The 230,686-nt window shown below is 40.6% G+C and carries 195 protein-coding genes, 3 tRNA genes and 1 pseudogene (2 of these 199 running past the window's edge); 93 read left to right on the plus strand and 106 right to left on the minus strand.

Translation table 11 applies throughout. The features are described from left to right. The 4 genes from H4075_RS16140 to argS all read left to right on the plus strand — a co-directional run. A protein-coding gene (locus tag H4075_RS16140) for a hypothetical protein (RefSeq protein WP_182801861.1) crosses the window boundary here: on the plus strand, window positions 1–397 show its 3' portion. Its footprint begins 125 nt before the window's first position; only the last 397 of its 522 coding nucleotides appear in the window; its start codon lies off the left edge, out of view; the stop codon is at window positions 395–397. Window positions 398–1,128: 731 nt separating this feature from the next. Next, entirely contained in the window at window positions 1,129–1,944 is an 816-nt protein-coding gene (locus H4075_RS16145) for a hypothetical protein (RefSeq protein ID WP_182801862.1), read from the plus strand. 144 nt (window positions 1,945–2,088) lie between these two features. Beyond that, window positions 2,089–2,901 carry a DUF4412 domain-containing protein gene (locus H4075_RS16150; protein ID WP_182801863.1) on the plus strand — a complete coding sequence of 271 codons (813 nt, stop codon included), beginning with the start codon at window positions 2,089–2,091 and terminating at the stop codon, window positions 2,899–2,901. 119 nt (window positions 2,902–3,020) lie between these two features. After that, the gene (gene argS / locus H4075_RS16155) at window positions 3,021–4,796 is read left to right on the plus strand and encodes an arginine--tRNA ligase (RefSeq protein ID WP_182801864.1); all 1,776 of its coding nucleotides are present in this window, start codon (window positions 3,021–3,023) and stop codon (window positions 4,794–4,796) included. Window positions 4,797–4,896: 100 nt separating this feature from the next. Here the strand turns inward: argS and H4075_RS16160 are convergent, their stop codons facing one another. The 9 genes from H4075_RS16160 to H4075_RS16200 all read right to left on the minus strand — a co-directional run bounded on the left by H4075_RS16160 (window position 4,897) and on the right by H4075_RS16200 (window position 14,654). Continuing rightward, window positions 4,897–7,140, minus strand: coding sequence for a TonB-dependent receptor (locus H4075_RS16160; RefSeq protein WP_182801865.1), 2,244 nt, complete (start codon window positions 7,138–7,140; stop codon window positions 4,897–4,899). Window positions 7,141–7,345: 205 nt separating this feature from the next. Beyond that, a complete protein-coding gene (locus H4075_RS16165; RefSeq protein WP_182801866.1) occupies window positions 7,346–8,164 on the minus strand; it encodes a hypothetical protein in 819 nt (272 codons plus the stop codon). A 40-nt stretch (window positions 8,165–8,204) separates the two neighbouring features. After that, on the minus strand, window positions 8,205–8,717 hold the full coding sequence (locus H4075_RS16170; protein ID WP_182801867.1) for a heavy-metal-associated domain-containing protein: 513 nt from the start codon (window positions 8,715–8,717) through the stop codon (window positions 8,205–8,207). Between the two features lie 68 nt (window positions 8,718–8,785). Continuing rightward, window positions 8,786–9,379, minus strand: a complete 594-nt coding sequence (locus H4075_RS16175; protein WP_182801868.1) for a heavy-metal-associated domain-containing protein — start codon at window positions 9,377–9,379, stop codon at window positions 8,786–8,788. A gap of 76 nt (window positions 9,380–9,455) precedes the next feature. Continuing rightward, entirely contained in the window at window positions 9,456–9,854 is a 399-nt protein-coding gene (locus tag H4075_RS16180; protein ID WP_182801869.1) for an HYC_CC_PP family protein, read from the minus strand. Between the two features lie 44 nt (window positions 9,855–9,898). Further along, entirely contained in the window at window positions 9,899–11,923 is a 2,025-nt protein-coding gene (locus tag H4075_RS16185) for a putative porin (protein ID WP_182801870.1), read from the minus strand. Between the two features lie 117 nt (window positions 11,924–12,040). Continuing rightward, a complete protein-coding gene (locus H4075_RS16190; protein ID WP_182801871.1) occupies window positions 12,041–12,949 on the minus strand; it encodes an FkbM family methyltransferase in 909 nt (302 codons plus the stop codon). Between the two features lie 37 nt (window positions 12,950–12,986). Continuing rightward, a complete protein-coding gene (locus H4075_RS16195) occupies window positions 12,987–13,808 on the minus strand; it encodes a purine-nucleoside phosphorylase (protein ID WP_182801872.1) in 822 nt (273 codons plus the stop codon). Between the two features lie 33 nt (window positions 13,809–13,841). Continuing rightward, complete coding sequence (locus H4075_RS16200; RefSeq protein ID WP_182801873.1) at window positions 13,842–14,654, minus strand: P1/P2 acidic ribosomal protein; 813 nt, start codon at window positions 14,652–14,654, stop codon at window positions 13,842–13,844. A 178-nt stretch (window positions 14,655–14,832) separates the two neighbouring features. On the opposite strand from H4075_RS16200, the gene sucC reads away from it, so the two are divergent. From sucC to H4075_RS16215, 3 genes are all read left to right on the plus strand, one after another. Next, window positions 14,833–16,044, plus strand: a complete 1,212-nt coding sequence (gene sucC, locus H4075_RS16205) for an ADP-forming succinate--CoA ligase subunit beta (RefSeq protein WP_182801874.1) — start codon at window positions 14,833–14,835, stop codon at window positions 16,042–16,044. A gap of 147 nt (window positions 16,045–16,191) precedes the next feature. Beyond that, window positions 16,192–16,806, plus strand: a complete 615-nt coding sequence (locus H4075_RS16210) for a porin family protein (protein WP_182801875.1) — start codon at window positions 16,192–16,194, stop codon at window positions 16,804–16,806. A 152-nt stretch (window positions 16,807–16,958) separates the two neighbouring features. Beyond that, window positions 16,959–17,447 carry a GNAT family N-acetyltransferase gene (locus H4075_RS16215; RefSeq protein WP_182801876.1) on the plus strand — a complete coding sequence of 163 codons (489 nt, stop codon included), beginning with the start codon at window positions 16,959–16,961 and terminating at the stop codon, window positions 17,445–17,447. Between the two features lie 80 nt (window positions 17,448–17,527). Here the strand turns inward: H4075_RS16215 and H4075_RS16220 are convergent, their stop codons facing one another. From H4075_RS16220 to H4075_RS16240, 5 genes are read right to left on the minus strand one after another with little or no spacing between them, the layout of a single operon-like run. Next, on the minus strand, window positions 17,528–18,154 hold the full coding sequence (locus H4075_RS16220) for a SprT-like domain-containing protein (protein WP_182801877.1): 627 nt from the start codon (window positions 18,152–18,154) through the stop codon (window positions 17,528–17,530). After that, the gene (locus H4075_RS16225) at window positions 18,147–18,551 is read right to left on the minus strand and encodes a hypothetical protein (RefSeq protein WP_182801878.1); all 405 of its coding nucleotides are present in this window, start codon (window positions 18,549–18,551) and stop codon (window positions 18,147–18,149) included. Before H4075_RS16225 ends, H4075_RS16220 begins: the two co-directional genes overlap by 8 nt. 6 nt (window positions 18,552–18,557) lie before the next feature. Next, window positions 18,558–18,797, minus strand: coding sequence for an AtpZ/AtpI family protein (locus H4075_RS16230; protein WP_182801879.1), 240 nt, complete (start codon window positions 18,795–18,797; stop codon window positions 18,558–18,560). After that, the gene (locus tag H4075_RS16235; RefSeq protein WP_182801880.1) at window positions 18,775–19,212 is read right to left on the minus strand and encodes a bactofilin family protein; all 438 of its coding nucleotides are present in this window, start codon (window positions 19,210–19,212) and stop codon (window positions 18,775–18,777) included. The genes H4075_RS16230 and H4075_RS16235 overlap by 23 nt, the downstream gene beginning before the upstream one ends. Window positions 19,213–19,224: 12 nt before the next feature. Further along, a complete protein-coding gene (locus H4075_RS16240; RefSeq protein ID WP_182801881.1) occupies window positions 19,225–19,626 on the minus strand; it encodes a hypothetical protein in 402 nt (133 codons plus the stop codon). A gap of 125 nt (window positions 19,627–19,751) precedes the next feature. On the opposite strand from H4075_RS16240, the gene porW reads away from it, so the two are divergent. Continuing rightward, complete coding sequence (porW, locus tag H4075_RS16245; RefSeq protein WP_182801882.1) at window positions 19,752–22,814, plus strand: type IX secretion system periplasmic lipoprotein PorW/SprE; 3,063 nt, start codon at window positions 19,752–19,754, stop codon at window positions 22,812–22,814. An 87-nt stretch (window positions 22,815–22,901) separates the two neighbouring features. Next, window positions 22,902–25,277, plus strand: a complete 2,376-nt coding sequence (locus H4075_RS16250) for a transglycosylase domain-containing protein (protein WP_182801883.1) — start codon at window positions 22,902–22,904, stop codon at window positions 25,275–25,277. Window positions 25,278–25,389: 112 nt separating this feature from the next. On the opposite strand, the gene H4075_RS16255 is transcribed toward H4075_RS16250, so the two are convergent. Beyond that, the gene (locus tag H4075_RS16255) at window positions 25,390–25,680 is read right to left on the minus strand and encodes a hypothetical protein (RefSeq protein WP_182801884.1); all 291 of its coding nucleotides are present in this window, start codon (window positions 25,678–25,680) and stop codon (window positions 25,390–25,392) included. Between the two features lie 209 nt (window positions 25,681–25,889). On the opposite strand from H4075_RS16255, the gene glmS reads away from it, so the two are divergent. The 3 genes from glmS to H4075_RS16270 all read left to right on the plus strand — a co-directional run bounded on the left by glmS (window position 25,890) and on the right by H4075_RS16270 (window position 30,482). Then, window positions 25,890–27,725: a glutamine--fructose-6-phosphate transaminase (isomerizing) gene (gene glmS, locus H4075_RS16260; protein ID WP_182801885.1), complete on the plus strand. Its 1,836-nt coding sequence runs from the start codon at window positions 25,890–25,892 to the stop codon at window positions 27,723–27,725. A 135-nt stretch (window positions 27,726–27,860) separates the two neighbouring features. Then, window positions 27,861–30,062, plus strand: coding sequence for a DUF4954 family protein (locus tag H4075_RS16265; RefSeq protein ID WP_182801886.1), 2,202 nt, complete (start codon window positions 27,861–27,863; stop codon window positions 30,060–30,062). A 15-nt stretch (window positions 30,063–30,077) separates the two neighbouring features. Continuing rightward, window positions 30,078–30,482, plus strand: a complete 405-nt coding sequence (locus H4075_RS16270) for a DUF1801 domain-containing protein (protein ID WP_182801887.1) — start codon at window positions 30,078–30,080, stop codon at window positions 30,480–30,482. A 155-nt stretch (window positions 30,483–30,637) separates the two neighbouring features. Here H4075_RS16270 and H4075_RS16275 read toward each other — a convergent pair whose 3' ends face one another. Continuing rightward, window positions 30,638–31,957: a citrate (Si)-synthase, eukaryotic gene (locus H4075_RS16275; protein WP_182801888.1), complete on the minus strand. Its 1,320-nt coding sequence runs from the start codon at window positions 31,955–31,957 to the stop codon at window positions 30,638–30,640. Window positions 31,958–32,084: 127 nt separating this feature from the next. Continuing rightward, window positions 32,085–33,176 carry an LptF/LptG family permease gene (locus tag H4075_RS16280; RefSeq protein ID WP_182801889.1) on the minus strand — a complete coding sequence of 364 codons (1,092 nt, stop codon included), beginning with the start codon at window positions 33,174–33,176 and terminating at the stop codon, window positions 32,085–32,087. 193 nt (window positions 33,177–33,369) lie between these two features. On the opposite strand from H4075_RS16280, the gene H4075_RS16285 reads away from it, so the two are divergent. Genes H4075_RS16285 through H4075_RS16300 form a run of 4 tightly spaced genes read left to right on the plus strand, consistent with a single transcriptional unit; the run spans window position 33,370 to window position 37,754 of the window. Further along, a complete protein-coding gene (locus tag H4075_RS16285) occupies window positions 33,370–34,257 on the plus strand; it encodes a diiron oxygenase (protein ID WP_182801890.1) in 888 nt (295 codons plus the stop codon). Beyond that, window positions 34,254–35,249: a 3-oxoacyl-ACP synthase III family protein gene (locus H4075_RS16290; protein ID WP_182801891.1), complete on the plus strand. Its 996-nt coding sequence runs from the start codon at window positions 34,254–34,256 to the stop codon at window positions 35,247–35,249. Before H4075_RS16285 ends, H4075_RS16290 begins: the two co-directional genes overlap by 4 nt. A gap of 1 nt (window position 35,250) precedes the next feature. After that, window positions 35,251–36,783 (plus strand): class I adenylate-forming enzyme family protein, encoded by a 1,533-nt coding sequence (locus tag H4075_RS16295; RefSeq protein ID WP_182801892.1) that lies wholly within the window; start codon window positions 35,251–35,253, stop codon window positions 36,781–36,783. A gap of 50 nt (window positions 36,784–36,833) precedes the next feature. Beyond that, window positions 36,834–37,754 (plus strand): NAD-dependent epimerase/dehydratase family protein, encoded by a 921-nt coding sequence (locus H4075_RS16300; protein ID WP_255460459.1) that lies wholly within the window; start codon window positions 36,834–36,836, stop codon window positions 37,752–37,754. Here H4075_RS16300 and tgt read toward each other — a convergent pair. Then, window positions 37,749–38,888, minus strand: coding sequence for a tRNA guanosine(34) transglycosylase Tgt (tgt, locus tag H4075_RS16305; protein WP_182801893.1), 1,140 nt, complete (start codon window positions 38,886–38,888; stop codon window positions 37,749–37,751). The genes H4075_RS16300 and tgt overlap by 6 nt on opposite strands. 161 nt (window positions 38,889–39,049) lie before the next feature. Between tgt and H4075_RS16310 the strand changes: the two genes are divergently transcribed. The 3 genes from H4075_RS16310 to H4075_RS16320 all read left to right on the plus strand — a co-directional run bounded on the left by H4075_RS16310 (window position 39,050) and on the right by H4075_RS16320 (window position 41,581). Further along, on the plus strand, window positions 39,050–40,168 hold the full coding sequence (locus H4075_RS16310; RefSeq protein WP_182801894.1) for a glycosyltransferase: 1,119 nt from the start codon (window positions 39,050–39,052) through the stop codon (window positions 40,166–40,168). After that, on the plus strand, window positions 40,159–40,806 hold the full coding sequence (gene rsmG / locus H4075_RS16315) for a 16S rRNA (guanine(527)-N(7))-methyltransferase RsmG (protein ID WP_182801895.1): 648 nt from the start codon (window positions 40,159–40,161) through the stop codon (window positions 40,804–40,806). The genes H4075_RS16310 and rsmG overlap by 10 nt, the downstream gene beginning before the upstream one ends. 121 nt (window positions 40,807–40,927) lie before the next feature. Continuing rightward, a complete protein-coding gene (locus H4075_RS16320) occupies window positions 40,928–41,581 on the plus strand; it encodes a response regulator (protein ID WP_182801896.1) in 654 nt (217 codons plus the stop codon). 120 nt (window positions 41,582–41,701) lie between these two features. On the opposite strand, the gene H4075_RS16325 is transcribed toward H4075_RS16320, so the two are convergent. The 6 genes from H4075_RS16325 to H4075_RS16350 form a co-directional block, all read right to left on the minus strand. Beyond that, entirely contained in the window at window positions 41,702–43,591 is a 1,890-nt protein-coding gene (locus H4075_RS16325; protein ID WP_182801897.1) for a M1 family metallopeptidase, read from the minus strand. A gap of 102 nt (window positions 43,592–43,693) precedes the next feature. Further along, window positions 43,694–44,143 (minus strand): PepSY-like domain-containing protein, encoded by a 450-nt coding sequence (locus H4075_RS16330; RefSeq protein WP_182801898.1) that lies wholly within the window; start codon window positions 44,141–44,143, stop codon window positions 43,694–43,696. Window positions 44,144–44,236: 93 nt separating this feature from the next. After that, window positions 44,237–44,902 (minus strand): 16S rRNA (cytidine(1402)-2'-O)-methyltransferase, encoded by a 666-nt coding sequence (rsmI, locus tag H4075_RS16335; RefSeq protein ID WP_182801899.1) that lies wholly within the window; start codon window positions 44,900–44,902, stop codon window positions 44,237–44,239. A gap of 78 nt (window positions 44,903–44,980) precedes the next feature. After that, window positions 44,981–45,226: a phosphoribosylformylglycinamidine synthase subunit PurS gene (gene purS, locus H4075_RS16340; RefSeq protein ID WP_182801900.1), complete on the minus strand. Its 246-nt coding sequence runs from the start codon at window positions 45,224–45,226 to the stop codon at window positions 44,981–44,983. Between the two features lie 15 nt (window positions 45,227–45,241). Beyond that, window positions 45,242–46,003, minus strand: coding sequence for a CDP-alcohol phosphatidyltransferase family protein (locus H4075_RS16345; RefSeq protein ID WP_182801901.1), 762 nt, complete (start codon window positions 46,001–46,003; stop codon window positions 45,242–45,244). Between the two features lie 76 nt (window positions 46,004–46,079). Next, window positions 46,080–47,369: an aminopeptidase P family protein gene (locus H4075_RS16350; RefSeq protein ID WP_182801902.1), complete on the minus strand. Its 1,290-nt coding sequence runs from the start codon at window positions 47,367–47,369 to the stop codon at window positions 46,080–46,082. Between the two features lie 289 nt (window positions 47,370–47,658). Here H4075_RS16350 and pckA point away from each other — a divergent pair, with 289 nt between their 5' ends. Beyond that, entirely contained in the window at window positions 47,659–49,263 is a 1,605-nt protein-coding gene (gene pckA / locus H4075_RS16355; protein ID WP_182801903.1) for a phosphoenolpyruvate carboxykinase (ATP), read from the plus strand. 83 nt (window positions 49,264–49,346) lie between these two features. Here the strand turns inward: pckA and H4075_RS16360 are convergent, their stop codons facing one another. The 5 genes from H4075_RS16360 to H4075_RS16380 form a co-directional block, all read right to left on the minus strand. Further along, window positions 49,347–49,982, minus strand: coding sequence for a deoxynucleoside kinase (locus H4075_RS16360; RefSeq protein ID WP_182801904.1), 636 nt, complete (start codon window positions 49,980–49,982; stop codon window positions 49,347–49,349). A 93-nt stretch (window positions 49,983–50,075) separates the two neighbouring features. After that, window positions 50,076–51,080 carry a tryptophan--tRNA ligase gene (gene trpS / locus H4075_RS16365; protein WP_182801905.1) on the minus strand — a complete coding sequence of 335 codons (1,005 nt, stop codon included), beginning with the start codon at window positions 51,078–51,080 and terminating at the stop codon, window positions 50,076–50,078. Window positions 51,081–51,197: 117 nt separating this feature from the next. Beyond that, the gene (locus tag H4075_RS16370) at window positions 51,198–52,532 is read right to left on the minus strand and encodes an OmpA family protein (protein ID WP_182801906.1); all 1,335 of its coding nucleotides are present in this window, start codon (window positions 52,530–52,532) and stop codon (window positions 51,198–51,200) included. Between the two features lie 91 nt (window positions 52,533–52,623). After that, a complete protein-coding gene (locus H4075_RS16375) occupies window positions 52,624–53,040 on the minus strand; it encodes a septal ring lytic transglycosylase RlpA family protein (protein WP_182801907.1) in 417 nt (138 codons plus the stop codon). Between the two features lie 6 nt (window positions 53,041–53,046). Further along, window positions 53,047–54,744 carry a L,D-transpeptidase family protein gene (locus tag H4075_RS16380; protein WP_182801908.1) on the minus strand — a complete coding sequence of 566 codons (1,698 nt, stop codon included), beginning with the start codon at window positions 54,742–54,744 and terminating at the stop codon, window positions 53,047–53,049. Window positions 54,745–54,747: 3 nt separating this feature from the next. Here H4075_RS16380 and H4075_RS16385 point away from each other — a divergent pair, with 3 nt between their 5' ends. Next, on the plus strand, window positions 54,748–55,533 hold the full coding sequence (locus H4075_RS16385) for a M15 family metallopeptidase (protein WP_255460210.1): 786 nt from the start codon (window positions 54,748–54,750) through the stop codon (window positions 55,531–55,533). Here the strand turns inward: H4075_RS16385 and H4075_RS16390 are convergent. From H4075_RS16390 to H4075_RS16440, 11 genes and pseudogenes are all read right to left on the minus strand, one after another. Beyond that, window positions 55,526–55,828 (minus strand): DUF952 domain-containing protein, encoded by a 303-nt coding sequence (locus tag H4075_RS16390; RefSeq protein WP_220494780.1) that lies wholly within the window; start codon window positions 55,826–55,828, stop codon window positions 55,526–55,528. The two genes, H4075_RS16385 and H4075_RS16390, sit on opposite strands and share 8 nt — an antisense overlap. 2 nt (window positions 55,829–55,830) lie before the next feature. Continuing rightward, window positions 55,831–56,274: a VOC family protein gene (locus H4075_RS16395; RefSeq protein WP_182801909.1), complete on the minus strand. Its 444-nt coding sequence runs from the start codon at window positions 56,272–56,274 to the stop codon at window positions 55,831–55,833. An 8-nt stretch (window positions 56,275–56,282) separates the two neighbouring features. Then, window positions 56,283–57,278 (minus strand): chorismate synthase, encoded by a 996-nt coding sequence (locus H4075_RS16400; RefSeq protein ID WP_182801910.1) that lies wholly within the window; start codon window positions 57,276–57,278, stop codon window positions 56,283–56,285. Between the two features lie 344 nt (window positions 57,279–57,622). Beyond that, window positions 57,623–58,894 (minus strand): 3-phosphoshikimate 1-carboxyvinyltransferase, encoded by a 1,272-nt coding sequence (gene aroA / locus H4075_RS16405; RefSeq protein ID WP_182801911.1) that lies wholly within the window; start codon window positions 58,892–58,894, stop codon window positions 57,623–57,625. 1 nt (window position 58,895) lies between these two features. After that, entirely contained in the window at window positions 58,896–59,915 is a 1,020-nt protein-coding gene (gene aroB, locus H4075_RS16410) for a 3-dehydroquinate synthase (RefSeq protein WP_182801912.1), read from the minus strand. A gap of 147 nt (window positions 59,916–60,062) precedes the next feature. Beyond that, entirely contained in the window at window positions 60,063–61,151 is a 1,089-nt protein-coding gene (locus H4075_RS16415) for a chorismate mutase (RefSeq protein WP_255460211.1), read from the minus strand. A 47-nt stretch (window positions 61,152–61,198) separates the two neighbouring features. Continuing rightward, window positions 61,199–61,666, minus strand: coding sequence for a GNAT family N-acetyltransferase (locus H4075_RS16420; protein WP_182801913.1), 468 nt, complete (start codon window positions 61,664–61,666; stop codon window positions 61,199–61,201). Further along, window positions 61,663–62,520, minus strand: a pseudogene (locus H4075_RS16425) (prephenate dehydrogenase); the annotation flags it as partial. The gene H4075_RS16420 and the pseudogene H4075_RS16425, both read right to left, overlap by 4 nt. Window positions 62,521–62,530: 10 nt before the next feature. Then, window positions 62,531–63,682, minus strand: a complete 1,152-nt coding sequence (locus H4075_RS16430) for a pyridoxal phosphate-dependent aminotransferase (RefSeq protein ID WP_182801915.1) — start codon at window positions 63,680–63,682, stop codon at window positions 62,531–62,533. Between the two features lie 99 nt (window positions 63,683–63,781). Beyond that, a complete protein-coding gene (locus tag H4075_RS16435; RefSeq protein ID WP_182801916.1) occupies window positions 63,782–64,603 on the minus strand; it encodes a prephenate dehydratase in 822 nt (273 codons plus the stop codon). Window positions 64,604–65,021: 418 nt separating this feature from the next. Further along, window positions 65,022–65,213: an entericidin gene (locus H4075_RS16440; RefSeq protein WP_182801917.1), complete on the minus strand. Its 192-nt coding sequence runs from the start codon at window positions 65,211–65,213 to the stop codon at window positions 65,022–65,024. A 142-nt stretch (window positions 65,214–65,355) separates the two neighbouring features. On the opposite strand from H4075_RS16440, the gene H4075_RS16445 reads away from it, so the two are divergent. Both H4075_RS16445 and H4075_RS16450 read left to right on the plus strand, forming a co-directional pair. Then, window positions 65,356–65,922 carry an RNA polymerase sigma factor gene (locus tag H4075_RS16445; protein ID WP_182801918.1) on the plus strand — a complete coding sequence of 189 codons (567 nt, stop codon included), beginning with the start codon at window positions 65,356–65,358 and terminating at the stop codon, window positions 65,920–65,922. Window position 65,923: 1 nt separating this feature from the next. Continuing rightward, complete coding sequence (locus H4075_RS16450) at window positions 65,924–67,027, plus strand: S1C family serine protease (RefSeq protein WP_182801919.1); 1,104 nt, start codon at window positions 65,924–65,926, stop codon at window positions 67,025–67,027. 77 nt (window positions 67,028–67,104) lie between these two features. Here the strand turns inward: H4075_RS16450 and H4075_RS16455 are convergent, their stop codons facing one another. From H4075_RS16455 to H4075_RS16475, 5 genes are all read right to left on the minus strand, one after another. Beyond that, window positions 67,105–67,590: a DUF3276 family protein gene (locus tag H4075_RS16455; RefSeq protein ID WP_255460212.1), complete on the minus strand. Its 486-nt coding sequence runs from the start codon at window positions 67,588–67,590 to the stop codon at window positions 67,105–67,107. A 112-nt stretch (window positions 67,591–67,702) separates the two neighbouring features. Continuing rightward, the gene (locus H4075_RS16460) at window positions 67,703–69,523 is read right to left on the minus strand and encodes an ABC transporter ATP-binding protein (protein WP_182801920.1); all 1,821 of its coding nucleotides are present in this window, start codon (window positions 69,521–69,523) and stop codon (window positions 67,703–67,705) included. Window positions 69,524–69,652: 129 nt separating this feature from the next. Next, window positions 69,653–70,081 (minus strand): CBS domain-containing protein, encoded by a 429-nt coding sequence (locus H4075_RS16465; protein ID WP_182801921.1) that lies wholly within the window; start codon window positions 70,079–70,081, stop codon window positions 69,653–69,655. A 97-nt stretch (window positions 70,082–70,178) separates the two neighbouring features. Then, window positions 70,179–70,673 (minus strand): cupin domain-containing protein, encoded by a 495-nt coding sequence (locus H4075_RS16470; protein WP_182801922.1) that lies wholly within the window; start codon window positions 70,671–70,673, stop codon window positions 70,179–70,181. A 94-nt stretch (window positions 70,674–70,767) separates the two neighbouring features. Further along, window positions 70,768–71,214 carry a hypothetical protein gene (locus H4075_RS16475; protein WP_182801923.1) on the minus strand — a complete coding sequence of 149 codons (447 nt, stop codon included), beginning with the start codon at window positions 71,212–71,214 and terminating at the stop codon, window positions 70,768–70,770. A gap of 197 nt (window positions 71,215–71,411) precedes the next feature. Here H4075_RS16475 and H4075_RS16480 point away from each other — a divergent pair, with 197 nt between their 5' ends. Next, a complete protein-coding gene (locus H4075_RS16480; protein ID WP_182801924.1) occupies window positions 71,412–71,567 on the plus strand; it encodes a hypothetical protein in 156 nt (51 codons plus the stop codon). 144 nt (window positions 71,568–71,711) lie between these two features. Here the strand turns inward: H4075_RS16480 and dnaK are convergent, their stop codons facing one another. Then, window positions 71,712–73,622, minus strand: coding sequence for a molecular chaperone DnaK (dnaK, locus tag H4075_RS16485; RefSeq protein WP_182801925.1), 1,911 nt, complete (start codon window positions 73,620–73,622; stop codon window positions 71,712–71,714). A 408-nt stretch (window positions 73,623–74,030) separates the two neighbouring features. Here dnaK and H4075_RS16490 point away from each other — a divergent pair, with 408 nt between their 5' ends. Next, on the plus strand, window positions 74,031–75,293 hold the full coding sequence (locus H4075_RS16490; RefSeq protein WP_182801926.1) for an aspartate kinase: 1,263 nt from the start codon (window positions 74,031–74,033) through the stop codon (window positions 75,291–75,293). Between the two features lie 2 nt (window positions 75,294–75,295). On the opposite strand, the gene H4075_RS16495 is transcribed toward H4075_RS16490, so the two are convergent. The 3 genes from H4075_RS16495 to hppD all read right to left on the minus strand — a co-directional run bounded on the left by H4075_RS16495 (window position 75,296) and on the right by hppD (window position 79,747). Beyond that, entirely contained in the window at window positions 75,296–77,272 is a 1,977-nt protein-coding gene (locus tag H4075_RS16495) for a T9SS type A sorting domain-containing protein (protein ID WP_182801927.1), read from the minus strand. Between the two features lie 80 nt (window positions 77,273–77,352). Beyond that, window positions 77,353–78,525 (minus strand): energy transducer TonB, encoded by a 1,173-nt coding sequence (locus H4075_RS16500; protein ID WP_182801928.1) that lies wholly within the window; start codon window positions 78,523–78,525, stop codon window positions 77,353–77,355. Between the two features lie 91 nt (window positions 78,526–78,616). After that, the gene (gene hppD, locus H4075_RS16505; protein ID WP_182801929.1) at window positions 78,617–79,747 is read right to left on the minus strand and encodes a 4-hydroxyphenylpyruvate dioxygenase; all 1,131 of its coding nucleotides are present in this window, start codon (window positions 79,745–79,747) and stop codon (window positions 78,617–78,619) included. A gap of 219 nt (window positions 79,748–79,966) precedes the next feature. On the opposite strand from hppD, the gene H4075_RS16510 reads away from it, so the two are divergent. The 5 genes from H4075_RS16510 (at window position 79,967) to purE (ending at window position 87,246) form a co-directional block, all read left to right on the plus strand. Next, window positions 79,967–81,091, plus strand: a complete 1,125-nt coding sequence (locus tag H4075_RS16510; RefSeq protein ID WP_182801930.1) for a 5-(carboxyamino)imidazole ribonucleotide synthase — start codon at window positions 79,967–79,969, stop codon at window positions 81,089–81,091. A gap of 130 nt (window positions 81,092–81,221) precedes the next feature. Then, a complete protein-coding gene (locus H4075_RS16515) occupies window positions 81,222–82,265 on the plus strand; it encodes an efflux RND transporter periplasmic adaptor subunit (protein ID WP_182801931.1) in 1,044 nt (347 codons plus the stop codon). 6 nt (window positions 82,266–82,271) lie between these two features. Continuing rightward, complete coding sequence (locus H4075_RS16520) at window positions 82,272–85,370, plus strand: efflux RND transporter permease subunit (protein ID WP_182801932.1); 3,099 nt, start codon at window positions 82,272–82,274, stop codon at window positions 85,368–85,370. Beyond that, window positions 85,327–86,640, plus strand: coding sequence for a TolC family protein (locus H4075_RS16525; RefSeq protein WP_182801933.1), 1,314 nt, complete (start codon window positions 85,327–85,329; stop codon window positions 86,638–86,640). Before H4075_RS16520 ends, H4075_RS16525 begins: the two co-directional genes overlap by 44 nt. A 90-nt stretch (window positions 86,641–86,730) precedes the next feature. Then, window positions 86,731–87,246, plus strand: a complete 516-nt coding sequence (gene purE / locus H4075_RS16530; protein ID WP_182801934.1) for a 5-(carboxyamino)imidazole ribonucleotide mutase — start codon at window positions 86,731–86,733, stop codon at window positions 87,244–87,246. 1 nt (window position 87,247) lies between these two features. Here the strand turns inward: purE and bshC are convergent, their stop codons facing one another. From bshC to H4075_RS16580, 10 genes are all read right to left on the minus strand, one after another. Next, on the minus strand, window positions 87,248–88,849 hold the full coding sequence (gene bshC / locus H4075_RS16535; protein WP_182801935.1) for a bacillithiol biosynthesis cysteine-adding enzyme BshC: 1,602 nt from the start codon (window positions 88,847–88,849) through the stop codon (window positions 87,248–87,250). 66 nt (window positions 88,850–88,915) lie between these two features. Next, window positions 88,916–89,746: an SMP-30/gluconolactonase/LRE family protein gene (locus H4075_RS16540; protein ID WP_182801936.1), complete on the minus strand. Its 831-nt coding sequence runs from the start codon at window positions 89,744–89,746 to the stop codon at window positions 88,916–88,918. Between the two features lie 41 nt (window positions 89,747–89,787). Continuing rightward, entirely contained in the window at window positions 89,788–91,032 is a 1,245-nt protein-coding gene (locus H4075_RS16545; protein WP_182801937.1) for an NAD(P)/FAD-dependent oxidoreductase, read from the minus strand. Window position 91,033: 1 nt separating this feature from the next. After that, on the minus strand, window positions 91,034–93,388 hold the full coding sequence (locus tag H4075_RS16550) for a glycoside hydrolase family 127 protein (RefSeq protein WP_182801938.1): 2,355 nt from the start codon (window positions 93,386–93,388) through the stop codon (window positions 91,034–91,036). An 8-nt stretch (window positions 93,389–93,396) separates the two neighbouring features. Further along, complete coding sequence (locus tag H4075_RS16555) at window positions 93,397–95,361, minus strand: glycoside hydrolase family 127 protein (protein ID WP_182801939.1); 1,965 nt, start codon at window positions 95,359–95,361, stop codon at window positions 93,397–93,399. A 75-nt stretch (window positions 95,362–95,436) separates the two neighbouring features. Continuing rightward, on the minus strand, window positions 95,437–95,727 hold the full coding sequence (locus H4075_RS16560) for a YciI family protein (RefSeq protein ID WP_182801940.1): 291 nt from the start codon (window positions 95,725–95,727) through the stop codon (window positions 95,437–95,439). 92 nt (window positions 95,728–95,819) lie between these two features. Further along, window positions 95,820–96,887 carry a 4-hydroxyproline epimerase gene (locus tag H4075_RS16565; protein ID WP_182801941.1) on the minus strand — a complete coding sequence of 356 codons (1,068 nt, stop codon included), beginning with the start codon at window positions 96,885–96,887 and terminating at the stop codon, window positions 95,820–95,822. After that, window positions 96,887–99,193, minus strand: coding sequence for a WD40/YVTN/BNR-like repeat-containing protein (locus H4075_RS16570; protein WP_182801942.1), 2,307 nt, complete (start codon window positions 99,191–99,193; stop codon window positions 96,887–96,889). The genes H4075_RS16565 and H4075_RS16570 overlap by 1 nt, the downstream gene beginning before the upstream one ends. A gap of 24 nt (window positions 99,194–99,217) precedes the next feature. Continuing rightward, window positions 99,218–100,702: an aldehyde dehydrogenase (NADP(+)) gene (locus H4075_RS16575; protein WP_182801943.1), complete on the minus strand. Its 1,485-nt coding sequence runs from the start codon at window positions 100,700–100,702 to the stop codon at window positions 99,218–99,220. A gap of 17 nt (window positions 100,703–100,719) precedes the next feature. Continuing rightward, window positions 100,720–101,616: a dihydrodipicolinate synthase family protein gene (locus tag H4075_RS16580; RefSeq protein WP_182801944.1), complete on the minus strand. Its 897-nt coding sequence runs from the start codon at window positions 101,614–101,616 to the stop codon at window positions 100,720–100,722. A gap of 125 nt (window positions 101,617–101,741) precedes the next feature. Between H4075_RS16580 and H4075_RS16585 the strand changes: the two genes are divergently transcribed. From H4075_RS16585 to H4075_RS16645, 13 genes are all read left to right on the plus strand, one after another. Further along, window positions 101,742–102,620 carry an AraC family transcriptional regulator gene (locus tag H4075_RS16585; protein ID WP_182801945.1) on the plus strand — a complete coding sequence of 293 codons (879 nt, stop codon included), beginning with the start codon at window positions 101,742–101,744 and terminating at the stop codon, window positions 102,618–102,620. Between the two features lie 37 nt (window positions 102,621–102,657). Next, entirely contained in the window at window positions 102,658–103,938 is a 1,281-nt protein-coding gene (locus H4075_RS16590; RefSeq protein WP_182801946.1) for a sterol desaturase family protein, read from the plus strand. A gap of 529 nt (window positions 103,939–104,467) precedes the next feature. Next, window positions 104,468–104,929: an IS200/IS605 family transposase gene (gene tnpA, locus H4075_RS16595; RefSeq protein WP_182801947.1), complete on the plus strand. Its 462-nt coding sequence runs from the start codon at window positions 104,468–104,470 to the stop codon at window positions 104,927–104,929. Between the two features lie 24 nt (window positions 104,930–104,953). Then, window positions 104,954–105,577, plus strand: a complete 624-nt coding sequence (locus H4075_RS16600) for a DUF4240 domain-containing protein (RefSeq protein WP_182801948.1) — start codon at window positions 104,954–104,956, stop codon at window positions 105,575–105,577. Window positions 105,578–105,685: 108 nt separating this feature from the next. Beyond that, on the plus strand, window positions 105,686–106,246 hold the full coding sequence (locus tag H4075_RS16605; protein ID WP_255460213.1) for an RNA polymerase sigma factor: 561 nt from the start codon (window positions 105,686–105,688) through the stop codon (window positions 106,244–106,246). Beyond that, window positions 106,236–106,817: a hypothetical protein gene (locus H4075_RS16610; protein ID WP_182801949.1), complete on the plus strand. Its 582-nt coding sequence runs from the start codon at window positions 106,236–106,238 to the stop codon at window positions 106,815–106,817. Before H4075_RS16605 ends, H4075_RS16610 begins: the two co-directional genes overlap by 11 nt. Window positions 106,818–106,861: 44 nt before the next feature. Next, window positions 106,862–107,866, plus strand: coding sequence for a DUF4097 family beta strand repeat-containing protein (locus H4075_RS16615; protein ID WP_182801950.1), 1,005 nt, complete (start codon window positions 106,862–106,864; stop codon window positions 107,864–107,866). A 228-nt stretch (window positions 107,867–108,094) separates the two neighbouring features. Continuing rightward, entirely contained in the window at window positions 108,095–109,219 is a 1,125-nt protein-coding gene (locus tag H4075_RS16620; protein ID WP_182801951.1) for a serine hydrolase domain-containing protein, read from the plus strand. Between the two features lie 142 nt (window positions 109,220–109,361). After that, window positions 109,362–112,949, plus strand: coding sequence for a two-component regulator propeller domain-containing protein (locus H4075_RS16625; RefSeq protein WP_182801952.1), 3,588 nt, complete (start codon window positions 109,362–109,364; stop codon window positions 112,947–112,949). Further along, window positions 112,946–113,692, plus strand: coding sequence for a LytR/AlgR family response regulator transcription factor (locus tag H4075_RS16630; RefSeq protein ID WP_182801953.1), 747 nt, complete (start codon window positions 112,946–112,948; stop codon window positions 113,690–113,692). The genes H4075_RS16625 and H4075_RS16630 overlap by 4 nt, the downstream gene beginning before the upstream one ends. A 76-nt stretch (window positions 113,693–113,768) precedes the next feature. Beyond that, window positions 113,769–114,323, plus strand: coding sequence for an RNA polymerase sigma factor (locus H4075_RS16635; protein WP_182801954.1), 555 nt, complete (start codon window positions 113,769–113,771; stop codon window positions 114,321–114,323). Between the two features lie 38 nt (window positions 114,324–114,361). Next, window positions 114,362–114,661: a hypothetical protein gene (locus H4075_RS16640; RefSeq protein ID WP_182801955.1), complete on the plus strand. Its 300-nt coding sequence runs from the start codon at window positions 114,362–114,364 to the stop codon at window positions 114,659–114,661. Window positions 114,662–114,670: 9 nt separating this feature from the next. Then, entirely contained in the window at window positions 114,671–115,171 is a 501-nt protein-coding gene (locus H4075_RS16645; RefSeq protein ID WP_182801956.1) for a Spy/CpxP family protein refolding chaperone, read from the plus strand. 121 nt (window positions 115,172–115,292) lie between these two features. On the opposite strand, the gene rimO is transcribed toward H4075_RS16645, so the two are convergent. After that, window positions 115,293–116,600, minus strand: coding sequence for a 30S ribosomal protein S12 methylthiotransferase RimO (gene rimO / locus H4075_RS16650; protein ID WP_182801957.1), 1,308 nt, complete (start codon window positions 116,598–116,600; stop codon window positions 115,293–115,295). 146 nt (window positions 116,601–116,746) lie between these two features. On the opposite strand from rimO, the gene H4075_RS16655 reads away from it, so the two are divergent. The 5 genes from H4075_RS16655 (at window position 116,747) to H4075_RS16675 (ending at window position 125,758) form a co-directional block, all read left to right on the plus strand. Next, window positions 116,747–117,235 (plus strand): hypothetical protein, encoded by a 489-nt coding sequence (locus H4075_RS16655; protein WP_182801958.1) that lies wholly within the window; start codon window positions 116,747–116,749, stop codon window positions 117,233–117,235. 422 nt (window positions 117,236–117,657) lie between these two features. Further along, a complete protein-coding gene (locus H4075_RS16660; protein ID WP_182801959.1) occupies window positions 117,658–119,304 on the plus strand; it encodes a DNA polymerase/3'-5' exonuclease PolX in 1,647 nt (548 codons plus the stop codon). A 269-nt stretch (window positions 119,305–119,573) separates the two neighbouring features. Beyond that, the gene (locus tag H4075_RS16665; RefSeq protein WP_182801960.1) at window positions 119,574–122,246 is read left to right on the plus strand and encodes an N-6 DNA methylase; all 2,673 of its coding nucleotides are present in this window, start codon (window positions 119,574–119,576) and stop codon (window positions 122,244–122,246) included. 312 nt (window positions 122,247–122,558) lie between these two features. Then, entirely contained in the window at window positions 122,559–123,929 is a 1,371-nt protein-coding gene (locus H4075_RS16670; protein ID WP_182801961.1) for a hypothetical protein, read from the plus strand. Between the two features lie 167 nt (window positions 123,930–124,096). After that, window positions 124,097–125,758 (plus strand): sulfatase-like hydrolase/transferase, encoded by a 1,662-nt coding sequence (locus tag H4075_RS16675; protein ID WP_182801962.1) that lies wholly within the window; start codon window positions 124,097–124,099, stop codon window positions 125,756–125,758. 86 nt (window positions 125,759–125,844) lie between these two features. Here the strand turns inward: H4075_RS16675 and H4075_RS16680 are convergent, their stop codons facing one another. The 9 genes from H4075_RS16680 to H4075_RS16720 form a co-directional block, all read right to left on the minus strand. After that, window positions 125,845–126,687 (minus strand): alpha/beta hydrolase, encoded by an 843-nt coding sequence (locus H4075_RS16680; RefSeq protein ID WP_182801963.1) that lies wholly within the window; start codon window positions 126,685–126,687, stop codon window positions 125,845–125,847. 138 nt (window positions 126,688–126,825) lie between these two features. Beyond that, complete coding sequence (locus H4075_RS16685; RefSeq protein WP_182801964.1) at window positions 126,826–128,031, minus strand: hypothetical protein; 1,206 nt, start codon at window positions 128,029–128,031, stop codon at window positions 126,826–126,828. A gap of 4 nt (window positions 128,032–128,035) precedes the next feature. Continuing rightward, window positions 128,036–130,900 (minus strand): glycoside hydrolase family 2 protein, encoded by a 2,865-nt coding sequence (locus tag H4075_RS16690; RefSeq protein WP_182801965.1) that lies wholly within the window; start codon window positions 130,898–130,900, stop codon window positions 128,036–128,038. Window positions 130,901–131,230: 330 nt separating this feature from the next. Further along, window positions 131,231–132,793, minus strand: coding sequence for a sulfatase family protein (locus tag H4075_RS16695; protein ID WP_182801966.1), 1,563 nt, complete (start codon window positions 132,791–132,793; stop codon window positions 131,231–131,233). A gap of 199 nt (window positions 132,794–132,992) precedes the next feature. Continuing rightward, window positions 132,993–134,774, minus strand: a complete 1,782-nt coding sequence (locus tag H4075_RS16700; protein ID WP_182801967.1) for a RagB/SusD family nutrient uptake outer membrane protein — start codon at window positions 134,772–134,774, stop codon at window positions 132,993–132,995. 10 nt (window positions 134,775–134,784) lie between these two features. Next, a complete protein-coding gene (locus H4075_RS16705) occupies window positions 134,785–138,144 on the minus strand; it encodes a TonB-dependent receptor (protein ID WP_182801968.1) in 3,360 nt (1,119 codons plus the stop codon). Between the two features lie 227 nt (window positions 138,145–138,371). Then, window positions 138,372–139,571, minus strand: coding sequence for a FecR family protein (locus H4075_RS16710; protein WP_182801969.1), 1,200 nt, complete (start codon window positions 139,569–139,571; stop codon window positions 138,372–138,374). 91 nt (window positions 139,572–139,662) lie between these two features. After that, complete coding sequence (locus H4075_RS16715; RefSeq protein WP_182801970.1) at window positions 139,663–140,895, minus strand: hypothetical protein; 1,233 nt, start codon at window positions 140,893–140,895, stop codon at window positions 139,663–139,665. A 61-nt stretch (window positions 140,896–140,956) separates the two neighbouring features. Further along, window positions 140,957–141,562, minus strand: a complete 606-nt coding sequence (locus H4075_RS16720) for an RNA polymerase sigma factor (protein WP_182801971.1) — start codon at window positions 141,560–141,562, stop codon at window positions 140,957–140,959. 591 nt (window positions 141,563–142,153) lie between these two features. On the opposite strand from H4075_RS16720, the gene H4075_RS16725 reads away from it, so the two are divergent. Further along, a complete protein-coding gene (locus H4075_RS16725) occupies window positions 142,154–142,597 on the plus strand; it encodes a DUF5990 family protein (RefSeq protein WP_182801972.1) in 444 nt (147 codons plus the stop codon). A gap of 72 nt (window positions 142,598–142,669) precedes the next feature. Here the strand turns inward: H4075_RS16725 and H4075_RS16730 are convergent, their stop codons facing one another. Beyond that, the gene (locus H4075_RS16730; RefSeq protein ID WP_182801973.1) at window positions 142,670–142,885 is read right to left on the minus strand and encodes a hypothetical protein; all 216 of its coding nucleotides are present in this window, start codon (window positions 142,883–142,885) and stop codon (window positions 142,670–142,672) included. A gap of 223 nt (window positions 142,886–143,108) precedes the next feature. Here H4075_RS16730 and H4075_RS16735 point away from each other — a divergent pair, with 223 nt between their 5' ends. The 4 genes from H4075_RS16735 to trxA all read left to right on the plus strand — a co-directional run bounded on the left by H4075_RS16735 (window position 143,109) and on the right by trxA (window position 145,597). Next, on the plus strand, window positions 143,109–143,672 hold the full coding sequence (locus H4075_RS16735) for a GNAT family N-acetyltransferase (RefSeq protein ID WP_182801974.1): 564 nt from the start codon (window positions 143,109–143,111) through the stop codon (window positions 143,670–143,672). A gap of 33 nt (window positions 143,673–143,705) precedes the next feature. Continuing rightward, a complete protein-coding gene (locus H4075_RS16740) occupies window positions 143,706–144,266 on the plus strand; it encodes a dihydrofolate reductase family protein (protein ID WP_182801975.1) in 561 nt (186 codons plus the stop codon). Window positions 144,267–144,376: 110 nt separating this feature from the next. Then, window positions 144,377–145,144 (plus strand): glucose 1-dehydrogenase, encoded by a 768-nt coding sequence (locus H4075_RS16745; protein WP_182801976.1) that lies wholly within the window; start codon window positions 144,377–144,379, stop codon window positions 145,142–145,144. A gap of 78 nt (window positions 145,145–145,222) precedes the next feature. Continuing rightward, on the plus strand, window positions 145,223–145,597 hold the full coding sequence (gene trxA / locus H4075_RS16750) for a thioredoxin (protein WP_182801977.1): 375 nt from the start codon (window positions 145,223–145,225) through the stop codon (window positions 145,595–145,597). 55 nt (window positions 145,598–145,652) lie between these two features. Here the strand turns inward: trxA and H4075_RS16755 are convergent, their stop codons facing one another. Genes H4075_RS16755 through H4075_RS16765 form a run of 3 tightly spaced genes read right to left on the minus strand, consistent with a single transcriptional unit; the run spans window position 145,653 to window position 151,323 of the window. After that, on the minus strand, window positions 145,653–149,408 hold the full coding sequence (locus H4075_RS16755; protein WP_182801978.1) for a sensor histidine kinase: 3,756 nt from the start codon (window positions 149,406–149,408) through the stop codon (window positions 145,653–145,655). Window positions 149,409–149,412: 4 nt separating this feature from the next. Then, window positions 149,413–150,195, minus strand: coding sequence for a nucleoside triphosphate pyrophosphohydrolase (gene mazG / locus H4075_RS16760; protein WP_182801979.1), 783 nt, complete (start codon window positions 150,193–150,195; stop codon window positions 149,413–149,415). Between the two features lie 3 nt (window positions 150,196–150,198). After that, window positions 150,199–151,323: a DUF3667 domain-containing protein gene (locus H4075_RS16765; RefSeq protein ID WP_182801980.1), complete on the minus strand. Its 1,125-nt coding sequence runs from the start codon at window positions 151,321–151,323 to the stop codon at window positions 150,199–150,201. A 70-nt stretch (window positions 151,324–151,393) separates the two neighbouring features. Here H4075_RS16765 and H4075_RS16770 point away from each other — a divergent pair, with 70 nt between their 5' ends. Further along, window positions 151,394–152,233, plus strand: a complete 840-nt coding sequence (locus H4075_RS16770) for an RHS repeat domain-containing protein (protein ID WP_182801981.1) — start codon at window positions 151,394–151,396, stop codon at window positions 152,231–152,233. Window positions 152,234–152,295: 62 nt separating this feature from the next. Here the strand turns inward: H4075_RS16770 and H4075_RS16775 are convergent. From H4075_RS16775 to H4075_RS16795, 5 genes are all read right to left on the minus strand, one after another. Continuing rightward, window positions 152,296–152,381, minus strand: a tRNA-Leu gene (locus tag H4075_RS16775). 43 nt (window positions 152,382–152,424) lie between these two features. Continuing rightward, a tRNA-Gly gene (locus tag H4075_RS16780) sits at window positions 152,425–152,497 on the minus strand. A gap of 144 nt (window positions 152,498–152,641) precedes the next feature. Then, window positions 152,642–154,168: a glucosyltransferase domain-containing protein gene (locus H4075_RS16785; protein WP_182801982.1), complete on the minus strand. Its 1,527-nt coding sequence runs from the start codon at window positions 154,166–154,168 to the stop codon at window positions 152,642–152,644. Window positions 154,169–154,255: 87 nt separating this feature from the next. After that, window positions 154,256–154,459 carry a hypothetical protein gene (locus H4075_RS16790; RefSeq protein ID WP_182801983.1) on the minus strand — a complete coding sequence of 68 codons (204 nt, stop codon included), beginning with the start codon at window positions 154,457–154,459 and terminating at the stop codon, window positions 154,256–154,258. 51 nt (window positions 154,460–154,510) lie between these two features. Continuing rightward, window positions 154,511–155,551 (minus strand): glycosyltransferase family 2 protein, encoded by a 1,041-nt coding sequence (locus H4075_RS16795; protein WP_255460214.1) that lies wholly within the window; start codon window positions 155,549–155,551, stop codon window positions 154,511–154,513. Between the two features lie 39 nt (window positions 155,552–155,590). Between H4075_RS16795 and H4075_RS16800 the strand changes: the two genes are divergently transcribed. Together H4075_RS16800 and H4075_RS16805 are read left to right on the plus strand one after the other, a co-directional pair. After that, the gene (locus H4075_RS16800; protein ID WP_182801984.1) at window positions 155,591–156,739 is read left to right on the plus strand and encodes a sensor histidine kinase; all 1,149 of its coding nucleotides are present in this window, start codon (window positions 155,591–155,593) and stop codon (window positions 156,737–156,739) included. A 109-nt stretch (window positions 156,740–156,848) separates the two neighbouring features. Next, a tRNA-Leu gene (locus H4075_RS16805) sits at window positions 156,849–156,932 on the plus strand. A gap of 63 nt (window positions 156,933–156,995) precedes the next feature. Here H4075_RS16805 and H4075_RS16810 read toward each other — a convergent pair. Both H4075_RS16810 and H4075_RS16815 read right to left on the minus strand, forming a co-directional pair. Next, window positions 156,996–157,844, minus strand: a complete 849-nt coding sequence (locus H4075_RS16810) for a hypothetical protein (protein WP_182801985.1) — start codon at window positions 157,842–157,844, stop codon at window positions 156,996–156,998. 86 nt (window positions 157,845–157,930) lie between these two features. Further along, a complete protein-coding gene (locus tag H4075_RS16815; RefSeq protein ID WP_182801986.1) occupies window positions 157,931–158,659 on the minus strand; it encodes a hypothetical protein in 729 nt (242 codons plus the stop codon). A gap of 573 nt (window positions 158,660–159,232) precedes the next feature. On the opposite strand from H4075_RS16815, the gene H4075_RS16820 reads away from it, so the two are divergent. Then, complete coding sequence (locus H4075_RS16820) at window positions 159,233–159,640, plus strand: hypothetical protein (RefSeq protein ID WP_182801987.1); 408 nt, start codon at window positions 159,233–159,235, stop codon at window positions 159,638–159,640. Between the two features lie 174 nt (window positions 159,641–159,814). Here H4075_RS16820 and ftsZ read toward each other — a convergent pair whose 3' ends face one another. The 13 genes from ftsZ to mraZ form a co-directional block, all read right to left on the minus strand. After that, window positions 159,815–161,683 carry a cell division protein FtsZ gene (gene ftsZ, locus H4075_RS16825; RefSeq protein WP_182801988.1) on the minus strand — a complete coding sequence of 623 codons (1,869 nt, stop codon included), beginning with the start codon at window positions 161,681–161,683 and terminating at the stop codon, window positions 159,815–159,817. A 91-nt stretch (window positions 161,684–161,774) separates the two neighbouring features. Then, window positions 161,775–163,175, minus strand: a complete 1,401-nt coding sequence (gene ftsA, locus H4075_RS16830; RefSeq protein ID WP_255460215.1) for a cell division protein FtsA — start codon at window positions 163,173–163,175, stop codon at window positions 161,775–161,777. 195 nt (window positions 163,176–163,370) lie between these two features. Then, the gene (locus H4075_RS16835) at window positions 163,371–164,585 is read right to left on the minus strand and encodes a cell division protein FtsQ/DivIB (protein WP_182801989.1); all 1,215 of its coding nucleotides are present in this window, start codon (window positions 164,583–164,585) and stop codon (window positions 163,371–163,373) included. A 5-nt stretch (window positions 164,586–164,590) separates the two neighbouring features. Next, on the minus strand, window positions 164,591–165,961 hold the full coding sequence (gene murC / locus H4075_RS16840; RefSeq protein ID WP_182801990.1) for a UDP-N-acetylmuramate--L-alanine ligase: 1,371 nt from the start codon (window positions 165,959–165,961) through the stop codon (window positions 164,591–164,593). Beyond that, window positions 165,958–167,052: an undecaprenyldiphospho-muramoylpentapeptide beta-N-acetylglucosaminyltransferase gene (gene murG, locus H4075_RS16845; RefSeq protein ID WP_182801991.1), complete on the minus strand. Its 1,095-nt coding sequence runs from the start codon at window positions 167,050–167,052 to the stop codon at window positions 165,958–165,960. Before murG ends, murC begins: the two co-directional genes overlap by 4 nt. After that, window positions 167,049–168,290: an FtsW/RodA/SpoVE family cell cycle protein gene (locus H4075_RS16850; RefSeq protein WP_182801992.1), complete on the minus strand. Its 1,242-nt coding sequence runs from the start codon at window positions 168,288–168,290 to the stop codon at window positions 167,049–167,051. The genes murG and H4075_RS16850 overlap by 4 nt, the downstream gene beginning before the upstream one ends. A gap of 53 nt (window positions 168,291–168,343) precedes the next feature. Beyond that, entirely contained in the window at window positions 168,344–169,684 is a 1,341-nt protein-coding gene (murD, locus tag H4075_RS16855; RefSeq protein WP_182801993.1) for a UDP-N-acetylmuramoyl-L-alanine--D-glutamate ligase, read from the minus strand. A 234-nt stretch (window positions 169,685–169,918) separates the two neighbouring features. Next, complete coding sequence (mraY, locus tag H4075_RS16860; protein WP_182801994.1) at window positions 169,919–171,196, minus strand: phospho-N-acetylmuramoyl-pentapeptide-transferase; 1,278 nt, start codon at window positions 171,194–171,196, stop codon at window positions 169,919–169,921. A gap of 69 nt (window positions 171,197–171,265) precedes the next feature. Further along, entirely contained in the window at window positions 171,266–172,732 is a 1,467-nt protein-coding gene (locus H4075_RS16865; protein WP_182801995.1) for a UDP-N-acetylmuramoyl-L-alanyl-D-glutamate--2,6-diaminopimelate ligase, read from the minus strand. Beyond that, window positions 172,732–174,837: a penicillin-binding protein gene (locus H4075_RS16870; RefSeq protein ID WP_182801996.1), complete on the minus strand. Its 2,106-nt coding sequence runs from the start codon at window positions 174,835–174,837 to the stop codon at window positions 172,732–172,734. Before H4075_RS16870 ends, H4075_RS16865 begins: the two co-directional genes overlap by 1 nt. After that, window positions 174,837–175,163, minus strand: a complete 327-nt coding sequence (locus tag H4075_RS16875) for an FtsL-like putative cell division protein (RefSeq protein ID WP_182801997.1) — start codon at window positions 175,161–175,163, stop codon at window positions 174,837–174,839. The genes H4075_RS16870 and H4075_RS16875 overlap by 1 nt, the downstream gene beginning before the upstream one ends. Before the next feature lie 57 nt (window positions 175,164–175,220). Beyond that, window positions 175,221–176,177 carry a 16S rRNA (cytosine(1402)-N(4))-methyltransferase RsmH gene (rsmH, locus tag H4075_RS16880; RefSeq protein WP_182801998.1) on the minus strand — a complete coding sequence of 319 codons (957 nt, stop codon included), beginning with the start codon at window positions 176,175–176,177 and terminating at the stop codon, window positions 175,221–175,223. A gap of 5 nt (window positions 176,178–176,182) precedes the next feature. Next, window positions 176,183–176,641: a division/cell wall cluster transcriptional repressor MraZ gene (mraZ, locus tag H4075_RS16885; RefSeq protein WP_182801999.1), complete on the minus strand. Its 459-nt coding sequence runs from the start codon at window positions 176,639–176,641 to the stop codon at window positions 176,183–176,185. Between the two features lie 220 nt (window positions 176,642–176,861). Here mraZ and H4075_RS16890 point away from each other — a divergent pair, with 220 nt between their 5' ends. Continuing rightward, on the plus strand, window positions 176,862–177,269 hold the full coding sequence (locus H4075_RS16890) for a DUF3052 domain-containing protein (RefSeq protein WP_182802000.1): 408 nt from the start codon (window positions 176,862–176,864) through the stop codon (window positions 177,267–177,269). A gap of 3 nt (window positions 177,270–177,272) precedes the next feature. Here the strand turns inward: H4075_RS16890 and H4075_RS16895 are convergent, their stop codons facing one another. Further along, the gene (locus H4075_RS16895) at window positions 177,273–178,601 is read right to left on the minus strand and encodes a sensor histidine kinase (protein WP_182802001.1); all 1,329 of its coding nucleotides are present in this window, start codon (window positions 178,599–178,601) and stop codon (window positions 177,273–177,275) included. A 167-nt stretch (window positions 178,602–178,768) separates the two neighbouring features. On the opposite strand from H4075_RS16895, the gene H4075_RS16900 reads away from it, so the two are divergent. Beyond that, on the plus strand, window positions 178,769–179,320 hold the full coding sequence (locus H4075_RS16900; RefSeq protein WP_182802002.1) for a YqgE/AlgH family protein: 552 nt from the start codon (window positions 178,769–178,771) through the stop codon (window positions 179,318–179,320). A 76-nt stretch (window positions 179,321–179,396) separates the two neighbouring features. Here H4075_RS16900 and H4075_RS16905 read toward each other — a convergent pair whose 3' ends face one another. The 4 genes from H4075_RS16905 to atpD all read right to left on the minus strand — a co-directional run bounded on the left by H4075_RS16905 (window position 179,397) and on the right by atpD (window position 184,171). Then, complete coding sequence (locus H4075_RS16905; RefSeq protein WP_182802003.1) at window positions 179,397–180,455, minus strand: VOC family protein; 1,059 nt, start codon at window positions 180,453–180,455, stop codon at window positions 179,397–179,399. Window positions 180,456–180,623: 168 nt separating this feature from the next. Beyond that, window positions 180,624–182,255 (minus strand): DUF4139 domain-containing protein, encoded by a 1,632-nt coding sequence (locus H4075_RS16910; protein ID WP_182802004.1) that lies wholly within the window; start codon window positions 182,253–182,255, stop codon window positions 180,624–180,626. Between the two features lie 99 nt (window positions 182,256–182,354). After that, entirely contained in the window at window positions 182,355–182,606 is a 252-nt protein-coding gene (atpC, locus tag H4075_RS16915) for an ATP synthase F1 subunit epsilon (RefSeq protein WP_182802005.1), read from the minus strand. Between the two features lie 65 nt (window positions 182,607–182,671). Next, window positions 182,672–184,171, minus strand: coding sequence for a F0F1 ATP synthase subunit beta (gene atpD / locus H4075_RS16920; protein ID WP_182802006.1), 1,500 nt, complete (start codon window positions 184,169–184,171; stop codon window positions 182,672–182,674). Between the two features lie 351 nt (window positions 184,172–184,522). On the opposite strand from atpD, the gene H4075_RS16925 reads away from it, so the two are divergent. From H4075_RS16925 to H4075_RS17005, 17 genes are all read left to right on the plus strand, one after another. Beyond that, entirely contained in the window at window positions 184,523–185,359 is an 837-nt protein-coding gene (locus H4075_RS16925; RefSeq protein WP_182802007.1) for a dienelactone hydrolase family protein, read from the plus strand. A gap of 188 nt (window positions 185,360–185,547) precedes the next feature. Then, window positions 185,548–185,964, plus strand: a complete 417-nt coding sequence (locus tag H4075_RS16930; RefSeq protein ID WP_182802008.1) for a lipocalin-like domain-containing protein — start codon at window positions 185,548–185,550, stop codon at window positions 185,962–185,964. 218 nt (window positions 185,965–186,182) lie between these two features. Further along, on the plus strand, window positions 186,183–186,902 hold the full coding sequence (locus H4075_RS16935) for a ferredoxin--NADP reductase (RefSeq protein ID WP_182802009.1): 720 nt from the start codon (window positions 186,183–186,185) through the stop codon (window positions 186,900–186,902). Window positions 186,903–187,114: 212 nt separating this feature from the next. Further along, the gene (locus tag H4075_RS16940) at window positions 187,115–187,465 is read left to right on the plus strand and encodes an NADH-quinone oxidoreductase subunit A (RefSeq protein WP_182802010.1); all 351 of its coding nucleotides are present in this window, start codon (window positions 187,115–187,117) and stop codon (window positions 187,463–187,465) included. Window positions 187,466–187,500: 35 nt separating this feature from the next. Then, the gene (locus H4075_RS16945) at window positions 187,501–188,043 is read left to right on the plus strand and encodes an NADH-quinone oxidoreductase subunit B (protein WP_182802011.1); all 543 of its coding nucleotides are present in this window, start codon (window positions 187,501–187,503) and stop codon (window positions 188,041–188,043) included. Next, a complete protein-coding gene (locus H4075_RS16950; RefSeq protein WP_182802012.1) occupies window positions 188,040–188,498 on the plus strand; it encodes an NADH-quinone oxidoreductase subunit C in 459 nt (152 codons plus the stop codon). The genes H4075_RS16945 and H4075_RS16950 overlap by 4 nt, the downstream gene beginning before the upstream one ends. Before the next feature lie 3 nt (window positions 188,499–188,501). Further along, entirely contained in the window at window positions 188,502–189,617 is a 1,116-nt protein-coding gene (locus H4075_RS16955; protein WP_182802013.1) for an NADH-quinone oxidoreductase subunit D, read from the plus strand. Between the two features lie 79 nt (window positions 189,618–189,696). After that, window positions 189,697–190,773, plus strand: coding sequence for an NADH-quinone oxidoreductase subunit NuoH (gene nuoH, locus H4075_RS16960; RefSeq protein WP_182802014.1), 1,077 nt, complete (start codon window positions 189,697–189,699; stop codon window positions 190,771–190,773). Between the two features lie 9 nt (window positions 190,774–190,782). After that, window positions 190,783–191,262, plus strand: coding sequence for a 4Fe-4S binding protein (locus tag H4075_RS16965; protein WP_182802015.1), 480 nt, complete (start codon window positions 190,783–190,785; stop codon window positions 191,260–191,262). A gap of 28 nt (window positions 191,263–191,290) precedes the next feature. After that, the gene (locus H4075_RS16970) at window positions 191,291–191,806 is read left to right on the plus strand and encodes an NADH-quinone oxidoreductase subunit J family protein (RefSeq protein WP_182802016.1); all 516 of its coding nucleotides are present in this window, start codon (window positions 191,291–191,293) and stop codon (window positions 191,804–191,806) included. Further along, a complete protein-coding gene (gene nuoK / locus H4075_RS16975) occupies window positions 191,803–192,117 on the plus strand; it encodes an NADH-quinone oxidoreductase subunit NuoK (protein WP_182802017.1) in 315 nt (104 codons plus the stop codon). The genes H4075_RS16970 and nuoK overlap by 4 nt, the downstream gene beginning before the upstream one ends. Before the next feature lie 3 nt (window positions 192,118–192,120). After that, complete coding sequence (nuoL, locus tag H4075_RS16980) at window positions 192,121–194,052, plus strand: NADH-quinone oxidoreductase subunit L (protein ID WP_182802018.1); 1,932 nt, start codon at window positions 192,121–192,123, stop codon at window positions 194,050–194,052. A 1-nt stretch (window position 194,053) separates the two neighbouring features. Then, window positions 194,054–195,544, plus strand: a complete 1,491-nt coding sequence (locus H4075_RS16985) for a complex I subunit 4 family protein (RefSeq protein WP_182802019.1) — start codon at window positions 194,054–194,056, stop codon at window positions 195,542–195,544. A 9-nt stretch (window positions 195,545–195,553) separates the two neighbouring features. Further along, window positions 195,554–196,957 carry an NADH-quinone oxidoreductase subunit N gene (locus tag H4075_RS16990; RefSeq protein WP_182802020.1) on the plus strand — a complete coding sequence of 468 codons (1,404 nt, stop codon included), beginning with the start codon at window positions 195,554–195,556 and terminating at the stop codon, window positions 196,955–196,957. 44 nt (window positions 196,958–197,001) lie between these two features. Continuing rightward, window positions 197,002–197,421 (plus strand): hypothetical protein, encoded by a 420-nt coding sequence (locus H4075_RS16995; protein ID WP_182802021.1) that lies wholly within the window; start codon window positions 197,002–197,004, stop codon window positions 197,419–197,421. Next, on the plus strand, window positions 197,412–197,864 hold the full coding sequence (locus H4075_RS17000) for a DUF1569 domain-containing protein (protein ID WP_182802022.1): 453 nt from the start codon (window positions 197,412–197,414) through the stop codon (window positions 197,862–197,864). The genes H4075_RS16995 and H4075_RS17000 overlap by 10 nt, the downstream gene beginning before the upstream one ends. Before the next feature lie 55 nt (window positions 197,865–197,919). Then, window positions 197,920–198,162: a redox-active disulfide protein 2 gene (locus H4075_RS17005; protein ID WP_182802023.1), complete on the plus strand. Its 243-nt coding sequence runs from the start codon at window positions 197,920–197,922 to the stop codon at window positions 198,160–198,162. Between the two features lie 81 nt (window positions 198,163–198,243). Here the strand turns inward: H4075_RS17005 and nifJ are convergent, their stop codons facing one another. Further along, window positions 198,244–201,801 (minus strand): pyruvate:ferredoxin (flavodoxin) oxidoreductase, encoded by a 3,558-nt coding sequence (nifJ, locus tag H4075_RS17010; protein ID WP_182802024.1) that lies wholly within the window; start codon window positions 201,799–201,801, stop codon window positions 198,244–198,246. A gap of 197 nt (window positions 201,802–201,998) precedes the next feature. Then, window positions 201,999–204,743 (minus strand): PAS domain S-box protein, encoded by a 2,745-nt coding sequence (locus H4075_RS17015; protein ID WP_182802025.1) that lies wholly within the window; start codon window positions 204,741–204,743, stop codon window positions 201,999–202,001. Between the two features lie 521 nt (window positions 204,744–205,264). On the opposite strand from H4075_RS17015, the gene H4075_RS17020 reads away from it, so the two are divergent. Next, entirely contained in the window at window positions 205,265–207,175 is a 1,911-nt protein-coding gene (locus tag H4075_RS17020) for an alpha-L-fucosidase (protein WP_182802026.1), read from the plus strand. A gap of 129 nt (window positions 207,176–207,304) precedes the next feature. Then, window positions 207,305–207,919 carry a low molecular weight phosphatase family protein gene (locus H4075_RS17025; RefSeq protein WP_182802027.1) on the plus strand — a complete coding sequence of 205 codons (615 nt, stop codon included), beginning with the start codon at window positions 207,305–207,307 and terminating at the stop codon, window positions 207,917–207,919. 78 nt (window positions 207,920–207,997) lie between these two features. Here the strand turns inward: H4075_RS17025 and H4075_RS17030 are convergent, their stop codons facing one another. The 4 genes from H4075_RS17030 to H4075_RS17045 form a co-directional block, all read right to left on the minus strand. Further along, window positions 207,998–208,708 carry an MIP/aquaporin family protein gene (locus H4075_RS17030; protein WP_182802028.1) on the minus strand — a complete coding sequence of 237 codons (711 nt, stop codon included), beginning with the start codon at window positions 208,706–208,708 and terminating at the stop codon, window positions 207,998–208,000. A gap of 122 nt (window positions 208,709–208,830) precedes the next feature. After that, entirely contained in the window at window positions 208,831–210,381 is a 1,551-nt protein-coding gene (locus H4075_RS17035) for a glycerol-3-phosphate dehydrogenase/oxidase (RefSeq protein WP_182802029.1), read from the minus strand. Between the two features lie 125 nt (window positions 210,382–210,506). Further along, window positions 210,507–211,991, minus strand: coding sequence for a glycerol kinase GlpK (glpK, locus tag H4075_RS17040; protein ID WP_182802030.1), 1,485 nt, complete (start codon window positions 211,989–211,991; stop codon window positions 210,507–210,509). A 36-nt stretch (window positions 211,992–212,027) separates the two neighbouring features. Next, entirely contained in the window at window positions 212,028–213,434 is a 1,407-nt protein-coding gene (locus H4075_RS17045; protein WP_182802031.1) for a hypothetical protein, read from the minus strand. Window positions 213,435–213,550: 116 nt separating this feature from the next. Between H4075_RS17045 and H4075_RS17050 the strand changes: the two genes are divergently transcribed. From H4075_RS17050 to H4075_RS17060, 3 genes are read left to right on the plus strand one after another with little or no spacing between them, the layout of a single operon-like run. After that, window positions 213,551–214,711, plus strand: coding sequence for a hypothetical protein (locus tag H4075_RS17050; protein WP_182802032.1), 1,161 nt, complete (start codon window positions 213,551–213,553; stop codon window positions 214,709–214,711). Window positions 214,712–214,732: 21 nt separating this feature from the next. Beyond that, window positions 214,733–215,713 (plus strand): DUF2157 domain-containing protein, encoded by a 981-nt coding sequence (locus H4075_RS17055; RefSeq protein WP_182802033.1) that lies wholly within the window; start codon window positions 214,733–214,735, stop codon window positions 215,711–215,713. Continuing rightward, the gene (locus tag H4075_RS17060; protein WP_182802034.1) at window positions 215,710–216,864 is read left to right on the plus strand and encodes a hypothetical protein; all 1,155 of its coding nucleotides are present in this window, start codon (window positions 215,710–215,712) and stop codon (window positions 216,862–216,864) included. The genes H4075_RS17055 and H4075_RS17060 overlap by 4 nt, the downstream gene beginning before the upstream one ends. 7 nt (window positions 216,865–216,871) lie before the next feature. Here the strand turns inward: H4075_RS17060 and H4075_RS17065 are convergent, their stop codons facing one another. Beyond that, window positions 216,872–217,609, minus strand: a complete 738-nt coding sequence (locus H4075_RS17065) for a hypothetical protein (protein ID WP_182802035.1) — start codon at window positions 217,607–217,609, stop codon at window positions 216,872–216,874. Window positions 217,610–217,617: 8 nt separating this feature from the next. Between H4075_RS17065 and H4075_RS17070 the strand changes: the two genes are divergently transcribed. Continuing rightward, entirely contained in the window at window positions 217,618–219,420 is a 1,803-nt protein-coding gene (locus tag H4075_RS17070; RefSeq protein ID WP_182802036.1) for a DNA polymerase III subunit gamma/tau, read from the plus strand. 3 nt (window positions 219,421–219,423) lie between these two features. Here H4075_RS17070 and H4075_RS17075 read toward each other — a convergent pair whose 3' ends face one another. Further along, entirely contained in the window at window positions 219,424–219,870 is a 447-nt protein-coding gene (locus H4075_RS17075; RefSeq protein ID WP_182802037.1) for a hypothetical protein, read from the minus strand. Window positions 219,871–220,077: 207 nt separating this feature from the next. Between H4075_RS17075 and H4075_RS17080 the strand changes: the two genes are divergently transcribed. From H4075_RS17080 to H4075_RS17130, 11 genes are all read left to right on the plus strand, one after another. Continuing rightward, window positions 220,078–221,724: a 2-oxo acid dehydrogenase subunit E2 gene (locus H4075_RS17080; RefSeq protein WP_182802038.1), complete on the plus strand. Its 1,647-nt coding sequence runs from the start codon at window positions 220,078–220,080 to the stop codon at window positions 221,722–221,724. 97 nt (window positions 221,725–221,821) lie between these two features. Then, on the plus strand, window positions 221,822–222,580 hold the full coding sequence (gene map / locus H4075_RS17085; protein WP_182802039.1) for a type I methionyl aminopeptidase: 759 nt from the start codon (window positions 221,822–221,824) through the stop codon (window positions 222,578–222,580). 57 nt (window positions 222,581–222,637) lie between these two features. Then, on the plus strand, window positions 222,638–224,464 hold the full coding sequence (locus tag H4075_RS17090) for a hypothetical protein (protein WP_182802040.1): 1,827 nt from the start codon (window positions 222,638–222,640) through the stop codon (window positions 224,462–224,464). Window positions 224,465–224,560: 96 nt separating this feature from the next. Continuing rightward, window positions 224,561–225,424 carry a UbiA family prenyltransferase gene (locus H4075_RS17095; protein ID WP_255460216.1) on the plus strand — a complete coding sequence of 288 codons (864 nt, stop codon included), beginning with the start codon at window positions 224,561–224,563 and terminating at the stop codon, window positions 225,422–225,424. Then, window positions 225,417–226,505 carry a type III polyketide synthase gene (locus tag H4075_RS17100; protein ID WP_182802041.1) on the plus strand — a complete coding sequence of 363 codons (1,089 nt, stop codon included), beginning with the start codon at window positions 225,417–225,419 and terminating at the stop codon, window positions 226,503–226,505. The genes H4075_RS17095 and H4075_RS17100 overlap by 8 nt, the downstream gene beginning before the upstream one ends. Continuing rightward, the gene (locus H4075_RS17105) at window positions 226,498–227,241 is read left to right on the plus strand and encodes a methyltransferase domain-containing protein (RefSeq protein ID WP_182802042.1); all 744 of its coding nucleotides are present in this window, start codon (window positions 226,498–226,500) and stop codon (window positions 227,239–227,241) included. The genes H4075_RS17100 and H4075_RS17105 overlap by 8 nt, the downstream gene beginning before the upstream one ends. Beyond that, window positions 227,234–228,370: an NAD(P)/FAD-dependent oxidoreductase gene (locus H4075_RS17110; protein ID WP_182802043.1), complete on the plus strand. Its 1,137-nt coding sequence runs from the start codon at window positions 227,234–227,236 to the stop codon at window positions 228,368–228,370. The genes H4075_RS17105 and H4075_RS17110 overlap by 8 nt, the downstream gene beginning before the upstream one ends. Before the next feature lie 55 nt (window positions 228,371–228,425). Then, complete coding sequence (locus H4075_RS17115) at window positions 228,426–228,932, plus strand: GbsR/MarR family transcriptional regulator (protein ID WP_182802044.1); 507 nt, start codon at window positions 228,426–228,428, stop codon at window positions 228,930–228,932. 88 nt (window positions 228,933–229,020) lie between these two features. Continuing rightward, complete coding sequence (locus tag H4075_RS17120) at window positions 229,021–229,374, plus strand: hypothetical protein (protein ID WP_182802045.1); 354 nt, start codon at window positions 229,021–229,023, stop codon at window positions 229,372–229,374. A gap of 21 nt (window positions 229,375–229,395) precedes the next feature. Next, on the plus strand, window positions 229,396–229,833 hold the full coding sequence (locus H4075_RS17125) for a hypothetical protein (protein ID WP_182802046.1): 438 nt from the start codon (window positions 229,396–229,398) through the stop codon (window positions 229,831–229,833). A gap of 7 nt (window positions 229,834–229,840) precedes the next feature. Beyond that, window positions 229,841–230,686: the 5' portion of a TIGR01777 family oxidoreductase gene (locus H4075_RS17130; RefSeq protein ID WP_182802047.1), read on the plus strand. 138 nt of this gene lie beyond the right edge of the window; only the first 846 of its 984 coding nucleotides appear in the window; the start codon lies at window positions 229,841–229,843; its stop codon lies beyond the right edge, outside the window.

The following is a 230,686-nucleotide window of genomic DNA, read 5'->3' on the forward strand; positions in this document are numbered from 1 at the left end:
CTTTGTTGAGAACTGGAAAAGCCACGGCACACCGGTAAAGGGTTTTGGCACCATGTTTTTCGGGCAGTTTATTATCCTGATGGCCGATGAACGTGCTACCGGCGTTAGCGGTTGCAGTACAGATAGCAGTGTACGTCTTATTAAAGAGATCGAACAATTATATAAGGTATCCATGTTCGACAGGCAGAACCTGGCCTTTGTACGTGAAGATAAAATTGAGCTGCTACCCCTTGGTCAGTTACAATACGCCGTTGACAACGGATTTCTACAGGCTGACTCTATATATATGAACAACCTCGTTCAAACAAAAGCAGAACTGGATCAAAACTGGCTTATTCCTGTTAAAGAAAGCTGGCTGGCAAAACGAATTAAGCTGGAAAACAGCCAAAAAGCCTGAGGGCAAAACCGTTCGTCCCACATCACATATTTGGGGTATAACGCTTTGATCAGTGTTTTGCACCTTTCGTCATCCAAATTCCGCAGTTCATAAGGAGGTGTTTTGCCTTAACATTTCCTTCATGCCATCCATCCTCAATTCACTCCTTTTCACCAAAAAAAGATTAGAATTTTGTGCTGTCGATGTAACAAAACAGAACGTTTACCGTCACATCTGTACAAGTTCTTTGAAGCAACATTACTAAATGTGTGTTTGCAAAATCTAAAGGCCCTATTGGGGAAATCTTGAAAAATTTGCAAAAAATACGCTTAAACCGAATGAAAAATACTAATAGAAAACACTAAACTGTCAGTAAGTATGTAATTTTCAAAATTTTTTGAAAATTTAGTTGGAAGATAGTTTAGCCTGTTGTAAATTTGCATCGTCAAACAAAAGGTACCCAAAGCTCCGGTTAATATAGAAACACCGCCTTTGACAGTTTACTTCGAAAAACATCCCTGTTAAACTGCACTATAAACAGGTACCAAACAAAAACGAAAGCGAACAAACCAGAACAAATTGCCTTGATGACCGGTCATCCAAAAAAATTGACCATTCATCAGCTTAACAAGCCAAACAAGGTATTATGTATTGCAAAGTACCAGTTTTAGATAGTATCTTTGTTATACAATCGAAAGAAAGAAACCCCGAAAGGGATAAAATAAAAAGAACCTTAAACATCAAAAAACGAGATGACAACAAAATTAACAGTGAACTCCGAAAATAACGGAACACTCAAACAGAACAACAACAGCTTAGGCAGAAGAATGATGCGCATTGTCGCTTCAGCACTCTTCGCAGTTATTGCCCTTGCTTCAATGTCTTTTACCCAAGACGACACTACAAAACGTGTAAATGAAAATGCGGCTGCTGTTGCTGATAGCTGCTGCACAGTAACTTTTGTAAGCGGCAACCAACAAATTGTGATCACTAATACAAACGCATTTACTGCTGAAGTAAGGATCAACAATATGGATATCAATACATGGGTAAACAGCCTGAAAGCATATACTTATAAGAGAATCAACTTCAATTCAATTGGATTGGCCGACAATAAAATGGATATATCCTTTACTGTTGCTGAACAAATGAACAGAAAGATGGCAGTTGCCTACAGCAAAAATCTGGAAACTGAAAACGCCGTTGCTGATAACCAGATAAACAACAAGTTTACAGAAGCTGTAGCTGCTCCCCTCTTTGGCAAAATGCTCCAGGTAGAGGCTGCTGATGCAGATGCCTCAGTTGACAATATGATTGCTGATGATGCTGAAAACAAAGCGAAAGCTTCAGCATTCAGAAAAGCAGTAACTGCCGGCAACATTGCAGCAGATGAGCAAGTTGACCTGATGGTTTATGCCTCAACAATTGAAAACAAACAGTTGAACACTACAGATGCAGACAGTAAAATGGATGCTCTTATGAATAAATCTTCTTTCAGCCCGGTTCGTCCATCAGTAGGTGGCGCAGCTGATCAGGCAATTGATGCCTTGCTGAAAAAGATGAACTAATTAAGATTTTCTACATGCAGTTGGTTTAGGTTTCGGGGTTGATTTCCATCAACCCTTCTTTTTTTGTTAACCTTTACGTAATTACATGGTCGGTTATCTAACTTTACGAATTGCCTCGTAAATTCACATCCTAAAATTCTGACGATGAAAGTGATTGTTTTTGCCATTGCCACACTCCTCATGTTTGGCACAAGTTCAGCTCAGCAGGTTGTTAACGAAGCGGTTATTCAAATGAAAACCGAAACAAGTAATCCAAATTCTGATGGTGGGCCTCCTGTTTCAAATGATGGCGAAGGCCGGGTTATGGTTCGTATTGGTGATGGTGAGATCAAGTCAAAAATGTTTTTCAAGAATGGCATGACTAAGATCGAAAGTGATATGGGCATGGGAACCAACCAGGTTATTATTGACAGTAAAGAAAAGAAAACCACTACTCTGTTTGAAGCAATGGGCCGTAAGATGGGTTTCTATACAACAGAGGCTGATATGCAGCGAATGATGGCAAGCGCTGATTCAGGTCGTCCACAACAACAAAGGGTTCAACAATTCAGTCCTGAAGTTTTTATTGAATACCTGAGTGAAACAAAGAAGATTGCCGGCATGGAATGCAAAAAGGCGCTTATTCGCTATAAAGATCGTCGTGGACAGGAAGTACAACAGGAAGTTTGGTACAGTCCTGAATTTGTTATGGGTGAAGGTTTCAAGATCCGAGATGTGATGCGTATGGCAAATGTTCCAGGTTTAGAAAAGCTGAAAGGCTTCCCCATGGAGTTTCAACTTACAAGACAAAACGGAGCAAAAGTTCATTACCAGGTAACCAAAGTTGATCTTACTGCTAAAGTGGATGATAAAACGTTCAATATTCCAAAAGACTATGACATTAAACCCATGAGTGAAATGAACCAAGGCGGTGGCCGAAATGGTTTTCAGTTCAGAATGAATGGTGGCGGACAATAAGCTTTTTCAAACTATACTTCAAAAAACCTCCTGTGTTCAGGAGGTTTTCTATTTTCCTTCCCGCTCACATTTCTTTCGCTTACAGCATTTCAGTTATTTTTGCGGCACAATTACAAAGAATGGCAATTCAGCAACAGATACAGCAGGCAGCGATTGAAAGTTTAGAAAAGCTTTACAGCAAAACATTTACTCCAAAGGATTTTCAGATCAATAAAACCAAACCTGAGTTTGAAGGTGATTATACTATTGTCTTGTTCTCATTACTGAAACCATTAGGTAAAAGCCCGGATGCAGTGGGAAATGAATTAGGCAAACATCTTACAGAAAATCATCCACAGCTCTTTACTTCGTACAATATCATTAAGGGATTTCTGAACCTCACTGTTGCTGATAATTACTGGAATTCTGTTTTACTTACAAATTATAACAATAGTTCTTTCGGTAAAGCAGAAACAAAGCATAAAAAAGTGATGATTGAATATTCATCACCCAACACCAACAAACCCCTACACCTTGGTCATTTAAGAAATAATTTCTTAGGCTGGAGTACTGCCGCCATCATCAATGCAAATGGTTACGATACTGTGAAGACATGTATTGTTAATGATCGTGGAATTCACATTTGTAAAAGTATGATTGCCTGGCAACTGTTTGCTAATGGAGCTACTCCGCAATCGACCAATACAAAAGGTGATCATTTTGTTGGTGATTACTATGTAAAGTTTAATGATGAATACAAAAAGCAGGTAGAAGAATTGATAGCCGGCGGGATGAAGAAAGATGATGCTGAAAAAGAAGCGCCCATCATGAAGGCAACACAACAAATGCTGTTGGATTGGGAAGCAGGTAAGCCGGAAGTGATGCAGTTATGGAAAGAAATGAACAGTTGGGTATATGCGGGTTTTGATGAAACATACAAACGCATCGGCAGTGATTTCGATAAGATCTATTACGAAAGCAATACATATCTCTTAGGAAAGAAAACTGTACAGGAGGGACTAGAAAAGAATGTGTTTATTCAAAAAGAAGATGGGAGTGTGTGGATCGATCTTACGGCTGATGGACTTGATGAAAAAATTGTGCAGCGGAAAGATGGCACATCCGTTTATATAACTCAGGATATTGGACTCGCACAACAGAAGTATGATGAGTACAAGATCGATCAGAGCATTTATGTAATTGGCGATGAGCAGAACTATCACATGAAAGTGCTGCAGCTCATTTGTAAAAAACTGGGACTTCCTTATGCTGACAGCATCTATCATTTAAGTTATGGAATGGTTGAATTACCAACAGGTAAAATGAAAAGCCGTGAAGGAACTGTGGTTGATGCTGATGATCTGTTGAATGAAATGGAAGATGTGGCAAGACAAAAAACAGAAGAGCTCGGCAAGGTAAAAGACTTTACTGCAGAAGAATTGCAGGAACTCTATAAGACAATCAGCATTGGTGCCTTGAAATTTTATCTGTTGCGTGTTGACCCCAAAAAGAAAATGATCTTCAATCCTGAAGAGTCAATCGATTTTCATGGATATACAGGGCCATTTATTCAATACACACATGCAAGGATCAAATCAATCCTGAGAAAAGAAAAAGCACAAAAGAGCAATGTACAAGCATCAAGCCTTCTGAAACTTGAAAAAGAATTATTGATCGATCTGGAAAATTATCCAACTGTGATTGAGCAGTCGGGTAACGAACATGATCCTTCACACCTTGCAAACTACATTTACAATATTGCGAAGACGTTTAATTCGTTTTACACAGAACACTCTGTTATGAATGCAGAAAGCGTAGAAAAGAAGCAATTACGTTTGCTCATTTGTGAATTAACAGCGAATGTTATAGCAAGCGGTATGCAATTGCTGGGTATTAAAGTACCTGAAAGAATGTAACATGGTCCATACGGCCTTTAGCCGTCAGACCACAAATAGAAAAGCGGCAAGAACGATCTTCCCGCTTTTCTGTTTTATGGTATTACTTCAACTCCTTTTATTATTCAATATTCACTCTTACACCCAGAAATGCTCTTCTTCCTGATAGAGGTGCATAATTATAAGAAGGATCAAATGTATATCCGTTCGGATTATTTACAACATCATTCACACGTTTATCAAATGGATCTTCGGGACGAAGAATTGGATCATTCGGCATAAAGTTCAGCAGATTTTTTACACCTCCGTAAAGTTCTACTTTTTTACCAATGCGTTGTGTCAACTGCAGATTTGCCAATGTAAACCATGGCGAATATTCAGGACGAAAATCATTTGGTACAACAGGTAAACGTTGCGGACCAAACACTTTACCGGTAAGATCAACTGCCAGTTTCCATTTGGGAAAAGTATAACTCACTGCATAATTACCTGAAAACTTCGGAGCAAATAGTTGCTGTTGTTTTTCTACAATACCATCCTGGTTTTCTTCTTTTGTAAATACATCCATCAAGGTTATACCTGCAATGATCTTGAGCCTGTTCTTAAAAGCAAAGTCAGTATTGAGTGTGAACCCTTTTGATACAGCGTAACCATCTATATTTTTATAGATGATCTTTTGCGGATCAGTATCATAATCAGGAATGATCTTGTTTGTAAAATATGTGTAGAATAAAGTTGCATCTAATGTAATAAAACCAAACGAAGGTGTAAACGTGCCAGTGTAATTAACGTTGCCATTCCAGCTGCGTTCAGGATTCAATGATTCAGCTATCACCACTTCTCTTGCACCACTTAATGCCGCATGATCTTCTGTAAACAGGTTTACAATTCGAAAACCATTTCCTGCACTGAAACGAAATACCTGGTGATTGTTATTATTCCACTTCACGGCTAATCTTGGCGAAACAATTCCTCCCTGTACATTCGTTAACTCATAACGCACACCTGCAAGCATTGTCCATCGATCATTGAATTTTAATTCATCCTGCACAAACAAGCCTTGCAGCTTTTGAACAGATGGTTGTGTGGTTACACCATCCGGCTTTGCAGTTGCGACTGTATTGTCATCATACCAAATAAACCGATAAGGTAAACCTGCAGAAATACTATGCTTCCCAATATCTTTATTCCAGCGAAGTTGAGCAAACGCACTGTGTTGCTTTGCCATGTACGGTATCTTTCCATAATAGGAATCCTGCTGATGAAAGTTATATGAATACTCCAGCAGTAATTGTTCTTTCCCTGCTTTAATACCATAATTGCCGATCAGCTCCATGCGCTTGGTATAAATACTTTCACCATAAACACTATCACTTCCTCTCCATGTTTTATTCCATTGCATTTCACCACCCCATCGATCTTCGGTTAATAAACGAACTGCAAACTGGAAGGGAAGTTTATTCTTACGATCAAAGCTCCACTTGTTAAACAGGGATATGCGTTTCTGTAATGTTACATCAGTGAAATTATCCTGGTTCACATCGTAACGTTTGCCAAAGTTGAACATGTTTACACCCAACAATGAATAAGCTTTCCCGAGTTTGAACTTTGCACTGACATCCGCATTTACTTCATCATAAGAAGTAGCATATACATCAGCATGAAACAAAGCAGCAGAGCCGGGATCTTTGGTGATGATATTGATCAAACCTGCAACTGCTTCGCTGCCATACAAAGTAGATGAAGGGCCTTTTACAATTTCAATACGCTTGATCAGATTAGCAGGTATACCGGAAAAGCCATACACCGTTGCAAGATTACTCACAACCGGCATCCCATCGATCAAGACCATTGTGTAAGGTCCTTCCATACCATTGATATGAATATCGCCTGTGTTACACACATTGCAATTCAACTGCGGCTGCACTCCATTTACAATAGATAATGCTTCAAACACTGTGGCACTTGCATTCTTCTTAAAGAATTTGGCGGAATAAGATTCAACTGCAATCGGACTGTTTGATTTCCTGATCTCTCTTAATGTACCGCTGATCACCACCTCCTCTAACGATTTCGTTGCCGGTTGCAATTGAACAGAGATCATTTTGGTTGATGGACTGACCGTAACCGTATCACTAAAATATCCTATGGCAGAAATAACGATCGTATCTCCATTTGATACTGTGACTGAAAACTCCCCCCGATGATCGCTCAGCACCGATTGACTGGTTTGCAGATTACGAACCGTTGCATGCTTTACCCGTTCTTCCGAACGCAGGTCGATCACCTCCCCCTTTACAGAAACGGTCTGACCATTCACCACGGCCGCCATCAACATCAACCCCACAAAAATTACACCCCTCATAATTATTTTTTAGACTTGTCTAAATTTATATTTAGACAAATTTAGAAATTCTTTTCATATAGTCAAATTAAATTAGCTGAAAAGCTACCGGGTGTGAGTGAAAACAAGAAAGCCTGCTCCAATGGAACAGGCTTTTAAAATTATTTGCAACAATCCTTTTTTCGGAATAAGGAAAGGAGAAACAGTAAGATGGGTTTGATCAGCTTCATTTCAGTGCATTTAAAAAATAATGTTCAAGACTGATGAATACCGAGCGTTTGGCCATACGGTGAGCATCCCCGGTCAACTGGTAACGGGCACCTACATTAAAACGGGTGCTGCTGTTAAAGATCAACTGAACAGCAGGGGCAATATCAATAAACCCGGCTTTTATATCTGTACTTTGTTGCGCCAGGAACTCACAGTATAAATTGAGATTTGTTTGCTTATAGTTTTCGTATTTGCGTGGAAACAACAAATAACCCATCGACAAATTGTATTGTAATGCCTGGTTTGAAAAAGGAATTCCCAAATCCAATTTATCTGCTTTTTCTAATTGCCGCACATAAGCAACACCTGCTGATGCTGCGAATTTGTTAACAAGTTGTGTTGCCACCATACCCAACTGCGCACCACTGTTATCGCCTTCTAAATTTAATTCCTGGTACACCAACGGATTGTTGCTCCATGCACCTGAAGCATAAACTGCAGCACGAAAATGTTTATGTACATCATCGTTACTGTAGAAGCGATACTTGGTATAAAGTCTTGCACTTTCAAATTGTTGTTTCGATTGAAAGAACATATTTGAAAAACTTACGCCACCGGTAAGCATCCAGTTTTTCGTTAATCCCAATTGAAGCTCAGGCATAAACCTGTACTCACGTTCATTGTTGTGGTAAGAACGCATGGTTTTCATACCAGCCTTTGCCACAATTGTTTTTGCAGGAATATTGGAAGCCGGGTTAGAAAAAATATATAATTCCTGTCCGTTTGCCATTGAAAAGATCAACAGCAAAGCGCTGACGATTAAAAAACGTAACATATTGTTTGAAAAAAGGGAAGCCATTGGCCTCCCGGATAATTTAAATTGTTACATGATAAACACGCACACCATTCGACTCGCCTGTTTTAAAACTTTCAGCTTTGGTTTGGCCAGCGTATTTTTTATACTCTTTTGCCGGTAAAAAATTCTTATCAACAATAGTGATGACTTTCTCGCCACTTAACTGTTGATTTTTTACTGACAGAAAATACAGCTGCTTCCCTGCAACGTTGACAGCCTGTTCGTTTTGAACAGCTACATTATTGAAATTTGTAAGCACCTGTAATTTGGCTACTGAAAATCCTGCATCTTCTACTTTCTTACGCAGCTGATCGAAATTAATATCAGCACCCTCTTTAAAATTGATAACGAAAGAAGATGTTTTAATATCAGATTCTACACTTGAAATAAACGAAAGTGTTTTCAATGATTTGTTGATGGCATTGCTGCACATGGCGCAGGTTAAACCACTGGCTTGTAGTGTAGCCGATTTAAATTGTGCTGATGCCGATAACCCAACCAGCAGGCATATAAAGAACATAAACTTTTTCATAGAAACTCATTTGGTGATTGAAAAAATAGCTGCTGAAAACGGTTAGCTTTCAGCAGCTCTATTATAGTTTAGTGATGTGTACACTTTCCACCTTTGCAGCAATCTGCCATGGCAACTGTACCTTCTTTCTTGCAGCAATCGCCGCCCTTTTCACATTTCATTCCTGTGCAGCAGCCACCTTCTTTTGCACAAGTACCATTTGCGCAACAATCAGATTTGCCTTCTACTTTTTTGCAACATGCTTTATCACCTGTGCATTTACCATCTTTCATGCAACAAGCACCTGCTTCAGTAGCTGTTGCTGATTTACGATCATACTTGCAGCACTCGTGTAAGTTATTGTACACATCATCCGGAGCGGTATACTTTTCATTATCATAACCTGCACCGGCAATAGCTTTCTGAATTTTTTCGTCAGATGATTTTGCAGCAGCATATTTTACCGTGAGCATTTTGCTGTCTTCATTCCACTCGGCAAATGTTGCACCGCTTGTTTTAGCAGCGCCTTCAATTGTCTTCTTACACATACCACAGTTACCCCATACTTTAAATACTGAAGTTTTTACTGCAGCCTGTTTGCCACTTGTCTTTGATTGTGCATTAAGCGTTGAACTTCCTGCAAACAGAAAAATGAATGCAGCGATTATTTGAATTGATTTCATGATTTATTAAGTTTTAGGTTGATTAAATAGATATACAGTTCTGTAAGTACAGAACGTTACAAAAGATCAATCTAAACTAAATCAGGAAAGTACTTACATCAAGATAAACCTTGTTAAAGGCCTTGGGAGGAGGAGAAACATATGCATCAACCGGAGGAGCAGTTACTCCCTGCTCGGGATCATTTAAAACAATCAGCTTAACAGGCTGAGTAGCACTAATGCTTGAAAGTTCAAAGTCAATGGATGAAGTTTGATGTGCATCATTCAACTTCACTTCTGCTACTTCATCTTTGCAACAATGATTTTCGGTTTTGAGCATACCGCATTTATCGCAAGTGCCATCGTTGTGATCTTTTTCATGACCAAAGCTGATGGAAGAAATCTTGCCCATACAATAATGCACATTCATCACCATTCCGCTGGTAGCAGCAAGGTAGAACAAGGCAATCATTGATATGAATAACTTCTTTAGCACGTTGACAAAGATAACTATTTGAGCCCAAAGGGATATGATGCTGATCAGTTAACAAAACCCCAATAAACACCAAAACGTACGAAAAAACCCGGGGTTGGGTTCAATGGGCCCGCTAAATTGTTGTTTAAGAACCCGTTACTGGCTCCTATCTGAAACGTATTGAGGTTTTCTGCTCTTAAAAACACGCTCAAACTTCTGATCCGGAATTGCAGGTAGGCAGCTATATCCGGGAGATTATTGATCGTGGTGTCGTTCTGCAAAAAGAACTGACCGAGTATGGGCGAAAAACCATCGGCTTTATAGGGTGTGTGATAACGTAACTCAACACCCGTGCTCAGGTTAAGCGTTTTAAAGAACTTACCTTCAAATGCAAACCGATTCCGGGTAAACAATAAAGGCAGATTAACTGGGGCACCCGCAGTTGACTGTTGCGCATATGCTTCAATATACCAGTTCCAGTGACGGCCGATACGAAATTGTTTTTCCAATTGCAATTGCAATACGTTAAACAAGGTGGCTTCCTGATCAGCCTGCGAGTAATTCTTAAAGTAGATATAATTTGCTGCCAGGAAATACTTTGCTCCCAACTTCAATTTCTGTTGCGGCAATTCATACATAGCAGATGCAACAGTTATGTTCTCATTTCCAAAACTTGTATTACCAAGATTCAGCTTTTTGAAATTGCTCAGGTCATCGTGAATAAACGATGGCTTACGGTTAACATTGTCAAAACCAAGTGTGAGGTAACCCAACTTCTGCCCGATCAAACGTTTTAATGAAGCATGCACATTGTAATCGCCTGCATTAAACCCACCGATGTACAATGTACCGGCAAGTTCCATATCCCACTTTTTATTCTTTGTTTTATTACGATACTCGCCATTCAAAAAAAGGTTGGAGAAAGAAGGCTCTGCTGTTCCGAAATCTGCGTCGAGTTGTTGATAGCCTGCCGCCGCTTTTATAAACTGTTGTTGATTTTTAATATCAGGAAAAGAATAGATCGCCGCTTCGTTTGTAAACGTTTGCCAGTAATCTTTTATACCGAATGTTGATGGCAGATTACTCAACCCATACAATAAATTATAACCGGCTGTATCAACTTTTGAATCGGCAAACTCAAACTTATAACGGTTGAGTTGCACCGTGTGTTGAAAACGGAAACGTGGATAATATAAATAGACAGTGGTTGTATCATTCACTACAAGTGAATCTTTTTTACCAATATCATAATGATGGCGGATCAGGAAATTTGTAACGGTGTAACGATTACCTGTTGTAATTGTATTACTTAACAGACTGTTCTGTATTGCCTCAGCACCACCTATATTCGTTGGTATACTGAAACGCTCTGCAAAGAAGGGTAAGCTGTCGAGAAACTTTGTGCTTTTTATACCACCATTCTCGGTTGCACCGATCTTATTATTGGCGGCAATGAAGTACACAGTATATCTTCTGTTGGGAGTTGTGTACCAAGTGTTGAAATTAAGGTTCGTGTGATTATTCTTCGTGTTCCTGAAAATACCCGGTGCATTAATAAGTTTAAAATTGAAAGCGAAGTTCCAATTATAGCGGATGTTTTGTGTATGCAGCACACCAATATTCTGTTCAACCTTTGCGCCTAGAATATAATCGAGCTGGGTGTAAGGTCTAGTTGTGTTATAAAACTTTGTCTCCTCAATTTTAGGGATATAAGCATCATAAGCATGAAACCCATGATCCCAACCCGGTTTCATGTTCGGGCTGAATAACAGACTGCGGGAAGCACTGCCGGTATTACCCAAAAAAATATGCGTCCACGGAAGATGCCATTTCTTGCTGAAATCATTTACTGTTGAATCAAGAAAATAAAAACGGGCTGTATCCAAATACCGGAATGCAACAGTGATCGAATCCTCTAAGCCGGTACGGTGCAACAGCGAATCTTTGAACGGACCACCGCCACCTCCTCCGCCACCACCAATTCTGTTGCCGCCCAACAAACCTGCACCCGGCAAACGTTGCAACGGGTTCTGTGCCTGCACAGCATAGGATGAAATGAACAAGAATAATAACAGCAGTAACCGGGTCATATAAGAAAAACGGGCTGTTACAGCCCGTGCAAAAATAAATGAATTGAAATTGGCAGATGACAATTGATTCTTAAAATCTAGCTCTATTCAGGTTTTATCTCTTTTTATCAACTCTCATCACTTTTTAAATACAATATTCTCTGATTGGGTTTGAAGAGAGGCGATATACGCTTCTACATTATCCAATTTTTTAACCGTTTCTTCGTCAGTAATTGCAAAGGCAGAAAATCCCATTTCCGTTAACAGAGCCACTGCTTTTTTATGTGCCTCATTTTTTCTTGCTTCGCTCAAATACTCCATGATCACCACACATTCGTTTGCGGTGAGATAATTCACCAGTCCTTTTATCACATTGTACTCCCCTCCTTCCACATCGATCTTGATCATGGAAGGCTTGTATCCCTTTTCTTCAACTAACTGATCCAAAACAATGGAAGATACTTTTTTAATCTCCGGCTGATACTTCGTTAACCATGCTGCTTCTTCAAATTGCTCAATACCGGCTGTATTGAACTCAGAATACAAAGCTGGAAATTCATAAAACAACAACTCATCAGTTGTATCAGAAACAGCAGCGTTGTAGAGATGAATATTTTTTTGATCAGCAGCATTTTGTTGCAACACATCAAAATTCTTGGTTGATGGTTCAAATGAACAAACAACACCAGACTCTCCCAGAAGTTTTGCTGCTAACAATGAATAATAGCCAAAGTGCGCACCCACATCAAAGAAACAGGTAGCTTCTTTTACATGTTGAATCATGAATTTCGCCAACCTTATTTCAGATGGATCTGATTTACCACCGGTTAAATAAATATCGGTAGCTGCCGGAAGTAATAGGTGCATTTTTGTTTCGAAAAAAGTAGTTGCTTTAACAGACATTCCTTTTTTCATCAATGGATATAAGATGGTGCGGTAACCAACAGCAAACACATATTTCACCGGATGATGCAGCAAGCGTCTGAGTTTACTTCGCTTTGCAAGCTTTTCAACTTTTACTAATTTATCGCCCAGACTTTGCATCATGTGTTATTGACATTGAAACTGTTTCCTGACCTCTTACTTAAAGTTCGAGAATAAACTGTTTCACGATCGCCGTCATCTTTGGCTCGGCTTCTTTTGCCGCCTGTAATACTTCTTCATGAGTGATGATATTTTCTTCTTCACGAATACCGATATCGGTGATCACGCTCATTGCAAAAACAGGGATACTCATGTGTATGGCTGCAATTACTTCGGCAACAGTACTCATACCCACTGCATCTCCACCAAGCATATGGATCATTTTATATTCACTGCGTGTTTCAAAAGTCGGACCGGTTACACCGCAGTAAACACCTTCTTTTACATCAATGTTCATGCTGGCCGCAATGGCTTTTGCTTTTTTGATGAAGTCTTTTTTGTAAGGTTCACTCATATCAGGAAAACGAGGGCCAAGCTCACTCATATTTTTACCAATAAGCGGATTGGGTGTAAGCTGACTGATATGATCTTTAATGATCATGAGATCACCTACTTTGAACGATGTATTAACGCCACCTGCTGCATTGCTGATCACAAGCGATTGAACACCCAAATATTTCATAACACGGATGGGATACACCACATCCTGAATCGAGTAACCTTCGTAGTAATGGAATCGACCGGCCATCACTACCACATTTTTATTCCCAAGTTTACCGAATACCAACTTGCCTTTGTGGCCTTCAACTGTTGATACAGGGAAATGCGGTATATCGTTATAGCTGATCTCTTTTTCAATCTGCAGTTCATCGGTGAAATGACCGAGGCCGCTGCCCAACACCACACCTACTGTTGATTCCTGTGCATACTGACTGCGGATATACGCCACCGTTTCGTTGATCTTATTCAATAATTCTCCCATTGCTTTAAAAATTAAGTCGGCAAAGATATTGCTTTAGAGCGGGTATCGTTGAAAGGAAAATGAAGGTTCATCAGTCAGCAGACGGGATAGAAGCGGATCGTTTGCCAATTCAGTGTAGTGCATCCATTTGCCATTTACTTTGATACGCTCATAAATTAACCGTATACCATGACTATAATCAACATACCAGTTAACATGACCGGTATAAACGGGTTGAATAGGTCTGCCCGTTAAGTAATGCCAGCCATAAATAGCTACTTTATTCTGTTTGCCCGCCTGCTTCAATTGTTCCGTTAAAACCACGTCTTTTTTAATGCCTCCAATCAATCCTTTCCGCAACTTTCGTTGTCCTTCGATGATAAGATGATGATGATACATAGTGGGTGTACTGTCACGAAAAGCAAACATGGGCACCGGTTCCAATTTCACATTTGCAGTTTTGTAAATGTCATCCACTAATTTTTTTGTTGGTAGAAAGCAATGAAGACTATCAGCTATCTGTTGAGCTGCCATGGGTGTTAACGGAACCCTTGCCCAATCATCGTTTGTTCCCACGCTTAAATAGTCGGGGGTAACATAGATAATGGCGGTAATTTTTTTATTATTTACTGAGTCTGTTATATCGATAAATACAGGAACAAACGTTCGCAAAAAATCGGGCATGTTACCGGCGAGCAGTTCAGCAGTTGCAAACGAATCACGTTGTTTCCAATCCATTTTTGCTGCCTGCTGATAAAATGCAGAACCCTTTACTGCATTGACTTTACGTTGTGTTGGTATTAGCAGTTGATTGCTTTTACATGCGCCGAAAAAGATGAATACAAAGAGAATACAATGCCGATTCATGTTCGAAAGATAAAGAATTGGAGGCGTTGAATAACATGCTGAATAGTATTCCCGAACCATGAACGGATTGCGACGCAACAGGCGATGCTCAAAGAGATGGAGCCGGTATCATAAAACGCTTTGTGTTGTACCTTATTTCCACCTGTTCTTTCCTTATCTTCGCCGAAATTTTTTGCATATGAACCTCCACGAATATCAAGCCAAGGAATTATTGAAAAAATACAATGTTCCGGTGCAGGAAGGATTTGCCTGCAGCACAGTACATGAAGCCGAAGAAGCGTATCGCCAGATCAAGAACCAAAGCGGCAGCAGCTTTGCAGTTGTAAAAGCACAAATTCATGCAGGTGGCCGTGGTAAGGGAACCGTGAAAGAAACCGGTATTAATGGGGTGAAGGTTGCAAAAAACATTGACCAGATTACTGAGTTCGCAAAAGGCATTTTGGGTGGTACATTGGTGACCATTCAAACAGGACCTGCAGGTAAAGTGGTGAACAAGATATTGGTTGCACAGGATATGTATTACGATGGACCAACAGAGCGTAAAGAATTTTATCTGTCTATTTTATTAGATCGTACAAAAAAACAAAACGTGATCATGTACAGTACCGAAGGTGGTATGAACATTGAAGATGTGGCACATGACACTCCTGAAAAAATATTTAAAGAGTGGGTAAACCCAGGTGGACCCCTACAAGCTTTCCAGGCAAGAAAGATTGCGTTTAATCTTGGCTTAAGTGGTGAAGCATTTAAGAACTGTGTGAAGTTTGTAACAAACTTGTATAACGCATACGTTGGATTGGATTGTGGTATGCTTGAAATTAATCCGTTGTTTAAAGCAGCCGATAACAAGATCATTGCAGTGGATTGCAAAATGAACATTGATGATAATGCGTTGATGCGTCATCCCGATGTTGCAAACATGCGTGATACAACAGAAGAAGATCCTACAGAAGTGGAAGCAGGAAATCATAACCTCAACTTTATTAAGCTTGATGGTAACGTAGGTTGTATGGTGAACGGTGCTGGCTTGGCGATGGCAACCATGGATATGATCCAGTTGAGTGGTGGACAACCGGCAAACTTCCTTGATGTAGGTGGTACTGCTAATGCACAAACAGTTGAAGCTGGTTTCAAGATTATCTTGAAAGATCCGAATGTAAAAGCAATTCTCATCAACATCTTTGGTGGTATTGTTCGTTGCGACCGTGTTGCTGCAGGTGTAATTGAAGCCTACAAAACAATTGGTAATATTCCGGTTCCCATCATCGTACGTTTACAAGGTACAAATGCTGAAGAAGCAAAGAAATTGATCGATGAAAGTGGATTGAAAGTACAAAGTGCTATTCAGTTAAGTGAAGCAGCTGCATTGGTAAAACAGGCAGTAGCGTAAACTGAACGAAAAATAAACAGACGGTGCCATACGATTTTCGTATGGCATTCGTTTTTATACCTTGTGAATAGTTTAACCATTCACTTTGCTTGGTCGGCTTGTTTTTTGAACACGATCATGCATTGCAAACCATCAACCAATTATCACATGAAAGGACTACTCCGTAACAGTTTTGTTTTACTCGTTAGTTTGTTTATCATTCAATCGGCCTCAGCACAACTCCGTTTCGAAACACAACATCATTTTAAACCATTTGAAGTATTACTTGATGCTGGTCTTGCCCGCCCGGCAGGTAAGGGTGCGAAAGCTGGTGTGTTGCTGGCCTTGGAACCACGCTTCAATGCATTGGATCGTTTAACTGTTGGTTTACGTATGGAAGCAACGGCGATGATACGTGGCTATGCAGGTCTTAATGGCATGGATCCTAATGCCAATGGTGAAGCCGGTTTGGGGATTTCATTTGTGCCTGCAGCCGAGTATTATTTTGCAAACCGTACTGTACGTCCTTTCATTGGCGGCGGAGCAGGTGTTTACAATTTCCTGAGTGTTGAAGCGAACAGTGAAGGTGGTGGAAGTGTGAAGATACCAGCATCTACTAAGTTTGGCGGCATGGCAAGAGTTGGTGTAGAAGTATGGCATATACGTGCAGCAGTTGAATACAATTTCGTTGCTAAAACAGGCGAGATCAATAACAATTATCTCGGTATAAAACTCGGTATCATCTTAGGTGGTGGACAATATTCGTTAGAAGATACTTATTAGAAAAGCTGCCAGCTATTCGCTGCCAGCCACTCGCAAATACAAAGGCACAAAGGAAGAAAAGAAGTTTACTTTTCTTCCTTTGTGCCTTTGTGACCTTGTGGTAAATATCTTTCCTGTTTTCAGGATAATAAATTTCCTTTTAGCTTTGAGGTATGTCTTCAGCTGTCCACATTCGTCCAATTCAACAACATGATAATGCTGCTTTAGCAGTGATCGTTCGTACTTCATTGGCTGAGTTTGGCGCCAACAAACCAGGTACTGTATTTTACGATCCAACTACTGATGCATTGTATGAACTGTTTCAAACCAAAGGCAGTTTTTATTTTGTTGCAGAAGAAGATGGAAAGCTGTTAGGCGGTGGTGGTATTTTCCCAACCGAAGGTTTACCAGCGAAAACTTGTGAATTAGTGAAGATGTACCTGCACAAAGATGCCCGTGGAAAAGGACTGGGAAAACAGATGATCGAACAATGTCTTACCTGGGCAAAAGAGAATAGTTATGAACAGGTGTATTTAGAAACGATGCCGGAATTAAAACAGGCATTGAAAGTATATGAACTCTTCGGCTTTGAATATCTGGATGGACCAATGGGTAACAGCGGGCATTTTGGATGTGACCGGTGGATGTTGAAGAAGCTTTGATGATGAATAATGAGTGATGTGTTGTCTTGATTGAACTATTTGTCAGACGTGAACGTTAGGCGAGCCCCACTCATCACTCATCATTGATTACTCATCAACTCTACCTCATAAACCCCGCTAAATAAATACACTGCCCCACTCTTCACATCAATGGCTTTGTGTCGCTTGCGTAACTTTTCTTTTTTCTGAAACACACGACCGTCTTTTGTTTTAAAGAGTTGATCATGTTGCAATTCTTCCACCAGCACTTCACCATTCCTTCGCACATCATAATTTTTCAACACACGCATCAAATGTTCTTCACCACAACTGGTAGCTGATGGATTCTGTAATGATTTCATCAACGCCTTTTCAATATCAGCGGGGAAAATTTTCTTCAATAAAAACTGGGCAAGTATTTTTCCATATTCATGCTTCCATTCTTTACCATGGGCTGCAATACGGAACCCATAATTTTCAAATGCAAGTAAATGCGCTATCTCGTGCAGCAGCGTTACAAGGAATGAATATTTGTTGAGATTACCGTTTACACTAATGCGGTGATTCTTTTGGTTGATGGCATGGCGGTAATCACCAAGTATACTGTTACGTTCCCTGGTAATGGTTAAATGAATCTTGTATTCGTGGAGATACTGCAAAACAGGTTCAACCGAACCTTCGGGCAAATAAGCAGCCAATGCATGTAATGGAACTTCCTTCTTACTCATTATTTTTCTTCTGCTTCAACAGGCGAAACACCATCCGCACTTCCATAAATGAATAAACAAAATACAATGCCATACAGATGTACAAGGCAGGTTTGTTGATGTTTGGTTTTGCTGCCATTGCATAAACGATCACTGCTGCCGCACAAACAAACATCTTGATCATGAGTGCACCATACACACTTCTGAAAAACACCTGGATGTTTTTATGCAAAAAACCTTTTACATGAAAATAAAGTGAAGCAATGGTTACGGCAAAAAGGATAAGGTTACCGATGATCAGTACATCCTTGCTCATGCCATATTTATTAAGCCAGCTTTTACCGGTAATAAACAACGCATTCAAAACTATAAACAGGATAACAATGGGAACAAAAAGCTGACGTGTTTCTTTCTTCATCTTTCTTTATGGTTTCTTAGATGTGTCTTTGAGTATGCGGTAAAACATGGCCATTAAAACAACCAATGGCAACAGCCATCCCAGTAAAGGAAAGTTGAGTTGTAACCAGCCATCCGTTTTCAGCCCCAAAAATACAGCTAAGCCCAATGCCACGAGCAGTTGCGTAGCCAGGCTGGCATACTGCATCAGGTATTGCTTATTTGTTTTTGTTTCCCTGTTTTGTTTATTGGTCGTTGGCTGCGGCATTTAAAGACTCTTTGCTGATCTCCAGCACACTGGCCAATGGTGCATTTGATACAGCAGCAGCGCCCATATGACATTCGCCATTGAACGAAGCAGTAGCATCAACCTGCAGCTGACCGGCATAAATATTACCGTTGATCTGGCAACTGCCTTTAAGGTAAAGCAATTCGGTTACTTTAATGGTGCCGTTGATCTGCCCCAGCACATCGGCCTGTTGGGCAACCACATCACCATAAATTTTACCCGATGGACCAACCAGCACTTTTGAGGAAGTGGTGAGGTTACCATGAAGCGTGCCATCCACCCGGATGTCGCCCTTGCTTTCAATATTTCCTTTGATTTCGGTACCTGAGGCAACGATGGTTGCCAAACCTGTTGAGGAATCTTTTTCCTGGGAACTGGATTTACTGTTGAACATATGCAGTGGTTTTTATTGTGTCGAACGTTCTACTTCAGGCATCTTCAGGGTATTTGTATCCAACACATTGGTTTTTACATCACCCGATAATACCTTTTTCAGATTATCAAGATACTGGTCTTTATATAACATCGATCTTTCCAGCGAATCGATCTTCGTTTTATAGAAGATCAGTTCTTTACGCTGACTTTGTGAACCATAGCCCGGTAAATAATATTTCAGGTTGGTAAATGTGATCAGCGCTACTGTGAGCCCCACCAATAATACAAAAATGGTGCTAAGAGTAACATAAACGCTCAATCTGGATAATTTAAATGTTACCACTTCTTCATAGGTATCATCGTTCATCACCACCAAACGGTAGCGGTTGCGCAAGCGCTTCAGTGTACTTTCTGCGTCAATTCGTTTTGCCATACTGTAAATGAGGACTAAATTTACTGTTTAACAGGTGGAAATAAAGAAATTCTTCCTGATTTTACCGTGAATTAAAATATTTTTGGTCGTATTGAGTTAATTAAGAAAAACGACCCAACGCCTGCATGCAGCCAATTATTGTACCTAAATTGAATCTCATCCTGATCGTTCTCCTGCTGGGCTGCTTTTCTGCATCGGCACAACCCGATTTTACCTTACCACTGGTAAAACCGAAAAAATACGAGAATAAAACACTGGGTTCGGAAAAAACAGACGATAAGAAATTTACCCTGCCCCGCCGTATTTACCAAAGCATGGTTACGCATTATAACTTTCATTACAATGCCACTACCAAGATCAACGCCATCGTTGAAAAAGCAAAACTGGGTCACCAGGATGATTACACGCAACTCCTTTCCTTTTATAATTATTCAACCGATCGTACCGCCGCTGATTCGCTTGAACTTGATTCGGTGATCTTTAAAGCTACTGCAGGTATTGTACTGCACGACTTGCGGAATAATTATATCGATAACATGTACCTGCTCATCGGGCAGAGTTATTTTTATTGGCAGAAATACGATTCGGCTTACCGCATTTTCCAGTTTATCAATTACAACTTCTTTCCAAAGGGAAAAGATGAATACATTATTGTTGTTGGATCGAACGACCGCTCCACAAAAGGTGATCTGAACATTGCAACCAAAGAAAAGACCGATCTGATGCACAAAGCATTTTCGCATCAGCCCAGTCGTAACGATGCACTCATCTGGCTCACTAGAACTTATGCAGAAGATAGCTTATATGCTGAAGCATATAGCCTCGTTAACTTATTACGCAAAGATCCAACGTTCCCTAAACGTCTGCATGGCAAATTAAATGAAGTGCAGGCTTACACTTTTTATAAACAGGAACAATGGGACAGTACTGCTTTCTATTTAAAAGACGCCTTAAGTGAAGCAGCTGATAAAACGGAGTTGGCTCGTTGGGAATATTTACTTGCCCAGCTATATGCAAAAACAAATCAAACTGAGCTAGCTTCCGCTTATTTCAACAAAGCCAAATCACATACTACCGATCCGGTGCTTTACATCCATGCACGTATTTATGAAGCACAGTTAGTGAAGAAAGAAGGTGGCGATGCAGTTACGGAAACACTGGCTGATCTGTTGAAGCTTTCAAAGAAAGAACGTTTTGATGGCTATGAAGATGTATTGTTCTATGCAGCTGCAGGTATGGCTTTGGAAAAAGGCGATACTACGCAGGCAATGACATTGCTGAAACGTAGTGTTTCTTATATGCCTGAAAATCCATCTACAAAAAATAAAGCATTTGTAAAACTTTCTGACCTGGCTTATGCCCGCAGAGATTATACACTTGCCTCCAACTCACTTGATAGTGTAAACATGCAGGACCCTGCTCTTGCAGATATTGCCGCACAGCTACAAATCAAACAGCAAATGCTGAAGCAGTTGGTGAATCTTATCAGCATTGTAAAACAACAAGACAGTTTGCAGGCTGTTGCCAAGATGCCTGAAAAAGAGATGGATGCTTACCTGAAATCACTTGCACGTAAGCTCCGCAGGCAACGTGGTTTAAAAGAAGAAGCAGCTTACACACCAACATTAGCGGTCAACAATGGCACACAGGATAACACTCCTCTTTTCACCAATGCAGGCAGTGGCAATAGTTGGTATTTTTATAATGCTGCACAAAAGTCGAGAGGCTTCAGCGAGTTCAAATCGAAATGGGGCACAAGACCTAACGTAGATAACTGGCGCAGGCAAGCTGCAGTTGATGCTGCTAAACCTGAACAACAGGCACCACAATACGATCATAGTGCAGGAGAAGAAGTAAGTATTGAAGCTGATAAAATTCCCGCAGAAGAGTTAACAGCAGAAGGTTTGAAAAGCCGCTTACCTCTTACAGAAGAAAAATTACTCGCATCAAACAAAAAAATTGCTGAATCATTATTTGAGCAGGGTCAGATCTACAAAAATCAACTCGAAGATTACGAACAGGCTGCACTTGTATTTGAAGAAATATGGAAACGCTTTGGTAATTATGAACGGGAGCAGGATGTGTTGTTTGAATTATATTACTGCTACACTAAAATTGGCGATAAAGAGAAGGCTGCGTTTTTTCAAAATGAGTTGAATAAAAAATATCCGAATGGTGATCTGGTGCAGAAAATAAATGCATCAAAGAACCCTGTTGTTGTTTCGAAAGATGCAAAAACGATCGCTTACGAAAATATTTATAACCTGTTTATCACCGGAAAATTTGACGAAGCACAACAGGAGAAAAAACTGGCTGATTCATTATACGGAAGTTCTTACTGGACGCCGCAGTTGTTATACATCGAATCGCTCTATCACATCAAACAAAAAAATGACAGTGTAGCCATTGTTACGTTAACCAATCTTGAACGCAATTTCCCCGGCACGCCAATGGCAGAGAAAGCAGCAGTGATGAAAGATGTCGTGAGCCGTCGTGCAGAAATTGAAGATTATCTCACCCGCACCAATATCGTTCGTCAAACAGAAGATAGTGTGGTGATACCTTTCGATGAAGGTTCAAAGGTGAACAAGGTGGTGCAGGAAATAAAGAAAGATTCAACCAATCAAATAAAACCGATCAATTTACCCGGTCAGAACAATACCAACATACAAAGACCTGTTGCACCAATTGAAAAAACGGATGTAAATAAAACCGATCGTAACAACGCAGGCAAACCGATCATTGGCAATAAACCGGGCATGGATACAACAACCATCAAGCCGTTGAAAGAAGGGAAGATTGAAATGGCTTATGTTTACAATGCCACCGATCCTTATACTGTGCTCATGTATTTTGATGAAGTAGATCCGGTTTATTTAACAGAAGCAAGAACCGCATATCAGCGATATAACTCGTCTTCCTTTGGTGGTCAGAATATTCCACTCAAGATTTATGAAGGCGACAAAGACAATACCTGGATGGAAATGGGGCTGTTTTCCGACGTAACTACCGCACTCGGGTACATGGAAGAATGGAAAAAGAATGCCCGCCAGATCGTTCCATGGTTACCTGAACTCAAATACAATTTTGTCATTATCTCCGATCGCAACCTGGAAATGTTAAAAACCAGGAAGAATCTGGAAGAATACAAGACCTTTTTACGTCAGTACATCAAGGATAAATTTTAGGAATTCTTCTTCCTGTTGCCTCCCTGAATTGTTTTAGATTTGTCTGGTATTGAATTTGCTTATAATCGCATCTCACATACTCATCTTATGCGTAAACCAATCAAGTATTTATGGCGTGCCTTTTTCATCGGTATGGGGTTGTTTATCCTGCTGGTGATCGGTGCTAATTTCGGTCTGCTCGGCAAAATGCCTTCCCTCGAAGAACTGGAAAATCCATCTGCCTCTCTTGCCAGTGAGGTCATTGCATCCGACGGTACAATGATGGGTAAATTTTACCTGGAAGACCGTACCAACGTTGAATACAAAGACATTTCAAAAAATATCGTGAATGCGTTAATCGCTGCAGAAGATGAGCGTTTTTATGAACACTCCGGTATTGATGGTCGTGCCCTTGCCCGTGCCATTGCAAAACTTGGCAGCGATGGTGGTGGCAGTACCATTACTCAGCAATTAGCATTGAATCTTTTCCGTGAGCGTGCAAAAAATAAGTTCCGCCGAGTATTTCAAAAAATACAGGAATGGATCATTGCTGTAAAACTGGAGCGCAACTTCACCAAAGACGAAATTGTTGCTTTGTATCTCAACACGGTTGAATACAGCGATAACGTGTTTGGCATCCGTAATGCTTCCAAAACATTTTTTCAGAAAGAACCTTCCTTGGTTACAGTTGATGAAGCTGCATTGTTGATCGGTATGGTAAATGCACCTTATGCATATAATCCACGTTTGTTTCCGCCACGGGCAATGCAAAAAAGAAATGCGGTGATCAATGATATGGTGCGTAACAACTTTGTGAGCGCTCCTGAAGGTGAAAAATTAAAAAGTAAACCCATCAACCTCAAGTATAAAAAATTGGATGAAAGTGCGGGTCTTGCGCCTTATTTCCGTGATGTGTTGCGTGATCAGATGAAGAAATGGGCAAAAGAAAATAAAAAACCAAATGGTGAGAGTTATAATATTTACAGAGATGGTTTGAAAATTTATACAACCATCAATCCCCGTATGCAGTTGTATGCTGAAGAAGCTGTATCGAAGCACATGAGTGCATTGCAAAAAAATTACTGGACCCTACCGTGGGTAAAAGATAACAGCATCTGGAAGGGTCATGAAAATATTCTTGAGCGTGGCATGAAAGACAGCGACCGCTGGAAAAAGATGGAAGCTGCAGGAATAGATGAAGCAGAAATTCGCAAAGTGTTCAAGACAAAAACAAAAATGAAAGTGTTTGCCTGGAATGCCAAGCGTGAAACAGACACCATTATGTCGCCATATGATTCTGTACGTTATCACAAGATGATCATTCAAACAGGTTTTATGGTAATGGATCCTTTTACCGGTGAAGTAAAGGCATGGGTTGGTGGTGTGAACTTTAAGAACTTCAAGTTCGACCACGTAAACATGAACACCAAACGACAGGTTGGTTCAACTTTTAAACCTATTCTTTATGCCTATGCAGTTGAGAATGGTTACACACCTGAAACTCCGTTGCCGAGTGGCCCCATCAATTTAGGTGGTAAAATGATCACAGGTGGCGGTGGCCCAATGGCTATTTGTCTTGCTTTTTCTAAAAACCCCGGTGCCGCTTATTTAATGAATCAGTTTGGTGTTAAGAGTGTCATCAATTTTGCACAGAGCACCGGTATAAAAAGTGAAATGCCTCCTTACCCATCAATCGCATTAGGTAGTGCAGATATCAGTGTATATGAAATGCTGCAGAGCTATACGATGTTTCCAACAAACGGCATGAGCACACAACCGATTTTTATTACACGCATTGAAGATCGTAATGGAAATATTCTTCAAACATATGCACCTGAACAAAAAGTGGTAATGAGTGAAGCTGCTGCTTACACGATGGTGAAGATGATGCAGGGTGTGGTAGATATTGGTACCGGAAGGCGTTTACGTGGTATGGGTTTAACAGGTGAGATTGCCGGTAAAACAGGAACTACTAACGGAAACACCGATACCTGGTTTATTGGTTTCAACCCACAGTTATTAGCAGGTGGATGGGTTGGTTGTGATGATCCTTTCCTGAAAATGGTGGGTGAAGGTAACCGCACTGCACTGCCAATATGGGGCTATTTCTTTGAAAAAGTATTTAACGATAAAACACTGGCGATTTCAAATCAAGCCAAGTTTGTGCAGCCTGAAAGTATGAAGATGGAAACCTTTATGGATTACGAAAACTTTGCAGACAGGTACAGTAATGAACCCGATGCAGAAAATCCGGATGCAGGTAACGGCACTTCTTCTGATTACAATGATCTGCAATTAACACCTGATCCAACGCTTGGTCCTGAATCGCAGATCAGCGAAGAGCAAAAAGTATTGCAGGAAGCAAAAAAACAAGCGGATAAAAATCCTGAGCAGAAAAAAGATCAAACAAAACCTACCGCAACCGATCCAAAGAAAGACAGCACCAAAAAGAAATGGTGGCCTTTCAGGAAAAAGAATAATTAAAAAAATCCCCGCAGCACCAGCTACGGGGATTTTTTTATACACGCTGTCCTTTAAAAAGGAAAAAATGAATTTCATAGACCTGCAATCAATAGTAGTATCACGTAAGTTCCCTTTATGATAATGAAGTGCTCCAGGTAAGTTTGTAAATACCATCGGCTCCTTTTACACAAGTGAACAGAAAGTTTGTAATAAACGGAATGTTCAATTGTTCAACGCCTTCTGTCAAGGCAACAGTTCCACTTAAGTAAATGGAAGATGATGATGTTTCTAACGCTTCGCTGTCAACAGGTACCTTCTGGTGGCCAAAACCGAGATCATAGCGACGGTAAGCCAACTGTTCAATCATGTTTTCCAGCAGATCGGGCTGGTCGAGCGTAGCGGCAATGTGAATTAAGTTATTCATGATCCTTTCTTTTGTGTAGATCAACCAATCGCCTCAATTGTTACCAAACTCTCATTCAATAGATGCTGTAACCGCTATTCTGATTAATAAAGAAATGTGAAAGCTTTAAAAAGCTGCACCTGTGTATAAACTCTTGGGCAGATAATATTTCCGCTGAACACTTAATCATATTTCTGCATCTTTGTAAGGTAAACAAACTACTGATTATCATGTGTGGAATCGTTGGCTATATAGGGTCAAGGGAGGCCTATCCCGTTGTTTTAAAAGGACTCAAACGACTTGAATACCGTGGATACGACAGTGCCGGTGTGGCGCTGCTCAACCACGGCATGAAAGTGTACAAGAAAAAAGGTAAAGTTGCCCAGCTCGAAGAAGAAGTAATTGGCAAAGACATTCAATCAAACATTGGTATTGGTCATACTCGTTGGGCCACGCATGGTGAGCCAAGCGACCGTAATGCACATCCGCATGTTTCCAATAACGGCAAGCTGGCGATGATCCATAACGGCATCATTGAAAACTATGTATCCATCAAAAATGAGTTGCTGAAAAAAGGCTACACGTTTAAGAGTGATACGGATACAGAAGTACTCCTCAACTTTATTGGAGATATTAAAACCAACAATGAATGCTCACTTGAGGAAGCAGTGCGCATTGCATTAAAGCGTGTGGTTGGTGCTTATGTTATTTTGTTGATCGATGAAGACACGCCTGATACAATTATTGCAGCACGCAAAGGAAGTCCGCTGGTAATTGGTATTGGTAAGAACGAACATTTTCTTGCCAGTGATGCATCGCCTATAATTGAATACACCAAAGAAGTGGTGTACGTAAATGATTACGAACTGGCGATTGTAAAAGCCGATGAGTTGATCTTAAAAAATCTCGGCAACGAAAAAATAACGCCTTATGTTCAGAAACTTGATCTTGAACTTGCCGCTATTGAAAAAGGCGGTTACGATCATTTCATGATCAAAGAGATCAATGAACAACCACATACCATTTATGATTGCTTACGTGGCCGCTTAGATCCTGTTGCAGGAACGATTACCATGGCAGGCGTACAGAACAATATAGAGCAACTGAAAAATGCACAACGTATTGTGATGATCGCCTGCGGCACCAGTTGGCATGCAGGTCTTGTTGCAGAATATGTTTTTGAAGAGCTCTGTCGTATTCCTGTTGAAGTTGAATATGCATCGGAGTTCCGTTACCGCAATCCTGTTATTAACAAAGGCGATGTGATCATTGCCATCTCACAAAGTGGTGAAACCGCCGATACCATTGTTGCCATTGATAAAGCAAAAGAACAAGGTGCATTTATTTTTGGTGTAGTGAATGTGGTGGGCAGTTCCATTGCACGTTTATCGCATGCAGGCGCTTACACACATGCCGGACCTGAAATTGGTGTAGCAAGTACAAAGGCATTCACAGCACAGTTAGCTGTGTTAACAATGGTGGCGTTGAAGATCGCATTGGAGAAAGGAACGATCACCCATGACCGTTATATGCATTTGCTCAATGAACTGCATGAAATTCCGGATAAAGTAAAGCTCTTGCTCGAAGATGCTGAGAATGTAAAAGCAATTGGATTGAAATACAAAGATGCCGGTGATTTTCTTTATCTGGGTCGTGGATATAATTTCCCTGTGGCATTGGAAGGCGCATTGAAGCTGAAAGAAATTTCATACATCCATGCCGAAGGTTATCCTGCCGCAGAAATGAAACATGGACCTATTGCATTGGTTGATGAAAAATTACCTGTTGTGTTTGTTGCAACAAAAGATGCTTACTACGATAAAATTGTGAGCAATATCCAGGAGATCAAAGCAAGAAAAGGACAAGTGATCGCTGTGATCACAGAGAATGATGAAACCATTCCCACCATGAGTAATGACATCATGTTTGTACCGGAAGCAGATGAAATTGTTGCGCCGATGTTGAGCGTTATTCCGTTGCAACTCCTGTCCTATTACATTGGCGTGGCAAAAGGTTTAGATGTAGATAAACCCAGAAACTTAGCAAAGAGTGTAACTGTAGAATAGTTTTAAGTTTGAAGTTTATGGTTTGTAGTTTTTAGTTGCCAGCTTGTTGACTACACTCTTGCTTCAAACTGCATTTATTCAGACGAACTGAAATTAAATAACCACAAACTAAAAACTACAAATCATAAACCCTGCATGAATCCTATCAGCAAACAACCGATCTCCGATATTGGTTACAACTTTATACCGGCTGCTTATCTTCCAAAAGGAAAAGATGAGTACTATCTCCGCAATAAACAGAACCGCAGCGGCATCAATTACCGGAAGTTGACTGCATTGGAAATTGAAGTGTTGGTCCGTAACAGAAATGCATCCGACAACTGGAATAATATTCTTGTGTCAGACGCTTTCAATCCCGAGCTGGTAAAGAATTGTAAGTTTTTCGGGTTAGTGCGTATAGGAAAACTGGAACCTTACTATTTAGAATTTCATTCAATTAAATTACAGGTTGGGTTATACAACAGTACCATCATCAGTTGCGACTTGGGTGATAATGTTGTGATCGATAGTGTTCATTATCTCTCCCACTACATAATCGGCAATGAAGTGGTCATCACCAATGTGCATGAAATGGGTACCACCAACTATGCAAAATTTGGCAATGGTATTTTAAAACAAGGTGAGGAAGAACGAATCCGCATCTGGATGGAAGTGTGTAATGAAAATGCAGGACGAAAAATTATTCCGTTCAATGGGATGTTACCCGGCGATGCATGGTTATGGAGTCGCAACAGAGACAATGATGCATTGCAACAAAAGTTCAAAGAATTTACTGAACTGAAGTTTGATAAACTGCGTGGTTATTATGGTAAGGTGGGTGACCGTACCGTTATTAAAAGCTGTTCGATCATTAAAGATGTATGGATCGGCAGCGATGCTTACCTAAAAGGAGCAAATAAATTAAAGAACCTCACCATTAACTCATCGGCAGAAGCAAGCTCACAGGTTGGTGAAGGTTGCGAACTGGTAAACGGTATTATGAGCGAGGGCTGCCGTGCTTTCTATGGAGTAAAAGCTGTGCGCTTTTACATGGCATCACATTCACAGTTGAAATATGGTGCACGGCTTATCAACTCTTATCTTGGCAATAATGCTACCATCTCCTGTTGTGAAGTATTGAACTCACTCATCTTTCCTGCGCATGAACAACATCATAACAATTCGTTCTTATGTGCAGCAACGGTGATGGGGCAAAGCAATATTGCAGCCGGTGCAACATTAGGAAGTAATCACAACAGCCGTAGTGCTGATGGTGAACTGATCGCCGGTCGTGGTTTTTGGCCTGGCTTATGTGTAAGTGTTAAACACAATACAAGATTTGCTTCTTATACATTACTGGCAAAAGGTGATTATCCTGCCGAACTGGATATCCCTCTTCCTTTTTCATTGGTAAGTACCGATACTGCACATGATCAGTTGCTGGTAATGCCGGGCTATTGGTTTATGTACAACATGTATGCGCTTGCCCGCAATGCCTGGAAATATATTGACCGTGATCAACGCATTGACAAAACTCAATACCTCGAGTATGATTTTCTTGCACCGGACAGTATCAACGAAGTCATTAATAGTTTAGAACTTCTCGAAAAATATACAGGTAAGGCATTACTGAAACTAAGCAAAGACAAAAAACTTATAGACGCCGACTATATTAAGGCTGGTAAAAAAGCATTGTTGAATAATGAAGTTCCTGATGATTTAGAAATAACAGCAGATGGCTTTGAAAACAGCAAACGTAAAGTGCTATTGCTGAAGGTGAAGAAAAGTTATATCCTGTTCAAAGAACTGGTTGATTATTATGCTGCCGAACAAGTGCTGCAATTTATTGCAACCAATAAATTAAAATCAACTGACGATCTGTTTGGGAAGCTTCCTAAAAAACAAAAACGAGCTGCATGGGTAAATGTAGGTGGTCAACTGATACCAGCTGCTGAATTAGATAAATTAAAGCAACGCATCAGCACAGGTAAAATTAAAAATTGGGATACCGTGCATGCGTTTTACAGAACACAGGCTCAACAATATCCACACCAAAAATTAACACATGCGCTTTCTGCTTTTTATGAAGTAACAGGTTTGTCGAAACTGGATAAAAGCAATTTGAAAGATCTCCTGCAAAATTATCTTTACACAAAAACATGGATGGTTGATGGCATTGCATCATCAAGAGCAAAAGATTATACCAATCCATTCCGTAAGATGGTTTATGAAACAGAAGCAGAGATGGAAGGAGTAACGGGAAAGCTGAAAGAAAATTCATTCATCTTACAACAGCAGGAAGAATTAAATACAACCAAAGCAACAGTGCAGAAAGTAATCAAACAGTTTAAACTCTGATCATACGATTAGCCAATGAACCGCCTCGTTGATGAATACATCGAAAGCCTGCCGGATGAAAAACGGGAAATTGCTGAGCAGGTACGTGAAATGATCTTATCACTCATACCAAATGTTCAGGAAAAACTCAGTTTTAAAATTCCTTTCTATCATTACCATGGCATGTTCTGTTATCTCAACGAAGTGAAAGATGGAATTGATCTGGGCTTGTGTCGTGGAAAAGATCTGGTTGATGTATTGCCCCAACTGGAACAGGGCAACCGTGTAATGGTGGCATCGGTTATCGTCCGCAGCAAAAAAGAAATTCTTACAAAAAAAATACAGGATGTGTTGCTTACTGCAGCTAACTGGCAGGAAGAAGCAAAGCGGTTGAAGATTTCAATGATCAATACAAAGAAGAAAGCTGCGAAGAAAAAATAAATCCCAACAGAATTGTCATCCCGAGGCACGAGGGATCTGCCAGGCAATAGTAATGGAGTTGAACAGATCCCTCCTTCGTCGGGATCACAACTTAACTTCAGCAACAATAAAGCCGCTTCAAACGAAGCGGCTTTATTTATTTATGCGGGAACAACTTAATCGCCCCAGATATTATCTTTTCCATCGAGCCAGAGTTTCACCAGATCAGTTGTAACTGATTTCGGACGCTCTAACGGGAAGCCCAATGCTCTGTCCCAGATCAAACTTGCCATTACACCCAATGCACGGCTTACAGCAAACAACACGGTGTAATATTCATACTCCACCATTCCGTAATGCACCAGCAAAGCACCACTGTGCGAATCAACATTCGGCCATGGATTTTTTACTTTACCTAATGATTGTAAAATTGGCGGCACCACTTCATAAATATTCCAGACAGTGTTCACCAGTTTATCATCGGGCATATGCTTTTTACCAAATTCCATTTGTGCAGTGAACCGGGGATCAGTTTTACGCAACACAGCATGTCCATAACCCGGTACAACCTTTCCTTCGCTCAACGTTTTCTTTACATAGTCAGCAATTTGTACTTTATCCGGTGCGTCGGTACCTAACGCTTCCTGCATTTCAAAGATCCACTTAATTACTTCCTGGTTAGCCAGGCCGTGCAAAGGACCGGCGAGGCCATTCATACCTGCAGCATAACTCAAGTAAGGATCACTTAACGCAGAACCAACAAGGTGCGTCGTGTGTGCAGATACGTTACCGCCTTCATGATCGGCATGAATGGTCATGTACAAACGCATCAGTTCCATAAAACCTTCATCATTGTAACCAAGCATGTGTGCAAGGTTACCCGACCAATCGAGCAAACCATTCGGATGAATATGATCGCTGTTTTTATATTTACGGCGGTAGATATAAGCTGCAATACGTGGTAAACGTGCAATGAGCGTCATTGCATCATCAAACACCGGTTCCCAATAATCTTTTTTATTAATGCCTTCGCCATATTGTTTGGCAAACGTACTTTCTGTTTGCAAGGCCATTACCCCCACAACAAACATCGTCATTGGATGAGTGTGCAGCGGTAATGCATCAATTGCGTCAAACACATGATTCGGTACGTGGCTGCGGCGTTGCCAGTTATCAGTTACTGAGTTTACCATGGCTTCATCAGGAAGATCGCCGGTAAGCATCAGGTAAAACAAACCTTCAGGCAGCGGTTGTTCACCACCGTTCGGAAACTTGGGTAATTTTTGCTGTAACTCAGGAATCGTAAACCCACGAAAGCGGATACCTTCCTGCGAATCGAGCAAAGAAGTTTCAGTTACCAAACCTGTAATACCACGCATACCCTGGTAGATCTGTGCAAGTGTAACTTCACCCGCCACTTTATGACCATGTTCCTTCAGTAAATTTTTAATTTCAGCACTGGCCGCATCAGCCTTCGACTTAAACCGTTCTTTCATGATGCCTGTTTTGTTTGTTTAGGTTGAAATGAATCGTTGTAACAGTATTTTTTTGCGAATCTGTCAAAGTTAACCAATCCAAGGTTTCACAACAATTTACTTGAACGAAAAGTTCGTAAAACGAACGCTATTTAGGCGCACGTTTATACAGGCGGTAAGCAACGATAGCGAAAATGACGTTCGGTATCCAGGCCGCTATAATTGGCGGAAGGTTACCCTTGGTAGAGAATACCATTGAGAATTTATCGATCACAATAAAGAAAACGCCTATGATAAATGCCAATGCCAGGTGAAAACCACTGCCACCCCTGATCTTTCTGCAGGCAAGAATAGCAGCGATCATCGTCATGATAATTACAGAAATAGCATACGCATCACGACGGTAGCGTTCGAATTCTATTGCATTTACTCCTTCAGAACCACGAATTTTTTCCTGCCTGATGAATCGATCCAATGCAGGTGTTTTCAACTTGTCTTTCTTAAAATCATCTTCCGAAATATCGGTGGGCAGATAACCCATCTTTAAATAATAATTGGTAAGAATTTTTACTTCTTCATTTAGTCCATTGATCTTTCGTTCAACTGCACTCTCTAATTTCCAATGCTTCTTTGCCGTATCCCAAATGATGGTTTCGGAACGAAGATTATAATACACCTGGTTATTTTTTACTTTCTCCAGGAAAAACCCATTGCCAATCTTGGCGGTGGTATCGTAGTTCCGCATACCGGCGTAGGTGTACGTATCAACACGGAAATGAATGTTATTGAGGTACTGGCGTTGCTGTTTTGCAATGTTGCCCATGTCCACATACTTATTCTCAAAATCAGTGCGTATAACATTGGCAACAGGAATCAAAAAGTGATTGGATAACCCGAGCAATAATGCAAGGAAAATACCACCCACCCAATAAGGGCGAAGAATTCTGTTTAAACTCATACCCACACTCAACATAGCCACTATTTCACTTCGGAGTGCCAGCTTTGAAGTAAAGAATACCACTGCAATCAAAACAAATACCGGGAACAGTAAACCAATGATATGCGGGAGGAAGCCATAATAATATTTGGTAACAATATCACTAAACCCTAATCCGCTGCGTACAAAATCTTCGCTCTTTTCACTGGCATCAATAGCCAAGGTGATCATTGAAAAGATGACCAGCAGAAAAAAGAAGGTTTTCAGGAACGACTTTAATATGTACCAATCGAGGGTTTTCATCAATGGCTGCAAAGTAAGGACAGAAATTGGAAAAGAAACTGTTAGAATTGCAAACATCAAGCTTTAAAGCCCGCTTAGAAGCGTAAACCGCAAATCAAAACAGCGGCATTGGCGAACTTTACAAATTGATGCTCCCCTTCTTTTGTTATTTTTATCTCTGACAATCTGCCGCAAAAACCCAAAGTTATCTACTATGATCTCTACAGCTGATATTGAAAAAGTGGAGCGCTTAATTCACCTGAGCGAAACCAACCCGGTTTTACCCGATGAATTTATTCCCTGGCATATGCAGGAAAAAGATGAGTTACTGCTTCCACGTGAACTTGTATCGTTGGAAGGACATCCTCTTTTCGATAGTTTAACTGAAACACAAAAACGGGAGCTTGGAAGGCATGAAGTGGTGCAGGTGATGTATTCCTATGCATGGGCCGAAGGGTTGGCATGTTTTATTTTCAATAAACGGTTATTAAAGATTCCACCCGATTCTGTTGAATACCGCTACCTCGTGAAAGAATTGATTGAAGAGTTTCGCCACCAGGATATGTTTGCAAGAGCCATTCGTTTGTTGAATGGAAGGAAAATAAAACTGTCGAAGTTTCACCAGTTTGTCGGCCGCTTTCACAGTCGATATATGCCGGCTTCGTATCAATTCATTTCGGTGCTGGCGGTTGAACTGGTTACAGATATTTATGGAAAGATGATCCGTAAATCACCGGCCGTTTTTGAACCGATCCGTAAAGTATCGGAACTGCATCATATTGAAGAAGGCCGTCATATTCATTACACAAAAATGTGGATGAAACATTACACTGACAATGCAGGCTTTTTCAAACGTACTGCTTTTAGTATTGTGGTGTTGCTGAATATCTGGTATATGCGATCGTTATATGTAACAAAAGTAAATTTTGAAGCTATTGGGGTTGATGATCCGGCTAAATATGCAAACGTTGCCCGCAAACATCTAAAACAAAAATTCGGAACATTTTATCTTGATGAGATCATTGAATTTGTCAATGAATTCAATGGCTTCAACTTTATCACCAAACCATTGTGGAGAAGCATTCTTGCTGCTAAACTATGAAGCGTGTATTTATTGAACATATTGAATCGTACCTCCCAGATGAACGTATCTGCAATGAACAGGTAGAGCAACGCATACGTGCCGGTGGTTTTGATATACAAGCCGGGTTGTTGGAAAAAATGATCGGCAGCGAGATCCGTTATTATGCAAGGAATGATGAACAGGTATCTGACATGGCTGTATCTGCTGCACAAAAATTATTGCATCATTATCCCGATCGCAAAATTGATCTGTTGATCTTTGCCGCCGCATCCGGTGATTTAATTGAGCCGGCCACCGTAAATATTGTACAACAGAAATTAGGATTAACCTGCCCGGGTTTTGATTTGAAAAATGCATGCAACAGCGTTACCAATGCCATTGAAATTGCAAGTGCACTGTTACTGAACAACAGTTATAAAAATATTCTTATTGTCAGCGGAGAAAAAACAAGCGACAGCATTAAGTATACGAACATTGAAAAAGAAACCATCAAAGATCACTTTGCGGCCTATTCATTTGGCGATGCCGGTGTTGCTTTATTATTAACTACCACTACAGAAGACAAAGGTCTCTTTTATCAACGCCATCAAACATTCGGTGAGCATTGGAACCTTTGCCGCATTGAAGGTGGTGGTTCTATGTTTCCAAATGATGCAAGTAAACTCGTTTTTAGTGGCGATACATTTGGATTGAAAAATGTGATCTATGAAATTGCTCCGCCTTTTGTAAAAGATTGTATTCAAGAAGCGGGGCTTACAGTAAATGATATTGATCTTATCTGTACACACCAAGTATCGAAAGACACTTACCGCATGGTGGCAGAAACACTTTCGTATGATGTCAATAAGATCATGCAAACATTTCATCTTTATGGCAATACAGCTGCAACGTCTGTTCCAATTGCCTATCAGCAGTCATTGCTCGATGGCAGATTGCAAAAAGGAAATATCGTCATGTTGTTAGGCATGGCGGCCGGTATTAATATTTCTGTACAGTTAATGAAAGTGTAGCATGTTGTACCAATCACCTTTTTTACAACTACTGCAACAATTGCCGCCAGCCTATGTGGTATGTATTCATAATAACAAAACACTTACTGTAGCAGAATTAATTGAACAAAGTAAAAACCTTGCAGCAAATCTCTCTGCAAAGGGAATAAAGAAAGGCGATCATGTATTGCTTGCATGTGATGTAGGCATTGAGTTCCTGATTTTATTTATGGCGCTGATTCACCTGCGAACAAAAACTGCATTGGTTGATCCGCATATGGGTAATCAGCGCTATGCTTCCAAACTTCAACAGTTTCAACCCAAGTGGGCTTTTATTGACAGCAGGTTGTTGTTGCTGCAGGAACATCCTGTGATCCGGTTTATCTATCGCAGAAAAAAACCTGGAGCATTTTATATTCCTTACTCAAACAGCTATACAATATTTGCAACAGGCATGTGGTTGCCTTTAATGCAAAAGCATCATCGTTTGAAGTTCACAGCAAATGCATCAGCTGATATCATTCCATCAAAGGAAGATGATGAACTGCTTGTTGTTTATACTTCCGGTACATTGGCAGAACCAAAAGCGGTGGTTCATACCATGAACAGTTTATATGAAAGTCTGAAAGCAGTGGCTGCTTTGTTTGATGAAAACAAACAGGCTTCAATGGTTACGCATTTACCACAGTTTGCATTGATTGGTATGATGACGGGTTACAAAACGTTTTTCTGGAAAGAAACCACCCCGCCTGATCAACGGATTGAGTTCATCAAACAACATCAGATCACTACCTTATTTGGCCCACCTGCTGAATACAGGGACCTGATGAGTTATTGCAAGAAAACGAATCAGCTATTTCCCGAAAGTCTTAGCCACCTAATTCTCGGTTCTGCACCGGTGCTGAAATCCCTATTGATTGAATTGCGGCAATTCAGCAAAGCAAAAATTACCTGCTTATATGGAATGACCGAGCACCTGGTTGTTTCGAGTATTGATGCAGATGAAAAAATAAAGTATGCAGGTAAAGGTGATATACTTGGATTGCCATTGAAGGGAATGCAATATAAAATAACTGATGATGGAGAGCTGCTTATTCAATCGCCATTATTATTTAAACGTTATTTTCATTTGCAGGAGGCAGATGAATTTCATGCAACAGGGGATTTGGTTGCAACTGATCCTATGGGACGATTGATCATGAAAGGAAGAAAAAAGAATATGATCATCAGGGCGAACAAAAATATCTATCCCGGTTTGTATGAAACAACCATTGCACAAATCAAAGGCGTAAAGGATGTTTGCATGATAGGATTGTATGATGAAGGCATTCATGATGAACATGTGATCCTTGTTGTGGATGCTGACAATACGTTAACTGAAAAAGCATTGTTGCAGGAATTGAAAAATGGGAAACATGCCATTGATTCAGATGCACTGCCCGACCATATTATTTTCCAGTCAATTCCAAAATCGGGGCGACAACAGAAAACAGATCAGCAAACATTACTTGAACAAATTAAACAACAACTACCATCACTTACGACATTATCATAACAGGAGCCACCGGCTTTATTGGCGCCGCATACACCCGTTACTTTTCAGCGCTGGGTTATTCTGTGTTGGCATTGGGCAGAAGTAAGGATGCGCCAGCAAACTTGTTGAAGTATGCCAACTATCAATCGGTGGATATTGCTGCAACTGTTCCAAATTTAGAAGCAACCATTTGCATTCATTGCGCAGGGCTTGCATCCGACAAAGAATCACTCGATAATTTACTTCAGGTAAATACAGACGGCACAAAAAACATATTCAACAATATTAAAGCCGGGCATTTTATTTATATCTCTTCTGCATCTGTTTACCCGCCCAATGGGTTACTTCATAAAGAAGATGAGCTGGTTGATGAAACCCAATTATCCGCTTATGGCTATTCAAAATTCAAAGGAGAACAATGGCTGCAACAACAGACTTCAGCTGCAACAAAGATCACCGTGATTCGTCCACGTGCCGTGTATGGTGCAGGCGACCGGATACTGATGCCACGCATCCTTCGGCTAAAAAAAGGACCCTTTCTTATAATGCCTGCCAAATTAGATTATGCCATTTCACTTACAAATATTGAAAATCTATTGCTTGCAACGAAGGCAATCATTCAATCAGAAAACGTATACCAATACGAAGTTTATAATGTTACAGATAACCCTGTTCATCAACTGGGAGAAGTGATCGAACAGATTTGGAAAATACTGGGAACAGAAAAGAATAGTTCAGTGAAAGTGCCGCAGCCGATCTTACAGGTTGCAGCAAAACTGCTGCCTCTTTCCGATCTCAATGCAAACACGTTGAAGTATTATCTCTGTCATCATCAATTGTTGAATGAAAAAGTAAAGACAACATTCGGCATTGAACTGCCGCACAACTTTCAGAATTATATGCATGTGCTGGAAAAATGGATCAAATCAATTCCATTAACTGATTTGCAAAAAGGTGCTGCTGACCTACCCTGGAGAAAAGAAACATTATAACCTCGTCTTCATCACTTCCACCATTTCTTTTTTCCAACTAACAAAATCACCGGCAATAATATGTTGCCTTGCCTGCTTCACCAGCCATAAATAAAATGCAAGATTGTGTACACTTGCCAATGTAAGACCGGTAATTTCTTTTGCTTTGATGAGATGTCGCAGATAAGCTTTGCTGTAGTAATTGCTGATATGACAATCGATACCATCATCCAATGGCGAAAAATCTTTCTCCCATCTCTTGTTATCGATATTGATCACGCCTTTGCTGGTAAAGAGCATGGCATTACGTCCGTTGCGTGTGGGCATTACACAATCAAACATATCAACACCTAAAGCAATACATTCTAAAATATTCCACGGCGTACCAACACCCATTAAGTAACGTGGTTTCTGCACGGGCAACTCATCGCAACACAATTCCGTGAATTCATACATCATCTCTTCAGGTTCACCCACACTTAAACCGCCGATGGCACATCCCGTAAGATTTGCATTGGCCATGAATTGAGATGAAGCTGTACGCAGATCTTTATACGTGCTGCCCTGTACAATCGGAAACAGGTTTTGTGTGTATCCGTATTTATCAGGGGTATTATTAAAATGCTTGATGCAACGATCTAACCAACGATGTGTTAATTCCATCGACTTTTTGGCATAGTTGTAATCACTTGGGTATGGCGGACATTCATCAAACGCCATCACAATATCGGCACCAATGTTCCGCTGGATATCCATCACGCTTTCCGGCGTAAACAAATGCTTACTGCCGTCAATATGACTTTGAAAAACCACGCCTTCTTCCTTGATCTTTCGATTACCAGCCAACGAAAAAACCTGGTAACCACCACTATCCGTCAAAATTGGTTTATCCCAACCATTGAACTTGTGCAACCCACCGGCGGCCTCCAATACTTCAGTTCCCGGGCGCAGGTACAAATGATAAGTGTTTCCCAGAATGATCTCAGCCTTCACCTCCGTTTTCAATTGCTCAACCGTAAGCGACTTTACGCTGCCCACTGTGCCTACCGGCATAAAAATGGGCGTTTGAATTTTGCCGTGATCGGTGGTAATCTCACCTACCCTTGCTTTCGATTGCGTATCGGTATGTTGTAATTGAAACTGTAAAGCCGCCATAAGGGCGCAAAGATAGCCGATAGGCAGTAGTCATTAGCCAAAAGTGGGCATTTCAAATACATTCGACCTACACAAAATCGGCCAATAGCTATCGGCTTCCACACATCTGAATAACATTACCGTAACTGTTTCCATTCAATGCAATATTTTCGCAGCTGTTTATGAGTGTGTATTGGCCCGAAATCTTATTTGCTGCTTTCTGTGCAATGGCAGCCATCCAGGTATTTTACTACCTGTACTTTTTTACCCGTTTGGCATTTTACAAAAAGCCGAAAGCGGAAAGCTCTATGCAGCATGCCGTTTCGGTGGTGGTTTGCGCAAGGGATGAAGCGCAAAATCTTGCTGATAATTTACCGGAAGTATTGCAACAGGAATACCGATCAACATTTGAGGTGATAGCGGTGAACGACAATTCATTTGACGACAGCAAGTATGTGCTGGAATATTTGTCAAAACCTTTCCGCAACCTCCGCCCCATTGAGTTGAAACAGGAAGCAAGATTGATCAATGGGAAAAAATTTCCCTTATCAATTGGTATTAAAGAAGCAAAGTATGAATTGTTATTGCTCACCGATGCTGATTGCAAACCTGCAAGTGGTAAATGGATCGAGTTAATGCAGGGAGCATTCAGCAATGGAAAAGAAATTGCATTGGGCTATGGTGCCTATTATAAAAAGCCAGGCTTTTTGAATAAGCTCATCCGTTTCGAAACATTTTTATCAGCACTGCAATATTTCTCCTATGCATTAGCTGGCATGCCTTATATGGGTGTGGGTCGTAACCTTGCTTATAAAAAAGAATTATTCTTCCGCAACAAAGGCTTCTCTTCGCACAATCAATTACCTGGCGGCGATGATGATCTCTTCATTAACCAGGTAGCAACAAAAAAGAATACAGCTGTTGTGTTAGATGAAGAAGCCTTCACTTTATCAGAACCAAAAACAAGATGGAGCACATGGCGGAGTCAGAAAGCAAGACATTACACTACCAGCAATCATTACAAAGGCATTCATAAGTTTTTGCTTGGCTTGTTTGCATTCTCACATTTTCTCTTCTATCCACTGCTGGCAGCTTCCATCATTTTCTTTAACTGGTGGATGGCATTGGCGGTATTTGGTTTCAGATTTTTGCTGCAGGGATTTATTTATTATAAGGCAATGAACAAGCTTAATGAAAAGGATCTTTTCTGGCTTTATCCGTTGCTAGATATCTGGCAATGGTTTTATTATCTTTTATTTGCAAATTCGTTATTCAAAAAACCGAAAGCCAATTGGAAGTAGTACTTAAATATTTTTCTGATTTCACACCCGCCCAGTTGCAACAGTTTCAACAACTCGAATCGGTGTATAAAGAGTGGAATGAAAAGATCAATGTGATCTCACGAAAAGACATTGACAGTTTATACGAAAAACATGTGTTGCATTCATTAGCTATTGCAGCCGTGTTCAATTTTCAACCCGGCACACAAATATGCGATCTTGGTACAGGTGGTGGATTCCCAGGAATTCCTCTGGCCATCTTTTTTCCTGAAGTACAATTTCATTTAACTGACAGCATCAATAAGAAATTAAAAGTGGTGAATGAAGTAGCATCAGCCATTGGTTTAAAAAATGTAACGACACAACATACACGCACGGAGCAGATCGTCAATCGAAAATTCGATTTTGTAGTAAGCCGTGCCGTTGCCCCGTTAAAAGATCTCTGGAAATGGAGCGTGCCTATCTTAAAAGCCAAAGGACAAGGCAAACCGGCCACAGCATTTGATGAGCCTTTTTACGGAGGGCTTATTTGCTTAAAAGGAGGCGATCTTGCCGAAGAAGTGAAGGAAAGCGGACTGTCTCCTGTTGTGTGGGAGATTGACCAGTTGTTTACCGAAGATTTTTATAAAGAGAAATTCGTGATGGCCGTAAAACGCTGATGATGTGAGAATAACGCTCTTTATTCCCGCTTAGCTTTTGTTTTTCCCTCTCATGTAATAAGGGGTCATATTACCACTTAGTGGTATTTCCTATGTTGCATTAAAAGGTCAACTTTGCAGTATGAAAAAAATTTCTGTTTGTATTGTTGAAGATGTAACTGACATCCGCCAGGCACTGGAGCAGATCATCGAATTAAGTGAGAATTGCAGTTTGGCCGGATCTTTTTCATCTGGTGAAGAAGCAGTGGTAAAAATTCCTTTGATAAAACCGGATGTTGTGTTAATGGATATTGGTTTAGGTTCAACCAATGGTATTGATCTCGTGAAAGAATTAAAACCCCAGCACCCCGAAGTATTGTACATGATGTGTACGGTGTATGAAGAAGACGAAAAGATCTTTGATGCTTTGCGTGCAGGTGCAAGTGGTTACATTCTCAAAAAATCATCTCCTGCGAAATTACTGGATGCAATTGGCGAATTGGTTGATGGTGGCGCACCTATGAGCAGCCAGATAGCGTTGAAAGTAGTGAATGCATTTAAAGATATGCCTGTGCAGGAGACAATTGCATTAAGTCCTGAGAACGCAGATACAACAGTATTGACCCGCCGTGAAAAAATGATCCTTGAAAAACTTGCGCAGGGAAAAATTTATAAAGAGATCGGAAAAGAATTAGACATCAGTCCTGAAACTGTACGTAAACATGTATATCATATTTACGAGAAGCTGCACGTGAATAATCGTGTTGAAGCAGTCAATAAATTTTACGGAAGATAATTTTTAATTTAGCATTGTATATAAGTAAACAGGTTGACAAGTAAGAAGGCAAACGCCAACGAACTCATCAACCTGTTTTATTTACTTAAGTACTTTTCTGCTTATTTTCTTCTTCGCACATTACCATTTCAATTCAAGCTTATTATTCCTCCTGTCAACATCAGCCATCCGTTGTGATGGATCAATTTCCACGATCGTTAGATCTCTGAGTGGTTTATCAAACTCAATTACATAAGTTGGATGTGTCCATTTCCATGCAGGATAAACTGTTCTCGTAATTGTATTCTCTGCAGGCTTTTCACCAAACATAAGATAAGCAGGAACATAGTGCATTTGCTGTGTGCCATCCTTAAATGTCAGTACAAGATCAATGGGCATCGGCATTTCATTCACACGCTTCAAACGTATTTTCGATTTGCCACCTTCTTCCCATAAACTATCAATACCATAATCGATCGTTTTTGTACTGTTCACCCAATATTCTTTGTACCAATCCAATTGCAGTCCACTTACCTTCTCAGCAATACGCATAAAATCATTTACGTTGGGATGTTTAAAACGCCATTGCTTATAATACTCCAGTAAAGTTTTATCTCTTACAGTATCACCTGCGATATACCCTAACTGAGAAAGAAACACGGCGCCTTTTGAATAAGAAGCAATTGAATAGGCAAAATTAGTATTGAAGTGATCTGCATGTGTTGTCATTGGTTCCTCTAACCGGCTTTTCACCAGGCTGAAATAACTGCTGTAATTATCTGCATGATACTTTGGCAATTTATCATCATCCTCACGTGTTGTGCCGCTGCGTTTTGCCATCTCTGTGAAATAATAGTTGGCAACAAGGTCAGTTGCATAATCAGTAAACCCTTCATCCATCCATGCATATAAACTTTCATTGGTGCCCATCAACATTTGGTACCAGGTGTGCATCCATTCATGAAAAACAGTACCAAGCCCGGGTCCGTTCAGCAATGTGGCCATGGGATATTCCATACCGCCATCGCCACCTTGAATAAATGAATATTGTTTGTAAGGATATGCACCGAAGCTTTTTGCAATGAACGGATAAACGATCTCAGCAGCATCAGCCACCTTCATCCATGCTTCATCATTCTTAGGATTGTTTGGTTGATAGTTATAGAACACATGAAGCGTTGGACCATTCTTCACCTGCCGAAGAATATGTTTGTATTCAGCATCTGCAGCCCAAACAAAATCGTGCACATTAGGGGCTGTAAACTTCCAGGTAAGTTTATCACCTGCAGGTCGAACCACTTTTACACCTGCAGCTTCATATCCATGACCTATTTGATTTGCATTGGTTAAATAACCCGTGCCGCCAATGACAAACTTTTTATCGATGGTAATGTTTACATCAAAATCGCCCCACACGCCATAAAACTCACGGGCAACATATGGGTTGGGATGCCAGCCATCTGCATCGTATTCACATAACTTGGGATACCATTGCGACATCGAAAATTTTACACCATTTGCTGCATCTCTTCCACTACGACGAACCTGTAAAGGAACCTGCGCATCCCATTCCATTTCAAGCATTACTTTTTGCTTTGGCAAAATAGATTTGCTGAGTTTTACTTCAAGAATGGTTTCATGTTCGGTTATTGTTTGTGCAACACCATTCAACTTCAGCGACTTTATTTTCTGGTAACCGATCTCATTTTCTTTCAGATTGAGTATACGATCCCTCACACGAGCATCCCAATCCTGTCCCCTGCCAATTTTAGTTTTACCTAACTCACGGCTGCGGGTATCCATCATACTGTTTGGCTGAAATGCATTCCAGTAAACATGATAAAACAGTTTATCTAATGTATCAGGAGAGTTGTTGGTGTATTCGAGTTTCTGTTTACCGCTGTAACGATTTGTGGTTACGTCCATATCAATATCCATCACATATTTTACCCGTTGCTGCCATCGATTAGGCTGGGCATACAGTTCAAATGAGGTACAGACAATAGCTACGATCAAAACAATATTCTTCATGCTCAATAATTTGAGCTGTAAATATCTTTAAAAATCCTGTTCAGAAAACCTTAAATGATGAGCGGAGTAATTCTGCAATCAGAAGCCTGAAATAAGCTGTACTTAAAGGCTCAGCAGCTCTTCATACAATCTTCCTTTTGCATCAAACACCAGTTTCTTTTTATTGAGCACAGATTTCTGCACAATGATATAGTACTCGTTTGCTTCGATCCTTGGCTTTGTAACAGTTAATACATCTTTCAAAGTCCAGTCTTTGTACTTGCTGTTTTTAAACCCTTGCTGCACAACTTCCGGCAACGTTTCCAGCTTCACTTGTTCCTCAGTGCTTACCCAATCACCTTTAGGCGTGTAATTTGCTTTCAACTTTCGCTCACCTAAAGTAAAACGTACAACATGATTATCTAATCCTCCACTCCATTTCAGATCTTTTGCTTCAGGATATTGTTTATCAAAACTCTGTTTCACGATATCAGGGACAGAAAATATCTGTTGAGCATTGGTGTTCGTATGCGAAAAAATCAAGAAGATCAAAAAGGAAAAAACAATTTTCATTTGTATTCATTTGTATACTGCAAAACTAGGCAGCTTTCGTGCCTTAAAATGTTAACGGCAAGTTGAATATAACCTGAATGAGATCGGGGAGAATTATTCTTTACCAGCCACCACAATTACAATTTCACCTTTGATGGCTTTGGCTGCAAAATGATCATGTACTTCTTTTAATGTACCACGCTTGTTTTCTTCAAACTTTTTGGTGAGCTCACGGCTTACACAACACAAACGATCTTCACCAAAATACTGCATGAAATCATTGAGTGTTTTCAACAACCGAAAAGGCGATTCATAAAAGATCATTGTTCGTTCTTCTTCTGCCAATTGCTTGAGTGCAGTCATTCTTCCTTTTTTCTGCGGAAGAAATCCTTCGAATGTAAAACGTGTGGTTGGTAATCCGCTATTCACAAGCGCAGGCACAAATGCAGTAGCACCCGGCAATGTTTCAACCACGATATCATTCTTAACACATTCACGAACGAGGAGAAACGCAGGATCGCTGATACCGGGAGTACCGGCATCAGTCAGCAAAGCCATTTTCTTTCCTTCTTTTAGCTGATCAACCAGGTGTTGCACGATTTTATGCTCGTTGTGCTGGTGATAAGGCGAGATGGGTTTTTGAATGTTGTAATGATTCAGCAGAACGCCACTCGTACGTGTATCTTCTGCAAGTATCAGATCAGCATCCTGCAGCACTTCCAATGCACGGAGTGTAATATCTTTCAGATTACCGATTGGAGTGGGAACAAGAATCAACATGAAACAAGTATGAAGTAAGAAGTACGAGATACGAATGTACAGGCTCTTACTTCCTGCTTCCTACCTCCTACATCGTGTTTAGTTCACTGAAATTTCGTACTGCTCCATCACCGGGTTGGCGAGGAGTTTTTTTGCAGCTTCTTCAGCAATTGCTTTTGCGTCGTCGGCAGTAGCCGCATCGATCTGCATGCTGATATTTTTTCCAATACGCACATCAGCCACGCCTTGTAAACCTAAATTACTTAAACCACCCATTACGGCTTTACCTTGTGGATCTAATAAATCTTTCAGCGGCATTACTTTCACCTGAACTGTGTACGTCATTGTCGTATAATTAAATTATGAGATTTGTTTACGAAGCAGCAAAGATAAAGCAACGTAGGTTAAATAAATAAGCGGAATAGCCGCCCATTGAAAAACAACTGCCAAACTAATCGAGATAACCGCCAGTATGATCTTGGGTTGATTTCCCTTAAAGCTGTAATCTTTAAACTTGAGACTCATGATGGGCAGATCGCTAACCATGAGATAGCTGATAAGAACAGTGATGCCGTACAATACCCAGCGGTTCAATACAAGCGGCGCCAGATCCCAGTTATTGTACCAAACTACCAATGGTAAGGCTGCTACCATAAACCCGGTGATGGGTGTAGGAACACCACGGAAAGAAATGCTTTGGCGTTTATCAATGTTGAATTTGGCCAATCGCCATGCTGCACCACAGGCAATGAGTATGGCTGGTAACAAAAACCAAATGGACGTATCAAAAGCTGTTTCTTCTTTGAGGTAACTCATGCGCAGCAGTTGATACATGATCATTGTTGGCGCTACACCAAACGTCACACAATCGCTTAATGAATCGAGTTGTTTTCCCATTTCGGAAGATGCCTTCATTAAACGTGCAAGAAAGCCGTCGAGAAAATCAACGATACCTGCTGCAAAAATGAAGAAAGAAGCATACGCCATTTTCTCCGGGAGATTAATAACAAGATTTTCTCCATTAACTGTTGTAATTGATTCTCCAGGTTGCAGAATAAGAATGATCGCAATGCAGCCGAATACCAGATTCAGCAGTGTAAAAAGATTTGGGATTTGTTTCATGTTACTGGTTCATGGATAATAGTTCATGGTTCATGGCACTCATCAATGAGCTATGAGCCATGAACCATAAACGAATTTATTTCTTCATCAATGCTTCGATCTCTTCAACCGTGATGGGAATATTCTTCATGAGATCTTTATTTCCACTGCGGGTGATCCAGAAATTATTTTCAATGCGTACACCCATTTGTTCTTCTTCAATATAAATACCGGGCTCAATGGTAAACACCATGCCTGCTTTTACAGGTTCTGTTTTTGTACCAAGATCATGCACATCAATCCCAAGATGATGGGAGATACCATGATAGAGATATTTGCGGTAAGCTCTGTTCTCTGCATCTTCATTCTTCACATCAGTCTTTTTCAATAAACCAATTTTTAAAAACTGTTGTGTTGCTTCCTCTCCTACTTTATTGGTATAATCAACAATGGTGATGCCCGGCTTCAGAATGCTCTTGCAATAGTTGTGAATATTCAGGCAAGCATTGTAAACTGTTTTTTGCCTGCGTGTAAACTTACCATTCACCGGAACAGTGCGTGTAAGATCGGCACAATAGCCACCATACTCTGCACCAAAATCCATCAAGATCAATTCGCCATCTTTACATTCCCCGTTATTGCTAACGTAATGCAATGTTCTTGCATTATCGCCACTGGCAATAATACTTCCGTATGCGGGACCTGTTGAGCCCTGCGATAAAAATGAATGATAGATCTCTGCTTCAATTTCATTTTCCCTTACACCAGGTTTAATAAAACCAAGTAAGCGACGGAAGGTTACATCGGTAATATCCATTGCCTTCTGCATCAGTTCCACTTCCTCTGCTGTTTTAATGGCACGCAGATCTCTCATAATTTTTGCAGCACGTAGAAAATTATGCAACGGATATTTTGCTTTCATCTCATCAATAAAGCGGTAGTCACGACTACGGATAGGCGAAGCTTTGCGATCGTTCTCGTTACTGCTTAAATAAATATGATCAGCAAGGTGTACCCATGCCTGCAGCAATCCTTCAATACTATCTAACCAAACAATTGTTTGAATACCGGAAATTCCTCTTGCTTCATTTGCACGCAAGCGTTTACCATCCCACTTCTCTTTTAATTCATTTGGACGAACAAGCACCAACACTTCCCTGAACTTCGGATCAGGATTATCAGGAAACAAGATTACCATACTGTCTTCCTGCATTACGCCGGTAAGCCAAAAGAGATCGCTGTTTTGTTTATACGAATGTAGTGCGTCACCATTCATGGGCCACTCATCGTTGCTTACAAAAACAGCAATTGAGTTGGGTTGCATGGCTTTGATAAAACGTTCACGGTTTTTTGTAAACAGTTCGGGTTTAATGGGCTGAAATTTCATACGACAATTATTAGGTGCGCAAAATAAGCTATCGTGGGTGGCTACCCAATTCTGTCAGCAATTAATCCACAGAAAGTGAAAAACTAACGACCGTTTGATTAATATTTATAAATCGTTCACCCCCTGTTGGATATTGTTCAATAATATCCATAATAGCTGCACTATTTTAAAAATCATCAACCAAATATCTCATTTCATTTGATTTCATATAGTCGGGAACGATTGCGGAATTTTTCTGGCATCGGCCAACCCTGTATTTTTGACGGGCCATATAAACGAACTATTGATTATGTCTATACCAAGTGTATTCTTTCCCGAGCAGAAACTATTGAAGCTCGGTTTAAAGCTATCGAGTAATATCCATTATCAACTCAGTCCCGAAGAGTTAGCCGAACAATCGATTAACCGTGGGCAAGGTCAGTATAACGACACCGGCGCCCTTTGCATCAATACCGGCAAATTCACCGGTCGCTCTCCAAAAGACAAGTTCATAGTACTTGACGATATCACGAAAGACACGGTGCATTGGAACGATTTCAACCAAGCCATTGATGAAAAGTATTTCCATATTCTTTATAAGAAGATGATGGATTACCTGGGCAAAAAAGATGAATTATGGGTGAGAGACTCGTATGCCTGTGCCGACAGCAATTACCGTCTCAACATTCGTGTAGTAAACGAAAATCCATGGAGTAATTTGTTTGCGTATAATCTTTTTCTTCGCCCCAACGAAGAAGAGCTTGACAGCTTTGAACCTGACTGGCATATTATACAAGCGCCTAATTTCTCAGCCAACCCCGAAACCGATGGCGTACGCAACTGCAACTTTTCGATCGTAAGCTTTACACACAAAATGATCCTGATTGGTGGCAGCGGCTACACAGGTGAAATGAAGAAAGGAATTTTCACTGTGCTTAATTATCTGTTGCCACAACAAAAGAATGTATTGAGTATGCACTGCAGTGCCAACGTGGGAAAGGATGCTGATGTGGCTGTGTTCTTTGGATTAAGTGGCACCGGTAAAACAACATTGAGTGCAGATCCTGCACGTAAATTAATTGGTGATGATGAGCATGGATGGAACCATGGTTCTGTTTTTAATTTTGAAGGTGGTTGTTATGCCAAGTGTATTGATCTGACGGCTGAAAAAGAACCGGAGATCTTCAATGCTATTCGCCCGGGTGCATTAGTTGAGAATGTTCAGTTCTTTAACGGAACAAACAAAATTGATTTCAGCAGTAAAGCCATTACTGAAAATACACGAGTAAGTTATCCGCTGCATTTTATCAGTAATGCATTGGAGCCCGCTGTTGGTGGCTTACCTAAAAATATTTTCTTTCTTACCTGCGATGCAACCGGTGTACTACCTCCAATTGCCAAGCTTACGCAAGGCCAGGCGATGTACCAGTTCATTAGCGGCTATACTGCAAAAGTTGCAGGTACAGAAGCTGGTGTTACAGAACCTAAATCAACGTTCAGTGCATGTTTCGGTGCACCTTTCCTTCCGTTGCATCCTGCAAAATATGCTGAGATGTTAGGTAAAAAGATGAATGAAAACAAAGTGAATGTCTGGCTGGTGAATACAGGCTGGACAGGTGGCAGTTATGGAGTTGGTAACCGTATTAAACTTTCATATACAAGAGCATTGATCAGTGCAGCCTTGAATGGCGAGTTGAATGATGTTGAATACGAAAACATGCCTGTGTTCAATCTTGCTATTCCAACTGCATGTACTGCAGTTCCGTCAGAGATTCTAAATCCCCGAAATACCTGGACAGATAAAGCAGCTTATGATGTAAAAGCGAAGTCTTTAGCTGAACAGTTTATAACTAATTTCAAAAAATATGCTTCCGGCAGTGGCGAAGAAATTCTAGCCGCAGCGCCGCAAGTGTAAGTGGTCGTAATCGATTGTTTGCTAAGAACAGAAAACCCCGCTATTCATGGCGGGGTTTATTATTTTATATGTGGTTACTGCTATTAAAACAATCCATATAACTGAGAGTCGATCTTATTAATGATCTCACCGAAATGCTCTTCGTTTTCGGCAAACTTATTTGCATCAACATCAATCACCAATAAACTTCCTTCTTTGTATTGATCGATCCACTTGTTATAATACTCGTTGAGTTTTTTGAGATAATCAAGACGGATATTTTCTTCATATTCCCTGCCTCGCTTTTGAATCTGTGCTACCAATGTTGGCACAGATGCTTTTAAATAGATCAACAGATCGGGAGGAGAAACCATTGTCTTTAATGTAGAGAAGAAGGAAAAGTAATTCTCAAAATCACGCTTACCCATCAAACCCATATCATGAAGATTGGGTGCAAAGATGTGTGCATCTTCAAAAATAGTACGGTCTTGAATAACCGTTTCTGTACCACGTTGAATTTCCAATACCTGATTCAGGCGATTGTTTAAAAAGTAGATCTGAAGATTAAAACTCCAGCGTGGCATGTCTTCGTAAAAATCGTTGAGGTAGGGATTATGATCCACATCTTCAAACTGGGGAATCCATTTATAATGCTTTGCCAGCATTTCAGTAAGGGTCGTTTTTCCAGCGCCGATATTACCGGCAATAGCCACATGTTTTGGTTTTTTACTTTTCGCCATAAATCAGATAAATTCCAATGTACACCATCCAAAATAGAAGGACGTTCAAAGTAAAACTTCTTTTTGGATTTTGGGTTTTGGACCTTGTATTTTTTAAAAATAATTAAGCCCCATTGCTTCCCTGGTTAACTCAATGGTTTTGCGGGCACTGATCCTTGCTTTTTCCGCTCCTTTCAACATCACTTCTTTCAGGTATGCATCATCGTTTTCAATAGCTTTTGCTTTTTCACGAATGGGTGTAACAAATTTTACCATGTCTTCACCCAGTTGCTTTTTCATATCACCATACCGGATCACACAATTATTGAAATCGTCTTCAAACTTCTGAATAGTATCAGGCGTACTTACCAAACGCATCAACTGGAATATATTTTCAATGTAATCGGGCTTTGTTGAATTGGGTTCAGTTGGACCAGAATCTGTTTTTGCCTTCATTACTTTTTTTCGGATCACATCATCCTCATCTGCCAGATAAATCGTTGCGTTCTGGTTTTCACTCTTACTCATCTTTCCTGTTCCGTCGAGGCTGGGTACTTTTATCAACTCCCCACCAAAATTAAAAGCCGATGGTTCAGGGAACACGTCACCATAACGGTGGTTGAACCGGTTGGCAAAGTTGCGGGCCATTTCAAGATGCTGCTCCTGGTCCTTACCAACGGGAACATAACTGGCACGAAACAGTAAAATATCTGCTGCCATTAACACAGGGTAAGTAAGTAACCCGGCATTCACATTATCAGGATGTGCTCTTACCTTGTCTTTAAACGTAGTCGTTTTTTCCAGCTCACCTTTATAAGCCATCATGTTGAGATAGAGATAAAGCTCTGCTGTTTCATAGATATGACTCTGGCAATAGAACGCCACTTTTTCAGGGTCTAATCCGCAGGCGATATTCTCTGCAAACACACGTCTTACATTTGCTTTCAACTCTTTGGTATCGGGATGTGTGGTGAGAGAATGCCAATCGGCCACCATAAAAAAACATTCATACTCATCCTGCATTTTCACATAATTCTTCATGGCACCGAAATAATTCCCCAGGTGCAGGTAACCTGTAGGGCGAAGGCCGCTCATGACTATTTCTTTCTGTTTGCTCATATCATTTGATCTTTCTTACACTTCGAATAAGTGGGCGAAGATAAAACTTGTTTCCTCTGCTTTGCACAAAAAAATCCCTCCGTTTACGGAGGGATTGCGAGAGAAAATATGTTTACATTAATAACTTCTCAGCTTCAATTCAACCCTGCGGTTTTTAGATTTCCCGGCGGCTGTTTTATTATCAGCAATTGGTTTATCAATTCCGTAACCGGCAGAAGTTAAACGGCCTTTATCAACACCTTGAGCAACCAAATAAGCCTTTACAGCAGCTGCACGGTTTTCAGACAATACTTGATTTTTTGCTGCATCTCCAGTGTTATCGGTGTGACCTTCAACATCCAACTGAAGAGTTGGATTGTCTTTTAAAATCTGCGCAACTTCATTTAATGGAGCATATGATTTCTTTTGCAACTGGTAACTACCTGTATTAAAGAAAATATTACGTGCTGCAAATTCAACCTTGGTTTTAATTTCTTCTTTTACTTCAGGACAACCTGCATTTGCAGCAATACCTGCCACTGCAGGACATTTATCTTCTTCATCATTCACGCCATCTTTATCAGTGTCAGGAATAGGGCAACCATTGTAACGTGCCACACCTGCCTGTTGAGGGCATTTATCTTCTTCGTCATTAATACCATCTTTATCGGTATCAGGGATCGGACAACCGCTGTAACGGGCCAAACCTGCAACATCAGCACATTTATCATCCTTATCAGCAACACCATCCTTATCCTTATCAGGACAACCACGTAATGCAGCCACACCTGCTTCATCAGGGCAAACATCATCAACGTCCAAAACACCATCACCATCTTTATCTTTTGGAGGCTCCGGAGCCGGAGGAGGTGGCGGTGGCGGAGCAACTCTTTCTTTAAGCGGCACGCTTACACCAAACGAATGAACCAATCCATAATTAGCTCTTGAAGTAACCGGTACACGATATCCGGTATTAATATGAACAAATACCTGATCGAATAAATTCACCTGTAACCCTGCACCAACAGGTATTTGTGCCATCCAGTTTCCTCTCTCAACTGAGGCGCCAATACCAGCCTGTAAATAAGGGACTACCCAATAATTATCAGGAAGCAGTTTTATATTCAGATTTGCATCTAGTTCACCATAAAACTTATCACTGGTTCCAACATCCAGAGTGTTACGGGAAGGGTAGGTTAAGAATGTGCCGCCAAGCCTTGCCATAACATCTACATTATTAGTAATTCCCTGCATGTAGTGAACAGTGAGTCCTGGATTCAAGCGATCTCCTTTCCCTAAACTTTTTTCTCTGAGAACAGTTGAAAGACCCTTGTTTTTTATATCAACACCCGACTGAAAATCAAACATAGAAAACTGAAAACCAATTGAAGGCAGTTTTTTAAGATCCTTGTTCTGAGCGCCTGCGGTTAAAAAACCACAAAAAACGATCAGTAAAGCGAGCACTTGTTTCATAATATGAATTGTTTTGGAATGAGCAAAAATAACGGTAGGTAGCATAACCTTAAAATTAATTACCCACATTCTTAAGGATTTAATACGGAATTTATTTTGAAGGAGGCTTTTTACCCAGCACCTCAACCTTTACCCGGGTTAACCCACTTTTGATAAAGCCAAGCTTTGTGGCTGCTGCTCTCGACAGATCGATGATGCGCTTATTCTTATGATGCAGCCTGTCGTTTATTTTAACCACCACCGAGCGTTTATTGCGAAGATTGGTTACCCGCACATAAGTGCCTAGTGGAAGCGTGTTATGAGCAGCGGTAAGTTTCTGATTACTGAAAATTTCACCGTTAGCCGTTTTACGGCCATTAAACTTATTGGAGTAAAAACTGGCCAGGCCATATTGGATCTTTGACTTACTGCTTGATTTTTTTTCCGGCTTTGTACTGTCTTGCTGCGCTGTAACATCGAGTACCGATACAGAAAAAAACAACACAAAAAGAAGGCAGAATTTCTTCATCAATCGTTATTTGGTTGAGAAATATGCTTCACGTGCCACTTTATCTTCGTTGTAAATATCTTCAAAGAAAATAAGTTTCCCCTCTTTTCCGGCTGCGGTAAAGTAACGGAAATAAACGGGAAGTTTGGTTTTTACCTTCACCACATGTTTCTCTTTTCGTTCAAGCCAAACTTTGATAGAATCGCTTTCTACACGAGTTGGATCAAATTCATAGTTAACACTATCGAGCGCTGAAATATAGTAGGTAAGTTTCTCCCATTCCTGCACACGCACACAACCATGACTTAATGCACGCTTTGCATTTTTAAACAGGTAACGTTGATTTGTATCGTGCAGATAAACAGAATATTTATTGGGGAAGTTGAATTTTAAAATACCTAATGCATTATCATCACCACTACCCTGTACAACTTTATACGGAATTCCTTTTTTATATTTTGTCCAGTCAACAGAATATGGATCAACTACTTCACCTTCCCATGTAAGAAGAGAATATCCTTTCTTAGCAAGATAACCCGGATCACGCCTCATTGCAGGAACAATTTCCTTCATGATAATACTGTTAGGAATTGTCCATTGCGGATAAGTAACCATATCACTGATGCGACTCGTTAACAAGGGTGTTCTGGTATTTGGTTTACCCACCACCACTTTACTTTCAATACGGAGTGTATCATTATCCCACAGCTCCAGTTTATAAGCAGGAAGATTTACCCATATATAACGCTCGGGCATTTTTGGCGGAAGTACTTTATACCTGTCAAGATTAATAGCGATGCGTTTGAATTTCTCCTCATCAGTATTGTTGAGAAGACGAACTACCTGCACACCAAATTTACCATCAACAGTCAGCTCTTTTTTCTTTTGAAGTTTGATAAGCGCTTCTTTTAATTGCGACGAATCTACCTGTTCCAATTGCCAGCTAAGCATTCCTTCTTCCTGTAAACGTTTCATCAACGATTTTACAAACGCCAATGAATCTTTATAAGGATAAGAAACATATGTGTACTTTTTATCAAAGTCGGCACTGTCAATAAATTGTTTTGCTGCCACTTTTAATTCTACATAACCTTCATGTGTTGGTTCTAATGCATGAAACACCTCCGTTATAGATTTACCATTTACTACTGCATTAAGATTTGACTGATAAAACTTATCGGTCAACACTGAATCCGGATTCATAAATGTGCTATCAACCTTTAAACGACCTACATGTAAATGAGCAGCGATATTAAAAAACGCATCGGTCAGTAATACATCAGCCTTCGACCAAAGAGCAGCGTCCCTCCTGTCGCCAACAGCAGCAGTATCTGCAGCAAAACGTGCAGCAATGTTTTTTAATACAGGATAGTGATAATCGTTGGGAAATAATCCATACAACTTTGCCTGTTGAATAAACAGCAACATCGAATCAGCTAAAGAAAGAAATTGTTCATCGCTGCTCCAAACAGCTTTATAACCTGATTGTTTATAATAAGCATCAACAACACTAAAACGGGAAATTTTGGTACTGTCATCAGCTTTTCCATCATTTTCAATACGGGAAAGTAATTCATTGATATTTGTCTTTACCCGTTCATTCATTTGTTCGGGTTCAACAACAATATCTTTTACCTCTTTCGTTTCTCCATCGCCACAGGCGTTCATGGCCAACATAAGAACAAAGAACAGGAACAAAGAAGAGGCGGTAAACTGTTTTCTCATGTAATGATTACATTTATCCTTCCATCACCAAAAAATTCAGCAATGGATGTTTTTCAGATAGTCAAAATAGCGAAACGGTTGCACATAGCAATAACCGCTGTCTTGTTTTTTTCCCTGTTTGTTTTACCTGCCTGTGCCCAACAACTGAAAACCAGCAGTTATGGCGTTCGATACATTACTTCTGAAAAAAATTACCGGCAAACATTAACATTGGACAGCAATAAAAAAATGGTTGAGCTGAAGCAATTGCTACCCGGGCTTATTTATGAACTACACTATGCAACCAATGGAAACTTTGTAAAACAACCGCTTTATCCAACAAATACAAACCATACATTTTTACGATTACCTGCCGCAAAAGCTTTACAAAAAGTACAAACTGAGTTGAAACAAAAAGGATTGGGCTTAAAAATTTTTGATGCCTATCGCCCCTACTCTGTTACCATAAAATTCTGGGAACTGATCAAGGATGAACGTTATGTTGCCAATCCTGCAAAAGGTAGTGGGCATAACCGTGGTTTAGCTGTTGACTTAACGATTGTTGATTTGAAAACAGGTGTTGAGTTAGATATGGGAACCGGCTTTGATAATTTTACTGATACGGCACATCATTCATTTACACAATTATCAACAACCGTTTTGCAAAACAGAAAACTATTGAAAGAAGTGATGCTCAAACATGGCTTTAACTTATTGGAAACAGAATGGTGGCATTACTATTGGCCAAATGACAGGAACTATGAAGTGCTGAATCTTGATTTTAAAAAACTGAAGAAGTTTTCTAATTAATTGCTACCACATCCACCACCGCATCCACATTAATTGTTCCATACACATGCGGAAATGTATCTTCTGTTGATGGACTCCATTCAAACACAAAGCGACTTGTGAGTTTGTCTGTATCAATTACAAGCTTTACCAAATCTGTTTTGCCGGCAAAATAACGTTCAAGCACACCTGCCACCTGGTTTTCCTGTGAGCAATGAATAAACCCTTCGTCTTTGAGAGAAGGCGTTTCATAGTAGCCGTTGGCTTTTGCTGCATTCCATTCGGCAGCGGTAGTAACATGATAAATAATGGGCATCGTTAACGTTTTACTTCGTTCAGTTCAATTAAATAACCATCTGGATCGGCAACATAAATCTGTACAGCACCATCAAAGCGAACCTGCTTGTGGAAACTCATCTTATGTTGCGTTAAATATTTTTCAGCAGCAGTAATGGATATAACAAACAATGCAAAGTGACTGCCGTTGCGATCGTTCTTCACGTCGAAATCTCTTCCTGCCAATAAATGGATCTGTTGATCAGTTCCCAACTTAAACCAGGAACGGATTGCTTTGAGTGAATCAGGAACAGCAACGGGTTCAAGCCCCATTACTTCTTTATAAAATTTGGTGCTTGCAGCAATGTCTTTTACGTGTAAAGCAACATGATTGTGTTTTACCACTTCAATCCTTGCATCAGTTTGTGCATAAGAAATCGTTGTGATGAATAAGGCAAAAAAGGCAATCGTTATTCGTTGAAACATATGTAAAGTTAAGAGACGATACGTTTGATCCGTTGTTCCTGCAACATTAAATCAGCCAGTACAATTGCTGTTGCAGCTTCAACAATCACAGGAGCACGCAATGCCACACAAAGATCATGACGTCCTTTGATCGAAAATTTTTCCATCTGTTCTGTGTCCCAGTTTAAGCTGGTTTGTTCTTTTGGAGTTGAAGATGTTGGTTTGATAGCAATACGGAACACCAGTTCATTTCCATTGGTAATGCCTCCTACCACACCGCCTGCATGATTGGTAACAGTTTTACCAACCATATTTTCAATGGCATCGTTATGCTCACTGCCAAACATTTTTGCTGCAGCGAAACCGGTTCCAAACTCCACTCCACGAACGGCAGGAATGGTAAACATCATTTGTGCAAGTAATGATTCAACAGAATCAAAATACGGTTCACCTAAACCAACAGGCAAACCTGTTACTCTGCATTCAACCAAACCACCTACTGAATCTTTTGCATCAATGGCATTTTGCAATCCTTTTTCTAAATCTTTTTCACCACCTATTTCTATAACCTCGGCATGAATGGAAACGTCCGTCATCAGTTTTTTTGCTATTGCACCTGCAGCCACCAATCCGGTTGTGAGTCGAGCACTGAAGTGTCCGCCACCACGGTAATCTTCATGGCCACCAAATTTTTGATGCGCCACCCAATCGGCATGACCGGGACGTGGAATGCTGCGCTGCTTATTATAATCTTCGCTGCGTGTATTATTGTTTTCGAAGAAGATCGCAATCGGGAAACCGGTTGTCTTATCATTGAACAAACCACTTTTGAAAAACGGGTAGTCCGCTTCCTGTCTTGGTGTTGTTCCTTTTTGTTTCCCACCTTTTCTGCGTTCAAGATCGGGCAAAAGATCATCAACTGTCAAAGCAAGACCTGCCGGACAACCATCTACCACAATACCTACGCTTTCGCCATGCGATTCGCCAAAGATGGATACACGAAATAATTTACCGAATGAGTTCATATAACTAAAAATTAGTCTTCTTCTTTTTTAACAACATTACCAAAAAAACAATCCTTTCTACTATCAATGAATAAACAACTGAACAAAATAATATTGGCATCAAAAGATTCCATATCTCAAACTTTCTTAAAAGCTTGCTTATAGGCCAAACAACTAAATTATATAACCCTTTAAAAAAATATTGATAGGCATTTAAATCTTCGCTATAGTTTTTTGATGCCAAGGCAATCAGTAATGACCAACAAAACAAGAAGAAGAAGAAAAAAAACAGTCCCCAAAAAAGAGGTGGCCTGAATCCCTTGAAAAGTAGTTTAAATAACTTCAACTTCCTTTTATTTGTTGAATCAGTAAGATACGGAAGCTTTTAATAATTTAAGGTGCTCATAAAAATCAGGGTACGATTTATTAATCGCTTCTGCTTCTTCAATCGTTACATCAGCATCTGCTTTCAAGGCAGCTACAGCACAAGCCATGGCAATACGATGATCGTGACGTGAATGAACCGTAGCTCCTTTTAAACCGTCACCACCATGAACAATCATGAGATCGTCCTGCAACTCTATTGTTACACCCAGTTTCGCAAATTCTTCCTGCAAGGTGATTGCACGGTTACTTTCCTTATGCGTTAAACGTGTTGTTCCTTCAATAACTGATTTGCCATTGCAATAAGATGCCAATGCAACCAACGGCGGAAACAGATCGGGACATTCAGTTGCATTAAAATGAAATGGCTTTAACGGAGCCGGACCGATTTCAATTTGTTCGGGTTGAATAGAAATGATACAACCACAATCCATCAATGCCTGCAACACGGCTTTATCTGCCTGTGTAGAAAATACATCCAATCCTTTTACTACGATGTTTCCTGCAACCGCACCTGCAACGAGTAAGAATGCAGCACCACTCCAATCACCTTCCACAGTGTAATGGTGAGTAGTGAGTGGTGAATGGTGAGTGGTGGGAGCAAAATAAAACGATTCGTAATTTTTATTCTCCGGTACTTTCAACCCAAACTGTTTCATCACATCGAGTGTAAGATCGATGTAGGGTTTGCTTTTAAGATTAGTAACTGTGATCGATACATCACTTGCATCGCTTGCAGCATACGCCAGCAACAATCCGGTCAGGAACTGTGAGCTGAGTGATCCGTCAATCGTAATATTTTTTGGAACGATCGGTCCTTGAATATTCAAGGGCAATTTCCCCTGGTTGCTTTTTACATGTACATCAAGCTGCGGCAAGATCTCATCAAAGAAATCCATTGGCCTTGTCGTTAAACTGCCGGTACCGTTTACAGTAAGTGCATGATTGCTTAACGCAACCAACGGTGTAAACATGCGGATGCTTAAACCACTCTCGCCACAATTGATCTCGCTGCTTACCGGTTGCACGCCATTACTTTCAATAATGAGTTCGTTGTCATTGCTGCTGACGATTCCACCTAAGCGTTGGGTAATATCCATCGCCGCTTTATCATCATTACTATGCCCGGGATTTTTAATAACACTTTTTCCTTTCGCCACCAAAGCAGCAGCACATGCACGCTGCATCGAACTTTTTGATGCGTTCGATTGAATAGTTCCTGTAAGTGTAGATGGTTGTATTGTTACCTTCACGTTATAAACTTTCAATAATGTTTTTCAATTGTGTTAACGGAATATTCTTCACCACTCCTTGGCCGATCTTATTCAGCAATACATAACTCATCTCCGTCTTCACTTTCTTTTTATCTTTTTGCAGAATGTCAAATGCCTTCTTCTTATCAAACTCAGCATAGGTTGGCAAGCCATACTTGCTTAATAAATTCACAACTTTCTCTGTTTGTTTAAAGCCGGTGAGTTGTTCAGAAATATGACAGGCGTAAGTCATCCCAATAGAAATGGCTTGACCATGTGACAGTTCGTACATATTCTCAATAGCATGACCCAACGTATGCCCATAGTTCAACAACTTACGATCACCACTTTCAAACTCATCGGCCTGCACCACTTTTGTTTTAATGAGTGCGTTGCGTTTGATGAGTGCTGTCATCAGGCTTTTCTTCTTTTGATAGTCAGCCAATGTATGTGCTTCCAGTTCCTTGAACATTACTGCATCTTTTATACAGGCATGCTTAATGATCTCAGCAAACCCATTCTCCCATTCGCTTTGCGGAAGTGAAGAAAGCAGCGACAGATCATGTAATAAAAAAGAAGGCTGCCGGATAATGCCCACCATATTTTTATAAACACCTACGTCAATTCCGTTTTTACCACCAATGCTTGCATCAACCAATGCCAACACAGTTGTAGGTACAAACCCGAACTTAATACCACGCATATACACCGATGCGACATAGCCTGTAAGATCAGTGATGACACCACCGCCAATACCAACTAAAGTTGATTTACGATCTGCACCTAATTCGATCAACTGTTCAACAATGGTATCAACAGTTGGCTGAATTTTAAATTCTTCGCCTGCTTTTAATACAATCGTATTCCAGTTCTTCAATTTGTTGCCATGCGCTTTGAAGATATTTTCATCCGTAATAATGACCGTATGTGTTTTGTCAACGATCTTTCCTAACTGTGAAAGCTGTCCTTCAAAATAGTAATCAACAGAAGCAGTAGAGAATTTGTATGTTTTTTTTATCATGCCCCCATCCCCTAAAGGGGAGTAATTAAGTGTACGATGAAAAGTTGTTTTAACACAGATGACCAGCGATATCGAACGTACAAGTGTGCGACGCAACGAAAGCAATATTATTGCAACACAGCCGACTCACCATTCACGACTCACCACTCACGAATCAAGCACCTTCTTCTGATGATTAATGCTTTCCATATGCACTGCATCAAAATACTTGGTGATGAAATCTTTACTCAACCCTTTACGCTCACCTTCTTTAAATGCACGCTCCAGAATTTCGTTCCAACGGTTTGTTTGTAAGATGGTGATGTTGTTATCTTTTTTATACTGACCAATGTTCTCCGCAATTTTCATACGCTGACCAAGGATCTGCATCAACTCATCATCAAGCTGGTTAATTTGCTGACGCAATTTTTCCAACGCCTGGTGAAACTCTGCTGATGCAACATCTTCTTTACGCCAGATAATGCTGCTGAGCATTTCTGCCAAACGCTCAGGTGTAACCTGTTGTTTCGCATCGCTCCATGCATTGTCCGGATCAATATGACTTTCAATCATCAAACCATCAAAGTCGAGATCAATTGCTTTTTGTGCTGTCTCTTGCAAAATATCTCTGCGACCGCAAATATGTGAAGGATCATTGATAATGATCTGATCAGGATTACGACGCTTCATTTCAATTGCCAAATGCCACATCGGCGCATTGCGATATTCTGTATTGCCGTAAGAAGAAAATCCACGGTGAATTAAACCAATTTGTTTGATGCCTGCACGAGCCACACGTTCAACAGCACCACTCCACAATTCAAGATCAGGATTGATTGGGTTCTTGATCAACACCGGAATATCAACACCACGTAATGCATCAGCTACTTCCTGCACGCTAAATGGGTTTACGGTTGTACGTGCACCGATCCACAATACATCCACTTCAAAGTTCAATGCATCTTCCACTTGTTTACCGGTTGCAACTTCAACAGTAGTTGGTAAGCCTGTTAATGCTTTTGCTTTTTGCAGCCATGGTAAACCCTTTGCGCCAATCCCTTCAAACATGCCCGGTTTGGTTCGAGGTTTCCAGATACCTGCACGCAACATATTTATTTTTCCTGTTGCTGCCAGGCGCTGTGCGGTTGATACTAATTGATCTTCTGTTTCGGCACTGCATGGTCCGCCAATGATGAGCGGCTTTTTGCTCCATGCTTCCTGCACTTTTTCTTTCATGTTTGCTTCGATTGTTTGCATTGTTATTGGTTGTAAAGTTAAGTTTTATGTTGCGAACACTTGTTCTGCTATTTGGCTGCTGTTGTGTCACTCACTTCAGCGTTCATTTTCCAATCTTCTTTTTTCATTTCAAATTTGATCTCCCCTTTTCCATACACTCCTGTTTCGATCCATCCCTGCCTGCGATAAAATGTTTCGGCTCTTGTACCGGGACTTGTACTCAACCAAACCGTTTCATTTGTTTGACTGAAATACCAGCTCATCATCAGATCATGTAATTGCTTTCCAATTCCTTTTGCTTCACAGTTGGGGTCAACAAACAACGCCCATATATTATGATCAATTAAGTCAGCAATCGAAAAACCAACCACCACATCATCTATTACACAAACCCAACCCTTGCCTCTTCTTGTAATATAATCTTCCACATCACTATCGGGCACCAATGCAGGATTGCTCAGCCTGTTTTCTTTTACAGCGTTGCGTACAACCTGTATCTGTTTTATATCCTGTATCGTTGCTTCACGAAACATCATTTGATAATGCGTCTGATTTTATTAGCGTGCTCAATCAGGTTTTGCAAATCCGTTCCTTTATCATCTCTGATGCTGTCTCTGAATTTTGTTAACTGTTGAATATGTTCATTCAACACATCCAGCACATTTACTTTATTCTGCAGAAAGATAGGCACCCACATAGCAGGATTACTTTTTGCCAAACGCACCGTGCTTTCAAAACCCGCACTCGCCATTTCGAAAATGGCATTGTCTTCTTTCTCTTTTTCCAATACTGTATTGGCTAATGCAAAAGAGGTGATGTGTGAAATATGACTGACATACGCTGCATGCAGATCATGCGCTTTTGCTTCCATGCTCAACAGGTGCATACCTATTTTTTTGTACATGTATTTTGTCCACTCCAGTGCATCGAGATCGCTATCGCCTTCGTTGCAAATGATCACCGCTTTATTTTCATAGGCACCACGTACCGCTGCAGCCGGACCGCTGTATTCGGTACCCCACATCGGATGTGTTGCCACATAACGTCCACGTTTGGGATGATTCGCTACAGCTTCTGTTAATTGCGATTTGGTAGAACCCAAATCAACAACGATCTGTTGATCCACTTTATCAAGAATAGAAGGTAACAATCCTACCATGAGATCAACAGGGAATGCAAGGATCACTACATCGCTCTGCGCAATGGCTTCATCCAATGGTAAAATTTCATCTACCAGTTCAAGTTCCAAAGCTTTTGCTTCGTGTTCTTTCGTGGCATCCACTCCAATCAATCTTGATGAGATTTTTTTCTCATGCAGTTGAATGGCGAGTGAACCACCAATTAAGCCAACCCCGATGATCGCAATACGTTTACGTTCCATACTTTTTGCTTTTAACCTTTTACTTTTGACTTATACGTGCAATTGCTTCTTCAAATCTTGTAACAGGTGCACACAAACTCACCCGTATATAACCATCACCTGCATTACCAAAAATGCCACCCGGTGTAATAAATACATTACTGTTATACAATACTTCATCACTTAACTCGTAACCTGTTTTATACTTCGCCGGGATCTTTGCCCACACAAACATTCCTGCCTGGTCTTTTGAATATTCACAGTTCAACAGATCGAGTAATTCAAATACTTTTTCTCTGCGTTCACGGTAAATCTTATTGACGCCATCGTACCAATCTTTACCAAGATTCAAGGCTGTTGCTGCAGCTAATTGCAAAGGCAGAAACATACCACTGTCCATATTGCTTTTGAAACGAAGTACTTCATCAATACGTTCTTTGGCTCCACTCAACATACCAACTCTCCAGCCTGCCATATTCTGACTTTTGCTGAGTGAGTTTAATTCCAGCACACAATCTTTTGCGCCATCAATACTTAACAAACTCAACGGGTGCTCATTCAAAATAAAACTGTACGGATTATCATGAATGATGAGGATGCCTGTTTTCTTTCCGAATGCAACAAGTTGTTCAAATAATTTTTTATCGGGCAGTTGTCCGGTTGGCATCTGCGGATAATTCACAAACATCAACTTCACTTTTGAAAGATCGCCTGCTTGCAATGCTGCAAAATCAGGGGCGTAGTTGTTGTCTTCTTTCAGATCATAGTTCACTGATACGCCACCTGCCAATTTCACCGCACTTCTGTATGTTGGATAGCCCGGGTTTGGCACCAATACTTCGTCGCCTTCATTTAAATAAGTCATACAGATATGCATGATGCCTTCTTTACTACCGATCAAAGGAAGAATTTCTGTATCAGCATTCAACTCAACATTGTACCATTTCTTATACCAATCGCTCATTGCCTTGCGTAACACAATTGAACCTTTGTACGATTGATAGGCATGTACATTCGGCTTTGCACTTTCTTCCTGTAATGTTTTGATCACATCAGGATGCGGTGGAAGATCAGGACTGCCAATACCAAGGTTGATGATCTGCTTACCTTGTTTATTCAGTTCATCGATCTCTCTAAGTTTTTGAGAGAAATAATATTCACCAATACCATCCAATCGTTTTGCTGTTTGCATATTCTATTCAACTTTCGTTATCTGTTTATTTAATCACCCTGTTTCACATCTGGGCTGTGCCGTAGCCAAGTCTCCCTTTTAGGGGAGATTTAGAGGGGCTTATAGTTTTCCGTTTTTATAAACACCATAGATTTTCAACTCAACTGTTGAAGGCTTGATTGTTTCAATCACCTTATGAAATTGATCGATCGTGTCAAATTCCATATCTGCATGAAAGCTGTATTTAAAATCTGTTCCGGGAATAGGGAAGCTTTGCAGCTTACTTAAATTAATACCGCCATCCGCAATTTGTCCAAGCACTCTTGCCAAACTTCCTTTCGAATGATCGGTTACAAAATTTACCGATGCTTTATTCGCATGTTCAATCGAACCATTTTGTTCCCGCTGTAGAATAAGAAACCTTGTATAGTTCTTCTTCATGGTTTGAATACCGGGAGCAATTACGTTCAATCCGTATAATTCAGCAGCCAGCTTACTGGCAATGGCTGCAATATGTTTGCTCTTGTGCTGGTGAATATGTTTTGCACTCAAGGCTGTGTCTTCTGTTTCAACCAACTTCCATTTATACTTATCTAAAAAATCGTAGCACTGCTGCAAGGCCATGGTATGTGAATGCACTTCCTTAATGTCTTCAAGCTTTACTCCCTGGTTAACGATGAGGTTTTGTTTGATGTGCAGGTACACTTCGCCAACAATAGTGAGATTACTTTTCTGCAATAAATTATAGTTGGGCAAAATGCTGCCGGCAATAGAATTCTCAATCGCCATCACTGCGCCATCACTTTCTTTTTTGTTGGCACCGATCTTTACCACTTCCCTGAATGTTGCGCAAGGGATCACTTCCACGTCCTTTCCAAAGAATTGTCTTGCCGCCTCCTGGTGAAAACTGCCTTCGTAACCTTGTATTGTAACTTTTGCCATAGTGCGTAAAATGAAGAATCCCGACCTTTTGGCCGGGATTCTTTATGTTGATTCGTTTTGTTCGTTTAGTTCACTTTCAACAACAGGAGTCCCGGCTTCATTCTAAAATAAAAGAAGCTAAAATAAAAGAAACGGTATCCTTTGTTGATTGTCATCAGGTCAAAAATAAACCAGTACAATCATAAAACAAGTGTTAGTCGTAAAAAAATCTGTACAACTGTTTGGAGCAGATGACGGGGTTGTTCGTCTTTGATCGACTTTTAGTTAAAAAATGGCTGAGTCAGGGCACGAAAAAGCCATTCCAGGAATGGAACGGCCGTTAACGATTGCTTGCCATATGAAAATCTTTGACCTCGGGCTTAATCACTACCCGGCAAGCTGGGATCATCCTTCTTCACGAGAGCCCGTGTAGCTGAAATTACTTTTTAGTTGTGTCAGCAGCAGGAGCAGCTGTAGTATCAGCAGGAGCAGCAGCTGTAGTATCAGCAGCAGCAGGAGCTGTTGTGTCAGCAGGAGCTACAGTTGTAGTATCTGTTGCTTCTGTTTTTTCACCTTCATTGTTACAAGCTACAAAACCGAGGATAGCGAACGCTAATAAAACCTTTTTCATTCTTTCTAAATTTTAAAGTTTAAGATAATTATCAGGGATTAATACAGGAAGCGGGAAAAGGTAACCCGGTTTTTTTAAAAAATATTTTTAGCCGTTCTTTGGGTTACAATTTGCCCTTTTGGGTATTAAAATAACACAGATAGTGAAACCTGAGATAAACGAATCGGAATTACTGGAAGGATTGGCCCGGAACGACAGAAAGGCGGTTGAAACCTTATATAAACAGAACTATAGTATGGTTCAGGCGTTTATATTGAATAATAATGGTACGACAGACGATGCAAGGGATGTTTTTCAGGAAGCTATGATTGTTCTTTACGAAAAAGCAAAAGATGGGCAACTGGAGCTGAATTGCCAGATTAAAACCTATGTTTATTCGGTTTGCAGGCGGCTTTGGCTGAAAAGATTACAGCAGTTGCAACGTTTTGGTGCCCCTGTTGAAAGTCTTGAAGACGTGGTTCCGGTGGAAGAAGAGCTGGAAGAGCATGATCGTAAAAACGAGGCGTTTGGAGTGATGGAAAAGGCGATGACCCACTTAGGGGAACCTTGCAAAAGCTTACTCGAAGCATACTATATCCAGAAAAAGCAAATGCTGGACATTGCTGCTGAGTTTGGCTACACCAACGCAGACAACGCCAAGAACCAAAAGTATAAGTGCCTTATGAGATTAAAGAAGTTATTCTTTGCTCAATATAAAAAAGTGGACTGAGATGGATGAAATTTTATTGTTAGATGCAACTGAGCGTTACCTCAACGGCGAAATGAATGCTGAGGAAAAAGCTATGTTTGAGCAACTCCGGGAAACAAGCCAGGAAGTTGATCAAATGGTAGTGGAGCATTCGTTTTTCCTGCAGCAGATCAATCGTTATGGCGGCATCCGTGAAATGAAACATTCGCTGCATGAGGTGCACAACCAATTGCTGCAGGATGGTGAAATAAAAGAAGAGGTATTGTCAACCAGCGCCAAAGTTGTGAATATGTGGAAGCGCTATAAACGTACCATGACCATTGCTGCGTCTATTGCCGGTATTACCGCCATTTCTATCAGCAGCATGACCTTGCTGTTTACTCCAAAGAGCAACGATAAACAGGTGCAGGAGTTGGTAAACTCTGTGAAAGACATCAAGGGCCAATTGATACAACAAGGCAACAGGATCAATCATATTGCAAATGCAACAAAGATCCCTACCGGAACTTCTGTTACAGGATTTGGTTCTGCTTTCTTAGTTGATGGCAAAGGTTATCTGGTAACCAATGCACACGTATTGAGAAATGCAAAAGGCATTATCGTATTAAACAGTAAGGGTGATGAATTTAAAGCCATCATTGTAAAGGTTGATGACACAAAAGATATTGCCATTCTCAAGATCGTAGACAAAGACTACAAATCACTTGGCACACTCCCTTACGGTATCCGCAAATCGTCAACCGATATTGCAGAACCTATTTTCACACTTGGTTATCCACGTAATGAAATTGTTTATGGCGAAGGTTATCTGAGTGCGAAGACTGGTTTCAACGGAGATACACTCAGTTGCCAGATAGCTGTTGCAGCTAACCCCGGCAACAGTGGTGGACCGGTATTTAACAAGAATGGTGAAGTGATCGGTATCCTGAGTACAAAAGAAACAAAAGCTGATGGTGTTGTATTTGCCATCCAGTCGAAATATATAATTGAAACCGTGAATCAGTTGAAGAAAGATGATTCAACCATTGAACTGAAGTTACCTTCTAAATCTTCTGTAAGAGGAATGGGCGCAAGCGAACAGGTGAAGAAGATCCAGGATTATGTTTACATGGTGAAAGTTTATTAATTCGTTTTTCTGTCCGGTTATGAAACTAAAAACCCCCAACTAGTTGGGGGTTTACTTTTATCAGTCGGTTTCGGTTTTTACCATTTATCAACCTCTTCGTTTGCCAGGTTGTCGCCACTTGTTGCAGGCACTTCCACAACAACTACAGGAGCAGCAGGTGCAGGTGCAGGAGTCGCTACTTCTTCAACCGGAGCCGCAACTGCAGATCCATTTGATGATTCAATTACTTCGTGATTGTTATTGCTGTATTCACCATCGCCACTTGATGGAGCATCTTCGTGGTTGAATGCATCAAAATCGAAATCAGGCATCAATTCTGTTTTTACATAATCAACCGCCTCATTCAATCCTTTAATAAACTTGTTGAAGTCTTCTTTGTACAGAAAAATCTTATGACGGTCATACCCTTCACCCGTAAAACGTTTACGGCTCTCCGTAATGGTGAGATAATAATCGTTACCACGTGTAGATCTTACATCAAAGAAATACGTTCTTCTCTTACCGGCACGGATGCGCTTGCTGTAAATACTTTCCATCCGTTTGTCGTTGTTTTCGTACGCCACAGTTTTTAGGTTTTAGTTTGCAATGCTTTTTTTCAAACAGCGACAAAGATATATTTCTTTTCGATTTGGCAAAATTTTCCAAAAAGCTTCAAATGGCGTTGATTTTCACCTCTCAGGAAGGGGTTTCCTCAAGTTGCTGGCGACTATATAGATCGGCGTATAAGCCTTGCTGTTGCAGCAGTTGTTCATGCGTACCCTGCTCGGCAATACGGCCATTATCCATCACAATAATGCGGTCGAATTGAAGAAGCGAAAAAATGCGATGGGTAATAACGATGGCCGTTTTATGTTGCAGGTAAGTTGCCAGATGTGTAAGTATTTCCTTTTCAGTTCGGGCATCAACCGCATTCAAACAATCGTCCATAATAATAAGACCTGGATCCTTCACCAATGCACGGGCAATGGAGATACGTTGCTTTTGGCCGCCGCTTAGTGTTACACCTCTCTCGCCCACCATCGTTTGGTAACCCTGTGGAAACGATTGGATATCCCGGTGCACCGAAGCGGACATGGCTGCCGTTTTAATTTCTTCTTCGGTATTGTTGCCTGTCCCAAATGCAATGTTGTTGGCAATGGTATCACTAAAAAGAAATACTTCCTGCGGTATATAACTCACCTGACTGCGGTAATGCTGTAATTCAAGATGCCTTAGTTCTTTCCCATCAATACGCACCGTTCCTTTTGACGGATCATAAAAACGTAGTAACAGTTGTGCAATGGTTGATTTACCTGAACCCGTGCGACCAATAATGGCTACTTTCTCTCCTTTCTTTATGTGAAGGTTGAAATCTTTCAACGCTACAATACCGGTGTGCGGATAGACGAAACTTACGTTCTCAAATTCAACATCACCTTCTAACTTATTCTTCACGCCATCAACGGGTGAAGGAATATTTGTTTTGGTCAGCAGAAATTCGTTTAACCGTTGCTGTGAGGCAGCCGCCCGTTGAATGGTACTGGCCACCCAACCAATGGCACTCACCGGGAATGCCAACATCGTGAGATACATGATAAAGGCTGCCATATCACCAAAGTTGATCTGACCTTCCATATATTTCAAGCCACCTACCAATATAACCAGCAAGGTGCTGATACCAATAATGAGACCCATGATGGGAAAATAAATAGCTTCCACTTTATACAATGCGGTTGCACTGGTACGGTATTGCTCACTGTTTGTTTGAAAGAAACGCAGCATTGCTTTTTCCTGCACAAAAGATTTGATCACACGAATGCCTGAATAAGATTGCTGTGCATTGGTGGTGAGATCAGAAAGTTTCGCCTGTACTTCTTCACTCTTTTTATGAATGATATTGTTCACAAAATAAATAGTGATGGCAAGGATAGGCATTGGCGCCAATACATACAACGATAGTTCGGCATTCTTCTTCACCATATAAAATACACTCAATGAAATAAGTGCAATGAGGTTGATGAGATACATAATGGCCGGACCTGTGTACATGCGCACCCTGCTCACATCTTCAGACATGCGGTTCATGAGATCACCCGTTTCATGTGTCTTGTAAAAGTTGGCATCGAGTTGCAGGTAATGTTGAAACACTTCGTTCTTCTGATCAAATTCAATGTGCCTGCTCATAACAATGATCGTTTGTCGCATCAGGAACATAAAGAAACCACGCAACACGGCAAACAGTAACAACATACCCGCCAGCATTGCTACAATACCTGTGGGCGACATTGACATTTTTTCGATCCAGTTAACGGTGGCAACTACCAACCAATCATCTTGCCGGAGTAAACCTTTGGGAGTACTGCTTGTTAAGAACGCCTGTACCTTATCAATAATATAACCGGTTACCTGCGGTGCCAGTACAGCAAAATAGTTGGAGATGAAAATGAAAATAATACCCAGCAACAACCGCCACCTGTACTTCCAGAAATATTTATTGAGATACGAGAGATGTTTCATGCAGCGGCAAAGTTACAAACCGAAAGTCCACGGCAAGGCCGTTCATCAAATGATGGAATAGTTTAACGGAACATTTTCTTTGGCCACGGTTGCCTGCTCTGGCCATTGTTGGTCATTGACCAGCAAACATTATGACTGGATGTAATTCTGCAGCTGTTCAATGGTTTCCTTCTGCGAAAGGATGGTTTCTGTTACCACATCATTAATTGATATAATACCGGTAACCTGGTCGTTCACAAATACCGGCAGATAACGGATATTGCTTTCGCTCATGATATGCATGCAGGTTTCAATAGAATTTTCGGGAGTAATGCGGGGTAATCCCGTTGTCATAATATCTTTTACAAATGTTTCGGTTGATGATTTTCCTTTCAGGATCACCTTACGGGCATAGTCCCGTTCAGTCATCACGCCAAGATATTCATCTCCCTCCATTACCATGACAGAACCAATATTTTTTTCAGCCATTAACTGCAATGCATTGATCACAGGCAAACCTGGTTCAACTGAAATAACATTCTTGCCTTTGCGCTGGAGGATATGCGAAACTTTTCTCATTCTATATGGGTTTAATTCAGGTTTAAGTTAATGAAAATCCATAAAAAAAGATGTACCGATTTACAGCACATCTTTTTTTATAGATCAGAATGAGTTCTTATCTGCCAAAATCATCCTGCAAGCGAACAATATCATCTTCATCAGATGGGTTTGCCGGATCAGTATGTTGCCAGATCTCAGCGATTACACCCCAATCTTTCAAACCAACCAAACGATGGCGTTGACCTGTTGACAATACAATGATATCACCTGCTTCAAAAACATTCACTTCGGTTTCTTCATCGGTATCGCTCATCACAACACCCACTTCACCCTCAACCACACGCCATATCTCAGCACGACGGTGATGGTATTGCCATGATAAGCGTTTACCGGGTTCTACTACCAGAATTTTAGGGCTGAGTTTGTTACCCAGCATCAGATCTTCTTTCTTATAGGTAGGAAAATATGTTTCAATAAAAAGATCGGCCTGGCTTTCATCCAATACAAAAAATCCACCCCATGGACGGTCGAAATCAAATGTATGAATGCGAAATCCGTCCTGCTCAATATACTGCTTCTGTTCTTTTAAAAATTGCTGTTTGTCGCTCATATGTAAGTTTGTTTCGAAGTAAAAATAATCTAAGGACGATTCAGGGCAAAAAAAAACCCTCAAACTGAGGGTCTTTTTATAAAATGCGATTGAATTAAGCCGCTATTGCTATCAACCAAAGGATAAAGAAGATCACTGCTGCAAGCCATGCAAGACCTGACAGGAACCACATAACTGGAATAAATATCCCGAGGATACTTAAAACAATAGCAACCAGTGCAAAAATGATCCACAAACGAAGCATTTGGCTTTCATCGTGTATATCGATTGATTTTCCTTTCTTGAGTTGTTTGTTCAATTTCTTTTGCGCCATCTTCAGGGCGATCTTTTGACCGAAGGTCATTTTCTTGCCAGTCATTTCCTGCACCTTGGCGGGAGTAAGTGCAAGGAATGCATCCATGTTTGTTGCTTTTACTTTTTCGATGGTGGTTTCAACACCAGCTTTTGCATTGTCTGATGCATTTGCAGGGACATAGATGATACCTGCATAAGATGAAATACTGAAAACAACTGCCAATAAAACGATGATAATCTTTCTCATAGTAGAGCTTGATTTTTGATGATTGATTTGGTTAATAATGGCAGCAAAATACTGAAAATGAATTAAGAAAACCTATAACATCTACATGTGATGTTATAAATGGCAAACAGACGGTAGGTTTGGGTAGATAAATTGAGATTTCCAACAGCACTTTTCTGTTCACTTCTCTTCCCTTATCTTCGCAAAAATTTTAACGCATGGAAAAGAAATCATCTGCATTAAACTGGATCTTGTTTTTTGTTTCTGTAGCTGCCTGTGTAATATTTTATTTTACCCCGGCTTTTGCTAACTATATTACCGCCACTTTTCCGTTTATCTGTTATTACTTCGTAAAAGCGTTAGACCTCATATAATTATTATCTGAACTTTATTATAGGATGGCCCGTTGCTGAAAAGTGACGGGCTTTTTTTGTGTTCTTCATTATCTTAAATAATAAAGCCCCGACAAATCTGTCGGGGCTTTTCATTATCATCAAAGCTTTAATTCGAATCAGCGATTACTTCACCTCTTCAAACTGTGCATCTTCTACATTATCACTTTTCGGACCTGCTGAAGCATCCGGACCAGCACCTGCATCAGCACCTGGTTGTGCACCTTGTGCATCCTGTGTTGCTTTGTACATTTCTTCGCTTGCTGCTGTCCAGGCAGTGTTCATTTCTGTCATTGCTGCATCAATAGCAACCAGATCCTGTGCCTTGTGTGCATCTTTCAGTTTGGTGAGAGCAACTTCAATAGGAGCTTTTTTATCGGCACCAATCTTATCGCCATACTCTTTCAACTGTTTCTCCGTTTGGAAGATCAAGCTATCGGCCTGGTTGATCTTTTCTACTTTTTCCTTTTCTGCTTTATCTGCTGCTTCGTTGGCTTTCGCTTCATTCTTCATCTTTTCAATTTCTTCCTTGCTCAAACCACTACCAGCTTCAATACGGATCTTTTGTTCCTTACCGGTGCCTTTGTCTTTTGCACTTACATGCAACAAACCGTTGGCATCAATATCGAAAGTTACTTCAATTTGCGGAACACCACGTGGAGCCGGCGGAATACCATCGAGGTTAAACATACCCAAGCTCTTATTATCCTTACTCATCGGACGCTCACCCTGCAATACATGAATTTGTACACCCGGCTGATTATCGGCCGCCGTAGAGAATGTTTCACTTTTCTTTGAAGGAATAGTTGTGTTGCTGGCGATCAATGTTGTCATTACACCACCGAGTGTTTCAATACCAAGGCTCAGCGGAGTAACGTCGAGTAACAATACATCTTTTACTTCACCGGTTAATACCGCACCTTGAATAGCCGCACCAACTGCAACCACTTCGTCAGGGTTTACACCACGGTTTGGTTTTTTACCGAAGAATTTCTCAACGATCTCCTGCACCTTAGGGATACGTGTACTACCACCCACTAAGATCACTTCATCAATATCGCTTGTAGAAAGACCGGCATCTTTCAATGCAGCTTCGCAAGGCTTCAAACAACGGGCAAATAGATTATCAGCTAAAGCTTCAAATTTTGCACGGGTTAATTTTAATACTAAATGTTTGGGAACACCATCAACTGCTGTTACGTAAGGCAGGTTGATCTCTGTTTCGCTTGAAGAAGACAATTCCACTTTTGCTTTTTCAGCAGCTTCTTTCAAACGTTGCAACGCCATCGGATCTTTACGCAGATCAATTGCTTCCTGGTTTTTAAATTCATCAGCCAACCAATCGATGATCACTTTATCAAAGTCGTCACCACCAAGGTGTGTATCACCGTTAGTTGATTTTACTTCAAACACACCATCGCCTAATTCAAGTACTGAAATATCGAATGTACCACCACCAAGATCGAATACGGCGATCTTCTGGTCTTTGTGCTTTTTATCAAGACCGTAAGCCAGAGCTGCTGCTGTAGGTTCGTTCACAATTCTGCGAACATTTAAACCTGCAATTTCACCGGCTTCTTTTGTAGCCTGACGTTGTGCATCATTAAAGTAAGCAGGTACGGTAATCACCGCTTCTGTTACTTCCTGTCCCAGGTAATCTTCAGCTGTTTTCTTCATTTTCTGAAGCACCATTGCTGAAATTTCCTGCGGCGTATAGAGTCTGCCATCTATGTCAATACGAACGGTATTATTGTCACCTTGCGATACTTTATAGCTCCAATGTTTGATCTCTTCGCCTACTTCATCAAAGCGACGACCCATAAAACGCTTCACGGAGCTAATGGTATTAATCGGGTTTGTGATGGCCTGGCGCTTTGCCGGGTCACCCACTTTACGCTCACCGTTTTTCAAAAAAGCCACTACCGATGGGGTTGTACGGCGCCCTTCATCGTTTGCAATTACAACAGGCTCGTTCCCTTCCATTACGGATACGCAGCTATTTGTTGTACCTAAGTCGATTCCTATAATCTTTCCCATGATCTGGATTGTTTTTAAGTTCACTTACCCTACTCAATGATAATGCCATGGCGGGTGGGGGTGAAAAATTGGCAGAAAATGCATAGTTCTGAGTTTTAAGTTCTTAGTTATGGTGTTGGGCTGTCAGTTGCTGTTTCTCACTCCTGCCAACAGTCCGTGCTGCTGAGGGGTTGCGTGCTTCACTCCGTTTCGCACCAGGCCCTGCCATATACCGTTGAAGCCCCCGATTCTTTTCGGGACGTCTTTTGACAGCTGAATTTTACTTCAGCAAACTTTTGATCTGATTCTTTAATCATATTGTTCAGGGTACTTTCGGTTGAGCTTACAACCGCCCCCTATCTTTGCCTCGCATTTGAAGTTGATCCTTCAATTTTCAAATTTTCAAATCAACAAATTTTCAAATTCCCCATGCGTGTTTTCAAATTCGGCGGTGCAAGTGTAAGTAACTATGAAAAAGTGCAGAACCTAGGCAACATCATCAAACAATTTCCAGATGAGCAATTGTTGATCGTGATTTCAGCCATGGGTAAAACAACGAATGCACTGGAGAAAGTGGCCGAAGCTTTTTTTGCAGGTAAGAAAGAAGAAGCATTGCAACTCTTTCGTGCAGTGAAACTGCAACACCTTGATGAAGCAAAGTATTTACTGGTCACACATTTCAATCCGTTGATGGAACAGTTCAATAATTTCTTTACTGAAGTTGAATGGTTGCTGCACGACCAACCGGTTCGTGATTATGATTATTACTACGACCAGATCGTTTGCCTGGGTGAATTATTGAGCACCTCCATTGTAAGTGCTTATCTCAATGAAATTGGTATCAGCAATCAATGGATCGATGTAAGAGATGTTTTTCGTACAGATGATAATTTCCGTGACGCCGCCATTGATTTCAATTTCACACAACAACAGGTGAATGCAATTATCAAACCTTTATTTACAAATAGCAATATTGTAGTTACGCAGGGCTTTATTGGTTGTACCGATGAGAACGAAAGCACCACACTTGGCCGAGAAGGAAGTGATTACACGGCTGCTGTATTTGCTTATATGCTTGATGCAGAAAGTGTGGCTATTTGGAAAGATGTGAAAGGCGTGATGAATGCTGATCCAAAGTTATTTGCTGATGCACAATTCATCAGCGAACTGAATTATGATGAAGTAATTGAAATGGCTTATTACGGTGCACAGGTGATACATCCAAAAACTATCAAGCCCTTACAGAATAAAAATATTCCGCTTTATGTAAAATGCTTTGCAGATGCAAGTTTACCCGGCACTGTTATTCATAACAACCCGGTAAAAAATCTGCCGCCCATTATTGTTATCAAACAAAATCAGGTGTTGCTGCAATTGCACACAAAAGATTTTTCATTCATTGGCGAACAGCCTATGAGTGATTTGTATGAAATGATGGCGAAACTGCATATCAAACCCAATCTTATTCAAACCCATGCAGTGAATTTGCAATTGTGTATTGATGATCGTCCTGATAAAGTGGAAAAGCTTGCATTAGCTGCCTCAAATGAATTTGATGTGCAGGTGGAGAAAGGATTAACACTGCTCAGCATTCGTCATTACAACAACGAAACCATTGAGCGGTTAACAGCAGGAAAAAAAATTGAGTTAAAACAGCAAAGCCCTGAAACAGTGCAGATGCTGATGATCTGAGTTTATTGCTTTATTAGTTTTGCAGAATAAACTTCACCATTAATTTCCATGCGAAGCTGATAGATTCCCGCCGGTAAATTCTTCAAAGCAAGGGTTGTATTAGATCGAGATGTTGGTATGATCATTTGCTGCAATAGCACTCGCCTGCCATTTACATCTGTCACAACAATTCCAGCTCTTCCATTGATATTTCCCGGAAGTTGTATTGTTACTTCATTGGTTGCAGGATTCGGATATAAATTGAACGTTCTCACTACACCCGCTTCAAAAAATACATGATTCGAGTATTGGCGTTCACCGTTCAACGCATAAACTATAAGACGATAAGTAACATTTGAGTTAATTTCTTCATCGGTATAAAAAACATTTGCGATTGATGGATTGAATTGCTCAGTTATCTTTCTAAACTGTTCATTACCTGCTTTTCTTTCCAACACAACTTTCTGAACATTGTCAATATTCGTTAATGTCCAGTTGAGTTGAATCGAACCGTTGTTCCGTCTCCCACTAAATTGTTTCAAAAGATCAAGTGGTAAAATTGAACAGTCGATGGCATTATTTCCCTGTGGCGCAACATAACCTGATTGTACGAGGCCCATACTACCTGCAACGGCACCATTCGGCTGTCCTTCACATGGAGGATTATGTGAAGGTGCATTTTTAATAATACCACTAGTACCGCCACTTACATTTGTTGTAACTGTTCCCGGTAAAGTTCCACTGTACCAAATAACACCACCACCACCACCACCACCCGGACCAGGACATTGATCCTGAAAACCAGCATTACTTCCGTTAGCCCCTCTCGCCTGAACTGTAAGATTTCCCGAAAAGCTATTGATGTTTAGTATTACAACTCCGCCTGCACCGCCACCGCCACCGCCATCGCCTGCCGCTTCCGTTTTAACTGGCAAAACGGGATTAACACCTTGAGCTCCATTGGCAGAGATCGTATAACCGTTTCCTGCTAAAATTGAAGCTTTAATAAAAACTATTCCCCCACCATCACCACCAGGCGTTCCGGCACCATTTGAGCCACTATAAATATTATTCATCTCACCACAACCTCCGCCTCCGCCAAGAAAGATTTTATTATTGGTGCTTGTTGCAGTAACCGACGCTGGATAGCCATATGAACTTAGTGCAATGCCACCCACACCAACAGTGTTAGCGCTACAGAAAAATGAATTACTTTTTTCTCCACCATTTCCACCTGTTCCATAGTTACTACCCCCACCTCCACCTGTATTATCAACATTTGCACCCCCACCTCCGTTTGACTGTCTGCCCCTGCCATATTCTCTACTTGCGACATAATAGGCAATTCCTTCACCTTTTGGGGAGCCGCCAAGATTGGAACCGGATGATTGAGCCTGCGAATAATAGTACGCAGTTTCTTCACCACATCTGTCAGTTGTATTAACAAAAAGTCCGCCTCCTTTAAATCCGGCACTATCTGCACTTATTGATGCATTGAGTGTAAGTGTACCTGATACTTCTAAAGCAATAACACCTCCGGTTTCAGAAACGGGATCCCATTCTCCTGCTCTTAATGTACCGTTCACTGTAACATCAGTAAATACAGGTACCCTCACAACCTGTACGCTTGAAACGTCATAGGTATGCAGCAGATGGTTACTTAATACAACGGTGTTATTCAAAAATCCACAGATTGATGAGAATTCATACTTACCTGCGTTCCCGATTGAACTGATATTTCCAAAACTTGAATTATCGGTTGAGGTAATCGTTGCCCCTTTCATTTGTATGATCAACACACGATCTCCCGTAGAAAGACCAGCTATACTTTGCAAAGTGATTCCTGAATAAGAATAAGAGTTGTAGGTTCCGTTGTTAATTATGGCTGTTGCGTTATAATAACTATTTATAACCCCGGATATAGTTTGCCCTTTGCTTTTTTGTGGAGATAAAAAAGCAATGAGAGATAAGCAGGTGGTTATAAACTGTCCAAGTTTCATGTGGTGGGTTTTTCCACGGCGTACAGATCGCTTTACATGAATGCTGGATGTTGGGTTTTGTGGTTCGAACTTGAAAGATACTATAAATCTTCCGGCGCTGCAATATTGAGGTTCTGAATCAGTTTAGTATTAACAGGCTGACCGTCTTTTAATGCCGGCTGCCATTTTAATTCTTTTTCAAAACGCTCTTTCACTTTTCTGTTCAATTCAGCATGACCACCACGAATAACGGTCGCCAATGCAGTGTTGCCATTTTTATCGACAATGAATTCAACCTGCAACGACATTGAAGCGTTTCCATCTAAGAGTGGAACTAAAGATTGACTTAAATTAAACAACCACTTCTGCAAGGCGGCATTACCATCTATATGAAAAGGAACACGATCCACTTTTTCTTCTAATGCCCAGGCAGCATATGGATTTGCTTTGTTATTGGTTTCAATTACTTTAATACGCTTTACTTTCGGCGTTTCAGGGTTTGTGGCCACTACATACGTTCCGTTCCTGGCAATTAAAACAGTAGGCAACTGATGTGTATCTTCAAAAAACTCATACGCATCCTTGATCTGCTTTGCAAACTCCTGCACATCCTGTTTGTGTTTCGTTTTCGTTACGAGTTGCTCCATTCCTTTTTGATTATCATACCGAACTGGATAAATATGCACAGGAATAAAATCCTGCCCCTGGTCTTTTACAACCGATGCTAAATAATACACTTGCTCGATCAATGAATCGGTCAACGGTAAACAACCAATGGTAACGCAGTTACCATGAATGTAAATATCACCACCTGGTTTTGTATGGTCACTTAAAATCGCATCGGATGCGTTGGGATAGTTCAAGCCCAATGCCAGATGATAATTACTGTTGGGCTTAAATTCATTGATATAATAGAAACCTTCAGGTATCTGCTTATCGCCTTCTTTACGTTTGGGTCCGTAAGTGCCGGATGTTGCACATACTTTATACACTTTGAAGAGTTCAAACTTTTCCTCCCAGTCATTCTTCAGCCAAACCTCCAATTGCTTCTCGTGTTTAAAGGCACGCACATACATGTACTTTAAAGGCCATTGAAATCCTTTTTCCTTTAATTCTTTACGCAATGAATCTTCTACTTTGGAAAATATACCGGCTCCTTTAAAACTTCGGGCGGCTGAAACGGTAGCACTGCTCCCCTCATATGGCGATTGTGCAAAAACACCTGTTACAAACAGGCTCAAACTAAAAATGAATAAAAGGCTTTTGTTGAGCATACTGGATTTATTATGAACGGGACGCTGTCAAAAATATTTCAAATTGTGGATAAAATCAAATGAAAAGGGGCAGTAAAACTGCCCCGTAAAATTACAGATTTCCCCTGGCTTCCTGCTCCCTTTCAATTGCTTCAAACAAAGCTTTAAAGTTTCCTTTACCAAAACTCTGGGCACCTTTACGCTGAATGATCTCAAAAAACAGCGTAGGACGGTCCTCAACCGGTTTGGTAAAAATCTGAAGTAAATACCCTTCATCGTCTCTATCCACCAGAATTCCTAATTCTTTCAATGGCGCAAGATCTTCGTCAATATGACCCACTCGATCGAGCAGATCATCATAATAAGTAGTAGGTACTTGCAGAAATTCTATCCCTCTGCTTCTCAAATCCATTACTGTTTCTACAATATTATTTGTCGCAAGCGCCACATGTTGCACACCTTCTCCATTATAATAATCTAAATACTCTTCAACCTGTGATTTCTTTTTTCCTTCCGCAGGTTCATTGATGGGGAACTTTACATAGCCGTTTCCATTGCTCATCACTTTACTCATCAATGCAGAGTATTCCGTTGAAATATCGTTATCATCAAACGTGAGGATGTTGCGGAAGCCCATCACGTTTTCATAAAAACTTACCCATGGATTCATTTGATTCCAGCCAACATTACCCACACAATGATCAACATATTGCAGTCCTGTGTCTGGTACTTTAAAATGAGGATTGTTCCATGCACGAAAGCCCGGCATGAATACGCCGTGGTAATCTTTTCGTTCAATAAATAAATGAACGGTATCGCCATAGGTATGTATACCACTGATGACCACCTTCCCCTGCTCATCAGAAAGTGTTGTGGTTTCCTGGTAGAGTTTTGCACCACGGCTGGTTGTTTCATGCAAAGCCGAAGCGGCATCATCAACTTTTAATGCCAATGCTTTTACGCCATCACCATGCTTATAAACATGGTCAGCTATTGCATTATCAGAACGAAGTGCAGTAGTAAGCATAAATGTGAGTTTGTTCTGACGCACCACATAACTTACTCTGTCTTTGCTTCCGGTTTCCGGTCCGGCATATGCCAGTGGCTGAAAACCAAAAGCGGTGATATAAAAATGAGCTGCCTGTTTGGCATTACCCACGTAAAATTCTACATAATCAGTTCCGTGTAATGGAAGAAAATCCTGTTGTGCAGCTTGTTTCTTGTTAACAGCAATTGTTGACATGATTGTTGATTTTAAATTCAATAAAAGGGAGACCAATCAGGTTCAAAGAGCAGAACCTTTCTCAAACAATCAGTTGGAGTCAATCGCCAATACTTCCATCAGCAAACAGTAGTTGCTGCGTTTATCGTGAAAGCGTTTATTGGCATAATCGGGGTGCATGGGGCAAAATTAAACTATTAAGCTTCAAACAGAAACCTCTCAAGCAATTATCTTTGCCACATGCAAAAAATTGGTATCCTCGGCGGCGGACAATTAGGCCGTATGTTATTACAGGCAGCTGCCAACTACCCCGTTGAAACGTTTGTACTGGAAAACGATGAACAGTGCCCCTCAGCCCATCTCTGTCATCATTTCACAAAAGGTGATATTAAAGATTTTGAAACCGTTTACAATTTTGGGAAGGGATTAGATGCCATTACCATTGAAATTGAAAGTGTAAATGTGGAAGCACTGGAGAAGCTGGAAGCGGAAGGCGTAAATGTTTTTCCAAAACCATCCGCTTTGCGCATCATCAAAAATAAAATCGAACAGAAGAAATTCTATCAACATCACCAGATACCAACATCTGAGTTTGTGATCACCGAAAACAAAGAAGAACTGAACGCATTGGTTTCTTTTTTACCGGCAGCGCATAAAGTAGGCATGGGTGGTTATGATGGTCGTGGTGTTGAACTTTTAAAAACTGCTGCTGATCTTGAACGCGGTTTTGATGCACCTGCTGTTTTAGAAAAACTGGTGCCTATTCAAAAAGAAATTGCCATGATCGTAGCAGTGGGGCAAGATGGTGAAACAACCATGTACCCGCCTGCTGAAATGGTTTTTGACCCATTGTTGAATTTACTTGACTATCAGGTTTCACCTTCAGAACTTCCTGAAAAAACATTCTGGAAATTGGAAGCCATTGCCATGGCAGTTGTACGCAATCTTGAATCGCCGGGTTTATTTGCTGTGGAATTATTTGTTGACAAGAACGGTGATGTATTGGTGAATGAAACAGCTCCACGTGTACACAACAGTGGGCATCACAGCATTGAAGGAAATTATTCATCGCAGTTTGATATGTTGTGGCGCATTATGCTTGGTTACCCACTTGGTTGCACTGATGCAATTATGCCATCCGTTATTTTAAATATCGTAGGAGAAGAAGGTTACAGCGGTCCTGCTTACTATGAAGGTCTTGAAGATGTACTGAAAATGGAAAACGCATTCGTGCATATTTATGGTAAGTCACATACCAAACCCGGTCGTAAAATGGGCCACGTTACCGTTATTGGCAAAGACCGAAGCGAACTAACGTATAAAGCCAACCGCATCAAACATTTACTGAAAGTAAAAACAAAATAAAAGCCATTTCATTCGCAGGAATTCGGATACAAGCACTTATACCCTATCCCTAACCATTGTTTTTACCACTCATCCAACTGTGGGGGCATAAAATTGTTCTATGCTTACCTTTAGCCATTCTATAAAACACATGAGAATAATTACATTGGTTGCAGCTGCCATTTTTGTTTTGGCAATAAGCTGTAAAGACGAAAAAAAACAATCCGCAGCAGCACAGGGAGGCCGTCAACAAGGACCCATGACGGTTGTTGGCTACATCGTTAAAACAGGATCTGTTAGTGAGCCCGTGCAACTTCCCGGCACTCTTTTACCCATGGAGGAAACACAGATACAGGCTGAAGTAAGTGGTCGTGTAGTTTCACATTCTATTAACGAGGGAGCTTTTGTGAACAAAGGTGCATTACTCGTAAAACTGTTTGATGGTGATCTGCAGGCTCAATTGAAAAAGCTGCAGGTGCAGTTGCAGATCGCTGAAAAAACAGAAGAGCGTAACAAAGAGTTGTTGAAAATAAGTGGCATCAGTCAGCAGGATTACGATCTTAGTTTTTTACAGGTGAGTAATATCAATGCAGATATTGAACTGCTGCGTACAAATATTGTAAAAACAGAGATCCGTGCTCCCTTTAACGGACGCATCGGTTTTAGAAATATTTCGAATGGCGCTTACATCACTCCTGCAACTATCATCACAAGTCTTCGCCAGGTAAGCCAGATGAAATTACAGTTCAGCGTTCCGGAAAAATATACTTCCAAAATTCGCATTGGTCAAAGCATCAGCTTTTCAACTGAAGGAAGCAACCGCAAGTTCATTGCAAAAGTGTATGCTACTGAATCAACCGTAAGTGAAACGACACGTGGTTTGAATGTGCGTTGCATGGTTCAGCAAAATGATGCTTCATTGGTACCCGGCTCGTTTGCAAAAGTTGATATGGACTTTGCAAGAAATGATAATGCTATCCTTGTTCCGGCGCAAGCCATATTGCCACAGGCAAGAGGTAAAAAATTAATTGTTTACAGAGATGGCATTGCCAAATTTGTAGATGTGCAAACAGGTATCCGTGATTCTGCTAATGTAGAAATTACAGGTGGTGTTGTTCCTGGTGATACCATTATTACAACCGGACTACTCGGTTTAAAACCAGAGGCAAAAGTGAAACTCTCTAAAGTTCAATAATAACGTATGACTATTTCCGAACTGAGTTTGAAGCGACCCGTGCTGGCCATTGTGATGAACATCATGATCGTATTGTTTGGCGTCATCGGGTTTCGTTTCTTAGGTATTCGTGATTACCCGGCAATTGATCCTCCCAATATCAGTGTACGTACTTCATACCCCGGTGCAAATGCCGATGTAATTGAATCGCAGATCACAGAACCGTTGGAGAAATCGATCAACGGTATTGCAGGCGTAAAAAATATTACGAGCAGCAGCAGCCAGGGTAACAGCAATATCAATGTTGAGTTCGAATTAGGTTTTAATCTTGAAGAAGCAGCAAATGATGTGCGTGATAAAGTATCACAAACAGTTCGTTCACTCCCTGCCGATCTTGATGCCCCACCTGTTGTTACAAAAGCAGATGCCAGCAGTGATCCGATTCTTTCCATGACTATTCAAAGTGAGAGCAGGAATCCTTTACAGGTAACAGAATATGCAACAAACAATTTACTCGAACGCATACAAACCATTCCCGGTGTTAGTACTGTGAATATCTGGGGTGAAAAAAGGTATGCTATGCGTATCTGGTTTGAACCCGAAAAACTATTATCATACAAGCTAACTGCAAAAGATGTGCAGACGGCACTGCAACGTGAAAACCTGGAATTGCCCTCCGGTAAAATTTCAGGTAACTCCATGGAGTTAACCGTTCGCACGTTCGGTCGATTAACAACAGAAGAAGATTTCAATAATCTCATTGTTGCAAATATAGAAGGGCGTGATATTAAATTAAAAGACGTAGGACAGGTTGTACTTGGCCCGGAGAATGAAGAAAGTGGTTTGAAAGAAAGTGGAACGCCAATGATCGCCCTGGCAATTGTTCCGCAACCGGGCAGTAACTATGTTGCTATTGCCGATGAATTTTATAAACGTTACGAACAGATCAAAAAAGAAGTACCTGCAGATATTACACTTGATGTGGGTATGGATCAAACAAAATTTGTACGTAAATCCATTGCGGAAGTAGAGGAAACACTTGTACTTTCTTTTGCATTGGTGGTGCTTATTATCTTCCTCTTTTTCCGTGACTGGATCGTTGCGATCCGTCCGTTGATCGATATTCCTGTTTCATTGATCGGTGCATTCTTTATTATGTACCTGAGCGGCTTTACCATTAATGTACTTACGCTTCTTGCTATTGTATTGGCAACAGGTTTGGTGGTGGATGATGGTATTGTGGTAACAGAAAATATCTTTAAGAAAATGGAACAGGGCATGGATAAATACAAGGCTGCCCGTGAAGGTTCCAAAGAAATTTATTTCGCCGTTATTGCAACCTCCATCACATTAGCAGTAGTATTTCTTCCAATCATTTTCTTAGAAGGATTTGTGGGTCGTTTGTTCCGTGAGTTTGGTATTGTGGTAGCAGGTGCGGTATTAATTTCTGCATTTGTATCACTTACCTTAACACCTGTACTCAACGTTTATTTAACCCGCAAAGGCGGTACAAGGCATGGCTGGTTCTATCGTGTAACAGAACCATTCTTTACCGGTATGGAGCGTGGATACCATAAACTGCTTATTGGTTTTATGCGTGTAAGATGGGTGGCACTGATTTTAATCATCGCTTGTTTTGGTATCATCTGGATGATTGGTAATTCACTGCAAAGCGAGCTTGCACCAATGGAAGACCGAAGCCAGTTCCGCTTACAGGTAAGTGCTCCCGAGGGAACCAGTTTTGAAGCAATGGATGCTTATATCGATAAACTTAACCAGCTTGTATTGGATAGTGTGCCCGAAAATAAGGTACTCATCTCCGTTACTGCACCGGGCTTTACCGGAGCAGGATCGGTAAACAGTGGTTTTGTTCGTTCATTGCTTGTTGATCCTGATGAACGTGATCGTTCACAACAGGAGATCGTTGATGTTATCAATCGAAATTTGCCAAAGTATAATGAAGGAAGAGCTTTTGCCATCCAGGAACAAACTATTTCAGTAAACCGCCGTGGTGGTTTACCGGTTGCGTTTGTTGTACAGAATAACAATTTTGATAAATTGAAAGAAGTATTGCCGAAGTTCCTGGAAGAAGCCCAGCGGAATCCTGTGTTTTCCAGTGTTGATGTTGACCTTAAATTCAATAAACCTGAACTGCGTTTAAATATTGATCGTTTACGTGCAAGTGAGTTAGGTGTAAGTGTCACCGATATTTCAGAATTGATGCAGTTATCGTTGAGTAACAGAAGACTTGGTTACTTTATTAAAGATGGTAAACAGTACCAGGTAATTGGCCAGGTATTAAGAGATGATCGTGATGATCCAACCGATCTGAAAAATCTTTTCGTTCGCAATGCTTCAGGACAAATGATCTCTGTTGATCAATTCGTAAGTTTTGAAGAAGAAACAACACCACCAACGCTTTACCATTTCAACCGTTATAAATCAGCAACGATCAGTGCAGGTTTAGCACCGGGTAAAACGATTGGTGATGGGATTAAGGAAATGGAAGCCATTGCTGATAAGTTGCTCGATGAATCGTTCAACACAGCACTGTCTGGCAACTCAAGAGATTTTGCTGAGAGCAGTGGTAATACATTTTTCGCATTGGGTCTTGCATTGATATTGATCTTCCTTGTATTGGCTGCACAGTTTGAAAGTTTTATTGATCCGTTGGTGATCATGTTTACGGTACCATTGGCTATTGCCGGTGCATTATTCTCATTGTGGTTGTTCGATCAAACCATCAATATCTTTTCACAAATTGGTATGATCATGTTGATCGGGCTTGTAACCAAGAACGGTATCCTGATCGTTGAATTTGCCAATCAGAAAAAACATGCCGGCATGTTGAAGAAGCCTGCGGTTATTGAAGCAGCCACCATGCGTTTGCGTCCCATCTTAATGACGAGCCTGGCTATGGCACTCGGTGCATTACCATTGGCCTTGTCGTTAGGTGCAGCATCAACAAGCCGTATTCCGTTGGGTATAGTAATCGTTGGTGGAATTATGTTTTCGTTGGTATTGACACTGTTTGTCATTCCTGCAATGTATTCGTACCTGTCATCCAAAAAAATTAAAGTGCATGAAGAAGAAACTGAAGCTGCTATTAGCAAGTTGTCTGATTAATATACTTGCCTTTGCGCAGGAACCATCAAAGCTCAGTGTTGATGATGCTATACGCATGGCCGTTGAAAAAAACTTTGATGTAGAGATCGTAAAGAATGAACAACAGATCGGCGCTATCAATAATAATTGGGGCACAGCCGGTTTATGGCCTAACATAAATCTCAACAGTACTCTCGGCATTGCGTCTAATAATCTTGAACAGCGGTTAACAAACGGCACAACCATTAAACGTAATGGTGCCATTTTGCGGAACCTCAACGCAGGTTTTGCTGTAAGCTGGCGCATTTTTGATGGCATGCGGATGTTTGCCAGTAAACGTCGGTTAGAAGAATTAGAAAAGATCGGTGAATTGAGTTTCCGCAGCCAGGTAAACACAACTGTATTTAATGTGATTGCTGCTTACTATGAAATTGTACAGCTCAATCAACAACGAAAAGCATTACAGGCAACCATCAAATTTTTTGAAGAACGTAAGCTGATAGCTGAAAGCAGGTTTACCATTGGAACTGCACCTAAAACAGATTTCCTGCAGGCAGAAGTAGATCTCAATCAACAAAAAGGAAGTTTGCTGGCCATTGAAAATAATATTCGTGTAGCCAAAGCTAACTTCAATAATTTACTGGCACGTAAACCCGAAACGATTTTTGAAGTAATGGAAGTGATAGAGCCCGATGCAACCGTTAGCTATGCTGCATTGCAACAAAAAGCTACAACAGATAACTATGATCTGTTACTGGCTCAAAGCAGCTTATCTGTGTTGGTACAACAAAAACGTGAGATCATTTCTCAGCGTTTGCCTTCGGTTACACTCAATGGCAACTTCAACTTATCACAAAGTAAGAACGATGCCGGTTTCACCTTGTTTAACCGTAACCTCGGACCAAACGGAAATATTGGTATTGCTATTCCAATATTTCAAGGCGGAAATATCAAACGCCAGGAACAGGTGGCAGATATTGGTATCAAGAACCAACAGATCGTTATTGACCGTTTAAAGAACCAGGTGAATACAAGTTTGCTGAATGCTTTTTATAATTTTCAGAATGCACTCAATTTGGTAAAGCTTGAAAAAAACACATTGGCATTAATTGAAGAAAACAATGTGATCGCTACCGAGCGTTTCCGTAAGCTGGCCATTACATCACTTGAATTGCGTCAGGTGCAGATCGATTATATCAATGGGCAAACACGCTACATCAATTCTCTTTACATGGCAAAGCTGGCTGAAGCTGAGATGAAGTTGCTGGCGGGGGATCTCAATAAACTATAATTCAACTCAACTTATTTAAAGGTTCGGCCAGTCAGCCGGACCTTTCTTTTTTTACTGCCTTTAGTTTTGTTTCTTTGCATAAATCAATTTATGGCAACTCCGATCATTGGTATTATTATGGGCAGCGACAGCGATCTTCCTGTTATGCAACCTGCAGCCGATATTCTGAAAGAATTTGGTATCGATTATGAATTAACGGTTGTATCAGCTCATCGCACACCTCTTCGCATGGTGGAGTATGCAAAAACTGCAAGAGAAAGAGGATTGAAAGTAATTATTGCCGGTGCCGGTGGTGCAGCCCATTTACCGGGCATGGTTGCGAGTATTACAATCTTACCTGTAATTGGTGTACCTGTAAAATCATCGAACTCAATTGATGGTTGGGACTCTGTTCTTTCTATTCTGCAAATGCCGAATGGTGTGCCTGTTGCTACCGTTGCTTTGAATGCTGCAAAGAATGCAGGCATACTCGCTGCAGAGATCATTGGTACATTTGATGAGAATGTTGCTGCAAAGATTTCTGCTTACAAATCAAGTATGAATGATGAAGTGCTCACCAAGGTTACTAAGTTGAAACAGCAGGGATGGGATAATAAGTTTGATTGATTTACTTTTTCGTTGTTAATACCACAAAGTCCTGCTCCAAAGAAAGTGAATGTTGATACAATGCATCAATAAAACCACTTCCCTCTTTTGCATAAAAACTTAGAAAACTTTCTTTACGCTCCTGCAATCCATTACCGGGAAAAAGTTGTTGTTTGATTGTTTGTATCTGACGTTGCTCATCGGCATACTTTCTTTTTTCTGCACGAATGATTTTCTTTTCCAGTTCCTGCAAACGATAAACAGCTTTTACTTTTAATGCTTCAACATGTTGAAGCAAGGTGAGATCAACGGTTGCCGCTTGTTCTTTCAATAATTCATACAACTCCTCAGCCTTGGTTAACGTGCCGTTGAGTTGAATTTTATTTACTGTTGTTCGATGTACATATTGATTAAGTAAAGCTTCGCTGCTTTTGAAAAAATCCTCAACAGTAAAACCAAGCTTCTCAATCTTACTGATCCATTGCTTTTGTGTTACAAGAAATGAATTTCGTAAGACCAACACAGGATATGGAACGTGATGATGTGCAAACACATTCTTCAACTCTAACCAATAAGCCAACTCTCCACCACCGCCAATGAATGCAATATTTGGAAGAATCGTATCCTGGTACAATCCACGAAGAATCACATTCGGGCTGAAACGCTCAGGATGTTCTTTTAACTCTTTCAGCACTTCTTCTTTCGTAAACTTGATGGTTGTATTTGCAACAGCAAATCCATCGCCATCTGCTTCTATCCGTTCACGCAGGTCTTCATCAAAATAAAATAAGTTGATCTCTCTGCCGCCTGCCTGTACTTTGTAATGTGCATCGAGTTTATGAATTGTATCTGCCACCTGTTTTGCTGATGAACGATTGAGCAGCTCATCTTCAAACACAGGAATCATCTGTTGCTTCAACTCTTTCGCATCAGCATTGATCACAATCAAACCAAAACGTTCGAACAGGAAATGTACAAAGGCAAAAGTTGCATCCTGTATGGTTGTTTTCTCTTTGTACGATGCAAGCAAGGCGTCTATAATTTCTTTACCATGTGGCTCTACCAGTAATTGTCCGCTGATGGCATGAATGAGTTGAGTAATGTGTTTATCAACAATCATCCTGCCAAAGGCTCCGTTCTGTTTAGTGGCCCATTGATACTTCACGCCATTCACAGTAGCATAACTCAGTTCTTCAAAGTCAGCATCTTCGCTGCCCATGTAATACACGGGTATAAAATTGTATTGGGTTAACTCCTGCTTTAAAGTATCGGCCAGTTTAATGGCATGCAGAATTTTATAAATGAAGTAGAGCGGCCCCGTAAATAAGTTGGGCTGATGGGCTGTTGTAATCGTAAACGTATTTTCCTTTAATAGTAACTCAATATTGCGGTTTACCGCTGTCGATTCATTTACTGCCGCATATTGCTTTCTCAAATGATCAACCAATACCCGACGGTTGGTCTTGAACGCCGAACGTTGTGCAATAGCATGCTTGATTCCTTCGATATTGGGGCGATGCACATAGAAGGGCTTTAATGCCACAGCATCATCCAGGTAATCCAAAACAATTGTTGAAAAAGCAGCCGTGTTACGGTAAGTGATCCGTTGCGATGTACAGTCCATACGTTTTGTAAAATTAGGAACATCCTGACGGTTACAAACAACCGTCCGACAAGTTTTCACATTCCTTTATTTGAGTTCGTAGGCCACTACCGAATTTCGCCAGAAAGTAGGGACGTATACGATGCGTTTCGCAGCATCATAGCCAATATCGGCAGAGTTGATCTTTTGTTCCCTTCCATCAAGCAACACTTGCTTGGTGCCATCTGCATTTACATAGTACACCACTCCGATCCATGTTGAAACAATATAATCGCCGCCGGTAACATGTTCAACACCATCTGTGCTGGCTTCCATTCCGTCGGCAAGTTTGGTGAGCGATCCGTTTTTCTCCATACGGTACATACTGCCTGCATCCAGTATGTACAAACTTCCTTTGTGCTTTAATACACCATTCGGTCCTTTCAATTGCATTGTATCGAGCAGTACGGTAGCTTTTTTATTTTCAATGCTGTAAACTTTTCTTCCTCGTGAATCCGACACATACACTGTTCCGTTTTCTTCTACACTGATATCGTTTAACGTAACAGCTCCATCAACAACGATGCGATCAACAATTGCTCCTTTGGTAATATCGATCACCACTACTTCATTAAGATCGGCCACATACAAATGATTTTTGTGCATGCCCATTCCTTTGGGCGCCTGCAAACCGGTTATCCATTCAGCTGTAATAACTTTTCCGTCCATACCCACTTTACCGATAGAACCTTTTCCATCCTTTGCCCACGGCTGCCCATCGATATTGGATACATACAACACACTGTTTTTATGATCGATAAAAACCGATTCAGGAACTTTCAACGTGGTATCTGTTTCCCACAGTTTTACAAGTTGATGTTGTGCAGTTGCTGTGAACAGAATGGAAGTAAACAGAAGAATGGATACAAGCTGTTTCATATTACTCAGTGTGCAGATTGTTTTGCAAAATGCACAGCAAATTAGGAAAACCTTTTGGGATTATATGGGTTGATATCCACGCTGGGTGTTTCGCCATTCGCAATCTCCGCAACAAGCTTACCAGTGCCTGCACCCACACTCAACCCGATCATTGCATGACCGGTTGCAATAATGGCATTCGATTTTATTTTACCGATATAAGGCAATCCATCGGCTGAACAGGGACGATAGCCATACCAGATATTTTCCTGCGATGGCATCGGAATTTTAAACTGCGGGACAAACCGTTCTACTGCATTTAAAATACCTTCTACCCGCTTATATCGTGGAGGCGTTTTGATTGAGGTGATTTCCATCGTACCACCAAAACGGATCTTATTTCTGTCCATGGGTGTGATGGCTACACGACCTTCCTGCAACACCGCAGGATGATTAAATGTAAACGGAGAATCTTCCAATGTAACTGAATAACCACGGCCAGGCATGAGTGGTAAATTCAGACCGAGCTTTGCAGCCATTTCTCTCGACCATGATCCTGTTGCTATAACTACCATGTCTGCATCGTAACGTTGCTTGTTACTGATAACAGATTTGATCTGATCATTACTCATTTCGAAACCCGTTACTTCCTGCTGCGGAATTAACTGCACACTTTTTTGCTGAAGTATGTTCAGCAAGCCCTTCATTAATTTCTGCGGATACAAATGTGCATCGCATTTAAAATACAGCGCACCACGTATATTCAATTCAACCTGTGGCTCCATGGCCTGTACTTCTTCTTTCGATAACATCACTGCTTCCAAACCAAGTTTTTTTGCTTCCTCAGCTACATGATGTGAGTGTTCTTCGTTCGCCTCTGTTTGAAACATTTCCAGGAGCCCCTTCTTTTCATACGCAAAATCGAAACCGGGAATGGTTGTCCATTCTTCGTACAACTGTTGACTAAGCAACGCAATATCACGGAGAGGAATAGCCGATTCTGCAACATGTTTTGCAGTAGCGCTCTTCATGAATTTTAACCCCCACGAAATAAGTGCCGCATTTAATCTTGGCTCCACATAAAAAGGGCTTCTTGAATTCCACATCCATTTCAAACCCTGTGTTACAATACCCGGTGTTGCCAATGGAATAAAATGGCTCGGACAAACATAGCCTGCGTTGCCATACGAACAGTTATCAGAAAAATCATCTTTGTCCAATAGAGTTACACCCCACCCGCTTTGCTGCAGATAGTAAGCCGAACTTAAACCAATAATACCACCGCCAATTACAATTGCTTTGCCCATTTTATTGCTGATCTTTTATTGTACGTACACCAAATACACGTCCTGCTGTTTTTCCATGGTTCGCCTCAACCTTCACGGTGATCTTTGTTTTACCGCTGATCATTGCTGCAGGTAGTTTGTATTCGATATCATAAAACTTACCTGTCTTACCTCCCTTCCAATCTACCGTTACAAGCTTTACACCGTCCACTAAGATATCAAATACACGATCCTTATCATCGCCGATATAGGTGAACAGTAAAGAATTTGTTACCGAATCATCCACTTTCATTTCAAACTCGAAGTTGTTATTGCTTCTTGCTTCACGACCCATCCTGTCCATAGCATCGCTTACATAAGAACGTTCTGTTGCTTTGAGGTTATGATCACGTTCGGGTTGCATTTCACCCACACGAAAGTTATCAATAGTTCTGTTTTCAATTTCCTGCACACGCTTTTTCTCCGCTTCATAATCGGCCTGCAGCTTTGCAAATTCAGTTGGTGTAAAATAATCCCAATACACACTGTAATACTGATCGTAGGTTTGATAGAACGGGATCAACTTCACATCAAACGGCTTACCTACGTTCTTCATTTGAAATTGTAAAGAAGAAGATGGTTGAATCCAATCGTTTACATTACGGTTTGAAGTCAACAACACCGGCACTCCAATAACAGGATCGGGTTTTTCTTTTCCTAACAAACCTGCCAATACCAACGGGCCGTATTTGAATGCAATACGATTGGGATTGTCCGGCATTGCTTCGGTATACAAATTCATGTCGAGATCAACTGTTACAACATCACCGTTTTTCCAAATACGGGTGGCTGTTAAATAACCAGCTGCATCGGTTTCGGTTTTTACCGCAGCATTGTTTACTTTAATTACTGCAGTTGTATTGCTCCACGAGGGTTTACGGATCTTTAATGTAAACGAAGAGGGTTTTGCTGCAGTAACAACAAGCCTCACCTGTTTACTTTCAGGAATATAATTGGTTTGTGTAATGCGGATGTTCTTTTCTTTCCAGTTCAACACAGAAGGAATAAAAAGATTGACGTAGAGATTATTCTTGCCATCATAACTGTATATCTGTTCTGCATACTTCGCATGATTTTCAATACCACTTCCCACGCAGCAGGTGAATGTATTGAACTGATCGCTGAACTGTTTTTTTGTACCCATGCGCAATGGAACAAAATAAGTCATCATGCCATTCTCCGGATTTTGTGACGCAAGAATATGATTGTATAATGCACGTTCGTAATAATCCATCAACTGTGCAGATGGCTGCCATGCAAACAAATGCCTTGTCAGCTTAAGCATATTGTAGGTGTTGCAGGTTTCGCAGGTATTATCGCTTAACCGATCGTTGAGTTTCCCTGCTTCGCCGCAATACTCGTAGTTGCTGTTGCCACCAATTACATAACTATGGTTGTGCACCATCGTTTCCCAAAAGAACGAGGCAATAGTAGCATCACTTTTGTTTCCGGTTAATTCATATTGCCGTGCGCTGCCGATTGCTTTCGGCACATTCGTATTGCTGTGTTTGCCGGGCAAAGGATCGATGCGTTGCGCCAGTTTGCCCATTACAAACTCATCGTAAAATTTATACGAGAGATCAAGATATTTTTTGTTGCCGGTGAAAGAATAAATATTCGCCAGCACATCATTCATCCCACCGTATTCACAGTTCAACATTTTCAATCGTGTTGAATCGGGCAAATGATTCACGGTGTTGTATGTCCAGTCGGCCATGCCTGTTACCAGCTTCAATGCTTTGTTGCTGTTGCAATACAAATACGCATCGCATAAACCTGCCATTACTTTATGCACCGTATACCAGGGGCTCCATCCTCCGTTCAGATCAAAACCCGATGATTTAATTTCTCCCTTTGCTACTTTTCCAAAAATGGAATCTTCTTTTGGTATGGCACCAATATAACCGGTCTTGCGTGCAAGCTGGCAACGTTCCAATTCGTTAACGATATAATCAATGCGTTTTTTAAATTCTGCATTGCCTGTCGACACATACATCATTGAAGCTGCAGATAAATAATGCCCTAATGTATGTCCCGATAATCCATCACTCTCCCATCCGCCATAGATCGAATCTTTCACCGGCAGTCCTGCATTTTTATAAAAGCGGTACAGCAACCTATCTGCACTTAACGATAACAGGTAAGCACTATCCAGCTGCATGGCTTTTGTAAACGGGCTTGCCAACAGTTTTACATCACTCAACGGAAATGCAAAGGCTTTCACCTGCACAACAGGCTGCACTTTTACTTTTGCATTTTTCTTTTCGGGTATGTACGATTGTGCAGCACACAACAGCAGCGAAGACAACAACGTAATTGTGCAGACGAATTTCTTCATGTTACTACTCAGTAATTAATTTTTACATCTTTAATCGTTGTTGGCAACCACACCTGCATTTCATTTTTACCACGGTTGGCCCATGTGTAATAAGGAATGGCAATGATCTTCCGCTTTTCAGTACGGATCGATAAACCATCTTCCCCAACAAGTACAACCGGCACTTCTGCTGTTAATGCTTTCACCGGCTCATCCATTATTTTGTAATCGATGGTTTCAAACTTTGTATTGGGAGGCAACACAATATTCCATGCTTTGTTATTATTATCTGCACCTTCTACACAATACACAATTGGTCCACGTTGGATGGCGATTCGATTGTTGTTTTGCTTTAATGAATCTTTTGCAGTAACAGTATAGGTGTTCATGGCAAATTCAAATTCAACAATATCGCCTTGCTTCCATTCACGATATACCGAAAGGTATCCATCATTATCTGTCACTACCACCGGCTTACCATTTATTGCAATACCTGGTGTTGCCGAAAAAGCATCACCTCCATGCACATACAGATCTCCCGGTACTGAACCATTCTTATACCAACCGGGGATACGGATACTCAATCTAAACTTTCCCTTTTTTTCCGGACTGACAACAACTTTCACTTTCCCATCCCATGGATAATTTGTTTCCATCTTCAAATCCACTTTTGTTTTTGGCAACTGAATACTTGTATTACTGCCTACAAACAAATTCATATAAATACCATCATCGCTTTTTGCATAAATATAATCGCCGAGTGATGCCACCATGCGTGCAATATTTGCAGGACAGCAAGCGGTACCAAACCATTCTCTTCGTTGATGCTGTCCACGTGATGCCAAAGGATTACCATAAAAGAAACGATCGCCGGTTAAACTCAAACCGTCCAACGCACCATTATATAAACTGCGTTCCAACACATCCATATACATCGCATCACCTGTTAATGCATTCATGCGCTGGTTCCAGAACACCATGCCCACACTTGCACAGGTTTCACAATAGGCCTGTTCATTCGGCAGATCATAATCATTACTGAAACCTTCATTACTTCCTGCCGAACCGATACCACCGGTGATATACATATTACGATACACCACATCTTCCCATACTTTTTTCATGGCTCGCATATAATCCACATCACCTGTTTGTGCTGCCACATCAGCTGCGCCCGTGTACATATACATCGCACGTACTGCATGACCGGTGATTTGTGTTTGTTCTTTCACAGGCAAAATATCCTGCGCATAAGCCGTGTCTTTCCAATCGGTCCATGTATAACCTTTTGCCAAACGTTTGCCACGTTCGCTCAATAACCAATCAGCAAGTTTTAAATATTTTTCATTCTTGGTTGTCTTATACAATTTCACCAATGCTAATTCCAGTTCCTGGTGACCGGTTACCCAATGACGTTTACCGGGACCAAACAATGCATCAAAATGATCGGCCCACTTAATGCACACATCTAAAAATTTACGTTTGCCTGTTGCATTGTAATACGCAACTGCCGCTTCGATCATGTGGCCTGCATTGTAATCTTCATGCATGCTCATATCGGTGTAACGATCCTGCAAACCCTTCAATGTGTACCAGGTGTTGAGGTAACCATCCGGTTGTTGTGCAGCTGCTATCTTATCGATCCACTCATCGCATTTCTTTTCCATCTCTGCATTCGGATGCGTCTTTAACGAATACGCCATTGCTTCCAATGCTTTGAACACATCGCTGTCATCATAAAAAATACCTTCGTGCTGTTCACCCTTGTTTCTTGCAACACGTTCAAAATTTTTTAAACGTGGCGTAGCAACTTCTGTTTGATAAATACAGGCCGCTAATGTTTTCGTTGCCACTTTATCGATCTTTGGTTTCCAGAATGCATCAGTCACATTCACCTGCGAAAAATTGATGAACTCAATTTTCTGTAAGTTGGTTTGGGCAAACAGGTTTAACTGAAACAGGCAAACAAGTAAGAGGAAAGTATTTTTTTTCATGTTCTGAGCTGTTGAATTACTATTAGTCATACGTTGCGTCGCACACTTGTGCTATCTTATTTCTATGCAGCTTTTTTAAACGTCTGCTACTCTGAATGATTTTACTTCAATCGTTTTCCAAACCCCGTCTTTAATGTATGGTTCGTTTGTATACCAATGATCAAAATCTTCTTTTGTTTCAAACTGAACAATCATGATCGAACCACGCATCTTTCCTTCTTCATCAAGCGTGGCACCACCAACAACAAAGTTGTTTTGCTCTTTTAATTTCTTTGCACCAGCCAAATGAAACGGACGAGCCAGCATTCTTCTTTCCAATGCATCTTCATCTGTTCCGTCCTGCGCAATGATGACATATTGTTGCATACTACTTTCGTTTAAACTTCATTAAAAAGAAGATGTTCAAATAAGTTAGCTTGTGCGTTTGATGGCCTCCTTTCAGGGAGGTCGGGAGGGTTTTAAATCACCTGGAACCCATACGCATACGGATCATCCTCCCTATCAATGCTAATTGTATTATAACCATAGATCTTCGCCCAACCTTCAATACCCGGCCGGATGGCTTTGATGCCATTCACTTCAAGCTCTTCTTCAATGGTACCAATGAACTTACTGCCGATGATGCTTTCGTGAATGAACTGATCACCTTTCTTCAACTTACCTTTTGCATACCATTGCGCCATGCGTGCAGAAGTACCCGTACCACATGGACTACGATCAATGGCTTTATCGCCATAGAACACGGCATTGCGTGCAGTTGATGTGGGATCGATCACAGCACCCGTCCATAAAATATGACTACAACCATTGATCGTTGCATCCTGCGGATGAACAAATGTATATTTCGCATTGATGTTCTTGCGTAACTCTCTTGCCCATGCAATGAGTTTATCAGCTGCATAATGTTCAAGACCCTTGAAATTTTTCTGTACATCAACAATGGCATAAAAATTTCCACCGTATGAAACATCAATTACTAATTCACCCAACTCAGGACAATCAACTGTTAACTCCGTTGAATGCAAATATGCTGGCACGTTGGTAAGCTTTACACTTTTTACCTTGGCCTGAAGGCCAAGGCCAGTCATAGTGTATTCAATCATTACTAAACCGGCCGGTGCTTCCATACGAATGATGCCCTGTGTTTTTGGAATGATCAATCTCTCTTCTACTGCAATTGTGATCGTACCAATTGTTCCATGTCCGCACATTGGTAAGCAACCACTTGTTTCAATAAACAAAACAGCTACATCATTCTGCGGATCATGCGGCGGATACAAAATACTTCCACTCATCATATCATGTCCACGTGGTTCAAACATCAATCCTTTTCTTATCCAGTCATACTCTTTTAAAAAGTGTTGCCGTTTTTCACTCATGTTATTTCCTTCCAATGCAGGACCACCTTCCGCAACCAACCGAACAGGATTGCCGCAGGTATGTGCATCCACACAATGAAACGCCCAGCCACTAAAACGATTGAGCGAACTGTTGGGATATTTTTTTATGATAGGGCTTGTTGCCATTATTGTAAACTGTTTAAATCGTCGAGTACATAAACACCACGGCCGTACGTGCCGATCACTAATTTTTTATCTCTCGGATGAATGAACAGATCATTCACAGAAACAGATTCAGGAATAGTTCCGTTGATAGCGATCCATTTTTTGCCGCCATCTTTACTCATGTACACACCAAAGTCTGTTCCACAGAATAAAACGTTTGCATTATCCGGATGTTCTGCAATGACGTTTGCTGGAGATGCAGGAAGATTAGAAGCAATGGATTTCCAGGTTGCACCGTAATCATCACTTACATAAACATAAGGCGTATTGTTATCTGCACGACGATCATTCAACACTACATACACTCTTGAAGGATTGAATGCAGATGCAACAATCTTCGCCACATGTTTATTGTAAGGAAGTCCTTTGGTAATTTCTTTCCAACTAGTGCCATCGTTTGTTGTTAACCAAACACGACCATCATCAGTACCGGCATATACTACACCTGCTTTGTTCCCTTCTGCAACAGCAGTGATCGCCTGGTGATAAATGAGGTAAGGATAATTTCCATTGCGCTCTTTCCTGTTATACGAAAGATCGCTGCTGATCATTTTCCATGTTTCACCGCCGTCTTCTGTTTTGTACAGATGCTGCAAACCATGATAAAGCACTTTGTTATTGAACTTACTCATGATGGTTGCGGCGAGCCACTCGCCACGCAACGAATCAATACGACCCACATCAAATTGTTTGAATTGCTTCATGCCTTCTCTTCTTCCTTTGCTTATATCGGTACGCATCAAACGTCCGTAGTAAGAAGAGGCGTACACAATATTTGCATCCATAGGATCAACAGCAATTTGTGTTCCTTCACCACCCGGTGCCATACGCCATGGGCGAAGTGTGGTATCGGCTGCTTGACCAAATGTGTTGCTTACATTACCGCTCATTGTGCCTTCATCCTGCACTGCACCAAAAATGTTGAAAGGTGTTTGCATATCGTATGCAACCGTATAGAATTGTGTAGTAGGAATTTCATCAAAGAAATTTTTCCATTTCTCTCCTCCGTTATAAGTAATAGAAACACCACCATCATCACCCATGATCATGCGATCAGGATTTTCTTCATCGATCCATAATGCATGATGATCACCATGTGTCCACTCGCTTTGTTTATCGGTTGCTTCCCAAACCTTCCATGTTTTACCTCCATCTTCACTGATCGCCTTCTCGACACCAAATGCATAAACCCGGTTTTCATTTTTCGGATGTACTCTAATTTGACTGAACACCCAACCATAGGTTCCGGAGAATGGTTTTAAGAAATCGTGCACCTCTCCCATCTTCTCCCAACTCTCACCTTTGTTACTGCTGCGATAGATCGCTGCACCGATCACAACCTTCTGCACTTTACGTTCGTAGCTATCTGTTTCACCGGGATTCGGATCACGCTTTTTATTATGATCATCCACAAACGCATACAATACATTCGGGTTCGAATGACTAGCGGCAAGGCCTATGCGGCCTGTGAGTTTTGTATCAGGCAAACCTTTGGTGATCTTCTTCCATGTTTTGCCGGCATCAGTTGTTTTGTACAAATTATCGCCATCTTCAGGTACCGGATCGCTCCAGCGTTTACGGATGCGATTCCACATGCTTGCATATAATGTATTGGGATCAGATGGATCCATCACAAGATCAATACATCCACTCTTTTCACTTTCAAACAAAATATTCTTCCATGTTTTGCCGCCATCGGTTGTAAGATAAACACCACGGTCTTTGTTGTATGTCCATTCGTTACCACTTGCAGCCACATAAACAACATTTGCATTTTTTGGATGAACGATGACACGTGCAATCGTTCCAGTATTTTCCAAACCAATATGCTGAAATGTTTTTCCTGCATTGGTTGTTTTATACATGCCGATGCCAGGCAACGATGCACGGAAAATATTTGCTTCACCTGTACCAACATATAATGTGTTGGGATCAGATTTAGCCAATGCAATATTGCCGATGGATTGTGTTGCTTCTTGATCAAAGATTGGCTTCCAGGTTGTACCTGCATCTTCTGTTTTCCATAAACCACCTGTTGCAAATGCTGCGTAAAACACATTGGGATTACCGGTGATTCCCACCACATCGGTACTGCGACCACTTCGGTTATCGGGCCCCGTTAAGCGCCACTGCAGGTCTTTATACGGCGATTGCTGCAATAACAATTGCTGTTGTTTAAATGCAGCGATCTTTTGTGCGCCTGTTGTACTCTTGTTTTGCGCCACAGCACAAAAAGGCAAGAGCAGAAAAAGAAAAAACTTTCGCATGGATGGTTATGTGATTAAAATGATTCAGACAGGTTTCTTCGTCAACTCACTGTTCACTCTGCGCCAGATGCCTAATGGATTTTCATTCTTCAATTCATCGGGCAACAATTCGTTGTCCCAGTTTTGTAATGAGATCGGTCGTGCAAAACGTTTGATTCCATCTGCACCAACACTTGTATAACGACTATCGGTTGTCGAAGGAAACGGACCACCATGATGCATACTTAAACAAACTTCTACACCTGTTGGTACTCCATTCAAAATAAAACGACCGCAGATATTTTTAACGGCTTCGATCAATTCTTCATTCTTCTTCAACTCACTTGTCGTTGCCATGAGTGTTGCGGTCAACTGTCCTTCCAGATGTTGTGCAACCTCCAGCATCTCTGCTTCATTCTTACAACGGATGATGAGTGAGTAAGGACCAAATACTTCCTGGTGTAATAACGGATTGTTTAAAAATGTTTCTGCACTTGCAGTAGCAACAGTTGGCAAACCTTCATCTTCTTTCACTGCTGTTTCACTTTCTGCAACAAGGTGTACCTCGTCCTGCAGCAATGCATTTCCTTTTTTCTCTTTGTATGCTTTCACAATACCTGCATGCAACATAGCAGCAGGTTGTGTTTTTTGGATTGCTTTACCAAGATCATGCGTAAATGTTTTCAATGCATCACTTTCAATGGCAACGATCAAACCTGGGTTGGTACAAAACTGTCCTACCCCTAATGTAATGGAACCTGCATAAGCTGTTGCGATACCTGCTGGATCACTTGCTAATTTCTCCGGTAATAAAAACACCGGATTCACACTGCCCATTTCTGCAAATACAGGAATCGGCTCTTTACGTTGGTTGGCCCAATCGAATAGTTGTTTACCACCGCCATACGAACCGGTGAACCCAACGGCTTTTGTAAGCGGATGTGTCACCAATGCTTTGCCTGTTTCAAAACTTGCGCCATACACATGAGTAAACACACCCAATGGTAAATTATTAAATGCTGCTGCTTTAAAGATCGCATCGGCAACGATGTGCGATGTTTCCGGATGCGCAGGATGTGCTTTTACAATCACCGGACAACCGGCTGCCAATGCACACGCTGTATCACCACCAGCTGTTGAATACGCAAAAGGAAAGTTGCTTGAACCAAATACGACAACAGGTCCCATTGGTATCAGCATTTTTCTGATATCGGGTTTTGCTGGCACTTTGTCGGGTATTGCTGTATCAATACTTGCTTCGAGCCATTCGCCACGTTCGCATGCATCGGCATAACTGTTCAATTGAAAAATAGTACGTCCACGTTCACCTCTTAATCTTGCTTCGGGCAAATGCGTTTCACGCATGGCTGTTTGAATCAATGTATCGCCGCAGTTTTCTAATTCAATAGCAATAGAACGTATAAAGGCTGCTCGTTCTTTCAAACTTTTTTTGCGATAGATATGAAAAGCTTTCCATGCTTCCTGCATGTAAGCATCAATTTCATGTAACGGCGTATCTGCTAAATTCATGTTTGTTGTTTGATGGATTATAAAACCGGTCGTGCAGCAAGTCCATCGTTAATGATTTTTAAAATACGAGTTCGTTCGCTGCCCTGTAAAGTTAATCGAGGAGCACGAACATATTCACTCCCAATTCCGGCTTGTGTAGCCGCCAGTTTAATATATTGTACTAGCTTAGGATGAATATCCAGTTCCAGCAACGGCATGAACCAGCGATAGATGGCTGCAGCCTCTGCAATCTTACCTGCTTTTACCAGGTTATAAATCGTTACTGTTTCTTTGGGGAATCCACAAACCAAACCTGCAACCCATCCATCAGCACCCAAACACAATTCTTCCATTGCCAATGTATCTACACCGCAAAGAATTTTCAATCTTGTTCCAAAACGATTGATCAAACGAGTTACGTTGGTTACATCTCTTGTACTTTCTTTCACCGCAGTGATGTTGCTGCATTCGATCAGTTCTTCAAACATATCGAGTGTAACATCAATTTTATAATCAACCGGGTTGTTATAGATCATGATCGGCAGATCGGTTGACTTGGCAATGGTTTTAAAATATTCCACTGTTTCCCTGTCATCACTTTTGTAACGCATCGGTGGTAACAGCATTAATCCTGCTGCCCCCCATGCTTTGGCATTAGCTGCCTGTTGCACGGCATCTTTGGTTGTGCTCTCTGCAATATTCATGATCACCGGAATTCTTCCGTTGAGAAATTTGATCGCATGTTTGATCAGTAATTCTTTTTCTTCAGCAGTAATGGTGCTGGCTTCGCCGAGTGAACCACCAATGATCACACCATGCACACCTGCATCAAGTTGCGCCTGCAGGTTTGTTTCAAACATTGCGAGATCAACTTCATCGTTAGCGGTAAACGGTGTAAGCAAAGCGGGGAATACTCCTTTCCATTCGAATGACATAGTATAAAATTTTAAACGAAAGTAACCCATACGTGAAAGAAAAGAGAGGCGGTTCTTAACGGATTCTTTACCGATATTAACCCGATATACCTGTATTTTTACAAAACAGGCTAATATTTGCTAAAATGAAGATTGTACAGTTTACCATACCGGTGGCGGGTGACAGTTCCATTGTGGTGCAGCACGAAGTGTTACCACATTTTTATGTACACCTTCACAGGCACCAGGAAATTCAGATTACTTATATAAAAGAAGGAACAGGTACGCTCATTGCTGGCAATTACATGCAGCCGTTCATGCCGGGTGATATTTATATCCTCGGCGCCAATCAACCACACCTCTTTAAAAGTGATCCCATATACTTTGATAAACGCAAGAAGAAAAAGGTGGAAGCACTATCACTTTTCTTTAAGCCTGCACAACTCTATGAAACTGTACTCGCATTGCCCGAAACAAAACCGACCCGCCGTTTCATCGAACAAACCAACTCCGGGTTAAAAATTGCTTCAGCATCAACAAAAAAGATTTTTGATGAGATGCAGCAGGTGCAACAGGCCAAACAAGCTTATCGTCTTTCATCTTTTATTCAATTGTTGCAAACGCTCAGTAACAGCAAAGGCAATCGTGTTCTTTCATCGGCATCAACTATTTACAGTATTTCCGATACAGAAGGTTTACGGATGAATGATGTGTACCGTTACACGATGGAACATTACACCGAACACATCAGCCTTGAACAGATCGCTGCAGTTGCACATTTAACGGTACAGGCTTTTTGTCGCTACTTTAAAAAACATACCCGCAAAACATATATCAGTTTTCTCAACGAAATACGCATCAACGAAGCCTGCAAAAAAATGACCGGAAATGCTGCTGTTGCTATTTCAGCAGTGGCGTATGAATGTGGTTTCAGCAGTGCCGTGAGTTTTAACCGGGTGTTTAAGCAGGTAACCGGCGTCTCTCCCTCCCGTTATTTGGCCGATTACCGTCAGCAGGTAAACTGACGGCCTTTCCGTATTTTCGCAGTAAGATTGTTTGCACATGGAAACCTACGGTAAAATTTTACTCATTGCCATGCCGGCTTTTTTATTGCTGGTACTTGCTGAAGCATATTATGGAGTTTGGAAAGGAAAACAAACTGTCCGCAACCTGGATATGATCTCCAGTCTCAGCAGCGGTATTACCAACGTTACAAAAGATGTGTTGGGATTAAGCATTGCCATCATCGGTTATGGCTGGCTGGTTGATAAATTAGCGATCGTACATATTGAAAACAATATCCTTACTTACATCATCGCTTTTGTCGCACTTGATTTTGCCGGTTACTGGGTACATCGCTTAGACCATGAATATAATTTTTTCTGGAACGCCCACATCATTCATCACAGCAGTGAAGATTTTAATTTAGCCTGTGCACTGCGACAAAGCATTTCTGTTGTGTTCCGTCTCTTCACCATCTTTTTATTACCGGCTGCGTTGCTGGGTGTGCCAACCATGGTTATTGCGGTTGTTGCACCGCTGCATTTGTTTGCACAGTTCTGGTATCATACACAGCACATCAATAAGATGGGATTTCTGGAGAAGATCATTGTTACTCCTTCGCATCATCGGGTACATCATGCCATCAATCCCGAATATTTGGATAAGAACTACGGACAGATCTTTATCATTTGGGATAAACTGTTTGGAACCTACCAGGAAGAGTTAGCGGATAAACCACCCGTGTATGGTATTACACGTCCGGTACAAACATGGAATCCTATCAAAATAAATTTCATGCATTTAGGTTTACTCATCAAAGATGCATGGTTGACAAAAAGCTGGAACGATAAATTCCGCATCTGGATGATGCCTACGGGTTGGCGACCTGCGGATGTGGCGGAAAAATATCCCGTGCACAAGATCAATGATGTGTACAACATGCAGAAGTTTGATACGAAAGCTTCACCTTCATTGCATATGTGGAGTTGGGTACAGATCACGATGACATTATTATTTATCAGTTATCTCTTTGGAAATATTGCTTCCATCAACGCATTGAACGCATACTATATTTATGTCTATGGTGTGTTCATCTTCCTGAGTGTGTATGCTTACACCGATCTGATGGATCGTAATAAGTATGCTATTGTGTGGGAAGTAATCAAGAACAGCTTAGGCATCGCTATCATTTTACAAACCGGCGATTGGTTTGGTGCAGCTGCACTTAGTCCCGTTCTTAAATATATCATTGGCGCATATTTCATCCTCTCTACAATGTTTACGCTTTGGTTTGTGATGAAGCATGCGAAGGAAGATGAGCGAGTTGCAATACTTGCGTAGTTATTGTTGATACCGGCAGTTGTTTTTTATGGCATCGCCTGTTGCGTCGCAATCCTTTTATCGTTCGGTAATTCTATTAATCTTACCATGCGTTCCTACGGAACGCAAATACCAATTTAAATCTCTCTACTACCCACCAAATGTTCCTACGGAACATAAAACCTGAAATAACAACCAGCGTCTTCTTGTCCCGTAGGGACATCTCATGGGTAGCTAAAATATTTGGAGTGCTATCCGTTCCGTAGGAACGGTTGGTGCCTCAATATAATTTTTTAAATCCGTTGCAATCCTACCAAGCGTTCCAACGGAACGCAAATCCAAATTCATATCTCTCTACCCGGCAAATGTTCCTACGGAACATAAACTTTGGAATTACAATCATCTTCCTCTTGTCCCGTAGGGACATCTCATGGGTAGAAAACATGTGCGGAAAGGGTTTCCGTTCCGTTGGAACGGTTGGTGCTCCAATCGTACCATACCAGCTATTGCAATTTCAACAAGCAATATCTAAATTCACAAAAACACGAACATGGCAAACACCTACACCCAAATCCATTTGCAATTTGTATTTGCTGTAAAATACCGCAAAGCACTCATTCTCCCCGATTGGGAAGAACGACTTTACCAATACATGACAGGCATCATTCAACACAACGAACACAAGATGTTACAGATAAATGGCATGCCTGATCATATTCATCTGTTTATCGGTATGCGACCAACTCAATCTATTTCATCACTTATTCAAAATGTAAAAACTGAAAGCAGCAAATGGATCAATGATAATAAATTTACCACTTCACACTTCTCATGGCAGGAAGGTTACGGTGCTTTCTCGTATTCCAAAAGCCATGTGCCCGATGTGATCCGCTATATTCAAAACCAAGAGATACATCACCAAAAAGAAAGCTTCCTGGATGAATATTTAAAATTGCTGAAAGCATTTGAAATTGAATACGACGAAAAGTATATATTTAAAGAACTAGAATAACATGTAGTTATTTATTTTATTTCTATGAACCTAACATTGACGGTAGTTACTGTATTTCTTTTTATCATCATAGTTCGTTTACTATTTAGAAAAATCTGGGATTTACCGAAATACAAGGGTCGATTGATAACCGATGGCTCAGGGATCTCTGATTTTATGACAGAGGAAGAGTTTTGGAAAATCATTCCCAGAACAAGAGATCAATCGAATAGACATTATCCTTCACATTGTGCACTGTTGACTGAGACGCTTTCTAAATTAACAAGCGACGAAATCATCCGTTTCAATAGAACTTTTTTATTGATTATGGCCCAATCCTATGACTACAGATTATGGGAAGCAGCCTACTCATTAAACGGAGGTTGCTCAGATGATGCTTTTGAATATTTCCGTTCATGGCTGATCAGTCAAGGAAAAAATAAATTTTATTGGACATTAAAGTTCCCGAGGCTACTATTCCTGATTGGGGTAAAAGAAATAGTTGAACACTATGAAGGTATAGCCTACTGTGCCTATGAAGCATATCAGCGAAAAAACAATACTGATATTCCCGAAGTTACCGATATAGCATACAAAGACGGCGGTGTCATGTTTAAGGAAAGTGAATCCTTTTTTAAATACCCCGAGCTTGCATTACTGGCTTGGTAATTCTATCCACTCATCCTCTTTTTCCTCCTTTCATCGCTTATCACAAAAATTCTTCTCCGGCTCATGCAACAAAATCGATGAACTTTATACTTTCTAATATAAAAACCATTGAACCTGTCAACGATCATCCCATCAGCAGACGTATTGGTGCAGCAATGCCTCAACGGAGAAGCTTCGGCATACAGGGCCCTGTATGACCGTTATTCAAAAGCGATGTACAATACAGCGCTGCGGATATTGAACCGGACCGATGATGCGGAAGATATTCTGCAGGAAGCATTCACCGATGCATTTCAGCAACTGAAGTCGTTTGAAGGCAGATCAACATTTGGTGCATGGTTACGGCAGATCGTGGTGTACAAAAGCATTGCACATCTCAAAAAACAAAAGCTGCATTTTAATGGGTTGGAAACTGATGCAGAAAACATTGCCGATGAAACAGTACTTGAAGAAGATGAAGTGTGGTACACAGTCGACAGCATTAAACAAGCCATGCAAAAATTGCCGGATGGCTACCGAACTGTATTAACACTTCACCTCATTGAAGGATTTGAACAGGAAGAAGTAGCAGAGATGATGAAGGTGGCACATTCAACGGTTCGCACACAATACATGCGGGCAAAACAAAAATTATTACAGGTCTTAAAACAAGAAGTATATGAGCAGTAACCTGGAAAAATTCGTGAACAGAAACCGAAGTGAGTTTGATACAGAGCATCCGAATGCTGATGTATGGAGTAAAATTGAAAAAACACTCCCGATCAAAAAAGAAGCAAAGGTTTTTTCACTGAAAGACATCTATAAATTCTCAGCCGCAGCCGCTGTGGTTTGTATTGTGTTGACGTCGGTGTACTTCCTGTATGTCCGTCAGCAGAAAAATGAACTGGCAGCAGTAACTGAAACAAAAACCAATGCTTCTGAATTGAATGGGATTGCTCCGGAATATGCAGCAGAAGCTAAACAGGTATTCAACGCCATTGAAACACGGCAGGAAGAATTAAAAGAAGCTACTGCTGATAACCCTGAATTGTACAACCAGTTCTTAGATGATCTGAAATTACTCGACAGTACGTATAACATGCTGCAAAAACAGGCAGCTCACACGCCCAATAAAGATGTGATCATGAAAGCCATGCTTCAGAATCTGCAACTGCAGGCAGAACTGTTGTATCGCCAGTTGATGATCACCAACGACATCAAGAAACAAACAAAACAAAACAATGGATTGCCGAATGGTTAATGCCATTCAACTGATTCACTTTACATCATTAAAAAAGTATGAACATGAACCTATCATTCAAAACCATTCTTGGTATGGCCCTGCTGTTTATTACAGTACAGGCAACAGCTCAGCAGAAAGAAGAAAAAACAGAGAAAAAACGTTACGAGCATTTCAAGGAACGTACGATTTCAAAAACCTATTCTGCCTCCGGCAACACGTTGAATATTGATAACAGCTTCGGAAACGTAACTGTTACTACCTGGGACCGTAACGAAATTAAAGTAGACATTCATATCGAAGCAAGTTCAACCGAAAAGGAATTAGCTGACAAAATGTTTGAGAACATCGATGTTACTGAAAGCAAAGATGGCAATGAAATAAAATTCAAAACCACCACCAACAAAAACAAGAATAGTAATTACAATTGTAAGAATTGTAAAAGCAGTATGAGTATCAACTATACTGTCCAGATACCTTCAAACAACACATTGAAAATTGAAAATTCATTTGGCGCTATCAAATTACCCGACTACAACGGCAGTGTTTCACTCAGCAGTAAGTTTGGCTCATTAACAGCAGGTAACCTGCCTAAAACAGAAAAGTTGGTTGTTGAGTTTGGGAAAGCAACTTTGAAAAATGTAAACAACGCAACTTCCACGTTTAAATTTTCAACCGTAACTATTGAAAATCTCACCGGCAGCAACAAGATCAATATGGAATTTTGCAACAGCAGCCGCATCAATATTGACAATGATCTTACGTCACTTACCTTGAATGAATCATACAGCACAGTCAACCTACGTCCTGCTGCAAACTTTTCTGCTACTTATACCATCAAAACAAGTTTTGGTTCGGTAGTGGACCGCACCAATGCCAATATCAAACGTACTGATACACCTGATAAATATGGTCCTGATTCAAACCGCAGCTACGAAGGGAAATCAGGTTCCGGTTCTTCAAAAATAGAAGTAAAATCAAGCTTTGGCCGCATCATCATTGGTGAAGCAACAGAAGCAGAAATGAAGGAGAAAGAAAAAAATAAAACAAAAAATAAGCAAGTGATCTAAAACCTTTTTCTCATGTTGATTATTACTCCCTTTTGATTCTTCAAAGGGGACAAGTTTGGAAAAAAGCTAACCTTATCATCGCTCCCCTTTTGCTTGCGCAAAAGGGGATTTTTAGTTGCATTAACCGCAAACTCAAATACAACTGCCGCAAACTAACCGGTATACCGGTAATTGATTTTTGGCCATCTACTTTAGCAGTACCAAAAAAATAAACCAAAAATCAAAGACATGAAACAAACACTTATTCTAACCAGTTTTATTCTGCTGGTGGTTGCTTGCCAAAAGAAAGAACAAGGCATTAACAGTAATCAGCCAAAATTCGATCTCGACAAATTTGAACAGAATATTAAAACCACTTATGGTCCGCAGGCTGTGGGTTATTCTTATACGATTGCAATTGGTGATAAGATCATGCGGTTTGGTGCAGCTGGTAAAGCCACGAGATCGGATGGCGATGTGCCGTATACCATTGAAACAAGACAGGAAATTTTCAGCGTTACTAAATTCATGACAGCAATTGCTGTATTTAAAATGCTGCAGATGAAAGGGATTTCGCCAGATGCATATATCCATAATTATCTGCCCAACTCGTGGACCATTCATCCATCGTTGATGCAGATCAGCTTCCGCAGGTTATTATCACACAACAGTGGTTTTGCAAAAAACGATCGTGACTACGCTTCGTTAAAACAGATGATGAATATGGCGCAAGGCGATACAACACGCACTTACAACAATGCCAACTTTGCATTGTGTCGCATACTGCTGCCCTATATGAAATACGGAAAGGGTTATTTTGCAGCAGCTGAAATGAATAATACACTTGAATCTGCAACAGCTTTGGAGTTCAGAGAAATTATACGTGATCTTGTATTGCAACCTTCGAACATTGCACATTGGGAAAAGATTGATTTCAGAAACTGGAACCACCAGGGATTAAATAATTATGCTTACACATTGTTCTACCGTTGGAACAGCAATATGTCGCCTGTACCAAACAGCGACGATGTATTGATCGCCGGTTCAAGAGGTTTGGTGATGAGCACCTATGAAATAGCACAGGTAATGATCGCCTTTGAAAACAATCAACTGGTGCCTGAACAAACAAAACAATTAATGAAAATAGCCGGCTGTGGTTTTGACGGAGTGAATGGTTTTGGTGGCGCAAAAGGAAGATACTTCTGGAAAAACGGCGGTGGGCCTGGTGGACCTGGTCCAGGTGGCGAATGTATCATCATGAGTTTCCCTAACAGTGTATATGTAAGCATTAACTCAAACAGTAATGTGGATGATAATGCACAACATGTTGCCAGCCCCACGAAACTGGCACAGGCGTATGATAATGCATGGTAATAAGAAGTTAAGTTGCTGACCTTGTTTACACCTTGTTGTTTTTTGTTGTTGATCAGGCTCCGCTGCAAATGCGGAGTTTGGTTACAACGCTTTGAAAGAAAAAGAGTAATTTTTGACCCATGAAACAAATCGTTGTATTGGTTTGATCAGATTCATTCATATTGTTCTTCTCCTCTTGATTGCATGTACTGCGCAAAAAGTAACGGCACAGGGCCCGGCATTTTATCACCTGAGCACAGCGGAGGGATTAAGTGATAACGGCGTAAATGATGTGAAGCGTGACAGGAATGGCATTCTATGGATCGCTACATCTGAAGGGCTTAACAGTTTTGATGGTAACAGCATCAACACCTATTATAAGTATGAACATCCGAAACTGGCGGCCAACGATATTCAGCAGGTAATCTGTGATAATGAAAACCGCATCTGGTTGCGAACAGCAACAAATTTTGTAACAATGCTCGATGCCAAGCGGAATTTTCATTCGTTTCCAATTGGAGATTCTACAGACAATAATTTTCCGGTTAATTTCTTACTCACGAAAACTAAAGGGCTTATTGTTCGCAATGCAAACACGCACTATGTGTTCAATTCATTAACTAATCGTTTTGAGAAATGGAACAATGCTATTGATTCACTATTGCCTTCAACCATTCGCTTTGTAGATCCTTTTGATGAAAATAGTTTTTTGTACTATGGAAACAACCGTTTAATGCTGATCGATTATGCCACACAGAAAAAACTAATGGAGATTGAACTGCCCGGTTTAATGGGGGCAGCACGTATCAATAATAACGAGATCATTACTTATACCATTAGTGGAAGTGCTGTCTACCGCATCAACAATAAAACCCAAACCATAATACATACATATACAAACCTTAAAGATCAAAACGGAAACACATTGGCAAAAGACCTTAGAGATATCACCCGCATCAATGAATATCTGTTTGCCGTTGGCACACGTTTCTCCGGTATGTATTTGATTGATCTTGAAAAAGGAAGTCTTCAATTGCTGAATCACGATCCCTTGGATGAGCGAAGCATCGGCAGCAATAATACCAATGTGATGCATTACGACAGCAGTGGTTATCTTTTTGTAACAACCCGCACTTCCGGTTTGCACTATCTGCATTTGAAGCAACCTCAAATTGCTTATCGTCCTTATTTTAAAGATGAACAGGGAAATTTGTTTGATGGATTTATTCAAACCATTGCTGCAAAAGATAATTTGGTATGGCTGGGTACGCAGGATCGATTGATCCGTTTAAACAGAACAACCAATCAAACAAGTTTCATAAACTATTATTTGCCCGATGGTACGAATCTCAACAAAGAGGAAACCGTAAGAGCTTTGCATATCGATGAGCAGGATCGTTTATGGGTTGGCACTACACGTTATGGCATACTATTACTAAACAAAGATCTAAAAACGATTGCTCATTTTGGAAGTGAGAACGGCACAACTGATTCACTGCCTTCCCTATGGACGAATGGATTTTGCCGTGATGCAGCAGGTAATCTTTGGGTGGCAACCTTTCGTGGCATTTGCTACATCAACACACAACGTTTACAGGTAACTGATTTTACAACACATCCTTTATTGAAAGCATTAAATAGCGTTTATACAAACACTGTATGGATGGACAGTAAACAACAACTGTGGATAGGCACCAATCGTGGTGCCTGGTGCTATAATGAAAAAAAACAGACACTAACACATTACACTGATAAAAACGGATTATCGCATAACCGTGTATTTTCCTTTAATGAAGATGACAAAGGCAATATCTATATTGGTACTATCGCAGGCTTAACGGTACTTACTCCAAACGGAACAACAACTATTTACAACCGCAGCAAAGGTTTACGCAATGATAAATGCGAAGGCATTTTAAGAGATGAAAATGGTTTTCTGTGGATCGGTAATCTGAATTGTTTGATCCGGTTTGATCCCGCAACCAATAATTATTCGGTGTATGAAGAAGGATTAGGTTTCAGTCATGCAGGTTTTCGTATGCGTAGTTGCTTTAAAGCAGCTGATGGTGAAATGTTCTGGGGAAGTGATAAAGGTCTCAACTCTTTTTATCCGCAACAATTGAATACCATTTCAGTTGAACTGCAGCCATCGATCAATACATTATACACAACTGACAGCAATTATCGTTTTACAACAACAGATACACTTCGCTTTCCGTATAACACCTCCTCTTTTCATTTCTATTTTTCATCAGGGGAATTAACCGGCGCTAAAAAAATACAGTTCCTGTATAAGCTTGATGGTCATGATAATGATTGGAAAAAACCGATTGCTTACGGGCAGGCAGTGTACAGCAAATTACCTCCCGGCAACTATCTCTTTCATGTAAAAGCTTCAAGAGATGGTATCAATTGGTACGAAGCCGCTCATCCTATTCAACTCAACATCAGTAAACCATGGTGGCAGCAAACATGGTTCAGGCTTACATACATCACTGCATTCTTTGCATTGATCTATGGCATTTTCAACTTCCTGCAACGGCGTAAAAAAGAAAAAGAAGTAAAACAAATGATCGATTACTTCGCTCATTCAGGTTTTGAACATTCATCGGTGGATGATATTTTGTGGGATATAGCCCGCAACTGTATTTCCCGTTTAGGCTTTGAAGACTGTGTGATCTACACCGTTAATGAAGATGAAAAAGTGTTGGAACAAAAAGCAGCGTATGGACCAAAAAGTCCGAAAGCATACGAGATCAAAAATCCGATCACCATTCCACTGGGTAAAGGAATTGTAGGCGATGTGGCAGCAACAGGCAGGGCTAACATCATTAACGACACATCAAAAGATAAACGATATATTGTTGATGATGAACAGCGCTTCTCTGAAATAACAGTTCCCATCATCCACGAAGGAAAAGTAATTGCAGTGATCGATTCAGAACACCAACGCAAAAACTTTTTTACCAAACAGCATCTTGAAGCATTGCAAACCATTGCTTCGCTCAGCTCCGCAAAAATTTCACGGGCAATGGCACTGGACGCCATGAAGAAAACAAAACTGGAAGTGATGGAGCTGAATGTAAAAATGGCTGAATCAAAATTTATGAATCTGCGGTTACAGATGAATCCGCATTTTATGTTCAATGCATTAAGCTCCATTCAGCATTTAATTGTATCGCAGCAAACAACAAAAGCATATAAATATCTCACCATCTTCTCCAACTTCCTTCGTTCGCTACTCAACTATGCAGAAAAGAATTTTATTCCGCTGGACGAAGAGTTGAAAGTATTGCAGATGTATGTAGAGTTAGAGTCATTGCGTTTTGATCAATCGTTCAGTTATGAGATCAATGTGGATGAGAATTTGAGCAATGATGAAGTGCTGGTACCTTCGTTAATGGTACAGCCATTTGTAGAAAATGCTATCTGGCACGGCTTATTGCACAAAGAAGGAGAAAAGAAACTGAAGATCGAATTTGTGAACCACAGCGATGATCATTTAACCTGCACCATTGAAGATAATGGTGTTGGTCGCAGCAATGCAGCAGAAATTCAGCAACAAAAGATCAGCAGTAAAATACATGAAAGCAAAGGCATTGGCATTATTGAAGAACGGTTAAACCTGTTACAACAAAAAACAGGCAAGCCGGCCCATGTGGAAATAAAAGACATGTTTGATGCACAACAACATGCTGTGGGCACCAAAGTAATTATTACGATTCCTTATTATAACCCGGAAGAATTATGATAAAAGCATTGATCGTTGATGATGAACAATCGAGTATAGATCTGCTGCAATGGCTTATTGGACAATATTGCCCGGATATTTCTGTAGTGCAGTCGGCACGTAGTGTAAAAGATGCATTGCCCCTCATTCATAATTTTCAGCCCGATATTGTTTTCCTGGATATACAAATGCCGCATCAAAGTGGTTTTGACTTACTCACCACCATTGATCAATGGAACTTTGAAGTGATCTTCACCACTGCCTTCAACGAATTTGCCATTCAGGCCATCCGTTTCAGTGCATTGGATTATTTATTAAAACCGATTGATGAAACAGAATTAAAAAAAGCAGTGGAACGTTTTAAAGCCAAACGTATTTATGCACCGGCGGGTCAGCAATTGTTCCGCAACTTCATTCAGAATATTTCGCAAGGCAAAAAAGAAAAATTCAAACTCGCATTAGCCGATGCATCAGAAGTAAAATATGTTACACTCGATGAGATTATACGATTACAAGCCGACAGCAACTACACCAAAGTTCATCTCACACAAAACCGTGTATTTGTTTCAGCCAAAACATTAAAAGAGTATGATGAAATTTTGAAAGAACAACATTTTCTCCGCATTCATAAATCACATCTCATTAATCCCACTCATATTGAAAGCTACGATAAGCAAGGCTGGTTAAAAATGAGCGATGGGTCGGAAGTGGAAGTAGCCCGTCGAAAAAAAGAATACGTACAGGAAGCATTGAAAAATATCTAAGCATATCAACCCGCAGGTCATATTTATTTAATCATTCACACATTCCTTCTTATCTTGACCGCCACATTAAACCTGCATGCTCAGCTTTTCAGAAAACGAACAGGCGTTCAAAGACTTTATCACACAACACCAACCCCGGGTGTACAATACTGCATTGAACCTGTTGCAAAATGCTGAGGATGCTGAAGAAATTACACAGGACGTTTTTATTGAAGCCTGGAACAAGGCCCACACATTTAAAGGCGAAGCGCAGGTGAGCACCTGGCTATACCGCATCACCGTTAATAAAAGCATTGACCACATCAGGAGCAAAAAGCGAAAAAAGCGGTTTGCCTTCATCACCAGCCTGTTTCATGACAGCGGCGAACCCATCAGCGATGCCGGTGATTTTGTGCACCCCGGCGTGGTAACCGAAAACCGGGAAAAGGCAGCGATGCTTTACAAGGCCATCGACCAGCTACCTGAAACCCAGCGAATTGCCTTTTTGTTGAGCGAAACCGGGGGATTGAGCTATGCCGAAATAAGCGAAATTACCGGCAGTTCCGTATCTTCCATTGAATCATTACTGTTCCGGGCACGCAAAAACCTGAGAGGATTGCTGGCCGGTTACTATAAAAATTTACCTGAATAGCAAGTTTTTTACATCATGAACGTCAAAATAGTACAGCAATGAAGAAAAATCAGGAACAATGGATCGATGAAGTAATGGGCAGCCTCCAGGGTATTCAACCTGCGGAAGGCAATCCTTACTTACATACCCGTATACTGGCCCGTTTACAACAAAACCCTGCCCGTCAATCAGTGCAGGTGAAATGGGTGTACACTGTAGCTATTGCTTTTACTGTTATGCTTCTGTTGAATGTAATGGGTTGGAATATGTCGTTTAGCAATGATGAACAGGATTCTGTGGATATTGAAACCGTGATCAACGAATATGAATTGGAAAATAATTATACTTCTTTACCCTGATGTTAAGATATGAGTAAGACAAAATTTCTCACAATCCTCGTTGTGTTATTATTAGTGCTGAATGCAATTACCCTTTATTTTTTCCTGGGTAACAAACCGGCTCCAAGGAAAAAACCCGGTGGTAACAGGCCCTACTCTGAATACATCACCAAAAAATTAAATCTTGATACAGTTCAGCAACAGAAGCTGAAAGAACTGCGGGATAAGCACAAACAGGAACTCGATTCATTACGCAAAGAAGACAGGCAGATACAGGAAGCAAAAACACAATTACTCAAAGATGGAGTAACGGACAGTTTAAAACTTGATTCCATCTTTACAGTTTCCGCTGCCAATAAAAAGAAATTTGAAATGGCGTTTCATAATCACTTTATGCAGATAAGAGCTTTGTGCCGTCCTGATCAGCTTGAGCTGTTCAACCAAACATTAGATGAAATGAATAAACGCAGAATGCAGGGATGGGGTGATAAAAAAGGTCCGCAGCAATCAAACGAGAAAGAAAAGAAATAAAAAAGCTCTTAGGTCTTTATATAAATAATCCCGATCGAATGATCGGGATTATTTTTTTATTAGCATCACCTTTTTGTCTTTCCACTGCCAACTATCCACTCACCTCTACCGGCTTTCTTCCTCACACAACTTCTCCTTCCAGATCATAATCAAATGCCTTGGTGATTTTTACATTTACAAACTCACCGATCTTTAATCGCTTGTCTGTTTGAATGATCACTTCATTATCTACTTCCACTGAATCGAATTCTGTACGGCCGAGATAACGACCTGCTTCTTTTTTATCAACAATCGTCTTGAATGTTTTTCCGATTTTCTCCTGGTTCAGTTCATAAGAAATTTCCTGTTGTACGCCCATGATCTCCTGTGCACGGCGTTCTTTTTCTTCTGCAGGCACATCATCAACTAAATCAAAACCACTGGTGCCTTCTTCATGACTGTAAGTGAAAATGCCCACACGGTCGAAACGTTGTTTTTGCAGGAAGAGTTTTGTTTCTTCAATATCATCGAGTGTTTCACCGGGGAAACCAGCGATCAATGTAGTGCGCAAACAAAGTCCGGGAACTTTTTCACGAACAGCTGCAATCAATTCTTCTGTCTCGGTTCTGGTGATTTGCCTGCGCATTGCTTTCAGCATATTATCACTTGCATGTTGCAACGGCATGTCGAGATAGTTGCAGATGTTTGGTCGCTCACGCATCACATCCAATACATCCAATGGAAATTTATGCGGATAGGCGTAATGCAAACGGATCCACTCTAATCCTTTCACATCTGCCAAACGATGCATTAAATCGCCCAACATGCGTTTTTTGTAGAGGTCTAACCCGTAATATGTCAGTTCCTGTGCAATGAGCATAATTTCTTTTACACCTTTCTTTACCAGGCCTTCTGCTTCTTTCACCAGGTCGTCCATGCTCTTGCTCACGTGTTGGCCACGCATTAACGGAATAGCACAAAAGGCACAGGTGCGGTTACAACCCTCGCTGATCTTTAAATAAGCGTAGTGCGATGGCGTGCTCAATAAACGCTCACCCACCAGCTCCGTTTTATAATCAGCTTCAAATTGTTTTAAGATCATAGGGAGTTCCATGGTTCCGTAAAACGCATCCACTTCCGGTATCTCTGCTTCCAGGTTATTTTTGTAACGTTCGCTCAGGCAGCCGGTTACAATCACTTTATCCAGTTTACCACGACGTTTCAGTTCCACCTGGTCTAAAATGGTATTGATGCTTTCTTCCTTTGCCTTATCAATAAAGCCACAGGTATTTATAACAACAATGTTATGATCTTTCTTACTGCTCTCGTGCACCACATCAATGTCATTGGCCATTAACTGACCGCTCAGCACTTCACTATCCACCATATTCTTGCTGCAGCCGAGTGTAATGATGTTGATCTTGTCTTTTTTTAATGTCTTACTTTTCATGTAACGTGTTACTGATCAAAATTCTGTTTGTATTTCTCAGCGTGCAAAGGTAACAGATTCAGGCAGAAAGGCGGCCATTCAACACGGTCTGTTAAAGTTTGGCATCATTTTTTCAATGGGGGTAATACATCTAAAAATCACATTTTATGAAGAGATTTATTCTGGCACTCATTGTGTTAGCAGCATTTGCACAAGGCGCCTCAGCACAGGCAAAAGGAAGCAGTTACAAGACAGCATTAGGTGTAAAATTTTACCCCGGTGCAGGTATTACGATCAAACATTTTGTAAAGAGTAATGCCGCTCTTGAGGGTATTGCCTCTTTCTGGAGAGATGGCATGCGTATAACAGGTTTATACGAGTTCCATGGTAATATTAACGGAGCCCCGGGCTTAAAATGGTATGTTGGCCCTGGTGCACACGTTGGTTTCTGGAACGACCGTTACTGGCGCAACAGCAGATATCCTGATTACAATGGTGGCGCATTGATTGGTATTGATGGTGTATTAGGTTTGGATTACAAATTCAACGGAGCACCTATCAACATGTCGCTCGATTGGCAACCTTCGTACGAATTTGGTACTTATGGCGGTTTTTACGGAAACTGGGGTGGTTTAGCCATCCGCTATACCTTCTAAAACAGGAAATCCTGTGAGGGGAATAAAAGGATACTCTTAAACTTAAAAACTAAGTTTGAGTGTATCCTTTTTTGTTTTGCCCCCTTCCTATTTTTATATTGTCAGCCACAGCTGACTACCCTATAAGAGAACCATTTTTAATCCAATCCTGAACGAAAACTAATTGATCCCGTATCGTATGAAAAACAACGGATGAGAACATCCACCAATGTCCCTTGAGAAACTTCCACACGGAAGTTTTTCTTTTTTACAGCCGCTTCGTTTTTTATCCAATTCAACAACGCTTTCTGCAAAGTATTTTCTTTGTATAAAGAACTTCCTTTTCATGTGTTCATTTTTATTTTTTTGGCCACATAGGATAAACGATAAAAATTATCATCGCTATTGATATAAATTAGCTCAATAATTTTTATGTTTATTGCATGCCTGATAATTACCAGATCGCCGAAATGTTTTCACTCCTGAGTAAACTCATGGATATACATGGCGAAGACAGTTTTAAAGCAAAGACCTATGCCGCTGCCGCTTTTAATATTGAAAAGCTGCCGGTGCAGTTAGCTGAAGTGGAACCTGCAAAAATTTCTACCTACAAAGGCATTGGTGCCAGCACATCGAAAAAAATACTGGAGATCTTACAAACAGGCGAACTGAAAGCACTAACCGATATTATTGCCAAAACTCCTCCCGGTGTTATTGAAATGCTTTCGATCAAAGGTATCGGACCAAAGAAAATTTCCACCATCTGGAAAGAAATGGAAATTGAAAGTATTGGTGAGTTATTGTATGCCTGCGAAGAAAACCGTTTGTTGCTCTTTAAAGGCTTTGGCGAAAAAACACAGGCCAATGTAAAAGAGTCGATCGAGTTTTTCCTGAAACATAAAGACATTCATTTGTATGCCGATGTGGAAGCATACGCCATGGCAGTTGATAAAAATCTGCGTGAGCATTGTAAACAATATCGTTTTGAACTAACGGGTGAGTTCAGACGACAGATGGAAATCATTCATCAGCTTGAATGGGTAACCACTACTCCTTTTGCGACGTTGCTGCCCATCTTCACCAACAATAATTTCGAAGTAAAGGAACAGAACGATTCATTTGTTTCAGTAAAAGGGCCGGAGAATATTGTGTTGCAATTTCATTTTGCAACTGCTGAAAATTTCGGGACAGTCTTGTTTCAAACATCGGCGGCTGAAAACTTTTTACAGGCCTGGGGCCCTGTAACAACAGTTGCCGAAGAAAAAATCTTGTTTGAAGAAAAAGGCGTTGCATTTATTCCATCGTGCCTCCGTGAAGAATTGGTGACAGGTGCAGTTCCTGATTTGATTCAAGCTTCATCGATCAAAGGAATCATTCACAGTCATAGTAACTGGAGCGATGGTGGCGAAACCATTGAAACCATGGCCCGTCATGCACAGCAAATGGGGTTTGAATATTTAGTGATCAGCGATCACAGCAAAAGCGCCGGTTATGCTAATGGTTTAAGCGTGGAGCGGATTGAAGCGCAGCACCAATACATTGATGAACTGAACAGCAAACTCAACGGCTTCCGTATTTTTAAAAGTATTGAAGCTGATATTTTGGGTGATGGTTCGCTGGATTATGATGATGAAACACTGGCGAGTTTTGATTTAGTGATTGCATCGGTACACAGCAATTTAAAGATGAACGAAGAGAAGGCGATGATGCGTGTGCTGAATGCAATTGAAAATCCATACACCACCATCCTCGGCCACATGACGGGACGCCTGTTGCTAAGCCGTGCCGGTTATCCACTCGATCATAAAAAAATCATTGATGCCTGTGTGGCCAACAGTGTGGTAATAGAGCTGAATGCACACCCACGTCGATTAGATATTGACTGGCGCTGGATACCGTATGCATTAGACAAAGGTGCTTTGATTTCCATTGACCCTGATGCACACGAACTGAGTGGTTACAACGATATTAAGTACGGTGTACTGGCTGCACAAAAAGGCCGCTTAACCAACAGCCGTAACCTCAGCAGTTTTTCGTTACGGCAGTTTGAAGAATATATTATGGATGTGAGGATGGAGAAAGGGATATAGTTGCGGCAATTGAGCAACACAAAAAGCCCTAGTAATACAAGTGTTCATCATGAATGGCTCACTTGATGCTGATTGATTCTGCTCCCATTATATAGGGGAGTTAGAAAAATAAATGCAGAGCAATTGCAAAAAGCAAAATAAGAAAATCTAACAGCTACAAGTGTACATTTGAGGTTTCCGATTGTATCGGAACAGCTATATTTGGCAATAAGTGACTCAGCGAAGCACCTACAGAAATAAACAAAGCCTAAATCAAAAAAGTTAATTAGATGGCAAAAGCTAAAGTTAAAAACAAGTATTGCAGCCAAAATGATTTTCACAATGAAGCTGACATTGAGCAAGTATTTGTTAGAAGGCTGCTAGAAGATTTTGGATTTTCAGATTCGGATATTAGACCAAAAAATGCATTGTCACAATTAACTGTTGGAGGAATGCGTGGAAGTGGTTATGAAAGATATAGGCCAGATTTTGCAATTAAGCTTGGTACAAAAATAGTAACAATCATTGAAGTCAAAGCCCCAACAGAAAACCTAAAAAATCACTTTTGGCAACCAGCTGCATATACTCGCTTGATAAATGGAGAATATAGAGGTAGCAATCCTGTTAAGTTTTTTATTCTAACAAATGGCCTTGAGTTTTGGGTATATAATTGGGATGAGAATAATCCATTCTTAAAACTTGATTTCAGTGATTTCGAAGATTCGAACACAAATTTTAAAAAGTTATCTAAATTACTCGCTAAATCTAATTTAGGAAAGAATACGGAAGGCTATTCGGGTGACATCATAAAATTTACGAAGAATAATCTTTCCGAAGTTAATCAAGCCTTTAGTTGGTGTCATCAGCATATTTATCGAAAAGATAACATAAGTCAATCTGAGGCCTTTTCAGAATTTGTTAAGCTAATTTCTTTAAAACTCCTTTCTGATAGAAAAATAAAAGAAGAGTTTCCCGGTGTTTTAGCTGAGGATTACTTCGAAATTCCCGCCAAAAAAGTAAAATTTTCTACCCATTGGATACAATCTCAAAAAGGCAACACTGTAAATCCTATTGACAACATCCAATTTCAACAATTTATAAATGAAATGGAACGAGAAATTGCCAAAGGAGAACGTAAAAGGATATTTGAAAAGGAAGACCATATAAGGTTGAAGGAAGAAACAATTTTAGGCGTTGTTAAGAAACTAGAATCGATTTACCTCTTCGGCATTGATGCTGACTTGAATGGAAGACTCTTTGAAACTTTCCTAAATGCAACAATGCGAGGGAAAGACCTAGGTCAATACTTTACACCACGAAGTGTAGTTAAACTTGGAGTTAAATTGTGCCAAATAAAAGTTCTTTCCAATAAACATGGGATAGCACATACTGACACAATAATGGACGCTTGTTGTGGAACAGGGGGCTTTTTAATTGATGTCTTAGCTGACATGTGGAAGAAGGTTGACGAAAAAACTAATCTTTCAAATTCCGATAAAGATTTAGTTAAGAAATCTATTGCTAATAATAATCTAATTGGAATAGATATTAGCAGTGGACCTAATCTATCAAGAGTTGCGAGACTAAATATGTACTTACATGGAGATGGTGGAACCAGAATCTTCCATACTGATGCACTCGATAAAGAATTACTTGAATTTGATACTGACAGTAATGAATTGGTGATGGAGAAAAGGCAATTAAGATCGATACTTCAAGACCAAAACCTTGTTGATATTGTATTAACAAATCCGCCTTTTGCAAAAGTTTATGAACGAGAAACCGAAAATGAAAAACGAATACTTGGCTCCTATGAGATTGGCAAAGGAGAAGGAGGCGTTTTAAGAAATTCAATAAAATCAAGTCTACTCTTCATTGAGCGCTACTATGACATTCTAAAACCCGGAGGAAAATTAGTGACTATCATTGATGACGGGATTCTAAGTGGTAAAGACTACGGATGGTTTCGAAATTATATCAGGTCAAGATTTTTAATTAAGGCAGTTATATCAATGCCCGGAGATGCATTTCAGCGTTCAAAAGCAAGAGTTAAAACCTCATATTTAATCGCAGAGAAGAGGACAACAGAGCAACAAGAACAACCTCCTGTATTCATGTATCCATGCAAGTTTGTTGGTGTAGATGATTCTGCGAGACAAAGAACTCTACCTATTGATGCTATGAACCGAGAAAAAGCACGAGAAGAGATTCAGGTACTCGTGGATGAGTACGAGAAGTTTCAAAATGGTAACGGTAACTCTAAATATATTGTTGACGCTTCGAGAATTGAAGACAGAATGGATGTCAAAAACTGCCTCATGAAAATAGGACGAAGCGTTAGTTTATGGAAACGAAAAGGCTATAATATTTTTCCTATACAAGAGGTGCTTGAAGAAAAGAAGTTTTCCGATGATGATATAATTTTCACAAAGGATTGCGATGATTTTGTCACACTGCTTTTGGTTCGTTATTCAGGTTTAGCAGAGGCTGGAGAAGAAATCGTTGCATCTGATACAACATATTCGAAATTATACCGTGTTCGTAGCGGAGATTTAGTGATTTCTAACATTGCTGCTAGTTATGGAAGTATGGCTGTTGTTCCATTGGAATTAGATGGCTGTGTTGTTTCAAATGAGTACACAATACTTAGAACAAAAAAGGGATTTCATCCAAACATTGTACAAATTATTCTAAGGTCCCCCGAAATACGTTCAGACATTTTATTAGGCTCTACTGGAGCTAATAGGACAAGAATGAAGTGGGACTTAATAAAAAACATATCAATTCCATATCCTGACGGACAACTAGAAAAGAAAATACTAGGACTTATTGACAAAGCAGAAGAAGCAAAAAAACTTGCTCAGAGGACGGCAGAAGAAAGCGTATTCACCCTGGAGAATTCATTTAATCTGAATAACACGCAAGCACTTGACGTCATTGCTGCATTTAAGCCTCCAAAATAATGCAAACTGATTTTAAATCGACCTCACCAGCGCAAGTGTTCCGCCTCAGCCGATCACTTGATTCTTATTGATTCTGCCCAGATTGTATCGGGGAGTTTGAAAAACAAATTGAACACTTGCAATAAGACAAACAACTAGAGATGCCGTCGTTCTTCGTATCTCCACGAATCACTCATCACTATAAAATTCACCTTCCATTTATTATCTTGTTCATTCATTGCATGGCTGATGAACAACAGCCCGTATAACGAAAGTCATAGATGGAAGTGCGACACCGGGTAGGCAAAAAATGAATCACCAAAAACAATTGCTATGGGAAATTTATCTGCTGAACCTTTACCGTGGAATAGTTACAGAAAGACAGGCTTTCGTTTTGCCTTTATTTTTTTCATTCTGTTTATTGTTTTACTCGACTGGTCTGTAAATCCTGTTTTCTCCTATGTTTACTACGAGGCAGGTCTCGCTGAATTTTTAGACGCCATCATTAACCAAACAGGAAAGAATCTGTTCCATATTTCCTACACGATCATTTCTCCGTACGACGGACAACATAACGACAGAACCTATGCCTATCTGCTTTATTTCATCATGTTAATGGCAGCACTTTTTGGAACCATCATCTGGACGGCATTGGACCGGAAACGTACCAACTATGATACGCTTTATTATTGGCTCACCACCATCATACGTTATTACCTGGCATTCACGTTATTTCTTTTTGCATTGGAGAAATTTTTTAAACTGCAATTTCCAGACCTCGGTCTTTATCTGTTGTCAGAGCCTGTTGGAAATCTGTCGCCCATGAATTTGGCCTGGGCATTTTTCGGGTATTCGTATGGCTACAATATTTTTATGGGTATTGCCGAAAGTGCTGCCTTGCTCCTGTTGTTCCGCCGAACAATGACCTTCGGATCCATCCTCACCCTATTTACGCTTGCCAATGTAATGGCGGTCAATTACAATTATAATGTGCATGCAAAGATGTATCCAACAGCTTTGTTTGTAATGACCTTGTTTCTTTTGATTCCTCAGCTAAACAGTTTGTTCCGGTTTTTCTTTACGGGTGAAGCAACAGCTCTTGCTGTTATTAAAGCACCGGTGTTTAAAAAACGATGGATGACTATTTCAAAAGCAGCACTCAAACTGCTGTTGATCGGTTACTTTCTGCTTTTTTCGGTTAAGGATTACATCGGCTATCAACAAAGAAAAGTTGCCAGAGAAATAAACAAAAGCCAATCTGGTTTATCCGGTGTGTATGCCGTTGAAACATTTGTGATGAATAAGGACAGCTTATCAACTGAGAACCCATTACGGTGGAACCAGTTTATACTGGGAGGTGCACGGGAGCGCATTCGTCTGAAAGCTGACAGTATCGCTTACATCGATGTGTCTGTTGATAAAAAAGAAATGTTCGTGTATGGAGACAGAAACGAGTTAGCGAAAAAAGATCAGGAAATTTGCAATGAGCTGGGTTTCCGGGAAACGATGAATGTGGATATGGATTCCATTTTCGTAGCACGACAAATAAAAAGTCGTTTTCAATTCGGTTTTATTGATTCGACTACACTTTGGTTAAAAGGGAAAATTAAAAACGATTCTGTTTTCATGACCGCCAAAAAACAAACAATTAAACCGGAAGATTTCAGATTAATGAAGAACGGTTTTCAATGGATAACAGAATGACGATAGCAGCACTGCCCCAACAAGTATTTGGCGGTTTTCCGTTGGCCCGGCGTTTGGTGTAACCTACCGCCGCAGTTAAAACGTATAAAAATATATAAATCCCGGTGGCCACTTTGTGAGACCCCGGGCTTACAAAAAGGATCAAGCATTTACTAAACTAATTGCAAATGAAAATAAAAGTTACACTCCTACTTTTTTTTATCCTTCTAATTGATCATTCAGTTCTTTTTGCACAAAAAATTGAAAGACCAAATATCCTTTGGATATCGGTTGAAGATATTAGTCCATTGCTTGAAGCATACGGGGACAAAACAGTCAAAACCCCAACGATTGATTGGTTGGCCAAAGAGGGTATCACTTTTACAAATGCGTTTGCCACGGCAGGTGTGTGTGCACCAAGCAGGAGCTCTATTATAACAGGTATGTATCCCGTTAGTATTGGCACACATAATATGCGTACAGGTCCGCATTATGCATACAGAGAACCTGAAGAAGAGACATACAAGACTTATAGATCTTTAAAAGACATTCGTGGAAGAAATGTACCTGAGTATGCAGCAGTACCCCCGCCCCACGTGAAAGTATTTACAGAATATTTGCGGCTTGCGGGTTATTTCACCAGCAATGCTATTAAAACTGATTATCAATTCAACCCACCATTTACTGCCTGGGATGAAATTGGGAAAAATGCTCACTATAAGAACAGGGACAAGGGACAACCTTTTTTTGCAGTTTTCAACTTTGAAATCACCCACGAATCAAAGGTATTCATGAAGAAAAAAGATCCCATGCTGGCCGATCTTCAAAACCTAAAAATTCCGTCTTACTTTCCTGATATACCGGAAGTGCGACAGGACGTAGGTCGTGTATATTCAAATATTATAGAACTGGATCAGCAGATTGGGAAACTCCTGGATGAATTAAGAAATGAAAAACTGTTGGATAAAACAATCATTTTTTTCTGGTCTGATCATGGAGGCCCGTTGTTACGGCAAAAACGGGCGGTAGGAAATTCAGGACTCAGAGTGCCATTAATTGTTCGGCTACCGAATGGAACCATGGCTGGTACTAAAGTCAGCGAAATTGTTTCTCTTATGGATTTGGGTCCAACAACTTTATCCCTGGCAGGAATTACTCCTCCCACATATATGCACGGGAAAGCTTTTTTGGGTCCGTTCAAAAATAAAGATCCCCATCGGTATACCTTTGGCTCAGCAGATCGATTTGATGAAGCAGCAGATATGAGTCGCTCTGTAATCGATGGCAGATTTGTCTACATCAGAAATTTCCGCCCAGAGCTCCCATTGATCTATCGCAACACATACCGTGAACAGATCGACATGACTCGAAAATTAATAGAAATGAATCAACAGGGGCAATTAACAGGAGGCGCTTTGTATATTTTTATGCCAACAAAACCGGAAGAAGAACTGTACGATTTAGCAAGTGATCCTTATGAGATTCATAATCTTGCATACCTGCCCAATCATCAATCAAAATTAAGTGAGATGCGTAGCGCTTTAAGTGCATGGCAAGGTGAGATTGGAGATCTTGGTTTTATACCAGAATACGACCTGGTAAATATGATGTGGCCTGGTATGATACAACCTGAAACAAAAAAAGTAGATTTTGAAAAAACAGGAAATAAATTATTGCTTACCTGTATTACCCAAGGCGCAACGATTGGATATCAGATAGACGATGAAATAGGTAGCAAACGATGGAGAATATACAATGGCCCATTACCAATTACATCGTATAGAAAGATTGCTGCAAGAGCTGTCAGAATAGGCTACAAAACATCTGCTATTTCTTCCTTTGAGGGATAGACTGATGCAATCAACAAGCCGCAAGATTAAAAATATAAAAGAACATACCGGAATTCTGTAAAACCACAGCGTACAAAAAAATACATCTATTCAATTTTTAATTGTTCCTTTTGTTCTATAAATCCAAGTGATTGCAAAAATTCATCAAACTTCGAAACTGTTTTCTTGTAGTATTCAAAATTTTTATAATTGAAGAATCCATGCGGCTGTCCCTCGTATAAATGAAGCTCACAACGACTGTTTACCTTTTCCATTGCTCCCTGATAATTCTTTGCTGTTTGCACGGGTATTAAATTATCGTTTGTGCCTAAAAATAAAATCGTTGGGGGTGCACCCTTTTTTATGTTGTGCATTGGTGAAAAGGCTTGGTAAGCTTTGCCTATTCGTTCATAACCATAACCTCCAGGTCCATTATCGATCACAGGATTAAAAAGCGCTAAAGCATTTGGAACACAGCTTATGGATAAATTGTCGGTGCTTTCATTGTAATCAACTATCAGTGCTGTTGCCGCTGCTAAATGGCCTCCTGCCGAACCTCCCGATGCAACAATTTTTGATGTATCAATATGAAACCTGTTTGCATACTCCCTGATAAATCTGATTGCTGACTTTGCATCTTTTAACGACTCGAAAGGTGAAGTTTGATGTTTATTTCTAATCCTGTAATCAACCAAAAAACAGATCATTCCCCGTTGTGAAAAATATTTAGCCTGCGGCTCAAACTGTTTCATTGAACCCTCAACCCATCCTCCCCCAAAAAAGAAAACAATGGCCGGATATTTTTTTGCCGGATCGATATTACCCGGCTGATATACTTCCATAAATAATTTAGTGGTATCAACTTCTTTGTACAATATTCTATCCTGAGAATTGCCGTTTGTATAAGCAGCAATTGAAATCAACAGGAGTAAAATCAGATTTCGATACATGATGTACTTAGTTATTAATTGGTAACATTTCTACTTTGTAATACTTAGCCAACATTAATTCGTTTGCAGCAATTTACCGGCAGATGAACCATCCTATCAGCACGCTGATGCAAAGAGAGATAAACATAGGCTGCTGCTTTACAGCCCATCCAACACTTCCAATGCTTTTTTGCGGAATACATCTGCAGAAAGTGCAGCGTTGTTGCTTGCTTTATAGTTGAGCAAAAAGCGATTCATCTGCCGGTAATATTTTTGATGCAGATGATACAACGGCATCCGTTCGCCCTGCTCGTTAATAAGCGACATTTGTTTTGATTCGCCGTTAGTTTCATACTCATTGTTATACATCTGCCAATGCAATGCAAACGGCAAATTCAACTCAAGTGAAATCTTCATGATCTCCTTTGTTTCATTGTACTGCTTCGTGAATGATTCCGGATTCTTACTATTCGCATGGTAGCCGTATTCACCAATATACACCCTGCGTGAAAACGGCAGTCCTTCTTTCGGCTGCAGTTGTTTTTCCAGGTAGTTGAAGATGCTGTTCAACTGTTCTTTCTTTTCACTGTACGTTCTGTTCTTGATTGCTTCATAACTGCTGTACGAAACCAAATCCACATTCACATGCGGCAAAATGCTGCTGGCAATACAAGGCTCACCCTTCATGCCTTTCAATACGAGATTTACTTCGATGTAATGATAGAGCTGTACATTTTTTGATGCAGTTGCTTTCTTTGCATCATCAATTGCTTTTTGTCTTATCTGAAACCACTTCGTCATGTTCTGAATATGTTCCGCAGGCGGAGCAGCTGTTCTGTTGTAATCAGGCAATAAGAGCCAATCGCCTTCCCAGTTGCCAATTAAAAATGTTTTACCGGAGTTGTTGTAAGTCTTCAACAGGTAAGTAACAAAATCAAACATCTCATCGTACAAACGTTTCTCCTGTTCGGGGTTAATGCCTTTCTTCCAATTGATACCGGTGATGGTGTGCACCCAGATAAAAACGTATTTGAAATCCATGTCAACTACTTTCTTGTATTCGGGTGAAGCGTTGAATAACTCCAAGGTAGTTGATGGTTTTTGATGGATGGTTAATGCATAACTTTTCGGTGAATTGGCACCCAACGAAATTTTCAAAATGTTCGATCCCATACCCCGTACATGCTTTGCCTGTTCCAGCAATCTTGATTCGTTTGTAAACTGGTACTGTCCGCCAATCGTGTTGGTGCCCAAGATAAAATTGTAAGGCTCCATTGGTAGGATGCTATCATAGGGAACAAGCTTTTGCCCATGTACAACAGTGAACAGTAACACGCAAACAAATAGTATAACAGACTTCTTCATGTAATTACTTTTTAATGGATACAACGCCCGTTACATTATAACCGGCGATCTTCATTTTTTCGATTGATTTATCAGCTGCCATTTCAAGCAGGATTATTTTTTTTTCACCCGGGAGCAATGTAAAATATCCGTCGCTGAAATAAGCCGGCAGTATTATCTGCTCTGCTTTATCCAGTGCATCTAGTTTGATACCAACAGCAGGATGTTTGCTTTTATTTTCCAGTTCAATTTTGATCTGTCCGTTTGCAAGACGCACTGCTTTACCTGAAATCGTTACAACAGGCAACTCATTGAACGCTTTAAAATGACCGGTAGTTGTATTGGCTTTCCAATATTCATTTGCAGCCAACACATTTCCTTTTTTATCTTTTATTGCCAGACGTACCAAATAATTAACAGGCAGGTTTACTTCATCCAATGTTGCAGTAAACAGATCAGCTTTTGCATTTGCTGCAACATCAACAGGAGCATTTTTGCTTTGTACTAATTTTCCATCAATCGTGTATACCTGCATCACTGCAATCGCATCCTGTACATTTTGCAAAGAAGTATTCACTGCAATCACCTGACTGTTGTGCAGATTCATTTGAATATGCAAGGGCTCGCATCCTTTTTTAGAACCGTAAAATGAACCATGCGTTTGGAAATCCCATGAATAGGTTTGCCAGATCATGCTGGGCCATGCAGGATGACTCATCCACAGCAACACACCACTGCTGTTGTTCCAGAGTTTATTGTTCCATGCTTCAAAGATGGCTCGGTGACTATCGTAGTTGATGAGTTGAATCTTACGGTTAAAATCATCCAGACTGGTCGAAGCTCCGTACAAACTATCTGCGGTACGCAGGTAACCTTCGAGGTTTTGATTATTGGTATGCAGATCGTGGTAATGCCATACATCATTGATCGGCCATTGATCTTCCGGTGCAATAAACTTGCGGATAGAGCTTGCTTCAGGAACAGAGAAAGTACCGATCTCTGTAGTGAAACCATCGCCTTGTTTCGTGAAGTAATCTTTATTGTTCACAAAGAAATGCCATGGACCACTGGGCCGCAGATTTATTTCTCTTGAATTGCCAATGTAATGACGAGTACCATCTTCTTTTGCTACTTGTGTTGCCAGATCGTTTTCAATACCCACCGGTGCATAGCCTTCATTTCTCGGGCACCAGATAGCAATTGATGCATGATTGCGGTAACGCCTGATCATGTCTAAACTGTTTTCCAAAAACAATTGATCATCGCTTGGGTTAAGATTAAAGCCTTCGGTGCTGAGCCAGAAATCATTCCACACCAGCATGCCGTATTCATCTGCCAATTCAAAGAACACAGGCTCTGTACTCTCACCTGTCCAGTTACGGATCATATTGAAATGCGCTTCACGATGCAAACGAAATGCAGGCTCCAGGCTTTCTCTACTCACTTTCTTCATCGCATCATCAATACCCCAGTTACCACCTTTGCAATACACTGCAACAGCATTTACTTTGATCACCAAAAACGGATTATCGCTGTTCGGTATTACGTCCATCTTTTCCAATGGAAATTCTTTCCGTAGTGTAGGTATAAAAATTTTGTCTTTAAATGCACGGCGATTTACATAATCAATAATGGGCTTATCAGCTTTGACATCTGTTGGACTGTATGTAAAGCGGATCGCTTTTTTCTCTTCTGTATCGGCCATCATTTCATAGGAATATTCTCTGATACCAAAACGAAATTGTTTGATCTCTTCCACCCCTTTTGCATCTGTTACTTTAATGGTAGCATTGTATAAATTGGGTAAGCCATAACCATTGGGCCACCACAGGCGTGGATTTTTCACATTGAGTGATGCATCATCTGCAGGCGTAAACGTAACAGGCAATGTTTGTCCAGGTGCCAGTTTTACTTTCTTCTGCACCGCTACTCCTTCAAATGAAAAATGAATCGTTGCTTCCTGTGCCTGTGCACTGTGATTGGTGAGTGTTGTACGCAATGTAACATTAGCACTTGTTGTATCAGGCAACGGCAGATCAGTAATTACCTGTGGATCGGATGAAGTAACACTACCGGTGAAAGAAAGTTGTACATCCTGCCAGATGCCCATGTTACGGTCTCTGATGCCCGGTATCCAATCCCATCCTTCTGTTGAAAAGAATGTGGGGCCATCCAATGTATGTACACCACCATTCTTTCCCATACCGGATAATGCTGATTGCTCATCAGGAATTCCAGGATTCGGTGGAGGTATCATTTGCACAAGTAGCACATTGCGTCCGCTTGTTTTTAAATGATCTGTTACATTAAACTTACCACGTACGAATGCGCCTTTGATATCACCAAGATATTTACCATTCAACCAAACACGTGCTTTGTAGTTGATGCCGTTGAACCAAAGCCATGCTATTTTTCCATTTTCATTTTTTGGTGTTTCAAATGTTGTACGGTACCACCAGTCTTTGCGGCACAAAGAATCGGTGATGGCCATATTATTCAAACCAAAATAAGGATCGGGAAATTTTCCTGCTGCTACTAACGATGTTAATACTGTGCCCGGCACTACTGCATCATACCAGCCTTTGCTGTTAATAGCATCAGTAAACACAGACGCATTGCCCAACAGATTTGTTAGTTCATCTGTGAGTTCCCATCCGCTGGCAATACGATAGTTTGCATTACCTATCGCTGTTGCCTCTCCTGCTTTTCCCGATCTTGGTTTTTCAATTGCAGTTTGAAAAGGTGCTTTACCTTTTGGTAATGTTTCTACCGGCTGTTTTTTTGTTAATCCAAAATTGGGTTGCTTTTGAGCAAACAAATCGCTCTGGCAAAACATCAATAAAACAACAAAGACAGCAGCTCTACTATTTTTATGTGCAGAATGTTTCATGAAAAAATGGATGGTTCGATTTGTTACAGAATAATCAACTGATGGCAATGCTGATACCTACGGTACATCTAAAGGATGAATAAATCTTTTGCATCATCTAATTGCAAAAAAGTGTACTTCTGATAAACAGCGAATGCGATTGACAAAGCATCAACGATTGTGTGTTTAATAACAAAGGATGTGAGAGCCCATTTAAAATACTGTTCTTAATTTCTTTCTTGGCGGTCTGTGGCCGGTGTCTCCACCGACCACTGCGGACCGTCGCCGTTGCTATCAAACGCTACCTACTGCTTGCCAAAAGAATCGATGTTTTATTTTTTAAACAGGCTTTTAATACAATCCCTTCGTGCCATAATCTCCTCTCTTTTCAGTGATGGGCTTTAACGGAATTTGTAATCCACCGGTTTCCTGTAGCCACTTCCATAGTTCGTTGCGCATGCGTGCAATTTCAGGTTGCCATGCCGGATGACGATACAGATTTTTCTTTTCTTCGGGATCGGTACTCAAATCATAAAACTCGGATACATCCCAAAGACCGGGATAGAATATAAATTTATGTGCACCTTCTCTTACACCTAACGTTGTTGGAGTTTGCGGATACGAGAACTCCCAGTAGTATTCATAAAATGCTTTGTTGCGCCAGTTTACTTGTTTATCCTGCAGCAATGGCAAGAACGATTGTCCCTGAATATTTGCAGGTTTGGTAATGCCTGCCACTTCAAGTACAGTTGGTGCAATATCAATTCCCTGGATGATCTGTTCAAGTGGCTTACCATTGTGCGACATGCCGGGTGCATACACCAGCAACGGAACTTTCTGGCTTTCTTCGTACATATTGCGTTTGTCGATGAGGCCATGTTCACCCATTAAGAAACCATTGTCGCCCATGTAAATGATCATCGTATTCTCAGCAATACCTAACTCTTCCACTGATTTTCTAATGCTGGCAATACTTTCATCAATCGCCAATAATGTTTCGCAATAGCGGTAATAAAAATCATCGAACTGCACACGGCCATCGTACATAAAATCTACACCATGCCAGCTGTTACGCTGTGCCCACACCCATTGCGGAATATCTTTTACGTTGTAATTCGTATCGTTTTTTACCATCGCAGCAATCGGACTTTTGCAAACATCACCATGCAGCTTACTCTTTTCTGTTGCTGTTAAGTTGATGGTAGAAGGATAATTGATGGGCTTCCCATGGTACTTATTACGATGACGTGGTGCAGGCATAAATTCATCATGCACTCCTTTATGCGATACATACATGAAGAATGGTTTATTCTTCGGTTGCTGACTCATCCATGTAGTTGCATGTTCGGTTAACAGATCAGTAATGTATGTACTGTCTTTGTATTGTACCCGCTGACCATTGATGTTGAGCAACGGATTGTAATACACACCCTGCCCTCTGAAACTTTCCCAATGATTGAATCCTTTTTGCGGATCATCACCAGCATGCCCCATATGCCATTTGCCGAAGAATGCAGTGCGGTATCCTGCCTTCTGTAAATACTCCGGAAAGAAATTTAAATTATCAGGCAGTGGCGAAAAATTATCAACCACTTTATGCGTGTGTGCATACTGCCCTGTAAGAATGGATGCACGTGATGGAGAACAAAGTGCAGTAGTTACTGTTGCGTTACGTACCCACACGCCCTGCTTTGCTAACTGATCCATCGCCGGTGTTTCGAGCCAGGGAACTTTTCCGGTGAAACCCATAAAATCGAACCGATGATCATCGGTTAAAATGAAAATAACATTCATGGGCTTTGGCGGCTTCGTGTCCTGCTCACGATCAAACCCGAACGCAAGTGTAACTGCAATGGAAAACACAGCAATTAATATTGCTTTGCGGCTACTGTTTTTCTTCTTCTGATTTTGCATACAATAATTTTTTCAAGGCCTTTATACCTGAATGATTTTTTCAGATTAAAAGCTGTAAACTATTTTCAAGTAGTAATAAAGGTGCTTAAATAAACATTTAAGCACCTTTATATAAATCATCAGCTACAATATTTCCAACCATTAATTCTTACTGCGAGGACGAACCTGTTAATCGATGATTCAACTTTAGGAATAAGCATTAATTGTATAACGGATTTTCAACCAAACTTGGATTGTCGGCAATTCTGTCGATACCCAATGGTAAGTAGTAATGACGTGGTTGAAATACCCTTGCAGTACCTTCTGCATTTTTTAACGTGATGATATATTTTTTTGCATCAAAATCATACACATAGTTCAAGCCTTGTAAACGCTTTCCGTTCAACTCCTGTTCTGCAATGCGCCATCTGCGTAAATCCCAATATCTATGCTCTTCAAAAGCCAGTTCCACTTGTCTTTCCTGACGGATGTTGGCTTCGGTTAAGGCTGTGCGAAGTGGCATGGCAGCTCTTGTTCTGATCCGGTTTATAGCAGTAAGCGCTTCGGTATTTTTATTCAGATAAAAAGCTGCTTCTGCATAGTTGAGCAAAATTTCACCCAATCTGAATACAATAAAATCGGTGCTTGATTGTCCGCTTGCTGCAGGCGTAAGTGCTTCATCGCAACGCTTACGTACATGCACACCTGTTTTTTGCGTATTGCGGTTGGGTGCTTTCGCATAAAAACCATCGGGGAATTGTGCTGATACAGAATTCGGAATAAGGAATGTTTCACTGGTATTTGTAACCACCTGGCCACTTGCATTTCTGTATCGGGTAGCAGAATGGAAAAACACTTTCTTGCCTTGCCAGATACATTCAGGATAAAAAGTTGATGCCCTGAAACGGGGATCACGCTTTCCAAACAATGAATCGATATCATGCAACCTTGTATTTGTAAGCAATGTGCGGTTCATCACGCCAGATCTTCCGTCCTGGTAATCGAACAGATCCATAAATTCAAGGAACACATTAAAGTTCGAGTTCCAACCCGATGTAAAACCAGCGGGTGTACACAATGCATCCCAGGAATGTCCTTTGTTGAGTGTTGCATCCCATTTAACGCCAAAGATCACTTCCGGATTATTGTTTTCATCTGTAAACAACTGCGTGAAATTTTTAACCGGATCAGTAGACACCTTGTTATACAAACTAAATGCAGGATTATCCATAATTGCTTTTGACGCATCCATCGCAGCAGTAAAATATTTATCTGCTTCGCTGGCGGGAATACCTACTACTCCATCCAGTGCTACTGTACCAAATCTTGCAATACTGCCTGCATAAAGCATCGCCCTGCTCTTTAATGCAAGTGCAGCAAATTTTGTGGGTCTGCCATAATCGTTACCCGGATACGAAGCCGGTAACAATGCCGCTATCTCGTCCATTTCTTTACCAATGAAATCATACACCTCTGCTTCTTTGTTTCGAACGGGATATAATTCTGATTGGGGGTCAGATAAACTTTGAACTTTTGTAATAATGGGCACACCACCAAAACGTTTCACCATTTGATGATAGATAAACCCACGCAGAAAGCGGGCTTCACTTATTTTCTGATCTTTATACGATTGCTCAAATGATGAGCCATTCACACCGTTGATAAATTCATTGATTTGCCTGATGGCGGTGTAAGCCCAGTAATCGAGTAAACCTGAACCTGTGTTATCGTAAATTTTAATCGAAGCAATGTAAGGATCCTGCCAATCGCCGAAAGCCCTGCATTCGCCACCCGGTCCTGCTAATAAACCCATTCTGAAATTTTCCTGGTTACCCAGTTCCTGGAATTTAGTACGGTCGTATAAACTAAGCAGGTTTGCTTCTATCAGATTTTTATCTTTAAAAACCGCTGTTTCAGCAATCATGTCGAGCGGTTGTATATCTAATACTTTGGTACAACCTACCAGTCCTGTTATAATGAAAGCAATGATTATATTTCTCATAAACTTTTATTTAAAATGTTAATCGCAATCCTCCTGCAATATTTTTATGAATCGGATAGTTACGTCCTTCACCACTTAAGTTCGCATCAGGATCAAATGTGTTCTTGTAAAATCCAAGCTTGCTGAACGTAAGGAGGTTTGTAGCAGATGTAAATACCTGCAGATTTTTTATCCCTACCTTTTTTACCCAATTTCCACTGAAGCTGTACGATAAATTGACATTCCGCAAACGAATGAATGTTGCATCTTTCATCCAGAAATCCGAACGCTTAATGTTATTGGGGTTTAAGCCCAATGAAGCTGCAGGCAATTGTGCCTTTGGATTGATGTTCTGCGTTGGATTTGCAGGATCGGGCTGCCAACGATATGTATAATGATAATCGTAAGGAATTGATTCGTTTGAAAACATGGATGCCGATGCACCGGTTACATAAAAATTAAAACCTGTTGACCCTTGCCATAACATTTCCAGCGACAGGCCTTTGTAAGTAGCGCCCACCACTAAACTGTATACTACTTCCGGAAAGGTTCCTTTACCAATCACATCCTGATCACGCCAATCGAGAATACCATCACTATTCAAATCAACATAACGGATATCGCCGGGACGCAATGTTGTATTACCTACTCCATCCTGGTTAAATGCAAGTTTATCAATTTCTCCTTGCGACATAAAAATACCATCCGACTTATAGCCCCATGAAAGGTTAGCTGATTTACCTGTCAGTTGATAAATTCTGATTTGATCAGGGTCGGTATAAGCTGTTTCATCTCTGTACTCCCACTTGTTTTGTGTGAGTGTAAACGTAGGCATGATTGAAAGTTGTACACCGCTGATCTTTGGGCGGTAATCAATCATCAGTTCAAAGCCTCTGTTACTTTGTTTGTTCAGATTTACCGGAGGTAAGGTTGCGCCAAATGTTGAAGGCACTGCCCTTTGTTGCGAAGCAAGGATTCCATCTCTTAATCTGTAAAACACGTTTCCTTCAAATACCAACTTGCCTTTCCACAGTGTTAAATCAATACCGGCGTTATAGTTAGTTATACTTTCCCATGTAATATCGGGATTTGGAAGACCTGTGGTACTGATGGTTTTGTAAAACGTATTTCCCATGATGTAACCACCTGCATCAATATCATACCCGGTAAGATAACTGAACTGGCTTGTACCATCGTTACCCGACTGTCCATAGGAAAGTCTGAGTTTACCATTCGAAAGCCATGATGATGCATTATCCATGAAATTTTCCTTCGAGAATACCCAGCCAACTGATACGCCCGGGAAATAACCCCATCTTGAGTTCTTAGGAAAATTTGCACTGGCATCAGCTCTTAAAATAAATTCTGCCAGGTACTTGCCTTCGTAATCGTAATTTAATTTACCGATGTATGCTACTCTTGACATTTGACTTTGTGTTCCGGTATTATCCTGGAAGTCCTGGCCACCGGAAAACAGTTGCTGTATGGATGGTGACAGCAAATCACGACGAAAAGCCATTAATGAATTACCTCCGTTTTTAAGTTGTTCGGCAATACCCATTGCGCTGATGCGATGGTTACCAAATTCACGATCGTAATTCACTTTCAGCATTGGATAAATCTGGAAATAACGGGCATTGGTTTCTCTGAGTGAAATGAAATTGCCCATGTTGGCCATGTAGGTATACACCTGTGTTTCATAATCATAATCGTATACTTCTGCAGGTACGTTAAATACTTTGGTATAATCTGCAGATTGACTTACCAATAAATCGGCACCAACACTTAAGCCGGGTACAAAAGGTAATTTATAATTAAGCCCTACCTGGCCATTAAAGAAATTAGAACTGGTTCGGTTGTATCCTCTACGTTCTGCATCTATACGCAGTAACGGGTTGCGGCCTTGAAAACCTGTATATGCATTTCTGGTCAGGTCAGGCAGGTAGGGATTGTAACGTGGTTGTGCTGTGCTAAAATCTACCATTACATCTTCAATTGAACCTACCTGCTGATCCTGACCAAAACGATATTGCATATCAAAACGCAAACTCAAATTCTTTGCAATCGTTGCATCTACGTTTAATCTTGTATTGTAGCGTTTATAAAAATAATCTCCTGAGGTGAAAACACTTTGCTGATCGGTCATACCCAGCGAACCAAAGTATTTTAAAGCAGGAGTTCCACCGCTTACAGTAATACTCTGTTGCAACATGGGTGCACCGGTACGAAATATTGCATCACGCCAGTTATATGATTTGAAGTTTGCTTCAGTACCTGCTTTGTACTTCTGTACAACTTCCTCGGTAAATTCGCCGGGACTCAAACCATAGTTGAGTGCAGCTTCTCTGCGTAACTCAGCCCAGTCGCCTGCGTTTACTGTATTCTGAAAAGCAGAGGGCATTTGATACGTGTAAGTACCCGTGTACGTAATTTGTGGAGCACCTGTTTTACCACGTTTGGTTGTAACAAGTATTACACCGTTACCTGCTCTTGCACCATAAATGGCGGCAGATGCATCTTTCAATATTGAAACAGATTCAATATCATTCGGATCGATACGGTTAAAAGGAGTTGGCAAACCATCCACAATTACCAGTGCATTTCCATAACCTCTGATCTGCAGACTGGCATTATCTTCACCAGGTAAACCACTTGCTGTTTTGGAAAGAAGCCCCGGCATTCTGCCTACGAGTAACTGAGAAGTATTAGGAACAGGTGCCGACTGTAATACTTTTGCACCTACCTGTGCAATGGCTCCGGTAACAGTTGCTTTCTTTTGCGTACCGTAACCTACAACTACAATTTCCTGCTGCTGAATTTCCTGTTTGCTTAAGGTAACCTGCACGCTTGTCATTCCTTTTACACTAACTTCTTTTGCTTCCATGCCCACAAAAGAAATGACCAGTATCATTGATGAGTTATCCGGTACACTGATTGTAAACTCTCCGTTGGCATCGGTATTAACTCCTTTGCCGGTTCCTTTGATATTTACAGATGCACCCGGCAGTGGTGTTCCGCTTTCATCTGTTACTTTTCCTTTTACAGTAATGTCAGCTGGTGGCGATTCCTTTGTAACATTTGCAGTTGGTGCTGCTGTCACCTTACGTTTGATTACTATTGTATTTTCTACAATGGTATACGTAAGCGGCGATTTCTGCAAGCATTCGTCAATGGCTTCCTGCAGCGGAACATTTTTAGCTTCAACGCTTACATTGCCCACCAACTTCATCATTTCAACAGTGCATATGTAATTATAGCCTGTTTGCTTTCTGATTTCTTTCAATACTTTCTGGAAGGGCGCATTCTTTACTGAAAGCGTTACAGTTTGTGAGTGGGCTTCTGCAAACACCTGCATACTGGCCACGAAGAGAAAAACAGCAATAAGTTTCATAATCAATAGTGCCTTCCTGACAGGAGGGCATGTTTTGGATAGTTTTCGGCTTTGCCGAAAACTAAAAGCAGTAAATGGCATAACTTCGTTTTTGGGTTTAACGATAAACAGTCTCATTGGTTTGATTGCTTGTTGAAGAGCCCGAATCTTTCGCCGGGAGTGTTGCAACCACTTCCGGTTTTTTTTATGGCTCTTGCTACGATATTCGTTTTACATTGTTCTGTTTTTTATGGCATAACAATTATTTTTTTGCCTTCAATGATAAATCGCACTTCGCCTGTTTGCTGCAGCATTGAAAGCACCTGCGACAGCTTTACATTACGGGAAATGCCACCAATAAAATGCGTGCTGATGTTGCCTTGGTAACTTATCTCCACATCGTACCAACGGGACAGTTGTCTCATCACCGATTTAATATCACTGTTCTCAAACTGAAAATTTCCATCCTTCCAAGCTACCGTTTCTTCCAGATTTGCATCATTAACGATCTTCATGTTACCCGATGGTTTCAGTTGTGCCTGTTGGCCGGGTTGTAAAAATTTGCTTTCACTTGCTGCAGTTACTTTTACTCTTCCTTCCAGCAAGGTGGTGCGTACAGTTTCTTCATCGGTATAACTGTTGATGTTGAAATGTGTACCGAGCACTTCTACTTCCATTTGATTCAATTGTACTTTGAATGGCCGTAATGCGTCTTTGGCAATTTCAAAATAAGCTTCACCGGTTATTTCCACACGGCGTTCTTTACCGCTGAACACAACAGGATACTTTAAGGATGAAGCTGCATTGAGCCATACTTTGCTTCCATCGGGTAAAGTAATTTTATACTGTCCTCCACGGGGTGTTTGTAATAAATTATATGCAATTTCTTCGGTTGCATTATCCTGGCTGTTGTACAACAGTTGTCCATCTTCTTTCTTGATGATCTCTGTTGTTCCCTGCTGTGCAAGCATACCATTGCCGGCACTATCGAGAACAATAGAACTTCCATCGGCCAGGGTTAATACAGCCCTGTCGCCACCGGGTAAATGATCTTGATGAAGTTGTGGTTGTGTATTTTTTGCAACGGTTGTATTCTTCTCTTTTTGATTCGTTAAAAGAAACACAGAAGAAAGAATCAGTAAAAGAATTGCTGCGGCAGCTACCCAACGGAAACGTGCAAAACGACCGATGACAGGTTGTTCGTCTGTTTCAAAAGTTGCTGAAAGTTTTTGTTTCGCTTCCTGTATTTTCTGATCCCAGTCGGCAGCAGCAATCAATGGTGCATCTGTTTTTACAGACAGCCAAAGCTGCTTCAGTTCTTCATTCAATTGTGTTTCATCAGGTTGTTCGTTCAATAACCGCCACAGCTCTGCATACTCAGCAGAGGTTAACCGGTTATCCAGGTATTTATGTATAAGATCGGAGAGATTCTCCTTGTTATCAGTCATATTGTAAAATAAAATGTGCTAAATAAATGACGACCGGAAAGATGACATGTACCAATGCGCTCTCAATTTTTTTGAAAATAAACAACAGTTACTAAAGCGATGACAACACCTGCAGTGCTTTTGTTCTGTATTCATCTGTTGTTGGATACCTGTTATTTTTCTGCTTTTCGTCTTTCAGGTAAGTATTCATGGCCTTATAAAAGTTGTTGTGCAGCACATACTGGCGTGTTTTGGCACCGGATTCGTTAATCAACGACATTTGTTTCGATACCCCATTCTCGTATTCATTGTTATACATCTGCCAGTGTAAGGCAAACGGAAGATTCAGTTCAAATGCAATCTTCATAATTTCCTTTGTTTCATCGTACTGCTTTTGAAACGTTTCGGGCTTTGAAGCATTGGCCTGATAGCCGTATTCGCCAATAAATACTCTTCTGCTGAAAGGCAATCCGCTTTTTGGTTTCAGTTTCGATTCGAGGTAGGTGAAAATCGCTTGCAAATCTGTTTTTTTCTGTACAGCAGTTTTATCCTTGATCGCTTCATAACTGGAGTAAGAAATAAGATCGATATCAACATTCGGTATCACACTTTCAGCCACACAAGGTTCACCATTCATTCCTTTCAACACCAGGTTTGCTTCGATGTAATGATACAGCGACACATTTTTTGCTGTTGACGCCAGCTTTGCATCATCAATTGCTTTTTGTCTTATCTGAAACCACTTGCTCATGTTTGCAAGCAATTCCGGCGCAGGGGTAACGGTTCTGTCGTAACTGGGAATTAACAGCCAATCGCCTTCCCAGTTGCCAATTAAAAATGTTTTACCTGAGTTATCGTATGTTGTAAGCAAATGAGAAACGAAATTGTACATTTCATCATACAATACTTTTTCTTCGGCAGCGGTGAGGGCCTTCTTCCAATCCACATTGGTTAAGGTATGCACCCATAAAAAGATGTATTTAAAATCCATATTGCACACCGTTTTATAGGGCAGGTTATTTGTAAACAGTGCTAACGTGGTGGTACTCTTTGTAACCTCATTGATCCCATAAATATCCGGGGAATTTTTACCCAAGGTAATTTTCAGGATATTCGACCCCATCTCCCGCACTTTCTTTGCCTGCTCCACCAGTTTGTTTTCTGAAGTAAACTGGTAACTGCCCGATATGGCGTGTGTACCCAGCACAAAATTGTACGGCTCCAGTTGCTGAAGCGTATTGGTTGGTACTTCGGTGGGGGTATCGTTCACAACGCCTTTTTTGCCACAGGAAAATAAAAAGACGATCAGAACCGATAACAGCAGGAGTGGTATTCTTTTCTTCATGTTAATTTGGTATGTGCCAGATAACTGACGAAGGAAAAGAAAGCATGTACCAATGCTGCCCCTACTTTTTTTCAAAATAAATGGCAAGCAGCAGAACCAGTGCGTTGTTTTTTTCCAGGTATTCCCGGATAAACTGCAGGGATGCAGCCAAGTGATTGCGCACCGTATTGGACGATAAATTGAGAGTTGCGGCTATTTCAGCATAGCTCAGATCTTCGTAATGTCGGAGCTCAAACACTTTTTTCCGTTGGGGAGATAATTGATTGATTGCTTCCTTTATTAAGGCATCTGTGTTTTTCAACAGTAACCGGCTATCGGCATTATCGTCGGCGGGAGCTTCAGCCATTGCTTCCCATAAGGCCTGCTGCAGGGCCAGGCTGCGTTTGGCCGCCCGGAAAAAATCAATGGCTTTATTATGAGCTACCTTGTATAAAAAAGCTTCGAAGTTTTGTATTCCGGTGATCGCTTCCCTTCCATGCCAGAGTTTTAAAAAAACATCGAGTACTATTTCCTCTGCTACTTCTTTTGATTTGGTTACTCTGTATAAATATGCAAATAACTGATTCCGGTACTTCCCGAAAAGCAGGTTAAAAAAATGCTCATCACCCTCCCTGATTTTTAAAAGGCAGTATTCGTCTTCATATAATGGCTTGGCTTTATCGTTCATGAGCAATCATCGGAGTTCCCTTAAAATCAAAAATAAAAGGAAAATAGTGAAATAAACTAAAGACTATAATGACATAAATTTCTACCCGAATTAATTTTCATTATGTAACAACGATAACACAGTTCTAGTTCAAAATTTGTTCAAAAGATGGGCGCTGGTATTCGTCAGGTTCTATGCGGATAAAAAATTTTGAAAAGTTGCCTTTTTTGTTCAGGAATAATTTATCAATTCATATGAAATAAGAAACTACTATTAATAAGTTTTCCGAACGGTTACTTAGAATATCCTGTTTTGTCCGTAATCAGTACTAATTCATTTATTATAGCTGTATTTTCATTACCCAATCTGCATATCAGGCTATATTAATTTTAAGCATTATGTAAGTTTGTTTTTACAAGAGAGTTCCAACTTTGTAAACCATGTACACTCAACTTGCCCTGGGTATTGCCTGCTTAAATTTTCTAACAGTTCGTCAACTCACTTTTTATCAAAGTGTTTCAGCAAATTTCCTGCATGATGCCCAATGGCATAAACAGGCGAAAAATTGTAATTTTCTTATTTATAACCAAGACCATTTATATTGTTGAATATATGGAAACAGAAATCAATCTTCAAATCGTTCTTACACAACCGCCACCGAATGTATTGTTTGGATTGCAGAAAGGATCGGGTAATATTTATGAAACGGTGCAAAAGCAGAAGTCAGCTTCGCAAGACCTGTTATTTACATTTTCTATAAAGATCAAAGGCGATAAAGGAGAAGATGTGTCTCCAAAATTTTCCGGTCCGTTTGTGCAGGGCCCTGCAGGTGGAAAATTCGTTTATATTGATATTGGAACCTACGCAGGGCAAACGGATACGCATTGGTCAAGAAGGCTAAAAGTTCCATTAACAGGCATTACGTGGGAACTGATCGACCAATTAATTGCCGACCCAGCACTGATGCTACAAGCAAAGGTTCCCGGAACGGGCAAAGATGGCGGGCCTAATTGTGCAACCGTAAAACCATTTGAAGGCTGGCAGATCAAAAGGTGAATGGTCAATGGTGAATAGTGAATGGCCCTCTGAATCAGCAACGCCCTACTTCTTCATACAATTGCGCAGGTTTCAACTCGCTTTTTTCTTATCCAAAGCCACTAAGGCAACCCCGGCAACAAGTGCAATAATGCCTGCATAGGTTGGCCAGGCAATTGTTTTCTTTTCTTTTGCATTGATTTCGATTGGGCCGATGTCGACTACCTTTTTCTCCTGCGTAAAACTGAACCCTTTCAGTACCAGCATTAAAATGCCGGCTGCGATCAGAATAATTCCAAAAATTTTCATGTGTTCTTTTTTATTTGATTTTGGCCACATAGTATACTCACTAAAAATTATCATCCCGGTCGGTTTAAAATTGGGACGCTAATTTTTAATGACTATTTCATTACAGCTATTTTACTTATTAAGCCAATTATGATGCCACAAAGAGAAATTCAAGTTGCCGGCATAGATAAATGCCAAAGAAATTGTTGATACCATTAGTTTTGTTTTAGCTAAACTAAAACGCATGATCAGTTATTCCACTTCAACTACAAAACAAGAACTTGAAGGAATATTAAAACTTCAGCAATTAAACTTAGCACAAGGATTAATGCCAGATGAAATACAAAGCCAGGGTTTTGTAACGGTGAAACATACGTATGATGTGCTGAAGAAAATGAATGACCTGGAGAAACATGTCATTGCAAAAGATGATGAAAAGGTTATTGGCTATGTATTGGCTATGACCAAAGAATCAAGATTTGATATTTCTGTTTTGATCCCGATGTTTGATGTGTTTGATCAGATCATTTACAAAGAGAAGATCATTTCTGATCTTAAGTATATTATTGTTGGCCAGGTTTGCGTTGATAAAGCCTATCGTGGGCAAGGAATTTTCGATAACTGCTATGCTGCTTACAAAGAATTTTACAGCAGCAAGTATGATCTTGTGCTCACTGAAATCGCAAGCAGTAATACACGTTCGCTACAAGCACATAAGAGAATCGGTTTCCGGGAAATACATTCATACATAGATCCTGCTCACACCGAATGGATCGTTGTAGTTTGGGACTGGAGAAATGATCAATAACAATAGCACCTATACGTTTAAAAAGAAATAATCATGCGGAAAATAATTGTAAACGTTGCTGTAACACTTGATGGTTTTATTGAAGGACCAAACGGAGAAATTGACTGGATCAACAATGATGCCGCTGCTGAAATGGGAGAAGGCACTCCTTTCGATCAATTTCTTGCGGGTGTTGATGCTGTTTTTTATGGCAGGATAAGTTATGATCTGTGGGGACAGTTTCAACCGGGCAATAATGCATCTGCAGCAGAAAAAAGTCTTTGGCAAAGTGTACACAGCAAAACGAAATATGTTTTTTCAAACAACAAGAAAGAAGATGGAAAAGCAATATTCATCAACTCACCAATAACTGAGCGTGTAAAAGAAATTAAACAGGAGCCGGGGAAGAATATCTGGCTGTATGGCGGCGGCAGTCTGATTACCAGTTTTATGAATGAAGATCTTGTTGATGCTTACCAGCTTGCAGTTTATCCTGTTATTTTAGGTGAAGGAAAGCCTCTTTTTTCGAATATCAACAAGCACAGCAACCTTATCCTAAAAGAAATCAACAGTTCAAAATCGGGCGTGGTTTTTATGAACTATGAACGGGTTTAATTTTCCCTAACCACAATCATCTGCTCCGTCATTGTTTTTAAGTTGAACAGGAGTTAGCTTGCTGACTCTCATCAGTAAAATCAGTTGCTGTCTGTTGTAAAATAGGAACAATGAAAAAGTTAACAGGCAAAACAGCACTGATCACCGGGGCAGGTTCAGGAATGGGCAAAGCCATTGCCCTTTTATTTGCATTTGAAGATTGCAAAGTAGTAGCGACAGACATTAACTCCGAACGTTTACAATTACTTCACCAGGAAATTACCGGCCAAGGTGGCGATGTTACAACGCTGCTATGCAATATGGCGTTGGAAGAAGATATCGAACGCATGGTCAATACTGCTGTTACAACTTATGGAACGTTAGACATCTTAGTGAATAATGCCGGCATCATGGATCATTTTGCACCTGTTGCTGAACTTGAAAACAGCATGTGGGAGAAAGTGATGAACATCAATGTTACCGGCCCAATGAAAGCCATGCGTAGTGCAGTAAAAATTTTTCTTGCAAAAGGCAGTGGCTGTATCATCAATATTGCATCTATTGGCGGGTTACAAGGTGCAAGAGCGGGAGCTGCTTACACAGCCAGCAAACATGCATTGATCGGCCTTACAAAAAACACAGGTTACCTGTATGCAAAAGCAGGGATTCGATGCAATGCCATTGCTCCGGGCGCCATCAATACAAATATTGGCGATACAATTGACATGCGTAAGATCACGCCCCTGATCAATGACCGTATCATGAGTGGCATGGTCCTGAATGCCAAAACCGGCGAACCAATTGATATTGCAAACGCCGCCTTATTCCTGGCAACTGACGATGCCGGTTTTATTAACGGTGCTGTGATTACCGTTGATGGCGGATGGACCGCTTATTAGACTATGACGTCGTTTAAAGCGTAACTTTTGTCACGCATGAAGCAGTTATGATCAATAACTTTGTATTCAAATTATACTATGGCAACGATCAAACTCACCGCACAGGATTTTAAAGAAAAGGTCTTTAACTACGAAACTGAAAAAGAATGGAAATACAGCGGTACTGTTCCTGCCATCATTGATTTTTATGCCGATTGGTGTGGTCCTTGTAAAATGGTGGCACCTGTGTTGGAAGAATTAGCTATGGAATACGAAGGAAAGATCGTCATCTATAAAGTTGATACAGAAGCAGAGATGGAACTTGCAGCAGTATTCGGTATACAGAGTATCCCAACATTTTTATTTATTCCTGTTGATGCAGATCCCATGATGCAACCGGGTGCATTTCCAAAGAAAGTATTCAAAGAAATTATTGAAGATCATTTGTTGAAACAGAAAGAGCCTGAGGCTTAACAGCGAATGGGCAACAGGCAATCAGCAATTGACAAATTCAATTTTTAAATTGTGCTTATTGAATAAGTGGCAGCTCTACAAAAAAAGTGCTGCCTTTTTGTTGCTCAGTAACAAACCATATTTCACCTTTCATCTGTTCTACAATACTCTTACACATCGCAAGTCCTAATCCTGTGCCGGATGTTTTGGTGGTGAAGTTGGGATAGAATATTTTATCCTGTAAGTCAGGTCGTATACCTTGGCCATTATCAGTAACAGCAACCAATACTTTTTCTTCTTTCACTTCTACCTGCAACTTTACAAGTGCCGTTTCATCGGCAGGTGCGGCTTCAATTGCATTACGTGTGAGATTGGTGAATAAACGGTTGAGCTGTGTTTTATCGGCCATTACAAAAGCTGCTTCAGCCGTTGTGCTGAAAGCAATGTGTGCATCTTCGTGCATGTTGAACAGATCAACCACCGACTGTACCGATTCAACAAGATTTACTTTTTCCAAACGTGGATTGCCAATGTTTGCAAAGTTTGAAAAGTCGGATGCGATGTTTGATAAATAATCGATCTGCTCCACCAAAGTTTTTGCAACACTTTGCGAAATATTTTTTGCATCAGCGGAGTTTGAATCAACTGCTTTCTGCAAATACTGGATACTTAATTTCATTGGCGTAAGCGGATTCTTGATCTCATGCGCCACCTGTCTAGCCATTTCACGCCACGCACCTTCACGTTCGCTACGTGCAAGTAAGTTGGCACTCTCTTCCAACTGTTTCACCATCCCGTTATACTCCTGCACGAGTTCACCAATTTCATCATTACGATTCCACACAATGGCTTCGTTTGTTTTACCAAGTTTTATCTCCTTCATCTTTTCACTGATAATGGCGAACGAATTAGTGATACGGCTTGTTACAAAAAATGCAACCAACCCTGCAATAAGGAAAATAAATGCATTAAGGTTGATGAGTGTTACGAGGAAGTTTGATATCTCCTGCTTCAATTCATTCTGTGATGTGAAGTATGGAATGTTGAGATAAGCATAGGTTTGTCCATCTGAATCACGAACAGGCACATAAATACTCATGTATGAACGGCTGCCTACTTTTTCGTCTTCAATTGTTTGCACAAGATATTCCTGCGATAATTTGTAATAAGCCAACGGATCTGTTTTACGGCTTAACAATCCTTTATTGTAATAATAAGGTTGTGATGATAAACGCAGGTTGCCTGCAGGATCATAAATATTTACATCCACCCCATGTATCTCTGAAATGCGGTTGATTTTTCCCTGCAGCTCAGCCGAGGCAGCATCGTCATAAGCTTTCAACACATCATCAAATACAGCATGATTGTTCAAGGCAACTTCCACTTCGGTGCGCATGATCCCGATCGTTCTCGACAATCGTTCTTTATTTATCCGGCTATGCCTGTTAATAAAGAAGAAGATGGTTGATGCACCAATAACGAGGAATGAAAAAATACTGATACCAATGATGGTTGTGTGAACCTGTGTGCGGAACGTAAGCTGCAGATGTTCTTTCCACTTTTCAGGTTTAATACCCAACTGCAATATATATTGCACAAGCCTGAAGATCGCAAGCATGATCAGGAACACACAGAACAGGTAAGCAAACAAGGTAATTCCTTCGAGCAATCTGTTTTGTGGTCTCACCACAATTACTGTCAGGTCTTTTGAAATAGTGTACCACAATTCCGAATAACCATTTCTTTTTTTCTGTTCAATCAATAAACGGGCCTTCTTTGTGTCGTTCAGATGTATAGGAAAAGGATAATCATTTACACTGCTGATGAGTTCCTTATTCTTGTAGATCGCATACGCATGGGATGGCATGTCATCCGGAAGAAGATTGAATGTTCTTGAAAAAAGTTCAGGATAAAATTTTTCATCAGCATAACGCTTCGGACGTGAAATAATGAATACATAACCGATCACCTGGTTCGTTTCCCTGTCAGTTACTTCCCTTCGGGCGATATAATAGAACTTATCAAACGACTCCTCGTAATACTGCCAGTCACGCACACTCGTTGGTTTACTTTGAAGTTTATAAACAGTGTTGAGTGTATTGAATGAAATTGAATCGATATTAAATAATGGTTGGGGTTCTTCTGCTCCTGTAAACGTATAGATCTCGGTTTCAAATTTATTAAGATAACCGCTGAAATTTTCGCTGATAAGACTGTCTTTTAAAAACTGGTTGCCGCTTGAAGTTGTAAAACGATGAAATTCATTGTCAAGAAATTCAGGTCTGAAATTACGCAGTGCAATGTTTAACAGGTTTTCTGCAGAAGGATCAGTTTGAAGGCTTAGTTTCTCAGCCATACTTGTAGCTTTCTGCAATTCTTTACGATCGTTTTCTGCAATGAGTAATGTTGTTAATGATACAGAAAAGAAAAACAGCCAGAAGATCACCCGGCCATTTGAAGGCAGGAATCTCAATTGCAAACCCTCCCTGTTCAGCAGGGTCATTAACAACAACAACCATCCAAGCAAAATAAGATGATAGACAACTGCAGCAGAACTTACAGTAAGTGTCAGATAAACAAGACCTGTAATGGTTAAGGCCAGCATCTGGATCTGGAGCCTGCCTTCGCTGTAACGTTTGAGAAATCCAAACAACCAATCGGCTAATAAAAAATAGTTCAATGCAAGCGAGCCAAGTAAGATAAACCCGGCGAAACTGAAAACTGTAAGTTCAAAGAAATTAGTAACGTCGAACGATATCTGTGAATCAGCAACCATACTCCGGATAATATTTCCAAACAGAATGGTTAATGCGAAGAGCAATACCGCTGTAACAGCCAGTCCTGCTTTGTTATTGATCTTTAACGGCAGCAACATTGCTGATCGTCCATACCTACGTATGAACAACAGTACCCACAACAATAAAAATGAATTGATAAAGAGATCACCTAATGACCGGAGAATATTATTGGAGCCATACACTGCAGGATCGAACAGACTGAACTGCCGCAGATTCAACGGCACCGGAAAATAATAACTCAACGTTCGAATGATGATAATTGCGCCAATAAGAAAAGATAATCCAACAAGAAATGAATATTTATTTGCAAGAGCCGCAGCAGTTTTGTGCAGAAACATTAAGAAACAAAAAACAGAAAGCAATCTTAAAATAACTGTTGTTTTGTTTAGCGGTTGCGGAAAGTTAGTCTGCTCTTTTAACCAGAACAAACCTGTGCCATCGGTACTTTTTACCTGCAATTCTGTTTGCTGCACATCACTGAGCGAATAGTATTTTTCAATCCCTTCGAGATAAGTAAAACTGTTGCTGAGATAGCTGGCAGGAACAAAATAATTCCACTTTACGGGAATGAGTGCCATGGCATAACAAAGCGAACCATCACTGAGTTTCACCGTTTCTTTATAAACAGTATAATAGCCATTGATCAGTTGCTCAAACCAGATACCGTTTGCACGTTGCCACAACTCAATGTTTGGCAAAATAGTTTGCGTATTCCAGAAACGTGTTTGAAATCCATCAGCACCATCAGAAGCAATAAAGATGAAGTAATCCTTAGCAATCAAGTTCGTTACTTCTTTCTTTTCAGCACGACCTTTTTTCAGATCAAGTAATAAAGCTGTATCGGCAAGAATTTTTGTAAAATCGTCTTCCCTTTTATTAATAGCTTTCTGTAATGTTTTTTTCACCTGCACAGGTGCAGAGGTGTAAGACCAGTAATATTGAAAAAGATAAGAGAACGTAAGTAACCAACCGCCTAAAATAAGCAGGTAGCCATTTTTGAAAACGAAGTTGCGGATGGTTGAAATGTGGCTCAAGATATTATTGTTCTTCCCTGTTTTTCTGTTTGATGCGGTTCCAGATGCCGTCCATCTCTTCCAAACTCAAATGTGTCAACTGTTTTCCTTCACTGATCGCTTCCTGCTCCATCTGGGTAAACCGCTGTATGAACTTCTGATTTGTACGTTCCAGCGCATGGTCAGCATCAATCTGCAAAAACCGTGCATAATTCACCAATGAAAAAAATACATCGCCCAGCTCCTCTTCAATTTTATCCTGCTCGGCTGTTTGCACCACTTCTTTTAATTCATTGATCTCCTCTTCAATTTTTTCAAACACCTGTTCTTTGTTTTCCCATTCAAAGCCAACCTGCTTAGCTTTTTCCTGAATACGGATAGCTTTTACCATCGAAGGCAATCCTTTGGGCACGCCACTCAACACAGACGTTTTTCCTTCTTTCATCTTCAGTTTTTCCCAGTTGCGTTTCACATCTTTTTCATCATCCACTTTTACATCGCCGTAAATATGCGGATGCCGTGCAATCAGTTTTTCACAAACTCCATTGATCATGTCCGGTATGGTGAATTGATTTTGCTCAGCTCCAATTTTAGAGTAAAAGACAATGTGCAACATCAGATCGCCTAACTCCTCTTTGATATCTTTCCAGTTCTCTTCTGAAATTGCATCGGTGAGTTCATAGGTCTCTTCAATAGTAAGTTGCCGAAGCGTATGTATGGTTTGCTTCCTGTCCCACGGGCATTGTTCCCGCAATTCATCCATGATCTTTACCAAACGCAGGAAACTATCGGCTGTTGCTGTTTGCATAGTTTAAATATTAAACGCTGAGAAAATTAAAAATCCAACAAAAAGAAAAGTAACAACAATGAAAAAGATGAAGTTAAGCAGAAAGTATTTGATGATAGTTTTAGCCCTGCGTTGCAGGTAGTAATTACGCATGGCTTTATACAGGTAAATAAACAAATAAAAAGCCAATGCTATCTGTATCCAAATGAAAATACTCCAGCCAGACATGTCACCCAATTTGTTTGCAGCAAAATAGATCAGCATCAACAGGAAACAGAAGATGTAATAATAAATACTGAAGATGGCATGGTTCACAAAATTAAATTGTTTGCGTTGCCGGATATATAACAACGAAAGAATGAGTGCAAACAGGGGAAGTGATACAAAGAAGATGGTGGGCAACTTATGCAGAAATACATCAGTAAGCCGTGCAAAAGCGAGCCCGGGAGTTTTGCCATATTTCTCATTAATGTGTGCTACTTTCCTGCTGACTAATGATGAAAACCAACCATCCCGTTCATTTTCCGGTAAACTTTTCTGAATGGAGTCATATGTTTCAACCGACTTAAACTTGTCGCCAAAATCAAACAAGGATAATGGCTTTTTCTTTTTCACCGAATCACCCACATTTAATGAATCTTTCTTTTGTGCTGATGCTCTGATGAGTGAATCGATCAGCTTGTCGTTGAGCTTATCCATCCTGTTGATGTTACCAACTTCATTTTTCCCCACGCTTATTTTACCTGAAACAAAGTTCACATCAAAGTCTACATCACTATCTCTGAAACGATCTTCCAGTTTGGCATAACTGAGAGCAACTGCACTATCATCGATCTTAAACAAGGAAAAGAAAATGATAAAAAAGAAAGCCGATGTAAACACATACATCCTCACCGGGTTCATGTAACTCATACGGCGGCCACGTGCATACTCGGCCGGTAAAAAACCCGGTCTGAATAAAAGATAGCGGATTGCTTTGTTGAATTTTCCTTCAAAATGGGTGATATCGTTAAAAAAATGAACAACCAGGTGCCAGGCTGTTTCCCTTGGCTCAACATTCTCCTGTCCGCACACATGGCAATACCGGCCAAAGACCCTTGCATTACAGTTTAAGCAGTTTTTTTCCTTCCGTTCATCGCTGTGCGACATAGCCTTAGTTTTGGCTAAAATAAAAAGATTCACCCATACGTTTCTTATTTCAGGAATATCTTTGCCACACATGATGCACAAACTAATATCCGCCTTCGTTTTACTTGCCCTGTTACCTTTTGCCGGCCAAAGCCAGTACTACCAGAAAGACATCCTCAGTACACGCCAAACCATGGAGCAGATCAAACAATACAAAGCCAACAAAGTGCGTAAAGTGGTGTTGCAGTCGTTTGAAGGAACCGGCGAACCTGTTGAACAGTTTATCTGCTTTCAGGAAATAAGTCCATCGTTCAATATCATGAAGACATTCAGTCAAACGATGGCGACCATGCAATCGGTATTGGTAACACAGTTTAATGCAAAGGGACAATTGATTCGCAGTGCCGATAGTTCCAATACAACATTGAATGTATCAAGTTATACTTATGATGCGGAAGGACGATTAGCAGTTGTTGAAAATTTATCGCAGGCATACGCCTACAAAACAAAAGAAATAGTTCGTCATCAATACACATACGATTCAACAGGATTACCTGTTTCGATGTTGCGCATTAAAAACGGAACAGATACTGCGTTTATTCAATTTAAAGCTGATGAAAAAGGTAATGTGGGTGAAGAGATCATCACAGCAAAAGGAAAACCAACGCAAACCTGGTATTACTATTATGATGTGCAAAACCGCTTAACAGATATTGTACGCTTTAATGATCGTGCACGCCGTTTGTTACCTGACTATGTGTATGAATACAATGAACAGTCTTTGCTTTCGCAAATGATCTCCGTACAAAGTGGAGGCAGCGATTATGTTACCTGGCGCTACCAATATAATCCCCAAGGATTAAAGACAAAAGAAAGTTGTTTCAGTAAGCAGAAGCAGTTGATGGGATATGTGACGTATAGGTATGAGTGATGAATAAACAGTGATGAGTATAATACAAATAAAAAAAGCGACGAAGAACGTCGCTTTTTTTGTGCCCCGGAACGGAGTTGAACCGTTACGACCGTTGCGGGTCACAGGATTTTAAGTCCTGCGTGTCTACCAATTCCACCACCGGGGCTCCAATAGGGTGAAAAAAAATCCCGCATGAGAGCGGGACTGTGAGCGGAAGACCGGGCTCGAACCGGCCACCCCGACCTTGGCAAGGTCGTGCTCTACCAAATGAGCTACTTCCGCTTGTAAAAGAACGATTGGGTGCAAATGTAAGGGACGTTCAATTAATTGACAAAAAACTCAGCAAAAATTTTCAGCTTTCGCCTGAAGAAAAACGATCTCACGACCCGGATATGAACTGAAATCCAATGTAAAGAGCAATCTTTATCAATTTTCACTCTTACCGGCGGGTTTCACCGCTGCATTAAAAATTGTCTGCATATCTATAATGAGAACTTTTGCAGTAGTATCAGTTGATGAAAATACAGGTGATTCAGTTGATGAAGAAACGTCAAACAGCACTTGCTTGGCCTTCTCCCTGCTTTTTGTTTTTTCAAGCACAAGTTGTTTCAGCAATGGTTTGGGAGTCCAGTCTTTTTCGGTTGAAGGGTATCCAAATTCATCGGTATAATAATTTACGCCGAATGCCGGCTTAAATAAATTCACCGGTGGTCGCACAAAAAATATCGCCTCTGTTCCTTCCTCATAATTATTCATGAAATAAGAACGCAAAGCGGCATATTCTTTTTCCAATGGTTTCGAAAAATTGATGTGGTAATTATAGACTGCAACAGCACAAAAAACAAGACCAGCTAGTCCTGCTACAGCATTTCTCATCCTGCTGGATGTCAAAAACATAAGTACAAAATCACAAACCATTACGAATACCAGGAAATTGAGTGCAAACATTGTTCTGTACGAAGCAAAGCTTTCAACTGATATCATCAACGGCAGGTAAGCAAGGATAAGCAATGCAAAACAAATAAGTATATGACCGGTGATCTTCCCCACATTTTTTTTCCCGATCTGCACAAACAAACTGATCACCCAAAAAAGTATAACCAATGGATAAAATATCTGCGACAAAACACTTCTTGCATTGTACAGAAAATTAAAACTAAATGCCTGCGCCAACGGATAGGAGAAAAAGAAACTCAGTTTCCCTAAAGGATCAATATTAATTGTTGCCCTTGTACTTGGCGGAACATTGTACACTTTAAGTGAATACTTGAACAGGAAATAATACACAACATAACATGTAAGATAGAAGCCCACACCGATGACGATCGTTCTGTCAATTTTAGCAGTTTTGTTTTTTATAAAATACAGGAAGAAGGGCAAAAGGAAAAAACCAAAGGCTGTTTGGTAAGTAAACAACGAACACATGGCGAAGAACAGGCTTACAACCAGTGTAAGTGTAGAAACTTTTAAATAAGTCTCGTTGCTGTGTACTTTTTTAAACAGGAAATAGCCCGATAAAAAAGCAGCCAGTGTGGCCAAAAATATTTCGGCACAGGATGCCCATCCAACATAAATGGCAGCAGATAAACTGCAAGGAATAAACACGACGGACAGTGCCCATACTTTGCCATCGATTTTAAGATCATCAAACAGCTTTCTGGATAACACTCCATACAACAGGATAAACATGATCATGGTAGCAAATGAAAATATCCGCAACCATTTTATATCGCCAATCGAATCCATATTGCCAAAGGCACCATCAATTAACCAACCGGTAATGAGTCGGCCCTGGTTCAGAAACATGATAAAATTCGAACCGTCATTATTGTACCAAAGCTGATGTGCTTCATCAGTAAATGCGTACTCAGCAAAAAATACCGGGTAATAGATCAGGAAGCTGGCGAGGATGGCGATACCAATTATTGTAGACAGGTGTTTTGAAGTCTGCATGCAATTAAATCAGGGTTTCAGGTTAATTTCTCGGAACAAAAAAGCCCTCCTTTCTGCAAAGAGGGCCGAGTATTATTATAAAAACACTTATTTATACTTAGGATTGTAAAGCGTGCTTTCTGGCATTTGCACTTCCGGCTTTCCTTTATAACGGTAGCTGTACAATTTGTAACATCCACCCAGCAAAAATGCTGCAATACAAAACACCTGTACATAAAACAGGAAGCGGGATGAAGTTACCCAGTTACTCGTGATATCTTTTTGCTTTTCGTCGATGATCTCTTGAGCCATATTAGTCGGTTTTTACAGTTGCAAATGTAAGGGATGATGTGTTACAACCCTTCAGACAGCCTTTACAATTTCAGAAAAAATCTTCTTTTTTTGGATGAAATACTGCCATACAACTGATCCTTTGTATACGGTTTTTAAGCGGGGGTATGTGCCCGTAGCAGTCTGTTTTGGGCCAAATACCCAACCTGTAAAGGCAAAATGGGCTTTAATCACAGCGAAAAAATAAATTGATTTTCCACTGAGTAATTCTTTCCAGGCCGATACTGCATCTAACCCAACCCGCAGCGGAAGCTTCCACCACAGTTGAGACCAAGGCAGGTTTTTGCAGATCATCACCAGGTTATTACGGAAGTTGAGAAATACTTTTTGGCTGCTGCCGGTTGGCAAGGTGCCGCCACCAACATGATGCACGACCGATTGCGGGCAAACAAATACTTTGTATCCGCTCCGCTGCAAACGCCAGCACAGATCGATCTCTTCCTGGTGCGCAAAAAAGAATTCATCGAAACCTTTCATTGCATGAAATTGCTCAGCCCTGATGAACAGTGCTGCGCCACTTGCCCAGAATATTTCTACAGCATCGTTGTACTGTCCGGTATCTTTTTCCAACACATCAAACACACGGCCACGTGAAAACGGATAACCCAATGCATCAATCCATCCTCCACTTGCACCTGCATATTCAAATGTATCTTTCTGATGAAAAGAAAGAATTTTTGGCTGACAGGCAGCAATGCTTTTATCTGCTTCCATCAACTCAATAATTGGTTCGATCCATTTAGTAGTTACTTCCACATCACTGTTCAGCAACACATAATAATCGGCCTTTACCTGTTGCAGAAAAAAATTATAGCCTTTTGCAAATCCATAATTCTCGTTGCTTGTCAATATTTCAACCGAAGGAAATGTTTGTTGTACAAACTGTACCGAATCATCTGTTGATGCATTATCAGCAACAATCACCCGCAGATTTGTGTACGTTGATGCTAATACAGAAGGCAGAAACTGTTGCAGGAAATTTCTTCCATTCCAGTTAAGAATAACAACAGCAACAGACGGGAGGGTTTGCAAGTGTGGTAAATATTTTTTCAAAAATAGCGGTTGAGAGTGAAACCTTGTCTAAATTAGGGCATGCTTGGTCAATATTTTAACTGGCGAACATTACTGGCAATTATTGCCATTGGCATTGTAACCGGTACTATTTTTTATTCGAACTATCTGGCCGATAAAATTGCAGTTGATGAACGACTGAAAGTGGAGCAATGGGTGGAAGCCGGTAGGTTCCTGATCATGGCACCCATTGATGCTGATACAAAACTTCCTTCACTCATTCGTAACGAACAGAAATCGATCCCCATTATTGAAACAGATGAGAAGGACAGTATTGTGAGTTATATCAATATCGACAGTTCAAAAATTGCAAACGATCCCGGTTATCTCGCTTCAAAACTAAAAGAATTCAAAGGTCAGAATCAACCAATCATTCTTGAAATAAGTAAAGATCCGTTGCTCATCAATAAATATTATTTCGGTCATTCTGCATTGCTGCAACAGGTGCGTTACTATCCCATGGTGCAGTTGTTTATTGTAGCACTGTTCATCATCATTACTATTTTCTCTTTACAGATCAGAAACAAATCAACCCAAAACCAGGTGTGGGCAGGTATGGCCAAAGAAACGGCGCATCAACTTGGTACGCCTGTTTCATCGTTACAGGGTTGGGTGGAAATGTTGAAAGAAGAAAATGCACAATCGCAAATTGCAACTGAGATCGAAAAGGATGTACAGCGGTTACGACTCGTGAGTGATCGTTTTGGAAAGATCGGCAGTACGCCTCAATTAGAACCGAATAATGTGGTGCGGCAGGTAGAAGAAATGGTAGAATATATCCGCAAACGAGCAACGGGTAAAGTGCATCTTGAAGTGAAGAAGAATAAAGCGGATATGATTGCAGCTGTTTCTCCCCCACTCTTCGATTGGGTGATTGAAAACCTGTTGAAGAATGCATTGGATGCGATGGATGGCAAAGGAAATATTACGGTTGATATGCACGAAGAAGAGCGAACCATCATCATTGATGTAACAGATACGGGCAAAGGCATTGTATCGCAAAACATCAACCGTGTGTTTAAACCTGGCTTTACTACGAAGAAACGTGGCTGGGGTTTAGGTTTATCGCTCAGCAAACGTATTATTGAACAATACCACAAAGGACAACTGTACGTAAAACACTCAGAGCCGGGAAAAGGCACTACGTTCAGGATTGTGTTGAAGAAGTAAAAGAAAGCCGGTAGCCTGAACTCTGTACTCAATATTCACTCTTTACAACAAGCAGCCCTGCAAATAAATTTGATTGAATGGGAGCAGCATTTTACATTTGCACCCCCGAGCCCGGGTGTTGAAATTGGTAGACAAGCCACTTTGAGGTGGTGGTGTTCGAAAGGACGTGCTGGTTCGAATCCAGTCCCGGGCACAGGCAAAGCCCCGATCAAATGATCGGGGCTTTTGTATATGTAGAGTTTTATTTGTCAGTTGATCATAACCGAATACCCACGCTTGCTGTTACATAAAAACGATTGCGTCCATATTCACCGTTTGATGTAATGAGGTTTTGCGGCATTACATAAGATGGACTTAATACTGCATTGAACTTACCCCACACCAACACAAGCGGCATCGTGTATTCATAAGCAAGAATAGAAAACGTATTTACATTCCTTGTTTCTGTTACAGTTTGTGGCGGACCAACCGGCAAACCTCCCACCGTACTGTTTTGTTTTTTCTGATAGGTTTCGCTAAAACGTTGCGTACCACCATAAGCTGTTACGGTTGGGTTAATGGCAAAGGCTTTTGGCTCACCCTCCTTAAGTGGAATGATGAATAAATGATCAAGCCCTGCTGTTGCACCGATATCAGTGTTGTTACTGAATTTCAAATCGGCACCAAGATTTATATTGACAATTTTATTTTGAAGGGACGTATTAATTCCTGTCTGGTATTTTAATGCTGATTGCACAAGTACTGATTCTTCCTTATAAAGAAAACGTGACACAAACACATTACCTGAAAATTTTTCACTCTCCGGAAAACGATAACCAAGTTCTACACTGCCACCGGTATACTGAAATGGCAAAGCACTGTTTGCAATAAAAATAGCGGCGCCCTGTGCATACAACCCATTTTTCAATTGATAACTGATTATGGGTAACGTAGCACTGCTGCTCAAACTATCAGTACGTCCAAGAAAATGCACAAGCGATTGATGAGCGATGTTGGCTGTAAAAACAGGCTTTCTTGTATCAGCTTTTGTACTATCGCTCTGTGCAGAAAGAATCAACGGACTACACAGCACAAAAAACAAAAACAGTTGTTTATACTTTTTCATGGTTTTACGGTTTGATAAAGGTTTGAAGAAGAAAGTCCCGCCGTGGCGGGACTTTCTTTCCCAATCGTCAATACAAAATATTCACCTTACTGACGACCTGTTGAAACTGCTGAGTTACTGTTTACAGATACTTCAGCATTAGCATTTACTTTTGTTTTCTTTGCTTTCTTAACTGTTGCTTTTGCATTCGTCTTTGCATCGGCTGCTTTTGCTTCTGCTTTTTCTTTCATAGCATCAGCTTTTGCTTTAGCATCAGTTTTAACTTCTGCATTACCGTTGATCTCGCCATTGGCAGATGCGTTGTTTGAATTTACTTCACCGTTTGCGTTCGCATTTGTACTGCTGCTGATGTTTAAGCCGGGCTTCACATCATTCCGTAATTCTTTTTCTGTTGTACGGATACCTTGTGCTTCAGTAACTACCATTTCTTTTACTTCAGCAGAAATACCTTTGCCTTGCTCCGGCACATTTGTTTCTGATTTCAAACGTGCATCAACAGCTGTTTCATTTGTTACTTTGGCATTGCTGCTTTTTAATGTTGCATTTGCAGCAGCATTTGTTTTTGCTGATACATTTGCTGTTGTACGTGTAGCAACATTTGCTGTTGTTTGCACCACTTTACCTGTAGCATTTACCACTCTTGTTGTAGCCTGTGTTGTTTTACCAACTACATCTGCTACTTTACTTGTGCTTACGGTTGCTTTTGTAACTGCGCTTGTTGTGCTGTTTAAATTAAGGTTTACCTGTGCAAGGGCAGCATTTGCGAAAAGCATTACAACTGCTGCGGCTGATAACTGTTTCATCTTGTTCTTCATACTGTTTTGTTTTGATGATTGAATAAGTATAAAAGCTTTTTGAGCTTTTCAACGGATATACAGACAGAGGATATTTTCAGAGGTTTAAAACTGTTGATAAAGTTTTTTTCACATCAACACACACCTAAAATCATAAACTGTGCCAAGAGAAATTTTCTTTTACTTATCACAAACAATAACATGTAATTCGTATTCAAAATCAATACTTAAGGAATATCTGAAGAGGTTTAAAAAAGATAGATGCCGATACAAACTATCCGCTTACAAAAATATTTTCAGCGAAATAAAATCCATTAAAAAATCAATTGCGTACATAAAAGGTTTTTTTCGTTTATACACGCTTGCGAAGCTTTTATTATGCACATCAAAATGCATCACTTTTTTGTTGATCAACAAATGCAGAGGGAGTTTTTTTGTATTGAGGTTAACCTGTGCTCCTGCTTATGATCCCTGATTGCAGGTAAGGCCAACAATTTAAACTGATCAGACTATGATCAGGATCATCTTTTTCACCTATCCCTGTCAGTTACCCGAAAGCTCCGCCCGTTTATTTTCGTATATAAATAATTTCAAATGAAAAAAATCATCAGTTCCGGTTTTATTGCAAGCATTGTTTTGCTGGTGTTTGCCTACCTGTGTTTATTGGTGATGCCGATCCTTTTACCAAAGGTGGCAGAAGAATATTATAACCCCGCTTTTGTAAATGATGAATCACGCAACTTGCTTTATTATGTTCATCCCGTTGTGCTGGCCTTTGGGCTTGCCTGGTTCTGGAACAGGTTTAAATCATTATTAAAAGGTAATGCACTGATGCAGGGTATTGAAATGGCATTGATCTATGTTGTAATTGCTACCATTCCTTCATTATTGATCACATATAGTGCCATTAATGTTTCGTTACTCACTACGGGCACATGGCTATTGTATGGTTTTTTCCAAGCCTTGATCGCAGGAATTATTTTTTCAAGAATGCATGTTTAGATCGTTTAAGTATAGTTATTGACTTTCGTTTTCTCATGTTTAAGGTTTGACAAAAAAAGAAACCCCTCTGCAAGCAGAGGGGTTTTACACAACTAATAAAAATCAACGATTCTAAAAATTCACCTTACAACTATAAAACAAAGATGTCTCCATGCTAAAGCATAGAGCAAGTTATTAGTCTGGTTTTTTACCATCCAGAAATGTATTGATGGTATTGATCTGCGCCTGGTTATTTTCATCACTCTGTACTGTGTAATTGCTGTAGAAATTTTCTGCAGGCGAAATTGTATTGTACAGTTCTAAATTACGGCGGAGATATGCCGGCACAGTGTCAAACTCATTATTCGGATCGCTGCCATGGATGTTAAACGAGAGGTTTCTCAACTTCTGTAAACGATCGGCTGCTTTTTTCCGTTGCTCTTCTGCCTCATCCGTTACCGGAGGCTCTTCCGAAGAAGCAAGATGAACATTTTGATCGGCCCTAGACTCTTTCTCCGCCGTTGGTTGTTCTTTTTTCTCCACCAACTGCATGTCGAACGATTCTTCTTCGTCTTTGACAATGTGCAATTGTTGAACTGGAGCTTCAACCGGTTTTTCTTCGGCTTTTATTTCCGGAATGGATTCTTCTTCGTCTGTCTCTACATAAATCATCGTTGGCTTCTTCAGGAAAGCACTTGTAGGTTTTACTTCCTGAACTGGCTGTTTCATTACCACTTCTTCTTTCACTTCTGCAAGCGGAGCTGTTATTTCAGGTTGCATAGTTTGCACAGGAGCAATTGGCTCTAATACAAATTCGATCTTTTCTGTTTCAACAACAGGCGCAGCTGCTACTTCCACTTTTGCAACAGGCACTTCAGTTGATAAAACAGGTTGCAGGTTTACCTCATTCGTAACGGCAGGGGCAACATTTTCAACAGGAGCCGGAGCCGGAGCAGGTGCCGGAGTTGGCTTCGGCTCCTCCGCAAAAAGAGCGGGCTGACTGTATGCTTTTTTCTCTGGCTCGGCCAAAGTCATAACGATCTTTTCTGTTTTCGGTTTTACTTCTTCCACAACAGCAGGCTTTTTATCGAACGGATCTTTTGCTTCAAAACCTGTTGCAATTAATGTAATACCGATCTTATCGCCTAATGTACTATCATAACCCAAACCGAGGATCACATCGGTGTTTTCACCAGCCTGTGATAATAAATGGTTCTGGATAATTTCAACTTCATCCATGGTGAACTCGTGATCACCTTCGGCACTGTTGATATTAATCAATATCCATTTTGCACCTTTAATATCATTATCATTCAACAATGGCGAATTCAATGCTTCTTCAATAGCACGCTGCGCACGGTTATCACCATTTGCACTTGCATTACCAAGAATTGCTACACCACCATTTTTCATAACGGTACATACATCGGCAAAATCGACGTTGATCTGACCGGTACTGTTAATGACATCTGTGATACATTTTGCAGCAGTGGCCAATACATTATCTGCTTTTGAAAATGCTTCTTTCATTTTTAAATTACCAAACTGGTGACGCAACTTATCATTGCTGATCACAAGTAAGGTGTCAACATATTCTTTCAAACGGCCGATACCATCTTCCGCCTGTTGAATACGTTTCTTTCCCTCGTAACCAAATGGTGTAGTAACAATACCAACAGTAAGTATGCCGAGATCCTTACAAATTTTTGCAATGATGGGTGCACCACCTGTACCTGTTCCACCACCCATACCTGCAGTAATAAAAGCCATCTTGGTGTTTACTTCCAACATGGTTTTTAATTCTTCTAAACTTTCTTCAGTTGCCTGGCGTCCAATTTCAGGATTAGCACCGGCACCAAGGCCCTGCGTTAAATGCGGACCTAACTGCACTTTGTTCGGCACCATGCTTTGTGCAATAGCCTGTGCATCTGTATTACAAATAATAAAATTTACTCCTTCAATAACTTGAGCATGCATGTGATTTACTGCATTGCTACCACCGCCACCAACACCAATTACTTTGATGATGGATGACTTTTCCTTTGGCAGATCAAAATGTATCATAACTTTCCGGGTTTGCTGGGTTAGTAAGTTTTTTGTTGTGAATGGTGAATGGTCAATAGTGAATGAATACTCATTACTATTCACTCATCACTCATAGCTTCCTGTCTTCTTCTTCGTTAAACAAATCAATCAATCCATCTTTAATGCTGTCCATAAATCCTTTCAGGCTCTTGCGTTTTTTTACACGCACTACATGTGTTTCAGATTGTTCATCGTACACATTCACCACTTCTGCTACAGGTTCTTCTTTTACTTCTATTCCTTTCAGCTTGTTCTGTGTGTTCTCGAATACGTTGTAACCTTTCATGATCAAACCAATACAGGTTGAATACATTGGCTTGGCTAATTCATCAATATGACCGGGAGCTAAATGTTCGTTGGGGAAACCAATACGTGCATTCAATCCTGTTACATATTCTGTTAACTGAATGAGATGTTTCAATTGTGAACCACCACCAGTTAATACAATACCACCATTGAGCATGCGGTTATCTAAACCAACCTGCTTTAAATGATAGGTTACAAAATCCATGATCTCACTCATACGTGCCTGGATGATGTGTGCAAGATTTTTTACACTGATCTCCTTGGGCGCCATTCCACGAATACCCGGAATAGTGATGAACGCATTTGATTTTGCTTCATCAGCCAATGCGCTGCCAAACTGCACTTTCATTTGCTCTGCCTGTGTACGCAATACACCTAATCCCATTTTAATGTCGTTGGTAATGTTCTCACCGCCGAATGGAATAACTGCAGTATGTTTTAAAATACCTTCATAAAAAACTGCAAGATCAGTTGTACCACCACCAATATCAACAATGGCAACACCTGCTTCAAGATCATGCTCGCACATAACAGCAGCAGCAGATGCTAATGGTTGTAACACAAGATCTCTCACTTTCAAATTGCTCTTTTCAACACTTCGATTGATATTGCGTATTGCATTTTTATCGCCGGTGATGATGTGGAAGTTTGCTCCAACTTTCACGCCACTATAGCCGATCGGGTTCGGAATATTCTGAAAGTTATCCACGGTAAACTCCTGTGGTATCACATCAATGATCTGATCACCAGCTGGAATATAGGTTTTGTATTGATCGCCGATCAGCTGATCAATTTCACGTTGCGAAATTTCTTCTTCGTTTTGCTGACGAACAATATCGCCACGTGTTTGCAATGATTTAATGTGATGGCCTGCAATACCAACGTATACTTCGTTGATCTCCAGATTTGGGTTGCTTGCATAGCAATTTTGTAAAGCCTGTTCAATGGCTTTAATGGTTTGATCAATGTTTAACACCATGCCGTGTTGTACACCGCTGGAGTTTGCACGACCAAAGCCGAGAATTTCAAGTTTGCCGAATTCATTCTTACGTCCGGCAATAGCAGCGATCTTGGTTGTACCAATATCCAATCCCACGATGATGGGGTTGTTATTGACAGCCTGTGCGCTCATTGCTGTTCCGTTTGTGGGTGATTCCGTTGTCATAGTTGTATGTTGTTTTTTAGTTGTGTGAACTTTTTTGTTTTTATGGTTATCAACTGTTGTGCATGTTTGTTCATCGTTGCGTCGCACTCTTGTACGCTTTTCCTACATTCATCTTCAACCCACCCCTTTCATCATTTTCCTTAGTGCCATACTCTATAGCCCCTCCAAGGAGGGGATGAACACTCTCATTATTCATCACTCATTCTCTTTCTTCTTCATCACTGCTTTAGGTTGTTTTTTCACAGGTTGGCTCTTCGCTTCATTCAGTACACTTTCTTCTTCTGTCTTCGGCTTAGGTTTTTGCTCAGTTGGTTTTGGATTTTGCACTGTCTTCGTTACTTGCGATTTGTCTCCTTGTACCTTGTTGCCTGTTGCAGGGGTAGGGAGTTGGTTTTTCATCGCATTGCGATTTTGAGTTGTCTCTGGTTTCACAGTAGCGGACTTTAAAACGGGCTCTGTAGGTGTTGGTGCACTCTTATAGGCCCCGGAGGTAAGCAAACTGTTTGGTTCGTTGTTTATAATTGGTTTTTCAGTTGTTAATGTTGTATCGCTGTTAATATAACTTGTGTCAATAGCCCTGCTTACGTCATAATTATTCTGGTCAACCACAAAACTTTTAAACAGACTTACACTATCTCTTCTTACAGCTACCAGTTGTTTATCGTAACGCACATCCAATGCGCTGTAATAATTCCAACCGGTTTTATTCATGATGTTTTTGTAGAACAACAGCAAGCGGTTAAACTTCTGTTCCATCTTTTCTGCATTTCCAAACTGAATGAGATGATTGCCAAGCTTTGGCACTAATTCAAATTCATAGTTATTTATATTCACCTGGTCAACCTGCGCCATCCAGAAATCATTCTTCATTAAATAGTGACCCATTTCTTTCACCTGCTCCTGCAACAAACTATCTTTCTTTCTTGCTGCAGTTGTTTCATTCGGGAAAGAAGTAAATACAGGCACACGTGCCACCTGGTCGTTGGTGATCGGCAACTGCTCGCCCATATCATCAATATAAAATGATTGACCGTTTACCATAAACACTCTGGCCACGGGTTCACGTTCAGTAATATCAGCATGCAGTACATCATTATTATCAAAGAACAATTCAGCATTACGAATCCAGAGATTTCGTTCCAGTAATTCTTCCAGCTGTTGCAGATCAAATGTTTTAATTGGAGCTCCTTTCATCAGATCAGGACGACCACCGGAGATCGTATTCAGTATTTGCTTTTTACTTACATACTCCGTTCCATCTACACCTTTGATGGTTACAATAACATCTTTGCAACGTTTTCCATTTTTGTTACGAGCAGCAGCAACCAGCAGCACAATTGTTGCTGTACCTATCACTGTCCACATAACAGTGAGTACTAACTTCTTCCAGGAAAATTTCTTACTGCTCATTATAATTATGCTTCTATCTTCTTTTTTAACTCCTGTAACAGTGCATCAATATCTCCTGCACCCGCTGTTACGAACACCACATTGCTATCTACCTTACTCGTTACCTCATTCAACAACTCTTCTTTTGACAATATCTGCTTCTTCTCCAATTTCATCTTGTTTAAGATGAGTTCACTTGTTACTCCTTCAATCGGTAATTCACGTGCCGGGTAAATCGGCAACAGAATTACTTCGTCTGCCATGTCAAGACTTGCTGCAAAACCATCAGCTAAGTCTCTTGTTCTTGTAAACAGGTGTGGTTGAAATACCAACACCAGTTTCTTATCTGAAAACAAACTTCTTGCACCGGTGATCAACGCTCTCAACTCTTCGGGATGATGTGCATAATCGTCTACAAACACCACATCTCCTTCGCCCGGAGCAATCACATATTCAAATCTTCTTTTTACGCCTTTAAATGCTGTTACTGCATCTTCAATTTTTTCATCATCGATCTTCAATACATGGGCAACTGCAATGGCTGCTAATGCATTTTCTACATTGTGTAAACCACCAACATTCAATAACACGTCTTTCAATATCCAATCACCAAACACCACATCAAAGACATAACTGCCGTTTTGTACTTTTAGATTCACCGAGTGTACAGTTGCATTTGTATCATTGAGATGATAAGTGATGTGATTGTCTGCAACCAAATCACCGGTTCGTTTCAATCCATATTTGCTGATGAGCCATCCACCGGGTTTAATTTTCCTGGTGAACTCGATGAACGCTTCTTCCATTGCTTCAGCCGTTCCGTAGATATCTAAATGATCAGCATCCATTGCCGTGATCACTGCTATATCCGGGCTCAGCTTATGAAATGAACGATCATACTCATCTGCTTCCACCACACACACATTGTTATCGCTTGCCCAGAAGTTACTGTTGTAATTAACAGCAATACCGCCGAGAAAAGCATTACAACCAAAACCACTGTGACGTAACAAATGCCCCGTCATTGTACTGATGGTTGTTTTACCATGCGTACCTGCTACACATATATTCAAAGAACTTTGCGTAATGATCTGCAGCACATCACTCCTCTTTACTACACTGTACCCATTCTGCAGATAATACTGGTACTCTTTATGCTCCTTTGGAATAGCGGGTGTGTAAACCACCAACTGCACATCCTTGGGAATACGTTCTACATCTTCATTATAATAAATACTGATTCCTTCTGCTTCCAGTTGCGATGTAAGTGCTGTAACCGTTTTATCATAACCACTCACCTTCACTCCATTCTCATGAAAGAACCTTGCGATTGCACTCATGCCAATGCCACCAATTCCTACGAAGTACACTGCCTTTATATCGTTCAACTGAATCATTTCTTTATCAACTTCAATACTTCTGTTGCAATTACTGTATCGGCATCAGACACGCCCAGTTTTGCAATATGTTGTTTCAATTCGTTTTGTTTCGCTTCATCTTTTGCCAAGGCAATGATGCTGCTTACTAATTTCTCTTTTGCTTCATTATCCTTCACCATTAATCCCGCATGCTTCTCAACCAAATGTTTTGCATTCACTGTTTGGTGATCTTCTGCTGCATGTGGATAAGGAACAAACACAGCCGGCTTTGCAACCAAACAGATCTCGGCAATTGCCATAGCGCCAGCTCTTGAGATCACCACATCGGCCGCAGAGTAAGCGTGTTCCATCTGACTGATAAACTCATTCACCCACACATTGAATTTTCCTTCTGCTCGTGTCTTTGCTTTTTCCGCATATATTTTTCCTGTTTGCCAAATGAGTTGCAGGTTATTCTTTTCAAACTCCTCAAGTCCTGCATCAATGGCTTCGTTAATACTCTTTGCACCCAAACTGCCACCAACAACCAGCACCGTTTTCTTTGTTGTTTCTAAACCAAAGTATTTCAAACCTTCTTCTTTCGTTATAGAAGAAAGTGAAATGGAAGCTCGAACAGGGTTTCCGGTGATCATGATCTTTTGCGCCGGGAAAAACTTCTCCATACCATCGCTTGCTACAAATACTTTCGTTGCCTTCTTTCCCAACATCATATTTGCTTTTCCTGCAAACGAATTGCTTTCATGAATAAAGGATGCAATGCCTTTACTCTGTGCAAAACGCAAAACCGGAAAGCTGGAATAACCGCCTACTCCTATCACTGCGTCTGGTTTAAATTGGTTGATGATCGTCCGCACCTGTACAAAGCTTCTTAGCAACTTAAACGGCAAGCCGATGTTTTTTATCAAAGAACTTCTGTTAAAACCTATAATGTCTATCCCTTTTATTTCATACCCTGCCTGCGGCACTTTTTCCATTTCCATCCTACCCTTTGCTCCCACAAATAATATCTCTGCATCAGGTTGTTGTTTCTTAATGGCATTTGCAATTGCAATTGCCGGAAAAATATGACCACCGGTTCCACCTCCTGCAAGTATAATCTTTACACTCATGCCAATTCTTCTTTAACGTTCTCAGCCTTTCCTTCTGCATCTTCTACATTTCTCGCAACACTTAAAATGATGCCGATTGATAAACAGGTAAACAAAAAGCTACTACCACCCATACTCACCAATGGAAGAGTTACACCCGTTACAGGGAACAATCCTACATTCACCGCCATGTTTGTCATGGCCTGTATCACCAGTGTAAAACTCAAAGCCAATGCAAGAAATGCACCGAATGCATATGGACATTTCCTGAATAACCGAATACTCCTGAACAAAAACACCATGTAGATAAAAACGATGAATGCTGCACCAATGATTCCATACTCTTCAATGATGATAGCATAGATATAATCGGAATATGGATGTGGTAAAAAATTACGTTGCTCACTGTTGCCGGGACCTAATCCAAACAACCCACCTTTTGCCACAGCGATCTTTGCCTGTTGTACCTGGTAAGGTGCTTCACCTTTTGCTGCATACATAAAATCCTGCACACGCTTGATCCATGTTGGCACACGACCTGCTGATAAAACTGCAGGTAACTCTTTCATCTTTCCTTCTTCTTTATCGTAGTATGCTCCTGCAATTGCAATCAGTATGATCACAGGAATTGCAACAGTTGCTGCAACCAATGCAATATGTTTAAAACTTACTCGACCGATGAACAACAACAACATGCTTGTTGCACCGGTGAGTAATGCTGTTGAAAGATTTGCTGGGGCAATTAATCCGCAGATGACCACGATAGGTATCATCATTGGAATAAATCCTTTTTTGAAATCTTTGATGACATGCTGCTTCTTTGATAACAATCTCGAGAGGTACATGAACAAGGCCAGTTTGGCAATATCGGATGTTTGTACTGTGAGATTGATGATCGGCAACTTGATCCAACGACTTCCGTCGTTGATCTTTGTACCAAAGAACAATGTATAAATAAGTAACACGATGGAGATGTAAAACAACATCTTCGCTACTCTTGAATAAATAGTATAGTTTACCCTATGCGCAAAGTAAACAATGATAATACCCAACGAAATAAATGCGATCTGTTTAAAGAGATAAACGTAGGTATTGCCTTTGTATAATTTATAGGCTAATGAGTTGGTGGCGCTGTACACTACCAATAAACTCACCAGCGACAATACAACCACGATTGCCCAGATCACTTTATCGCCACGGGTTTTATCCCGCAGCCCTGCTGTTGAAAATTTAGATGATATGTTTGCGATTTGACTCATTGCTTTTTTATGCTTCTATTGGTCTGACGGCCTGAGGGCCGTACCGACCAGCGTTACAGATCTCTTACTGCCTGCTTAAACTGATTTCCTCTGTCTTCATAATTTTTAAACAGATCGAAACTGGCACAAGCCGGGCTTAGCAATACAGCATCACCTTTTTCTGCAAAATGGTAGGCTGCTCTCACTGCATCCTCCGCACTGGTGGTATTCACGATCAATGAAACTGTGTCGCCAAAGGCTTCATGAATTTTACGATTGTCTAAACCAAGGCAAACAATGGCTTTTACCTTTTCCTTTACCAGTTCCTTTAATACTTCGTAATCATTTCCTTTATCAACACCACCAAGAATTAAAATGGTAGGATGCGTCATACTCTCCAGTGCATACCAGGTAGAATTGATGTTGGTAGCTTTACTGTCGTTGATGTATTCAACTCCTTTTACCATTGCCACCATCTCCATTCTGTGCTCAAGACTTTCGAATGTGGTAACGGCCTCCCTGATCTTTTCTTTGCGTATACCTAAAGTAGACGCTGCAATACCTGCTGCCATGGTGTTGTACTGGTTGTGTTTACCCTTGATCTTAAAATCATCTACGCTCATTGTTACTTTATCGTCGTTCACTGCAATCGTCATGGTGCCGTCTTTGATGAAAGCGCCTTTTTGTGGTTCCTGTTTCATGGTGAATGGTAATGGGGTTGATTGGAGAGTAAGTTTTTTTAAATACTTTGCTGTAACCGGATCATCGGCACAGTAAATGAAAAAATCGTCTTTCGTTTGGTTATTGGTGATCTTAAATTTTGCATTGATGTAATTCTCAAACCTGTATTCGTATCTGTCTAAATGATCTTCAGTGATATTCGTAAGCACAGCGATCTCGGCTTTGAATTCCTTAATATCATCTAACTGAAAACTGCTGAGTTCAGCGATATAAACTTCTTTTGGATCGATAGCAACCTGTTTTGCAATACTGATACCGATATTACCAACCAATGCACAATCAACACCTGCATGTTTGCAGATATGATAGGTTAAAGAAGTTGTGGTTGTTTTACCATTACTTCCGGTAATAGCAACGATCTTGCTGTTTCCTTTAAAACGATACGCCAGTTCTACTTCACTGATCACCGGGATACCTTGCTTACGTATCTTCTTCATCATCTCACTCTTCTCAGGAATACCGGGACTCTTTACAATTTCATCCGCACTCAGAATTTTTTCTTCGCTGTGCACACTCTCTTCAAATTCGATTCCGTATTCTTTCAACTCTTCTTTGTAAATATTTTTGATAGGTCCTGCATCGCTCACAAATACATCATACCCCTGCTTCTTCGCAAGAATAGCAGCGCCTGCTCCACTTTCGCCGCCACCAAGTATGTAACATTTGTGTGCCATGTTCATTTCAAGTTTCCAGTTTCCTGATAAATGTTACCGGTAACTGGATACCGGTAACATTTTCTTTTTTGGTTTTTCGACTTTTCTTATTTCAACAATGAAATAAAAAAGGCTCTTCACAAGTATGGGTTAGTACAGGATCTCAGAGGTGCTACATAGATGGTTCTCTTCTAAGTCTTACATAGGATTGGTGGGTAAGGATTTAAAACCAGGGGTGGTTTTTCAATAACCTCTTTAACGGATTTTGAGTGTCACAATCGCCAGCACCACACAGAGGATCGTAACGATCCAAAAGCGGGTGACGATCTTACTCTCATGAAATCCTTTCTTTTGATAATGATGATGCAGCGGACTCATTAAGAATATCCTCCTGCCTTCACCATATTTTCGCTTTGTGTATTTGAAGTAGCCAACCTGCAGCACCACACTCAGGTTCTCTACTAAAAACACTCCGCAGAAAATGGGTATCAATAATTCTTTTCTTACTAAAAATGCCAATGATGCAATTACACCACCTAACATTAAACTACCGGTATCGCCCATGAACACCTGTGCAGGATGAGAGTTGTACCAAAGAAAACCGATACAAGCACCTACCATTGCAGCAATGAAAATGGATAACTCACCAATGCCGGGTATATATAAAATATTCAGGTAATCTGCTAAGCGAATGTTACCACTTGCATAAGCGAATATGCCAAGACATATACCAATCAACGCAGATACACCTGTTGCCAATCCATCAATACCATCGGTGATGTTTGCACCGTTTGATACAGCTGTTACAATGAAGATCACGATCAGCACATACAATAACCATGTTGCTCCACGTATAGCTTTGGGTAACAGTTTTGAATAATTGAACTCATGATTTTTTACAAATGGAATAGTTGTTACCGGTTCGTTTGCTTTGATCATTGTTCTTTCCCTTCCATCCAGCTTCACCACTTTTACATCTGCACCTGCAGGCAATTCTGTTCCAGTAAACTCACGGTATGCACTAACAGAATCATTAAACATTAATGTAGTTGCAACAGCTACACCCAATACAACCTGTCCTAATACTTTGAACCAACCTGCCAATCCATCTTTATCTCCTTTCTTATAATTAACACCTTGCTCCTGTGCCAAACGTTTTGCTCGGAGTTTTAGGTAATCATCAATAAAACCGATCATGCCCATCCATACTGTTGCGAACAACATGAGCAGGATGTATACTTTGCTTACATCGGCCAGCAACAACGTAGGAACTACAATGGCAAGAATGATGATGAGACCACCCATTGTTGGTGTTCCTTTCTTTTGTTGTTCACCTGCCAAGCCAAGATCTCGAACGGTTTCACCAACCTGGCGCTTGCGCAGGTAGTTGATGAGTTTTTTTCCGAACACAGTTGAAATGATCAGTGATAACAATACAGCCAGCATCACCCTGCTGGTGATAAACTGAAACAGATTGTCGCCCGGGAATTTGATCCCGATACTGTTCAACCAATCAAATAAGTTCTTTAACATGTGTTTCTATTTATTGTGAATGGTCAGTGGTGAATGCTGAAGACTTACTCATCACTGATTACTCATCACTCATCTCTCTAATAATTCAAACATTTGTTCCAGCACCTTCTTATCATCAAACTCATACTTTACGCCTTTAATATCCTGGTACTTTTCATGACCCTTGCCTGCAACAAGAATGATGTCTTCATGTTTAGCAAGACTCACCGCTGTTTTAATCGCTTCCTTTCTATCTGCTATTGAAATAAATTTTCTTCGTGCTGCACTACTCAATCCAAATTCCATATCAGCCAGTATCTCTAATGGGTCTTCACTTCTTGGATTGTCACTGGTGAAAATCACTCTATCGCTTAGCTCACATGCCACTTCACCCATTACCGGGCGTTTGGTTTTATCTCTATCACCACCGCAACCAACAACGGTGATGATCTGCTCATGACCTCTTCTTAATTTTTTGATCGTTGCCAACACATTTTCCAACGCATCGGGTGTGTGAGCATAATCAACAATACCAAGTATGAGATCCTTTGGTGAAATGAGATAATCAAATCTTCCTTCTGCACCGGTGACGCCACTCAATACCTGCAACACTTTCAGTTTATCTTCCTGCAAGCATATAGCTGCACCATATACGGCTAATAAATTGTATGCATTGAATTCACCGATCAAACGGAAATGCACATCATCGTTGTTCACCATCATCTGCAAACCTGTGAGACTGTTCTCCAGTATCTTTCCTTTGAAATCAGCGATGTTTTTCAACCCGTAATACAACTTCTTCGCTTTTGTATTCTGCAACATCACCTCACCTCTTTTATCATCTTTATTACTGATCGCAAACGCATCAGCCCCAAGTCCATCAAAAAAGCTCTTTTTTACTTTGATGTATTCATCAAAGGTTTTGTGATAATCGAGGTGATCGTGTGTGATATTGCTGAACAATGCGCCGGTGAAATGGATGCCGGTAATACGATGCTGATGAATAGCATGACTGCTGCACTCCATGAAAACATAAGTGCAACCGGCATCGTACATCTGTTTTAGTAAGCTGTTTAAACTGATGACGTCAGGTGTTGTGTGTGTTGATGGAAATACTTTATCGCCTACATGATATTCAACCGTTGAGATCAATCCGCATCTGTAACCTAAACCACTGAACAGTTTAAATAATAATGTAGCGATGGTTGTTTTTCCATTTGTGCCTGTTACACCAATCACTTTCATTTGCTCACTCACATTTCCAAAGAACTGGTTGGCCATAAAGCCTGCTGCCTCTGCACTGTTGGCAACCTGTATATAGTTTATATCATCATTCAATTGTTCCGGCAATACTTCACATACCACTGCTATTGCACCCAACTCAATTGCTTTATTGATGAATTCATGACCATCAACAGACACACCTTTAATAGCAATAAAGCAAGTGCCCGGCTTCACCATACGTGAATCGATCTGCAGATCATTCACATCAACATTGGTTGATCCGTGAACACTGCGCAGGTGCACTTTATACAATATGTCTTTTAATTCTGCCATCAGTTGAGATACAACATTATTTCTTGTCCTTTCGCAACAGGCGTACCTGCTGCTATCGATTGATTATTGATTCTACCTTTTCCTGTCACTTTCACTTTTACACCTGCTGTTTCCATTACATACAATGCATCCTTCAATCCCATTCCTTTTACATCAGGTATCAGCTTTTCTCTTGCTTCTGCTGATTGAGGTTGCACACTATTATTCTTCAGGAATGATCTGCGCCAGTTGCCTGCCAGTTGATCGGCGTAGTTAAATCCGAATTGCAATGCGATCACCTGCAGTTCTTTTTTCATTCCATTGAATGTGTACAGCATAGAATCAGCAATGGCAGGTAATTGATAAGGTTGCTGTTCCTGGCTGTATTTATAAAGATGGTCAGCAATTTCTCTGAATACGGGAGCTGCCACAGATCCTCCATAGTAATTAGCTGCATGTGGTTTATTCTTCACCACCACAATGATGGAATACTTCGGCGCTTCTGCAGGGAAATAACCTGCAAATGCTGACTGGTAAACACCATCACGATATTTATATTTCCCGTCATTTACTTTTGCTGTGCCTGTTTTTCCGGCTGCTTTGTATGGAGCAGTTTCAAATTGTTTTTTTGCAGTTCCTTCTGTGCAAACTGCAGCTAAACATTCCTGCAATTGTTTGATGGTTGCTTCACTTGCAATTGCTTCATTCAACACAACAGGTTCATTTTTCCTGATCACTGTTCCGTAACTCCTGATATCGTTTAAGAGATAAGGCTTCATCATTTTACCATTGTTACCAACAGCGTTGTACACCATCAACATTTGCAATGGCGACACCATCAATTCATATCCAAAACCCCATGATGCTAATGTTTGTGGATGCCAGTTTTTCGGTTTTACTTTATTAGGATTACGAATGAGGGGACTAAATTCTTCATTCAGTTCTATACCTGTTTTTGAAGTAAGATGAAGTGCGCTGAAGTGCTTGTAATACTCCTTTGGTTTGCCGGTGTAGTATTGATAAGCCAGTTTACTCATTGCCACATTCGAACTCTGCGTGAAAGCTGTTTTAATACTTGTTACTTCAGGACCATGATGATCATCCACAATGGTTCTTCCATTCAAATTCCAACGACCACCATGTATCGCAATATTATCTTTGATTGTTACATGCTTATCTTCCAATGCAGCGAGCAACGTTACCAGCTTTACTGTTGAACCAGGCTCTGCGGTACGTAATGCATAATTATCTGTTTCGAAATAAGTTCCATCTTTTGTGCGACCGAGATTGGCAATAGCTTTTATTTTTCCTGTTGCCACTTCCATTACAATGCAGGTACCTTCTAATGCTTCGTTGGTGGTCATCGTACGCATCAATGCACGCTCCGTAATATCCTGGATGTTTACATCAATCGTTGTGTACACATCATCACCATTTTCAGGTTCCACTTCAAAACCTTCAACAGGCATCATTACACCACCGGCTACATAACGCACCAGGCGTTTACCGGTTGTACCACGTAACACACTGTCAAATGAACGTTCAAGTCCAACAAGCTTTGAATTTTCACGATACAAACCAATGGTGCGGAAACCAAGCTCGCCAAATGGATTAAGACGTTTTGTTTTTACTTCAGCAATAAAGCCACTCTTGTTACGTCCCAAACGCACCAATGGAAACTCACGCAGTTGTTTGTAATCTTCAAACGATACTTTTTTATGCAGCAGGTAATATCGCTCCTTCTCCTTATAAGCCTGCCTCAATTCCTTTTCATAAGTCGCTGCTGTTTTATCATTAAATAAACCTGCAAGAGCAATACTTAATGAATCAATATTTTCTTTGAAATTCTTTCCGCTTTTTGCACGCAAGCCATCAGCACCAAAATCAATATAAATATCAAATTGTGGTAACGATGTGCTGAGCATACTTCCATCTTCACTATAAATAGTACCACGCTCAGCATCAAGATCAAGGATCTTCGTATGCAGACTATCGCCCATGCTCTTCCAGTAACTTCCTTCTATACGTTGTGTGTAAAAGGCCTTCCCCAAAATGAGGATGCCAAATACACCCAAGCCGAGAAAGCCAAGGTAAACACGCCACAATATGTCTTTTTTTACTTCCATTAATTGTCTTTCAGTTTTGTACTGTCAGTTAATTTGATGGGTTGCTGAATATTTTCTTTTAAACCAATTGGCTCAACTGCTTTTGCTACTTCACTTAACCTGTTCTGGAACATAAGTTTTCCGTTGAGTGTTTTGTACTCATACTCCTGTTCTTTTAATTGCCTTGTGGTTTTATTGATGTTGCGGATGGTGTTATCGGCGTAATGGCCATTGGCGATGTAAATGATCGCCAGCAGGGAGAGAAAGAGAAAGTATGGAACGTTCTTCACGATCCACTGGTAATTCAACCACTTTTTAAAATCGATCTTCGGCTCTTTTACTGCCATTGGTTTGTTTGTAATTTCCTGTGTTCAGTTTGTTTGTTTCTTCAGTTTTTACAAGGGTTAAAGTTTTTCGGCTATTCGTAACCGTGCACTTCTGGATCTTGAGTTCAGTTTCTGCTCTTCAGCCGATGGTTCTATTGGTTTCTTCGAAATGATCTTAAATACCTGTTCTTTTGTTTCCCTTTCAAACGGGTTATACGTTTCCTCTTCAAAACTTCCTTTTTTAAAAAAGTTTTTCACCAATCTGTCTTCCAGCGAATGAAAGGAAATGATAGCCACTCGGGCTTTGGGTTTCAGGATACCGGGCAATTGCTCTAACAATTCTTTCAACACACCTAATTCATCGTTCACTTCAATACGCAATGCCTGGAACACCTGGGCGAAATATTTATTGGGATTACCCTTTACTACCAACTGCAATGCCTGTTTTAACTGCTCAATGGTTTGAAGCGGATTGGTGTTGCGTTGCTGAACGATTGTTGCTGCAAGCGTTTTTGCATTTGTTACCTCACCGTACTGTTCAAACAATTTATGCAGTTGCTGTTGCGAAAAGGTTTGAAGAATGGCAGAAGCGGTAACCGGTTGCGATGGGTCCATCCGCATATCGAGCGGACCATCAAACCTTGTTGAAAAACCTCTTGTACCTTCATCAAACTGGTGACTCGAAACTCCGAGATCGGCTAAGATGCCGTCCACTTTTGCAAAACCGTTAAGTTTTAAAAAGCGGTTGATGTGTTTAAAGTTGTGCGGAACAAAAACAATACGCTCATCATCGGGAAGGTTACGTTTGGCATCCGGGTCCTGATCAAAAGCGATCAACTTCCCGTCTTTACCCAAGCGCTTCAAAATCTCCCTGCTGTGACCGCCGCCGCCGAAAGTGCAGTCAACATAAATGCCATCAGGATCTATGTTTAACGCATCAACAGCTTCCATCAACATTACAGGAATGTGATAAACATCCTGTTGCTGATCGACCTTTTGCGGGTCTGCAGCTTGTATTTTTTTTTGTTTCGCCATCTTTCTTACAACACCGGAGGTTTCACCATCACCTCATTCGCCAGGTTGCTGAAATCGTTGGCTGAAAGGGCTTCAAAGAACTGTTTGTACTTATTACTATCCCATATTTCTATCTTATTTCCCTTGGCAAACAACACCACATCTTTATCAAGCCCTGCAAATTCTTTCAGTTGAGCGGGCACCAGTAAACGACCTGCAGAATCAAGTTCGATGGTGGTTGCTCCATTCAAAAAGTAGCGTTGAAATTGCCTTACCTTCGGATCAAAATCGTTTAAAGAACTGATGTGGGTAAAAATGGGTTCCCAATGTTTAGAATGGTATAAAGAGAGACATGAGTCTAAGCCACGGCTGATCACAAATTGGCTGTTCCACTCTTCCGGCATTTGCTTTTTAAAGCCAGCCGGGAGCAGGAATCGACCTTTTGCGTCGAGCGTAACCTCATATTCTCCCAGAAAACCAATCATTTAAGCGATTTTAATCGAATTCTTACACAATTACACACAAAATAACACTTTTTCCCACTTTCGAACCAAAAGTGTGAAGTTTTATTTTTTCCACAACTCCCTGAGCCTTACTGGCAAAGGACTTGAGGCCATTAAACCCTGATTTTTGTGAAAAGCAATGTGGATTAGCGTGAATAGCTTGTGGAAAACCTAGGATTCATTGTGAATTAAACAAACTGCTATGACCGGTTACTCTGGTACACCACTTATAAAGAAACTCGGAATTACAGATGAGTTGAAGCTCCTCATCTTAAATCCGCCCGGTGGAATTGACGCTTACTGGAAGTTGATCTCAGTTGATTATTCGGCACAACTATGCAAGCCAAAAGAACGGCCAGACTTTATTCACTTATTCGTGACATCGCAAAAGGAATTTCATCAATTATTCAACAAAATTGAAAAGCGGCTGAGCGGCAACGTTAGCCTGTGGGTGAGTTGGTATAAAAAAAGCGCAGGCATACCAACAGATGTTACTGAAGACTGGATAAGGCAGTTTGCTTTAGCTAATAATTTAGTTGATGTGAAAGTATGTGCTGTTACTGAACAGTGGAGTGGTCTGAAATTGGTAATACCGGTTGCGAAGAGATAGTGATTATTTCTTCAATGGCAGATCAACTGTGAATGTACTTCCCTTCCCAATAACACTATCAGCTTTTACTTTACCGCCGTGTGCCTCTACCATTGTTTTTACATAGCTGAGACCAAGTCCAAACCCTTTCACATTATGGACGTTGCCGGTGTGTGCCCGATAGAATTTTTCAAACACACGTGCAAGGGTTTCCTTGTTCATACCAATACCATGATCTTCTACCGTAACACGAATAAACTTGCCCATGTTTTTTGTACTGATGTGCAGTTGAAATGAATCGTCTTTTGAGTATTTCAATGCATTGTCAACAAGATTGTTGATGAGATTGGTGAGATGTACTTCATCTGCATCCATCAGATCATTTGTTGCTGTTAGCTGTACATCAACCTTACCCTGCTTCTCTTCTATTTGTAATTGAAGATTGGTTAATACGTTGCGGATAATATCATGCACATGCAGCTCACGCAGATTCAATTGCACTTCCTGTCGCTCCATTTGTGCTGCCTGCAGAATTGATTCTACATGTTTGTTCATGCGTTTATTCTCATCTTTGATCATGTTTGTGAAGTAACCCAGCTTTTCAGGATTGCCCAATACTTTTTCATTTTTCAAAGCATCAACTGCAAGAGAAATAGTTGCCAGTGGTGTTTTCAACTCATGCGTCATGTTGTTGATGAAATCATTCTTCATATCACCCAATTTCTTTTGACGCAATAATGTGCGAATGGTGAGGAAGAAGGCGGTGATGATAATGAGTGTAAATAAAATTGACCCGGCGATCATCCACCCAAGCGATTGCAGTACATAACTTTTTACATCGGGTACCACAATTACAAATACTTCATCTGGCGCAAGGCTTTCGAGTATACTTCCGCTACTTGCCACCAACGGATACCACGCTTTTAAGTTATGCACGGTATCAGAAGCCATATCCATAAAACGTGGCGACTTTAATTCGTAATGTCCAAATACATTATCACTTGCGACTGCAAATTCAAACTCAGTATCTTTTAAATTATTCCGTATAAAAGCCTTTTGCAGTTTTTCCCTGATCTCGTAAATGGTGAACCTGTTCGTCACAGAAAACTGTTTGTAAATATCATACCCATCACCAGGAAATTTCATACCGGGCATACGGCCAAGATTATTAAACGCATCGCTGCGTTGTACCACCAACTCCTCACCCACTTGCTGGATAACCGCAGACAATTTTTCTTTTAACTGCTCTTCCCGCAAAAAAGCAAGGTTCCGTAACCACGACACCTGTATATAAATGATCCCCATTAGCGACAGCGTGATCAAGGCAATAATGATGGGAAACGTTTTCTTCATTTTTATTGTTTACGGTTGTGCATTTGGCCTTTTTGGGCGATCTGCAAAAATACCTGTGAAAGTAACAGGAAATTGTCTATTTCGAATCACCTGTTTCTTTTAACGAGGCTTTGACAGAACATGTGCAAAAAAATGGAAAATTGAAAATTCCGCTGTAAATTAAGTGTATGATTGAACCGGCTAGTGGCATATTACTCATATCTGATCCATTTTTAAAGGATCCGAATTTTATGCGGACCGTTGTGTTGCTTTGTGAACATGACGAAGCTGGAAGTTTTGGGTTAGTGATCAACCGCACATTTGAACAAACACTTAATGAATTGATCACCGATCTTGAAGGATATACTGTACCTGTTTATTATGGCGGCCCAGTGCAAATGGATACACTGCATTTTTTACATCAACTACCCGATGAGATACCCGGCGGACAGGAAATTACAAAAGGCATTTTCTGGGGAGGTGATTTTGACATGGTGCTGAGTATGCTGAAAACCGAAACACTTGACCTGAACAAAATACGATTCTACCTTGGCTACAGTGGTTGGAGCAACGGTCAATTGAAAGATGAAATGAAAGAAAAAAGCTGGCTAACGGTGAATGCCAGTCGCAATATTGTTTTTCATCAACAAACTGATAATATCTGGAAAGAAGCCGTTAGATCAATGGGCGGAGAATACAGCCAATTGATCAACTACCCTATTGATCCACAGTTAAATTAAACTATTTGTATTAGTGATCCTCAACCTCGGCAATCACTCGCTTGCATAGACAACCCTTCGACGTTGCTTAGAGGAATTACACTTTCACTCTCGAAAAACTTAAACTCTTTACCATCCAGTTGGGTAAAGGTTTTTCAGGCTTCCTGTTTTTTAAATTCAAATACCAACCGATCTTTTTAAGAATAGGCACACGATGTGTTTCTACATATTCGATCCATGTACCATCCGGATCTTCGTTGTAAGAGAAGTGACCTGCTGCTTCGCCCATGTCAAAACTGTTCGCACTATCAACGGTAAATGGAAAGCCATTTTCATTGCAAATACGTTCGTGCTCTTCATATCCATTAATATCAAAGCACAGGTGGATATAACCCTGATCACCCCAATAACGATTTTCAAAAATTTTCTTTGGTGTGCGATCAGTTACTTCAATCAACTCAACATAAGTTGGACCAAGCAATTTTGAAAAAGCACCTTCCTGCTTGCGAGTATGTCCCAGCATCACCCGTTTGAAATGATGTTGCCCACCAGGGATTTTGCTAAACTCATCGTAATGACCTTCATCTAAAAACAATTGCTTGTCGTAACCCAATACTTTTTCGTAGAAAGGAATTGCTTTTGCAATTGAACTAACGCCTATGGTTACGCCACAAACCCCGCCTGTATGTCTTCCGGTATCACCAAACCAATTATCATCAGCCATTACTTCAAAAATATTCCCGTATGGATCTTTTAGAAAGAACGATTCAATACCGCCGGGATTTTCCTTTGGTGCACTCAACAGGTTTAAGCCTGCCTTCTGATATTCAGCATAAGCAGCTTTTACATTCTTGCATTTGATCTTGATCACGAAAATTCCTGTGTCGCCCAATTGTACTTCAAAAGCAGCAGGTTGCGATTTACGACTGCGGTATTCCCAAATTTCAAAACCACCACCGCCTTGCATATTCAACGCAAGAATGGCATAACGCTCATGACCTTCACCACCTGTGTAACGTTTCATCAACTCGGCACGTGCCGCATCTTTAAATACCACCACATCGGTTCCGAAATGTTTGTTGTACCAGATAAATGCTTCGTCGGCGTTTGTTACACCAATACCTACCTGTTGAATACCACTGATGATCCTGCGCATATCATTGATTTTTGAAGTGCGTGAAGATAGGAAAGATGCAGAAAAAAGAGGCTGCTGCAAAGGAAGTTTTTGAACCACAAAGGCACAAAGTCGCTAAGTATCACTAAGAATACAATTTGCTATTCTTTGTGAGCCTTTCTGTCTTCGTGCCTTAGTGGTTCAACTTTTCTAATCAAGCTGTAGTTTCTTTTCCTTCGGGTATTTGACACTGTACTTCATTTCCATTTTCTTCATTTGTTTGGGATCAATGGTATAGGTCCAGGTGATAATCTTTGTGTCTTCATTCAATTTGGCTCCATCATATTCCAGGTCTTCAATTTCTATCTCTTTCAATGTTGAAATGGGAAACTGATCTTCCACAATAATATTCACCGGTACGTTTTTGTTATTGCGAACCGTTATTTCAAACTGCTTTGTATCGGTGCGGTTACCACCCAGGAATTTCTTGCTGCTGAAATCTTTTAACAGTGTTCGTTTAACTGTTATGCCTTTGTCGACACCTAATGAAAGTGATAAGGTATCAGAATCTGTTGATAGATCGAGATAGGATTTACCGAGAAATGTTCCTTCAAAGAACAAATTGGTTTCGCCTGGAATTAAATTAAGATCCTGCCAATTGATAAGTTTGGCAGTTAGGTATGCGGCTTCATCTAATTTAGGTACGGAGTAATATTCATAATAAGCTTCAATACTCTTGTCGTTAATGCTCATCGTATTCACTTTGCCATCGTTATTCACCGTTGCTATTTCTTGTATTTCGTATTGGGTGGTGATGGGTTGGAAAGTAGTAATAACCTGCAAAGGGGTTGATTTGTTTTCCATTTTCAATGATGTTTTTCCTCTTACTTGAATACCTGGAACTGCTCCGGCCAAATCATTTGAAGTTCCATAACCAACCACTACTACTTCCTGTAAATTATTCACAGCGGGTTTCATTGCATAAGAAATAAACCATGGATTAACAAGTGGCTTTGTATTATTATCATTCGGGTTACCGGTTGATAATACCAGTTTGATATTATTCCAGTTCTCGCCACTTGTTTGATACACATTGGCATTCATTTCCAGTTGCAGTTTGCTCACTACATCTTTCACACGAATATTATAAGTAGGATACCATCCTGCTTTTTGTACGAGATAAGTTATTTCAAATGGAACGGTTGCTGTCTCTTTTACATCGGCAAGTACAACAATTTCATTGGTGGAGAGATCGATCTTCCGGCTCATTTCTGTCAATTGATTCAATAGTTTGTTTCGATCCTTATTCATCTCTTCGATTTCTTTTTGCAACAACAGTTGTTGCTTCAATACTTCGGTTAATCTTGCCCGTTGAAAATCGAGTGATTGCCTTAATTCATCAGGTTTGAGTGTAACGGTTGAGCCTGCTATCTGCTGATTTTTGATGAGCATACTTTCTTCCTGTTTGAACACCTCCAGCACTTTTGATGTAAGACTGATCTTATCATTCAACTGAGAGAATTTCTCCTGCGTTGTTTTGATCTCTTCACTTACTTCCTGTTCTTTCAGGTAATCACGCTGAACACGCACCGACAAAATAGTGAGCCTGCCATCGGCCTTTACCTGCACACTTTGTTTTTCAATATCGGTGGAGATACCGGTAAACACGATCTCCTGCTTGCCGGCAGAGATGGATTGTTTCACTGTTCGTTTAACCTGTGCTCCTTTCATAAACACCGTTACCTGATCCATTTTTGTTTCAACAGGAACACGTTTTACCGATTGAGCGGTTAATGTAATTGGGAGAACATAAAGAAGAATTTGCAGCCATTTCGTTTTCATAAACAATTGTTTTATGAACGATGGATGCAGATAGAAATGTAATTACATAAAAAAAGTCCCCCGTTGAACGGAGGACTTTCAAAACTTATCTAAATCTGTTTATACAGCTTCAGTTCCTTCAACCAGTACTGTTACTTTATTGTTCAGCACTTCTACAAAACCACCCTGGATCTTATACAGTTCGTTGCGGTTCTTTTCAACCAGGATCTTTAATTGTCCTGCTTTCAACGCACTTACCAATGGAGCGTGGTTATCCAGCACTTCAAAGCTACCGGCAATACCGGGCAACTGTACACCAATTACCTCGCCGCTGTATGTTTTTCCGAGTGGAGTTAATATTTCTAAATTCATTGTGTTTTTAGTTTGTGGTTTTTAGTTTCTAGTTCCTGTTAATCAACTAACCAACTATAAACTGTTTAACCCTTGGCTGCTGCCATTAACTTCTTACCTTTTTCGATGGCATCTTCAATCGTACCAACGAGGTTGAAGGATGCTTCAGGATATTCATCCACTTCACCATCCATGATCATGTTAAATCCACGGATCGTGTCTTCGATGCTTACGAATACACCTTTCAAACCGGTAAACGCTTCCGCTACGTGGAATGGTTGAGAAAGGAAACGCTGTACTTTACGTGCACGGAATACAGTCATTTTATCTTCTTCACTCAATTCATCCATACCAAGGATTGCGATGATATCCTGCAATTCCTTGTAACGCTGAAGGATCAACTTCACACGGTTTGCAGTGTTGTAATGTGAATCACCCACAATTGCAGGAGTAAGGATACGTGAAGTAGATTCCAACGGACTTACCGCAGGATAGATACCTAAGTCAGCAATCTTACGATCCAATACGGTTGTTGCATCCAGATGAGCAAATGTTGTTGCAGGTGCCGGATCGGTCAAATCATCTGCAGGTACATATACCGCCTGTACAGAGGTAATTGAACCGTTACGGGTTGAAGTGATACGCTCCTGCATCAATCCCATTTCCGTTGCAAGTGTTGGTTGGTAACCTACCGCTGAAGGCATACGGCCTAACAACGCAGATACTTCAGAACCAGCTTGTGTGAAACGGAAGATATTATCAACGAAGAACAAGATATCTTTTCCTTTACCAGTACCATCTCCATCACGGAAGTACTCAGCGATTGTTAAACCAGAAAGAGCCACACGAGCACGTGCACCTGGAGGTTCGTTCATTTGTCCGAACACGAAGGTTGCTTTTGATTGCTTCAAACCTTCCATATCCACTTTGCTCAAATCCCATCCACCTTCTTCCATGCTGTGTTTGAAATTGTCGCCGTAGTTCATGATACCGGCTTCAATCATTTCACGCAACAGATCATTTCCTTCACGGGTACGCTCACCTACACCGGCAAATACCGACAGACCACCGTAACCCTTTGCAATATTGTTGATCAATTCCTGGATCAATACTGTTTTACCTACACCGGCACCACCAAACAAACCGATCTTACCACCTTTTACATATGGTTCGATGAGGTCAATTACTTTGATACCTGTAAACAGGATCTCGTTGGTTGTGCTCAATTGTTCGAAAGCCGGGGGCTTGGCGTGGATAGCACGACCACCTTCTTTGCTCACCTGTGGCAAGCCATCGATCGCATCGCCTGTTACATTAAATAAGCGTCCGCTGATAAGTTCGCCGGTTGGCATTGTAATGTTCTTACCGGTATCAACCACTTCCATACCACGAACGAGGCCCTCAGTACCGTCCATCGCAATGGTACGAACACTGTCTTCACCCAGGTGCTGCTGTACTTCCATTACGAGTACATCACCATTGGGGCGTTTAAGTTCAAGAGCGCTGTAAATTTCGGGGAGTGTGCCGTCGAACTGAACGTCTACAACGGCGCCGATAACCTGTTTTACCTTACCAGTATTGGCCATATTGAATGTATTTAAAAAAGAGAGTTTTAAAACTGGCCGCAAAGGTAAGGGGCTGAAGGGGAAATGAAAAATGGAAAATAGGATAATTTAGAAATGAGGAAAACTTTGGAAAAAGCCGAAAACGGCTGGTTACAATTGTTTTGAGTTGGGGCTTTCGGCATTCCTATCCCTCATCAACTTTTGTCCCGGCCATTCGCTTTTAGTCCCCCGCATTAGGCGGCGGAGCTACCGCTGCTGTCCGGCAGCCCGTGGACCTGTTGCCCATTTCAACAAATAACAGCCGCCCTTTTCAAAACTTTTTGCTCCCTTTGTGGTTATACAAGGCCAATGTTTAAACTTAAACTGAGAATCATGAAAAAAATGTCGTTCCGTTTTCTGCTGCCTGTTCTGGCAATTGTTGCCCTGGCAGCCTGTAATAATGAAGAAGTAAAAACAACTGCTGAAACCAAAGAACCGGCTTTAAAAGAGGAAAGCATTACCTACACAGGTGATAGCATTACCATGAATGGTTTTGTAGTGTATGATGAGAATATTGAAGGTGCCCGCCCGGCAGTTTTGATCGTTCCCGAGTGGTGGGGCTTGAACGATTATGCGATGATGCGTGCCCGTGAGCTGGCGAAGCTCGGTTACATCGCCCTGGCAATGGATATGTATGGTAATGGTAAAGTGGCAGATAATCCTGACAGTGCAGGTGCAGCAGCCGGTCCATTCTATCAAAACCCGCAAATGGCCAAGACTCGCATGGAAGCTGCTATTGCAAAACTGAAAAGCTATCCGCAAACGGATGGTACTAATATTGCAGCTATTGGTTATTGCTTTGGTGGTGCCATGGTGTTAAACACTGCCCGCATGGGATTGGATGTAAAAGGAGTGGTTAGTTTTCACGGCAACCTGGTAGGCACTCCATTAAATAAAGATCTGCTGAAAGCTAAGATCCTGGTTTGTCATGGTGCTGCTGATCCTTTTGTTCCTGCAGCAGAAGTTGCAACCTTCAAACAACAAATGGATTCTACCGGTATCACTTATACATTTAAAGAATATGCCGATGCGGTTCATGCATTCACTAACCCCAACGCTACAGCCATGGGTGAGAAATTTAAAATACCGATCAAATACAACGCTGCTGCCGATACAGCCAGTTGGAAGGATATGAAAGAATTTTTTACGTCGCTGTTCCAACAACAGTAATCATCAGTCGATTGATGTAGGGGGCTTTCGCAGGAAGGCCCTTTTTTAAAATAGTAATTTCACTGAAACTACTACCCGGTAAACGCATTTATCTGAATAGTTTACACAGTTACCAAGTTGCAATTGATAAAACGAGCTTTTATTAGCGATGGTAATTAGTTTCACCGAAACAAAATCAATTGTATCTCATGAAAAATTACTTCTTCGCAGCTATCGCTGCCTCATCTCTTCTGTTTTCCTGCAAAAAGAACGACAAAACATCCTGTGACAACACTGTTGCTGCACTTGCTGGTAATTACAAAATCACAAAAGTAACTTTGGCTGGTCAAGACATTACTCAACAAGCATTTTTTGATGTTTGTTTAAAAGATGACGTTTTTCAACTTAAAGCCGACAAAACTTTAACTTATGATGATGCTGGTACACTTTGTAATCCGCCCGCAGATGGCACAGGAACTTGGGATGTAGTAAGCGGACGCATTACCGTTACTCATACTGGCGGTGGAGACGATTTTGATGGTACCGTAGTTAACAAATGTAATAGCTTCGAGGTATCTGAAAGTTTCGGTGGTCAAACGCTTGTTACTACTTTTACTAAGCAGTAATTTCTAATTTATTTTTGTAAAAAAGAGGGAGCCGAATTACCGGTTCCCTCTTTTCGTTTATACTTCCTTTATCTATCCTAAACCTGTAAATCATCATCATTAATCTATGATAGGAAACATTTTTAATGCAGATACGTATCACATGCACTCGTTTTCGTAAAAAAAGATTGGTTTATACCTTCATATAAAATAAATTGAGGTATTAAAACAACCAACTCATGGCGCTACAACCCTGGCGAACCGGCAAAATCATTCGTATAGTTGATGAAACTCCCAACACAAAACGTTACTGGATACAGCTTCCTGAGCTGGACGTATTTGATTTTAAACCCGGGCAGTTTGTGCAGCTTGAATTTCCAATTCATGAACAGCAAAGCAAACGTTGCCGCAGTTACAGCATTGCATCGTGGCCCGATGGTACAAACGTATTTGAACTCCTGATTGTTTTAAACGAAGCAGGAGCAGGTACCACCTGGTTGTTTGCCAACGCAGTTGTAGGAACAGAATTACCTGTACGTGGAGCCATGGGTGTGTTCAGCTTGCCTGATCCCATTGAAAAAGATATCTTCTTTATTTGCACAGGAACAGGCATTGCACCATTCCGCAGCATGTCGCATTATATTAAACTACACAATGTGCCGCATAAAAATATTTATTTACTGTTTGGCACTCGTAAGAAAACAGATCTGTTGTATTACGATGAATTAACGCAACTTGAGAAAGATCTTCCGGGCTTTCATTATATACCCACTCTTTCAAGAGAAGAATGGGAAGGACGCAAAGGATATGTACATCCTATTTATGAAGAACTTTGTGCCGGTAAGCAAGACGCCAACTTTTTCCTTTGCGGATGGAAAGCCATGATCGATGAAACAAAGAAACGTATCATGGAAATGGGCTACGATAAGAAAGCCATTCACCAGGAATCTTATGGATAATATTCGTTATTGTAACAGATGAGCGGAAACAGTTTTTCTGATGACTGTCATCAATTGCTGCAAACCGTTCAACTGCGACCTTTCGCCTTTCAAAACAACATCGTTTGTTGAAATCATATTCTGAAAAAAGATTCTGAATAACTTTTTATATGATATCGACAGGTGAAAGCTAATAATGATGTAATTTAAACCACAAACAAACCAATCTGTTTATGGGTGCTGCCTCACTCATTATATTAATTCTTGCTGCCATTGCCTTTTCGGCCGGTGCTATTCTGATCGCAAAAGTGGTGACCAAAGCCACAAAAAACAAACAAAAATCTGAGCCATACGAATGCGGTATACCAACTGTTGGCCCAAGCTGGATTCAATTTAATGTTGGTTATTATTTATTTGCGCTCATCTTTTTAATTTTTGATGTGGAGTTGATCTTTTTATATCCATGGGCCGTTGCAGCTAAACAAGTGGGTTGGCTGGCGCTCATTGAAATCATCATCTTCTTCTTCATTTTATTTATGGGCTTTTTATATGCACACAAAAAAGGCGCATTAAAATGGAAATAAAATAATCGTTAACAACACCCAACCAAAAGTACCAGATGACAGATCAACAACATACCGCAACAGATTTTCCCGGACAGATCCACGAAACACCGGGCGGTGGTATTGTCCTCAGTAAATTGGATGATGTCATTAACTGGGCACGCTCCAATTCGTTATGGCCGCTTACGTTTGCCACCAGTTGTTGTGGTATTGAAATGATGAGTACGGCAGGTGCCAAATATGATTTTTCCCGTTTTGGTTTTGAAGTGGCACGTGCCACGCCACGCCAGGCCGATGTAATTATTATAGCAGGTACCATCGTGAATAAAATGGCACCGGTGCTGAAACGTTTGTATGATCAAATGGCCGATCCAAAGTATGTGATTGCAATGGGTGCCTGCGCTATAAGCGGAGGTCCTTTCTTTTATAATACATACTCTGTTGTAAAAGGTGCAGACCATGTAATACCTGTTGATGTATATGTAGCCGGTTGTCCGCCACGCCCCGAAGCGTTACTGCATGCATTGATCTCGTTGCAGGAAAAAATCAAGAGTGGTTTAACAAGAGAACAAATAAAGGAAGGAAAAGAAAACATATGACGAACGAAGAATTAAAGACAAGTATTCCCACGCTGTTAGCTTCAGCAGTAATTGAAGATGGCAACGATTTCCTTACGATCAATGTTGAAGCAACCGATTGGTTAGCTTTCGCACAACAACTGCGAAACGATGCTTCGCTGCAATTCAATTTTCTTTTTTGTTTGACCTGTGTTGATTGGAAAACGCACTTGACAATGGTGTATCATCTGCGTTCCACCATTCATCGTCATGAAATAGTAGTAAAAGCAAAACTCGATAGAACAAATCCTGAAATAGAAACGGTGAGTCATATTTGGCGCACTGCAGAGTTTCACGAACGTGAAGTATATGAAATGTTTGGCGTAAAATTCCTGAACCATCCCGATCTGCGCTTGCTGATCTTACCCGATGGATGGGAAGGAAAAAAACCTTTGCTGAAAGATTTTGAAGATCCGATTAACATGATCAGACTCTAATTTATGTTTGAAGAAGTTGGTACAACAACAGAAGGCGATTTAATCATTAACGTAGGGCCACAGCATCCTGCCACACACGGTGTATTGCATTTGGTGATCACGTTAAATGGTGAAACTATTAAGAATGTGGAGCCGCACCTTGGTTATATTCATCGCTCCATTGAAAAGATGTGCGAAAGCCTCACCTACCGCCAGTTTATTTATGTTACGAGCCGCATGGATTATCTATCGGCTCATATCAATAACCATGCTTGTGCCATGTGTGTGGAGAAAGGATTGCAATTAGAAATTCCACCAAGGGCACAAGTGATCCGTGTATTGATGGATGAACTTACACGAATTGCTTCACATGAATTATGGTGGGGAGCAATGGCAATGGATCTTGGTGCCTTCACTCCTTTCTTTCATGCATTCCGTGAACGGGAAAGCATCAATGATATTATGGAAGAAACTTGTGGAGCACGACTCACCATGAATTACATGGTACCGGGTGGTGTGATGCACGACATTCATCCCAATTTTCAACGCAGAGTAAAAGATTTTCTGCAACTCTATAAAAGTAAAATTCACGAATACGATGAAATGGTGACCGGCAACGTGATCTTCCAAAACAGGATGAAAGGTGTTGGTGTTATTTCTGCTGAAGATGTGATCTCTTACGGTTGTACAGGACCGGTAGCAAGAGGCAGCGGTGTAAGTAGTGATACACGCAAGCACTACCCTTACGAAATTTATGATAAGCTTGAATTTGATGAAGTGCTTGAAACAGGTTGCGATTCATTTGCACGTTACATGGTGCGTCTTCGTGAAATGCAGCAATCGATCCGCATCATTGAACAATTGATCGATAATATTCCTGAAGGTGATTTCCAGGCAAAAACAAAAGCTGTTTTGAAATTACCAAAAGGAGAATTCTACAGTAAAGCAGAAACAGCACGTGGCGAGTTGGGTGTGTACATTGTGAGTGAAGGCGGCACAACTCCTTATCGTATTAAGTTCCGTTCACCGGGATTCTCAAATTTATCAGCGTTGAATCATTTGGTGAAAGGTGGAAAAATTGGTGATTTGATTGCAGCAATGGGAACGTTGGATTTGGTAATCCCTGATATTGACAGATAAGTAAAAGAGAATTGCAGAATGACGATTGCAGATTTCGGATATAAAAATCGGCAATCAGAAATCATAAATCGAAAATCGAATGTGGAGCTTAAGTAACATAGCAACAAGTATTGATCAATGGCTGAATGAAACATTCAACCCAACATTGGCACTCATACTTGAAATGCTGATAGCAGGTGTGGCAGTGATTGGCTTATTTGCAATGCTGGGATTAATACTGGTGATCATGGAACGCAAAGTATCTGCATGGATACAAATTCGTTTAGGACCAAATCGTGTTGGACCGAAAGGAATGTTTCAATCATTAGCAGACACCGTAAAGTTATTGGTGAAAGAAGGAATGACACCCGGCGGGTCTGATAAATTATTATTTAATGTGGCGCCGTTTGTTGCCATGATTGTTGCGATGTTGTTGATGGCACCCATTGCCTTTGCCAAAGATTTTCAGCTATGGGATCTCAACATCGGTGTACTGTATATCTCTGCTGTATCATCAATTTCTGTCATCAGTATTTTAATGGCAGGTTGGGCAAGCAATAATAAATATTCGTTGCTCGGTGCAATGCGCAGTGGTGCACAGATTGTGAGCTATGAATTATCTGCCGGTCTTGCAGTACTTGCGATTGTTGTGTTAACGGGAAGCTTACGTGTTTCTGATATCATCAATTCACAAGCCGATGGATGGTGGATCTTTAAAGGACATATTCCTGCTATCATTTCATTTGTCATTTTCATTATTGCAGTAACAGCGGAAACCAACCGTGCACCATTTGATATGGCAGAAGCAGAAAGTGAATTGACTGCAGGTTTTCATACAGAATATTCAGGAATGAAATTCGCTCTCTTCTTCCTGGCTGAATATGTGAATGTATTTATTGTATGTGCCCTCGGCGCAACACTCTTCTTAGGTGGATGGATGCCGTTTCACATTGGCACTTGGGAAGCATTCAATCATGTGATGGATTATATCCCGTCGAGTATCTGGTTCTTTGGAAAAACATTCTTTTTAATCTTTCTGATCATGTGGTTCCGCTGGACGTTTCCACGCTTACGTATTGATCAGTTGTTGAATCTGGAGTGGAAATATTTATTACCGATCAGCATGTTCAATTTATTGCTGGTAACATTGATCGCCATATTAGGTTGGCATTTTTAATGTAGCATTATGTTTTTAAAACAATACATAAAAGACGTCTGGGGTGCGATGAAATCGTTGGCAACAGGTATGAAACGTACCGGCTATTATTTCACACACCATAAAGAGATCATTACAGAACAGTATCCCGATAACAGGGATACCTTGGTATTACCCGAACGATTCAAGGGTGAAGTGGTGATGATTCACGACGAAAATAACGAACATGCCTGCACAGGTTGTACTGCTTGTGAATTGGCTTGCCCCAATGCCACCATCAAGATCATAACAAAGTTTGATGTGGATGCAGAAACAGGCAAGAAGAAAAAAGCGATCGACACATTTGTGTATCATTTAGAATTATGCACCATGTGTAATTTATGTGTGGAGGCTTGCCCAACAGGTGCAATTAAAATGGCGCAAACATTTGAACATAGTGTGTTCGACAGAAGTCAACTCACAAAAACACTCAACAAACCCGGATCAAAGATCAGGGAAGGGGTTGAATAACTGAATATTGGTTTTATAAAGAACTAAAATGACTGGATCACAAATACTTTTTTATCTCATCTCTGCTTTTATCCTGAGCATGGGTGTTCTGTCCGTTACAACCAGGAAAATTTTCCGCTCGGCTATTTGGCTTTTATTTTCATTAGTTGGTATTGCCGGTCTTTATTTCTGGATGGATGTACAGTTTATTGCAGCAGTACAAATTGTAGTGTACGTAGGCGGTATTGTTGTACTTATCATCTTTTCCATTTTCCTGACTCAACAATCAGGTAAAGAAATGGCGAAGGCGCCGTTGGTACGAACCATTGCAGCTGCATTGGCTGTGTTGTTCGGTTTTGCATTTACTTATTTACTTATTGATCAATATGGATTTGTTACCATCGATCAACCATTTGATAACGATGTAGCAAGGATCGGTAAAGCGATGTTGAATGTAGAGCAAGATGGTTATTCGTTACCGTTTGAAGTAGTGAGTATGTTATTACTGGCAGCCATGGTTGGTTGTATTGTTATTGCATTAAAAACAAAACCTGAAGAAAAATGAGCGAAGTTCCTGTAACACATATTTTGTTCGTCAGCACGGCCCTGTTCTTCATTGGCATGTATGGCTTGTTTACAAGGCGAAACATGATCACGATGCTCATGGCCATTGAATTAATGCTGAACAGCGTTAACATCAACTTTGTTGCGTTCAATAAATATTTATATCCCGATAAATTAGACGGCATCTTCTTTACCATCTTCATTATTACGATTGCCGCTGCAGAAGCAGCCGTTGCGATTGCTATCATCATCAATCTCTACCGCAGTCATAATTCAATTGATGTGGAAGATGCAACTGAACTGAAATACTAAGCCATGAACTATTCGTCATACATCGCATTGATTCCTTTACTGCCGCTTGCAGCATTTATTCTGCTGGGTTTGTTTGGCAGGAAATACATGAATCAATCAGCAGGCATTATCGGAACTGGATTGCTGTTGATATCAACGGTTCTTTCCATCTACACCGCTTACCAGTATTTTTTTGTTGACGGGAAAGTGGGTGATACCTATCAAACCATCACTGCATTTAAATTCACCTGGTTATCGTTTTCTGAAACTGTATCGATCGATATGGGCATCATCCTCGATCCTATTTCGGTGATGATGCTGGTGGTGGTAACATTTGTTTCATTGATGGTGCACATCTTCAGCCTTGGATATATGAAAGGTGAGGAACGATTCGCCACTTATTATGCATTCCTTGGCCTGTTTACGTTTTCGATGTTGGGATTGGTGGTGTCATCCAATCTCTTCCAGATCTATATGTTCTGGGAATTAGTAGGTGCATCATCTTATTTACTCATCGGTTATTATTTCCAGAAACCATCGGCAGTTGCTGCATCTAAAAAAGCATTCATTGTTACACGCTTCGCTGATCTTGGTTTTCTCATCGGCATTTTAGTGTTAGCATTCTATGGTGAAAGCTTAGACTTCAACACCATCATACAAAATTTAACGGCACAACAATCATCACAGTTTGTTGCCATCACTTCTGCATCATTTATTGGCGTGTCGGCATTAACATGGGGATTAACAATGGTGTTTATGGGCGGTGCCGGTAAGAGTGCAATGTTTCCGTTACATATCTGGTTACCCGATGCAATGGAAGGCCCTACGCCTGTCTCTGCATTGATCCATGCTGCAACAATGGTGGTGGCCGGTGTTTATTTGGTGGCAAGATTATTTCCACTGTTCGCTATCAATGAAGAAGCATTATCTATTGTTACAATTGTTGGTTTAGTGTCCGCATTATTTGCTGCAGTGATCGCCTGCACACAAACAGATATCAAACGTGTACTCGCCTACTCTACCATGAGCCAGATCGGTTATATGATGTTTGCATTAGGTGTAAGCGGTACCGGTGGCGAAAACGGATTAGGCTATACAGCGTCGATGTTCCATTTGTTTACACATGCATTCTTCAAGTCATTATTGTTCCTTGGTGCAGGTGCTGTGATTCATTTAGTGCATAGTAATGACATGAAAGATATGGGCGGCTTGCGCAAGTACATGCCCATTACACATATTAGTTTTTTAATCGCATGTCTGGCAATTGCAGGTGTTCCACCATTTGCAGGCTTCTTCAGCAAAGAAGAAATTCTGTTGGCGGCATATAATGCAAGCATGCCGGTTTATATTATTGCTTTGCTTACATCAGGACTAACTGCTTTCTATATGTTCCGTTTGTATTTCTCAATCTTCTGGAACAAGGAAACTGAAGTACACGGGCATCACGGAGAAGGAACTTTCTCTATGAAGCTTCCGTTGATTCTTTTAGCAGCATGTACACTTGCCGCTGGCTTTATTCCGTTTGGTGAATTTGTTTCTGCCGATGGTAAAGCGCTGGAATCACATTTCCATTTAAGTTTCTCCATTGCACCTGTGGCGCTTGGTCTTGCAGGTATTTTTATTGCCATGCTGATGTACAAAAAGGAAAACAACAAACCACAACAGGTTGCAACTGCATTAGGTGGTTTGTACAAAGCAGCTTATAAGAAATTTTATATTGATGAGCTGTATCTGTTCATTACCAAAAAGATCGTCTTCAATCTTATCGGTCGTCCTGCAGCATGGATCGATCGCAATATTGTTGATGGTTTGATGAATGGCATTGCATCGGGTACAGGAAAAATATCAAACCTCATTAAAAATCTGCAATCCGGTAAAATACAGAATTACACCTTGTATTTCTTTGGCGGACTCGCTGCATTCTTAATCATATTTATTTACTTCTGGAAACCATAATATGAACCTCACGTTACTACTCATATTGCCACTTGTATTTTCACTGCTGTTACTTGTAGTTAAAGGACCAAAACAGGTACGCCTCGTTGCACTGGTTGCTGCTGTTGTACAATTGGGTGCAGGTTTATTTCTGTTGATGCAGTTCCTTGCAGAACGGGCAACAAACAATGCAGCTTTTTTATTTGAAAGCAATCACACCTGGTATAAAGCGCTCAACATAAGTTACCATGTAGGCGTTGATGGTATTTCAGTTGCAATGATTCTCTTAACGGCTTTTGTGGTATTGGCAGGTGTGTTAGTTTCATGGAAACAGGAAACCATGCACAAAGAATTTTTCTTCCTGTTGCTGTTCTTAAGTTTAGGTGCATACGGCTTCTTTATTTCACTCGATCTCTTCACCATGTTCTTCTTCCTGGAAGTTGCGGTGATCCCTAAATTTTTATTGATCGGCATTTGGGGAAGCGGCAAGAAAGAGTACAGTGCATTAAAACTTGCGTTGATGTTAATGGCCGGTTCTGCATTGGTATTTGTAGGATTATCCGGATTATATTTTAATACAAGCATCAACGGTGTACATTCATTTGATCTGCTGGAAATTTCAAAACAGAATATTTCACCTGCACTGCAAAACTTATTCTTTCCGTTTGCATTTATCGGTTTTGGCATTTTTACCGCACTGTTTCCATTTCATACCTGGGTACCCGATGGTCACTCAAGTGCACCAACAGCAGCATCGATGTTCCTCGCAGGTATATCAATGAAACTCGGTGGCTATGGTTGTTTGCGTGTAGCAACTTATTTAATGCCTGATGCAGCCGAACATTATTCAACCATCATCATCATCCTATCCTGCATTGCTATTTTATATGGCGCCTTTGCCACTATGATGCAGACCGATCTTAAATACATCAACGCTTATTCATCCGTGAGCCATTGTGGTTTTGTATTGCTCGGTATAGGCATGTTAACTAAAACTTCCATCAACGGTGCTGTGATGCAAATGGTGAGTCATGGTTTAATGACGGCCCTTTTCTTCGCTGTGATCGGAATGATTTACGACAGAACACATACAAGACAAGTGGCACAACTTGGCGGCTTGCTGAAAGTAATGCCGTTCATTTCATCGGTATTTGTGATTGCCGGTTTGTGTTCGCTTGGCTTACCGGGTTTAAGTGGTTTTGTTGCAGAGATGACGGTGTTCATGGGTAGCTGGGAACGGGCAGGTGCATTCTACCACACAGCAACAATTATCGCCTGTGCTTCCATTGTAGTAACTGCGGTTTATATTTTAAGAGCAGTTGGTTCATCGATTATGGGACCAATAAAAAATAATGAGCATTTACAATTAGGTGATGCCGGCTGGAATGAAAAAACAGCAGCGGTTGTCTTATTGGTTGGAATATTGGTGATGGGGATTGTGCCTTTCTGGTTAACAGATCTTATTAACCCAGGTACAGAAGTAATTATACAAAAGTTAGGATCGATAAAGTAAAACGAAGCAATGAGTAACTTTTTTCTTTTCATGCAACAGGAATTGCTGTTAACAGCAATCATCTTTATTCTTTTATTCATGAAGCTGAGTACAATTGAATGGAAGACTAAAAACGTATTGCTGGTTGTAAATATTTTATTAACGATCAACCTGGTGGCAGGGATTTTTATCAAGGGCAATGGAAGTTTATTTGGTGATATGTTTCAACAAACAGAACTCCTTCGTTTGGAAAAAAATATTCTCAACCTCGGCACGTTGCTTATCTCTTTACAATCGTATAACTGGTTACTGAAACATAAACATGCAACAGAATTTTATTTGTTGATGCTTTCTACCCTGCTGGGCATGTTCTTTATGCTGAGCAGCAGTAATCTCTTGATGTTTTATGTTGGGTTGGAACTGGCAAGTATTCCATTAGCAGCTTTGGCTAATTTCGATTTAGATAAACGACGTTCGTCTGAAGCAGCCATGAAATACATCATGTCATCTGCATTTGCATCGGGTTTGTTGTTGTTTGGTATATCGATGATGTATGGTGTTACCGGCACAGTGAGTTTTGCAGAATTACAAACCGCAGCATCGGATCAACCGTTATTCCTGTTTTCATTTATCCTGATACTTGCAGGTTTTGGTTTTAAAATATCAGCAGTCCCCTTTCATTTATGGACAGCCGATGTGTACGAAGGTTCGCCCATTGCAGTTACATCGTATTTATCAGTGATCTCAAAAGGCAGTATGATCTTTGCCATGACCACTGTGCTGTTCACAGTATTTGGCCAGTTGATATTCCATTGGTACAATATAATTGCGGTGCTGGCAGTGTTATCAATGATCGTCGGTAATCTCTTTGCCATCCGTCAGCAAAACGTAAAACGATTCCTTGCTTTCTCTTCGATTTCACAGGTCGGTTTTATTTTGATTGGTGTAACCGGAGCAAATGCAATCGGACAGAGTTCAGTGATTTATTTTGTGCTCATTTATATCTTCTCTAATCTTGCAGCGTTTGGCGTGCTGAGTCTTGTAAGTTCAGAGAAAGGAAAAGAAACCATTGATGATTTCAAAGGATTTTACAAAACCAATCCGCTGTTGACCTGGGTATTAGCGATTGCTTTGTTTTCATTAGCAGGTATTCCTCCTACAGCCGGTTTCTTTGGTAAATTCTTTTTGATATTAGCAGGTGCAGGTAAGAATAATTATCCGCTCATTACCATTGCAGCATTGAATATGGTGGTATCGCTCTATTATTATTTACGCATCATCAAAGCAATGTTCATGGATGCCAATGAAACGCCCATTGAAAAAGTGGAAATGACATGGGCACCAAAACTTTCAATGGCTATTTGTGTTGCAGGCATTGTGATCACCGGTATTGCAAGCGGTGCGTATGAATATATTTATTCACTGGTAAAATAAATGCTTTTAAGATCGTACTTCGTACATCATAAATCGTACTTGTTATGGCTATTAATAAAAATCATGAATTCGAAGATCTGGATGGCGTGAAATGCGCTGTGGTGGAAAAGAATGCATCAAAAGAACGTGTTGCTTTTTTGAAAGACTTACTTGAATTCAATCGTTATAAAGTAATTGTTGTTCCATCACCTCCGCCAAAAGCAGTCCCGCCAGCAAGCGGGACTCCGAAACCCGTTGAGGGCCAGGTGCCGGTAGAAGCACCCGCTCCCCCACCGGCACCTGAAACATTTACAGTTGGTGTTACCGATGTTACATTCAATGCAACCAATGCCATCTTCGGTCGTTTATTGAAAACAAAAGATAAGCACGTTGTTACATTGGCTTACTGGCAACAGGAAGAGACAACAAGCAGCGATCATATCCCTTACTTTTCTGCAGACGAAAACAGTCATCAATGGAAGTAAAGAATTTATTTGATCAGCAGGCGTATGAAGAGATCATGATCCGTCTGCAAAACCTAACGGCAACCAGTGAACGTCAATGGGGAAAGATGACGGCAGCACAAATGCTGGCCCATTGCAAAGAAGCCTACAAAGTTCCACTTACCAGTAAAAAATTAAAGCGACTGCCCATCAGTTATATCGGCTGGATATTCCGTCCTGTTTTATACAATTCCAGGCCTTACCGAAAAAGTTTACCTACCGCTCCCAACTTTATCATTAAAGATGATCGTGATTTTGAAAAAGAAAAAGCAGAAATGCTTTCGATCGTTAAAGCGTTTCATGAAAGAGGTGTAACAGGCATTGGTGATAAAATGCATCCAACTTTTGGACCTATGAAAGCGGAGCAATGGGGCAAGAGCATGTGGAAACACCTTGATCATCATCTGCGGCAGTTTGGAGTGTAATCCATTTGCATTATTTTGCGGCACATTCAACTCACAATCAAACCAACCATATACCATGGCCCAAAAGCAACTCTCAGAAATGACCGAAGATGAATTAAAGAAAAATGTAAAGCTGATGACAATTGCAGTAACGGTTATTATTGTTTCCATTATTATCATGTTGATCTCTACAGTATACACTTATACAAAAAAAGGGTTCACAGCTACTGCTATTTTACCTTTTGCATTTCTGCCGATTGCAATCATCAACTTCATGAATCTGAAAAAAATAAAGGCGGAGTTGGATTCAAGAAAGTAATAAATCAAGTATCACATAACTAAAACAACAAAGGGAGCTTCTCACGAAACTCCCTTTTCTTTATTCATATGGGTCAATATGCTATAGTCCTTTTAATGTTTCCAAACGTTCCCATCTGCTCACCTTTGCATCCTGCGCCTGTTCCATAAAGCGTGCTGCTAATTCAGGATCTTTTGCTTTAATGATATTGAAACGGTTCTCATGATACATGAACTCAGCCAGATCAAGTGAAGGATCTTTCGAATCTACCACAAAGCGCTGTCCCCTTGGTTTCATCGGATTGTAATGGAACAAAGGCCAGTAACCGCTCTTCACTGCAAAATCCTGTTCTTCTGCTCCATGAGCCATATCAATACCATGCGCAATACAATGACTGTAAGCAATGATCAACGATGGACCGGGATATGCTTCCGCTTCAAGAATTGTCCGGATGGTATGCATATCATTTCCACCCATCGCAATCTGTGCAACATAAGCTGTGCCATGTGCAATGGCCTGCATCGCCAGATCTTTCTTACCGGTTGTTTTACCGTTTACGCTAAACTTTGCACTGGAGCCTAATGGTGTTGATTTTGATTTTTGTCCACCCGTGTTACTGTACACTTCTGTATCCAATACCATGATGTTTACATTTTCGCCTGTGCTCAACACATGATCCAATCCACCATAACCAATATCATAAGCCCAGCCATCACCACCAATGATCCAGATCGATTTCTCTTCCAAGAAATCTGCCAGGTGGAACAGATTCAAAGCAGCCATTGAACGTTCACCGCTCAACCTGCGTTTTAAATCTTTTACCAGTTCATGTTTCTCCAGTAAAGCAGCTTCTGTTGTACCGCTGTTGTTAATAATTTTATCAACCAGCTCTTCGCCGATCATCGGACGTAATTCATCCATCAGCTGCAACGCCATTTCATGTTTCTTGCTGCTTGCCATACTGATACCTAACCCAAACTCGGCATTATCTTCAAACAAACTGTTGGCCCAAGCTGGTCCTACACCTTCTTTATTTTTTGTCCACGGTGTAGTTGGTAAGTTACCGCCGAAGATGGATGAACAACCTGTTGCATTCGCAACAATCATGCGTTCACCAAACAATTGAGTTAAGAGTTTTAAATAAGGAGTTTCCCCACAACCGGCACATGCACCACTGAATTCAAATAAGGGTTGAAAGAACTGTGAACCTTTCACCGTATTCTTATTTACTCTTGTGCGATCTACTTCAGGTAGTGTTAAGAAATAATCCCAGTTTTCTTTTTCCTGTTCCTGGATTCCTGTTTTATCCATCATGTTGATGGCTTTATGACCGGGATCTGTTTTGCTGGTGATCGGACAGAACTCAACACACAATGTACAACCGGTGCAATCTTCTGTTGATACCTGCAACGTGTATGCTTCAGTTTCTTTATTCCATTCTTTGCCTATCGGATCAACATGTTTGAAACCTGCTGGCGCTTCAGTCAATAATGTTTTATCATACACTTTCGGACGAATCGCTGCATGCGGACAAATCATAAAACATTTACCACACTGTGTACACAACGATGTATCCCAAACCGGTACTGCATCTGCAATATTTCGTTTTTCCCATTTGGTGGTACCACTTGGGAACGTGCCATCGATCGGGAACGCACTCACAGGTAACTCATCACCTTCACCTGCAATAATTTTACCCAACACTTCTTTTACAAAATCAGGAGCAGTATCAGAAACAGTATCACCAATTGGTCTGTTTCCAACTACATATTTCGAATAATCAACTTCATATAAATTCGCCAGTGTTTGATCTACTGCTTCGTAGTTCTTTTGTACCACTGCTTCACCTTTCTTCCAATACGTATCGTAAATAGCTTCTTTAATTTTTGCAATGGCTTCTTCTCTTGGCAATACATTACTGATAGCAAAGAAACAGGTTTGCAGAATGGTGTTGATACGGTTACCCATACCGGCTTCTTTCGCTACGGTGTATGCGTTAATGCCATAGAACTTTAATTTCTTGTGAATAATCTCTTCCTGTATTTTCTTTGGCAACATACCCCACAACTCATCTTTTTCATACGGTGCATTCAATAAAAACACAGCACCTTCTTCCGCATCTTTTAAAATATCATACTTGGTGAGATAGTTGAAGTGATGACAGGCAACAAAGTTGGCAGACTGTACCAGGTAAGTTGAATGAATCGGGTTTTCACCAAAACGTAAATGTGATACGGTTAACGATCCTGATTTTTTTGAATCATAAACAAAATATCCCTGCACATGATCGTTGGTTTTATCACCAATGATCTTGATCGAGTTTTTATTTGCACTCACGGTACCATCGGCACCTAAGCCAAAGAATAAACCACGGAACTTATGTTGCGTTTCCAGGTTAAACGTCTTGTCATACTCTAAACTTGTATGTGTAACATCATCATCAATACCAATGGTAAAGTGATTTTTAGGCTTATCTTTTTTCAATTCACGGAACACTGCTTTCACCATCGCCGGAGTAAATTCTTTGCTCGATAAACCATAACGTCCGCCAATAACATGTGCATGATGATTTTCCTGTGCTTCATTCAACGCATTCACCACATTCATGTATAAGGCTTCACCAATACCGTTTGGTTCTTTGCTTCTGTCGAGTACCGCAATGCTCACCACACTTTTCGGAATCGTATTGATAAACGCCTGCACATCCAACGGACGGAACAAACGAACCACGATCATTCCTACATGCGATCCACGTTCATTTAAATAATCAACGGTTTCTTTCACTGCACCTGCACCTGAACCCATAATGATAATTACACGATCAGGATGTGCATGTCCGTAATATTCATACAAATTATATTGACGTCCGGTGAGTTTTGCAAACTCATCCATGGTTGATTGAACAATAGAAGGAACATTTGCATGATAGGTATTGGCTGCTTCCCTGTTCTGGAAAAACACATCGGGGTTTTGCGCCGTACCACGAATAGATGGATTGTTTGGATTCAATGCACGGTTACGATGTGCATGAATGGCTTCCATATCCATCATTTGTTCAATGATTTCATCAGGGATTACTTCCACTTCATTGAGTTCATGCGAAGTACGGAAGCCATCAAAAATATTCAGAAACGGAACTCTTGCTTTTAAAGTAGCCGATTGAGCGATCAATGCCATGTCCATTACTTCCTGCGGATTGTTACCAAACAACATTGCAAAACCTGTGGAGCGTACGGCCATCACATCACTATGATCACCAAAGATGGAAAGCGCATGTGTTGCTAAACTTCTTGCAGCAATATGAAAAACGGTGGGCGTTAACTCACCGGCAATTTTGTACATGTTGGGAATCATCAGCAACAAACCCTGCGATGCGGTAAATGTAGAGGCCAATGCTCCACCTTGCAATGCACCGTGTATAGCACCGGCAGCACCGGCTTCACTCTGCATTTCCATAATACGTGGTACGGTGCCGAAAATATTTTTCATGCCTTTGGCACTCCATTCATCGGCCCACTCGCCCATTGTTGAAGAAGGTGTAATGGGATAAATGGCACATACTTCGTTGCATTTATAAGCAATATAAGCGGCGGCCTCATTGCCATCCATTACTTCGTACAATGCTTTGTCTTGTGCTACGGGGTTGGTTGTTGCTTCCATGTAATTGATTTGAAGCAACGAAATTACCCGACCCTTCATGGGCGGTGAATGACGCTTATCAGTAAAAAAACTAATTGCGGTGAGGAAAACAGGAAAAGTATTGGGTGTTGGTCAGCAGTTGCGTTCTATGGCATCAACTGTTGCCACGCTCGGTTCATGGTTCCGGTTTCATAGCAGCAATTATAGCCGAATGATATTTAGCGAAGAACCGTTGCTTTTGGAATGTGAATATTTATTTCACAACCTTTATCGGGGAACGAAACAACTTCAACCTTACCATTCAGCAACTGAACTCTTCGTCTGATATTCGCTAAGCCAATCCCTTCTTTCTTTGAATTGACATCAAATCCAATTCCATTATCTTTCACCTGCAAATAAATATGATCATTAACAGACCGGATATTGATTTCCACCAAAGACGCCTTTGCGTGTTTCACGATGTTCGAGAGCTGCTCTTGTAAAATTCTGTAAAAAGTAAGTTGGGTACTATTATCAAGGGGCTCTTCGAATTCGTTAATCTGAATTGAAACAGATACAAGTTCTTTAAGTTTTAAACTCCCGATAAGCCATTCTATTTTGTCATTCAGCTTTGTATCTTCTTCAACCAAAGGAGCCAATTGGTGTGAAAGTCTCCTCACTTCAGTAATGGCTTGCGCATTAAATTTTTTCAACTCAACCAGAATATTTGAAACAGCTGCCTTATCATTGAGTTTGTTTTGTACCATATCCAGATACAGGCCCGACCCTGCTAAAATTTGTTTCACGTTGTCGTGTAACTCCATGCCTATCTGAAGCCGTTCATTTTCCTGTGCATCTAATACTGCTTTGCTGATTCTTCGTTCTTCCTCTATGCGATCAGTAATATCAACAAGTGTACCTATAACGGCTGGTTCATGATCATACGTTATCAATGAGGCAATTACTTCAATATGGAGTAATACTCCATCATTTCGTATTGCCCTGAAAATGTATTGCTCTTTGGGTTTTTGTTTCTTTATTCGCTTACGGTACGTGTCTCGTACTATCTCCACATCATCCTCATGTACCAAATCCTCAAAAGATATCCGATTAACTAATTTATCTTTTGAGTAACCAAATATTTTTTCAAATCCCGGATTTACATAAATAAGTCTCCCTTCTCGAATAATGAATATACCAACCAGACTTTGCTCAACGATACTTCTGAACTTTTCTTCATTTTCACGTAATAGAGCCTCTGCTTGCTTTCTATCATTAATCGATTCTGTAAGTAGTCTCACTCCAATCAGCTCACCTCTTAGATCGTATACTGGTGAGGTTTTTGCCTGAAACCAGAAATACTGATCATTTACACCTTTTGCCCTAAATTCCTCCGATCGATCAATTCCTTTTAATGAATCATAAAACATTGGATAAAAATTATAGGAAATATCTTGAAAAAGATAATCTCGAAAATCTGCACCGATATGCAATTCCATTCCACGGGTTATTTCTATTCGTTCTTTTGCAGTGGTATTGAATTGAAGTATTTTATAATCAGGGGCAATTAGATAAATAGACTCCTTTGTATTTTCGATAATTGCTTTGAACATTGCTGCCTGCTCTTTGATCAAATGTTCAGCGTTCTTCTGTTTTGTAATATCGTAGCTAATAGAAAGATACTGGTAAACCTTCCCGTTTTTATCTACAAAGGGAACAATAGAACTATCAACCCAATACAAAGTACCGTCCTTTGCTTTATTGCAAAATTCTCCTCTGAACGGGGTGCCGTTTTGCATTGCAAGTCTAATCTCATCAAAATATTCGACAGGGTGGAAATTTGACCAGATGATACTATGATGCTTGCCTGACAACTCTTCCCTTTTATACTTACTGGCTTTACAAAAGTTTTCATTTACAAATTGGAATAAGCCGTTAACATCTGAAATACTCACGATTGAAGCAACATCTAATGCATATTTATAGTCTTTCAGTTCAACAGTACGTTCCCTCCGATCCAAATCAATTTTCAGCATTTCTGCGAGCATATTGATCAAGTCACGCTCCTCTTTTAAAAATGGCCCTTCATCAAATTCGGGCATTGGTTTAAGGTACACCACTTCAATAAAAGCTTTAGTTCCCAAAGCTGATTTCACTTCAACCTGCTGACTGTATTCGGATGTTACATAATTCTTCGTTGCAAATTCTGTATCAGCAATACGTACACGAGCCGCTGTTATATCAGGATATTGCCAGCCAAGCGGGAGTGCTTGAGCTATTTCGCCGACTATTTGTTGATAGCTAGCGTCTTCATTTTGTAAAATTTGATTTACTGAGTAGAGTGTTTTTAATTCTTTTAATCTTTCCTGAAGGCTATGAAGAGTTGTATCTTTTATCTTTTCTGCATCTTCTCTTTTTACGATTTCACGCTGCATGGCAAGAAGCCCGGAGCGCAGATGGTTTGTAGCATAATATTGTAAAGCGAGAACAGTTCCGAAGGGAATGATAGCAGTTATCCAACGGGTTACAGGGGTATGCATTACGGATGGTATTGGTAATTGCCCGGTTAACTCCAGGTACACCAAACCAAAGTCAGTGAAAATTGTTAAGATCCCGATTGCCATTCCACCCCGCCAGCCGAGTAAAAATCCTGCAGTTAGTATTACACTTATTTGTGACAGAATGCCCGGCGCTATGATGCCTCCGGCGGAATAACATGGAATTGTGTTAAACAACCACAGCATAATGGTGAAAGACCAGCTTGCCAATTTGGTGTATCCAAAACGGTTTAGGGCAAGATTAAACAGACAAATGAAGATTGCAACAATTAGTAAAGTCAGCCATCTTTGCCAAATCTCAGGAAAGAAATAAAAGCCCACCGAAACAATTAACCCGGTTACTACAGACCATATAATGGCCAACACATATACCATGTACTCTTGGTAGTTTTTTTCCTTGTCGGGAACAGAGAAGAAGTTTCGCATACTCAGTGGTTGGGTTGCTGTTTGGGCATTTCGCTAAACAGAGATGTTGGAAGTTAAGACAAACTTCATCCAATTAAAATACAATCATTTGGATGTTTAGCTACTTTGTTTAATTTTTTAAACCAGCCACACATGGAATTTTTCACAAAATTAAAAAAGTACGACAACTGCTGTGTGAAGCCGTGTTTCGTGTCCTCAGGAACCATATTTGTTATTTTCAATAATAGCACGCCTCTGCTCTTTCGGCTAGTGACGACAGGACACGAAACTTAGGAGCTCTTTCACGTTCAAACTTGAGGTCGCAAATTGCGACCTCAAGTTTGTGTTTGTCTGGCCATGTATTCCGCAGAATCACTTACTATAAAAAGGAGTTAGGTATGTCCTACTTTGTTTAACATACTGAATTTTGCCTTGCTGTTATGAGAATGCAATACCTACTGCTTAGCGATTGGATAAATGATGATAACATCTGTTCTTCAAAAAATCATTAATTTACCTATCTCTCTTTCAAAAACATACGAATGCTGTTTACTTTAAAAAAAATATCCGGTGCTTCTTTTCTGCTGTTTGTACTTACAACTTTTGCACATGCTCAACCCGCCCCGGCTCCTTATGGGGCGCTGCCGTCAGCACGTCAACTCACTTTGCACGAAATGGAAATGTATGCACTCATTCATTTCACGCCCACAACGTATGAAAATAAAGAATGGGGCTTTGGCGATGCAAACCCTTTGATTTTTAACCCCACAAAATTTGATGCCAACCAGATTGCAGCAGCTATTAAAGCCGGCGGCTTCAAAGGTTTTACAGTTGTGGCAAAACACCACGATGGATTTTGTTTGTGGCCTACAAAAACAACTGCATATAATATCAGCAAAAGCCCTTTCAGAAACGGGAAAGGCGATATGGTAAAAGAATTTGCAGATGCCGCCAGAAAGAATGGATTGCAACTCGGCATTTATTGCTCACCATGGGACAGAAACAATACCAATTACGGTTCGCCCGAATATGTGACAAATGTTTATTATCCGCAATTAAAAGAATTGTACAGCCGCTATGGAAAATTGTTCACGGTGTTTTATGATGGTGCAAACGGTGGTGATGGTTATTATGGCGGAACAAGAGAAAAAAGAAAAATTGACGCAGTTACTTATTACAACTTTGATAAAATATGGGAGATGGTAAGAAGCATGCAGCCGACAGCAAATATTTTCAGTGATGTTGGCCCTGATGTAAGATGGGTAGGTAATGAAAGAGGAATGGCTGCCGAAACAAGCTGGGCAACACTCACACCAACTCCACCGGATAACAGTTCGTTGCCTGCAGCACCCGGTTTTGCCGACAGTAAAATATTAACCACCGGCACACGTAATGGAAAATACTGGATACCTGCTGAGTGTGATGTACCCATGCGGCCGGGCTGGTTTTATCATCCTGAAGATGAAGAAAAAGTAAAAACAGCAAAGCAGCTACTCGATATTTATTATACAAGTGTTGGCCGTGGCGGCGTAATGGATCTTGGCGTGTCACCCACAACCGATGGACTGTTGAGCAATGGTGATGTAAAAAAACTAAATGAGTTTGGCGCACTCTTAAAACAAACATTTGCTGTTAACCTTGCAAAAGGTGCCATTGTAAAAGCATCGAACACAAGAGCAGGCAGTACAAAATTTTCTGCGCAATTATTAACTGACAATGACCGCTATAGTTATTGGGCTACAGACGATTCGGTAACTACACCCGATGTTGTTATTACTTTAAGTAAAACAACAAGGTTTAATGTTATACGTCTGCGGGAAAATATTAAACTCGGTCAACGCATTGAAGAAGTAGCTATTGATATGTGGGAGCAAAACAAATGGGTGCAAATTGCAACGGCAACCAGCGTCGGGGCAAACAGGCTTATTCGTTTACCACAATATGTGCGTGCACAAAAACTACGGCTGCGTATTGAAAAATCGCCTGTATGTATTGCCCTCAGCGACTTTGGTCTTTTTGCAGAACCGGAATCATTGTTGCAGGCAACGAACACAACAACCAAAAAAGAAATTTCAAAAACAGCCTGGAAAGTAGCTGAAGGATTTGAACAGGCAATTGATAACAACCCTGCCAGCATTTATACATCAGCAGAAGGAATGCCACAATCGATCATCATCGATATGTTTACAGACCAAAGTTTCAGCTCATTCATTTATCAACCACGTACGGATGGTAAAAAAGAAGGCATTGCAGACCAATACAGTTTTTACATAAGCAAAGATGGCAAACTATGGGAGCTGGCAGTTGCAGGTGAATTTTCTAATATAGTAAACAACCCTATTGAGCAGTCAGTACCTGTTGGAAAAACATTAAAAGCGAGATTTATAAAGTTTGAAGCAAAACGGGTTGTTGAAGGAAATCGTTTAACCATTGCAGAAGTGGGTGTGCGATAAGTACTAAGGATTACTGCATATAACAAGTTTGATTTTTTTCCGGCGCAATTGCTTTAGATGAAATTAATTTATGAGTTCCTGCCGGCATCGTAATATTGTGATCAATTAACTACACTCAAATCAAGTTACATGTTTCAGGCTATTCAGGACCGTTGCGGGGCACTTGCAAAAAACTTCAGGGAAATTCCAACAGAACGGAAAGAGTTGCTGCAGATAATTGCAGATTATATTATTAACAAGCGGAATGCAAACGAAGCCATCAACCTGGTCTATGTATGTACGCACAATTCACGCCGTAGTCATTTGGGCCAGGTGTGGGCTGCCGTAGCAGCAGCGTATTATGGTATTGCTAATGTTTCTACATTTTCAGGTGGCACAGAAGCAACTGCGTTTAACCCCAATGCCATCCAGGCATTAACTGCTGCAGGTTTCGATGTCAGGAAAACAAACGAGAGTAACAATCCTGTGTATGAAGTTTATTTTTCTGAAAAAGAATTTACCACCTGTTTTTCGAAAGTATACAACCACGAAGTAAACCCCGAACAAAATTTTGCAGCGATCATGACCTGTTCGGATGCAGAAGATAATTGTCCATTCATTCCCGGTTGTGATCTGCGTATCGGCACTACCTACAACGATCCAAAAGCATTTGATACGACTATTCTGCAGAATGAAAAATATACCGAACGCAGTAACCAGATAGCAATGGAATGCTTATATGTTTTTTCAAAAGTAGTTGAATAAAAGAATAGCCGTTGACTTATCATCAGACTGCTTCGTTCCTCGCAGTGACGTTCTCTTTTGTTGATGATTACTTTAAGTTTATGCCTGTAGTAATTGGAATACAAATGCAGCAATTACAGCACCAATGATTGGGCCTACAACAGGAATCCAGCTATAATTCCAATTACTGTTGCCTTTGTTTTTAATAGGCAATAAAAAATGCATGATGCGTGGACCAAGATCTCTTGATGGATTAATGGCATAACCGGTTGGTCCGCCTAAACTTACTCCAATACCTAACACAAGTAATGCAACAGGTAGTGCATCCAATGCACCTAAACTGTTTTGCGGTGCTGCAATAAATAACACACCAAGCATCAGCGCAAACGTACCGATGGCTTCTGTTATTAAATTATAAAGCACATTGGGTATTGCAGGTGAATTACAGAACACGGCGAGTTTTGCATCAGCATCTTCGGTTGCATCAAAATGTTGTTTGTAAGCCAGCCACATTAAACCGGAACCTGTCATGGCTCCCAAAAACTGTGCAGCGATATAGGAAGGAACAGAACCCCAATCAAATTTTCCGATACTTGCCAACGCAATGGTGATTGCAGGATTTAAATGTGCACCACTAACTGTTGCACTGCTGTAAACACCAACGAACACAGCTACCGCCCAGCCGAATGCAATTACAATTAATCCGCTGTTGTTGCCTTTGGTTTTTGTTAATAGTACATTAGCAACAACGCTGTTGCCTAACAACAGCAATAACATTGAACCGATATATTCAGCAAGAAAAGGAGTCATATGGCAGATTTGCGATTTTAGATTTATGATTTCGGATATATTCTGCTATGAAAATGTTACTGTATAATCCGTCAGACGGTGGCGTTCTTCTTACTTCGTACCTCGTACTTCTAACTTCGTACTTAACTCAACACATATCCTTTCGCCACCTCATTAAACGCTGAGATTTGTTGTTGCTTCCACGCTTCATCCTTGTTCAACTCCTTCATCATAATATCAGCAACAAGCGGTGCTGCATCGATCGCTGCTTTCGCATCAAGGATCAATGCTCTTGTTCTTCTCGATAATACATCTTCCAACGTCATGGCCATTTCATGACCCACTGCCCAAAAAACCTCTGCAACCGTGTAAGGAAGATTGGGATGAATCAATTGCGAATAACCCTGGTGTTGCAGATAGCGAATGGCTGCTGCATCACTTCCATAGTAATGAAGCGGATCATCAAAATCCACTTTCTTCATCCAGCCATGCAGCTTCATGGTTTCTGTTTGGCATCGGGTGTATGCAAGGCCACCTTCGTAGTGAGCTTTTAAAATTACTTCCTGCGCCATCTTACGATACGTGGTCCATTTGCCACCGCTGATATTGATCATGCCGCCTTTCGATACCCAAATAGTATGATCACGGGGAAGCACAGCCGTTTTCTTTTGTCCGGGCACTTTCACCAAGGGACGCAAACCGGCAAACACACTTTTAACATCGCTGCGTTTTAATCCTGTATGCACATAACGGTTAAAGTGATTGATCACAAACTCCACTTCATCTTCCAAGGGCAATGGTTCAATAACTGCTGTTTCGACACTTGTATCGGTTGTACCAATAATTACCTTATCATGAAACGGAACGGCAAATAATACACGACCATCATCTGTACGTGGAATAAACAATGCCTGATCGCCGGGGAAAAATGTTTTATCCACGACAATATGGATTCCCTGCGAAGGTGATACCGTTCTTGTCAAGCCATCATCATCCATCTTCAACACATCATCCACAAACACACCTGTTGCGTTGATCACAACAGTTCCTCTCGCTTCATATGTTTCGTCTGTTAAAGAATCATGAATGTGAACGCCAGTTACTTTCCCCTGTTCATGAATGAGATTGGTTACTTTGCAGTAATTCAAAACGGTTGCACTTACATCGGCCGCTGTTAACGCTAACGATACACACAAACGTGCATCATCAAACTGTCCGTCGTAATAAGCCACACCGCCACTTAGTTTTTTTCCGTCTAGCCCCTTGATGTATTCCTGTGTTTTTTTGATCGATAAAATTTCACTCGGGCCAAGACTTAATTTTGCTGAAAGGAAATTGTACACTTTCAAACCCAATCCATAATATAATTTTTCCCACCAACGATAAGCAGGTAATACCAGTTTTAACCGATGAGCAATGTGTGGCGCATTCTTCAGCAATAATCCACGTTCACGGAGAGCATCACGCACCAAACGGAAATTTCCTTGTTGTAGATACCGAACGCCACCATGAATCAATTTAGTTGAACGACTGGATGTTCCTTTTCCAAAATCGTGTTGCTCCAGTAAAAGTGTTTTGTATCCACGTGCTGCAGCATCCACTGCTGCACCCAAGCCAGTTGCACCACCACCAATAATGATAATGTCCCAGTGGTTGGTGGTTTTTAATTGTTGTATTTGTTGTGAACGATTCAAATAGTTAAGTTAAAAGTCAAAAGTGAAAGCCCTAAAGTTAATGCATGTAATTAAAATGAACCTTGTTTATGCCGATTGGTCTGCGATCACACTTTTTGCTTTTGACTCTTGGGTTTTTATTTTGCTCAATAACTCTGCGCTGCTTTCACGGCTTTCTTCCAGCCATTCATCAGGGTTTCCCGTTTTTCTTCGTCCATGCTGCTCTCAAATTTTCGATCGACCTGCCACTGTTCCTGTATTTCATCAATACTGTTCCAGTAACCTGTGGCCAGTCCGGCAAGATAAGCTGCACCCAACGCCGTTGTCTCCGTAATACGGGGACGCACAACCGCCGTATTCAACAGATCACTTTGGAACTGCATCAATAAATTATTGACAGTGGCACCACCATCAACTCTCAATTCTTTTATTTCAATACCCGAATCGGCCTCCATCGCTTTCAACACATCCACTGTTTGATAAGCAATACTGTCCAACGCTGCTTTCGCAAAATGGGCGGCTGTTGTTCCCCTTGTAATACCTACAATGGTTCCTCTTGCATGTTGATTCCAATAAGGAGCACCCAGACCTGTAAAGGCCGGCACCATATACACACCATCACTGTCGGTTACTTTTGCTGCGAGCTTTTCAATATCGGTTGATGAACGGATAATGCCCAATCCATCACGCAGCCATTGCACCACTGCGCCTGCAATAAATACGCTTCCCTCCAAAGCATATTCGGTTTTGCCATTGATTTTCCAGGCAACTGTTGTCAACAGATTATTTTTTGAGATAACTGCTTTCTCTCCTGTATTCATCAGCATAAAACAACCGGTACCATACGTATTCTTCACCATACCGGAGTGCGTACACAACTGGCCAAACAATGCACTCTGCTGATCGCCTGCAATCCCTGCAATGGGGATATTGGTAGCCGTTAGTATATTTTGTGTGGTACCGAATACTTCACTGCTGCTGCGTATTTGCGGCAACATGTTACCAGGTATGTTGAAGATCTTCTCTAACTCACCATCCCATTGCAGCGTTTGTAAATTCATGAGCATGGTGCGACTTGCATTGCTTACATCCGTGGCATGCACCTGCCCTTTCGTAAGTTTCCACAACAACCACGTGTCAATCGTTCCAAAACAGAGTTCGCCTTTTTCTGCTTTTGTTCTAGCGCCATCCACATTGTCTAATATCCATTTCACTTTTGATGCGCTGAAGTATGCATCTACGACCAATCCTGTTCGTTGTTGAATGAGGATGTGCAGATTTTTTCGTTTCAGTTCATCACAAAAATCAGCTGTGCGTCTGTCTTGCCATACGATTGCATTGTAAACAGGTTTACCTGTATTGCGATCCCACACCACGGTTGTTTCCCGTTGATTGGTAATACCAATGGCATGGATATTTTCTGTATTTAATCCTGCTTTTGTAATTGCTTCTGCAGCTACACCCAATTGTGTACTCCAGATCTCTTCAGGATCATGTTCCACCCAACCGGGTTGCGGAAAGATCTGTTTGAATTCTTTTTGTGCAACCGATACAATGCTTCCATCATGATCAAACACAATGGCACGGCTGCTGGTTGTTCCCTGGTCTAAGGCAAGAATGTATTTCGTCATGAAAACAAGTTACACAAAAACCTGTTGCAAGAATCATTAGAAAATAATGTGGGAAAAACCGAAATTGAAATTGCCTGTTACAATATTTTTATTATAAGCAGGCATTGAGATTATATTATCTCTAAACTCTGTGTAGTAGTAATTAATATCTGCGTCAAGGAATAGTCTTGTACGGAAATTAATAAAGTAGCCAGCCGATAATCGCAAACCCGGAACAAGCGAAAAATATGAATGTCGGCCTATTCCCATATTTTGTTGCCCATAAACAGCATCAAAGCTCAGGCCTCCATTTACAATCGTCCGGTTTGTTGGAAAATAGCCAACCCCATAAAACGAGTTGAACGATAACTGCGGGTATGTTTCAAATTGTTCAAACTCAACCGGACCGGAAATCGATTCACTTTTTCTGGTATCTCTCCTAAAAGTTTGTCTGAAACGAATTGACGCAGAAGCAACCCGCTGCCACTGCAGTGTTATTGGCTTTTGGTACTCAATTCCTATTTCCGGTTCATAAAAATATTCGATCTGCTTCGTATCATCCTTGTAAGGAAATGAAGTTGAGTCTGTCATTCTCACTCCGGCAACATTGAAACTAATCCCGGGCTTTAGTTGTGCATAGATTCTTGTACCACTTAACCTTCCGGGATTGAATGCAAGCAACCAGTTATCATTCACTGTTGTAAAGTAGGCAATCGACGGGGTCTTTACCAACTGTTTGCTTTGTAAAAACGAATCGATGCGTGTCAATTCATAAATCAGACGTTTACGATCATCAAATACACGACGGTTGTTAATGTCAGTGATCAGCACAGCCAGTTCGTATTGCGTTGCAGCATCCGGCACACGATCAAGCAGCCCCATTTTCTGCAGGTCGTTTATAATGAACTTTGCCATCTGAGCATCCTGCACATTTTCCAACCGACCTTTTCCTGCGCCAAGTATCAGCATATTCGAAATACCGTTACTTTTTATTTTACTATCTCTGAATGGTGATCTATAATTTTGCGAGTTGCTTACAACTCCTAGCTCATTCCCCACCTCAAAAAACAAATTTCTGCTATTAAAAAAACGATCCACCCTGCTCCAATCTGCATCAAGTATTATTTGTCGGTTACGTTCTGTAACCACGCCACCAGTGTCGTTTTTAACAAAATTGAATACCGGGTTAAAACTAATTGTGGAAATGTGTTGACGCTTATCGGTACTGATTATCCGGTAATAATTGATGACGGAATTGGAGTTAAATTGGTTTCCCTTAACATCGGTTCGAGTACCCCCTTTCCCATCATATAAACTTCCGGATGCGTTGAAATTTAGCAGTAATGCTTTAAACCCAGGTGTGCGGTATTTGTAATCCTTTAATTGAAAACTGCTGTCTTGACTTAGAGAAACAAAAGGGAGTATAAGTAAGCAAATTGTAACGAGAAGTATAAGTTGCTTCATAAGTAGTAGGTTTAGTAGCTCAAAAATAGATTTATGCATGTACTACGCCACTAAATAAGTCATAAATAAAACAAAATATCCTGTTAAGAAAGTTCAGCTAAATTTGGTGCTCTATTATGCAAACAATTGAAGTCACTGACAGGCGCTCAGCAAAAGAATTTTTACAGGTTGCAGTGGAATTATATAAACATGATGCCAACTGGATCCGTCCGTTGGATAAGGATATTGAACAGGTATTTGATGAAAAGAAGAACAAAGCCTTTCGGCATGGTGAAGTGATCCGCTGGGTGTTAAAAAATGATGTTGGAAAATTGATTGGACGCATAGCTGCTTTCGTCAATAAAAAATACAAATCGAAAGGCGATGATGTGCCGGTTGGCGGTGTTGGATTTTTTGAATGCATCAATGATCAGTCTGCAGCCAATTATTTATTTGATACAGCGAAGCAATGGCTGCAAAGCAATGGCATGGAAGCAATGGACGGGCCTATCAACTTTGGCGAACGTGACCGTTGGTGGGGTTTGCAGGTGGAAGGATTTCAACAGCCCTTGTATTGCATGAACTATAATCTTCCTTACTATCAACAGTTGTTTGAGCATTATGGTTTTCAGTTATTTTTCAATCAATATTGTTATTCGCTCAAAGTGAAGGATAAGTTGAGTGAAAAATTTTATGAGCGTCATGATCGCTTAGCGAGAGATCCCAACTACAAATCTGTTCACATCAAAGTAAGTCAACTCGAAAAATTTGCAAAAGATTTTTGCATAGTCTACAACAAAGCATGGGCGGGTCATTCCGGGTTAAAGCAGATGGAAGAAAAAACTGCAATGGCGATGTTCAATGCCATGAAGCCGGTGATGGATGAACGCATCAGTTGGTTTACCTATTACAAAGATGAACCGGTTGCGATCTGGCTCAACCTGCCCGATCTTAATCAATGGTTCATGGAACTACATGGGCGATTTGATCTCTGGAGCAAACTCAAATTTCTTTGGGTAAAAGCTACGAAGCGAAATAAAAAATTCACCGGTATCATCTTTGGTATTGTACCCGAACATCAGCACAAAGGTGTAGATGCATTTATGATCATTGAAGCTGCCAAAGTGATACAGGCTCCCATGTTATACGACGATTATGAAATGCAATGGATCGGCGATTTCAATCCCCGCATGATGAACGTGGCTGCAAGCCTTGGCACCCATATCAGCCGTCGATTGATTACCTATCGCTTTTTGTTTGACAGGGGAAAAGAGTTTAAACGACATCCGGTGTTGTAAAAAATTCTTAACATTACGGTCATGAATACCCGGCTATTCGAACAACTCCACGCTGAAGGACTAGTATCTGACAGTTCATTCGAAAAAATCAAGAAAGATTCAGACAAAAAACTTATTTCGCTTCATTGGGATATTAAAATCCTTTTATACCTCGGCGTATTGCTTTTAAGCGGTGGACTCGGCATCCTCATTTATAAAAACATTGACAGTATTGGTCACCAGGCTATCCTTGTGTTCATCGCTTTGATTTGTGCGTCTGCTTTTTTCTATTGTATAAACACAAAACTTCCGTTTGCAACATCCAAAGTAGAATCGCCCAATGTATATTTTGATTACGTGCTGCTACTTGCCTGCTTAACCTTCATGAGCTTTATTGCTTACCTGCAATTTCAATACAATGTGTTTGGAACGAGATACGGACTGGCTACTCTTATACCAATGCTGGTTCTATTCTTTTCAGCTTACTATTTTGATCACCTCGGTATACTCAGTTTGGCTATTACCAACTTAGCAGCATGGATAGGAATAACCGTTACGCCTTCCCAATTATTGAAGGCAAATGATTTTAACAGCAGTACCATCATCTATACGGCTTTGTTTCTGGGAGCCTTTTTGATTGCTTTAGCTGTTATCTCAAAAATGAAAGCATTTAAACCTCATTTTGAATTTACGTACAGCAATTTTGGAACCCATCTTCTTTTTATTTCCTGTCTTGCTGCAATGTTCCACTTCGATGTTCTTTACCTGCTTTGGTTTCTGTTATTGATCGCATTGGCATACTTTTTTTATACAAGATCGATACTGAACAAATCATTTTATTTTTTAGTGATTACCACACTTTACACTTATATCGGTATGGGCTACGTGGTTATTCAACTGCTAGATTCAATGAGAAATTTTGGAATGACATCCATCTATCTTGGATTAATGTATTTTATTGCTTCAGGAATCGGTCTTGTTTTCTTCCTCATCAGTTCTAACCGTAAAATAAAAGCAGCATGATCGCCTATAACAAAACATCGCTGCATAATAAGGAGGTGCAACAGCAATCAACATCAGCTTTCGAAAGCAAGCTGATCAGTGCAGATGAATTGCAACAGATCAAAGCAAAATACCCGGTTCATTTTTACACACCCAATTTTTTCATCCGCATCGGGCTATTCATATTAACCGGAATCGTCGTTTCGTTTTCCTTCAGTCTTTTTTCATTGATCTTTATGAGCTCTATTGAAGATGCAATGAAAATTCTCTTGCTGTTTTTTTCATTGCTTACCTATGCAGCATTGGAATTCATGATTGAGAAAAATAACCATTACAACTCGGGTGTGGATGATGCACTGTTGTGGAATTCTGCCGGTATGCTATTGGGAAGCCTGATTGTTATCATTGATTCAGGTGCATTAACGAATTGTATCCTTACGTTCCTCATTTCATTCTATTGTTCACTCCGGTTTGCCGACAGGATCATGGGTGTTATTGCGTTTCTTAGCTTATTGGCCATTATCTTTTTTCTCTTTACCGATCACCTTGGAATTTCCAAGGCCATTATACCGTTTGTGCTGATGGCCGCATCTGCAGCGGTTTATTTTTTAATGATACGGCTCGAAAAGAAAGAAACCCTGAAAAATTATAAGCATTGCTTTACCCTGATCATCATCTTCAGTCTGCTCAGTTTTTATGCGGCAGGAAATTATTATGTGGTGCGGGAAGTAAACAATGCAATGTTTCATTTAACCAGTGATGGTTCTTTACCTTTCGGGTGGTTGTTTTGGGTATTGACTGTTCTTATTCCCATTCTTTATATTATCAGAGGATTACTAAAGAAAGATGTTATCTTTTTAAGGATCGGTGTGCTGCTGATTGCGGCCATGATCTTTACGATTCGATATTATCATTCTGTTCTTCCATTAGAAATAGCAATGACAATTGCCGGAGCCATTCTGCTTATTCTTTCATATGTGCTGATCAATTACCTCAGGCAACCGAGGTTTGGTTTTGTTTATACAGAACAGAAGGGTGATCAAAAAGATGAAAAGTCGCTGATCGAATCTTTAGTCATTGTTGAAACCCTGGGACAAGAAGCAAAGTCTTCTGATGCCACTAAATTTGGCGGTGGTAGTTTTGGAGGCGGTGGAGCGGGTGGAGAGTATTAAATAGGGATTAAAACCTTCGTCCAACACTCAATAAACATTGTGAAATTGTATCTCCGTTCGTATCAAGTTGCAACTCTGCCAAAACACCGATGGAAATTTTTTTTGAGATAGTATAGTTGTATACAAAACCTACATTACCTCCTATTGCTAGCGTTCGTTGGGGGGATGTATTAAAAAAAGATACAAGTGGAATGGGAAAACCCGTTCCTGCAGGAGGATACACGCCGAGTTCATCCCAATAAGAGGTCGATTGGTATCTTAAAATTGGCCCAATCTTTAGTAACAATTCATGTACCTCACTTCTAACAATGCTGTATCCGTAAAGGCCTGCAATTTGAACCCCCGCAATAGTCCCCCTTACAGAAGCATCAACTTCATTTCCTTGTTGATCGGTATAAAAAATTGGCCATTGCTTATCATGAATAGTACCACCAATACCCACAAACCACGAAGATTTTTTGTTGAAATATTTCCCAAACTCAGAATCATAAGCAAAACCAATAACATCTCCTGTGCCGTTTAAACTTGGGCCAGCGTATAATTGCAGATGCCTTTGGGGAAGTGTATGTTGGGCATTTGATAACAAAGAAATAAACGTTGCAAAAAGTAAAGTTAGCTGTCGCATGATTGGAGTAAAAAGTTCGAATGTAAAATAATTTTTATTTTTTAGCAGGACGGATAAAGTTTCCAGCAAAGCATTCTCAGTCAGGAAAACCTGAAAGGGTTTATTTTCCCTAAATTGCACCCGCAGTTATGGATAAATTCATTGTTTCAGCACGGAAGTACAGACCCCAGACTTTTGATACAGTTGTGGGCCAATCGCATATCACCACTACATTAAAGAATGCCATCAGCCACAACCAGCTGGCGCATGCATTTTTGTTTTGCGGTCCACGTGGTGTGGGCAAAACCACCTGTGCCCGTATTCTGGCAAAAACCATCAACTGCGAAAATATTCAACCAAATGGTGAGGCTTGCGATACCTGTGTGAGCTGCAGAACCTTTAACGAAGGAACATCACTCAACATTCATGAACTCGATGCTGCCAGTAACAACTCGGTGGATGATATCCGTTCCTTAATTGAGCAGGTGCGTTTTGCACCGCAGATGGGGAAATACAAAGTGTATATCATCGATGAGGTACACATGCTCAGCTCCAGTGCCTTCAATGCATTTTTGAAAACGCTGGAAGAGCCTCCTTCCTATGCCATTTTTATTTTAGCAACTACGGAGAAACATAAAATTCTGCCAACCATCTTAAGCCGTTGCCAGATCTTCGATTTCAAACGCATCACCATTAATGATACCGTTGAACATCTGCAGGAAATTGTTGGCAAAGAAGAGATCAACGCAGAGAAACCTGCACTGCAGGTGATCGCTCAAAAAAGTGAAGGTTGTATGCGTGATGCGCTCAGCATCATGGATAAGATCGTGAGCTTTACCAATGGCGAATTAACTTACCAGAATACATTAGAGCATCTGAATATTCTTGATGCTGATTATTTCTTTAAGTTGCTGGAGGCCATGCAACAACAGGACCTTGCTACAAGCATGTTGTTGTTTGATGATATCAACCGCAAAGGTTTTGAAGGCGATATGGTACTGAATGCCATGGCCGAATTCTTCCGCAACTTACTTGTTTGTAAAGATGAGAAAGTGGTAAACCTTTTAGAAGTGGTAGAAAGCTTTAAAGAAAAATACACCTCCGCTGCTAAAAAAACATCTGCTTCGTATATCATCAGCGCATTGAATGTGTTGAATGAAGCAGAGATCAACTACAAACAGGCACGTAACAAACGTCTGCATGTTGAACTGGCTTTGATCAAACTTACGTACCTGCAACAGGCACTCGATCTTACTGATAAAAAAAAAGTAGTTGAGAAAACGAAGGCGGTTCAGTTTCGTGCATTGAAACCAATTGAAGTAAAGGAACATGTACCAACTGAAGGCACAAGGAACAAGGTGCAGGAAACAAGTGGGGCAAAACTAATTGTAGAAGAACCATTGGAGAAGTTACAAGACACAAGGCACAAGACGCAAGAACCAAAAGCCAATGTCCAAAATCCAATTGCACAAACTGCTGTTCCAAAAACTGCTTCTGCAGGTATCAAAGGCGGCTTATCAAAACTGCGTGAAAAAATTGCAGCTGAAAATAATAATCCCAACAATCAGCAAAAAGAAATTGATCCCGAAGGTTTGAAAATAGCCTGGCAGGAATACATTCTCAAACTGAAAGCAGCCACCAAACATTCGGTGGTATCTACATTTGAGATGATGGAATGCCGCATGAAAACTCCTCTTGACTTTGAAGTTCAGGTGTATGGCAATATTCAACTTGGTTTTCTGAAGCAGGAGAAAACAGCATTGCTGCAACATGTGCAAAGCTTTTTTAAAAACCCCAACATTAATATTCTTGTTCAGTTGGTTGAAGAACCGGAAGATCTTACACCGGTTGAACGACCACTTTCTATGAAGGAGCAATTTATTCGAATGACTGAGAAATATCCGCTGGTAAAAGATCTGAAAGATAGGTTGGGATTGGAACTGGATTACTAAATTCTACAGTTTTACCATTTTCATATCATACCGCAATGCTGTAGTAATCAAAATTGTTTTACCGCTTATTGTGTAATCGGAAGGCTTGCAGGGATAAAGCGATTGCAGGTTACATGACATCAGCACCGTTAAAAAAGCCGAGCCTAAATTATCTTCAGCAACTTCCGTCATATTAAAGAAACCAAAATTCACTTGGTGAGCTGCAGGTAATGTGTAGCTGCCGCCACTAATTGTATTTTTCAACGTTTTCCCGGTAAATGAACCATCTGCTTTTAACGAAAGACTGATCCTTCCGGCATTACCGGGTTGATAAGTTAGCGTGGCACCTGTACTCTTATCCTTTATCTCAACTAATTGCCATGTTCCCGCCAAAGGCATATTTGCTGCAGGTTCTGTACTGCATGATGACATCAGAACGATCAACAGTGAGAAAATTGTAAGGATTCGCATAGCGGTTGTTTTCCTTTCTGACAAATTAAACGCATTTTTCGTTGCTTACTGCTGCTTCTTTTGTTTCAAACAGGCTGCATTACTGCTTTCTGTAAACCTTCGAAAGCATGGCTCGAAAAACTAACAGTTATTGACCAGAAACCACAGGTCGATATTTGCCTAAATTGCCTTAATTTCACGCCCTCATTACGACAAAAAACTGATCTTATGGCTGAAGTGATTCGTATGCCCCTGTTAAGTGATACCATGACCGAAGGAAAAATTCTGAAATGGAACAAACAGGTGGGCGACAAAGTTAAAGGCGATGATGTGCTTGCAGATGTTGAAACCGATAAAGCGACGATGGAAGTTGTGGGTTATGCCGATGGCACCTTACTCTATATCGGTGTTCCGGAAGGCAAAGCAGCACAGATCAATGAAATTATTGCAATCGTTGGTAAAGAAGGTGAAGATTATAAAAGCCTGTTAGATGGCGGATCGGCTGCTCCGGCTCCGGCTGCTGCAACTGAAACGGCTGCTGCCCCTGCTCCTTCGGCTCCTGCCGCTGCAGGTGTTGATGCTGACGCATTAGCTGGCCAGTTGGGTGTTACGGTTATCCGTATGCCTCTCCTGAGCGATACAATGACAGAAGGAAAAATCATTGCCTGGAATAAGAAAGTGGGTGACGCTGTAAAGGCCGATGAAAGTCTTGCAGATGTTGAAACCGACAAAGCAACGATGGAAGTGATTCCGTATGTAGACGGCACAATTTTATATACCGGTGTTGAAGCAGGCAATGCTGCCAAAGTAAACGAAGTAATTGCTGTGATCGGTAAAGCCGGTACAGATATTTCTGCTTTGGTGAATGCATTTAAAAATCCGGGTACTCCCTCAGCTCCGGCAAGTGCAACGGCTGCAACAACAGCTGCTGCCGCAACCACACCTGCCGCTGTTGCATCAACAACAGCTTCAAGCACAGAAAACGGTCGTTTAAAAGCATCTCCATTAGCAAAGAAAATTGCTGCTGAAAAAGGTATCGATCTCCACGCTGTACAAGGCAGTGGTGATGGGGGCCGTATCATTAAAGCAGATATCGATAATTATAAACCTGCAGCTGCTGCCGCAAGTGTTCCTGCAGCCAAAGCAGCAACTCCTTCTGCTCCTGTTATTGCCTTTACTCCCGGTGCAGGCGAAGGATTTGTTGATACGCCAAACAGCAACATGCGCAAAACAATTGCACGTCGTTTGGGCGAAAGCATGTTTACTGCTCCGCATTTCTATTTGAAAATGGAACTGAACATGGATAATGCCATGGCAGCACGTGCACAAATGAATGCAGTTAGTCCGGTTAAGATCAGCTTCCAGGATATGATGATCAAAGCATGTGCTATGGCATTGCGCAAACATCCTGCAGTGAACTCTTCATGGATGGGCGAGTTTATCCGCACTTACAATCATATTCATATTGGTAGTGCGGTTGCAGTTGACCAGGGATTGATTGTTCCTGTATTCAAATTTGCAGATCAAAAAAGTTTGAGCCAGATCGCTTCTGAAGCAAATGGCTTGTACGATAAAGCAAGAACAGGTAAACTGCAACCGCAGGAATTTACCGGCAACACATTTACGATCTCTAACTTAGGTATGATGGATATTGAAGATTTCACTGCCATCATCAACCCGCCAGACAGCTGTATTCTTGCTGTTGGTCGCATTAAAGAAATTGTGATCAAGAAGAAAGATGGCAGCTTCGGTACTACCAATGTAATGAAAGTAACATTGAGTTGCGATCACCGCAGTGTTGATGGTGCTGTTGGTTCTTCGTTCCTGCAAACATTGAAGAAGTATATCGAGAATCCTGTTACCATGTTGGTATAAGTATCTCTGATCAATTTTATATGATCCCGTTGCACTGTTGCAACGGGATTTTTTATTGCTGAATCATTTTATCTTTATTGACTAAACAGTAACTATTATGTCCATCACCAACAATGCAGAACTGGAAGGAATGCAAAAGATCAGCAACGCTGTGGCTGTTACATTAAAAGCTATGCGTGAATATGCAAAGCCCGGCATCAGCACGAAAGAACTGGATGACTATGGCGGAAAATTGTTGGAGGAGATGGGCGCTAAATCAGCACCTTATCTTACTTATAATTTTCCTGGCTTCACTTGTATCAGTGTCAACAAATCATTTGCACATGGTATTCCATCAACAAATATTATTCTTCAGGAAGGAGACCTGGTGAATATTGATGTATCAGCTGAGTTAGATGGTTATTGGTCAGACAATGGCGGTTCATTTGTTGTTGGTGAAGATATGCATCAGCACCAACCCTTGGTTGATCTGTCGAAACGAATTTTATACAATGCACTCGATCAGATAAAAGGAGGTGTGCGTATTTCAGAGATTGGTAAACTGATCGAGACACAGGCAAAGAAAGCAAACTGCAAAGTGATACAGAATTTAACGGGTCATGGTGTTGGCAGAAGTTTGCATGAAGATCCACTGGAGATACCAAACTATTATGATCGTTTTAATACAAAACGTTTTCGCAAAAACTCAGTTGTTGCCATTGAAACATTCATTGCCACACATTCTACACAAGCTGTAGAGTTAGAAGACGGCTGGACCTTCGTTGGTAACAAAGGCGGCTATGTTGTGCAGCATGAACACACGATCATGATCACAGATGGCAAGCCGGTTATTCTTACAGCAGCCAATGGTATTTGATCAGTAACATTTTTTCCTCTAAATCATCTTTGCAGGCTTCTGTTTATATTGCAGCAAATGGGCAAAACAAGCACCAACATTTTACTTGCGTGTACGATCCTTATCTCGTGCTTGTTTTATTTTATACAGGGAAGAAAAAGTCTCGTTTTTTATGGCGATGCATTGGGCTATTATCTCTATTTGCCAACTGCATTTATTTACAACAACACCGGCCATCCTGAAACCTTACCAACTGACAATGGCATTGATCCCATAGTAACGAACTATGTAACGGATATGTATGCGCAATCAGGCAAAAGCGCAAAGGGATATTTCGTAAATCAATACACCTACGGCACCGCTTTTTTTGAATTACCTTTTTTTACTGTAGCACATGTAATTGCAAAGCTCACAAACGGGGAAGCAAATGGGTTTTCAAAAACATACAGCAACGCCATCCGGTTTTCAAGTATTGCTTATCTCTTACTGGGTTTATTTTTCCTGTTTCGATCGTTGCTGCTGTTTGTTGATCGAAATACAGCAATCATAACCACCTGCATCGTTCTTATCGGCACAAACCTTTTTTGGTTTTCCTTTTACCAAAGCGGGATGGCACACAACCTGCTATTCTTTCTTTATGCATTGTTGCTATTCCTTACCATCAGAGTACATCAAAAACCTTCCCTGCTGTTATTTGTAGTAACAGGTTTAACAGCCGGTTTTATCAGCATCATTCGCCCTTCAGATATTCTCTGTTTGCTTATTCCTGTCATGTATGGCATCTATAACCGTGCATCGTTTACAGAGAAAGTACAATTCATCAGGAAGAATGCTGTTTACATTGGCATTGCTGCTCTTTGCTTTTTACTTCCGATCATTCCACAAATGCTGTACTGGAAAAAATATGGCGGATCATTTTTTTATGACAGTTATGTGAATCAAAAATTTGATTTCTTACATCCACATATTTTTGAAGGCTTGTTTGGATTCAAGAACGGTTGGCTGGCTTACACGCCGATTATGTTTTTTGCTTTTGTCGGACTTGTATTTGCCAAACGTTTCAGGAAAGTACAGTTGCTGTTTCTTACATTGTTGCCACTCTATATTTATATCATTTACTCGTGGTGGTGTTATAATTATATTAATGGGTTTGGTTCAAGGCCAATGATTCACCTTTATCCTTTACTGGCAATCCCATTAGCAACACTCATAAATACTTCAACAAAGCAAATAGTAATGCAGGTTTCTCTTTGGGTGCTGTTGTTGTTTTGTTGCTTCGTCAATATCAAACAAAGTACGCAGCAGGCAAAAAGAGAAATGTGGAGTGAGGAATCGAACGCAACGTTTAACCTGCAAACACTTTTTAAATCGAGACTCAGTTATAACGATCTCGTGGTCATGGATTGTGGCGACCGGCAGCCCCATGCTTCATCACTGCCTGCTCAAAAATCAATGGCTGAAATAAATCCCTACGACAGCATACAGCAAAAAGATTTCATTCGGATGAGTGAGCAGGAAGAGTTTGCACCTGTATCGCTGCAATATTTTACCGCTGCAAAAGATATCACTACATCATACATAAAAGCCAGCGGTACTTTCAACGCACCTGAACAGATATACGATTGGTACCGCTATCAGTTGATGGTGTTAACCGTTACACGCAATGGCGAGGTCCTGCTTTGGAAAGCCGTAAAGATCAATAATAAAATCGGGCTTGCTGACAGCTCCTGTTTAAAGCATCCACGCATTGAACTCCGGCATACTGATCTTAATCAATGGGGACCTGTTCATTTCTTTGCACCACTTTCATTTAAACTGCAAACAGGTGACGAAGTAAAAGTGCTGGTATGGAACCTGGCACGCAAGCCATTACTGATCAAAAACCTGAAACTGGAACTTTTTTAGCAGATCTGCGTTACATATTTTGTGAGCTTCAAATGACAGCCAGGCGATAGTTTGCCCATTAAACAAAGCTTACATTTACAATAAGCATCATCAACCATGATCAGGAAAAGTACTATACAGCTGTTACGATTTCATTTCTCCATTTTCTTAATGCCGGTATATTGGTTTGCATTAACTCAATTGGTAAACATCAACCGGACAAATGCGTTATTGATCTTTATCATTCTTCATGTGCTTGTGTACCCATCCAGCAATGGTTATAACAGTTATATGGACAGGGACAACTCTCCTATTGGTGGCCTTGCAAACCCATTGCAGCCAACAAAGCAATTATATTATACAACAGTTGCTATGGATGTTTTAGCTGTTGCACTGTCATTCATTATCAGTTACTGGTTTGCAGTTGGAATACTTATTTATATCATTGGGTCAAGGCTATACAGCTATCGTGGTGTAAGGCTGAAACAGTATCCAATTATTGGTTATCTCACAGTAATTACGCTGCAAGGTGGTTTGGTTTTCTGGATGGTTTATCATGGATCATCAGTGATGCTTAAAACAGGCATGCCTATTGCAGGTATGATTGCAGCAAGCTTGCTGATCGGCGGGTTTTATCCGCTTACACAAATTTATCAGCATAAGCAGGATAAAGAAGATGGAGTGACAACCATCAGTTACCTGCTGGGCTATCGCAAAACCTTTGTATTCTGCGCCGTTGTTTACTCTGTTGCCATGATGTTTGTTGGTTATACCTTCTTTTCATCACTGATGATAAAAGAATTTTTCATCCTGGCCATCTTTTTCCTCCCCATTCTCGTTTATTTCTTATGGTGGGCAGTGAAAGTGTGGAAGGACGAAAGTTTTGCAGATTTTAAACATACGATGCAAATGAACGTTTTGGCAAGTATATGCACCAACGCAGCATTTATAACGATCTTAATCATGAATCAATTTGAGTAAACTGGTTTCCATTGGCACAGCCGTTCCGGCATTTAAACATGCGCAGAAAGATATCCTGCAGTTCATGCAGGAAGTGTATGCCTTAGATGCTGTTGAAAACAGGAAGCTGAAATTTCTGTACAGCCAAAGTGGAATTGATACACGTTACTCTGTTGTTCCCGATTACAGTCACAAATTACCTGAATGGAAGTTTTATCCGCACAGCGAAAATCTTGAACCATTTCCGGATTTAGAACATCGCATGCGTTGGTACAACCGTTATGCGGCACCGTTATCTGTTGATGCGATCAGGCAATGTATTGCAGGAAAGATAAACAGTCAGCAAATCACGCATCTTATAACAGTCAGTTGCACAGGCATGAGTGCGCCGGGTCTTGATCTGATGGTGATGGAGCTGATGGATCTTCCAAAAAATATCTTTCGCACTTCCATCAACTTCATGGGTTGCTATGCAGCCATTCACGGATTAAAGCTGGCTGATATGATTTGCAAAACCGATCGTGCTGCAAAAGTGATGGTTGTGTGTACTGAATTATGCACACTGCATTTCCAAAAAGATGCTAGTCCGGATAGTATTGCTTCCACGCTTTTATTTGGAGATGGTAGTGCTGCAGCATTGGTGATGCATGATGATGTAACTGCAAAAGGACTGCACCTGAAAAGTTTTTACAGCGAAATTGTGCCTAAAGGCAAACGGGACATGGCATGGGAACTCTCATCCACTGGCTTCTTAATGACGTTGAGCGGATATATTCCTGATCTCATTAAAGAAGATTTTGAACCGTTGGTGCAGAGAGCATTGCAACATGCAGATCTGCAACAAAACGATATCAGTAACTGGTGTATTCATCCCGGAGGAAGGCGCATTGTAGATACTATTCATAAATCGCTTCAACTACCGGAAGGAAAACTTCAGGCTTGTTATGATGTGTTGCGTGATTATGGCAACATGTCTTCTCCTACTATTCTATTTGTGCTGAAAGAATTGATGCAAAACAGCAGTAAGGATGAATCCATTTTTGGTGCCGCCTTTGGCCCTGGCTTAACAATGGAAACTTTTGTAGCTTCAACACATGCCTGATCTCACGAAACGATCATATCAAAAAGAACTACTCGATGGCGATGATATTCTGTTTGATGACATCAAACAGAATATGCAGGAACTGGATGTGATCAATACTTGGCTAGGTGGACACCAGATCACTATCAAAGGCTTTCAACATTTCATTAGCAGACTCAGTCACCCGCCAGTCCTGAGCTTGTCGAAGGATGGGGTGGCTCACCCGCAAACACTTCAAATTTGTGAAATTGGCTGTGGTGGTGGCGATAATCTGAGAGCCATCCAACAATACTGTAAAAAGAAAAACATCAATATAAAACTGATCGGTATTGATATCAACCCACATTGCATTGCCTATGCACATTCAAGAAGAGAAAATGAAGGCATTGAATTTATCTGCTCAGATTATTCCACAGCAGCATTCACGCAAAAACCCGATATTATTTTTTCTTCGTTGTTCTGTCATCATTTTAGTGAGGATGAATTACAATTTCAATTCATGTGGATGAAGAACAATTCAACACTTGGTTTTTTTGTGAATGATCTACACAGGCATGTGCTTGCTTATTATTCCATCAAACTGTTGACCAACCTTTTTTCAAAATCATATCTTGTAAAAAACGATGCACCATTGAGTGTTGCAAGAGGATTTAAACGGGAAGAACTTATTCAACTTTGTGATCGACCATCTATCAACAACCATCAATTAAAATGGATGTGGGCTTTTCGTTGGTTATTGATTTATAAACATGACTGACAAGCATTACGATATTGCAATCATTGGTGGCGGCCTTGCCGGATTGGCTCTAGCCATTCAATCAGCAAAGCAAGGTTATAAAGTTGTGTTGTTTGAAAAAGAAACATATCCCTATCACAAGGTTTGCGGCGAATACATCAGTATGGAAAGCTGGAACTATCTTGAATGGTTAGGAATTCCGTTATCACAACTCCATTTACCGATCATCAAACAACTGGAAGTATCGTCGCCTGAGGGAAATATCTTTCAACATGAATTGCCGCTTGGTGGTTTTGGCATCAGTCGTTATAAACTGGATGAAATGCTGGCCACCATTGCCCGGCAACACCATGTTCATTTACTGGAAGAAACAAAAGTGAACGATGTAATTTTTCACGACAATACATTCATTATTCATTCAACTGCCGGTGAGTTTACTGCAACAGTTGCAGCAGGTTGTTTCGGCAAACGATGTAATCTTGATGTTAAATGGAATCGAAATTTTGTACAGCAAAAACCAAATAAACTCAACAACTATATCGGCGTTAAATATCATATCAACATCAATCGGCCGGCTGATGTAATTGCGTTGCACAATTTCAAAAATGGATACTGTGGTATTTCACAAATTGAAGATGGAAAATTTTGTCTTTGTTATTTAACCACTGCTGTTAATTTGCAAAAAAGCAATAACAATATTGAACAGATGGAGAAAAACATCCTCTGCAAAAACCCACAGCTCAAAAAAATATTTGCTGAAGCTGAATTTCTATACAAGACTCCTGTTACCATTTCACAGATCAGCTTTGATCAAAAGCAACAAGTAGAACATCACGTGTTGATGATTGGCGATGCAGGTGGCATGATCACGCCACTTTGTGGCAACGGTATGAGCATGGCCATGCACGGAAGTAAACTGGCGTTTGAACAGGTGCATGCGTTTCTGCAACAGCAAATCACACGGCAGCAAATGGAAGAATGCTACAGCCGCAACTGGCAACAGCAGTTTGCCAAACGTTTAAAAACCGGCCGCCTGATTCAAGGGCTCTTTGGCAAGCCAAGCATCACCAATCTCTTCATCAATTCAGTCAAAACGCTGCCCTTCCTAGCCAAACCGTTGATACGTCTCACACACGGCCGATCCTATTAAAAAATTAATTTTCAGTAATTACTGAAAATTCGGAATTGTTTGCTAACTTAGGGCCATGAAATTATCGGAAGCCAAACAACAGTTCATCAGCACCTGGGGCGCCATGGGTACACATTGGGGTATTAACCGCACCATGGCACAAGTTCATGCGTTGCTGATGATCAGTCCTGACCCTTTAACACAGGACGATGTGATGGCCCAGTTGAATATCAGCCGGGGGAATGTGAACATGAACATCCGTGACCTGATCGATTGGGGTTTGGTGGATCGTGTGCTGATCCAAGGTGAACGCAAAGAATATTTCACAGCTGAAAAAGATATCTGGAAAGTAGCACGCCAGATCATTAAAGAACGCAAGAAACGTGAATTGGATCCAATGATGAAACTGATGGATCAGTTAAGTAAAGTGGATGGCGATAAAAAAGACAAGGAAGTAAAAACATTTCTTGATACTATCAGCGGTATTAAAAAATTTGGTGCACATGCCGATAGTATGCTCGATGTTGTTGTGAAGAGTGATGAGAATTGGTTCATCAGTACAGCATTGAAGCTCTTTAAATAGTTGATCAAAGATCAATACAGCCGATTCGTTCGGCTTTTTTAAAACACACTATTTTCATTTTTTTCTGAAATTATAAAATACATGAAACATGAAACTGTTTAAGCAATTCGAATTTTACAGTAGTGTATTACTGATCTTGGCATTTTTTATCAGCTGGCTTATTACACATGAGGGCGGACTACTCTTCACTGCCTACTATGTTGTTGGAGCCCTACACGTAACCGGTATGATCGTCCATGCTTTGGCACATTGGTTTACAAATACCAATAGCCTTCGTTTGTATTATCACTGGTTGGTTGTTATTCTGCTGCTGCTTACTCCACTTGGTATTGGCTTATGGATATTATTATATGCCGCCCCTTTCATGGCAATTGTATACACATGGATCTGCTGGAGAGAATTAAGGGCTTTGCAATTGAAAGAGTTTGTGCATTTGAAATAATTCATCACTAAATAAATTGTTATGAACTACACAATCCCCAACTGGCTCATTTACATTGGCGCAGCCGGACAAATTTTTACAGCCATGGTTTATCCTTATGTGCGACACAAAGTTTTCGATTGGTACAACGATATCAAAAAGCTAAAACCGCTTAACCAGGAAATCGCAAAAACATATGGTCGCTACATACAAGGTTTAAACTTTTCCTTTGGTTTGATCTCCTTCTTACTGGCTGATGAGTTAAAGAATGGCAGTCCGCTTGCTGTTGCAGTAACCGGGTTAATTGCTGCTTACTGGACGGGTAAAGTCATTACACAATTTGCGTACTACCCTATGTATGAAATTCCAAATAAGCTCATTTTTAAAATTGGAGAAGTATTGATGAATACATTGTTCATCACCTTTGCAGTTGTGTTTATCTGGTTGTTTGTTTTTAATATTATATATTATTTAAACTAAGTACAAAATGACAAACAAAAAGATAATTATTGCAGGTGGTTCCGGCTTTATTGGGGAAGAAATGATCAGGTACTTTGGGAAAGATAATACGATTGTTATTTTAACAAGACAATTGCCCAACAGCAGTAATAACAGAAATCAATATACCAGTCTTACAAGTACTGAGCTTTCAAAAACTACTTTCATTCAGTGGGATGGAAAGACGATTGGACCATGGCACAAAGAATTAGATGGAGCAGATATGATTGTGAACATGGCAGGTAAATCTGTGAACTGCCGGTACACAGCAAAAAACAAACAGGAAATTATTGACAGCCGTGTCAATGCAACAAAAATAATTGGCGAAGCGATTCATAAACTTGTACAGCCTCCAAAGCTTTGGATCAATGCCTCGTCTGCAACTATTTATAGACATGCCGAAGACAAACCGCAGGATGAATTAACAGGCGAAATCAAAGATGACTTTTCTGTTCGTGTATGTAAGCAGTGGGAAGAAACATTTTATGAAGAAAGAACTCCATTCACAAGGAAGGCCGCATTGCGAATGGCAATTACACTTGGGTCAGGTGGAGTAATGATTCCCTATTTCAATCTACTAAAATTCGGATTGGGAGGCAAACAAGGCAACGGTAAACAAATGTATAGCTGGGTGCATATTGAAGACACTTGCAGAATGATTGAATACTTGTACGAACATAATGAGCTGGAAGGAACCTATAATTGTTCATCACCCAATCCTGTGAGCAATGAGCACTTCATGGAAACACTTAGAAAAGTAACCAATACAAAAATCGGTCTTCCCGCTTTTGAATGGATGCTGAAGTTGGGAGCATTCATCATTGGAACAGAAACT

The organism is Lacibacter sediminis (genome assembly GCF_014168535.1).
Lineage (GTDB): Bacteria > Bacteroidota > Bacteroidia > Chitinophagales > Chitinophagaceae > Lacibacter > Lacibacter sediminis.

Excerpts from the sequence above, each read along its gene's own strand:
- H4075_RS16690 (WP_182801965.1), bottom strand. The coding sequence starts at position 130,900 with ATGAAACATTCTGCACATAAAAATAGTAGAGCTGCTGTCTTTGTTGTT.
- H4075_RS17110 (WP_182802043.1), top strand. The coding sequence starts at position 227,234 with ATGACTGACAAGCATTACGATATTGCAATCATTGGTGGCGGCCTTGCC.
- H4075_RS16800 (WP_182801984.1), top strand. The coding sequence starts at position 155,591 with ATGCTTGGTCAATATTTTAACTGGCGAACATTACTGGCAATTATTGCC.
- H4075_RS16955 (WP_182802013.1), top strand. The coding sequence starts at position 188,502 with ATGTTTGAAGAAGTTGGTACAACAACAGAAGGCGATTTAATCATTAAC.
- H4075_RS16640 (WP_182801955.1), top strand. The coding sequence starts at position 114,362 with ATGAAGAAAAATCAGGAACAATGGATCGATGAAGTAATGGGCAGCCTC.
- argS (WP_182801864.1), top strand. The coding sequence starts at position 3,021 with ATGGCAATTCAGCAACAGATACAGCAGGCAGCGATTGAAAGTTTAGAA.
- H4075_RS16835 (WP_182801989.1), bottom strand. The coding sequence starts at position 164,585 with ATGAGCAGTAAGAAATTTTCCTGGAAGAAGTTAGTACTCACTGTTATG.
- H4075_RS16295 (WP_182801892.1), top strand. The coding sequence starts at position 35,251 with ATGTTGTACCAATCACCTTTTTTACAACTACTGCAACAATTGCCGCCA.
- H4075_RS16990 (WP_182802020.1), top strand. The coding sequence starts at position 195,554 with ATGAGTAACTTTTTTCTTTTCATGCAACAGGAATTGCTGTTAACAGCA.
- sucC (WP_182801874.1), top strand. The coding sequence starts at position 14,833 with ATGAACCTCCACGAATATCAAGCCAAGGAATTATTGAAAAAATACAAT.
- H4075_RS16610 (WP_182801949.1), top strand. The coding sequence starts at position 106,236 with ATGAGCAGTAACCTGGAAAAATTCGTGAACAGAAACCGAAGTGAGTTT.
- mraY (WP_182801994.1), bottom strand. The coding sequence starts at position 171,196 with ATGTTAAAGAACTTATTTGATTGGTTGAACAGTATCGGGATCAAATTC.
- H4075_RS17005 (WP_182802023.1), top strand. The coding sequence starts at position 197,920 with ATGGCCCAAAAGCAACTCTCAGAAATGACCGAAGATGAATTAAAGAAA.
- H4075_RS16890 (WP_182802000.1), top strand. The coding sequence starts at position 176,862 with ATGACCGGTTACTCTGGTACACCACTTATAAAGAAACTCGGAATTACA.
- H4075_RS16715 (WP_182801970.1), bottom strand. The coding sequence starts at position 140,895 with ATGAAGAAAAGAATACCACTCCTGCTGTTATCGGTTCTGATCGTCTTT.
- H4075_RS16400 (WP_182801910.1), bottom strand. The coding sequence starts at position 57,278 with ATGAACTCATTCGGTAAATTATTTCGTGTATCCATCTTTGGCGAATCG.
- dnaK (WP_182801925.1), bottom strand. The coding sequence starts at position 73,622 with ATGGGAAAGATTATAGGAATCGACTTAGGTACAACAAATAGCTGCGTA.
- H4075_RS16905 (WP_182802003.1), bottom strand. The coding sequence starts at position 180,455 with ATGCGCAGGATCATCAGTGGTATTCAACAGGTAGGTATTGGTGTAACA.
- H4075_RS16900 (WP_182802002.1), top strand. The coding sequence starts at position 178,769 with ATGATTGAACCGGCTAGTGGCATATTACTCATATCTGATCCATTTTTA.
- H4075_RS16965 (WP_182802015.1), top strand. The coding sequence starts at position 190,783 with ATGTTTTTAAAACAATACATAAAAGACGTCTGGGGTGCGATGAAATCG.
- H4075_RS16200 (WP_182801873.1), bottom strand. The coding sequence starts at position 14,654 with ATGAATCGGCATTGTATTCTCTTTGTATTCATCTTTTTCGGCGCATGT.
- H4075_RS16720 (WP_182801971.1), bottom strand. The coding sequence starts at position 141,562 with ATGAACGATAAAGCCAAGCCATTATATGAAGACGAATACTGCCTTTTA.
- porW (WP_182801882.1), top strand. The coding sequence starts at position 19,752 with ATGCAGCCAATTATTGTACCTAAATTGAATCTCATCCTGATCGTTCTC.
- H4075_RS16345 (WP_182801901.1), bottom strand. The coding sequence starts at position 46,003 with ATGAAACAAATCCCAAATCTTTTTACACTGCTGAATCTGGTATTCGGC.
- H4075_RS16475 (WP_182801923.1), bottom strand. The coding sequence starts at position 71,214 with ATGAGAAAGATTATCATCGTTTTATTGGCAGTTGTTTTCAGTATTTCA.
- H4075_RS16515 (WP_182801931.1), top strand. The coding sequence starts at position 81,222 with ATGAGAATAATTACATTGGTTGCAGCTGCCATTTTTGTTTTGGCAATA.
- H4075_RS16705 (WP_182801968.1), bottom strand. The coding sequence starts at position 138,144 with ATGAAACTTATTGCTGTTTTTCTCTTCGTGGCCAGTATGCAGGTGTTT.
- H4075_RS16745 (WP_182801976.1), top strand. The coding sequence starts at position 144,377 with ATGAAAAAGTTAACAGGCAAAACAGCACTGATCACCGGGGCAGGTTCA.
- H4075_RS16575 (WP_182801943.1), bottom strand. The coding sequence starts at position 100,702 with ATGAATTTAGCAGATACGCCGTTACATGAAATTGATGCTTACATGCAG.
- H4075_RS16290 (WP_182801891.1), top strand. The coding sequence starts at position 34,254 with ATGAAGCGTGTATTTATTGAACATATTGAATCGTACCTCCCAGATGAA.
- H4075_RS16350 (WP_182801902.1), bottom strand. The coding sequence starts at position 47,369 with ATGAAATTTCAGCCCATTAAACCCGAACTGTTTACAAAAAACCGTGAA.
- H4075_RS16220 (WP_182801877.1), bottom strand. The coding sequence starts at position 18,154 with ATGAGTAAGAAGGAAGTTCCATTACATGCATTGGCTGCTTATTTGCCC.
- H4075_RS16660 (WP_182801959.1), top strand. The coding sequence starts at position 117,658 with ATGCCTGATAATTACCAGATCGCCGAAATGTTTTCACTCCTGAGTAAA.
- glmS (WP_182801885.1), top strand. The coding sequence starts at position 25,890 with ATGTGTGGAATCGTTGGCTATATAGGGTCAAGGGAGGCCTATCCCGTT.
- H4075_RS17080 (WP_182802038.1), top strand. The coding sequence starts at position 220,078 with ATGGCTGAAGTGATTCGTATGCCCCTGTTAAGTGATACCATGACCGAA.
- H4075_RS16655 (WP_182801958.1), top strand. The coding sequence starts at position 116,747 with ATGAAGAGATTTATTCTGGCACTCATTGTGTTAGCAGCATTTGCACAA.
- H4075_RS16680 (WP_182801963.1), bottom strand. The coding sequence starts at position 126,687 with ATGTATCGAAATCTGATTTTACTCCTGTTGATTTCAATTGCTGCTTAT.
- H4075_RS16375 (WP_182801907.1), bottom strand. The coding sequence starts at position 53,040 with ATGAAGAAATTCTGCCTTCTTTTTGTGTTGTTTTTTTCTGTATCGGTA.
- H4075_RS16495 (WP_182801927.1), bottom strand. The coding sequence starts at position 77,272 with ATGAAACTTGGACAGTTTATAACCACCTGCTTATCTCTCATTGCTTTT.
- H4075_RS16555 (WP_182801939.1), bottom strand. The coding sequence starts at position 95,361 with ATGAAAAAAAATACTTTCCTCTTACTTGTTTGCCTGTTTCAGTTAAAC.
- H4075_RS16770 (WP_182801981.1), top strand. The coding sequence starts at position 151,394 with ATGATGCACAAACTAATATCCGCCTTCGTTTTACTTGCCCTGTTACCT.
- H4075_RS16230 (WP_182801879.1), bottom strand. The coding sequence starts at position 18,797 with ATGCCGCAGCCAACGACCAATAAACAAAACAGGGAAACAAAAACAAAT.
- H4075_RS16435 (WP_182801916.1), bottom strand. The coding sequence starts at position 64,603 with ATGGCAAAAGTTACAATACAAGGTTACGAAGGCAGTTTTCACCAGGAG.
- H4075_RS17060 (WP_182802034.1), top strand. The coding sequence starts at position 215,710 with ATGATCGCCTATAACAAAACATCGCTGCATAATAAGGAGGTGCAACAG.
- H4075_RS16565 (WP_182801941.1), bottom strand. The coding sequence starts at position 96,887 with ATGGCAACAAGCCCTATCATAAAAAAATATCCCAACAGTTCGCTCAAT.
- H4075_RS16380 (WP_182801908.1), bottom strand. The coding sequence starts at position 54,744 with ATGAGAAAACAGTTTACCGCCTCTTCTTTGTTCCTGTTCTTTGTTCTT.
- H4075_RS16500 (WP_182801928.1), bottom strand. The coding sequence starts at position 78,525 with ATGCTCAACAAAAGCCTTTTATTCATTTTTAGTTTGAGCCTGTTTGTA.
- H4075_RS16570 (WP_182801942.1), bottom strand. The coding sequence starts at position 99,193 with ATGCGAAAGTTTTTTCTTTTTCTGCTCTTGCCTTTTTGTGCTGTGGCG.
- H4075_RS16510 (WP_182801930.1), top strand. The coding sequence starts at position 79,967 with ATGCAAAAAATTGGTATCCTCGGCGGCGGACAATTAGGCCGTATGTTA.
- H4075_RS16165 (WP_182801866.1), bottom strand. The coding sequence starts at position 8,164 with ATGTTACGTTTTTTAATCGTCAGCGCTTTGCTGTTGATCTTTTCAATG.
- H4075_RS16545 (WP_182801937.1), bottom strand. The coding sequence starts at position 91,032 with ATGGGCAAAGCAATTGTAATTGGCGGTGGTATTATTGGTTTAAGTTCG.
- H4075_RS16820 (WP_182801987.1), top strand. The coding sequence starts at position 159,233 with ATGAAAAAAATCATCAGTTCCGGTTTTATTGCAAGCATTGTTTTGCTG.
- H4075_RS17115 (WP_182802044.1), top strand. The coding sequence starts at position 228,426 with ATGAAATTATCGGAAGCCAAACAACAGTTCATCAGCACCTGGGGCGCC.
- H4075_RS16740 (WP_182801975.1), top strand. The coding sequence starts at position 143,706 with ATGCGGAAAATAATTGTAAACGTTGCTGTAACACTTGATGGTTTTATT.
- H4075_RS16395 (WP_182801909.1), bottom strand. The coding sequence starts at position 56,274 with ATGTTTCAACGAATAACGATTGCCTTTTTTGCCTTATTCATCACAACG.
- H4075_RS16895 (WP_182802001.1), bottom strand. The coding sequence starts at position 178,601 with ATGAAGAAAACGTTTCCCATCATTATTGCCTTGATCACGCTGTCGCTA.
- H4075_RS16240 (WP_182801881.1), bottom strand. The coding sequence starts at position 19,626 with ATGGCAAAACGAATTGACGCAGAAAGTACACTGAAGCGCTTGCGCAAC.
- H4075_RS16420 (WP_182801913.1), bottom strand. The coding sequence starts at position 61,666 with ATGATGTTTCGTGAAGCAACGATACAGGATATAAAACAGATACAGGTT.
- H4075_RS16210 (WP_182801875.1), top strand. The coding sequence starts at position 16,192 with ATGAAAGGACTACTCCGTAACAGTTTTGTTTTACTCGTTAGTTTGTTT.
- H4075_RS16430 (WP_182801915.1), bottom strand. The coding sequence starts at position 63,682 with ATGCAAACAGCAAAACGATTGGATGGTATTGGTGAATATTATTTCTCT.
- H4075_RS17125 (WP_182802046.1), top strand. The coding sequence starts at position 229,396 with ATGAACTACACAATCCCCAACTGGCTCATTTACATTGGCGCAGCCGGA.
- H4075_RS16385 (WP_255460210.1), top strand. The coding sequence starts at position 54,748 with ATGATTACATTTATCCTTCCATCACCAAAAAATTCAGCAATGGATGTT.
- H4075_RS17055 (WP_182802033.1), top strand. The coding sequence starts at position 214,733 with ATGAATACCCGGCTATTCGAACAACTCCACGCTGAAGGACTAGTATCT.
- H4075_RS16440 (WP_182801917.1), bottom strand. The coding sequence starts at position 65,213 with ATGAAAAAGGTTTTATTAGCGTTCGCTATCCTCGGTTTTGTAGCTTGT.
- H4075_RS16470 (WP_182801922.1), bottom strand. The coding sequence starts at position 70,673 with ATGAGCGACAAACAGCAATTTTTAAAAGAACAGAAGCAGTATATTGAG.
- H4075_RS16675 (WP_182801962.1), top strand. The coding sequence starts at position 124,097 with ATGAAAATAAAAGTTACACTCCTACTTTTTTTTATCCTTCTAATTGAT.
- H4075_RS16700 (WP_182801967.1), bottom strand. The coding sequence starts at position 134,774 with ATGAGAAATATAATCATTGCTTTCATTATAACAGGACTGGTAGGTTGT.
- H4075_RS16550 (WP_182801938.1), bottom strand. The coding sequence starts at position 93,388 with ATGAAGAAATTCGTCTGCACAATTACGTTGTTGTCTTCGCTGCTGTTG.
- H4075_RS16585 (WP_182801945.1), top strand. The coding sequence starts at position 101,742 with ATGAAGATTGTACAGTTTACCATACCGGTGGCGGGTGACAGTTCCATT.
- H4075_RS16465 (WP_182801921.1), bottom strand. The coding sequence starts at position 70,081 with ATGAGAAAAGTTTCGCATATCCTCCAGCGCAAAGGCAAGAATGTTATT.
- tnpA (WP_182801947.1), top strand. The coding sequence starts at position 104,468 with ATGGCAAACACCTACACCCAAATCCATTTGCAATTTGTATTTGCTGTA.
- H4075_RS16275 (WP_182801888.1), bottom strand. The coding sequence starts at position 31,957 with ATGAAAGAACGGTTTAAGTCGAAGGCTGATGCGGCCAGTGCTGAAATT.
- murC (WP_182801990.1), bottom strand. The coding sequence starts at position 165,961 with ATGATTCAGTTGAACGATATAAAGGCAGTGTACTTCGTAGGAATTGGT.
- rsmI (WP_182801899.1), bottom strand. The coding sequence starts at position 44,902 with ATGTTGATTCTTGTTCCCACTCCAATCGGTAATCTGAAAGATATTACA.
- H4075_RS16850 (WP_182801992.1), bottom strand. The coding sequence starts at position 168,290 with ATGAGTCAAATCGCAAACATATCATCTAAATTTTCAACAGCAGGGCTG.
- rsmH (WP_182801998.1), bottom strand. The coding sequence starts at position 176,177 with ATGGCGAAACAAAAAAAAATACAAGCTGCAGACCCGCAAAAGGTCGAT.
- map (WP_182802039.1), top strand. The coding sequence starts at position 221,822 with ATGTCCATCACCAACAATGCAGAACTGGAAGGAATGCAAAAGATCAGC.
- H4075_RS17050 (WP_182802032.1), top strand. The coding sequence starts at position 213,551 with ATGCAAACAATTGAAGTCACTGACAGGCGCTCAGCAAAAGAATTTTTA.
- H4075_RS17015 (WP_182802025.1), bottom strand. The coding sequence starts at position 204,743 with ATGCGAAACTTCTTCTCTGTTCCCGACAAGGAAAAAAACTACCAAGAG.
- rimO (WP_182801957.1), bottom strand. The coding sequence starts at position 116,600 with ATGAAAAGTAAGACATTAAAAAAAGACAAGATCAACATCATTACACTC.
- hppD (WP_182801929.1), bottom strand. The coding sequence starts at position 79,747 with ATGTCAACAATTGCTGTTAACAAGAAACAAGCTGCACAACAGGATTTT.
- murG (WP_182801991.1), bottom strand. The coding sequence starts at position 167,052 with ATGAGTGTAAAGATTATACTTGCAGGAGGTGGAACCGGTGGTCATATT.
- H4075_RS16145 (WP_182801862.1), top strand. The coding sequence starts at position 1,129 with ATGACAACAAAATTAACAGTGAACTCCGAAAATAACGGAACACTCAAA.
- H4075_RS17000 (WP_182802022.1), top strand. The coding sequence starts at position 197,412 with ATGGAAGTAAAGAATTTATTTGATCAGCAGGCGTATGAAGAGATCATG.
- H4075_RS16160 (WP_182801865.1), bottom strand. The coding sequence starts at position 7,140 with ATGAGGGGTGTAATTTTTGTGGGGTTGATGTTGATGGCGGCCGTGGTG.
- H4075_RS16600 (WP_182801948.1), top strand. The coding sequence starts at position 104,954 with ATGAACCTAACATTGACGGTAGTTACTGTATTTCTTTTTATCATCATA.
- H4075_RS16685 (WP_182801964.1), bottom strand. The coding sequence starts at position 128,031 with ATGAAGAAGTCTGTTATACTATTTGTTTGCGTGTTACTGTTCACTGTT.
- H4075_RS16815 (WP_182801986.1), bottom strand. The coding sequence starts at position 158,659 with ATGAAGAACAAGATGAAACAGTTATCAGCCGCAGCAGTTGTAATGCTT.
- H4075_RS16735 (WP_182801974.1), top strand. The coding sequence starts at position 143,109 with ATGATCAGTTATTCCACTTCAACTACAAAACAAGAACTTGAAGGAATA.
- H4075_RS17045 (WP_182802031.1), bottom strand. The coding sequence starts at position 213,434 with ATGAAGCAACTTATACTTCTCGTTACAATTTGCTTACTTATACTCCCT.
- H4075_RS16270 (WP_182801887.1), top strand. The coding sequence starts at position 30,078 with ATGAACCGCCTCGTTGATGAATACATCGAAAGCCTGCCGGATGAAAAA.
- bshC (WP_182801935.1), bottom strand. The coding sequence starts at position 88,849 with ATGGACTGTACATCGCAACGGATCACTTACCGTAACACGGCTGCTTTT.
- H4075_RS16195 (WP_182801872.1), bottom strand. The coding sequence starts at position 13,808 with ATGGGAGAATTATTGAATAAGATCAACGAAACGGTGGCGTATATCCGC.
- purS (WP_182801900.1), bottom strand. The coding sequence starts at position 45,226 with ATGACGTACACAGTTCAGGTGAAAGTAATGCCGCTGAAAGATTTATTA.
- H4075_RS16520 (WP_182801932.1), top strand. The coding sequence starts at position 82,272 with ATGACTATTTCCGAACTGAGTTTGAAGCGACCCGTGCTGGCCATTGTG.
- H4075_RS16765 (WP_182801980.1), bottom strand. The coding sequence starts at position 151,323 with ATGTCGCACAGCGATGAACGGAAGGAAAAAAACTGCTTAAACTGTAAT.
- H4075_RS16925 (WP_182802007.1), top strand. The coding sequence starts at position 184,523 with ATGAAAAAAATGTCGTTCCGTTTTCTGCTGCCTGTTCTGGCAATTGTT.
- H4075_RS16215 (WP_182801876.1), top strand. The coding sequence starts at position 16,959 with ATGTCTTCAGCTGTCCACATTCGTCCAATTCAACAACATGATAATGCT.
- pckA (WP_182801903.1), top strand. The coding sequence starts at position 47,659 with ATGTCTATACCAAGTGTATTCTTTCCCGAGCAGAAACTATTGAAGCTC.
- H4075_RS16390 (WP_220494780.1), bottom strand. The coding sequence starts at position 55,828 with ATGCCCATTATTTATCATGTTACTACCGCTGCCGAATGGAATGCAGCA.
- purE (WP_182801934.1), top strand. The coding sequence starts at position 86,731 with ATGGCAACTCCGATCATTGGTATTATTATGGGCAGCGACAGCGATCTT.
- murD (WP_182801993.1), bottom strand. The coding sequence starts at position 169,684 with ATGGCACACAAATGTTACATACTTGGTGGCGGCGAAAGTGGAGCAGGC.
- H4075_RS16360 (WP_182801904.1), bottom strand. The coding sequence starts at position 49,982 with ATGGCGAAAAGTAAAAAACCAAAACATGTGGCTATTGCCGGTAATATC.
- H4075_RS17025 (WP_182802027.1), top strand. The coding sequence starts at position 207,305 with ATGTTTCAGGCTATTCAGGACCGTTGCGGGGCACTTGCAAAAAACTTC.
- H4075_RS16725 (WP_182801972.1), top strand. The coding sequence starts at position 142,154 with ATGGAAACAGAAATCAATCTTCAAATCGTTCTTACACAACCGCCACCG.
- H4075_RS16265 (WP_182801886.1), top strand. The coding sequence starts at position 27,861 with ATGAATCCTATCAGCAAACAACCGATCTCCGATATTGGTTACAACTTT.
- H4075_RS16695 (WP_182801966.1), bottom strand. The coding sequence starts at position 132,793 with ATGCAAAATCAGAAGAAGAAAAACAGTAGCCGCAAAGCAATATTAATT.
- H4075_RS16930 (WP_182802008.1), top strand. The coding sequence starts at position 185,548 with ATGAAAAATTACTTCTTCGCAGCTATCGCTGCCTCATCTCTTCTGTTT.
- H4075_RS16285 (WP_182801890.1), top strand. The coding sequence starts at position 33,370 with ATGATCTCTACAGCTGATATTGAAAAAGTGGAGCGCTTAATTCACCTG.
- H4075_RS17020 (WP_182802026.1), top strand. The coding sequence starts at position 205,265 with ATGCTGTTTACTTTAAAAAAAATATCCGGTGCTTCTTTTCTGCTGTTT.
- ftsZ (WP_182801988.1), bottom strand. The coding sequence starts at position 161,683 with ATGATACATTTTGATCTGCCAAAGGAAAAGTCATCCATCATCAAAGTA.
- H4075_RS17095 (WP_255460216.1), top strand. The coding sequence starts at position 224,561 with ATGATCAGGAAAAGTACTATACAGCTGTTACGATTTCATTTCTCCATT.
- nuoH (WP_182802014.1), top strand. The coding sequence starts at position 189,697 with ATGTGGAGCTTAAGTAACATAGCAACAAGTATTGATCAATGGCTGAAT.
- H4075_RS16580 (WP_182801944.1), bottom strand. The coding sequence starts at position 101,616 with ATGTCATTCGAATGGAAAGGAGTATTCCCCGCTTTGCTTACACCGTTT.
- H4075_RS16480 (WP_182801924.1), top strand. The coding sequence starts at position 71,412 with ATGGAAAAGAAATCATCTGCATTAAACTGGATCTTGTTTTTTGTTTCT.
- H4075_RS16185 (WP_182801870.1), bottom strand. The coding sequence starts at position 11,923 with ATGACCCGGTTACTGCTGTTATTATTCTTGTTCATTTCATCCTATGCT.
- H4075_RS16945 (WP_182802011.1), top strand. The coding sequence starts at position 187,501 with ATGACAGATCAACAACATACCGCAACAGATTTTCCCGGACAGATCCAC.
- H4075_RS16635 (WP_182801954.1), top strand. The coding sequence starts at position 113,769 with ATGCTCAGCTTTTCAGAAAACGAACAGGCGTTCAAAGACTTTATCACA.
- H4075_RS16940 (WP_182802010.1), top strand. The coding sequence starts at position 187,115 with ATGGGTGCTGCCTCACTCATTATATTAATTCTTGCTGCCATTGCCTTT.
- H4075_RS17070 (WP_182802036.1), top strand. The coding sequence starts at position 217,618 with ATGGATAAATTCATTGTTTCAGCACGGAAGTACAGACCCCAGACTTTT.
- H4075_RS16450 (WP_182801919.1), top strand. The coding sequence starts at position 65,924 with ATGGATGAAATTTTATTGTTAGATGCAACTGAGCGTTACCTCAACGGC.
- H4075_RS16620 (WP_182801951.1), top strand. The coding sequence starts at position 108,095 with ATGAAACAAACACTTATTCTAACCAGTTTTATTCTGCTGGTGGTTGCT.
- H4075_RS16590 (WP_182801946.1), top strand. The coding sequence starts at position 102,658 with ATGGAAACCTACGGTAAAATTTTACTCATTGCCATGCCGGCTTTTTTA.
- H4075_RS16875 (WP_182801997.1), bottom strand. The coding sequence starts at position 175,163 with ATGGCAGTAAAAGAGCCGAAGATCGATTTTAAAAAGTGGTTGAATTAC.
- H4075_RS17075 (WP_182802037.1), bottom strand. The coding sequence starts at position 219,870 with ATGCGAATCCTTACAATTTTCTCACTGTTGATCGTTCTGATGTCATCA.
- H4075_RS16250 (WP_182801883.1), top strand. The coding sequence starts at position 22,902 with ATGCGTAAACCAATCAAGTATTTATGGCGTGCCTTTTTCATCGGTATG.
- H4075_RS16665 (WP_182801960.1), top strand. The coding sequence starts at position 119,574 with ATGGCAAAAGCTAAAGTTAAAAACAAGTATTGCAGCCAAAATGATTTT.
- H4075_RS16790 (WP_182801983.1), bottom strand. The coding sequence starts at position 154,459 with ATGGCTCAAGAGATCATCGACGAAAAGCAAAAAGATATCACGAGTAAC.
- mraZ (WP_182801999.1), bottom strand. The coding sequence starts at position 176,641 with ATGATTGGTTTTCTGGGAGAATATGAGGTTACGCTCGACGCAAAAGGT.
- H4075_RS16910 (WP_182802004.1), bottom strand. The coding sequence starts at position 182,255 with ATGAAAACGAAATGGCTGCAAATTCTTCTTTATGTTCTCCCAATTACA.
- H4075_RS16235 (WP_182801880.1), bottom strand. The coding sequence starts at position 19,212 with ATGTTCAACAGTAAATCCAGTTCCCAGGAAAAAGATTCCTCAACAGGT.
- H4075_RS16630 (WP_182801953.1), top strand. The coding sequence starts at position 112,946 with ATGATAAAAGCATTGATCGTTGATGATGAACAATCGAGTATAGATCTG.
- H4075_RS16995 (WP_182802021.1), top strand. The coding sequence starts at position 197,002 with ATGGCTATTAATAAAAATCATGAATTCGAAGATCTGGATGGCGTGAAA.
- H4075_RS16810 (WP_182801985.1), bottom strand. The coding sequence starts at position 157,844 with ATGAAAAAGTATAAACAACTGTTTTTGTTTTTTGTGCTGTGTAGTCCG.
- nuoK (WP_182802017.1), top strand. The coding sequence starts at position 191,803 with ATGAGCGAAGTTCCTGTAACACATATTTTGTTCGTCAGCACGGCCCTG.
- H4075_RS16320 (WP_182801896.1), top strand. The coding sequence starts at position 40,928 with ATGAAAAAAATTTCTGTTTGTATTGTTGAAGATGTAACTGACATCCGC.
- H4075_RS16865 (WP_182801995.1), bottom strand. The coding sequence starts at position 172,732 with ATGGCAGAATTAAAAGACATATTGTATAAAGTGCACCTGCGCAGTGTT.
- H4075_RS17120 (WP_182802045.1), top strand. The coding sequence starts at position 229,021 with ATGAAACTGTTTAAGCAATTCGAATTTTACAGTAGTGTATTACTGATC.
- ftsA (WP_255460215.1), bottom strand. The coding sequence starts at position 163,175 with ATGACAACGGAATCACCCACAAACGGAACAGCAATGAGCGCACAGGCT.
- H4075_RS16330 (WP_182801898.1), bottom strand. The coding sequence starts at position 44,143 with ATGAAAATTGTTTTTTCCTTTTTGATCTTCTTGATTTTTTCGCATACG.
- H4075_RS16540 (WP_182801936.1), bottom strand. The coding sequence starts at position 89,746 with ATGAAACAGCTTGTATCCATTCTTCTGTTTACTTCCATTCTGTTCACA.
- H4075_RS16950 (WP_182802012.1), top strand. The coding sequence starts at position 188,040 with ATGACGAACGAAGAATTAAAGACAAGTATTCCCACGCTGTTAGCTTCA.
- H4075_RS16415 (WP_255460211.1), bottom strand. The coding sequence starts at position 61,151 with ATGCAAACAATCGAAGCAAACATGAAAGAAAAAGTGCAGGAAGCATGG.
- tgt (WP_182801893.1), bottom strand. The coding sequence starts at position 38,888 with ATGGCGGCTTTACAGTTTCAATTACAACATACCGATACGCAATCGAAA.
- H4075_RS16985 (WP_182802019.1), top strand. The coding sequence starts at position 194,054 with ATGAACCTCACGTTACTACTCATATTGCCACTTGTATTTTCACTGCTG.
- atpD (WP_182802006.1), bottom strand. The coding sequence starts at position 184,171 with ATGGCCAATACTGGTAAGGTAAAACAGGTTATCGGCGCCGTTGTAGAC.
- H4075_RS17105 (WP_182802042.1), top strand. The coding sequence starts at position 226,498 with ATGCCTGATCTCACGAAACGATCATATCAAAAAGAACTACTCGATGGC.
- nuoL (WP_182802018.1), top strand. The coding sequence starts at position 192,121 with ATGAACTATTCGTCATACATCGCATTGATTCCTTTACTGCCGCTTGCA.
- H4075_RS16370 (WP_182801906.1), bottom strand. The coding sequence starts at position 52,532 with ATGAAACAAGTGCTCGCTTTACTGATCGTTTTTTGTGGTTTTTTAACC.
- H4075_RS16490 (WP_182801926.1), top strand. The coding sequence starts at position 74,031 with ATGCGTGTTTTCAAATTCGGCGGTGCAAGTGTAAGTAACTATGAAAAA.
- H4075_RS16870 (WP_182801996.1), bottom strand. The coding sequence starts at position 174,837 with ATGGAAGTAAAAAAAGACATATTGTGGCGTGTTTACCTTGGCTTTCTC.
- H4075_RS16175 (WP_182801868.1), bottom strand. The coding sequence starts at position 9,379 with ATGAAATCAATTCAAATAATCGCTGCATTCATTTTTCTGTTTGCAGGA.
- H4075_RS16460 (WP_182801920.1), bottom strand. The coding sequence starts at position 69,523 with ATGAAACATCTCTCGTATCTCAATAAATATTTCTGGAAGTACAGGTGG.
- H4075_RS16325 (WP_182801897.1), bottom strand. The coding sequence starts at position 43,591 with ATGAAGAATATTGTTTTGATCGTAGCTATTGTCTGTACCTCATTTGAA.
- trpS (WP_182801905.1), bottom strand. The coding sequence starts at position 51,080 with ATGAGCAAACAGAAAGAAATAGTCATGAGCGGCCTTCGCCCTACAGGT.
- nifJ (WP_182802024.1), bottom strand. The coding sequence starts at position 201,801 with ATGGAAGCAACAACCAACCCCGTAGCACAAGACAAAGCATTGTACGAA.
- trxA (WP_182801977.1), top strand. The coding sequence starts at position 145,223 with ATGGCAACGATCAAACTCACCGCACAGGATTTTAAAGAAAAGGTCTTT.
- glpK (WP_182802030.1), bottom strand. The coding sequence starts at position 211,991 with ATGACGAAATACATTCTTGCCTTAGACCAGGGAACAACCAGCAGCCGT.
- H4075_RS16170 (WP_182801867.1), bottom strand. The coding sequence starts at position 8,717 with ATGAAAAAGTTTATGTTCTTTATATGCCTGCTGGTTGGGTTATCGGCA.
- H4075_RS16560 (WP_182801940.1), bottom strand. The coding sequence starts at position 95,727 with ATGCAACAATATGTCATCATTGCGCAGGACGGAACAGATGAAGATGCA.
- H4075_RS16970 (WP_182802016.1), top strand. The coding sequence starts at position 191,291 with ATGACTGGATCACAAATACTTTTTTATCTCATCTCTGCTTTTATCCTG.
- H4075_RS16935 (WP_182802009.1), top strand. The coding sequence starts at position 186,183 with ATGGCGCTACAACCCTGGCGAACCGGCAAAATCATTCGTATAGTTGAT.
- H4075_RS16645 (WP_182801956.1), top strand. The coding sequence starts at position 114,671 with ATGAGTAAGACAAAATTTCTCACAATCCTCGTTGTGTTATTATTAGTG.
- H4075_RS16280 (WP_182801889.1), bottom strand. The coding sequence starts at position 33,176 with ATGAAAACCCTCGATTGGTACATATTAAAGTCGTTCCTGAAAACCTTC.
- H4075_RS17090 (WP_182802040.1), top strand. The coding sequence starts at position 222,638 with ATGGGCAAAACAAGCACCAACATTTTACTTGCGTGTACGATCCTTATC.
- H4075_RS16525 (WP_182801933.1), top strand. The coding sequence starts at position 85,327 with ATGAAGAAGAAACTGAAGCTGCTATTAGCAAGTTGTCTGATTAATATA.
- H4075_RS16785 (WP_182801982.1), bottom strand. The coding sequence starts at position 154,168 with ATGCAGACTTCAAAACACCTGTCTACAATAATTGGTATCGCCATCCTC.
- H4075_RS17030 (WP_182802028.1), bottom strand. The coding sequence starts at position 208,708 with ATGACTCCTTTTCTTGCTGAATATATCGGTTCAATGTTATTGCTGTTG.
- H4075_RS16710 (WP_182801969.1), bottom strand. The coding sequence starts at position 139,571 with ATGACTGATAACAAGGAGAATCTCTCCGATCTTATACATAAATACCTG.
- atpC (WP_182802005.1), bottom strand. The coding sequence starts at position 182,606 with ATGAATTTAGAAATATTAACTCCACTCGGAAAAACATACAGCGGCGAG.
- H4075_RS16150 (WP_182801863.1), top strand. The coding sequence starts at position 2,089 with ATGAAAGTGATTGTTTTTGCCATTGCCACACTCCTCATGTTTGGCACA.
- H4075_RS16615 (WP_182801950.1), top strand. The coding sequence starts at position 106,862 with ATGAACCTATCATTCAAAACCATTCTTGGTATGGCCCTGCTGTTTATT.
- H4075_RS16310 (WP_182801894.1), top strand. The coding sequence starts at position 39,050 with ATGAGTGTGTATTGGCCCGAAATCTTATTTGCTGCTTTCTGTGCAATG.
- H4075_RS16190 (WP_182801871.1), bottom strand. The coding sequence starts at position 12,949 with ATGATGCAAAGTCTGGGCGATAAATTAGTAAAAGTTGAAAAGCTTGCA.
- H4075_RS16730 (WP_182801973.1), bottom strand. The coding sequence starts at position 142,885 with ATGAAAATTTTTGGAATTATTCTGATCGCAGCCGGCATTTTAATGCTG.
- H4075_RS16670 (WP_182801961.1), top strand. The coding sequence starts at position 122,559 with ATGGGAAATTTATCTGCTGAACCTTTACCGTGGAATAGTTACAGAAAG.
- H4075_RS16225 (WP_182801878.1), bottom strand. The coding sequence starts at position 18,551 with ATGAAGAAAGAAACACGTCAGCTTTTTGTTCCCATTGTTATCCTGTTT.
- aroB (WP_182801912.1), bottom strand. The coding sequence starts at position 59,915 with ATGATAAAAAAAACATACAAATTCTCTACTGCTTCTGTTGATTACTAT.
- H4075_RS16255 (WP_182801884.1), bottom strand. The coding sequence starts at position 25,680 with ATGAATAACTTAATTCACATTGCCGCTACGCTCGACCAGCCCGATCTG.
- mazG (WP_182801979.1), bottom strand. The coding sequence starts at position 150,195 with ATGCAAACAGCAACAGCCGATAGTTTCCTGCGTTTGGTAAAGATCATG.